Source organism: Klebsiella quasivariicola, from assembly GCF_002269255.1.
Classification (GTDB): domain Bacteria; phylum Pseudomonadota; class Gammaproteobacteria; order Enterobacterales; family Enterobacteriaceae; genus Klebsiella; species Klebsiella quasivariicola.
In genome coordinates, this window is record NZ_CP022823.1 from 3,528,609 (window position 1) to 3,759,294 (window position 230,686).

A 230,686-nucleotide genomic window follows, 5' to 3' on the forward strand; every position below is an offset into this window, starting at 1 on the left:
CTCTTAAATTTCCTATCAAAACTCGCTTTCGCGATGGTTTTCGTAGTGTATAAAATGTTGAAAAATTTGCAACTAAATCCCGGCAGGTCTTACCACGATTTTGCGCTATTTTGAGGCCGTTTGCCCTAAGAACGCAAATCTTTTCGCACAAAACCGCACATGAAACCGTGCGAGGTGCGCGGTTCCTGAACGTTTTGCACAAATCTCGGTCAGACCATGTACATTCCGCCGTTAACGTGCAGCGTTTCACCAGTGATGTAACTTGCTTCGTCAGAGGCTAAAAATGCAACCGCGCTGGCGATTTCATTTGGGGTGCCAAGGCGCCCCGCAGGAACTGCCGCCAGCGTACCCGCACGCTGCTCATCGGTCAGCGCACGCGTCATGTCCGTTTCAATAAAGCCCGGAGCAACAACGTTTACAGTAATACCGCGGGACGCAACTTCACGTGCCAGTGATTTACTGAAGCCGATCAGACCCGCTTTCGCCGCAGCGTAGTTAGCCTGACCCGCATTTCCCATGGTACCAACCACAGAACCGATAGTGATAATACGTCCATGACGCTTTTTCATCATAGCGCGCATTACCGCTTTTGACAGACGGAAAACCGATGACAGGTTGGTTTCGATAATATCGTTCCACTCGTCATCTTTCATGCGCATTAACAGGTTGTCACGAGTGATCCCGGCATTATTCACCAGGATATCAACTTCGCCAAACTCTGCGCGAACATTTTCCAGAACAGATTCAATAGATGCCGGGTCGGTCACATTCAACATCAGACCTTTACCGTTGGCGCCTAAATAGTCGCTGATGGCCTGCGCGCCGCTTTCGCTGGTCGCAGTACCGATAACTTTCGCGCCGCGGGCGGCGAGCGTTTCAGCGATTGCACGGCCAATACCGCGGCTTGCACCGGTAACCAGCGCGATTTTTCCTTCAAAACTCATGGTTTTCCTCTTTTATTGCTCAAGCGCCGCAGACATCGCCGCCGGCTCGTTAAGCGCGGAAGCGGTCAGGGTGTCAACAATACGTTTGGTCAGGCCGGTGAGGACTTTACCCGGGCCAACCTCATACAGGTGCGTTACGCCCTCGGCAGCCATCAACTCAACGGTTTTAGTCCATTGAACCGGGCTGTACAGCTGGCGCACCAGCGCGTCGCGAATGGCGTCGGGCGCGGTTTCGCACTTCACGTCGACGTTATTCACGACAGGAATCGTCGGCGCGTTGAAGGTGATTTTCTGCAGCTCTACCGCCAGTTTTTCTGCGGCTGGCTTCATCAGCGCGCAGTGGGACGGCACGCTCACCGGCAGCGGCAGTGCGCGCTTGGCACCAGCGGCTTTACAGGCAGCACCCGCACGTTCAACGGCCTCTTTGTGCCCGGCGATAACCACCTGGCCAGGCGAATTGTAGTTCACCGGAGAAACGACCTGCCCTTCGGCAGACTCTTCACAGGCTTTGGCGATAGAAGCGTCGTCCAGACCGATAATCGCGGACATGGCGCCGGTACCTTCCGGTACGGCCTCCTGCATGAATTTCCCGCGCAGTTCAACCAGGCGAACGGCATCAGCGAAATCGATAACGCCTGCGCAAACCAGCGCGGAGTATTCGCCGAGGCTGTGCCCCGCCAGCAGCGCCGGCGCTTTGCCGCCCTGCTGCTGCCAGACACGATACAGCGCCACAGAGGCGGTCAGCAGCGCCGGCTGGGTCTGCCAGGTTTTATTCAGCTCTTCTGCCGGCCCCTGCTGAACCAGCGCCCACAGATCGTAACCCAACGCTGCGGAAGCTTCACCGAAGGTCTCTTCAATCACCGGCCAGGTCGCCGCCATATCGGCCAGCATACCTACGGCCTGAGAACCCTGTCCCGGGAACACAAAAGCAAATTGCGTCATGTTTAAATCCTTATACTAAAAACGAACCAGCGCGGAACCCCAGGTGAAACCACCACCAAAGGCTTCCAGCAGAATCAGTTGACCACGTTGAATACGGCCATCGCGAACGGCCTCATCCAGCGCGCAAGGAACTGACGCCGCGGAGGTGTTACCGTGACGGTCAAGCGTCACGACGACGTTATCCATCGACATGCCCAGTTTTTTCGCTGTCGCACTGATGATCCGCAGGTTTGCCTGATGCGGTACCAGCCAGTCCAGCGCCGAACGCTCAAGATTATTCGCCGCCAGCGTCTCATCAACAATGTGCGCCAGCTCGGTGACCGCCACTTTGAACACTTCGTTGCCGGCCATCGTCAGATAGATCGGATTTTCCGGTTCGACGCGATCGGCGTTCGGCAGGGTCAGCAGTTCGCCATAGCTGCCGTCGGCATGCAGATGCGTTGAAATAATTCCCGGCTCTTCGGAGGCGCCCAGCACCACTGCACCCGCGCCGTCGCCGAAAATAATAATCGTGCCGCGATCGCTTGGATCGCAGGTACGCGCCAGCACATCGGCGCCGACAACCAACGCATAATCAACCGCGCCGTTTTTCACGTACTGATCGGCCACGCTCAGCGCGTAAGTGAAACCCGCACAGGCGGCGGCGACATCAAACGCCGGGCAACCTTTAACGCCCAGCATTGACTGGATCTGGCATGCCGAACTCGGAAACGCGTGCGTGCCGGAGGTGGTCGCAACAATAATCAGACCAATTTGCTCCGCGGACACGCCCGCCATCGCCAGCGCCTGCTTTGCGGCTTCAAAGCCCATCGTAGCAACTGTTTCATGCGCTGCGGCAATACGACGCTCACGGATACCTGTGCGGGTGACAATCCACTCGTCAGAGGTCTCTACCATATTTTCCAGGTCGGCGTTTGTACGCACTTGCTCGGGCAGATAGCTGCCGGTACCAATAATCTTCGTATACATGTACGCTCAGTCACTCTTGGGTGATATACCCGCCTCGTTCAACTTGCCGGGCGTCAATGGTGGCCATTCGTCCCGCTTTGCTGTCGGGCGTTCAGGTCACTGTCGCTTTCCGGCAGCTCGAAACCAGCTGGGTATAAAGATTCCAGGCGCGCGGCGATCCGTTGAGGAATTTGCCGCTGCACCGCCTGCACTGCCTGCTCTATCGCGACGCTAAAGGCGCGTTGATTGGCAGCACCATGACTCTTGATCACGGAACCGCGCAATCCTAACAGACAGGCGCCATTATACTGGTCGGGGTTGAGGTGACTGAATCGCCTCGCCAGGCTTTTTTGTAACCAACGTTTTAGTAACAGCAGCCACCACGACCGTTTTTTGCCCTCTCCCTGAGATTTCAGCAGCGAAAGGAACATTCTGACAACACCTTCCATGGTTTTTAATGTGACATTGCCCGTGAATCCATCACAAACCAGCACATCGGTTTTTCCGGTCAACAATTCATTGGCTTCAAGATAGCCGATGTAGTTGAGGGAAGGCAGCGTTTTGAGCACTGCGGCAGCATCGCGAATGCTGCTGAGACCTTTCATCTCTTCTTCGCCAATATTCAGCAAGGCGACACGGGGGCTGGCTATGCCGAGCACTTCTTCCGCCAGCACCGCGCCCATCACGGCAAACTGCACCAACATCGTGCTGTCGCAATCGACGTTGGCGCCGAGATCCAACACCACGGTTTTGCCCTTCTGCTGGTGAGGCAGGACCGTCACCAGCGCCGGACGCTCAATACCTTCTATCGGCTTGAGCAGCAGCTTCGCCAGGCCCATCAGCGCGCCGGTGTTACCGGCGCTGACGCAGGCTTGCGCCCGCCCTTCTTTCACAAGCTCCAGCGCCACGCGCATTGAGCTTCCGCGACTACTGCGGATAGCCTGTGCGGGTCGCGCATCACTGGCAATAACTGACTGCGCAGGAATAACCTGCAGACGCGAACGTTGTTCGAAGTCAGCTTTGGCGAGTAATGGCGTGATGGCGTCGGGATCGCCGACTAAAAGAAGTGTGAGTTGCGAATTAGAGTTCAGTGCCTGCAGTGCTGCAGGCACTGTCACGGATGGGCCAAAATCGCCCCCCATGACATCTAACGCCAGGGTTAGACGTGTCAAGGTATCGTCGCTGCCCGGTTCGGTGATTCCCCAGTTACCCGGGGAGTCCTCACTAAGCTTCATCACGCTGGCACCCGCGAATGTTCACGCTGCAGACGCAACAATTCGGGCATTGATGCCCCTGATGACCGGATTAACCGAATCTCCAGGGACGCACACGCCCGTCATGGCCTGCAACGGGAAATCCTGCGAGTATCGCGTGATTACTTAGCGATAACCTTGCGACCGCGGTAGAAACCGTCGGCAGTGATGTGGTGACGCAGGTGTTTCTCACCAGAAGTTTTGTCTACAGACAGGCTGGTGACTGCGGTCAGCGCGTCATGGGAACGACGCATGCCACGTTTGGAACGGGTTGGTTTATTCTGTTGTACGGCCATGGACCTTACTCCTCAATTACTTACGCTTTAAGCTGGCTAATACGGCAAATGGGTTTGGTTTTTGTGCCTCTTCAGGCAGTTCGCCAAAGACCATGTCCGCGTCGGACACTTCACAGTGTTCAGAATCATGCACCGGAACTACGGGCAGGGAGAGGATAATTTCATCCTCGACCATTGCCTGCAGGTCGATTTCACCGAATTCGTTAACCTCAATCGGCTCATACGCTTCCGGTAGTGCTTCGGCCTGTTCGTCATTTCTGACGGGGCTAAAACAATACGTGGTGTGGACGTGATGAGTGAACGGTTTCCCGCAACGCTGGCATTCGAGGGTTACCGTCACCTTTGCATCGCCAGTGATGACGGCGAGACGCTGGTTATCGATAGCGAACGACATGCTGCATTCCACATCGCTGTCCACGCTGACTACAGAATCGGCTACACGTTCAACCTGATCGCCGGCATAGATGCCTTCGTAATCAAGGCGTTTTTGAGCCGTGCGGACCGGATCAAGAGTCAGGGGTAATTTTACCTTTTGCATAGGGCGCGCATATTAACTTTGTAATGTCATAGAGTCAAAGAAAAAGGCAGCCTCAGGTTGCCTTTTGCCATTTATTCGCACACATTGCGGCGCATAGTTTAAGATGATGCTCTGCGAAGCGCTATATGTGGATGAAAAAATATGTCTGAACTTATCCTGGCGTCAACCTCTCCCTGGCGGCGCATGCTGCTGGAAAAACTGGGTCTGCCATTTGAATGTGCCGCGCCTGACGTTGACGAAACGCCGCTGCCGGAAGAATCCGCGCGTCAGCTTGTCGCCCGACTGGCACAGGCTAAAGCGCAAAGTCTGGCCACCCGCTATCCCCATCACCTTATTATAGGATCCGATCAGGTTTGCGTATTAGACGGTGCGATCACCGGCAAACCGCACACCGAGGAAAACGCCCGTAAGCAGCTGAGAAAAGCCAGCGGGACCATCGTCACTTTTTACACTGGTCTGGCGCTGTACAACTCCGCCACCGGCCATCTGCAAACCGAATGCGAGCCCTTTGACGTTCACTTTCGCCATCTCAGCGATAAAGAGATTGAACACTATGTGCGCAAAGAGAACCCGCTGCAGTGCGCCGGGAGTTTCAAGAGCGAGGGGTTAGGGATAACGTTGTTCGAAAGACTGGAAGGCCGCGACCCGAACACTCTGGTCGGTTTACCGTTAATCGCGTTGTGTCAGATGCTGCGTCGCGAGAATAATAATCCGCTGTTACGCTAAATCTAAAACGGCGGAAATTAATCCGCCGTTGTGCTTATTTGCTCTTGCGCAGCACCTGTAAGCAGTGCTTCAACTGGTTATCCAGCGGCGCCTCAACGCGCATCACCTCCCCGCTTCCCGGGTGGGTAAACTTCAGCGCCGCCGCGTGCAGGAACAGGCGGTTTAAGCCGGTACCGGAGAGCTGCTTGTCGAATTCGCGGTCGCCATAGCGATCGTCAAAAGCGATAGGATGGCCGGCATACTGGGTATGAACGCGGATCTGATGCGTCCGCCCGGTGACCGGACTGCAGCGCACCAGCGTGGCGAATTCGTAACGCTCTTCCACTTTAAAGCGCGTCTCTGACGGCTTGCCTTCCTGACTGACGCGGACGATCCGCTCCCCACTCTGCAGGATGTTCTTCAACAGCGGGGCCTGCACCACTTTGGTATGCGACTGCCACTGGCCGCGCACCAGCGCCAGGTAGTCTTTTTGCATACCTTTATCGCGCAGTTGCTCGTGCAGCGAGCGCAGCGCTGAGCGCTTCTTCGCTACCAGCAGTACACCGGAGGTATCCCGGTCGAGCCGATGCACCAGTTCAAGGAAACGTGCCTCCGGGCGCAGCGCGCGCAGCCCTTCGATCACGCCAAAGCTCAGGCCGCTGCCGCCGTGTACCGCAGTACCGGAAGGTTTGTTGAGCACCAGAATATGATCGTCTTCATAGAGGATCACCTCAGAGAGCGCCGCTACTTTCTGCAGATGCGGCGATACCGCCTCTTCTTCACGCTCCGCCACGCGCACCGGTGGGATACGGACTTCATCGCCTGCTTCCAGCTTATACTCTGGCTTCACGCGCTTTTTGTTTACCCGCACCTCGCCTTTACGCAGGATGCGATAAATCATGCTCTTCGGTACACCTTTCAATTGGGTACGCAAAAAGTTATCGATACGTTGCCCCGCTTCATCAGCAGCAATGGCAACCATTTTTACGGTTGGGGTCTCAGTTTTCATGGTGCGCGATTCTAAATAGCCGGACGCATTAGCGCCACTCATTTTTATATGCTTATATTTATCATTATCCTGTTTTCACGGTTTACCTGACCGCCATTTTGTTTGTTATTAGAACAATCTGTATGGGCAGGTGATAAAACTGTGAGTAACCGGGTGATAAAAGGTGAAAGTCAACTTGCTATAACAAGGTTAGCAATGGAATAATGAGACCGTTTTCCGTATTGCCTCTTGTTAGAACAAGACATTAGCGGAATGACCAATTTTGTCTGACCGATCGCCCACGCAGCAATGGCGTAAGACGTTGTGATCTTTCAGACAGTTAGCGGGCTGCGGGTTGCAGTCCTTACCGGTACAGGCTCTATGGATTTCTAGTCGCAGGAAGGCGTCAACTCCGGGACTCCCGGGAGCTCATCTGGATCCTCAGATCGAGGTGAGCAGGTTAAGCCATCACGCCTGCAACGCGAAAGACGACGAGTATAAATGGAATATTCTCTGGTGATACATCCCAGGCTGTTCCCCTGAATAATTGCGCTGTGTTTCCGTTTGAAACACAGGCGACCGACACTCTGCGCCTCTTAAGCGCGCGACAACCGTGAGGTTGGCGACGTGAACCAGACACGAGGCCATCGGTTTTCCCCCGGAAAGGCATTACTCTGCCCGCAGCTTAGTCGTCAATGTAAGAATAATGAGTAAGTTACGATGAAAAGAATGTTAATCAACGCAACTCAGCAGGAAGAGTTGCGCGTCGCCCTTGTTGATGGGCAGCGCCTGTACGACCTGGATATCGAAAGCCCCGGGCACGAACAGAAAAAAGCGAACATCTACAAAGGCAAGATCACCCGCATTGAACCCAGCCTTGAAGCCGCGTTTGTCGATTACGGCGCCGAGCGTCATGGTTTCCTCCCCCTCAAAGAAATCGCCCGCGAATACTTCCCCGCCAATTACAATGCGCATGGCCGTCCTAATATTAAAGACGTCCTGCGTGAAGGTCAGGAAGTTATCGTGCAGATTGATAAAGAAGAACGCGGCAACAAAGGCGCGGCGCTCACTACCTTTATCAGCCTGGCAGGCAGCTATCTGGTCCTGATGCCGAACAACCCGCGCGCCGGGGGAATTTCCCGTCGTATTGAGGGTGACGATCGCACCGAACTGAAAGAAGCGCTGGCGAGCCTTGAGCTGCCGGACGGCATGGGGCTTATCGTGCGCACCGCAGGCGTCGGCAAATCAGCCGAAGCGCTGCAGTGGGACCTGAGCTTCCGCCTGAAGCACTGGGAAGCCATCCAGAAAGCCGCTGAAAGCCGCCCTGCCCCGTTCCTGATCCACCAGGAAAGTAACGTCATTGTTCGTGCTTTCCGCGACTATCTGCGCCAGGACATCGGCGAAATCCTGATCGATAACCCGAAAGTGCTCGAGCTGGCCCGCCAGCATATCGCCGCGCTGGGTCGTCCGGATTTCAGCAGCAAAATCAAACTGTACACCGGTGAAATCCCGCTGTTCAGCCATTATCAGATTGAATCGCAAATTGAGTCCGCCTTCCAGCGTGAAGTGCGCCTGCCGTCCGGCGGGTCTATCGTTATCGACAGCACCGAAGCGCTGACCGCGATCGATATCAACTCCGCCCGCGCCACCCGCGGCGGCGATATCGAAGAGACGGCGTTTAATACCAACCTTGAAGCGGCTGATGAGATTGCCCGCCAGCTGCGTCTGCGCGACCTCGGCGGCCTGATCGTTATCGACTTCATCGATATGACGCCGGTTCGCCATCAGCGTGCGGTGGAAAACCGCCTGCGTGAAGCCGTTCGCCAGGACCGCGCGCGCATTCAAATCAGCCATATCTCCCGTTTTGGTCTGCTGGAGATGTCCCGTCAGCGCCTGAGCCCATCGCTGGGCGAGTCCAGCCATCACGTCTGCCCGCGCTGCTCCGGTACCGGTACCGTGCGTGACAACGAGTCGCTGTCGCTCTCTATTCTGCGTCTGATTGAAGAAGAAGCGCTGAAAGAGAACACCAAAGAAGTTCATGCCATCGTGCCGGTGCCGATCGCCTCTTATCTGCTGAACGAAAAACGTGCCGCGGTGAGCGCCATCGAATCCCGTCAGGGCGATGTACGCGTCATTATTGTGCCAAACGATGAAATGCAGACGCCGCATTACTCCGTTCTGCGCGTGCGTAAAGGTGAAGAAACCTCAACGCTGAGCTATCTGCTGCCGAAACTGCATGAAGAAGAGATGGCGCTGCCTGGCGAAGACGAACCGGCAGAGCGTAAACGTCCGGAACAGCCTGCTCTGGCCGCCTTTGTCATGCCTGACGCGCCGCCGGCCCCGATGCCGGAAGAGCCTGCTGCCGCGCCTGTCGCCGCAGCGGCACCGGTCGCGGCAGCCGCACCGGCACAGCCTGGATTGCTCTCTCGCTTCTTCAGCGCGCTGAAAAATATTTTCTCTGGCGCCGAAGAGACCAAACCGGCTGAAGTTCAGGTCGAAAAGAAAGCGGAAGAAAAACCGGAGCGTCAGCAGGAGCGCCGTAAACCGCGTACCAGCAACCGCCGCGATCGCAACGATCGTCGTGACAACCGCGATAATCGAGATAACCGCGACGCCCGGGCTGAGAATAACGAAGGCCGTGAGCCGCGCGAATCACGTGAAGAGAATCGTCGTAACCGTCGCGAAAAACAGCCACAGAACGTGGAAACCCGTGACGTTCGCCAGACCGCAGGCGACGACGCCGAGAAAGCGAAATCCCGTGACGAACAGCAGCCACGTCGCGAACGCACTCGCCGCCGCAATGACGACAAACGTCAGGCGCAGCAGGAAGCCAAAGCGCAAACTCGCGAAGAGCCAGTTGCGCAGGAGACAGAGCAGGAAGAACGTGTGCAGACCCTGCCGCGTCGTAAACCGCGCCAGCTGGCCCAGAAAGTGCGCATTGAGTCGGCCGTTGCTGAACAGGCTGTCGAGAGCGTGCCAGAAGCCGTTGTGGCTGAAGTGGTCGCTCCGCGCAGCGAGCCGGTGAAAGCCGAACTGCCAGCGGTAGTGGAAAACGTGGCTGACCACGACGAAAATGGCGAATCCCGTGAAGCTAACGGTATGCCGCGTCGTTCACGTCGCTCCCCGCGTCATCTGCGCGTAAGCGGTCAGCGTCGTCGTCGCTATCGTGACGAACGCTATCCGACGCAGTCGCCGATGCCGCTGACCGTCGCCTGTGCATCGCCGGAAATGGCTTCTGGTAAAGTCTGGATCCGTTACCCGGTGGTCCGTCCGCAGGATCAGCAACCGGAAGAGGTTCAGGACACCAGCGTCGCGGAAACCGTGGCGGCCCCGGTTGCCGCCGTTGAAACCGTTACCGCTGCGCCAGTGACCGTCGAACCGAACACCATGGAGCCGGTAACCGCTGAGCCAGTGGTTGTCGAGCCGGTCGTCGCCGCCGAACCGGTGGTGGTTGATACTGCGGACGTTGTCGAGCCAGCAGCCGTCGAGCCAGCGCTGCAGGAGCCGGTGACCGAAGCCCCGGTGGTGGAAGAGCCTGTGGCCATCGCGCCAGTGACGATCGACGCCGAACCGGTAACGGTCGAACCTGAAGTGGTGCAAACGGCGCCGGTAGTTGAAGCGCCAGTGGTTGAAGCGCCAGTCGACGTCATCGCGCCGGCGGCAAAAACCGTCGTGGAAGCGCCGGTCGTCGACACAGCACCTGTCGAGCCGGTAAAAGCCGAAGCCCCGGTGAGTCAGCCGGTTGTCGTGGCGAGTCATCGCCATGCCACTGCGCCGATGACCCGCGCGCCAGCGCCGGACTACGTTCCGGAAGCGCCGCGCCACAGCAGCTGGGTGCGCCCGCCGTTCGCCTTTGACGGTAAAGGCGCCGCCGGTGGTCATAGCGCGACCCATACCGCGACCGCTGAACCGACCCGGCCACAGCCCGTCGAGTAAGCGTGCTCCATAAAAAACCGGCCTCTGGCCGGTTTTTTTTATGCGCTTTGCGGAGGCTGCATCCCGGCGAGGTCCGGCATGATCTCCCGCATCAGATCGAGGAATTTACGCAGTCGGGTTGGGTAATAGCGCGCCCAGGGGTAAACCAGATGCACCGGTAGCGAGGCGGGGCGCCACTGCGGGAATAGCTCTGTCAACCTTCCGGCGGCGAGATCCTCCGTCACCGCCCAGCTGGACACCATCGCCACCCCCAGCCCTGCCAACGCGGTATTGCGCGCGACGTACAGGCTGTCAGTGCTCAGACAGGGCGTTATCGCCGTGGAGACAATTTGCCCACTTTTCTGATGCCGGAGTCTCACCTCATGCTGATAAAAGGTGTTGATGGCGATCCACGGCAGAGCGGATAAATCATCCAGCGTGGATAAGGGCGGGAACTTCGCCAGCAGTTCCGGGGAAGCCACCACGCAGCGCGGCACTTCCGCCAACAGCACGGATACCGTGGCTGGATCCACCTCCGCACCCACGCGGATGGCGCAGTCGATATTATCGCTGAGAAAGTCGACGGTATTATCGTTCAGCATCCACTCTACCGACAGCTGCGGATGACGCTGCAGAAATGCCACCAGCGGTTCCAGCAGTTGCTGCTGGCCAAAAGCGTGGGGCGCCCGGACCCGCAGCACGCCCACCGGCCGATCGTCGGCAATACGCAGGTCATCCTCCAGCGCCAGCCAGGCATCCACCACCTGACGGGCGTGACGATAACAGCGTTCACCATCGTCAGTGAGCTTCATCGCATGGGTGGTACGCAGGATAAGCTTCACCCCCAGCAGACTTTCAAGGGACTGCAGACGGCGGCTGACGGTCGCCTGGGTGGTATCCATCTGCCCCGCGGCGGCGGAGAGTGAACCGGCCTCTATAATACGAATATAGGTGCGCATCAGCTCAATGCGGTCTATACGCTCCTGTCTTTTCATTTTTCTTTTGCCTATACGTGCTACGTATAACCGTTTTACCACCAGCCTGGCTACCGCACCAGCCGCATTCAGGGAAAAATAGCGCCATCGCATCTAAGAGGTATTGATCATGACACCGACTTCCCTTTCCACCCGCGACGCGGGCTGGATTATCTTCATTCTCGCGCTCGGCGCTGGCTTTAGCGTCGCCTCGATTTACTACGCGCAACCGCTGCTGCCGCTGATGGGCGCTAACCTTCATCTGACGGTGGAAGGAATGGGTCTGGTCCCTACCCTGACGCAGGCCGGCTACGCGCTCGGCATTCTGTTCCTGCTTCCCCTCGGTGACCGCCACGACCGCCGCCGGCTGATTCTGGTGAAAAGCGCGCTACTGGCGATCCTGCTGCTCCTGTGCAGCCTCACCGGCCAGCTCAGTTCCCTGCTGGTTGTCAGTCTGTTGATCGGTATGGCGGCGACCATGGCGCAGGATATCGTCCCGGCGGCAGCGATCCTCGCCCCCGCGGGCAAGCAGGGAAAAATGGTGGGCACGGTGATGACCGGGCTGCTGCTGGGGATCCTGCTCTCACGGACGGTCAGCGGCGTGGTGGGCGCCGTATTCGGCTGGCGGGTGATGTATCAGGCAGCGGCAGTCAGCGTTGCACTGATTGGCCTGGTGATGTGGCGGGTCCTGCCGCGTTTCGCCATTCACTCGACGCTAAGTTATCCGCAGCTGATGGCCTCGATGGCGCATCTGTGGCGCCGTTACCCGGCGTTACGCCGCGCTGCGCTGGCTCAGGGCGCGCTCTCCATCGCCTTTAGCGCTTTCTGGTCGACGCTGGCGGTGATGCTTTCCGAACATTATCACATGGGAAGCGCGGTGGCCGGGGGGTTTGGCATCGCCGGGGCCGCCGGGGCGCTGGCCGCACCGCTGGCTGGTGGGCTGGCCGATAAGTTTGGCGCAGGTAAAGTCACTCAGATGGGCGCGGCGCTGGTCACCCTCTCCTTCGCCCTGATGTTTATGCTGCCACTGCTGCCTCTGCATGGCCAGCTGGCGCTGATTGCCCTGTCGGCTATTGGCTTCGACCTTGGTCTGCAGTCAAGCCTGGTGGCGCATCAGAACCTGGTTTATGGCCTGGAGCCGCAGGCCCGTGGACGTCTGAACGCCCTGCTGTTTACCGTGGTCTTTATCGGTATGTCGCTGGGGTCGGTGCTGGGCAGCAAGCTGTACGTGCTGGCCGGCTGGAACGGGGTAATCACGCTGGCCGTCGTCAGTGGGGCAATCGCCCTGGCGATCCGCCTGCTGGAGAATGCCCGTATCGTCGCTGCCGAACGCAGCACGTCATAATTAAACCCGCGTCGCCTCAGGCGACGCGGGTTTAATTTTTCCCGCATAATCGCTTACGCCGTGCGGCGAGCAAACTCTTTGACGCGGAAGCCCAGCACCAGCAGCGTGGCGAAATAAGCCACCACGCCGGCGACCACCACTACCAGCAGGCGCATCAGACGGAACGGCATCGTCCCCTGCGACCATTCCGGCATGATATGCATGACGCCCAGCAGCGCTGCGGCCATCACCACCACCGCCGCAATCAGGCGCAGCAGGAAAGTCAGCCAGCCGGGCTGTGGGGTGAAAATTTTCTGTTTACGCAGTTGCCAGTAGAGCAGCGCGGCATTCAGGCAAGCCGCCAGCCCGATGGACAGCGACAGGCCCGCGTGTTTGAGCGGGCCGATAAACGCCAGGTTCATCACCTGGGTCATAATCAGGGTGACAATGGCGATCTTGACCGGCGTTTTGATGTCCTGACGGGAATAGAAGCCCGGCGCCAGCACTTTCACTACGATAAGCCCCATCAGCCCCACGGAGTAGGCCACCAGCGCGCGCTGAGTCATCGCCGCATCAAAGGCGCTGAATTTCCCATACTGGAACAGGGCCACGGTCAGCGGTTTGGCGAGGATCCCCAGCGCCACTGCGCTCGGCAGCGCCAGCAGGAAGCAAAGGCGCAGGCCCCAGTCCATCAGGCGGCAATATTCGTCATGGTTACCGCTGGCGAAGCTTTTCGACAACGACGGCAACAGGATGGTGCCAAGCGCCACCCCCAGCACGCCGGATGGAAACTCCATCAGACGGTCGGCATAGTACATCCAAGACACCGAACCAGACACGAGGAACGAGGCAAAGATGGTATTGATGATAAGCGAGATCTGGCTTACCGACACACCAAGGATCGCCGGCCCCATCTGCTTCACCACCCGCATCGCGCCGGCATCTTTCAGATTAATGCGCGGCAGAACCAGCATGCCAATTTTCTTCAGGTGCGGCAGCTGGTAGGCCAGCTGCAGCACGCCGCCGACCGTCACCGCCCAGGCCAGAGCCAGCACCGGCGGATGGAAGTACGGCGCAGCAAACAGTGCGAAGCTAATCATGCTGACGTTAAGAAACGTCGGGGCAAAGGCCGGCACCGAGAAACGGTTCCAGGTATTGAGGATCGCCCCCACCAGCGAGGCCAGGGAAATCAGTAAAATATAGGGGAAGGTAATGCGCAACAGCTGGGTGGTCAGCGCAAATTTATCGGCGGTATCGGCAAACCCGGGGGCGGTGATGGTGATCACCCACGGAGCCGCCAGCATCCCGATAACGGTAACGATCGCCAGGGCCAGGGTCAACAATCCGGAGACGTAAGAGACAAACACCCGGGTGGCATCTTCGCCCTGCTTGCTTTTATATTCGGCAAGGATTGGCACAAATGCCTGTGAGAAAGCGCCTTCGGCAAAAATACGCCGCAACAGATTAGGCAGTTTGAAGGCGACAAAAAAGGCATCGGTCGCCATCCCGGCGCCAAAAATGCGCGCCACAATCGCATCGCGGGCAAAGCCCAGCACGCGCGAAAACATGGTCATCGAACTGACTGCCGCCAGTGATTTTAAAAGGTTCATTACGCTGTTATTCCAAACCCTGGAGTAAAACGCCCGCAAATGCGGGCGCTGGAAAGTGGCGATAGTCTACCGGGTTCAACATGAATTACTACTGTCAGTTGTTACAACGGATTATTCACTAATGGCGTCGCGCCAGAGTTTATCGACCACCCGCTGAGCTAACAGCGCCTGTTCGCCTGCGGTTTCAGGAACCGTCTGATTTTGCACGCATTCGATAAAATGGCGCGCGCAGCCGACAAAGCCGCGCTGCTCAAGGGTGGTTTGCCAGCCGGCGACCGGGCGCTGAACCACGCCATGACCACACTCCTCCTGCCATTCGCGCATCTCGCTCACCGCATATAACCCGCCATCCGTAACCGCCTGCACCCACTCACGCTGGCTGCCAGCGCGGCGATGCATACTGGTGGTGACCTGCAGCCTGGGTGAACTAAACTGGTGTTCGGCATAGAGCATTTCGCCCTGAGGGGTGATCTGCAACGCGCCACCGCGCAGGCGCGCCTGGCCGTCGGCCAGCCACAGCGCGGTATCCACTACGTGCAAATAGTCATCGAGCAACGTAAAGCGCAAATCGTTGCCCACGCTATCACTCCGGTGCTTATCCATCCGCAGCGACGCCGCCTCGCCCAGCCGTCCCTTTAGCTCACGATAAAGCGGCGCAAAGCGGCGATTGAACCCGACCATCAGCGTCAGATGACGCCGCGCCGCCAGCTCGACCAGCGCCTCTGCCTCGCTTAGCTTGTCCGCCAGCGGTTTATCGACACAAACATGAACTCCGGCATTCAGCAAGTGATTCACTACTTCATAATGTGAAGCCGTCGAAGTATGAACAAAAACCGCATCGCACTGCGCCGCCAGGGCATCCAGCGAATCGGCATACGGGATGCGCCAGGTTTCACAGACGCGCAGCGCCTTCTCTCTTCCCGGCGACCAGGCCGCCTGCAGCGTCCAGTTTTCCGCCGCCCCCAGCACCGGCAACCACGCTTTCTGCGCGATGCCGCCTAAGCCAACCACCCCGATGCGCAATTTGGTGCCCACATTTAATCTCCCAGATGGTGTAACAGAGAGTCGAGGCGCGCTTTTAACTCCGCCACCTCACCTTCCAGTGCTTCAACCCGGGCACGCAGATCGTCATCACCTTCCAGCGGCGCGAGTGCTTCCACCGTGGTGATCAGCGTGTCCATATCATCGCAAAACAGATGCATATAACGGCTTTCCCGTTTCCCCGGTTCCCGTGGCAGGCGGGCAACAAAAGGACCATCCTCGCGCGTCGCTAGCCCTTCCAGCACGCTTTCCACTTCCGCCATATCGCTGAACTCATGCATCCGCTGCGCGCGGCTACGGAGTTCACCCGGCGTCTGGGCGCCGCGCAGCAGTAGCGTCGTCACCACCGCTACTTCGCCGGCGCTGAGTTTCAGATCGCCAAATTCAGAGTTGCAAAAACGCTGCTCATACTTGGTCACTCGATTGCCGAATCCGCTTACCGTACGCAAATAGTGGCGCTTCACCAGGGTATCCAGCAGCGACTGGACCTCACCTTCGCTCAGGGACATCACCGGTTCGCGGTTGCTTTTCTGATTGCAGGCGGTGACCACAGCGTTCACCGACAGCGGATACTGTTCGGGCGTGGTGACCTGCTTTTCCAGCAAACAACCAATGACGCGCGCTTCATGCGCGGTTAATTGATATTTCATCCTCTCTCCTTAGCGCCCTGCTGACCAGTCTGACGTCGTTAACGCCGTTAACACATGGTCACGCCACTGCCCGTCAATCAGCAGATAATCTTTGGCGTAACCCTCCTTTTCGAACCCCAAGCGCGCCAGCAGCGCGCCGCTGCGCTGATTATGCGGCATATAGTTGGCCATGATGCGATGAATATGCTGCGTGCGCTGCATATAGCGAATTGCCGTGGTCAGCGCTTCAAACATCAGCCCCTGCCCCTGCCACTTCTCGCCAATGGAGTAGCCGAGATAGCAGGCATGAAATGACCCGCGCACCACGTTGGAGAAGTTCGCCACGCCGACGATCTCTTTTTCTTCTGGATCGAGCAGCGCGAAATAGAATGCTGAACCCTGCTTATGGAATTCGGCAATCATTGACAGGCGCGCCTGCCATCCGGAAGGATAGCAGTGGCTGTCGTCACGTACCGGCTCCCACGGTTTTAAGAACGCTTTATTCTCGGCGTAATAATCGGCCAGACGCCAGGCGTCACGATCGTGAACCAGGCGCACCACCAGCCGGTCCGTCGTCAAACGCACCTTCGGCACGTTACTGCGATAGCCAAACATTTCCTCTTCAGTCCCCCTGACTTGAATCTTGCTTTCATCACTATACCTGTCCTGCGCGGCGGTGTGAAAACAGCAACATACCATTTTCTGCGCCATCTCCTCTTTTCGATGATTAGCCTCAATCGAACTTGCATTTTGATAAAAAAATATTGTCGCAAGGGCGCTGGGAAAAGCAGCAGATTGCCCGCAGAATATCTTCGCTTATCTCTCTTTTTCCCTGGAGGGGAAATGTCCCGCGTCTCGCAGGCAAGGAGCCTGGGTAAATATTTCCTGTTAGTCGATAACATGCTGGTGGTGCTGGGCTTTTTTGTCGTCTTTCCGCTGATATCCATCCGCTTTGTCGATCAGATGGGCTGGGCGGCGCTGATGGTCGGCATTGCGCTCGGCCTGCGCCAGCTGGTGCAGCAGGGATTAGGTATCTTTGGCGGCGCCATCGCCGACCGCTTCGGCGCAAAACCGATGATCGTCACTGGCATGTTGATGCGTGCTGGCGGCTTCGCGGCGATGGCCGTCGCGCATGAGCCGTGGGTGCTCTGGCTCTCCTGTATTTTGTCCGGGCTGGGCGGCACGTTGTTCGATCCGCCACGAGCCGCCCTGGTGGTCAAGCTGGTGCGCCCGCATCAGCGCGGTCGCTTTTTCTCCATTCTGATGATGCAGGATAGCGCCGGGGCAGTAATTGGCGCCCTGTTGGGCAGCTGGCTGCTGCAATATGATTTCCGTCTGGTGTGCAGCGCCGGCGCCGCGCTGTTTATCGCCTGCGCGGTGTTTAATGCCTGGTATCTACCGGCATGGAAGCTGTCTACGGTGAAAACGCCGGTGCGGGAAGGGCTGGGGCGGGTGCTGCGGGACAAGCGCTTCGTCACCTATGTCCTGACGTTAACGGGTTATTATATGCTGGCGGTGCAGGTGATGCTGATGCTGCCGATCATGGTGAATGACATCGCCGGCTCGCCGACCGCCGTGAAGTGGATGTACGCCATCGAAGCCACCATTTCACTCACCCTGCTCTATCCTATTGCCCGTTGGAGCGAAAAACGCTTCCGCCTTGAGCACCGGCTGATGGCCGGTCTGCTGGTGATGACCCTGGCCATGCTCCCCATCGGGATGACCAGCAGTTTACAGCAGCTGTTTACCCTGATTTGCCTGTTTTACATCGGCTCTATCATTGCCGAACCCGCCCGCGAGACGCTGGGCGCTTCGCTGGCGGACGCCCGGGCGCGTGGCAGCTATATGGGTTTCAGCCGTCTGGGGCTCGCCTTCGGCGGCGCGCTGGGTTACGCGGGCGGCGGCTGGCTGTTTGATGCCGGGAAAGCCGTCGGCCAGCCCGAACTGCCGTGGCTGATGCTCGGCGCCATCGGGGTTATCACCTTCCTGGCGCTATGGTGGCAATTCAGTCCGAAACGCTCTGCCTCCGGTATGCTGGAGCCGCGCACCTGATGCGCGCGGCGGCGGTTTCTCCTGCTTTCAGCCTATTCTGCTGGCGCGATGGGTGCTGACAGGTCATGATGCTTTGTGTCAGGATGAAGGAAGGTATGAGCTTGAGGAACCCCATGAAAAAGATATTGATCGCCGCCGCGCTAATTGTCAGCGGCCTGCTGAGCGGCTGTAATCAGCTGACCCAATACACGGTAAGCGAGCAGGAGATTAACCAGGCCCTGCAGAAGCGAAACCATTTCGCCAAAGATATTGGTCTGAAAGGCGTTGCCGACGCCCATATCGAACTGCAGAACCTGACCAGCGCTATCGGGCGCGAGGAGCCGGGCAAAGTCACCCTGAGCGGGATCGCCAACGTCGATCTTAACTCCCTGTTCGGCACGCAGAAAGCGACGATCGATCTGAAGCTCAAAGCGCTGCCAACCTTTGACCGAGAGAAAGGCGCCATCTTCCTGCAGGAAATGGAAGTGGTCGATGCCAAAGTGGCGCCGGAGAAACTGCAGTCGGTTATTCAGGCCCTGCTCCCCTACCTGAATCAGTCTCTGCGCAGCTACTTCAGCCAGCAGCCGGCTTATGTCCTGCGTGAGGACGCCAGCACCGGCGAAGCGCTGGCGAAGAAATACGCCAAAGGTATAGAGGTGAAGCCAGGCGAGATTGTCATCCCCTTTACCAATTAATCTCCAGGGCGCTACGGCGCCCTGAATTTTTTACGGAAATGAGTGCAAAGGAAAACGTTTACGCTTATCCTTAGTGCCCGGCAAAAAACAGCCCTGATGACTGAACCTATTAGCCGGAGCCTTCCATGACAGCACAATCCCAGGTATTGAAAATCCGCCGCCCAGACGACTGGCATATCCATCTGCGCGATGACGATATGCTGAAAACCGTCGTGCCTTATACCTGTGAGTTTTATGGCCGGGCGATCGTGATGCCGAATCTGGTGCCGCCTGTCACCACCGTCGCGGCGGCTATCGCTTACCGCCAGCGCATTATGGACGCCGTGCCGGCCGGGCATGATTTTACCCCGCTGATGACCTGCTATCTGACAGACTCCCTCGACCCAGCGGAGCTGGAACGCGGCTTTAACGAAGGGGTTTTCACCGCCGCCAAGCTCTACCCGGCCAATGCCACCACTAACTCCAGCCACGGCGTCACCAGCACCGACGCCATTATGCCAGTGCTGGAGCGGATGGAAAAACTGGGGATGCCGTTGCTCGTTCACGGCGAAGTCACTCACGCCGAGATTGATATTTTCGATCGTGAAGCGCGCTTTATTGAGACGGTGATGGAGCCCCTGCGCCAGCGCCTGCCCGGCCTGAAAGTGGTTTTTGAACATATCACCACCAAAGACGCCGCCGAGTACGTGCGTGACGGTAATGAACTGCTGGCTGCTACCATCACCCCGCAGCATCTGATGTTCAACCGCAACCATATGCTGGTGGGCGGCATTCGCCCTCACCTGTACTGTCTGCCGGTACTTAAACGCAATATTCATCAGCAGGCTCTGCGGGAGCTGGTCGCCAGCGGCTTCAGCCGCGCCTTCCTCGGCACCGACTCCGCACCGCACGCCCGCCACCGTAAGGAAGCCAGCTGTGGCTGCGCCGGCTGCTTTAACGCCCCGACCGCCCTCGGCAGCTACGCCACCGTGTTTGAAGAAATGAACGCTCTGCAGCACTTTGAGGCTTTCTGCTCGCTGAACGGCCCGCGCTTCTACGGTCTGCCGGTCAATGAGAGCTACGTTGAACTGGTGCGTGAAGAGACGACCGTTGTGGACAGCATTGCCCTGCCTAATGACACCCTGGTGCCCTTCCTGGCGGGTGAAACCGTTCGCTGGACCGTGAAGAAATAAAAACGCAGCCCCCTGTTGTCAACGCTAACCGGATACTGTATAAATAACCAGTATCGAACGCAGGGGGCAATTATGCGCATTGAAGTGTCTATCGCCAAAACGACCGCCTTACCTAACGGCGCGCTGGAAGCGCTGAATAACGAACTCTCTCGCCGTATCGCCGAGCAATTCCCGGCCATCGATAGCCAGGTGAGCGTCCGCTACGCCAGCGGCAATCAGCTCTCGGTGTTTGGCGCCCTGAAAGAAGACAAAGACCGGATAAGCGAAATCCTGCAGGAAACATGGGAAAGCGCGGACGACTGGTTTGTCCACGATCTCTCCTGAAGCATGGCGGGATCCAGTTACTCTGGTTTGCTCCCTCATTGTGCTTTTTTTGCCGGGTCGCCCCGGCTTTTTTTATCCCCTCTTCTGTTCAGAATAGTCCTGATTATTCTGCTCAATATCGACTAAAGTGGCCATTTTACGCGCTTATCTTGAGTAAAAAAGCGGCAAAAGAAGAAAATCATGCTGCCTTTCATTTAATTTCTCGAGTTTATTCTTGATCCCTGATATAATTAACTTGCTTCAAAAAATATGCATTAAACCTCGAGAATTGTTGTCTTTTAACATATGAATAAGGGGTTATGATGGAAAAAAATAATGAAGTCATTCAGACCCATCCCCTCGTTGGATGGGACATCAGCACCGTTGATAGCTACGATGCGCTGATGTTGCGCCTGCACTACCAGAACCCCACTCAAGAAAACAGTAATGATGCTGAGATCGGCCAGACGCTATGGCTAACGACGGACGTCGCACGTCAGTTTATTTCAATCCTGGAAGCAGGTATTGCGAAGATTGAATCTGGCGAATACCAAGAAAACGAGTACCGCAGGCATTAACGCGGCGCACGGAATGACTTAAATATAATCTTAACAGGCACCTGCGGGTGCCTGAATTATTTTCGGGCTTGTATAAGCGCAGGGAGTTAATTACCCTGCTAACAAGGCAATTACCCGGAACTCACCATGCAATACGATCTTATTATTATCGGCAGTGGCTCTGTCGGTGCTGCTGCGGGCTATTATGCGCGTCGTGCCGGACTCAATGTTTTGATGACCGATGCCCATCAACCGCCACATCAGGAAGGCAGCCATCACGGTAGCAGCCGTCTTATCCGTCACGCCTATGGAGAAGGTGAAAAATATGTTCCGCTGGTGCTGCGTGCCCAGCAGCTATGGGATGAACTGGCTGAGATCAGTGGCGAACCTGTTTTCGAACGTACCGGCGTCATTAACCTTGGCCCTGCCAGTTCCGCTTTCCTCGCCAACGTCGCCGCCAGTGCCCGAGCTTTCCAGCTTGAGGTAGAAGAGCTGGATGCGCAGGCCGTGATGCAGCGCTGGCCGGAGATACGCCTTCCCGATGACTATCGGGCAATTTTCGAACCCGCATCAGGCGTACTGCGCAGCGAACTGGCTGTCGAAACCTGGATCCGTCTGGCTCGGGAAGCCGGTTGCGCGCAGTTGTTCAACTGTCCAGTCTCAGCCATTCATCACCATGAGGACGGCATCACCATTGATACCCTCGACGGTGAATATCATGGTAAAAAACTGCTGATCAGCGCCGGCACCTGGGTCACCCGCCTGCTTCCGGACCTGCCCATCCAGCCGGTACGCAAGGTCTTCGCCTGGTACCAGGCCGATGGCCGTTACAGCAGCAAGAATCATTTCCCGGCATTTACCGGCGAGCTGCCCAACGGCGATCAATATTACGGTTTCCCGGCGGAAGATAACGAGCTGAAGATCGGTAAGCATAATGGCGGGCAGCCTGTCTCCACGCCGCAGGAGCGGGTGGCGTTTGGCGCCGTCGCCAGCGATGGTTCCGAATCCTTTCCGTTTTTGCGTAACGTCCTGCCGGGCATCGGCGGCTGCCTACACGGCGCCTCCTGTACCTACGACAATACCGTCGATGAGGACTTTATCATCGATACGCTCCCCGGCAGACCTGACACACTGCTAATCACCGGACTGAGCGGTCACGGCTTTAAGTTTGCGCCGGTGCTGGGGGAAATTGCCAGTCAGTTTGCCCAGGGACAGGCGTCGACCTTTAACCTGGCGCCTTTCTCGCTGGCGCGCTTTAGCGCATAATGGAATGCGGCACACTTGCCGCCGGGAAAAAACGGCCTCTGTCGAGGCCGTTAGTCATTGAGAAAGGTTATGCGTCGCCTGTTTAATATGCTGGTCAACAACGTGCGCGAGCACTTTATGATCTACCTTGCGCTCTGGCTGCTGCTGGCGATCATCGATCTCGTCTGGTTATGGTTTTTCTGACGGCTCCGGCTCGGGGATCCCGAGTTTGGTGTTCAGTCGGCCACGCGATTTGTTAAAGATTTTATTGCCGTTTTCGCGTCCGGCGCGCAGCTGGCGCTGCTCCTCTTCCGGCAGCTTATGCTCTTCCATACAGGCTTCACTACAGCAGCCGGCAAACTTCTCAGCGCAGCTCGGGCACTGAATAAACAGCAGATGGCAGCCATCATTCAGACAATTGGTATGGGTGTCGCAGGGCGCGCCACATTGATGACAATGCGCGATGACGTCATCGGAGATCCGCTCGCCCATCCGCTCATCAAAGACAAAGTTTTTGCCAATGAAACGGACCGGCAGCCCTTGTTCACGGGCGCGGCGGGCGTACTCAATGATGCCACCCTCGATGTGCCAGACCTTATTGAAACCATTGTGCTTCATCCAGGCGCTGGCTTTTTCACAGCGAATTCCGCCGGTGCAATACATGACAATTTTCTTGTCTTTATGGTCCTGCATCATGTCAACAGCTTTCGGCAGCTGGTCGCGGAAGGTGTCTGCCGGGATCTCCAGCGCGTTTTCGAAATGACCCACCTCATATTCATAGTGGTTGCGCATGTCGATAAACACCGCGTCCGGATCGTCAAGCATCGCGTTGACTTCAGCCGCCTTCAGATATTCCCCCACATTGGAGGCGTCGAAGGACGGATCGTCGATGCCATCAGCGACGATGCGGTCACGCACTTTCAGGCGCAGTACCCAGAAAGATTTCCCATCGTCCTCCAGGGCGATATTGAAACGCAGCCCCGCCAGCGCCGGGTCGAAGCCATAGAGAAATTCACGTAACGCTTCAACGTTGCTTTCCGGCACGCTAATCTGGGCGTTAATACCTTCCCGAGCCAGATAAATACGGCCAAAAACCTTCAACTGCGTTAAGCCAATCCACAGGGCATCGCGGGTCGCCTGCGGGTCGACGATGGTGAAATATTTATAGAACGAGATCGTCGTGCGCGGCTCGGTCTCAGCCAGCATTTGCGCCTTTAACGTCTCATTTGAAATGCGGTTGTGTAACACTGGCATGGTGTACCTGCTCGACATAGAAATGAGGAAATAAACGGCGGGCATGATATAGCAAAGCCAATTAATTTACATCCCTACATTTTACGCTACATTTCTCTCACTCGGCTGCGCCTCACTTAACAAAACCGATGCCCGCTCAGCGCCTTTGGCTGGGCGGTAAAAAAATGCGATAATATAAGACGTTGCTCACTGATACGGGTATGAAATGACTCATTTGCCTAAATTTTCTACGGCGCTGCTGCATCCGCGCTATTGGCTGCTGTGGCTGGGTATCGGCCTGCTGTGGCTGGTTGTCCAACTGCCCTACCCGCTAATCTATCGCCTGGGGAACGCCATCGGCCGGCTGGCCATGCGCTTTATGAAGCGCCGGGCAAAGATCGCCTATCGCAACCTTGAGCTCTGCTTCCCGGAGAAAAGCGAGCAGGAACGCCACCGGATGGTGGTGATGAACTTTGAATCGGTGGGCATGGGACTGATGGAGACGGGGATGGCCTGGTTCTGGCCGGTTCGTCGTATCGCCCGCTGGACCGACACCATCGGCTTTGAGCATATCCGAGATGTGCAGGCGCAGCAGCGCGGTATTCTGCTGATCGGTATTCATTTCCTGACCCTCGAAATGGGTGCGCGAATGTTCGGTATGAACGAGCCGGGAATTGGCGTCTATCGCCCCAACGACAACCCGGTGATCGACTGGCTGCAGACCTGGGGCCGCTTGCGGTCTAACAAGGATATGATTGACCGTAAGGACCTGAAAGGGATGATCCGGGCACTGAAAAAAGGTGAAGTGGTGTGGTACGCACCGGATCACGATTATGGTCCAACCGCCAGCGTCTTTGCTCCGCTGTTTGCCGTTGACCAGGCAGCAACCACCTCCGGTACCTGGATGCTGGCGAAAATGTCTAAAGCCTGCATCGTCCCCTTCGTCCCGCGACGCAAACCGAACGGTAAAGGTTATGAATTGATTATCCTGCCGCCGGAGTGTTCCCCACCGCTGGATGACGCGGAAACCACCGCCGCCTGGATGAATAAGATTGTCGAGCAGTGTATCTTGATGGCCCCGGAACAGTATATGTGGCTCCATCGTCGCTTCAAAACCCGCCCCGAAGGCATGCCCTCCCGCTATTGATCCCCTTTCCCGGCCGCGCATGTGGCCGGGAATGCGCCTGTCGCTCATGCTTTACGCTCTCCTTTAGCTTTAAAAGCTCTCCTCCATTGCGGCATCTATTTCTCAGGCGCATAATTAGCATGCTCATATTTTCTCTTAATTTGACCTGCCGCGCAGGCCAGTGGAACCCTATGTCGTCTGCTGAAACCCCCATTAACTGGAAACAAAACCTGACCGTGACCTGGCTTGGCTGCTTTTTAACTGGCGCCGCCTTCAGCCTGGTCATGCCCTTTCTGCCACTCTACGTCGAACAACTCGGCGTTACCGGGCATAGCGCCCTGAACATGTGGTCCGGGCTGGTCTTTAGTATTACCTTTCTTTTCTCCGCCATCGCCTCGCCATTCTGGGGCGGTCTTGCTGACCGCAAGGGGAGAAAAATCATGCTGCTGCGTTCCGCCCTCGGTATGGCCATTGTGATGATGCTGATGGGAATGGCGCAAAATATCTGGCAATTTTTGCTGCTGCGCGCTTTGCTCGGCCTGCTGGGTGGTTTTATTCCTAACGCCAATGCTCTGATTGCCACGCAGATCCCGCGCCATAAAAGCGGCTGGGCGCTGGGGACGCTGTCGACTGGTGCGGTGAGCGGCGCCCTGCTCGGTCCGTTGGCAGGCGGTTTTCTGGCCGACCACTGGGGACTGCGTACCGTCTTTTTTATGACTGCGGCGGTGCTGTTTATTTGCTTCCTGTTCACTCTATTCTTAATTCGCGAAAATTTTGCCCCGATCGCTAAAAAAGGGATGCTCAGTGCCAGAGATGTTTTTTCCTCGCTACAAAACCCCAAACTGGTGCTCAGCCTGTTTGTCACCTCACTGATCATTCAGGTGGCCACCGGCTCGATCGCGCCGATCCTGACGCTTTACGTACGCGACCTTGCCGGCAACGTCAGTAACATCGCCTTTATCAGCGGGATGATCGCCTCGGTGCCGGGGATTGCCGCGCTGATGAGCGCCCCGCGGCTGGGCAAACTGGGGGATCGTATCGGGCCGGAAAAAATCCTCATCGTGGCGCTGATTATCTCAGTGCTGTTGTTGATCCCGATGTCATTTGTTCATACTCCGCTGCAGTTAGGCATCCTGCGCTTCCTGCTCGGTGCGGCGGACGGTGCGCTGCTGCCAGCGGTGCAAACCCTGCTGGTGTATAACTCCACCAGCCAGATCTCCGGGCGGATCTTCAGCTATAACCAGTCGTTCCGCGATATTGGCAACGTCACCGGACCACTAATTGGCGCGTCAGTTTCCGCTAACTATGGCTTCCGTGCCGTGTTCCTGGTCACCGCAGGGGTGGTGCTGTTTAACGCCATTTATTCAACCCTCAGCCTGCGCCGGCCTGCCACGGATACCTCGCATTCAGTAAATTAACGTCCAGAGGGGCTCTGCCCCTTGACGCCGTGCTAACTGCCTTCTATAGATTGAATCGTGTTCAATTCATATTCTTCTCAGGAGATTCGCTATGCCAAAGGATTCGATGTTCTATGCCACGCTCGAAGAAGCTATTGATGCAGCACGTGAAGAATTTCTCGCCAACAACCCTGACAGCGATGAAGAGAGCGCCAACGTTGAGCAGCTCAATATTCAAAAGTATGTGCTGCAGGATGGCGATATCGCCTGGCAAGCCGAATTTTTTGCTGATGAAGATGAACAAGGCGAATGCCTCCCGATGCTCAGCGGCGAAGCCGCACAGAGTGTTTTCGACGGGGATTATGATGAGATAGAGCTGCGCCAGGAGTGGCTGGAGGAAAATACACTCCATGAATGGGATGAAGGTGAATTCCAGCTCGAACCCTCGCTGGACACCGAAGAGGGGCAGACGGCAGCCGACGAGTGGGACGAGCGTTAATCAGTTATAGGGGCCGTGGCTGGCGTCCAGCGGCAGCAGAAGCGTATCAAAGACCAGGGAGAACGGCAGGTCCAGAATGGTGAGATAGCGCCATGCCGAATCGCGAACATCCCACTGCACGCCCGGGTAATATTGATTGCCATGCCCCTGCCCGGGCACTGTTCGACTGATAATGCTGCCGCAGCCGCTGAGCAGCAGTACTATGGCAATGATCGGTAATATTCGCATTCACAACCTCATGTTGCAGATAAAAAAATACCGGCATCGCTGCCGGTATTTTCCTTTACGTACGGCTTATTTTGTTTTCAACGCCAGCGGGTTAAGCGCCAGCTGCTCATAAGCATTGACCCACGAGGAGTATTTCTCCGGTGCGGCCCACACGCGATAGTGCAGACGCGACATAGTAACCGGATCGCTCAACAGCACCAGTCGACGATCGCGGTTCAGCTTATCCGGCGTTTCATTCAGCGCCTGCTCAACGTGGCGTTCGCGGGCGATCTCGAGGATATGCCCCTGACGGTGGCGCGCGGTGGCCATCGCGGTGGCGAGAGCGTTAAATGACGGGTTGAATACCGCGTGCATAAAGCCATCGTCCAGCGAACGCTGACGGTTCAGCGTCAGATACGCATCGGTATCCTTGAGCACCTGCGGCGGCGAATACTCTTCCGGGATCAGGAACAGCTTCCATCGCTTGGTGCGCAGGCCTACCGTCGCCCGGCTGGAGATCGCCGACACGAACGGCGAGAGGATCAGCGAGACGACGATTGGCGCCAGCCAGAACAGGAAGCGCAGATCCAGCCATGCCATCCCAACCGCCCACACCAGGCCCAGCAGTAGCTGCGAGCCGTGACGCATAAAGGCTTCCCCCCACGGCGTGGAGTCATCATCACGCTGCGGCGAATTCCATACCACTTCCCAGCCAAGGAAGGCGCTAACCACGAAAACGGTGTGGAACAGCATCCGAACCGGCGCCAGCAGGACCGAGAACAGGACTTCCAGCAGCAGGGAAAGTGTCACACGGATAAATCCGCCGTACTCCTTCGGCCCTTTACACCACACCAGAATAATACTCAGCAGCTTCGGCAGGAACAGCAGCACCATGGTCGAGGCAAATAGCGCAATAGCCAATTCCGGACGCCATTGTGGCCACACCGGGAACAGCTGACGCGGCTGCAGGAAGTACTGCGGCTCGGTCAGGGCGTGCACCACCTGTAGCGCTGTCGACAGGGCAAGGAACATAAACCACAGCGGTGCCGACAGATAGGACATCACGCCGGTGAGGAACACCGCCCGGTGAACCGGGTGCATCCCTCGCACGAGGAACAGGCGGAAGTTCATCAGGTTACCCTGGCACCAGCGGCGATCGCGTTTCAGCTCATCCAGCAGGTTCGGCGGCAACTCCTCATAGGAGCCCGGCAGATCGTAGGCGATCCACACGCCCCATCCGGCACGGCGCATCAAGGCCGCTTCGACGAAGTCGTGCGACAGGATCGACCCGGCAAAATTACCCTCGCCTGGCAGCGGCGCCAGCGCACAGTGCTCGATGAAAGGCTTCACGCGGATAATGGCGTTATGACCCCAGTAGTGGGACTCCCCCAGCTGCCAGAAGTGCAGACCCGCCGTAAACAGCGGACCATACACCCGGGTGGCAAACTGCTGGCAACGCGCATACAGCGTGTCCATGCCAGAGGCGCGCGGTGAAGACTGGATGATCCCGGCGTTTGGGTTCGCTTCCATCAGGCGCACCAGGCTGCTCAGACACTCCCCGGTCATCACCGAGTCAGCGTCAAGCACCACCATGTAGCTGTACTGGCTGCCCCAGCGGCGGCAGAAATCATCGATATTGCCGCTCTTACGCTTCACACGACGACGACGACGACGGTAGAAGATCTGCCCTTCGCCCTGCACTTCGGCAATCAGCTCCATCCACGCCTTTTGTTCCGCAACACAGATATCGGGGTTATAGCTGTCGCTGAGGATATAGACGTCGAAATGTGCGGCGTTGCCGGTGGCTTTCACCGATTCCCAGGTCGCCCGCAGCCCGGCGAAAACGCGGTCAACGTCTTCGTTACAGATCGGCATAATAAGCGCCGTACGGTGCGCCGGGTTCAACGGTTCGTCACCGACCGTCGAGGCGGAAATACTGTACTTATCGCGGCCAATCAGTAGCTGCAGGAAACCCATTAACGCGGTCCAGAAGCCGGCGGAAACCCAGCAGAACAGCACCGCAAAGAGGATCAAAATGCCGCTCTGCAAGACGTATGGCAGCAGCTGCATGAAAGAGATCCACAGGTTCTGTCCCACCATGTCGGCCGGGTTAATCAGCGCCCAGCCCTGATAAGGCAGAATGGTTTTCATATACCAGGTGGCCACCACGGTCTGCGACAGCGTCAGCAGCAGCAGGATATAGCGACGAATAGTGCCGACGGTACGCCATTTTTGCTCACTCTCACGCTCTTCTTGCGTCAGACGGGAGAGATAGCGCGGCGTGACATCGCGTCCGCGCAGACGGTCCCAGAAGCGGCCGACCGGGTTGGTACGCCACGGATCCGGGATCATCGAGGAGCGTTTGGCTTTTGGCATCGCATGCAGCTGGGTACGGCCTTCGTCATCCTTCACCAGCTGATCGCCAGCAAGGGAATCCGGCCAGCTGTGCGCCAGACGCGCCTTGACCGACCCCAGCGGAGCGTCATCTTCGCGAGCGAAGGTCCGATGTTCGTCATCCAGGGCCTGATGAACGGCCTGCAGGCTGGTGTCCGGCAGCGCCGATTTCTCGGCGTCCGACAGCGGCAATGCGTCAATGTACTTCGTTATCTTATTCATTGGCAGGCAGCTGATAGCTCCAGGTTTCGCTCAACGTGTCATCACCGTTAACCAGTGCGGCGCGCATTTCCGTCGTTTTCTTCGGATCTTTCACCTTCAAACGCAGGATCATCCGCCAGCCTTTGGTTACCGGGTTATAACGCACGGTATTTTCAACGATTTCGGCATTATCACCGGTGCTCGCCTGCGCGGTGACTGGGGTATCCGCCGGCAGTTTTTTCATATCGGCGCCGGTGAAGTCAACAATGAAGGCAATCGTGCCGTCCGACTGACGGATCAGGTTCGACTGCTTAACGTCGCCGGTAGAGCGGCGGGTCTGCATAACGTAAGCGTTATCCGGCGCATGCAGCTTGTCTTCATCGCGGCTGAAGGTGATGGTGTATTTGAAGTTCATCTCCTTGCCCGGCTCCGGCAGCTGATCCGGCGTCCAGTAAGTCACGATGTTATCGTTCGTTTCATCGTTAGTCGGGATTTCAACCAGCTCGATTTTCCCTTTACCCCAGTCCCCTTTCGGCGTGATCCAGGCACTCGGACGCAGGTCATAACGATCGTCAAGATCTTCGAAACGCGAGAACTGACGGCCGCGCTGCAGCAGACCGAACCCTTGCGGATTTTCCATCGCATAGCTGCTGACGGCCAGATGTTTCGGGTTGTTCAGCGGACGCCAGATCCACTCGCCGTTGCCGGCCAGGATCGACAGCCCGTTGGAATCGTGCAGCGCCGGGCGATAGTTCAGCGCCGGAGAAGGCTGGTTGGAACCAAACAGGAACATGCTGGTTAGCGGCGCCACGCCCAGTTTACCCACTTTGTCGCGCAGATAAACTTTAGACTGAACGTCCACCACGGTGTCACGACCCGGCATGATCACAAAGCGATAAGCGCCAGTTGCGCGCGGCGAATCCAGCAGAGCATAAATGGTCAGACGCTTGTCAGTGGCTTTTGGACGTTCGATCCAGAACTCACGAAAACGCGGGAATTCTTCGCCAGACGGCAGCGCGGTATCAATAGCCAGACCGCGTGCAGACAGACCATAAACCTGACCCTGACCCAGCACGCGGAAGTAGCTGGCACCGAGCATGCTGACGATTTCATCGTTCTTGTCTTTGCTGTTGATCGGATACAGTACTTTGAAACCGGCGAAACCGAGGTCTTTCACCGTGTCTTTATCGTGCTGAACGTTACCGAAGTTAAAATAGTCCGCGTTATATTTAATTTTACGCACGCTGGTGGCGGTCACTTCATTGATGGTGACCGGCGTGTCGAAGTACATACCCTGATGGTAAAATTCAAGCTTGAATGGGGTTTTCTGGTTATTCCAGTAAGCTTTATCGTGATTAAACTGAATTTGCTGGTAGTCCGCGTATTTCATATCGCGGAAAGCGGAGGGCAGGTTACTTTTCGGCGCTTCATAGCCTTTCCCGGCTAATGTCTTGGCCTCTTTTGCAACGTCATCAATGCTAAACGCCCATGCAGATGAAGTACACAGGGACAACATTACGGCTGCGCTTAACCAACGCATTTTCATCATCTGTGGTTTATGTTTCATATAAGTAAGCACTTCCCCCTTTGTGTGCTTAAATCGATCCGATCTATTTTAATGGAAACTCAGGCAATCCGACAACATAATCCCTGCTTTGTTCAGCCCAGCGGCACAGGGAATAAACAGTTCGCTGTCCCGTTTGCACTTTGAGTGCTTATCCTGGAGACAGATACCCCGAGTTCATGTAGGGTTGCTGATAATGTAAACGTTATCATCTTGAGTGATAAGCCGAATTATCTGAGATTATTGTGAATCGTATGAATAATACTCCGGTGCAGCGTGAATATTTCTTCGACAGTATCCGTGCCTGGCTGATGCTGTTGGGGATCCCTTTCCACATTTCGCTGATCTATTCCAGCCATACATGGCATGTCAACAGCGCCGAGCCCTCATGGTGGCTGACGCTTTTTAATGACTTCATTCATGCCTTTCGCATGCAGGTCTTTTTCGTCATTTCGGGCTATTTTTCCTACATGCTTTTCCTGCGCTATCCGCTGAAAAAGTGGTGGAAAGTACGCGTTGAACGGGTCGGTATACCAATGTTAACCGCCATCCCGCTGCTGACGCTGCCGCAGTTTATTATGCTGCAGTATGTCAACGGCAAGGCGGAAAACTGGCATACCCTTTCCGGATACGACAAATTTAATACCCTGGCGTGGGAGCTTATTTCCCACCTGTGGTTTTTACTGGTGCTGGTGGTGCTGACCTCGTTGGGGGTGGTGCTGTTCAAATGGCTGACCCGCCGTCCGGCAGGCGGAGTTCACACCTTTGGTGACACTGTCACTATGGGCCAGCTAACGATGATTTTTCTCGCGCTGGGGGTCTTTTATGCCCTGATCCGCCGGTCGCTGTTCCTGGTTTACCCGCCACTGTTAAGTAATGGTCTGTTTAACTTTGTGGTGATGCAGACACTGTTCTACCTGCCCTTCTTTGTGCTGGGTGCGCAGACCTTTATTAACCCACGTTTAAAGGCGATGTTCACCACCCCGTCACCGTGGTGCTGCGCGGCGGCGCTGCTGGGATTTATCGCCTACCGGCTGAACCAGCAGTACGGGTCCGGCGATGGCTGGATGTATGAAACGGAATCGGTGATCACCATGGTGCTGGGGCTGTGGATGGTCAATGTGGTCTTTTCGCTCGGCCATCGACTGCTGAATTTCCAGTCGGCGCGCGTGACCTATTTCGTCAATGCCTCGCTGTTTATTTACCTGGTGCACCATCCGCTGACGCTATTGTACGGGGCGTGGATCACCCCGGTCATCAAGTCGAATACCTTAGGCTTTATTGGCGGGCTGGTTTTTGTGGTGGGTATCGCACTGATCCTGTATGAAATTCACCTGCGTATTCCGCTGCTGCGTTTCCTGTTCTCTGGTAAACCGATGAACAAACCGGCCAAAACTCCGGCTTCGGCCAGCTAATTTGCAGCGGGTGCGGCACACCAGATGTGCCGCACTGCCTTACTCATCAAACAGTCGTTCGAAGATCATGTTATACAGGGCTTCTAAATCGGCTTTATCTACCGGAGTGGAGGCGCTCAGCTCGCCGCGGTAGGCAGCCCCTTCCGTCAGAACGGCGATCAGCTCTGACGCGGCATTGCGTCGCGCATCGCTGAGCCCGGGATGGTAGCGCTGCGACAGACGCCCTCCCTCTTCTTTCAATCGCCGGTCGGCCTGCACCAGAATCTCGCGCAAGCGCGGGTTACGCGAAGCTTCAGCGTTGATCTCCATCAGCAGATAATTATCGCTTTTGGTCGCCGCCGGGGTTGGGATCCTGCCGGCCAGAACCGCCGCTTTGCGTGCCAGGTTGTGGTTCTCATCGATCATCTCACCGACTCTGGCGTTAACGATTTCACTGACAATCGCTTCAATGATCGCTTCCTTGCTGGCAAAAATGCGATACAGCTGACCGACGCTCAGGCCAGCCTCGCGGGCGATATCGGCAACGGAAGCGCCGTGCAGCCCCTTTTCAGCGAAACATTTTTGCGCAGCGGCAACGATCTCCGCGCGGCGCGCCTGCTGTTTCTGCCGGACTTTTCCTTCTGACACCTGCTCCCTCCTGCTATCCATCATTCCCGTCACTCTCGGCGGTTATCATAGCCTATTCTGCCGAATCAGGGATATGCCGCCAGCAGGCGACGATAGATAGCCGCCGTTTCCTCGTCAAAACAGACGAACAGGACGCGCTCAAGCGGGTTATAGCGAGTGAGAAATGCGGTGACGGTGCGCACGGCTATCTCCGCCGCAGCCTCTTTTGGATAGCCATATACGCCGGTACTTATCGCCGGAAACGCAATAGAGCGATAGTTATTTGCCGAGGCCAGCTGCAGACTATTTTTGTAAGCATCGGCCAAAGTTTGCGCTTCCATCCGGTCGCCGCCGTGCCAGACTGGTCCTACGGTGTGGATCACCGCGCTGGCAGGCAAATTACCCGCGGTGGTAATCACCGCATGACCAGGAGGACATTCGCCCTGCTGCTGCAACACTTGCTTGCAGGCCGCCAGCAGCGCGGGGCCAGCCGCCCGATGGATCGCGCCATCAACTCCGCCCCCGCCCAGCAGCGAGGGATTTGCCGCATTAACAATCACATCGACATCAAGTGTCGTAATATCGCCGAGCATTACCTCAGGTTTAACAGCCATTTCTCCTCCTGTCGGCATCGCGTGTGGATACGACTTTCTGCCGATACTAGGGCATTCGCGTCTCCGGGAGCAAGGTTATCGCTTTGCCCGGTGACGAGAAGATAAAAAAACAGGACCCGTGAGGTCCTGTTTTTTACTCGTCCTGCCGGTCAGGCGTTGTCGTTGGCGAACGATTTATGTTTATCCGCACGGGCCGCCAGCCACAGGCCACTATTCTTCATGGCATATCCAAAGACCAGGCCCAGCGCCAGAGAAGGCACTACCAGTCGCCAGTCACCGTCCGCCGCGAAGGTCGCGCAGGCGCCGATAAAGGTACCCGGGACAAACGACAGCAATGTCTGTCGCGCCTGAATGCACATCAAAAAGGCCACCACACCGGTCATCATATAGCTGAGGATCTGCAGCTGCGGGGCCAGCGCACTACCGTGGATAATCACTAATGCCCAGACCACGCCGCTCATGACCGTGCAGGCCGAAATTGCCAGTCCTTTCAGACCGCCCTGCGGGCAGGCGAAATAGGCCGTACAGCCGAGGAAGCCGGCCCAGCTCAGCAGGCCGAGAGCGACCGCCACCCATCCCCAGATCCCGGAGAGAATGCCCGTCGTTAATGCGATTGCGAAAAGTATGTTCATGACGCGTATCCTAGCAGATACGCGGCTCAAGAATGAGATCTAAAACACAGTATATGAATGATGACTTTTTCAGTTGCATTCAAATAGTGATTTAAATCACATTTTATTGTTCGTCTTCTTCCTGAAGCTCATCCCACATCGCGGCGATGGCATCGCGGGTCAATGGCGCCATGGTGCGCCAGAACGGCGTGTGCGCATGGGCTTCGACTTTCCCCAGCATGGTTCCGCACCAGGGCAGGATATAGTCAGCAAACAGGAGCTCCAGCGTCTCGCTCTGCTCTTCGGTGGCATGATCCTCCAGCCACGAGGCGGCCAGCAGCAGCGATCCAAGATGATCTGCCGGACCTTCCCCCGTCGGGATACCATGTTCACTCAGAAAAGCCCTGACCTCCGCTTCCGAGGAACCCTCCACCCACGCACTACGGTACGGCGACACGCTGCAGGCTTCGCCGACGAACAGGGCATTATAGTCTGTCGCCAGGGACTGCATATCGCAGCTTTTCTGCAGACGCGCCAGCAGCTCGTCCTGCTCAAGCGGCCAGCTGGCGGCCAGTTTGCCCTCACGGATCAGGGTAAACAGCGGCACCAGCAGCGGGTCCTGCGGTTGACGGTAATACAGCGAACCCAGCACGCGGCAGAGGATTGAAAACTCGTTCATTCAGTTATTCCAGTTATACAAATTAAAGGTCAGCAAATTCGGGGATCGCCGGCATGCCCCGCGACTCGAGGAAGTTGAGCAGGCGACGCGGAGAAACGTTGAGGATCCTCTCCTCCGGGAAATCGACTGCATCGAGGATCTTGCGGCATTCGGTAAAATCCCCAAGGGTAAACGCGGTGTGGGAATCCGAGCCCAGCGCCACCCATCCTCCGGCATCACGCACCGCGGCGGCGATAGCCCGGCAGTTATCTTCACTACCCACGCGCGACGAAACGAAAGAGGAGTTGTTGATCTCCAGCGCCACCTGATAGCGAGCTGCCGCTTCGGCAATAGCCGGAATATCCACCGGGAATTTCGGGTTGCCGGGGTGGCTAATCATATGCACTTTACCGCTGGCCATCGCAGCGATCATCGCCTGCGTATGCGTGTCACGATCCTGCGGCGGGAACACTGGCTCATGAAACCCGGCAATGATCAGATCAAGCGAGGTCAACATCGGCCCGGAACAGTCGATCTCGCCTTCGATATTTTTAATATTGGACTCAATACCGCGCAGGATCCCGATACCGTCCACCAGGCGGGGCCAGATGCGCATATTAACGAAGTGCCAGTAGTGCGGGGCATCCGCCATGTCCGGGCCGTGGTCGGTGATGGCGAAGAGTTTGATCCCTTTACGCTTTGCTTGCGCAATATAATCGTGCAATGTGCTATAGGCGTGGGTGCTGGCGACGGTATGCATGTGCAGGTCAACGGGATACATCACATTCTCCTCTTCTGTTTGCCGCAAGAATAGCAAAAATCCGGGCACTTGATTAGCAAAAACCCCGCTGGAGCGGGGTTTGTTTGTCTTAATAACCGCGCTGACGATCGACCTGACCACTCACCGGCTCCCCTCGCTCCAGTCGGCTAATGGTCCCGGCGATATAGGCGATAGCTTCCAGTGGACGTGTCACCGCTGCCACATGGGGGGTCATGGCCACCCGCGGATGTGCCCAGAGCGGGCTATCCTGCGGCAACGGTTCGCGACTGAAGACATCGAGCATCGCTCCTTTGAGCTTACCGCTGTTCAGCGCCGCCAGCAGATCCTCTTCAACGACATGCACGCCGCGGGCAAGATTAAGGACGTAGCTCTCATCCGGCAGCTGCGCCAGCAGCGTCTGGTTAATAATGCCGGCGGTTTCAGCGGTATTCGGCAGCAGGTTGATCAACACGCGAGTGCCCTGCAGGAATTCACCCAGCTCAGCCTGACCAGCGAAGCTCTGCACCTGCGGCCAGGATTTGCGGCTACGACTCCAGACACGAAGCGGAAACCCCCAGGGTTGCAGACTTTCCGCAACCTTCGCCCCCAGCACCCCGGCGCCCATAATCCCGACGGTGAATTCGTCAGCGCGGTACTCGGGCAACGGCTGCCAGCGGGAAGCCAGCTTCAGCGCCTGATAGTCATCAAAACGGCGGAACCAGTGCAGCACCTGGCTTACCGCATACTCCTGCATCTGGCGCCCCATGCCGGTATCTTCGAGACGAAACAGCGGAATCGACAACGGCAGCATATCCGGATGGTCGCGCAGCTTACTGAGGATAGAATCCACCCCTGCCCCAAGGGCGAACACGGCCTTCAGCGACCTGCCCTGCAACATTTCCACCGGAGGATGCCAGGCCAGTGCATAGTCCGCCGGCTGGTTATCGCCCGCTTTCCACTCGCGCACCCGCGCGCCGGGTAACTGCTTTTCCAGCTCATGGATCCAGTATTGGGTATCAAAGGTCGGATGGTAAAAAAGAATCTCCATAGGGGCTCCTGATAGCAGACGCCCAGGGCAGGTTAGCGCTGGCGTCTTGTTTTACTCATTGTTTTCTATTGGTTTGCCAGCATAACAAAATTATCCCGAGCGAAAAGGGAAAAGGGACTGGCGACAAAAAAAACGGATTTCGCGCGTTTAAGGAGCAAGTTGCTCGAAGTTTGTCTAAACGCGCTTTTTTTGCAAAAAGTTGATTGACGGGCGATACGTATTTCCCTACATTAGCGCCCGTTCCCGATAACAACGGGAAAGACAATATGGTGAGGTGTCCGAGTGGCTGAAGGAGCACGCCTGGAAAGTGTGTATACGGCAACGTATCGGGGGTTCGAATCCCCCCCTCACCGCCATATTTTAAGAAGAGCTCGTACGCAAGTACGGGCTTTTTTTTCGCATGTGGCACCCGCCGGGGGGGATGAGAACCCCCGACCGGGGTTCGACAACTGGCAACGCCAGTTGGACAGACCGCGAGCCTGCGAGCGGGCTGCCCCGCAGGGGCGAGCGAAGCGAGTCAATCCCCCCCTCACCGCCATATTCGAGATGAGAGCCTGTACGAAAGTACGGGCTCTTTTCACATGTGAGTTCCGACAAAAAACCGCTACCCCCCATCAATCCTCCTCCATCCGCTGATACTCTTCGCTGAGATAGTCCACCAGCGCCCTGACAGAGGGCAACAGCCCGCGCCGAGAAGCAAATACCGCGTGAATCACTTCCCGCCGCGGCTGCCACTCATCCAGCACTACCTCTAATTCTCCTGACGCCAGCTGATCGCGCACCATTAATAAAGGAAGCTGCACCACGCCTACGCCGGCCATCGCCGCCTCGCGCAGCGCCAGCATATCGGTGGTGACCATTCGCGGCGTAAAGAACACTTCCGCTCTTGCCCCCTCCGGCCCGGTGAGCTGCCATTTATGTTGATGCTTGTTCGCCCCCAGGCTGAGCCCCGGCCAGACGCTCAGCTCAGACGGCGCCTGCGGACGTCCGAGCCGGGAAATGAGATCCGGGCTGGCCACCAGCCGGTGCCCGCGGTCCGCCAGCACGCGCATCACCAGGTCGCTATCCTCGATGGGCCGGGGACGGACGCGGATCGCCACATCAATGCCCTCCCCGACTACATCCACCCGGCGGTTGGTCGCCTCAAGATGCAGCGTTACCCCGGGATAGCGCGCCATAAATCGTGCCAGCATCGGACCGATATGGACATGCAGCAAGGTGACCGGACAGGTGATCCTCACGCTGCCGCGCGGCTCGGCGCGCAGCGTCTCGACCGCCTGCTGCGCCGCCTCGGCCTCTATCAGCATCGCTTTGCAATGCTGATAAAAGGTCTGCCCAACCTCGGTGACCGCAAACTGGCGGGTGGTTCGCTGAATCAAACGCACGCCCAACCGCTCCTCGAGTTGCGCAATGCGACGGCTGAGCTTGGATTTCGGCTGGTCAAGCGCTCGCCCCGCCGCGGCGAAACCGCCATGGTCTACCACCTGGACAAACCAGGCGAAGTCATTGAGATCCTGCATCCTTCCTCCATTGTTCCATTTTTGGAACAGTATAGGTCATTTTTGCTCACTACCGCACACGTCGTCCCGGATATAAGCTTATTCACATCAGATACCGACACACAGGAGAAAGCCATGAAACAGATTACAGGAGTCTACACCGCGCCTGCGCAGCATTGGGTAGGCGACGGCTTCCCGGTTCGCTCGATGTTTTCCTATCAGACGCACGGCCAGCAGCTGAGTCCCTTCTTACTGCTTGACTATGCCGGGCCGTACACCTTCCCGGCGGGCAGCGAGAAACGCGGCGTCGGTGAGCATCCGCATCGCGGATTCGAAACCGTCACCATCGTTTACGCCGGAGAAGTAGAGCATCGCGACTCCACCGGACGCGGCGGGGTGATTGGCCCGGGCGACGTGCAGTGGATGACGGCGGGCGCCGGGATCCTGCATGAAGAGTTCCACTCGGAAGCCTTCACCCGCAGCGGCGGCGAGCTGAAGATGATCCAGCTGTGGGTCAACCTGCCCGCCAAAGACAAAATGACGGCCCCCGGCTACCAGAGCATTACCGCCGGGACGATCCCCACCGTCGCGCTGGCGAACGGCGCCGGACAGGTTCGGGTGATTGCCGGCCAGTATGACGACGTCAGCGGCCCGGCCCATACCTTCTCACCGCTTAACGTGTGGGATCTACAGCTGAATCAGGGGCACGACCTCACGCTGCGCCAGCCGGAAGGATGGAGTACCGCGCTGGTTGTGCTGGAAGGGGAAGTGATCATTAACGGTTCCGAGTCCGCCCGCGAAGGCCAGTTGGCCGTCCTGAGCCAGACAGGAGACGCCCTGCATCTGGAGGCGACAGCCCAGGCAAAAGTTCTGCTGATGGCCGGTGAACCGCTACAGGAGCCGATTGTGGGCTATGGCCCCTTTGTCATGAATAACAAAACCCAAATCGCAGAAGCCGTTCGCGATTTTAACAGCGGCCGCTTTGGCCAAATCTAACTGATTGAGGTGAATACTATGTCTACTCCCGCTAACTTTAACGGTGCTCGTCCGGTGATTGATGTTAACGATACCGCAATGCTGTTGATTGACCATCAGAGCGGTCTGTTCCAGACCGTCGGCGATATGCCGATGCCAGAGCTGCGCGCTCGCGCCGCCGCGCTGGCCAAGATGGCGTCACTTGCCGGGATCCCGGTGATCACGACCGCCTCGGTGCCGCAGGGGCCGAACGGTCCGCTGATCCCGGAGATTCACGAGAACGCGCCGCATGCGAAATACATCGCCCGTAAAGGCGAGATCAACGCCTGGGATAACCCGGAATTCGTCGCCGCGGTAAAAGCGACTGGCCGTAAAACGCTAATTATCGCCGGGACTATCACCAGCGTCTGCATGGCCTTCCCGGCGATTGCCGCCGTCGCCGATGGCTATAAGGTGTTTGCCGTAATCGATGCCTCCGGCACCTACAGCAAAATGGCGCAGGAGATTACCCTGGCTCGCGTGGTACAGGCCGGTGTGGTGCCAATGGACACCGCCGCCGTCGCCTCTGAGCTGCAGCGCACCTGGAATCGCCCGGACGCCGCAGAATGGGCTGAGGTGTACACCAAAGTCTTCCCGGCCTACCAGCTGCTGATTGAAAGCTACAGCAAAGCGCAGGACGTGGTGAAGAATAACGAACAGCTGGATTCCCAGCGCTAAAACGCCCGCCCCGCTGCGCCGCAGCGGGGCATTGTTCAATGCGTGAGCGAACGGTAAAGAAAGAATAAAATATGCTTGACCGTTTTAACGCAACTCCCTATAGTAGCGCCCCGTTGCCCACCCAAGGTGAGCAGCAAGACAATATGGTGAGGTGTCCGAGTGGCTGAAGGAGCACGCCTGGAAAGTGTGTATACGGCAACGTATCGGGGGTTCGAATCCCCCCCTCACCGCCATATTTTAAGAAGAGCTCGTACGAAAGTACGGGCTTTTTTTTCGCATGTAGCACCCGCCGGGGGGATGAGAACCCCCGACCGGGGTTCGACAACTGGCAACGCCAGTTGGACAGACCGCGAGCCTGCGAGCGGGCTGCCCCGCAGGGGCGAGCGAAGCGAGTCAATCCCCCCCTCACCGCCATATTTTAAGAAGAGCTCGTACGAAAGTACGGGCTTTTTTTTCGCATGTAGCACCCGCCGGGAGAATGCCCCAAAAAACAAAGCCCGGGCTAGCCCGGGCCTTGCTCACAGTATGACGATCAATAATAGGCTTTCAGCGTCCGCTGGCAGAGGGCCGAGCGCACGCAGTCATCGGTGGTGAAACGCACGATGCCGATCATCTCGTCTTCCTCAAAACGCGCCAGCGCATCGCTCAGGCCAGATCTCACGCCAGAGGGCAAGTCGCACTGGGTGATATCGCCATTGACGATAACCGTCACGTTCTCCCCGAGGCGGGTTAAAAACATCTTCATTTGCGCTGCGGTCACGTTCTGGGCCTCGTCCAGGATCACCACCGCATTTTCAAAGGTACGTCCGCGCATATAGGCGAACGGCGCGATTTCCACCTTGCCGATTTCCGGACGCAGGCAGTACTGCATAAAGGAAGCCCCCAGCCTTTTCACCAGCACGTCGTAAACCGGTCGGAAATAGGGAGCGAACTTCTCGGCGATATCTCCCGGTAAGAAGCCGAGATCTTCGTCGGCCTGCAGAACGGGACGGGTAACAATAATTCTGTCCACATCCTTATGGATCAGAGCTTCAGCTGCCTTCGCCGCACTGATCCAGGTCTTGCCGCATCCGGCTTCGCCGGTGGCGAAAATCAGCTGTTTATTGTCGATGGCATTCAGATAATGCGCCTGAGCCTCATTGCGCGCCTCAATTGGGGAAGTATCACGGCTGTCCCGCGCCATGCCAATTGCTTCTACGCCACTCATTTGCACAAGCGATGTGACCGATTCTTCTTCACGCTGCTTATGGCTGCGTGAATCCCGTCTCAGCACACGTTTTGCTTCACGACGAGCTTTGATCACTGCTTTTTGTCTTCCCATGGATAGCACCTTGCGTTGTTGGTTTACATCACACGCGTCAACATCGACGCGACTATGCGCACGAACGATTGAGGTTTGGCTTCCTTGTAAGCCATTGCTTGCCGGTAGAACTGACAACGAGTCGCGGCTACGCGCACCGCGTACCCTGCCAAGGTGGTAATAATTCGAAGCGGAGAGAGAAAGAGTAAGAAAATCGCTGCCGGAAGCGGAGCTTCCGTGCTGAAGAGTACGGTCTGTGGTTTTACGTTGTCCGGTACGGGACCTTACCATTCGCGATCTCCATAGTGAAACGTCACACTGCCGGGAACTACCGCGTATGTAATAAGTACATCAAAAAAGATTCTTAATGCAACTTATTTTTCACAATGACGCAACAAATAGTTCTTAAGCAAGTGTAGGAGACTATCGGTCATTTGTATTACAGAAATATAACACATGGCAGGAAATATAAGAAAAAAGAGAAAAACAGCAGAAAACGCCCTGCCCTTACGGACAGGGTCGGTATCAGGCCTGCAGTAGCGACTGTCCCAAATAGTGTTTTTCATCCACTACGCCGGGTAAAACAAAGAAGTAGCCCCCGCCGATGGGTTTGACGTACTCCTCCAGCGCCTCGCCGTTAAGCCGTTTCTGCACCGTCAGAAACCCCTTTTCCAGATCGTGCTGATAGCAAACGAATAACAGCCCCATATCCAGTTGTCCGGCATTAGTGACTCCCAGCGAATAGCTGTAGCCGCGGCGCATCATCAGGCTGGACTGGGTTTCCGGCGTGCGGGGATTGGCCAGACGAATATGGCTATCCAGCGCAATGACTTCGCCGTTAGGATCTTTACTGTAATCGGGGGTATCGTGTTCGTTTTTCATCCCCAGCGGCGCACCGCTGTGTTTGTCGCGGCCAAAGATGGTCTGCTGCTCTTTGAGCGGCGTCCGGTCCCAGAACTCGACGTGAAACTGGATGATGCGCGCCGCCTGATAGCTGCCGCCCACGGTCCAGGCCGGCTCGTCCTGATCGGCTGTCACCCACACGACGTTATCCATCAGCGCGCTGTCGTCGCTCGCCGGGTTAGCAGTACCATCTTTAAAACCCAGCAGATTGATGGGAGTCTCTTTGCCTTTACTGCGCGCCGCGCTGTCGGAGATAAACCCTTCCCGCTTCCAGCGCACGCTCAGCAGATCCGGCGTATGTTTGATGACATCACGCAGGGCATGGATCACCGTATCCTGGGTATTGGCGCAGATCTGCAGCAGCAGGTCGCCATGGCACAGGGCGGCATCCAGCGAATCGTTGGGGAAGCGGGTCATCGGCTGCAGCTTTTTCGGCGCTTTATCCGCCAGGCCAAAACGCTCATCAAACAGCGAATGGCCGACCGAGACGGTCATGGTCAGGTTATCCGGGGCAATCCACGGCCCCAGGATGCCGGAATCCATCGGCGGCAGCCGCGGATTGGGTGTGTCCGGCGCCGGGCCGCCCTGGGTTAAAAAGGCGATACGCTGGGTCAGCAGTCGAAACAGACGCTCGAGGTCGGCTTTATCGGCCGCCAGCACATCGAAGGCCACCAGCATCATCGAAGCCTGCTGCGGCGTCAGAATGCCCGCCTGATGCCGGCCATAGAATGGCTGCTTTTCCTGGCGCGCGTCGGGTGTGAGCGTCCCCGGAGAACTTTCCGCTTTTGCCGCATGCGCTACCGGGCAGCCGCCGGTGATGGCCAGCGCGCCGCCAAGCGCGCCGATCCCTTTCAGTAAGCGACGACGTGACGGCTCGTTCACGTCGTGGGGTTTCTGCTGTGCCATCGACTTAGTCCAGCCCCAGGATCCCGCGCAGCTGAGCCAGATCTTCCGCCAGGGTGGTGATCGGCCCTTTCAGCGCATTACGGTCAGCGGTGGTCAGCTTATCGTAGGTCTCGAAACCGTCTTTGGTGCGATATTTGCTGAGGATGCTGTCCACTTTCTTAAAGTTGGCGTCCACTTTCGCCAGCAGCGCGCTGTTCTCTTTTTGCAGCTGCGGGCGCAGCAGGTCGACAATTTTCTGCGCGCCGTCAATGTTGGCCTGGAAGTCCCACAGATCGGTATGGCTGTAGCGATCTTCTTCACCGCTGATCTTGCTGGCCGCGACTTCCTCAATTAATCCTGCCGCGCCGCCCACCACTTTTGATGGCGGGAATGCCAGCTCGCTGATGCGTTTTTGCAGCTCCAGCACATCGCTGTTCAGCTGATCGGCATATTTTTCCATGCCCTTGACGCTGTTATCGCCAAACAGCGCTTTTTCCAGACGGTGGAAACCGGTGAATTTCGGATCTTCTGCTTTTTTCTCGAAGTCGTCTTCGCGGGCGTCGATGCTTCCGTCAAGATCAGAGAACAGCTCGGCAATGGGCTCGATGCGCTCGTAGTGCTGACGGGTTGGGGCGTACAGGGCTTTCGCTTTTTCGATATCGCCGGCTTTCACCGCGTCGGTAAAGGCTTTAGTACCGCTGACCAGCTGCGCGGTTTCCGCCGTCACATAGGTTTTATAAGCGGTGATCGCTTCGCCGAGGCTCAGCACCGCATCGGCTTTCGCCGCGTCTTTGGTGGCGGCGCCGGTAACGATAAGTTTGCCTTTCGGGTTGGTGAGCAGGCCGCAGGTCATGTCATATTCACCCGGCTGCAGGTTCGCGGTGAGCTTCTGGGTAAAGCCCGGCGCGATGTTTTCACGCTCTTCCACCACCATCACCCCTTTCAGAATCTCCCACTCCAGCGCTTTCTGGCTGTGGTTCTGAATAATAAACTGGGTTTTGCCCGCATTAACGGTTACCTGCATCGGCTCGCACTGTTTATCATTGACAGTGACTTTCACCTGCGGGATATCCGCAGCCTGAGCACCGAATGCAGAGCTGAGCAGCGCGGCCACAGTCACCCGCAGCGCATTACGGCGAAAATGAATCATCATGATCATCCCTTTCGGTAAGTAGAGTGTCGCTTATAAGCTCGCAGCGCCCGATCAGGCGGCCCGCGAGGCAGTCGTATTATTCCGCGGCGGCAGGGCAAACATCACCAGCGCCGGGATCAGGTAAAGCAGATAAACAGTCACTTCGCTGACGCTCGGGGCCTCCTGGTAGCCAAAGATCCCCTCCAGCAGCGTGCCGAACAGCGTATGCGTTGACAGCACGTTACTCAGATCGAAGGCGGTATCCTGGAACAGGTTCCACAGGCCGGCCTCGTGGAAAGCGCGGATCGCCCCCGCGGCCAGGCCAGCGGCCACCAGCAGGATAAACAGGCTGGTCCATTTGAAGAACACACCGAGGTTGAGGCGGATACCGCCCCAGTAGAGCAGGAAGCCCAGCACAATCGCCGTTGCCAGACCCAGCAACGCCCCCAGCGGCGGCCAGATGCCAACGTCCTGCTGGAATGCCGCCAGCAGAAAGAAGACCGACTCCAGCCCCTCACGGGCAACCGCGAAAAAGACCATCATCACCAGCGCCCAGCCATGGTGATTGCCGCGCTGCAGCGCCTTGTCCACGGCCTGCTCCAGCTGCTGTTTGACGTTGCGCGAAACATTGCGCATCCAGAAGACCATCCACGTCAGGATCACCACCGCGATGACCGCGACGATCCCTTCGAACAGTTCCTGTTCGCGCTGAGGAAATTCACCGGTGGTTTCGTTGATAAAAATGCCTAAGCCAAGACACAGCGCCGCTGCGAGGATCACGCCAATCCACATCACGGCAATCCAGTTTCCGCGCTGGGTGCGTTTCAGATAGCTGGCGATCAGGCTGACAATCAGCGCAGCCTCAAGGCCTTCGCGTAACATAATGAGAAATGGGACAAACATGCCAACACCCTTAAATGTAAATCACCGTCAACGAATGCAAAAACAGGTAATATTTATGATAGTGATTATCATTACAATACTCAGAAACACAAGCGAAATGTGCAGAGAATGATGACTAGTTGTAAATAAATTGCTGACAAATAATGACTTGCGAAAATATTCGCCTGTTATGAAGGAAAAGAATAAGCAAAGGATTTTTTACGCCAGATATTTACCCGCCGCGGCGGCTATGGCTAAATGGCGGCCTTATTGACCTGCGAAAAGAACAACATGACTGCACTTTTTCATTTCCTGCTGGCGCTGGTGGTGATCCTCGCCCTGGCCTGGCTTGTCAGCTATGACAGACAAAAAATTCGTATTCGTTATATTCTCCAGTTGATTATTATCGAAATAGCGCTTGTCTTCTTTTTCCTGCACGCCGAAAGCGGCCTGTGGCTGGTAAAAAATATTTCCGGCTTTTTTGCTTCACTGTTAGGTTTCGCCGCCGAAGGAACCAATTTCGTGTTTGGCGGCATGAGTGAAAAAGGGTTAGCCTTTATTTTCCTGGGCGTCCTGTGTCCGATTGTGTTTATTTCCGCGCTGATTGGTATTCTTCAGCACTGGCGGATCCTGCCGATTTTTATTCGGGTGATTGGTACCCTGTTATCAAAAGTAAACGGCATGGGTAAGCTGGAATCTTTCAACGCCGTCAGCTCGCTGATCCTCGGCCAGTCGGAGAATTTCATCGCCTACAAGGGCGTACTGGGCGACCTCTCCTCACGCCGACTGTTCACCATGGCGGCGACGGCCATGTCGACCGTATCGCTGTCGATTGTCGGCGCCTATATGACCATGCTGGACGCCAAATATGTCGTCGCGGCGCTGATCCTCAATATGTTCAGCACCTTTATCGTGCTGTCGGTGATTAACCCGACGCGGCCGGGCAGCGAGCAGGAAATAAAACTCGAGAAGCTACACGAATCGCAGAGTTTCTTTGAAATGCTCGGGGAATATATTCTGGCCGGCTTTAAAGTGGCGATGATTATTCTGGCGATGCTGATCGGTTTTATCGCTCTGATCAGCGCCATTAACGCGCTGTTCGCCACCCTGTTTGGTCTCAGCTTCCAGCAGATCCTCGGCTACGTCTTCTACCCGCTGGCGTGGCTTATCGGCATCCCGCTGAGCGATGCGCTGAACGCCGGCAGTATTATGGCCACCAAGCTGGTCGCGAACGAATTTGTGGCGATGATTGAGCTACAAAAGATTGCCGCCAGCATGACCCCTCGCGGGCTCGGCATTCTCTCGGTATTCCTGGTGTCGTTTGCTAACTTTGCCTCGATCGGCATTATCGCCGGAGCGATCAAAGGCCTGAATGAACCCCAGGGCAATATCGTCTCCCGCTTCGGCCTGCGGCTGGTGTATAGCGCCACGCTGGTGAGCCTGCTTTCCGCCAGCTTCGCCGGGCTGGTGCTGTAAGACAAACGGCGGGGCTGCCCCCGCCGTTTACTCAGAACTGCACGCAGACCGGCTGGTCGACACGCATTACCGATTCCTGCGCGAAGCGTGATTTATAGCCCTGGCGCAGGGCTTCAATACCGGCCTCGCTCTGCGCGTCATGCCCATGGATCACCATCAGCGCCTTGCTCTGCTCCCGCACTACCTGACCATTCTGGCCCAGCCACTGACCGCGGGCATCAAACACCGTCAGCCCATCGCGAAAACGCGGCGTCACGTCGCGGTCGACAAACTGCTGCCACTCTTCAGCAGTGATGTCTTTCCCCGCCGGGCGGCTCAGGCCGAAATAAAGCGTGGTTTGCACCATGGACCGATCCGCCGGGCAGGCGCCGGGCTTCGCCGCGCGGGTCGACGAACTTTCCCCCGCCACGCAGCCGCTGAGTAACCCTGCCAGCACCAGCGCCATTGCACCCTGTCTGAACGTCATCTTTGCTATCCTCATTGTTATTAGTCAGGAAATATCAGCGGATTTTCAAATAATTAGCAAGGGTTATAATATTCCAGCCCGGCAACAGGCACAAAAAAGCCCGCCAGCGGCGGGCTCGTGAACGTCAGATGATCTTATTCAGCCGTGGCACGTACCGGCGCCGGCGTATGGTAGTGGGCATCCGCTTCGGCGAAGCGCTGCTGCATGCTGGCCGACGGCGCTTTATCCAGCAGGCTGAAGACCACAATTCCCAGGCTACCGAAGATAAAGCCCGGAATAATTTCATACAGGCCCAGCCAGCCAAATTGCTTCCAGACGATCACGGTCAGGGCGCCAATCACCATCCCGGCCAGCGCGCCGTTACGGGTCATGCGTGACCACATCACCGAGAACAGGACCACCGGGCCAAAGGCGGCGCCGAAGCCAGCCCAGGCGTAGCTCACCAGACCCAGCACGCGGTTTTCCGGATTGGCCGCCAGGGCAATCGCCACCAGAGCCACCACCAGCACCATCATACGGCCCACCCACACCAGCTCTTTCTGGCCGGCGTTTTTGCGCAGGAACGCTTTATACAGGTCTTCGGTAATTGCGCTGGAGCAGACCAGCAGCTGACAGCTCAGGGTGGACATCACCGCCGCCAGAATCGCCGACAGCAGGATCCCGGCAATCCACGGGTTAAACAGGATTTGCGCCAGTTCGATAAACACGCGCTCGGCGTTCTGGTTCACCGCGCCCGCCAGGCTCGGGTTGTTATTGAAGTAGGCGATACCAAAGAAGCCGACCGCCACCGCACCCGCCAGGCACAGGATCATCCAGGTCATACTGATGCGACGCGCGTGAACGATACTGTGGTGCGAATCCGCCGCCATAAAGCGCGCCAGAATATGCGGCTGGCCGAAATAGCCCAGTCCCCAGCCCATCAGCGAAATAATCGCCACGAAGTTCAGCCCTTTAAGCATGTCGATATTTTCGATGCTCTTTTGCTTAATGACTTCCAGCGAATCACCAAAGCCGCCGACGGAAATAATGACGATCACCGGGGTGAGGATCAGGGCAAAAATCATCAGGCTGGCCTGCACGGTATCGGTCCAGCTGACGGCGAGGAAGCCGCCGACGAAAGTATAGATAATCGTTGCCGCCGCCCCGGCCCACAGCGCGGTTTCATAACTCATACCGAAGGTGCTTTCAAACAGACGCGCCCCCGCCACAATTCCCGAGGCACAATAGATGGTAAAGAACAGCAGAATAACCAGCGCCGAAATAATTCTCAGCACCCGGCTTTTATCTTCAAAACGGCCGGTAAAATAATCGGGCAGCGTCAGGGCGTTATTATTCACCTCGGTATGCACGCGCAGGCGACCGGCCACCAGCTTCCAGTTAATCCACGCCCCCAGCGTTAAGCCAATGGCGATCCAGCTTTCGGAAATCCCGGAGAGGAAAATCGCCCCCGGCAGGCCCATCAGCAGCCAGCCGCTCATATCCGACGCCCCTGCGGAAAGCGCGGTCACAAATGGCCCCAGACTTCTTCCCCCAAGAATATAATCATCGAAGTTTTTGGTCGAACGCCAGGCAATAAACCCTATCAATACCATACCAAAAATATAAACAATAAATGTCACCAGCATCGGTGTGCTAATAGCCATGCAAAGTCTCCAGAATTTTTATCGACAGCGTCCAACTTCGTCGTTTTTTTCCACTACCGGAACGGGGTAATGGCGCATTGTTTAATTGGGCGACCGTATCCTGACGGAAGCTTCGGTTTTTCACAAATGATTTAACACAGCATTTACACGAAAACCCGACAGCGCAAAACGTCAATTTATGAGAGGTTGCACTCTCTCACGTTTTTAAAGGTTGCACCAAACAAAAGTGTTAACTCACGCATACAAATACCCTATGAGCACGGGGTTAAAATTCTGCTATTTTAGGTGTTATTTTTAACAAATCCGCCATTTCACGGCTTGCGTCACAAGCCATAATTAACAAGGTTGCACAAAGTTGCAACATAGTGGATATTTCCCTGCAACCGCATAAGCCTAACGATAAATGACAGGAGTTCTGAGCATGGGCACCACCACCATGGGTGTTAAGCTTGACGACGCAACCCGCGAGCGCATTAAGTCCGCCGCGAGCCGTATTGACCGCACGCCGCACTGGCTGATTAAACAGGCCATCTTCAACTATCTGGAAAAACTGGAGAACGACGAGACGCTGCCTGAGCTGCCGGCGCTTCTGAACGGCGCCGCTAATGAAAGCGATGAAGCGGGTTCCCCGGCGGAAGAGCCGTATCAACCATTTCTCGAATTTGCCGAGCAGATCCTGCCGCAGTCGGTGAGCCGCGCAGCGATCACCGCCGCTTGGCGACGTCCGGAAACCGACGCGGTGCCGATGCTGCTGGAGCAGGCCCGCCTGCCGCAGCCGCTGGGCGAACAGGCGCACAAGCTGGCGTATCAGCTGGCGGAAAAACTGCGCAACCAGAAAACCGCCAGCGGCCGCGCCGGCATGGTGCAGAGTCTGCTGCAGGAGTTTTCCCTCTCTTCACAGGAAGGGGTGGCGCTGATGTGCCTGGCGGAAGCCCTGCTGCGTATTCCGGATAAAGCCACCCGCGATGCGCTGATCCGCGACAAAATCAGCAACGGCAACTGGCAGTCGCACATCGGCCGCAGCCCGTCGCTGTTCGTCAACGCCGCCACCTGGGGGCTGCTGTTTACCGGCAAACTGGTGTCGACCCATAACGAGACCAGCCTCTCCCGCTCCCTGAACCGCATCATCGGCAAAAGCGGCGAACCGCTGATCCGCAAGGGCGTGGACATGGCGATGCGCCTGATGGGCGAGCAGTTCGTCACCGGCGAAACCATCGCCGAAGCGCTGGCCAACGCCCGCAAGCTGGAAGAGAAAGGGTTCCGTTACTCCTACGATATGCTCGGCGAAGCGGCCCTGACCGCCGCCGACGCCCAGGCCTACATGGTCTCTTATCAGCAGGCGATCCATGCCATCGGCAAAGCCTCCAACGGCCGCGGCATTTATGAAGGCCCGGGCATCTCGATTAAACTCTCCGCGCTGCATCCGCGCTACAGCCGCGCGCAGTATGACCGGGTAATGGAAGAGCTTTACCCGCGTCTGAAATCGCTGACCCTGCTGGCGCGCCAGTACGATATCGGCATCAACATCGACGCCGAAGAGGCCGACCGCCTGGAGATCTCCCTCGATCTGCTGGAAAAACTGTGCTTCGAACCGGAGCTGGCCGGCTGGAACGGCATCGGCTTCGTGATCCAGGCCTATCAGAAGCGCTGCCCGTTCGTCATCGATGCCCTGATCGACCTCGCGACCCGCAGCCGCCGTCGCCTGATGATCCGTCTGGTGAAAGGCGCCTACTGGGATAGCGAAATCAAACGCGCGCAGATGGAAGGCCTTGAAGGCTATCCGGTGTACACCCGCAAGGTTTACACCGACGTCTCCTACCTCGCCTGTGCGAAAAAACTGCTGGCGGTGCCGAACCTGATTTACCCGCAGTTCGCCACCCACAACGCTCATACCCTGGCGGCTATCTACCAGCTGGCGGGCCAGAACTACTACCCGGGCCAGTATGAGTTCCAGTGCCTGCACGGCATGGGCGAACCGCTGTACGAGCAGGTGGTGGGCAAAGTCGCCGACGGCAAACTGAACCGGCCGTGCCGGATCTACGCCCCGGTGGGCACCCACGAAACGCTGCTGGCGTATCTGGTGCGCCGTCTGCTGGAAAACGGCGCCAATACCTCTTTCGTCAACCGTATCGCGGACAATACCCTGCCGCTGGACGAGCTGGTGGCCGATCCGGTCAGCGCGGTAGAAAAACTGGCGCAGCAGGAAGGCCAGGCCGGCCTGCCGCATCCGAAAATCCCGCTGCCGCGCGATCTCTACGGCAGCGGCCGGAGCAACTCCGCCGGTCTCGATCTGGCGAACGAGCACCGTCTGGCCTCCCTCTCCTCCTCCCTGCTCAACAGCGCCCTGCATAAATGGCAGGCGCTGCCGATGCTGGAGCAGCCGGTGGCCGAAGGCGAAATGCAGCCGGTGGTTAACCCGGCAGAGCCGAAAGATATCGTCGGCTACGTCCGCGAAGCCAGCGATGACGAAGTGCAGCAGGCGCTGACCAGCGCTATCAACAATGCGCCGATCTGGTTCGCCACCCCGCCGCAGGAGCGCGCCGCCATTCTTGAGCGCGCCGCGGTGCTGATGGAAAGCCAGATGCCGACCCTGATGGGGATCCTGGTGCGCGAAGCGGGTAAAACCTTCAGCAACGCCATCGCCGAAGTACGCGAGGCCGTCGACTTCCTGCACTATTACGCCGGCCAGGTGCGCGACGATTTCGATAATGAAACCCACCGCCCGCTGGGTCCGGTGGTCTGTATCAGCCCTTGGAACTTCCCGCTGGCGATCTTCACCGGCCAGATTGCCGCCGCGCTGGCGGCCGGCAACAGCGTGCTGGCAAAACCGGCCGAACAGACGCCGCTGATCGCCGCCCAGGGCGTGGCGATTCTGCTCGAAGCCGGCGTGCCGCCGGGCGTTATTCAGCTGCTGCCGGGCCGCGGGGAGACCGTCGGCGCCGCGCTAACCTCCGATGAGCGCGTGCGCGGCGTGATGTTCACCGGCTCCACCGAAGTGGCAACGCTGCTGCAGCGCAATATTGCCAGCCGCCTCGATCCCCAGGGTCGCCCGACGCCGCTGATCGCCGAAACCGGCGGGATGAACGCGATGATCGTCGACTCGTCGGCGCTCACCGAACAGGTGGTGATCGACGTGCTGGCTTCCGCGTTCGACAGCGCCGGCCAGCGCTGCTCCGCCCTGCGCGTGCTGTGCCTGCAGGAGGAGGTTGCCGACCATACGTTAACCATGCTGCGCGGCGCCATGAGCGAGTGCCGGATGGGCAATCCGGGCCGCCTGACCACCGATATCGGTCCGGTTATCGATGCGGAAGCGAAAGAGAATATTGAACGCCATATTCAGGCAATGCGCGCCAAAGGCCGCACCGTCTACCAGGCGGTGCGCGAGAATAGCGAAGACGCAAGCGAATGGCGCCACGGGACCTTCGTGCCGCCGACGCTTATCGAACTCGATAGCTTCGACGAGCTGAAAAAAGAGGTCTTCGGGCCGGTACTGCACGTGGTGCGCTATAACCGTAACGAGCTGGACAAACTGGTCGAGCAGATTAACGCCTCTGGCTATGGCCTGACCCTCGGCGTGCATACCCGCATCGACGAGACCATCGCCCAGGTCACCGGCAGCGCGAAGGTGGGCAACCTGTACGTCAACCGCAATATGGTTGGCGCCGTAGTCGGCGTGCAGCCGTTCGGCGGCGAAGGGTTGTCCGGTACCGGTCCGAAAGCCGGCGGTCCGCTGTATCTGTACCGTCTGCTCTCCAGCCGTCCGCAGGACGCGGTTGGCGTGACCTTCTCCCGCCAGGATGCGGAGCGCCCGCTGGACGCCCAGCTGAAAACGCTGCTGGAAAAACCGCTGCTGGCGCTGCAGCAGTGGGCCGCGGGCCGTCCTGAGCTGCAGGCGCTGTGCCAGCAGTACAGCGAGCAGGCGCAAAGCGGTACCCAACGCCTGCTGCCGGGGCCAACCGGCGAGCGCAATACCCTGACGCTGATGCCCCGCGAGCGCGTGCTGTGCGTGGCGGATAACGAACAGGATGCGCTGATCCAGCTGGCGGCTGTGCTGGCGGTGGGTTGTGAAGTACTGTGGCCGGACAGCGCCCTGCAGCGCGATCTGGCGAAGAAGCTGCCGCGGGAGGTTAGCGAGCGCATTCGCTTTGCCAAAGCGGAGCAGTTACCTGGTCAGGCCTTCGACGCGGTTATCTACCACGGCGATTCCGACCAGCTGCGCGAGCTGTGCGAGCAGGTGGCGGCACGCGACGGGGCGATTGTCTCCGTGCAGGGCTTCGCCCGCGGCGAAACCAATCTGCTGCTGGAGCGCCTGTACATCGAGCGCTCGCTGAGCGTTAACACCGCGGCGGCAGGCGGTAACGCCAGCCTGATGACCATCGGCTAAAACGGGCTCCCCGGTGGCGCTGCGCTTACCGGGGCTACCTGTCTCATGGCACGGGGGCGGCCAGTATTGTAGATACTGTTATGCCATGCAAGCATTTTCCGTATGCTGCGTGGCATCGAACGGGCGTCCCGATTTCAGGACCCCGTACGCCACCTGTGCCAGCTTCCGCATCATTGCACCGATGATCAGCTTTGCATTTTTTCCGCTCTTCTCCAGTCGTTCCCTGAATATCCGACCCCATTCTGTCTTGTACAGCGTCACCATTGCCGGCATGTACAGCGCACGGCGCAGCGACATATGACCCATTTTACTCATCCGACTCACCCGCCGGATGCTGCTGCCTGATTCATGCTGCTTTGGTGTCAGACCCGCGAACGCCGCGAACTGCCTCGCTTCCAGGAATCTGTTTTTCAGCCCCACGTAAGCCAGCAACACCGCCGATGTTTTCGCTCCGATCCCCGGGATACTGTCCAGCAGTTTGCGACGGTGCTTCATATCCGGATCATCATCCGTCAGGTCTTTTATCTGCTTTTCGATACGCTTCAGTTCCGTCTCCAGCCACAGCAGGTGCATGTCGATACTCGGCAACTGAACTTCACGGGCACTTTCCCGCCGGTTCTGCTCCTGAACATGCATTTCCGTCAGTGCCTGATGCCGCAGCACCAGCGCCCGCAGGGCCCGCTCAACCGGATGGGGGGCTTCCCATATCACCGGGCGTTTCTCCCGGCAAAAATACGCCAGCTGGCGGGCATCCACCGTATCGGTTTTGCTGCGTATTCCCTGGCTCTGGACGAACGCTTTGCTGAGCAACGGATTGATAATGGAGACCAGATACCCCGCGTCAGAGAGATGAGCGGCGACATCTTCCATATACGTCCCGGTCGCTTCCATGCAGACGTGGGCATTGCTGACCTGATGACCGCACAACCAGCTGACGAGCTCGTTATGGCCTTTTGGGGTGTTGGCAAATTTCTTGCTGCGGTGACGGCCATCAGGGCGCAGCATATCGACGTCGAGTTTAGTTTTGGCAACATCAATGCCGATAAAGTGGAGTTTGTTTTCCATGGTGTAACCATCCTTGCAAATGCGGGGTACCGGGTGTTCCGGTCCATGATACTGTTCGGTTTATCACTTGTGGAGGAGCGCAGTCCGGTGCGAATTATCTACGACACAGATTTGAGGATCTAAGGTCGGGTGCGGCATCCGGACTGCATGGCAGAAAGAACTGGCCGGTTCTCTCTGCACGAAAGGAATAATACAAGGTCGGGTAAGCGTAGCGCCACCCGACAACATAACAATACAACGAGGTAGCCCGGATAAGGCGCTGTGCGCCGCTATCCGGGAGAGCGGCGCGGTGATCAGCTAATGACAGCCGACGTCAGCTGTGCTTAATTAAGGCTCCCGGAGGGGAGCCTTTTTTATGGGAGCAGAACAATGAAACGTATGTTATTTGCCGTAGTGGCCCTGCTGGCCAGCGGCGCGGCGCTGGCGGACGAGTGCAGCAACGCCAATACCCAAACCGAAATGAATCAGTGCGCGGCCGCGCAGTTTCAGGCGGCCGATAAAAAACTGAATGACACCTGGCAGCAGGCCCTGCAGCGGGCGGCGGGTAAACAACAAACATTACTGAAGCAGGCGCAGCAGGCATGGATCGCCCTGCGCGACGCCGATTGCGCCTTTCTCGCCTCCGGCGCCGAAGGCGGCAGCATGCAGCCGATGCTGGTCAGCCAGTGCATGACCGATAAGAGCGTGGAGCGGGAGTCATTCCTCGCCTCGCTGCTGCAGTGCGAGGATGGCGATCAAAGCTGCCCGCTGCCGCCGGCCAATTAACGGACGCGAATGCCTTCGATAATCATCCGCTGGACATTATCGACCGTTTGTTCAAAAAAAGCCGCGTCCTGCAGCGTGGCGCCGGTGACTGCCTCCACCTGGGTGGCAAAGTCGGCGTAATGCTGGGTGGTGGCCCAGATCATAAAGATTAAATGCTGCGGATCGACCGGCGCCAGCTTGCCGCGGTCGATCCAGCCGGAAACAATCGCCGATTTCTCATCCACCAGCGCTTTCAGATCCCCGGTCAGTTCGCCCATCAGCAGCGGCGCGCCCTGCAGCATCTCGAGGCAGAACAGCTTCGAGGCCTGGGGATGATCGCGGGACACCTCCAGCTTCAGGCGAATATATTCGCGGATCGCCACCAGCGGGCTGATGTCCTCACGAAACGCCTTCAGCGGCGCCAGCCAGATGGCGAGGATCTGCTGCAGGACAGCCACATACAGCGCCTCTTTCGAAGGGTAGTAATAGAGCAGATTGGTTTTCGATACCCCGGCGCGCTCAGCCACCTGCTCCAGTCGCGTACCGTGAATGCCAAATTGCGAAAAGGCCTCCAGCGCGGCGGCCAGAATGGCCTCCTTTTTGGCGCTTACCGCTTGTGAACGTTTACCGGTTTTTTTCGCGGCGCCCTGTGCCATACATCCTCTCCTTCAGTTGACGCCTCCAGCATAGCAAAAGCCCTGCCCCGACACGACCCCGTGCACCCTGATTGCGCATGACTGCCGTTTTTTCGTGCACTGATTTTGACCATTCAGTCCACTTTTTTATCGTCCTTTTTAGCAACTCAAAAGTAACACATTAATAACATTAGCATTTATAAAACTGGCATCGCCTTTGCTTTAGCTCTTCTGCGAGGTGGTCCAGAGAGAGGCAGGATGCCGCACCACCGCAACTTCATCTTCCATGACTGCAGAGAGGTAGGTATGAAAATTGGTGTTTTCGTTCCCATTGGCAACAACGGTTGGCTGATCTCTACCCATGCCCCGCAGTATATGCCGACCTTCGAACTGAATAAGGCTATCGTACAGAAGGCCGAGCACTACCATTTCGACTTCGCGCTCTCCATGATCAAGCTGCGCGGCTTCGGCGGGAAAACCGAGTTCTGGGATCACAACCTGGAGTCCTTCACCCTGATGGCCGGCCTGGCCGCGGTGACCTCGAAGATCCAGATCTACGCCACCGCCGCCACCCTGACGCTGCCGCCGGCGATTGTCGCCCGGATGGCCTCCACCATCGATTCCATCTCCGGCGGCCGGTTTGGCGTCAATCTGGTGACCGGCTGGCAAAAACCGGAATATGACCAGATGGGCATGTGGCCGGGAGATGACTATTTCGCCAGCCGCTATGACTATCTCACCGAATACGTCCAGGTGCTCCGTGACCTGTGGGGCACCGGGCGCAGCGATTTCAAAGGCGACTACTTCACCATGAACGACTGCCGGGTCAGCCCGCGCCCTTCGCAGCCGATGAAGGTGATCTGCGCCGGGCAGAGCGATGCCGGTATGGCCTTCTCCGCCCAGCACGCGGACTACAACTTCTGCTTTGGCAAAGGGGTCAACACGCCAACGGCCTTTGCCCCGACCGCCGCGCGCATGATGCAGGCGGCGGAAAAAACCGGCCGCGACGTAGGATCCTATGTGCTGTTCATGGTGATCGCCGACGAAACCGACGAGGCGGCGCGCGCCAAATGGGAACATTACAAAGCGGGCGCCGATGAAGAAGCGCTGGCGTGGCTCACCGAGCAGAGTCAGAAAGACACCCGCTCCGGCAGCGATACCAACGTGCGCCAGATGGCTGACCCCACCTCGGCGGTCAACATTAATATGGGCACCCTTGTCGGATCGTATGCCAGCGTCGCGCGCATGCTCGATGAAGTGGCGAGCGTGCCCGGCACCGACGGCGTGCTGCTGACCTTTGATGATTTTCTTGCCGGCATCGACGCCTTTGGCGAACGCATTCAGCCGCTGATGCGCTGCCGGGACCACATTGCTCCAGTTACCCGTGAGGTGGCCTGATGATTACCCTTCCCGCTCGCCCGGAATCCCTGACCTTCGCGCCGCAGCAGAGCGCGCTGATTGTTGTCGATATGCAGAACGCCTACGCCAGCCAGGGCGGCTATCTGGATCTCGCCGGCTTTGACGTCTCCGCCACCCGGCCGGTTATCGACAATATTAATACCGCCGTCGCCGCCGCCCGCGCCGCGGGCATGCTGATTATCTGGTTCCAGAATGGCTGGGATGATCAGTATGTTGAAGCGGGCGGCCCGGGCTCGCCGAACTATCACAAATCCAACGCGCTGAAAACGATGCGTCAGCGTCCGGAGCTGCAGGGCAAGCTGCTGGCGAAAGGCGGCTGGGATTATCAGCTGGTGGACGAGCTGACGCCGCTGGAAGGCGACATCGTGTTGCCGAAACCGCGTTACAGCGGCTTCTTTAACACCCCGCTCGACAGCATTTTGCGCAGCCGCGGCATACGCCACCTGGTGTTCACCGGGATCGCCACCAATGTCTGCGTCGAATCAACGCTGCGCGATGGCTTCTTTCTCGAATACTTCGGCATCGTGCTGGAGGATGCCACCCATCAGGCCGGCCCGGCCTTCGCCCAGCAGGCGGCGCTGTTCAATATTGAAACCTTTTTCGGCTGGGTCAGCGACGTCGAGAGCTTCTGCCACGCGCTGTCCCCCGCCACCTCGCTGGCTTTAGCCAAGGAGAAACGTTATGCCTAAACAGGTGATTATTCCGCCAGGCACCACCACGCCGATTGCCCCCTTTGTTCCGGGGACGCTCGCCGACGGGGTGGTCTACGTCTCGGGCACCCTGCCGTTTGATAAGCAAAACAATGTGGTGCACATCGGCGACCCAAAGGCGCAAACCCGCCACGTGCTGGAGACCATCAGGAGCGTTATCGAAACGGCGGGCGGGAGTATGGCGGATGTGACTTTCAACAGCATCTTTATCACCGACTGGACAAATTACGCCGCGATTAACGAGGTCTACGCCGAGTTCTTCCCCGGCGATAAACCGGCGCGTTTCTGCATTCAGTGCGGACTGGTGAAGCCCGATGCGCTGGTGGAAATCGCCACCGTCGCCCATATCGGCACCCCGACATGATGAGGCTCAATATCGCCCCGGCCCCATGGCCCGGCGCGCCGGTGGTGGTCCTCAGCGCCGGTCTGGGCGGGGGTGGCGGCTACTGGCTGGCGCAGCGCGCGGCGCTGGAGGCACAGTATCAGCTGGTGAGTTATGACCATAACGGGACCGGGGAAAACGCCGGCCCGCTGCCCGCCGACTACAGCATGGCGACGATGGCCCAGGAGCTGTTCCGCGCCCTGCAGGCGGCGGGGATCGCCCGCTTTGCGCTGGTGGGCCACGCCCTGGGGGCGCTGATTGGCCTGCAGCTGGCGCTCGATCATCCCGAGGCGGTGAGCGCCCTGGTGCTGGTCAACGGCTGGCTGACGCTGTCGCCGCACACCCGCCGCTGCTTCCTGGTCCGCGAGCGTCTGCTGCATGCCGGCGGCGCGCAGGCGTGGGTTGAAGCGCAACCGCTGTTTCTCTACCCGGCGGAATGGATGGCCGCGCGCCTGCCGCGCCTCGAAGCGGAAGATGCGCTTGCCATCAGCCATTTTCAGGGCAAGGAGAATCTGCTGAAGCGGCTGCAGGCCCTGAAGCAGGCTGATTTTTCACGCCGGGCGGCGGCCATCGCCTGCCCGACGCTGATTGTCAGCGCCGCTGACGACCTGCTGGTCCCCGCCTCCTGCTCCCGCGTGCTGCAGGCGGCGATCCCCGGCAGCCAGCGTGTGGAGATGCCGTGGGGCGGCCATGCCTGTAACGTCACCGACGCCGATACCTTTAATACCATTTTATGCGACGGGCTGGCCGCTATGCTGCCGGTCGCCAGGGAGATCCGATGAACGACGCGATAAACCACACGGCCTGCGAGACGCTGTTTACCCAGGCCCGGACCCACAACGGCTGGCTGGATAAACCGGTGAGCGACGCACAGCTGCAGGCCGTCTGGGACCTGATGAAAATGGGGCCCACCTCCGCCAACTGTTCGCCGGCGCGCATCGTGTTCGTGCGCAGCGCGGAAGGCAAAGAGAAGCTCCGCCCGACGCTCTCCAGCGGCAATCTGCAGAAAACCATGCAGGCGCCGGTGACCGCTATCGTGGCGTGGGACAGCGCCTTCTACGAGCGGCTGCCGACCCTGTTTCCCCACGGTGACGCCCGCAGCTGGTTTACCTCCAGTCCGCAGCTGGCGGAGGAGACCGCGTTTCGCAACAGCTCACTGCAGGCGGCGTACCTGATTTTCGCCTGCCGCGCGCTGGGCCTCGACACCGGGCCGATGTCCGGTTTTGACCGGGAAAAAGTCGACGCGGCGTTTTTCGCCGACAACGGCTGGAAAAGCAACCTGCTGGTGAACATCGGCTATGGCGATCCCGGCAAGCTGTACGGCCGCCTGCCGCGTCTGTCTTTTGATGAAGCCTGCCTGCTGGCATAAGGAGTTGGCGATGGAGTTAGCAGACAAACAGAGTTTCCGTGACGCCATGGCCCACGTCGGCGCCGCGGTTAACATCATTACCACCGATGGCCCGGCGGGCCGGGCGGGGTTTACCGCCAGCGCGGTCTGCAGCGTCACCGACGCGCCGCCGACCCTGCTGGTCTGCCTGAACCGCTCGGCCTCGGTGTGGCCGGTGTTCAGCGAACACCACACGCTGTGCGTCAATACCCTGGCGGCCGGCCAGGAGGCCCTGTCGACGCTGTTTGGCGGTAAAACGGCGATGGACGAGCGCTTTGCCGCCGCCGACTGGCAGACCGGCGCCACCGGCTGTCCGCGGCTGGAGGCGGCGCTGGTCAGCTTTGACTGCCGCATTGACCAGCGCGTCAGCGTCGGCACGCACGACATCCTGTTTTGTCACGTCGTGGCCATTACCCGTCACCCGGAGCCCCGGGGACTGATGTGGTTTGACCGCGGTTATCACACGCTTATGCGACCCGCTTGTTAACCTTTAACCCGGGATATCATCATGGCACTCTTCGATTTTCCTCGCTGGAAGTTGACCTCCCCCGCCGCTGAGTCCGGCGTTGTTGCGCCCGATGAACGCTTGTCGGCCGGGCAAACGCTGGTGATGGGCGTGCAGCACGCCGTTGCGATGTTCGGCGCGACGGTGCTGATGCCGTTGTTGATGGGGCTCGACCCCAACCTGTCGATTCTGATGTCGGGCGTCGGCACCCTGCTGTTCTTTATCGTCACCGGCGGACGGGTGCCGAGCTATCTCGGCTCCAGCGCCGCCTTTGTCGGGGTGGTGATCGCCATTACCGGCTTTAACGGCCAGGGGCTGAACCCTCATCTGAGCGTCGCCCTTGGCGGGATCATCGCCTGCGGGCTGGTTTACACCCTGATTGGTCTGGTGGTGATGAAGATCGGCACCCGCTGGATCGAGCGCCTGATGCCGCCGGTGGTGACCGGCGCGGTGGTGATGGCTATCGGCCTGAACCTGGCGCCGATTGCCGTGCGCAGCGTCTCCGCCAGCGCCTTCGACAGCTGGATGGCGGTGTTGACCGTGCTCTGCATCGGCATAGTGGCGGTATTTACCCGCGGGATGCTGCAGCGTCTGCTGATCCTGGTCGGCCTGATCGTCGCCTGCGCACTGTACGCCCTGCTGGCTAACGGCTTTGGCCTTGGCAAGCCGCTGGACTTCTCCCCCCTCGCCCAGGCGGCGTGGTTCGGGCTGCCGCACTTTACCACCCCATCCTTTAACGGTCAGGCGATGATGTTGATTGCGCCCGTCGCGGTGATCCTGGTGGCCGAGAACCTTGGGCACCTGAAGGCCGTCGCCGGAATGACCGGGCGCAATATGGACCCGTACATGGGGCGCGCCTTCGTCGGCGACGGGCTGGCGACCATGCTCTCCGGTTCGGTGGGCGGCAGCGGGGTCACCACCTATGCGGAGAACATTGGCGTCATGGCGGTGACCAAGGTCTATTCGACGCTGGTCTTTGTCGCCGCCGCGCTGATTGCCATGCTGCTGGGCTTCTCGCCGAAGTTTGGCGCATTAATCCACACCATTCCCGGGCCGGTGATCGGCGGCGCCTCGATCGTGGTCTTTGGTTTAATTGCCGTCGCCGGGGCGCGGATCTGGGTGCAAAACCGCGTCGACCTCAGCCAGAACAGCAATTTGATCATGGTGTCGGTGACCCTGGTGCTGGGCGCAGGGGATTTCGCGCTGTCGCTGGGCGGCTTTACGCTGGGCGGGATTGGCACCGCCACCTTCGGGGCGATCCTGCTGCACGCGCTGCTTCATCGCGGAATGCGCGAGGCGAAGGAGGCCAGGGTAACGCCGGTGTAAGCCACATTAGCGCGGCGTTGGCGCGTGGGCCTGGGTGGTGTGAGCCTGTAGGCCGGATAAGGCATTTATGCCGCCATCCGGCACCGCCGCAGGTACGGAGCCTGACCGCCCGGCGGCGCTGCGCTTGCACGGGCCGACTGACGGCCGGAGCTGGATAATTCGATAAGGTTATCGGTTTGCAATGGTTTCGCCCCGGAAAAACGGTTGTTCTGTGTTATTTCCGGGCAGATGGCGCTCCCGATTGGTCTTCTGCGTTATGCCTCTCCTGGCGCAGGGAGCGCACAGGGGGCGGCCAGTCGCCGCCGCCCCCTGTACCCCCGGGCTCCGGCCAGCAACATCGCCACTACGCGGTCCCTTCGACTTATCCCTGCAGGCTTCGGGTCGGGCCGAGGCAGCGTCCGTGCAAAACACGGCCCTCAGCCCGCATCCATGCGGGCTGCCCCGGCCTTCCGGGAACGTCTCAGCGATGTTGAGGCCGTCAGCACCGGCAGTTTCAGCAGCCCCAGGACCCGCGGTGATTTTGGGATGTAGGCCGGGCAAGGCGTGAGCCGCCGCCCGGCATAAAAGCGACGCCGCGCCTGATGCCATCGCCCGGCGGCGCTGCGCTGGCGCGGGCCGACTGACCGTCAGGGCTGGATAATTCGATAGGGTTTTCGGTTAGCAATGGTTTCGCCCCGGAAAAACGGTTGTTCTGTGTTATTTCCGGGCAGATGGCGCTCCCGATAGGTCTTCTGCGTTATGCCTCTCCTGGCGCAGGGAGCGCACAGGGGGCGGCCAGTCGCCGCCGCCCCCTGTACCCCCGGGCTCCGGCCAGCAAAATCGCCACTGCGCGGTGCCTTCGACTTATCCCTGCAGGCTTCGGGTCGGGCCGAGGCAGCGTCCATGCAAAACACGGCCCTCAGCCCGCATCCATGCGGGCTGCCCCGGCCTTCCGGGAACGTCTCAGCGATTTTGAGGCCGCCAACACCGGCAGTTTCAGCAAGAAAGGTGAATAAATTAACGGCAGGTCGCACGAACGTAGGCCGGGCAAGGCGTGAGCCGCCGCCCGGCATAAAAGGCAGCTCTGTGCCTGATGCCATCGCCCGGCGGCGCGGCGCTTGCGCAGGCCTGGAGACAATCAGAGCCGGACGAGCACCAGCCAGAATAAGCGCTGCTGTAGGATCAGATGCGTAAAATTATGGCTCGCGGCGATCGGCCAGGTCCGGGAGCGGCGGCGCATCGTCATTCGTTGCAATCTGCGGCGGCGATTTGCGCTTCCACTTCAGCTCGCTCACCAGTACCCCCGCAAGGATAAAGACGCAGCCGAGGAGGGCCAGCAGCGGCAGACGTTCGCCGGCCAGCCGGCCAAAAATACCGGCCCATACCGGTTCCCCGGTATAGATAAGGGTGGCCCGCGTCGGCGAGACGCTACGCTGCGCCCAGTTCATGGTCACCTGAATGATCGCGCTGAAAATCCCCAGCCCCAGCGCGACGCCGAGCAGTGTCGGCGTCAACGGCGGAACCACCTCACCGGCCGGCTTCATGGCGGCGAAAGCCACCAGCGACGCAGTCGCCAGCTGCACGACCGTCACCCGGCGGACATCGACTTTCCCGGCCCAGGCGCTGATAAGGATAATCTCCGCCGCGATCGCCACTGCGCTCGCCAGCGTGATTATCTCCCCCACGCCAAGCGCCAGCAGATTATTTTCCGGCCCGGCCAGCAGGATCAAACCGATAAAGGCCAGCACAATCCCTATGCAGGACAACACCCCCGGCATACGGCCCAGACACAGCCACTGCAGCAGCGGCACCAGCGGCACATACATCGCCGTGATAAAGGCAGATTTACTGCTGGAGATCGACTGCAGTCCCCAGGTCTGCAGGCCATATCCCAGGGCAATCGCCACGCCAATCGCCACCCCCGCTTTCACCTCCAGCCACGTCAGACCGCGCAGAGTGCGCAGCGAGAGCAGGCCCACCGCCAGCGCGGCGGTCGCGAAGCGCAGACCGACAAAAAACAGCGGCCCGCTGAGGCTCACCGCATACTGCACGGCGAGAAAGGTTCCTCCCCAGAACATGGTGATCATGATGAGGAGCACTTCCTGGCGGGTAATGGAGAATTTTAACAAAGACATAAGACAGCCATGACGATTAACGGGCGACCAGTGTGCAATCCGCCCGGCGGGAGTGCAACCACCGACAGATAAAAAAACCGCCGGCAGATGCCGGCGGCGAGGGGCGATGCGGTTGGGTCGGGGAGATTAACACCGCATCAAAGAGAACCGTGCGGGCCGCACGTTAACTCTCACGACTACCGTGACTGTTTTTACCCCCTTTTTTGCCAGCCTCTGAGGCGCGCTGAGGGTCATTTTTAAAATTCCCCCCGCTATGCTGGCCACCTTTACGTCCTGCTTCTGATGCTCTTTCACGGTCTTCAGCAAAGTTACCTGAGCCGCCACGATGGTTTGCCATTACTGACCTCCATTAGGTTAGACATCATAGTGCATTACGCGGGAGCGGCGATGCCGCTGTCGTACCGCGTACCTATAAGGTTAGTGAATGACGGCTGCTGACGGCGGCAAATGTAATATCCAGAAACAAACCCGGGCGAAAAAAGTCCCTTCGCGCCGCGAACGGCTCCTAACCACCTCTACTGACGGAGAAAAAATAGTCGGCAAAAATGTATCCTGATGCTACACCCCTGCCGCAGCGGCCAGAATAACGAAAGCATAGCTTCCCTCTTCTCTGCCGCTCAGGCCGCGCTGTGCAAGGAAAAGTAAATAACGCTTTGTCATTTTGTTATAAATCAAATAAATGCCTGTTGGATTTGCACTCTCCGACAGAGGCTTTATCTTTAAAGGTAACCAGCCATTTGGCTGGCTTATAACGCAACCGAGGAGTGATGGAAATGGCTAAAATTCTGGTGCTTTATTATTCCATGTATGGACACATTGAAACCATGGCTCACGCCGTCGCCGATGGGGCGAACCGGGTGGATGGCGTTGAGGTGGTTGTGAAGCGCGTGCCGGAAACCATGCAGGCTGAAGCATTTGCCAAAGCAGGCGGGAAAACGCAAAACGCGCCCGTCGCCTCGCCGCAGGAGCTGGCAGAGTATGACGCCATCATCTTTGGTACCCCGACGCGTTTCGGCAACATGTCCGGACAGATGCGCACCTTCCTCGATCAAACCGGCGGCCTGTGGGCGTCCGGCGCCCTGTATGGCAAAATCGCCAGCGTGTTCAGCTCAACCGGCACCGGCGGTGGCCAGGAACAAACGATCACCTCAACCTGGACGACGCTGGCCCACCACGGCATGATCATCGTCCCGATCGGCTATGGCGCCCAGGAGCTGTTTGATATCTCCCAGGTCCGCGGCGGCACCCCGTATGGCGCGACCACCATTGCCGGCGGCGACGGCTCACGTCAGCCGAGTGAGGAAGAGTTAGCCATTGCCCGCTATCAGGGCGAACATGTCGCCAAACTGGCCGTTAAAGTCCACGGCTAATCTTCTGCAGGAGGAGCACTATGCCAACTCAAGAAGCAAAAGCACATCGCGTCGGCGAATGGGCAAGTTTACGTAACACCTCGCCGGAGATCGCCGAAGCGATTTTTGAAGTCGCCCATTATGATGAAAAATTGGCGGAGCAAATTTGGGAGGAAGGCAGCGACGAAGTACTGGCGCTGGCCTTTGCCAAAACCGATAAAGATGCGCTGTTCTGGGGTGAACAGACGATTGAGCGTAAAAACGTCTGACGTCGATCACCTAATGCGGGCTTCAGGCCCGCATATTCCCGGATGAAGTTGGTCATAACTGACCTTATCCCCTTGACAACATTTTGAATGTTGGCAGGCATTGTTATTGATTGTCTCGCTAAAAAAATAGCCATTTAAAGCGTATTATGGTTGCCGGTTATGACGCGTGCAAACCGTGAATGATACCTTACCGGGATCGGCAGTATATAAAAATTCCCATTATCCCTGTCAATCACCCCGTAAAAAATAACATCACCGACATCTGCAACGACTCGTAAAGTGCTACATTCAAAATACTGCATTTTTCCCGCACTGGTGACTATCTTTCCCAGGCCGTCAATATTGTTCAACTCTACGCTCTTGGTTCTGCGCAATGAGTGCATACTGATCTTTATCAAACCATTAGCCCTTATTATAGTAAGACAACGAAGCGTAAACTTCCTATATTTAATACACCTTGCCGAATAGGTTTTATAACAAAAGTCCTGTAATCGGTATTTGTATTTTTTAAAGATAAAAATAACTGCCGGAAATACAATTAAAAATGCAAGCACAGATTCAACAGAATAACCAAGAAGCATAAAGAACATAATAAAGGATAAAAAAATTGAGATGCTCATCACAATATTAAATCGGCGTGCAAACTTACACTTGTCGTCAACCTTGAACCATTTCATGGTTTTTGTTTTTTGTATATTATCCTTCAATAAATATCTTAAATAATTTTTCAGCAAGTACGCTCTAATTGTACAAGCTTCAGTCTTAGTAAGCTCATAATTAACGCTTGAATATATCATCCATGAATCACTCATAAACCATCCATAATATAAGTCTATTGTTTCACATGCCCTCTTATTTCTCAATAAATTATGTGCATCCTCACTGAAAATATCAACACATTAACGTACAGACTATCCACGTAGATAATTTTCAGCATATTACCATCGAGCATAAACCCGGATTGCTCCGGGTTTTTTTTACATTATTTCGCCGCCTCGTTGATCACCTTTTTGAAGGTCTCCAGCGGGCAGAATCCCTGAGCGTCAACCGGGCAGCCGTTAAGCGCCAGCGTGACCCGCTGCGGCGGGGACTGCAGGGTTAACGCGTCGGCGTTACGCAGCTGCTCGGTACTTTGATAGACATACTCAATCTTCATCAGATCGCGATTGCTGCCGCTGTCGTGCCAGCGCTGAAACAGCAGTTTACCGCCGATGGGCGTGCGCTCGTACTGGCCGGGCAGTTGATAGGGCTTGAAGTCCAGGGCCGTCAGCAGCGAAGCGATATTCGAGTCGTGCCCCACCAGCAGCGTGACTTTCGCCTTGTTGGCGTCTTCACCCACTAAAGCGTTATCGATATATTTGACCAGCGGTTTGGCGACGTTTTGCGCCACCGCCACCGAGGTAAACAGACTATCCTGATAGCCGTTTTTCAGCTTCGACAGCACCTGCCACTGCTTATCGCTGGCGATCTCCCCCCACGCCACCTGGTCTTTCGGGAAACCTTCATAATATTGCAGGGTGAAGGCGTCCACCAGCGAGTTACCCACCTTCAGCGGCCCGGTCACGCCCGGCTCCTGCTGATAACCAGCGCTAAAGGTATCCTTACCCTCGCTCAGGGAACAGACCTGCTTCTCTTTGCAGGAGGGCGAGTTGCGGTAATCGATCATCGTCTCCAGCAGCTTGTAGCTCTCGGTCAACTGCATCCCCTGGCGCTCTTTTTCCATCGCCTGCAGCGCTTTCTCGCGAAACGCCGGGGAGTCGTCGGTAATAACCGGGTTGAAGGTCGGATCCATGGTGCCCATCTGCGGCTGGTGATGCACTGCAATGCCGCAGCCAGGGAACGCGCCGGTGATAAAGAACTGCGCGGTGGCAACGGTGCGCTGCAGGCTGTTGGCATAGGCGTAAACCGCGTTTTCCGGCGGGCACTCGCCGCTGGTCACCAGCTTCTGCTGCGCCAGCCATTCGCGCATATAGTGGCCCATATAGACTTCCAGCACCCCGCCTTTGGTGGTCAGCTGGCCGCCCGGCACATCCCACTGCGGCCAGGCTTTCGCTGTCGACTGCTCCAGCACGCTGCCGTTATTGGCCAGCGGCGCACGCAGGTTGTGACGGCTCATGATCAGCACCTGCTGCAGCTGATACCCCTCCGGGGCGGCAGTGTCCTGCGCCTGAGCGCCAGCGGATAACATCACCGCGCCCGCTATGGCGGCGGCAAGTAGACGTTTTTTCATCCCTTCATCCTTAGTCATTTATTATCATCGCGTTAATTGTGACGGATTTATGACATATTTCCTGGTAATCGCTCGCAAACTTAGACCGCAGCCGAAAATTTCCCCTGCCGGGCAAATAGTTTTATAATGAAACAATTAACCTGGAGGCCTTCGTGAAACGTACCCGTCTGGAAAACAGCTGTTGCCCTATAGCCCGCTCCCTCGATGTTATCGGCGACTGGTGGTCGCTGCTGATCGTCCGCGATGCCCTGCGCGGGGTGCGCCGTTTTAGTGAATTCCAGAAAAATCTCGGCATCGCCAAAAATATGCTCGCCGGGCGGCTGAAAATGCTGGTGGATGAGGGTATCCTGCGCCTGCAGCCGGCCTCCGACGGCAGCGCCTGGCAGGAGTATGTCCTGACCGACAAGGGTCGCGCCCTGCAGACAGTGCTGGTCGCCCTCTCCCAGTGGGCAGACGACTATCTTTTTGACCCGAACGAACCGGCGACCCGGCTCATTGACCGTCAGCAGCGCCAGCCCCTGCGTAAGCTGGTCCTGCAGGCGGCCGATGGCCGTGAGCTGGCCCCGGCAGACATCACGATTGCTATTCCGTTGCACGACTAATCGCTGCTCACGGCAGGCAAAAATAAAAAAAGCCCGGCAAAATAGTTGCATTATTAAACCACTTATTCCATGCTCAACTTGGTTTAATAATAAAACCTTTTACGAGGCTCTTCCCATGACCCAACCATCGCACACTGCTTTTATCACCGGCGCGTCCTCAGGTATCGGCGCGATCTATGCTGAACGACTCGCCGCCCGCGGCTACGATCTGATCCTCGCCGCCCGCCGTGAAGACCGGCTGCAGGCGCTCGCCGATCAGCTACAGTCACGCTTTGCCATCCAGGCCAGCATCCTCAAAGTCGATCTCAGTGAGGAGCAAGGCATTGCCGCTGTAGAGCAACGTCTGCAACAGGATCCCGCCATCGATCTGTTTATTAACAACGCCGGCACAGCGAAAATGGCAGGCTTCCTCGCCAGTACACCGCGCGAGCATCAGGCGATTCACACGCTGAACACCACGGCGCTGCTGCGTCTGAGCTATGCCGCGCTGGCGGCTTTCGCTCCCCGAGGTCGCGGTACGCTGATCAATATTGCCTCTATCCTCGCGCTGCATACGCTGCCAGGTAGCGCGGTCTACAGCGCCAGCAAAGCCTGGGTGTTGAGCTTTACCCGCGGTCTGCAGGATGAGTTTGCCGACAGCGGCGTGCGTATTCAGGTGGTATTGCCGGCGGCGACCGCCACCGATCTCTGGCCGACTTCCGGGGTGGCGCTGGATGCCCTGCCCAGCGGCACGGTGATGACCACAGAGGATCTGGTGGACGCCGCCCTCCGTGGACTGGCGTTGGGGGAGAAGGTCACGTTACCGCCGGTTCATGACCTGAAACTGTGGGATACTTATGAGCGGGCCAGGCTGGCGCTGTTTACCACCGCCCGAACCGGGGAGCCGGCGCCACGGTATCGCTAACCAGCACCTCGCGGCGGTGGTTACTCCGGTAGCGGAACCGCCGTCAGGGTACAGATCGCCTCGTGCTCCCCGCCGCGGCGATCGGTTATCATCACCTTATCGCCCGCTTTTTTACCTTCACAGGGTTTGAGAACCTGCTCCACGATCCGCTCGCGGCTCGCCTGACGTTCACTTTCAGCCTGACTGGCGAAGGCGGTTAGCGCCAGCACCACGCCCAGCAGGCCGAGGGTTTTCTTATACATGTCTTACTCTCAGAACATTCTCATTCGCCGTCAGCGTAACCCTCTGTACGCCATACTTCTGTAAAATCACTTAACGGAGTGTTACGTCATTTCAGGTGAAACTCCGGCGGTCACATTCGTGCGGGAAATATATTATCACAACCCCGGCGGCGGTTATTCTCGCGATGAGACGTCATCTTTCAGACATATCCCGATGTTATCTTCAATCGCGCCCTGTATCTTTTTCCCTTTCTAAACAGAATATTAGGTTGGTCTATGTCGGGTCTTATTCTCTTTATCGTCGCGGTGGCGCTGCTGGGCGTCGCCATTTACAGTCTGGTGTCGTACCTCAAAGAGCGGCGCGCCAGTCAGTTGCCTGTCCATAAAAAGAAGAAATAATACCTTCCGTTCCCTGCCGTTTTCTGCAGATTTCCTGACGCGCCTGTACGGTCCCTTACTGTCGCCAAAACGAAGGCAGGCCCATGAGCCTGCCTTCATTCAACGCCTGGATTCGCCTTTATGACTCTCAGGCCTGCTCCGCTTTCGTCGCATCAAACTGCGGCGGCGGTTTACGAAAGCGCCGGGTCAGATAAGTCAGATACAGCAGGCCAAGCGCCGCCCACACCAGACCGAGCGTTAGCGAGGTAGCCTCGAGGTTGATCCACAGCACGCCCACGGTCAACGCCCCCACCATCGGCAACAGCAGATAGTGCAGACGATCCTTCCAGGTCTTGTTGTAGCCCTTGCGCCGCCAGAAGTGGTTGAACACCGACAGGTTAACGAAAGTAAACGCCACCAGTGCGCCAAAGTTGATCAACGCCGTGGCGGTCACCAGGTCGAAGAACAGCGCTGACAGCGCAACGATACCCACCATAATCACGTTCAGCGCCGGGGTACGCCATTTCGGGTGCACATAGCCAAAAATGCGCTCCGGGAAGACGTTGTCGCGGCCCATCACATACAGCAAACGAGAGACGCTGGCATGGGAGGCCAGGCCCGACGCCAGGGTGTTAACAAAGGTGGTGCACAGGAAGATCGACTGGAACAGCTTGCCGCCCACGTACAGCGCAATCTCCGGCAGCGCGGCATCGGGATCTTTAAAGCGATGAATATCCGGAAAGAACAGCTGCATAAAGAACGACGCGACAATGAAAATAATACCGCCGTACATCGCGGTAAGAAAAATTGCTTTCGGGATCACCCGCGCGGCGTCAGGGGTCTCTTCCGACAGGGTGGTCACGGCGTCGAAGCCGAGAAACGAGAAGCAGACAATGGTCGCCCCGGTGATAATCGGGATCAGGTGCGCATTCTGGCTGATAAACGGCTGCAGCGACCAGACGGTCCCCACCCCTTCGCCTTTGTGCAGCCCCTGCACCACCAGAATAATAAACACCACCATAATCGAGATCTGCACCAGCACGAACAGGGTGTTGAAGTTGGCCACCAGGTTAACGCTTTTCAGGTTCGCAGCGGTCAGAATAGCGACAAAGGTCACTACCCACACCCACGGCGGCACCTCCGGGAACAGCGCCGAAAGGTAGATCTTCGCCAGCAGGACGTTGATCATCGGCAGGAACAGATAATCGAGCAACGACGACCAGCCGACCATAAAGCCAACGTGCGGACTGATGGATTTTTGCGCGTAGGTATAGGCGGAACCGGCTTCCGGGAACTGACGCACCAGTTTGCCGTAGCTGATGGCGGTGAACAGCACCCCGGCCAGCGCCAGCAGGTAAGACGCCGGTACGTGGCCATTGCTGATGCCGGAGACGATGCCGAAGGTATCAAACACCGTCATCGGCGTCAGATAGGCCAGCCCCATCATCACCACTTGCCAGAGTTTGAGGGATTTACGCAGACGCGGTCTGCCCGCCTGAGCGGCGTTATGCGCAGGAAGATTAATAGCCATCGCCCATTCCCCCCTTGCTGATAACAGTTTGCGGGCCCAACGTCCGCGTGACAAACCTGCTTAGCAAAGGGGTAAGGCGTAGATAAAAGGGTAAGACGGACCGGTGAGCGGTAGCTGGCTGGCATCCAATGCGGCCTGAGCGGCCTCCCTCTCCCTGCGGATATTTGAACATCTGCATCATCTCATTTCCTCGTCACACACTGTGTCGTTAACTGAAGCCCCGTTGCCGCCTGCGCTCCTTAACGCGACATCCGGGAAATGGCTGGGCTCCCAGCAAAAAGGACGACCAGGCTCCGCTCAGGCCGTATGATGCTACTGATTACCAAACTCATGGGCCCCTCGCGGGGCGACCATTAGGCGTTTTTCAACATCCACTCGATTTCGGTTTCTGTGATAAGACGCTCAAACTGCAGTAATTCATCATGCTTACAGGCATGGAAAACGTGGCAGAAACGCTCGCCGAGGCGCTCGCGCAGATGATCGTTCTGCATAAACTCCCACAGCGCGTCGCTCTGACGGATCGGGAACGGCAGGCCCTCTTGTTCCAGACCGTTACCCTCCACCTCTTCCTGCAAAGGCAGCTGGGGGTTATCCAGCCCGTGCAGAATGCCGGCAAAAATCGCCGCCATCACCAGATACGGGTTGGCGTCCGCCCCCGCCACGCGATACTCGACGCGGTGGTTCTGCCGCTCGCCGCACGGAATACGCAAGGCCACGGTGCGGTTGTTATGCCCCCACGAAGCCTGCGTCGGGACGTACATCCCCGGCTGGAAGCGGCGATACGAGTTCACGTTCGGCGCCAGCAGCGCCATCGAGGCCGGCATCAGATCGATCATCCCGGCCAGCGCGCGTTTGAGCAGCACAGAGTCTTCCCCGTCGCCGTCCACCAGCACGTTTTCCCCTTTATTGTTCAGCATGCTGATGTGGATGTGCATCCCGCTGCCCGCATGCTCTTCATAAGGCTTCGCCATAAAAGTGGCGTGCATCTTATGCTTCTCCGCCATTAAACGCACGAGACGTTTTAACGCCAGCGCATCATCGCAGGCATCCAGCACGTTATCGGTATGGTGAAGGTTGATTTCAAACTGGCCCGGCGAGGCTTCCGCCACCGCGCCGTCGGCGGGGATCAGCTGCAGTTTGGCCAGCTCGTCGATGTCATAAAGCACGTCGGCAAAGTGGTTCAGGTTATCGACGGAGTAGACCTGGCTTTGGGTGTTGCGATCGTCGGTGCCCGGCGCGCACGGCGGCTGGAGGTAGCCTTCGGCGTCGCGTTTGCGGTCCAGTAAATAGAACTCCAGCTCTACCGCTACCACGGGGAACAGCCCGCGCTGGCGCAACTGCTGCCAGAGGCGGTTGAGTACGTTCCGCGGCTCAACGTCAAAGGGAGCGCCATCTTCATCAACCATGGTCAGCTGTACCTGGGCTATCGATTGTGGGTCAGCCGCCGAAGGCGTTAAGGTGCCGGGTACCGGAATGCAGCTGCGATCCGGTTCGCCCATATCCTGACCCAGGCCGGCCTCTTCCACCACATTGCCAAGAATATCCATTGCAAACACCGAGGCCGGGAAATAACAGCCTTTCTCCAGTTTGCTCAGGCCGGCAACCGGAATGCGCTTGCCGCGGAAGCAGCCGTTCAGGTCGGTAAGGAGGACATCGACATACTGGGTATCGGGGTAGGTTTCGAGGTAGCGCTTCACTTCTTTCGCGAACGCGCTGACCCGTCTCTCTTCCGTCTGCTGAACAAAATTCTCTACTTCTACGATATTGGTTTCCATGATTCACCGCCGTTGGTTTGGTTTCGGCCCTGCACTCAGGCCGTTAAATATAATGTCCACCCCATCGACTGTGTATGCAAATAAATTGTTTGTCAAATGTTAAATTAAGTTTGCAAAGGGCTATTTCCACTGCTAGATTGAGAAAATATTGAACGATATGGCCGTTAAACCCGCTATAGCGGTCATAATTTAGTCCACTTTGTGAGGGCGATCATGGAAAATATAATGTACAAGCCAGTTATTGGCGTCGTGATGTGTAGAAACAGGCTTAAGGGTCACCAGACCCAGACTCTGCAAGAAAAGTACCTGAATGCCATTGTTAACGCCGGCGGACTGCCGATCGCCCTGCCGCATGCGCTGGCGGAGCCGGAGCTGCTGGATGCGTTAGTCGATAAACTGGACGGGATTTACCTGCCAGGCAGCCCCAGTAATGTGCAGCCGCACCTTTATGGTGAAAACGGCGATGAGCCTGACGCCGACCCCGGGCGTGATCTTCTGAGCATGGCGCTGATTAACGCCGCGCTCGAAAGGCGCATCCCCATTTTCGCCATCTGTCGTGGACTGCAGGAACTGGTTGTCGCCACCGGCGGGACTCTGTATCGTCGTCTGTTTGAGCAGCCTGAGCTCCTTGAACATCGTGAAGATCCTGAACTGCCCGTCGAGCAGCAGTATGCGCCGTCCCATCAGGTTGAGGTTCAGGAAGGAGGATTGCTGTCGCAATTGATACCGGGCTGCAACACGTTTTGGGTAAACTCGCTACATGGGCAAGGGGCAAAAACCCTGAGCCCGCAGCTGCGCGTGGAGGCGCGAGCGCCGGATGGACTGGTGGAAGCGGTCAGCGTGAACGATCATCCTTTCGCGTTGGGCGTACAGTGGCATCCTGAATGGAACAGTAGCGAATACGCCCTGTCGCGTATGTTGTTTGATGGTTTTATCACCGCCTGTCAGGGCCATCATGCTGAAAAGCGGCGGCGCTGACCACTACCGTTAAGGAAATGCAAATATGAGCGATGACGGACTGGCGCCAGGGAAGCGTCTGTCAGAGATCCGCCAACAGCTGGGTCTCTCGCAGCGTCGTGCCGCCGAACTGTCTGGGTTAACACATAGTGCCATCAGCACCATAGAGCAGGACAAAGTCAGTCCTGCCATCAGTACGCTGCAAAAGCTGCTGAAAGTCTATGGGCTGTCGCTCTCGGAATTCTTTTCTGAACCCGAAAAGCCGGACGAACCCCAGGTGGTCATTAATCAGGATGACCTGATTGAGATGGGAAGTCAGGGCGTTTCCATGAAGCTGGTTCATAACGGAAATCCGAACCGTACGCTGGCGATGATTTTTGAAACTTACCAGCCTGGAACCACGACCGGGGAGAGAATTAAGCATCAGGGTGAGGAGATAGGCACCATACTGGAAGGTGAGATCGTGCTGACCATTAACGGTCAGTCGTACCACCTGGTGGCTGGACAAAGCTATGCCATTAATACCGGCATCCCGCACAGCTTCAGCAACACCTCGGCAGGTATCTGCCGCATCATCAGTGCCCACACCCCCACCACTTTCTGAATATTTAGCCTGAACCAGGTTCAGGCTTTTTTCAGGCCTGCGGCGGCGGAAATTTTATTTTCGTCGCGGCGAAGAACTCGTAGTAATAACGCCTGCGCCGTACGGAATATTATTTCCTGCTGGCCCTGAAATAATTAACGCCAGTGCATGGCGACGCGCTCCTGAACTATTCAGGGGAATAAAACGGTATTCAACTCCGGGGATACGCTATGCCCTGCGCCCGGCGCAGTGCCCTCGTGCAGCCTGAATACGCCGAACTGATTAATTTGCCGATAATGTTTTTAAGGAGTCATGATGAATTTTCAGCACCTGGCTTACTGGCAGGAAAAAGCGAAAAACCTGGCCATTGAAACGCGCTTATTTATTAACGGCGAATATTGCGCCGCGGCCGATAATACCACCTTTGAAACCATTGACCCTGCCGCGCAACAGACATTAGCCCAGGTCGCCCGCGGTAAAAAAGCCGACGTTGAGCTGGCGGTAAAAGCCGCGCGCCAGGCTTTTGATAACGGCGACTGGTCGCAGGCGTCCCCCGCACAGCGTAAAGCGGTTCTCACTAAATTTGCCGACCTGATGGAAGCCCATCGCGAAGAGCTGGCGCTGCTGGAAACGCTGGATACCGGCAAACCGATCCGCCACAGTCTGCGCGACGATATTCCCGGCGCCGCCCGCGCCATTCGCTGGTACGCCGAAGCGCTGGATAAAGTTTATGGCGAAGTGGCCCCCACCGGCAGCAACGAGCTGGCGATGATCGTTCGCGAACCGATTGGCGTGATCGCCGCGGTGGTGCCGTGGAACTTCCCGCTGCTGCTGGCCTGCTGGAAGCTTGGCCCGGCGCTGGCGGCGGGCAACAGCGTGATCCTCAAACCCTCGGAAAAGTCGCCGCTCACCGCCCTGCGTCTGGCCGGGCTGGCAAAAGAGGCCGGCCTGCCGGACGGGGTGCTGAACGTGATCAGCGGCTTTGGTCATGAGGCGGGACAGGCGCTGGCCCTGCATCCCGATGTCGAAGTCATTACCTTCACCGGATCCACCCGCACCGGCAAGCAGCTGCTGAAGGATGCCGGCGACAGCAATATGAAGCGCGTGTGGCTGGAAGCCGGCGGCAAGAGCGCCAACATCGTCTTCGCCGACTGCCCGGATCTGCAAAAAGCGGTCAGCACCACCGCCGGCGGCATCTTCTACAACCAGGGCCAGGTCTGCATCGCCGGGACCCGCCTGCTGCTCGAGGAGAGCATCGCCGACGAGTTCCTGGCGCGGCTGAAAGCCGAGGCGCAACACTGGCAGCCAAGCAACCCGCTCGACCCGAACACCACCATGGGGATGCTGATTGACAATACCCATGCCGACAACGTGCATAGCTTTATTCGCGGCGGTGAAAGCCAAAGCACCCTGTTCCTCGACGGGCGTAAAAATCCGTGGCCTGCCGCCGTCGGTCCGACCATTTTCGTTGACGTCGACCCGGCCTCTCGCCTCAGCCGGGAAGAGATCTTCGGCCCGGTATTGGTGGTGACGCGCTTCAAAAGCGAAGACGAGGCGCTAAAGCTCGCCAACGACAGCGACTACGGCCTCGGCGCCGCGGTGTGGACCCGCGATCTCTCCCGCGCCCACCGCATGAGCCGTCGCCTGAAGGCCGGTTCGGTCTTCGTCAACAACTACAACGATGGTGATATGACCGTTCCGTTCGGCGGCTACAAGCAGAGCGGCAACGGGCGCGATAAATCGCTGCACGCGCTGGAAAAATTCACCGAACTGAAAACCATCTGGATTGCCCTGGAGTCTTGATCATGACTGAACATACCACTAGCTACTACGCTGCCAGCGCCAACAAGTATGAACCGTTCCCAACGCTGGACGAATCGATAAGCTGCGACGTCTGCGTTGTCGGCGGCGGCTACACCGGCCTCTCGTCCGCCCTGCATCTGGCCGAAATGGGCTACGACGTGGTGGTGCTGGAAGGAGCGCGCATCGGCTTCGGCGCCAGCGGCCGCAACGGCGGTCAACTGGTTAACTCCTACAGCCGCGATATCGACGTCATTGAGAAAAACTACGGCCCGGATGCAGCGAAAATGCTCGGCAGTATGATGTTCGAAGGCGGCGATATCATCCGCGAACGGATCCAGCGTTATCAAATTCAGTGCGATTACCGCCCGGGCGGCCTGTTCGTGGCGATGAACCATAAACAGCTGGAAACCCTGGAAGAACAGAAAGCCAACTGGGAGCGCTACGGCAACACCCAGCTGGAGCTGCTGGACAGAGAGGCCATTCGTCGCGAAGTGGACAGCGACCGCTACGTCGGCGCCCTGCTTGACCACAGCGGCGGCCATATTCACCCGCTGAACCTCGCCATCGGCGAAGCGGACGCCATTCGCCTGAACGGCGGCCGGGTGTATGAGCAGTCGCCGGTCACCCGCATCCAGCACACCAGCCCGGCGGTGGTCAGTACCGCCCGCGGCCAGGTCACTGCCCGCTACGTGATCGTCGCCGGTAACGCCTATCTTGGCGATAAACTGGAGCCGGAGCTGGCGAAACGCAGCATGCCGTGCGGCACCCAGGTGGTCACCACCGCGCCGCTGTCGGAAGAGTTAGCCCGCTCGCTGATCCCGAAAAACTACTGTGTGGAAGATTGTAACTACCTGCTGGACTACTACCGTCTGACCGGCGACAACCGCCTGCTGTACGGCGGCGGCGTGGTCTACGGCGCCCGCGATCCGGACGACGTTGAGCGGCTGATTATGCCGAAGCTGCTGAAGACCTTCCCGCAGCTGCAGGGGGTGAAAATTGACTATCGCTGGACCGGCAATTTCCTGCTGACCCTGTCGCGGATGCCGCAGTTCGGGCGTCTCGATAAAAATATTTACTACATGCAGGGCTACAGCGGCCACGGCGTGACCTGTACTCATCTGGCCGGACGCTTGATTTCAGAACTGCTGCGCGGTGACGCCGAGCGCTTTGACGCTTTCGCCAAACTGCCGCACTACCCGTTCCCGGGCGGCCGCAGCCTGCGCATTCCCTTTACCGCCATGGGCGCCGCCTACTACAGCCTGCGCGACCGACTTGGCGTTTAATCGCCTGCGCCGACGGCCCTGGCCGTCGGCGCCTGCTGCGGGTAGTGCTGCTGAAAATAGTGACGCAGAAACTCCACGGTAGTGCGAATTTTGGCTGAGGTGGCCAGCCGGGAGACATACACCGCCCAGACGTTGGCCGGTTGCCAGTAGTCCGGCAGCACCTGCACCAGATGCCCGCTGGCGATATTCTCCCTGACGTCCCACCACGAGCGCAACGCAATCCCCTGCCCGTCCAGGCACCACTGATGCACAATTTCACCATGATTGGAGGAGAGCGGCCCGGTCACTTTGATGGCGTGCTGTCCCTCTTTGCTGTGCAGTTGCCACACGCCGAACGGCCGGTCGCGCTCTTTGATCACCAGGCAGGGTAACGCGGCCAGATCGCTGAGCTGTTTTGGCAACGGATAGCGGGTAAACAGTGCCGGCGCGGCGCACAGAACGCGTTGATTAGTCGCCAGCTGGCGGGCAATCAGATTCGGCGCGATATCGTCGCCGACGCGAATATCAAGATCCACCCCTTCACTGGCCAAATCCACCAGCCGATCCTGGACATCAAAACGCAGCTCCAGCTGCGGATACTGGCGGGCCAGCGCCGACAGCGCCGGGGCCACTACCCGACGACCAAAGCCGAAGCTACTGATGATCCGCAGCGTCCCCTGGGGGACCTCGCGCACGTCGGAGAGTTCGTCCATCATCTCATCGACATCCTGCAGAATGCGCTGCGCCCACTCGTAGATCCGCTCTCCCTCCTCGGTGATAGCCACCCGGCGGGTAGTGCGGTGCAACAGCCGCACATTCAGAGTTTGTTCCAGCAGGGAGAGGCGCTTGCTGACGAAAGCTGGCGACACGCCAAGCTCTTCAGCGGCAACGGCAAAGCTGGCCCGGCGGGCAACCAGCATAAAGACACGCAGGTCATTCAGCAGCGGCAGATTATTCATGATCTGTGTTTTATGTTTCACCAGTTAGCGTGATTAATTATGAAACAGTCAATTATAGGATAGGCAGCGGGTCAAACATCATCGCTAAAAAGTGAGAACCGCTATGAAAAAAACCTGTCGCATCGCCGCCATTCCCGGCGATGGCATTGGTAAAGAAGTGCTTCCGGAAGGGATCCATGTCCTGCAGGCCGCCGCAAGGCGGTGGGATCTGTCGCTCAGCTTCGTGCCGCTGGACTGGGCAAGCAGTGAGTACTATGTCCGTCACGGGAAAATGATGCCCGACGACTGGCGCGAGCAGTTGCAGGGCTGCGACGCTATCTACTTCGGTGCCGTCGGCTGGCCGGATACCGTCCCCGACCACATTTCGCTGTGGGGTTCGCTGCTGAAGTTCCGCCGTGAGTTCGATCAGTACGTCAACCTGCGTCCGGTACGCCTGTTTCCCGGCGTCCCCTGCCCGCTGGCGGGGAAAAAAGCCGGTGATATCGACTTTTACGTGGTGCGCGAAAACACCGAAGGCGAATACTCCGCGCTGGGCGGGCGCGCCAACGAAGGCACCGAGCATGAGCTGGTGATTCAGGAGTCGGTCTTTACCCGTCGCGGCGTCGACCGTATCCTGCGCTACGCTTTCGAGCTGGCGCAAAGCCGCCCGCGTAAGACGCTAACCTCGGCGACCAAATCCAACGGTCTGGCCATCAGCATGCCCTACTGGGACGAGCGGGTGGAGGCGATGGCTAAACACTATCCCGAGGTCCACTGGGACAAACAGCATATCGATATCCTCTGTGCCCGCTTCGTGCTGCAGCCGGAGCGGTTTGACGTGGTAGTGGGTTCCAACCTGTTCGGCGATATCCTCTCTGACCTTGGCCCAGCCTGTACCGGCACCATCGGCATTGCGCCGTCGGCCAATCTCAATCCGGAACGCATCTTCCCGTCGCTGTTCGAGCCGGTTCACGGCTCCGCGCCGGATATCTACGGTAAAAATATCGCCAATCCGCTGGCGACGATCTGGGCCGGGGCAATGATGCTCGACTTCCTTGGCAACGGCGACGAGCGCTACCGCGCCGCTCACGATGGCATCCTGGCGGCAATCGAACAGACGATCGCCAGTGGTCCGAAGACGCCGGATATGCAAGGAACAGCGTCTACCCGGCAGGTCGGGGAAGCAGTTTGCCTGGCCTTAACCCAATAAGGCATAGCCGCCCCGGTTCACGCTGTGCCACCGGGGCGGCTTACCGGCTTAAAGCTCCAGCTCACGCTGGAGCAACGTCGCGATAGCCTCGCTGCTCTCTGCGGATACCAGCGCCTGGCGGAACTCGGCGTGCATAATGCGCCGCGCCAGCCGTGAAAAAATGCGCATATGCTGGTCACCCGCCGAGTGCTTGTTCAGCGTCAGCATGATCACAAACTGCGCCTCTTCATCGCCCCACGCCACCGGCTGGGCCAGCCGGGCAACGCTGATGGTCGACTGCTCAATATGCTCGGATTTACTATGCGGAATGGCAAAGCTAAAACCCAGTCCGGTGGAGAACACCGCTTCGCGGGCCCACAGATCAGCCTCCAGCTTGCGCGGATAGCGACAGCGTCCGGCCAGCAGCAGATTGTCCGTCATCCCCTTCAACACCTCTTCCTTGCTGCGCCAGTCGCTGTTAAGGGTGATGCACTGGCGGCTAATCAGCGGCACATCCTGCTGGCGCATGCGGAACTGGGCCAGCAGATGCTCCACTTCCAGCGAGGTACGACACTGCATGGCCTGATTCAGCAGCTGGCGGCAGGCGCGGCTGTCCAGCTGCGCCAGACGCGCCTTGGTCGCCGGGATCGCCGGCGCGCTCATGCTCAGCTCATCTAAACCGAGACCGACCAGCAGCGGCAGTACCGAACCTTTGGCTCCCAGCTCGCCGCACAGGCCAATCCATTTCCCCTGGCGGTGTACCGCCTGCACGGCATAGTCCAGCGCGCGTAGAAAGGCTGGATTGAGGCTATTGTAATGGCGCGTCACTTTTGCGTTATCACGGTCGACAGCCAGCAAATACTGCGTTAAGTCGTTGCTGCCGATGCTAAAGAAATCCACCTCTTCGCAGCACTGATCGATGATAAACATCACCGACGGCACCTCCAGCATAATGCCCAGCGGGATCTTTTCATCAAAGGGGATCTGCTCGGCACGCAGCGACTGTTTGGCCTCCGCCAGCCGCTCTTTCACCCACAGAATCTCCTCCATTGAGGAAATCATCGGGATCATAATCTTCAGCGAGCCGTGCGCCGAGGCCCGCAGGATCGCCCGCAGCTGGGTATGAAACAGCGCCTGGTACTCTTCATAAATGCGCACCGCGCGGTAGCCGAGGAACGGATTGTTTTCTGCAGGGATGTTGAGATAGGCCACCGGTTTATCGCCGCCGATATCCATGGTGCGCACAATAATGCTGCGCCCGGCGGCCGGCTCCAGCGCCTGGCAAAAGATGTTGTAGAGTTCGTCTTCCGATGGCGCGCCCGGCCGGTCCATATACAACATCTCCGTGCGGAACAGACCAACCGACTGCGCGCCGTGGTTAAACGCCGCCACCGCTTCTACCGAATGAGCGATATTGGCCGCCACCTCAAGGCGGATACCGTCTTGCGTCTGTCCGGCTTTATCCAGCCATACCTGCTGCTGTTGCTGCATTTGCGCCTGTACCCACGCCTCCTGTTGATAGTAGCGCGCCACCGCCGGACTCAGGTCGACCACCAGCAGCCCGGCGTTGCCGTCAATCTGCACCTGGGTATCGCCCCACGGCAGCACCGCGTCCAGGTCTACCCCCACCAGGGTTGGGATATTGAATGAGCGGGCAAGGATCACGGTGTGCGACGTGGTGCCGCCGCTGCGCAGCAGCAGTCCTTTGAGATGCGTTTTATCCAGTTCCAGAAACTGGCTAGGGGTGAGCTCGTCGGCAAGGCAAATGGCGGCCTCCCGCAGCTGGCCCGGCGCCGGGAAACGGGCTTCGCCGTAGATATGCTGCAACAGCTGGAAGCAGACATCACGCACATCCAGCACCCGCTCCTGTAGATAGCTGTTGCCGGAATCGCGGAACTGGGCGCAGAAGTGGTCGCTGGTGGCGACGATCGCCTGGGCGCAGCTGAGACCGGTGAGGATCCCGCCGAGCAGATGCTGGCGCAGCGAGGCATCCGTCGCCAGCGAACGATGAGCGTCCAGGATAGCGCTGGCGGTGCCGTCATTGTCCAGCAGCCGCAGTTCGATATCTTTCACCAGCAGGCGCAGGCCGTTATCCAGTGCCGCCTGCTCCTGTTCAGGACTGCTGGCGACAGGCAGTTCGCCCAGCTCGTGCAGATCGCGGGATTTGAGATGAATCAGCTTGCCCCCCGCGCTGCCGGCACAGACCGGGCGGGCATGGAACAGCGTTGGGTTCAGCCTTGAGAGGGACGCCGGCACCGGCTGGATGTCCAGCGCCTGAGCCGTGGGCAGCGGTGCGTCGCAATGGGGAAACTCATCCCGCATGAAGGCCGTCAACGCGGCGAACGCCTCAGCTTCATCCTCCCCGTTGATGATCAACTGACAGGCATCGCCTTTCAGGGTATTCGTGCCGATGATGGCCAGCGCGCTTTTGGCGTTTCCCCCCGTTTCACCGCGCAGATTTCGCCATTCAATCGCCGCGATAAAACGGTTGCATAGCGTTTCGACCAGACTGGCCGGACGCGCATGCACGCCGTTGGGCAAATCACATATAAATTCAATGACCAGAGCCATCGCCTTCCTCCTGAGCAATCCATTATTTCCCCAAAAGGTAATGAAAGAAGAGGCCAGGGACTAGGTGATAAAACTGGCAATTACTGGACTATTGTACACACGATTCTTTTTTATGCCCGCCATCACAATTCCACCCTGTTAGCGCTCATCTTTCAGGTCACGACTAAGATTTGAGGTGGATCGCAATTCTTTTCTCACCTTACAAATATCCAGTAAATGCACTTTTTCTCTACTGTTTTATGCGGCGCCCTTTTTCTAATGTTGAGCCATCAATACTGTCACGGGCCCTACAGCGCTCAGGAGCAAGCAATGAACGAACTGGTGCAAATACTAAAAAATACTCGCCAGCATCTGATGACCGGCGTGTCACACATGATCCCCTTCGTCGTCTCCGGCGGGATCCTGCTGGCGGTTTCCGTCATGTTGTATGGCAAAGGCGCCGTGCCTGATGCCGCGACCGATCCCAATCTGAAGAAACTCTTTGACATCGGGGTCGCCGGGCTGACGCTGATGGTCCCCTTTCTCGCCGCCTACATCGGCTACTCCATCGCCGACCGCGCCGCGCTGGCGCCCTGCGCCATCGGCGCCTGGGTGGGCAACAGCTTCGGCGCCGGCTTCTTCGGCGCGTTAATCGCCGGGATGATCGGCGGCCTGGTGGTCTATTACCTGAAAAAAATACCGGTCCACAAGGTGCTGCGATCGGTGATGCCAATTTTCATTATCCCCATCATCGGCACCTTTATTACTGCCGGGATCATGATGTGGGGGCTCGGCGAACCGGTCGGCGCGCTAACGGCAAACCTGACCAGCTGGCTGCAGGGCATGCGCGAAGGCAGCATCGTGGTGCTGGCCATCATTATGGGCCTGATGCTGGCGTTTGATATGGGCGGTCCGGTGAACAAAGTGGCCTACGCTTTCATGCTGATCTGCGTTTCACAAGGGGTCTACAGCGTAGTGGCTATCGCCGCCGTTGGCATCGCCGTGCCGCCGCTGGGGATGGGGCTGGCGACGCTAATCGGCCGCAAATATTTCACCGCCGAAGAGCGGGAAACCGGCAAAGCGGCGCTGGTGATGGGCTGCGTCGGGGTCACCGAAGGGGCCATTCCCTTTGCCGCTGCCGATCCGCTACGCGTTATTCCAGCCAATATGATTGGCGCCGCCAGCGGCTGCGTCACCGCCGCGCTGCTGGGCGCCCAGTGTTACGCCGGCTGGGGCGGGCTCATCGTGCTGCCGGTGGTCCAGGGCAAACTCGGCTTTGTCGCCGCGCTGCTGGTCGGCGCCTGCGTTAGCGCCGCCTGCGTGATTGTGCTGAAGGCGCTGGCTAAAAAGAAATCATCTGACACCAAAGCCGACGACGAATTAGACCTCGATTTCGAAATTAACTAACAGACTGAAAGGAACAGATTATGACCCACATTATCGCTGTCACCGCCTGCCCGTCGGGCGTGGCTCACACCTATATGGCCGCTGAGTCCCTGGAAAGCGCCGCTAAAGCCAAAGGCTGGCAGGTCAAAGTTGAAACCCAGGGCTCGATTGGCATTGAAAACGAGCTGACGGCGGACGAGATCGCCGCCGCCGATATGGTCATCCTGACCAAAGATATCGGCATCAAATTCGAAGAGCGGTTTGCCGGGAAAACCATCGTACGCGTCAATATCAGCGATGCGGTCAAACGCGCCGACGCCATCATGACCAAGATAGACAGCCACCTTTCCCAGCGAGCCTGAAGCCTTAAAAGGGGCGCCCGCGCGCCCTTCGCCACCACATGGAGTTTGTCATGACGAATCGTACTCAACGCCTGAAAGCCAGTCTCTTCGCCCAACCGCGCGAAATCTCTCTTGAACGCGCCCTGCTGTATACCGAGAGCCATCGGCAAACGGAGGGCGAGCCGGTGATTATTCGCCGGGCGAAGGCCACCGCCTGGATCCTCGATAAGGTGATGATTTCGATTCGTGAAGATGAACTGATTGCCGGCAACCGCACCGTCAAACCGCGGGCAGGCATTATGTCGCCAGAGATGGACCCCTACTGGCTGCTTAACGAACTCGACACCTTCCCGACCCGTCCGCAGGACCGCTTCGCAATAAGTGAAGAAGACAAGCGGATATATCGGGAAACGCTGTTCCCCTACTGGGAAAAGCGCTCGATGAAAGATTTCATCAACGGGCAGATGACCGACGAGGTCAAGGCCGCGGTCCGCACCCAGATCTTCAGCGTTAACCAGACCGATAAAGGCCAGGGCCACATCATCATCGACTATCCCCGCCTGCTCAATCATGGTCTCGGCGCGCTGGTTGCGGAGATAAACACCCTCTGCGAACAGCAACCCGAGAACCCCTTTTACCAGGCCGTGCTGATCCTGCTGGAGGCCTCCCGGCGCCATATTCTGCGCTACGCCACGCTGGCCGAAGAGATGGCTACGCGCTGTCAGGACCCGCAGCGTCGCCAGGAGCTGGCCACCATCGCCGCTATTTCGCGCCATAACGCGCAGCATCGGCCAACGGACTTTCCCCAGGCCTGCCAGTTGTTCTGGTATATGAACATCATTCTGCAGTACGAATCCAATGCCAGCTCGATTTCGCTGGGGCGTTTTGACCAGTATATGCTGCCGTTTTATCAGGCATCGCTAAATCAGGGTCAGGATCCCGCCTATCTCAAGGCGCTGCTGGAGTCGCTGTGGGTGAAATGCAACGATATCGTCCTGCTACGCTCCTCCAGCAGCGCGCGCTATTTTGCCGGTTTTCCCACCGGCTATACCGCTCTGCTCGGCGGGTTGACGGAAACCGGGCGCAGCGCGGTCAATGTGCTGTCATTTTTATGCCTCGACGCCTATCAAAACGTGCAGCTGCCGCAGCCGAATCTTGGCGTGCGGGTCAACGAGCTGATTGACCGCCCGTTTCTGCGCAAAACCGCCGAAACCATCCGCCTGGGCACCGGCATCCCGCAGATTTTCAACGACGAGGTGGTGGTGCCCGCCTTCCTTAACCGCGGCGTATCGCTGGAAGATGCCCGTGATTACGCGGTGGTTGGCTGTGTGGAGCTCTCCATTCCGGGCCGCACCTACGGCCTGCACGATATCGCCATGTTTAATCTGCTAAAGGTGATGGAAATTGTGCTGCAGGAAAATGAAGGGCAACCGGAAGTGAGCTGGGACGGGCTTATCCGCCAGATCCGAGATAAAATTCGCTACTACATCAAGCTGATGGTCGAGGGCAGCAACATTTGCGATATTGGTCATCGCGACTGGGCGCCGGTGCCTCTCCTCTCCTCGTTCATTGCTGATTGTATCCAGCACGGCAAAGACATCACCGCCGGCGGCGCGCGCTATAACTTCTCCGGCGTCCAGGGCATCGGTATTGCCAACCTGAGTGATTCGCTTTATGCCCTGAAGGGGATGGTCTTCGACCAGCAGCGCCTCAGCTTTGACCAACTGATGGCGGTGCTGAAAGCCAACTTCCAGACGCCAGAGGGAGAAAAAATCCGCGCCCGGCTGATCAACCGTTTTGAAAAATATGGCAACGATATCGACGACGTCGACAATATTAGCGCCGATCTGCTGCGTTTTTACTGCAAAGAAGTGGAGCAATATCTGAACCCGCGCGGCGGCCACTTTACGCCCGGATCCTATACCGTCTCAGCGCACGTGCCGCTGGGTTCGGTGGTCGGCGCCACGCCGGATGGCCGGCTGGCCGGCGAACAGCTGGCGGATGGCGGCCTTTCGCCGATGGTCGGTCAGGACGCCCAGGGGCCAACGGCGGTGCTGAAATCAGTGAGCAAGCTGGATAATTATCTGCTGTCGAACGGCACGCTATTGAACGTCAAATTTACGCCGGCGACGCTGGCCGGCGACGGTGGGTTGAACAAGCTGGCAGACTTTTTACAGGCTTTCTGCAAGCTCAAGCTGCAGCATATCCAGTTTAACGTGGTCAACGCCGACACCCTGCGTGAAGCCCAGCAGCGGCCGCAGGACTTCGCCGGTCTGGTGGTGCGCGTTGCGGGCTACAGCGCCTTCTTTGTTGAGCTGTCAAAGGAGATTCAGGATGACATTATCCGCCGCACCGCGCATCAGCTGTGAGGTCATCGACACGCGCCCCGACCGGGCGCGCATTTTTAACCTCCAGCGCTACTCGCTCAACGATGGCCAGGGGATCCGCACGTTGGTCTTTTTTAAAGGCTGCCCCCACACCTGCCCGTGGTGCGCTAATCCCGAGTCAATCTCCCCAAAAATTCAGACCCTGCGCCGGGAGAGCAAATGCCTGCACTGCGCCCGCTGCCAGCAGGACGTCGCCGAGTGTCCGTCCGGCGCATGGGAGCAGATCGGTCGCGACGTAACGCTGGACACCCTGCTGCAGGAGGTGCTGAAAGACGAGGTCTTCTTCCGCGCCTCCGGTGGCGGTGTTACCCTCTCCGGCGGCGAAGTGCTCATGCAGGCCGAATTTGCCGCCCGCTTTCTCCGGCGCCTGCGCCAGTGGGGGATCCATACCGCCATCGAAACCGCCGGCGACAGCGCCTTCAGCCGTTTTTTACCGCTGGCCGAAGCCTGCGATGAAGTGTTATTCGATTTAAAAATCATGGACCCTGAGCGGGCGCGGTCGCTGCTGCGAATGAATCAGCCGCGGGTCATGGACAACTTTCGCCAGCTGGCAGCGCGAGACATCAACCTGATCCCGCGAGTGCCGCTGATCCCCGGTTACACCATGAGCCTTGAGAATTTTCGTCAGATTCTGGCGTTCCTCGCGCCCTTCGCGCTTAAAGAAATACACCTGCTGCCGTTTCATCATTATGGCGAGCCAAAATATCGTCTGCTGGGCAAACGCTGGCCGCTGGCTGGCGTAAACGCCCCAGAAGAAGCAGAAATTCTTCCTTACCGGGCGCTGGCCGAAGCGGCCGGCTTCCACGTCACTATCGGCGGTTAACGCCAAGAGGATGTTATGGACTTCAATATCGTCGCCGTCACCGCCTGCGTCAGCGGAGTGGCGCACACCTATATGGCCGCTGAACGGCTGGAAAAGGTCGGTCATCATGAAAAATGGCACCTGAAGGTGGAAACCCAGGGCGCGCTCGGGGTGGAAAATCGCATTACCGCGGAAGATATCGCCCGCGCCGAAGTGGTGCTGCTGGTGACGGATATCGAAATTGATGACGCCCAGCGCTTTTGCGGCCTGCGGACAATTAAAACCAGCATTCAAAGCTTCCTGCTGCAGCCGCAGCAGATCGTCGAGGCCGTGAAAAGCATCATGAAGAAGCCGGTCGTCTATCTGGAGATCCCCTGACCGGCTCCGGGCCTTACTCTACATCCAGCAGCCACTTTTGCGCCGGCGTCAGGCGGCTTGCCGTCTCGGGCGTCAGCCAGCGCCGCTGGTCCTGCTGCGCAGTATCCGCGCGATCGATATATAACCCATGCAGCACACGTCGTCTGCTGCCCTCACGATTACGCGTACCGCCGTGCCAGGCGTGGGCGTTGTAAATCATCACGCTCCCGGCCGGCGCGGCGAAAACAATTTCTTCAGGGTGGGTCAGCTCCGGGTCGGCCAGCACCTCCTCCGGTAACTCGGGGCGAAGATGGGTACCGGGGATAATCCGCGGCGCACCGTTGGCGGCGCTCAAATCGTCTATCGCCCAGATGGTATTCACCAGGTGGACTTTAGGAAAATCCGGGCGCGGCTTTTTCCAGTCGGCGTGCAGCGGCTGATGGCCGCCGTTATACAGCGCCTCGCGCGCGTTCAGACTGGAGACTTTAAAATCGCCGTTGAAGATATAGCGGCAGGCGGAGAGGATCAGCGGGTGCGACCAGACTTTCTCCCAGATAACGCCTTTATTCACCAGGTTGGCGATCCGCGTCGCCGTCGCCTCCTGGTGGTGTTCCATCGCCAGATTGTCACCTTCACGTTCCACCAGGGTATCAATTAGCTGGCGCATTTCGCTCAGCCACTGAGCGTCTACAACGTTATGCACAATGGTGTAGCCGAGGGTGTCGAGCTCGTATTTCATTTGTGCGCTAAGCGCCAGACCGGCGCCCAGCGCATCGAGAAAGCTAGCCGAGGATGAGTTCATTTTGCGTTCCTTTTTAACGTTCCGATAACACAAACAAACTCTACTGGTCCACACGGGGTATGACAGGAGGGGAGCGCTACGAAAAACTGGACATACGTACGCGAGCCAACAAAATGTGATGGGCATCAACAATCTCGTTTCCGGTGATGCATGCGCTGCACCTGGCCGGGAATTCGCGGCGCAAAATGGCGAAACAAACGCTGCCTGGCAGGAAAAAATAGCTTACCATCAACGGGATAATGCGCATTCTGAGGGCAAGCAATGATTGAAGATCTGCCGGATATTCTGCATCGGTTAATCAGTCAAAAAGATCACTTACAGGTGAGATTTCCTGAACCGGATATCTCCGTGCCTGCCCTCGCCTTCAACGTGCCGTTTCCACGTCTGGAAATAGTGCTGGAGGGCCAGCTTACTGAGCAGGGACTGCCGCTGGCCGCCTCGACGTTAACCACCCTGCAGGTGCTGTACGTTCAGGCGGGAAAATGGACGCTGCCACAGTGGACCGGACCGGCAACCACCCTGAGCGTCCTGTTTGGCCGGCAGAAGCTGGGTTTCAGTATTCAGCGCTGGGACGGGAAAAGCCTGCACACGGAAAAACAGAGCGTGGCCCGCCTCGGGCCGCGCGTGGGCTCCTACCTGCTGCTGAGCCTGAATGAAGTCAGCCTGCAGCCCGATCCGCTGACCGCACGGCTGGTGGTCGCTGCGCTGCTGAGTCACTGTCGTGAACAGCTGGTCGGGCTGGAGATGCGCGTCAGCCGCAGTCGGGATCTGTTCCTCGCCGTCCAGGACTACCTCGAGGAGAATCTTAGCCTGCCGTTAACGCGGGAATCGGTAGCCAAACGTTTTCACATCACGCCCAACTACCTTTCGCATATTTTTCAGAAATCAGGCTCGGTAGGATTTAATGAATATCTGACGCGGGTACGCCTGGAAAAAGCGAAGCAGCTGCTGCGCGGCTATGACCTGAAGGTAAAGGAGATCGCTCATAACTGCGGCTTTGTCGACAGCAACTATTTTTGCCGGGTGTTCAAACGTTACACCGAACGCTCGCCGTCGGAGTATCGGCGACACTGCCGCAGCGCACAGCAGGCCTAACCTTCAGCCGGGGAATATTATGCCCACTCCACGCGTCCGCGCCCGTTGTGCTTGGCTTTGTACAGCGCCTCGTCGACTTTGCGGATAAACGTCTCCTGGGCTTCGCCTGGCCGCCACGTTCCGACGCCAATGCTGATCGACAGCGGCGTTTGGTTATTGATCAGAATGGTACGGGCATTATTGAGGATATCCTGCGCCAGGGCATGCAACTCCGGCTCTGACTGGCCGTCGACGATGATGGCAAACTCTTCACCGCCGATACGCGCCGGCTGGACGTGTTCGCCGGTCAGTTTCGCCAGCTGTTTCCCCAACGAAAATAACACCTCATCCCCCACCAGATGCCCCCAGGTATCATTAATTTTCTTAAAAAAATCGATATCCAGGATCATCAGTCCCAGCCCCTGTCCGGATTTCTCGCGGATCGTGTCGATGAAAAAACGGCGGTTGGGCAACTGAGTGAGTTCATCCTTCAGGGATTGCGAGCGCGCATCAACATACAGCAGATTGATCCGCTCAATAATTTTGTAGACCCCCACCACGGTAAATAACATCCCGGAAAGGCGCAGCAGATCTTCGCAGTAATAGCCCATCCAGCGCGGCTGCACCACGATCTCATCCATTACGTCAAAGGTGCCACCGGCAATCCACAGCAGCAGCCCATAGCGCACCCAGTTAACGGCAATATGGCTCATCCGCACCCTGGCAGAGCTCCAGAGCATAAACACCAGAAACAGTAAGGCCAGCAGATCGATATAGAGTCCGGGGTTGGCCAGGATCTCACCCAGCGTGCCAATCGGCGGCGATACCAGCGCACAGCCGACAGCGACGGCGACGATAACCAGCAGCGCAGGCAGGAGCGTCCCCCGGGGCAGAGCGGCCGAAATGGGGCGATTCGCAGGATGTTGGCATTCAGGCATAGCGATGTCTCATGGTAACAGCAGGGCCGATCGCGGGACAGAATAGCAGGTAAGCGCAGCGGGACGAATGAAAAAGCGTCGCATAGGTCAATGACGGCGTGGTGGACTGACCCCGCGGAATTGTTCCAACGTACTACCACTCCATGGCGACGAGGTCAGTGGCGCGGATACTATCGGCTTCATCCGCCATCTGATTAGCATTCTGTGCGGCACCGCTGTAACCCGGCGCCGCCTGCTCAGGGATTAGCCGCTAAACACCCGCGCCTTGCCGCTGACCGTCAGTTGCACCGTCGCGCCGGGCTGCCACGCCGGCTGGCTGACGGTTCGCAGCACTATTGGCCGATCTTGCCCGACCATCGACAGCGTCAGTGTGGAAAGATGGCCTGAAAAATCGACATCGCGAATGGTCGCCGTACTCTCCTGCGGGGCGCTCACGCTGACGCTGAGCTGTTCCGGACGCAGCATCACCTTTCCTTCACCAGCAGGATGCAGTGCGTCCGTCGCCAGATCGCCCAGCACGCAGCTTGCCCTTCCGGGGCTCAGACGTGCGGGAAGGATCAGGGCATCACCAAGAAACAGCGCCGTCTCTTCATCCACCGGCTGCGAGTAAACCGCCAGGGGGGTCCCCACCTGAGCGAAACGCCCCTCGCGCATCACCGCCACCTGAGTGGCGAACGACAGCGCCTCGTTCTGGTCATGAGTCACCAGAATCGAGGCGATACCCGTCTCGGCCAGCAGATCGGCGGTCGCTTTACGCGTGCTGGCGCGCAGTCCGGTATCCAGTGCCGAAAACGGCTCATCCAGCAGCATTAGCGCCGGCTGCTGCGCCAGCGCGCGGGCCAGGGCAACGCGCTGCTGCTGACCGCCGGAAATTTCGTGTGGCCAGTGGCGCGCCAGGCCGTGATCGAGGGCAACCATCTCCATCAGCGCGCCCACCCGGCGACGTTTCTCCTCGCGGCTGACGTCCAGCCCCCAGGCGATATTGTCCGCAACATTGAGATGAGGGAACAGCGCTCCCTCCTGCGGGACATAGCCGATCCGTCGCTGATGCGCGGGGACAAACGCCCCCTCGGCGAAAAGAGGCGCTCCGTGCATAACGATCCGCCCGCTGTCGGGCGTTTCGAAGCCGGCAAGAATGCGCAGCAGCGTGGTTTTTCCCGAGCCTGACGGACCCACAATGGCCGTCCGGCTCCCCGGCGCCACCGTCAGATTGAGATTATCGAGGACCCGCACGTCGGCGAAGGATTTCGAAATAGAAGACAATTCCAGCATGTTACAACCCTGCCATTTTTTTCGACTGCATATAAAGAACCGCGGTCAGCGGCAGCGAAATGACGATCATCAGTAGCGCGTACGGCGCCGCCGCCACATAGTCGATCTCGCTGGTTAAGGCCCAGAAGCCGGTCGACAGGGTGCGGGTGCCTAGTGGCGAGAGCAGCAGCGTGGCGGTAAGCTCATTGCTCACGCCGAGGAACACCAGCGCGGCGCCGGCGGTCGCCCCCGGGGCGGCAAGCCGCATGGTGATGCTCCACAGGGCGCGGGCCGGGCTGCGTCCGAGGCTACGGGCGACGTTTTCCAGTTCCACCGGCGCCTGAGCGATACCGGCGCGCAGGTTAATGAGCGCGCGCGGCATAAACATCAGCAGGTAGGCGAGAAACAGCGTCACTTCCGTCTGGTACACCGGGCGGGCATAGTGGATGGTGACGGTCACCAGCGCCAGCGCGGTGACGATGCCGGGCAGCGAGCTGGTGATGTAATTACACCCCTCCAGCAGGCGGAACAGCGGACGCGGATAGCGCACGCCGAGCCAGGCGATGGGGATCGCGCAGGCCGTTGTCAGCAGCGCCCCGCCCGCCCCCAGTAACAAGGTTTGGCGCAGCGAATGCCACAGATCGGCATGCAGCCAGTTGTCGATGCCCCCCAGCCATAGCCAGCGGCACAGGACCAGCAACGGCACTCCCATCGCCAGCATCACCAACAGCAGAAGCAGTAGCTGCGCGCTAAAAGCGGCCCCTTTTCCCAGCACCAGGCGTTGCTGCTCGCGCGCCGCCCCGGCGCCGATACGCGCGTAACGCGCTTTACCGCGTGAGGCGCTCTCCAGCAGCAGGATCGCCAGACAACACAGGGCCAACACGCCTGCCAGCATGTTGGCGGCCGGACCGCTGAAGGTCGACTGGAACTGATCGTAAATAGCGGTGGTGAAGGTATCGAAGCGGATCATCACATACAGGCCATATTCCGCCAGCAGATGCAGGGCCACCAGCAGCGCACCGCCGCAGATAGCCAGTCGCAACTGCGGAAGCACCACCCGGAAAAAGACTTTCCACGGCGGCGTGCCCAGCGATGCGGCGACATCTTCAAGGGTAGGATCGAGGCGGCGCAGCACGGCTGCCACCGGCATATAAATAAACGGATAGTAGGCCAGCACCGAGAGAAACACCCCGGCGGAGAGGCCATGCAGCGATGGCACGGCGCTGATCCAGGCGTAGCTCTGGACAAAAGCCGGAATCGCCAGCGGCGCCACCGCCAGCGCCGCCCACAGCTGCCGACCGGCCAGCGCGGTACGTTCCGTCAGCCAGGCCAGCGTCACGCCGAGCACAATGCTGATGGGGACCGCCAGCATCGTCAGCCACAGGGTATTGTTGAGCAACTCCCCGACCCGCGGACGAAAGACCAGCGCTTTGATCGTCAGCCAGCCGGTGTCGAATCCGACGGCCACCACAAACCCTAACGGCAACAGCGCCAGCAATGAAAACAGCAGCGCTAACGCAACCATCGGAAATGCAGGACGCCTGCGCTCGGGCAGGCGTCCTGTTTTCTTTCCGAGCGACAGACTCAGAACAGACATAGCAACATCACTTCCTCAGGATCAGAGCAGGCCAGCCTGCGTCATCAGCTCAATGACCTTTTTGCTGTTCAGCGAGGAAGGTTCCACCTTCGGTGCATCCAGATCTTTCAGCGGGGTCAGTTTCGGGTTAGAGGCCGCGTCTACCCCCACCGCATATTCGAAGGCGTTATTGGTGCGTAGCGCATCCTGCCCCTGCTTGCCGGTGATCCATTTAATAAACGCCTGCGCCTGCGCTTTATGTTTGCTGGAAGCCAGCACGCCGCCGCCGGAAAGGCTGACGAAGGCGCCCGGATCCTGATGTTTGAAGTAATACAGTTGGGTGTTTTTGCTGTTCTCGCCGGTTTTTGACTGGTCGACGAAGCGATAGTAGTGGTAGATCACCCCGCCGTCGATCTGCCCGGCGTTGACCGCTTTCATCACCGTGCTGTTGCCTTTGTAGGCGACAAAGTTGGTTTTCATCGCCTTCAGCCAGTCGAGAGTCGCCTGCTCACCCTTCAGCGCCAGCATCGCGCTGACGATAGCCTGGAAATCAGCCCCCGATGGTGAAGCCGCCCAGCGCCCTTTCCACTCCGGTTTTGCCAGATCCATCAGGGAATGCGGCAGTTGCGCCTCGCTGATTTTCGCCGGGTTGTAGACGAAAACAGTGCTGCGGGCGGCGATGCCGATCCAGCGCCCATGCTGCGGACGGTATTGCGCCGGAACCTGCTGCAGGGTGGCGGCATCCAGCGGGGCGAAAAGTTTGGCATTATCGACCAGCACCATCGACGGTGAGTTCTCGGTCAGAAACACATCGGCCGGCGACGCGGAACCTTCCTGAACCAGCTGATTACCCAGCTCGCTGTCATCGCCATTGCGCAGCGTGACCTTAATACCCGTCTCTTTGGTGAATCCATCCACCCACGACTTCACCAGATTTTCGTGCTGAGCGTTGTAAACCACGATCCCATCGTGACCGTCAGCCGCCATTCCCTGCGGCGCCAGAAACAGAGAAGCGGCAACCAGCGCTGCCGTGCGGAAAGGCGATAAGCGAAACTTCATGAACGCATCCTTAATGAAATGGGACAATAAACGGTGAATAGCCTGAACGGAGGGGATTAAATCACAGCAAAAAAAGAATGATAATGAAAACAATTATCATAAACTTAAAAAAGCAAAAAATAACGTCGGCGCACCACTCTGGATGGGAAAATGCTTAAAAACATACCGCACCGGAATTTATATTAAGAAAACATTAAATTTCGATTTTTTATTGTCGGTGGAAAAATCTGCCGTTGTTACATGCGGTAAGCGGCCTTGCCAGTGGGTATTGTGATATGGATCATATTTTTAATATGCTCAATCATCGCGAAAGATTTCCCCCTTCTACGATCATTGAAAAGCCTTTACCGCCAGATGGACGGTTCCCTTTATGCCTAATTACCTTAGCACGCTAAATAAATGAAAGAGATAAAGCGGCGAAATGCATGGATTGCCTTTTCTCTGGCACTGGTGGTATTTCTTGCTGGCGTGTTTGTCATTAACTGGCAATTGTGGCATTCAGACCAGGCTGCCCATGTCGATGACGCCAAACAAGCGGCGAAGAAAATCGCCGTGATCCTTGATGAGGCGCGTGCCGCAACGGCCACTGCACTGAATGTCAGCAGTGCCGGTTGCTCCGGTCAGGGTCAGTTCCAGCTCGGAACGGAAGCCGCGCTGCAGCCACATCTGCGTACTATCCTGCTGGTAAAAAACGGCAAGGTGTGGTGCTCGTCACTGCCAGGTAACCGGGTTTTGACGCTCCATGCTGAGGCATTACCGGACGAACCGCTGCTGTTGTTGCCATCCCGAATGATGGTCAATAAACGACCGGTACTGATCTATCAAACACGGTCGGCAGAGGTCAAAGTTATTGTCAGTATCAGCGACGTGCATCTGCGCGATGCCCTGTATAGCGATACGGATAACGACGGGCTCGCACTCTGGGTACAGAACCAGATGATCGCCAGATATGGCGATGTACAAACGCTAACAAACCAGCCTCAGTTGGGCGTATTTTCCTCAGCGGACTACCCGTTTCGCATCGTCTATCCTGAGTCTCCCTTTTTTAGCCCCGGTCGCTTATTTCATAATGGTTTCGGTCTGTTGATTTTTATTTTCTCCGTTTCGCTGCTGTTCTATTTCCTGCTGCGGAAATACCTCAATGTGTATACCTCAGAAGAGGAAAACCTGCGCTATGCGATAACCCAGGGCGATATCGTTCCCTTTTACCAGCCGCTGGTGAATGGGAAAACCGGGGAGATATACGGCGTGGAAATTCTCGCCCGCTGGCAAAACACCACCCCCCAATGGCGTTCGCCCGCGGAATTTATTCCGCTGGCCGAACGTACCGGCTTAATTATTCCCCTAACCCGCAGCCTGATGGCGCAGGTTAACGCGCAGATGAGACCACTCTTTAGTAAACTTCCGGATGGGTTTCATATTGGCCTCAATATCAGCGCGTCCCATATTAACGCCCCAACGTTTATCGATGATTGCCTGCACTTTCAGCACGGTTTTGAGGGTAAAGCGGTAAAGCTGATGCTGGAGATCACCGAACAGGAACCGCTGTTGCTCAACGGCGCGGTTGTCGACAAACTCAATAAATTGCACAATCGCGGGTTTTCCATCGCGCTGGACGATTTCGGCACCGGCTATTCCGGGCTTTCCTATCTTCACGAGCTGGTTTTCGACTATATCAAAATCGATCAGAGCTTTGTTGGCCGCGTGACCGTTGAGGCACCGTCTAGCAAACTGCTGGACTGCGTGATAGAGATGGCGCGGACGTTGTCATTGCGCATCATTGCCGAGGGCGTCGAAACTCAGGCCCAGCTGGAATATCTTAATCGCCAGAATATTCATCTGCTGCAGGGCTATTATTTCTGGAAGCCGATGCCCTACGTCGCGCTGGTCATGCTTCTTCTGAGCAAACCCAAAGCGAAGATTATCGAACAATAAGCGGGCGCTCCATAACCCGCTGGCAACCCTGACCGCATAAACGTTATAACGAGGTGAACGCGTTTAACACATCCTGGCGGGTCTCCTGAATGGCAAAGATGCGATCCATACGGGTGAGCTTAAACAGGTTTTTAATCGTGTCATTGAGCGAACACAGCGCCAGCTCGCCCTGACCATTGACGCTTTTCAGAATGGATACCAGCGCGCCAAGACAGCTACTGTCAATGAAATCGACGTGACTCAGATCCAGCAGCACATTTTTGGTATCCGGATCGATAGCCTCCAGAACCTGCTGCTTAAACGCCTGCACGACGGAAGCATCCAGTCGGCGCACCAGTGGCACAATAATTTTTACGCCCTGCTCGGTGTGTAATTCAACGTTCATGCTCATCCTCAATAGTGACTGATATTCGTCGACGAGTCCCTTTTTTGCCCGGCGTGTTCGCTCTTTAGCTGGTGATACCCCAAATATCCCGGGCGTAGCCACGTATGGTTCTGTCGCTGGAAAATTCGCCCATCCGGCAAATATTGAGTAAGGCCCGACGGTGCCATTGTTCCGGCTGTTCAAAATCGATCATCGCCTGCTGCTGCGTCTGGCAATAGCTGTCGAAATCCAGCAAATGGCAGTAATGATCGCCCTCCACCAACATATGGTGAAGCGGCGCAAATAGCTCACGATCGGCGGTAAACAACCCAGACACCAGGGTATCGACAACACGCGCAATAGCCGGATTCTGATGATAGAAAGTATGGTGATACCCGATGCGCCGGCTCTCTTCAATCTCTTCCGCCACGGCACCAAACAGATAAAAATTGTCCGCCCCCACGGCCTCGCGAATTTCGATATTCGCCCCATCATAGGTACCGATAGTTAACGCGCCGTTCATGGCAAACTTCATATTGCTGGTGCCGGAGGCCTCGGTACCTGCCGTGGAAATCTGCTCGGACAGATCCGTCGCCGGAATAATTTTTTCCGCCAGCGAGACTTTATAGTCTTCGAGGAAAACGACTTTAAGTTGTCCGGCAATCTGTGGGTCGCGGTTAATTTTTCGGGCAACGGTGTTAATTAACTGAATAATCAGCTTCGCCATTCGATAGCCCGGTGCCGCTTTGCCCGCAAACAAATGCACCTTAGGCGCGATAGTCTTCCCTGTCTCTTTGATATCCAGGTAAAGCGCGATCACGTGAAGAATATTGAGCAACTGACGCTTATATTCATGGATACGTTTGACCTGACAATCAAACATCGCCAGCGGATCCAGCGCGATGCCGTAGCGTTGAGCCACCAGCTGGCTGAGCACGGTTTTGTTGGCAAATTTAATGGCCCGGATGTTATCAATAATAGCGGTATCATCGGCCAGGCTTTCCAGACTGGACAGCAAGGGTAAATCGGTCGGCCACCCTTCTCCCAGCTGTTGGTGCAAAAATGCTGCCAGGCCGGGGTTCGCCTGCTGCACCCAGCGACGCGGCGTAACGCCGTTGGTCTGATTAATGAATTTCTCCGGGGTCAAAAAATAAAAGTCGGGCACCAGTTGTTTCTTGACCAGCTCCGAATGCAGCCATGCCACGCCGTTCACGCGATGGCTACCGACAATGGCCAGATTGGCCATACGAATTTGCTTATCGTGATGTTCATCGATTAAAGACAGCGAAGATAACAGATGATTTTTATCCGGCCAGCGCCGGGCCACCTCTTCAAGGAAACGATGGTTGATCTCAAATATAATTTGCAAATGACGCGGCAGCAGTTTTTCAAACAGCGTTACTGGCCAGGTCTCCAGCGCTTCCGGCATCAACGTATGATTAGTGTAGGCACAGGTGTTTTGCGTTATTTCCCACGCCTGCTCCCACGGCAGTCGGTATTCATCCACCAGGATCCGCATCAGCTCCACGACCGCTAATGCCGGATGGGTATCATTAAGCTGAATAGCCACATGCTGCGACAGGAAAGAAATATCGTCATTAACTTCGGCATAATCACGGAATATATCCCGCAGCGTACAAGCCACCAGAAAATATTCTTGCGTCAGCCGCAACTCTTTTCCGGTGAGCACCTCATCGGATGGATAGAGTATTTTTGAAATATTCTCCGATGCAATTTTATCACTCACTGCCTTAATATAATCGCCGCGATTGAAAATATGGATATTAAAGGAGTCAGAGGCCACCGCGCTGTAGAGCCGCAGCTTGTTGGTCGTCGTATCCCGGTAGCCGGAAACAAAATAATCATGGGGAATACCGACGATGGTTTTCCAGCCCAGCCACATTGGATTGTAATTGCCATCAATATCTTCGCTGTGTTCGATATATCCCCCCAGCGGGACCAGGATTTGCTGAGCATGATGCGCCACCAGCCATGGTGAATGCATGGAGTGCCAGTCATCCGGATGCTCGATCTGCTGGTCATTTTGAAAGGATTGGCGAAACAGACCATATTCGTATTTGATGCCATGCCCGGATGCAGCAATATCAAGGGTAGCCATCGAGTCGATAAAGCATGCAGCTAAACGCCCTAACCCGCCGTTGCCCAGCGCGGCATCTGGCTCTTCGTCAAGGAGCTGATCAAGATCAAAACCCAGGTCGTGCACCACCTGACGCATCTCCGCCAGTAAATTCATATTTAGCAGGTTATTACGCAACGACTGGCCCAGTAAAAACTCCATCGACAGATAGTAAACACGTTTTTTACGTTGTTCACGTTGCCGCGTCTGGCTCGTCAGAAAATGGTCCTGTTGAAAATGACGAATGGCCAGCGCCACCGCGTTAAAAATATCGCCATGCGTAGCTTTATTTAAGCTAACACACAATGCGTACTTTAATTGCTGTTCAACTAACGCCCGTAATTCTTTGATATTTTGCGGGTTAATGACAGGCATGCTGACCTCACTGGTCTCTGTATCTGTGTAAAAACCATGGCAGGTAAATCATCATTTTTCCAAGTATAGACGAAGATATTTTGCCGAATGGTTTTTATTCCTCAGCACCATTGCCGTTTATAACGAGAGGCTAATAATTAAAATAACAACACGTTGCATTGGATGGATCGTCATCTTTTGCCAGCGATAACGCTACAGGCAAGGCGGGTTTGCGGGGTTGGGAAGTGAAAGCGCCGTCAAGACGGTCGTGGGGAAAGCAAAAAGGGGTTACCTTTCGGTAACCCCTTCTTTTATATGGCGGAAGCGCAGAGATTCGAACTCTGGAACCCTTTCGGGTCGCCGGTTTTCAAGACCGGTGCCTTCAACCGCTCGGCCACACTTCCGGTGTGAGGCGCACTATAAACACCTCGGCGGATGCTGTAAAGCACCATTTTGTTCAACTGCCTTAAAAACAAACAATTTTGTGTTATTCGTCTGAATTTCAGGCAGTTCGCGCAGAAAATCAGCGCCCTCACCGCTATCAGAGGACTATTTTTTAATGTACATGTCTTTAGTGTAGTAATACCCCAGCTTATCCGGCGTGAAACCGCCCACCCTGGGTTTCACTAAATGGGTGCGCACATAGTGATAGACCGGAATGGCGGGAACATCCTGCGCCAGCAGATCTTCCGCCTGCTGATAGTATTTGCCCCGGGTCGCCACGTCGGGGGCTTTCGCCGCGTTGCGCAGGGCCGCGTCGTAAGCCGGGTTGCTGTACTGACTGGTATTCTCACTATCCCCGGTACGGAAAGTATTGAGGAAGGTGGCGGCATCGTCGTAGTCGGCGATCCAGGCATAGCGGACGGCGTCAAAGTTATGCGTATGCATGGTATCGAGCATCGTCTTCCACTCCTGGTTTTGCAGCTTCACCTCGACGCCGAGGTTTTTCTTCCACATTGAGCTGGCGGCGATGGCGATACGCTGGTGCGATTCAGAGGTGTTATACAGCAGGGAAAAGACCAGCGGATGGCTTTCATCATACCCCGCCTGCGCCAGTAGTTTTTTCGCCTCGGCAATTCGCTTCTCGCGCGGCCAGCTGGCGTAGTCCGGGTTGTGCAGCGTCACGCCGCCGATATCCGGTTGACTGATCAGCCAGGCCGGGCGCTGCCCCTGGCCAAGCACTTTTCCGGCAATGATATCTTTATCAAGCGCCATATTCAGCGCCCGACGCACGCGGGCGTCGTTAAACGGCGGCCGGGTAGTATTGAATTCGTAGTAATAGGTCGCCAGCTGCGGCGAAACGTCCAGCTGGTCGCCCATGGTTTTCTGCAACTGCGCAAACTGATTGATCGGCACCGTATAAACAATATCAATCTCCCCCGCTTTGTAGCGGTTGACATCGGCGGCCTCCGAAGTGATCGGCAGGTAAGTCACTTTATTAATAACGGTGTGCGCATTATCCCAGTACTTCGCGTTACGTTCAGCCACCAGCCGCTCATTCACCACCCATTGGGTCAGCTTATACGGGCCGCTGGTGACGATATGCTCTGGTCGGGTCCATTTATCGGCAAAACGCTCCACCAGCACTTTGTCGATCGGTACCAGCGAAGGGTGCGCCAGCATCGCCAGGAAGGCGGCATTCGGCTCGGTCAGAGTGACCTGCAGCGTGGTGTCGTTCAGCGCTTTTACCCCCAGCGTCTCGGGTCCCTTTTGCCCCAGGGCAATTTCGCGGGCGTTGGCGATATGCATATTGCCGGGATAGCTCGCATAGGGCGAGGCGGTGGCCGGCGAGACCAGCCGTTGCCAGCTCCAGACGATATCCTGCGCCGTGATGGCCGTGCCGTCGGACCAGGTCAGACCGGGGCGTAAATGGAAGGTCCATAACAGGTTGTCCTTGTTTTCCCAGCTTTCCGCCAGCCGCGGCTCGATCGCCCCCGCAGGCGTCACGCTGACCAGCCCTTCAAAGAGATCGCTAATGATGTTGAATTCAATATCGCTCTCGACTTTGTGCGGATCGAGTGACGCCGGTTCACTGCCGTTATTTCTGACCAGCTCCTGCTTTTCCGCCAGCTGAGTACCCGGCGGCACCTGCGCCGCCAGCGCCCCGCCGATCGTGGCCAGCATACTTACTGCCAGGAGTGTTCGCGTGATGTGATTTTTGTTGTGTAATGTCATTTCCCTTTGCCTTTGACGTACGGGGCTATCCCCCTCTTCCACACTTAGTCGCAGAAACGCAATAAGGCAATATTTTTCAGTGACCTATAAGATTTCGATCGGCTCAGCGACGCGAAAAGCGAAAATATATCGCTTTTCCCTATCTATATAGAATTTTATGCTAGGCAAAAGCGCTAAAAACTAAGTAAAGATGGGTAAAAGGATTAGGGCTTCACGCTTGTTTTTCTTATTCTTTATCCCTAATTACATCTGTCATAAGAGAGTGACTCATGGATCGCATAATTACATCATCGCGTGACCGTTCCTCGCTGCTTAGCACGCACAAGGTTCTGCGTAATACCTACTTCCTGCTCAGCCTGACGCTGGCGTTTTCCGCTATCACCGCCACCGCCAGCACAGTGCTGATGCTCCCTTCGCCGGGTCTCATTTTGACCCTCGTGGGGGTGTACGGTCTGATGTTCCTGACCTACAAAACGGCGAATAAACCCACCGGGATTATTTCCGCCTTCGCCTTCACCGGCTTCCTCGGCTATATCCTTGGACCGATGCTGAACGCGTATCTTTCTGCCGGCATGGGCGATTTGATCGGCCTGGCGCTGGGCGGTACGGCGCTGGTCTTCTTCTGCTGCTCGGCCTACGTGCTGACGACGCGCAAAGACATGTCGTTCCTCGGCGGGATGCTGATGGCGGGCGTGGTGGTCGTCCTGATTGGTATGGTCGCTAACCTGTTCCTGCAGCTGCCGGCGCTCCATCTGGCGATTAGCGCGGTGTTCATTCTGATCTCTTCGGGCGCCATCCTGTTCGAGACCAGCAACATCATCCGCGGTGGTGAAACCAACTACATCCGCGCGACGGTTAGCCTGTATGTCTCGCTGTACAACATCTTTGTCAGCCTGCTGAGCATCCTGGGCTTCGCCAGCCGGGACTAACCGCTCCCCTGCTAATCCGGAGGCCTCGCTTATGCGGGGCCTTTTTTTTTGCTACACTGCGGCCAGTTTCAGGCGGTATGTGAAAAATCATGTTTATTTTTGAAGGCAATGAAATTGAGACGGATAGCGAAGGCTATCTGAAAGATACGACTCAGTGGAACGAGGCGATGGCGGAAGTTATCGCCGCGCAGGAAGGGATAACGCTCGCCGTTGAGCATTGGGAAGTGGTGCGCTTTGTGCGAGAGTTTTACCTTGAATTCAACACCTCGCCAGCGATCCGCATGCTGGTGAAGGCGATGGCCAACAAGTTTGGCGAAGAGAAAGGCAACAGCCGCTATCTCTATCGCCTGTTCCCGAAAGGCCCCGCCAAACAGGCGACCAAAATCGCCGGGCTGCCGAAGCCGGTGAAGTGCATCTAATACAGAATCGCGAATTTGTCCCAGCTGCGGGTGGGTTGATGGGGCTCGGTTAACACCCGGTCAACCCGCGCGCTGCGCGGCCCCCCGGCTTTCAGCCAGGCTATGAGTTTTTCCACCTGCGCCGCCTCGCCGCAGGCAAGCACTTCCACCCCGCCGTCATCCAAATTACGGGCATAGCCGGTCAACCCCAGCTGCAGCGCTTCCCGCTGCGTCGAATAGCGAAACCCTACCCCCTGAACCGAACCGTAAACCCATGCCATGGTGCAGATACTGGCCATTATCTTCTCCTTTTGCTCACCCTTTACGCTGAGAATAGCAAATTCGCTCAGCGTACGTGCTTCGGCAGTAAACCATAGTGCTGACGAAAGCGCGCGGTAAAGCGCGAACCCGACTGATATCCGCTATTCTGCGCAATTTCGCCTATCGACCGCGAAGTGGTCTGCAGCTGCCCCAGGGCGTGGGCCATCCGCACCTCCTCGACGATCTGGCGGAAACTCTGCGATTCCTGCTGCAGCCGACGGCGCAGCGTGGACTCGCCGAGAAAGAGCATTTTCGCCACCCGCGACACGCTCCATGCCTGCGCCGGCGACAGCATGACCAGTTGTCGAACCTGCGCCGACAGATCCTGCTGCCGCTCGACGAGCAGCGGGCCCGCATAGCCCGCCTCGTGCAGGGCCAGCAGCAGGCCCATAGTCTGGTGGAGCTGTAGAGAGGTGGATAATCCCTCCCGCACCGCCTGCAGAACGTTTTGCCACATAAACGCCAGCTCTGTCGTCACCGGGGCGCAGAGCGAGGTCAGACGCCCTGGCGGTGGTTCTCTGAGATAACGAGTCTTAAACGTCGTCAACAGCTCGGGGGTCAGCGACAGCAGATCGGAGCAAAAGAGGCCGTTCTCCGGCTGGTTAATCACCTCCAGCTCCACGTCAGCTGGCAACACAATCAGCTGTTGCGGCGTCGCCAGCACCCGGCTCTCCCCTTGCACAATCACTTTGCTGCCGCGTTTCACCCGACAGAGCGCCGGGGAGAACAGCCGCACGCGATGCAGCCTGCACAGCCGTCGGGTAGTGATCTCTGCCGCGGTTAAGGCGTTATGCTGAAAGTGGATACTCTCCATGCGACCGACCTTTTATTTTAGCGCCCGGCCATCGCCGTCAACTGTGCGCTGGCGAGAGCATGGCTGTGTAACAGATAGCCGACCAGCGCCCCGCTGGCCCCGGCATCCACCGGCAGCGTGGGGACATCCAGCGCCCATACCGTAAAGCGGTAGCGGTGTGGTTTGTCTCCCGCCGGCGGACAGGCGCCGCCGAAACCGGCATAGCCAAAATCATTGCGGCCCTGCACCGCTCCGCCCGGCAGTGTAGCGCTGTTTTTATCTCCCGCGCCAGCGGGCAACGAAAAGACGCTGCTGGCGATATTGACCACCGTCCAGTGCCACCAGCCGCTGCCGGTAGGCGCATCGGGATCCCGGACGGTGACCGCGAAGCTGCGCGTCCCCGCCGGGGCATTTTTCCATGCCAGCTGCGGAGAGACATTGCCTCCGGTACAGCCGAAACCGGCAAACCAGTGCTTCCGGGCCAGCGCCTGCCCGTCATGCATATCATCGCTGCTCACGCTAAACGGCGCAGCCATCGCGCCGCTGCTCACTGCCGCGACCATCGCCACGGCCATGCGGATACCTGTTTTCATCGTCTGCTCCTCGTTGGGGTGAGAAAACAGGGTATGAGAGTCCGCACAAACTGAATGTGCCGAAGCGCCTGCATTTTGTGCCGAAACGCTCACCTGTGCCTGCCGGGCGAAAGATGCTTGCGTGCGCCAGGTGTGCTACTCTACGCGCCATTTTTCGGTGCCGACATTCCCGTTGCTTAAAGGTAGCTCCATGACAGATTCCCTATTCCCCCGCTTAGTGTTAGCCAAAGGACGCGAGAAATCCCTGCTGCGTCGCCATCCGTGGATTTTCTCAGGCGGCGTCGCCCGCATGGAGGGTAAAGCCCGCAGCGGTGAAACCATCGATATTGTTGACCATCAGGGAAAATGGCTGGCCCGCGGCGCTTACTCGCCGTCGTCGCAGATCCGCGCCCGCGTGTGGACCTTCGACCGCAATGAAGCCATCGATAGCACCTTCTTTGAACGCCGCCTGCAGCAAGCGCAAACCTGGCGGGCATGGCTGGCCGAGCGCGATGGTCTCGACAGCTACCGTCTGATCGCCGGCGAGTCCGATGGGCTGCCGGGCGTGACTATCGATCGCTTTGGCAACTTTTTCGTGCTGCAGTTGCTCAGCGCAGGCGCCGAATACCAGCGGGCCGCCATCATCAGCGCCCTGCAGAACCTGTTCCCGGACTGCGCCATTTACGATCGCAGCGATGTCGCCGTGCGTAAAAAAGAGGGACTGGAGCTGGCCCAGGGGCCGGTGGTGGGCGAGCTGCCCCCGGCGCTGCTGCCGATCACCGAGCACGGCATGAAACTATTGGTTGATATCCAGGGCGGGCACAAAACCGGCTACTACCTCGACCAGCGCGACAGTCGCCTGGCGACCCGTCGTTATGTTGCGGATAAGCGGGTGCTGAACTGCTTCTCTTATACTGGCGGCTTTGCGGTGTCAGCGCTGATGGGCGGCTGCCGCCAGGTCACCAGCGTGGATACCTCTCAGGAAGCGCTGGACGTCGCCCGACAGAACGTCGAGCTCAACAGACTGGATCTGTCGAAAGCGGAATTTGTGCGCGACGACGTGTTCAAACTGCTGCGTAAATACCGCGATCAGGGAGAGAAATTCGACGTGATCGTGATGGATCCGCCGAAATTCGTGGAAAACAAAAGCCAGCTGATGGGCGCCTGCCGCGGTTATAAAGATATCAATATGCTGGCGATCCAGCTGCTGAACCCCGGCGGCGTGCTGCTGACTTTCTCCTGCTCCGGCCTGATGACCACCGATTTATTTCAGAAAATCATCGCCGATGCCGCAATTGATGCCGGGCGTGATGTACAATTTATAGAACAGTTCCGTCAGGCTGCCGACCACCCGGTGATCGCAACCTACCCGGAAGGGCTGTATCTGAAGGGGTTTGCCTGTCGCGTCATGTAACTTGAAAAACGAAACATGAGCCTCATATAGGGAGTATTCATGTTTCCCAGGAGGTGCCTATGATAGCCAGCAAATTCGGTATCGGCCAACAGGTCCGCCATACGCTCTTGGGCTACCTGGGTGTCATCGTCGATGTCGATCCTGAGTATTCACTCGCGGAACCGGAAGAGGATGAGATTGCCGCCAATGACGAACTGCGTGCGGCGCCCTGGTACCATGTGGTGATGGAAGATGATGATGGTCAGCCGATCCACACCTATCTGGCAGAAGCGCAGCTGAGCAGCGAAACCCGCGACGAACACCCGGAACAGCCGTCCCTCGACGAACTGGCCAAAACGATTCGTCAGCAGCTGCAGGCTCCGCGCCTTCGCAACTAAAACAAAACCCCGCCAGGCGGGGTTTTTTGTTATTTTGCTAATCCCAGTCGCGGTAGCTCAATGGCCGGGCAACGATCCATCACCACGTTCAATCCGGCTTCTCTGGCCAGCACCGCGGCCTGTTCATTGATCACCCCCAGCTGCAGCCACAGCGTTTTCGCGCCGATGGCTATCGCCTCTTGCGCCACGCCCCACGCCGCTTCTGAATTACGGAAGACATCAACCATGTCGACCTTTTCCGGAACGTCGGCGAGCGTCGCATAGCCCTGTTGCCCGAGCAGCGTCTTGCCCGCCACCTTCGGCGAAACCGGGATCACGTGATACCCCTGATCCAACAAATACTTCATGACCCGATAGCTCGGGCGGTCAGGCTTATCGCTGGCGCCGACCAGCGCAATTGTCCGTGTCGACGTCAGAATGCCGGCAATATCGTTCTCTTTCATGGGTTCCTCCTGCTATTTCATCTAAGTGTATGCTAATCCGCAGCAGGCGGCCATCCAGGCTAACCCACAGATTCGACAAAATTTTCACCCGGATGCTTGCAGCGACAGCCACATTCAGTAATCTGTTTGCAGGTCAAAATGTGGAATGAAATTATGGAACTGACAACTCGTACCCTGTCCGCGCAAAAACATATCGCGCTGGTGGCTCACGATCACTGTAAAGATATGCTGATGAAATGGGTGGCACGCCATCAGGCGCTGCTGGCGCAACACGTTTTGTATGCCACCGGCACCACCGGTAACCTGGTCTCGCGGGCTACCGGACTGGAGGTTAATGCCATGCTGAGCGGCCCAATGGGCGGTGACCAGCAGGTGGGCGCACTCATCTCAGAAGGGAAAATCGACGTGCTGATCTTCTTCTGGGATCCACTGAACGCAGTACCTCACGATCCGGACGTTAAAGCCTTGCTGCGCCTGGCCACCGTCTGGAACATTCCGGTCGCCACTAACGTCTCCACCGCTGACTTCATCATCCAGTCACCGCACTTTAATCAGCCGCTCGATATTCTGATCCCGGATTATCCGCGCTATCTTGCCGAGCGCCTGAAATAACCCAGCCGTGATTAGGGTTTCCTGGCAACCGGCACATTCAGCTCCTGCAGGATCTCGACAAACGGCGAAGGTTGCGCTTTGTTAAATAACAACCACACCCGATGACGCGCGCGGGTTATCGCCACGTACAGTAGTCGACGCTCCTCCGCATCAGGAAAATCTTCCGGCTGCGGCAGGAGCGCCTGCTCCATGATCGACTCGCGCGCCGGCGCAGGAAACGCATCCTCCCCTTCCTGCAGCCCCACAACGATCACATAGTCCGCCTGCTGGCCTTTGCTGGCATGAATGGTCATAAAATCAAGCTGCAGATGCGGCCAGCGCGTCGCCGCTTTGTTGAGCGCCTCAGGCTTCAAATGGTGATAGCGAGCGAGCAGCAGGATCCGCTGCTCGGGCTTAACGTAACCACTCAGTTTATCCAGTAAATCATCCAGCTTATCGTCGGCTAACAAAGTGACGGCCTTTTTATCGCCCGCCGTCAGGCTGTTCAACGGTTTACTTAACTGATGCGGATTCTGCTGGATAAAGCCATTGGCTACTTCGCCGATACGGCCGTTAAAGCGATAGGTGGTATCCAGCGCGCAGCAATCCCCTTCGCCAAAATAGTGATTAAATGCAGTGGTGAGAGACATTTGTGCCCCGCTGAAGCGATAAATCGCCTGCCAGTCGTCCCCGACGGCAAAGAGCGTGGTTTGGGCGTTCTGACGGCGTAACGCGGCCAGTAGCGAGGCTCGCTGCGGCGAGATATCCTGAAATTCATCCACCAGAATATGTTTCCACGGGCTGACGAAGCGACCTTTATCAAGAATATTGACTGCCTGGTGGATCAAGCCCGAGAAGTCGACCGCATTCTCCGCCTTCAGTGCGGCTTTCCACTCTTTCAGCAGGGGCGACAATAATTTCACTCGCTTACTGAACAGATCGCGTACCGCTTCCGGCGCGCCGGCGATCATCTCCGCCTGCGATCCGCCGTGCATACGCATCAGGCTGACCCAGCGGTCGAGCCGACTGGCCATCCGCCGCTGCACCCTTTTGTCCTGCCAGAAGTCCCCTTCCGGCAGCTGCCAGCCCATCTCCTCTTCCAGCCACAGGCGCCAGCCTTTGGCCTGGGCTTTTTTCTCATGACACTGCTGCTGCCAGCATTTCAGGAGCAGAGCCTGACGGGCTGCGCTATCGCTTTCCAGTTTGCTGATGGTGGGCACTTTTTTGCTGCCCTGCTGAATAATATGCAATGCCAGCGAGTGGAAGGTACGCGCGGTGATATCGTCGGATGCCAGACGCTCGCGGATCCGCGCGTCCATCTCCTGCGCCGCCTGGCGGCCGAATGCCAGCAGCAGAATTTGATCTGCCGCCGCTTCTCCCCGCGCCAGCAGCCAGCCTGCCCGCGCCACCAGCACTGAGGTTTTACCGCTGCCCGCCCCCGCCAGCACCAGCAGGGAGCGCTCACCATTCACCACCGCCCGCGCCTGTGAGGCATTGAGCGGGGACGACTCAACGCTATCAAAAAAGCCGCGATACTGTTCGAGCATCGCCTCGGTGAAGGCCTGGTTATGGGCCAGACGCGTTGTTTCAATATCCCCTAACCAGCGCTGACACTCCCGCCACAGGTCGCGGCAGTTATCAAAGGACTCAAGCCGACGGGCAGGCATCGGCAATCCGGTGAGCGCCTGGCGAATATTGTCCTGAACATCTGCCACCTGCTGACGCGTCAACCATTTACCTTCCGCGCGGGTGCGTTCGATCGTCGCCAGTTGCTGCTTTAGCACGCCGGCAGCGATATCACTCATTTCGGCGCTCCATTGCTCCCAGAGTGTATGTAAATGGTGATAGAAACGTTGCGTTTCGCTCCATTCGGTCCCGTGCAAACGCACGACTTTCTCGTCAGGCAACACAAATTCCAGCTCGCCCCATACCAGACCACGCTTACAATGCACTGACAATAACTGATTGAAAGGGATAAGATACTCATGACGATCGCCGGAAACCTTTACCCCGGCGTTCAGTAATTGCACCCGATCATAAGGGTGCTGAGCCATGCGTTTGCCCAATGTTGTCGCTTTAAGTTCCATATAATGTCGATTTTCAATCAGGGTGGATTGTTTTTCAGTTTAACCGCCCGGGACCAGGTGCTCCAGCGCAAAAAAACGTTACAATTGTCAGGTCTAATTATCCACAGGGCAAAACCGAGGGTTTATGCGTACCATTCTGAATATTTTGAATTTTATCCTTGGCGGTTTCGCCACCACCTTAGGCTGGCTGCTCGCCACGCTGGTCAGCATCATTCTTATCGTGACGCTGCCGCTGACCCGTTCCTGCTGGGAAATTACTCGCCTTTCGTTATTTCCCTATGGTAATGAGGCAATTCATGTCGATGAACTGGAGCCAGGCCGCAAAAATGGACTGCTGAACGCCGGCGGCACGGTGCTGAATATTCTGTGGTTCATTTTTTTCGGCTGGTGGCTGTGTCTGATGCATATTTTCAGCGGCATTGCTCAATGCCTGACGATTATTGGCATTCCGGTGGGAATCGCTAACTTTAAAATTGCCGCCATTGCCCTTTGGCCGGTGGGACGCCGGGTCGTCTCTGTGGAAACCGCGCGTGCTGCGCGTGAAGCCAATGCGCGTCGTCGCTTTCAGTAACCGAACGGAACACGGACATGATTAGCCCCCTGCTACGTCGCTACACCTGGAACAGTGCCTGGCTTTATAACGTAAGGATTTTTATCGCGCTTTGCGGCACGACGCTGTTTCCCTGGTGGATCGGTGAAGTCAAACTGACCATCCCTCTGACCCTCGGCGTTGTGGCCGCGGCCCTGACCGATCTTGACGACCGCCTGACCGGTCGCCTGCGAAACCTTGCCATTACCCTGGTCTGCTTTTTTATCGCCTCCGCTTCCGTGGAGCTGCTTTTTCCCTGGCCACCGCTGTTTGCCCTCGGTCTGACGGTCTCTACCATCGGCTTTATTTTGCTCGGCGGCCTTGGCCAGCGCTATGCGACTATCGCCTTCGGCGCGTTACTCATTGCTATCTATACTATGCTCGGCGTCACGCTGTACGATCACTGGTATCTGCAACCGCTGTTTTTGCTGGCGGGCGCCGTGTGGTACAACCTGCTAACCCTCTCCGGGCACCTGATCTTTCCTATTCGCCCATTGCAGGACAACCTGGCGCGCAGCTATGAGCAACTGGCCCGCTATCTGGAGCTCAAATCCCGGCTGTTTGACCCTGACCTGGAGGATGAGAGCCAGGCGCCGTTATACGACCTGGCCCTTGCCAATGGCCAACTGGTGGCGACGCTTAATCAGACCAAGGTATCGCTCTTAACCAGACTGCGAGGCGACCGGGGCCAGCGCGGCACTCGCCGCACACTGCAGTATTACTTTGTGGCTCAGGATATTCATGAACGCGCCAGCTCGTCGCATATTCAGTATCAAACCCTACGCGATCAGTTTCGCTACAGCGACGTGATGTTCCGTTTCCAGCGTATGCTGTCGATGCAGGCACAGGCCTGCCAGAAGCTCTCGCGGGCGATTCTGCTGCGCGAACCTTATCAACATGACGCCCATTTTGAACGCGCGTTTATGCATCTCGATGCGGCACTCGAGCGCGTGCGCGCCAGCGGCGCATCCGACGAGCAGATCAATGCCCTGGGCTTTTTACTCAATAACCTGCGCGCCATCGATGCGCAGCTGGCCACGATTGAATCGGTGCAAACCACCGCCCCTGTTAACAGTAATACCGAGACACTGCTGGCCGATGATCGGCTCGGCGGGTTGAACGATATCTGGCTGCGTCTGCGGCGCAATATGTCGCCAGAATCAGCCCTTTTTCGCCACGCGGTGCGTATGTCACTGGTGCTCTGCGCCGGCTATGCCTTTATTCAGTTTACCGGCCTCCAGCATGGCTACTGGATCCTGCTGACCAGCCTGTTTGTCTGTCAGCCGAACTATAACGCCACCCGCCATCGACTGGCGTTGAGAATTATCGGCACGCTGGTTGGCGTCGCGATCGGCCTGCCCGTCCTGCTGCTGGTTCCCTCTGTTGAAGGGCAATTACTGCTGATCGTCCTGACCGGCGTGCTGTTCTTTGCCTTTCGTAACGTACAGTATGCCCATGCCACCATGTTTATTACCCTGCTGGTACTGCTGTGCTTTAACCTGCTCGGGGAAGGTTTTGAGGTCGCGCTGCCGCGCATCATTGATACCCTTATCGGCTGCGCCATTGCCTGGGCGGCAGTCAGCTTCATCTGGCCGGACTGGAAATTCCGTAACCTGCCACGAGTGCTGGACCGGGCGATGAATGCCAACTGCCGTTATCTGGACGCGATTCTGGAACAGTATCACCAGGGACGCGACAACCGCCTGGCATACCGCGTGGCCCGTCGCGATGCCTACAACCGGGATGCGGAACTGGCCTCCGTCGTCTCTAATTTATCGACGGAACCACGTGCAGACGCCACTCAGCGCGAGACCGCGTTTCGCCTGCTCTGTCTGAATCATACTTTCACCAGCTATATCTCCGCCCTGGGCGCGCATCGGGAAAAATTGTCCACCCCCGATATTCTCGCCCTGCTGGATGATGCGGTTTGCTATGTTGATGACGCCCTGCACCATACCCCCGCCGATGAACATCGGGTACAAAAGTCTTTGACCAGCCTGCAAAGCCGGATTCAGCATCTGGAACCGCGCGCGGACAGTAAAGAGCCGCTGGTATTACAGCAAATCGGCTTGTTGCTCGCGCTGCTGCCTGAAATCTGCCGCCTGCAACAGCGCGTTCATACTCAAACTGAATGAAGACTGTTATCCGCTAGCGATCCTCCGCCCATTCCATCAGCTCCTGACGCCGCGGCGTCGGGAGCGCGGCGACATGGATCCCGCCAATCGCGGCTTCCAGCCCCAGCAGTACACTGTGTGACAAAGAAGCATTATTTTCACGTAGCTTCAGCCAGGCTTGCTGGGCGCCAATATCCCGAAGCGTCCTGACATCCGGAATGCCCGCATGAATCAGCTGCACTTCCATATGAAAGCTGATATTGGGTAAATCCTTCAAACGGCCAGAATCCCGGCGGTGATACTTTTCGCGCTGGGCACTCTGCCATGACAACAGCGACAGGCGAAAGAGCTGTTTCTCATCGCGCCATAAGGCGTCGTCGATCTGATAATATTTCAGCGGCACGATGCGCCCATGTCGGCGCAGCATCAATAAAGGATTATGGTGTTCAACCCGATAGGCGGCGCTCTGCTCGCAGGCCTTCAGATAAATATTTCCCTCTGCCACCATCGCAAACACCGTGTCATCAATGGCCAGACTGTAACCGCCAAAGAGCGGACGGGTATGTAATTGACCCAGCGGTGAAACGCAGGCCTGAAATTGCGGGAGCCGCGGACAAACGAGTTTTCTCATGATCATTCCTTTGTTAATCATGTAATTAAACTTAAGTTGTTAGCGGATCCACTATGGAAAACATAAGGGACTTCCCCGGCAGCAGCAAGGTGATTTTTGTCGACTTTCCTACCAGAATGCGGTTTTGCGAGAAGCTTTCAGAAATTTTCTCGCGTTGCTGCAACCGACCGGGGGGAGAGAAACGATTAGCCTGCGTTAAGGATGCCCGGAGAAAAAGTGTCGAACGCGGTAGCAGAGGAAGGCACATCGCGGCAGGAAATGAGTAAATTTCAGGCAGCAAAATGGCAAATTGCGGTTGATCTTTTCCCCTGACGGATATACTGTACATACATACAGTAACTACAGGCGGGATAGACTATGTTTACTTCAGCTCACGCAAATCGTTCAGCACAGGCTTCTGCTCCAGCTGGCCACTACGCTCATCGTTCCGGCGAACAGACCGCCAGTGGGCTGATCAGTGAAATTGTCTATCGTGAAGATCAACCCATGATGACACAGTTATTACTGCTACCTTTATTACAGCAGCTGGGTCAACAGTCTCGCTGGCAGCTCTGGCTCACACCGCAACAGAAGCTAAGCCGCCAGTGGGTTCAGTCCGCCGGCCTGCCACTGTCTAAAGTCATGCAAATTAGCCAGCTGTCTCCCTGCCATACCGTAGACTCGATGATCCGCGCGCTGCGCACCGGGAATTATAGTGTGGTTATCTGCTGGCTGGCGGAGGAGCTAACCGCCGAGGAGCATGAGCGTCTGGTTAATGCCGCTCAGGAAGGCTGCGCGATGGGGTTCATCATGCGCCCGGTCAGAAATCAGGGCACGCTCGGCAGACAACTCAGCGGGCTAAAAATTCACTCAAATTTGTATCATTGAGTGAAATTAGGATTATTCCTGGAATTTTTTTTACCGTTGGTTAAGGTGCTGCGATTTAGAGGGTCTTTTTCGCTGAATGCCTGCCACACGGGGATTTCTGCCTTTTCCCTGCGTACGAAAATCAACCATATTTGTTAAATATTGTGTATACAACCCTTTTTTTTCATATGCCTGACAGAGTTCACACTTGTAAGTTTCGAACTAAGTTGTAGACTTTACATCGCCAGGGGTGATCGGCTTACGCTGCATGTATCAGCATAGTTAACAACAAGTCACGCCCCCGGTGAAGGATTTAACCGTGAGGTCTTTTGTAACTTCATGGCGAATTTTGGATGATAATGAGGCGCAAAAAATGAAAAAGACAGCTATCGCGATTGCAGTGGCACTGGCTGGCTTCGCTACCGTAGCGCAGGCCGCTCCGAAAGATAACACCTGGTATGCAGGTGGTAAACTGGGTTGGTCCCAGTTCCATGACACTGGCTGGTACAACAGCTCTCTGAACAACAATGGTCCGACCCACGAAAGCCAGCTGGGCGCTGGTGCGTTCGGTGGTTACCAGGTTAACCCGTACCTCGGTTTCGAAATGGGTTACGACTGGCTGGGCCGTATGCCGTACAAAGGCGACCAGGTTAACGGCGCATTCAAAGCTCAGGGCGTTCAGCTGACCGCTAAACTGGGTTACCCGATCACTGACGATCTGGACATCTACACCCGTCTGGGCGGCATGGTATGGCGCGCAGACTCCAGCAACAGCATCGCTGGCGACAACCACGACACTGGCGTTTCCCCGGTATTTGCGGGCGGCGTAGAGTGGGCTGTTACTCGTGACATCGCTACCCGTCTGGAATACCAGTGGGTTAACAACATCGGCGACGCGGGCACCGTTGGCGTTCGTCCGGACAACGGCATGCTGAGCGTGGGTGTTTCCTACCGCTTCGGTCAGGAAGATGCTGCACCGGTTGTAGCTCCGGCTCCGGCTCCGGCTCCGGAAGTGACTACCAAGCACTTCACCCTGAAGTCTGACGTTCTGTTCAACTTCAACAAAGCAACCCTGAAACCGGAAGGTCAGCAGGCTCTGGATCAGCTGTACACCCAGCTGAGCAACATGGATCCGAAAGACGGTTCTGCTGTTGTTCTGGGTTACACCGACCGTATCGGTTCCGAAGCTTACAACCAGCAGCTGTCTGAGAAACGTGCTCAGTCCGTTGTTGACTACCTGGTTGCTAAAGGCATCCCGGCTGGCAAAATCTCCGCTCGCGGCATGGGTAAATCCAACCCGGTTACTGGCAACACCTGTGACAACGTGAAAGCGCGCGCTGCCCTGATCGACTGCCTGGCTCCGGATCGTCGTGTAGAGATCGAAGTTAAAGGCTACAAAGACGTTGTAACTCAGCCGGCGGCTTAAGTTATAACTGATAAAAAAACCCGCTTCGGCGGGTTTTTTTATGGCGTTAACTCGCCTTCACGACTGGGGGAAGTTACGCCTGGGTGGCATCAGACAGACCGTACTGATTACTCTTTGCCTAACAGCACCTGCAGATCGTGCTTCAGACTCGACATTTTGCTGGCATACTTCTCTTTGTGCTCAGCATCCTCAATCAGCTGCACGATGGTTTCAGACAAGGTTTTCCCCCGCCGCTGCGCCAGGCCGGCAAGACGCTGCCAGACGACAAACTCAAGGTCGATAGACTTCTTACGCGTATGCTGATGCTCGGCGTTAAAATGGCGTTTGCGCCGCGCGCGGATAGTCTGCTTCATGCGGTTCATTAACGCCGGATTCATATGCTGCTCAATCCAGGCTTGCACCAGCACAGGTTCATTTTCGAGCGTCAGCAAGTCATCTACCGCAGCTTGCGCAGCGCTGGCCTCAATGTAGCGGGTAATCAGCTCACCTTCCCGGTGCTTCTTTACCAGATATTTCCATTTCCAGCCGCTTTCAAGATTTTCCAGTTGTTGATATTTCATTGCGATCTCAATGTGACCGTGTAACTCATTTCAGGATATCAGTTTTTTCCTGATGTGCTGAACATAAATCATTATTCGCGATGTATATGGCCGGGGAATCACCGAGGTAACCATAATCCTCCGTGTGCTCGGTCGCGGCATCAGGTATAATTGCGCGCTTTACATCTAACTAAAAAACAGCGACTTTGACCATTACGAAACTGACCCGAACCGACCTCGCGCCTGATACGGAACCTTATCAGGCGCTGTTTGCACAAGCTGATCTTTCCCATCCGGCCCCCTCTCTTTCGGGCGATCTGCAGCCGCGTTTATTCTACGCGCTTGAACAGCTGTTGTTCACGCCGGCGGTCTCCTCCTTCATGCTGGTGAAAGCCCCAGAAGAGCCGGAGTATCTGCAATGGCTGGCAGCCGAAACCCGGACGCTGCATGAACCTGCCGCACCGCTCTACGGTGTTCGCTATGAGGTTGATGGCGCTCGCGTCACGCTCTCTCCGGCGCAACGTGCTGAGGATAATTTTGCCAGCATCGCGCCGGTCGTGGCAGCCGATTGGGTAGAGGCGGAACAGCTGTTTGGCTGCGTACGCCAGTTTAATGGCGAAATTAGCCTCCAGCCAGGCCTTGTCCACCAGGCCAACGGCGGTGTGCTGGTACTCTCTCTACGCGCACTGCTGGCCCAACCCCTGCTGTGGGTACGCCTGAAAAATATGGTGACTCGTCAGCGTTTTGACTGGCTTTCCGTCGATGAATCCCGCCCCTTGCCGGTCAGCATTCCCGCCATGCCGCTGAGCCTGAAAGTCATGCTAGTGGGTGAACGTGAATCGCTGGCGGATTTCCAGGAAATGGAGCCAGAGCTCTCTGCACAGGCCATCTACAGCGAATATGAAGATACACTGCAGTTCGCTGACGCCGATACGCTGAAAGGCTGGTGTCAGTGGGTATGGCAAAATGCCCAGCAGCTGGCGCTGCCAGGACCGGCAGCCGATGCCTGGCCGCTGTTGCTCGATGAAGGGACACGCTATACCGGCGATCAGGAGACGTTACCGCTCAGCCCACTATGGATAGCCCGCCAGCTTCGGGAGGCCGCCGCTTTCTGCGAAGGCGAGAAGATCACTGGCGAAGAAATGCAGACGATGCTGGCTCGCCGGGAGTGGCGTGAAGGCTATCTGGCCGAACGTATGCAAGATGAAATCCTGCAGGAACAGATCCTGATTGAGACCGAAGGTGAATGCGTCGGACAGATCAACGCCCTGTCGGTGATTGAATTCCCTGGCCATCCGCGCGCGTTCGGTGAGCCATCGCGCATCAGCTGCGTCGTGCACATTGGTGATGGCGAATTTATCGACGTCGAACGCAAAGCCGAGCTGGGCGGTAACATTCATGCGAAAGGCATGATGATCATGCAGGCTTTCCTGATGTCCGAGCTGGAGCTGGAACAGCAGCTTCCCTTCACTGCTTCGCTGACGTTCGAACAGTCCTACAGCGAAGTGGACGGCGACAGCGCCTCCATGGCCGAACTCTGCGCCTTAATCAGCGCCCTGGCCAATGTGCCAATTAATCAGAGCATTGCAATTACCGGCTCCGTCGACCAGTTTGGTCGCGTGCAACCGGTCGGCGGGCTGAACGAAAAAATTGAAGGCTTCTTCACCATTTGTCAGCAGCGCGGCTTAACCGGCAAACAAGGGGTCATCATCCCTTCCGCCAACGTTCGCCACCTCAGCTTGACCCGCGAGTTACGTCAGGCTGTTGCCGAAGACCAGTTTGCCATCTGGGCCATTGATGATATTACCGAAGCGCTGCCGATGTTGACCCAGCTGATGTGGGACGGAGAAGGACAGACGCTGCGACAAACCATTCAGGAGCGGATAGCGCAGGCGACCCAGCAAGAGACTCGCCATCGTTTTCCGTGGCCGCTACGCTGGTTAGGTGGGACAAGTTCTAACTGATCGGACTTGTTCAGCTTACACGTGTTAGCTATCCTGCGTCCCGAACTTAAAATAAGGCTTACTGAAAACATGGTAGATAAACGCGAATCCTATACAAAAGAAGATCTTCTTGCCTCCGGTCGTGGTGAACTGTTCGGCGCGAAAGGCCCGCAGTTGCCGGCACCGAACATGCTGATGATGGACCGCGTCATCAAAATGACCGAAACTGGTGGTAACTATGACAAAGGTTATGTTGAAGCAGAACTCGACATCAACCCGGACCTGTGGTTCTTCGGTTGTCACTTCATCGGCGACCCGGTGATGCCGGGCTGCCTGGGCCTGGATGCGATGTGGCAGCTGGTCGGTTTCTACCTCGGCTGGCTCGGCGGCGAAGGCAAAGGCCGTGCCCTGGGCGTTGGCGAAGTGAAATTCACCGGTCAGGTTCGGCCGACCGCGAAAAAAGTTACCTACCGCATCCACTTCAAGCGCATCGTTAACCGTCGTCTGATTATGGGCCTGGCGGATGGTGAAGTGCTGGTTGACGATCGTCTGATTTATACCGCGAACGATCTGAAAGTGGGGCTGTTCCAGGATACTTCCGCTTTCTGATAATTATCAGCAGCGATTAAAAGGCGAAGCCCCCGCCAGGCGGAGGCTTCTTTTTTAAAGAGACAGTGTCAGGCAGTTAGTACCCTGTCCTCCATGGCTTCTCGCCAGCCTCCCAGCCACCATGAGCGTTGATTCAGGCTCTGGTATGGACACATTTCTTTCGATCTCCCCGCGATACCCGCTTGATATCCACGTTGATGTGCCCGTTCCAGGCGATCTCGTTTTTGTCTCTTCATGCCTCGTTTCCCTCATTCTTTGATCTGGTGGAAAAGAAAACAGTGGTCGCAAATTGTGCAGCCACGGGTTACGAATACCGCGAAATGGAGGCAACGTCAATGCGCAAAATTCACGCCAGTGTCATATTTGTGACCTATATAAGAGTTCATTTTTTGTTCATTCAGCGCCGCGGTTGCTAACAAATTGACCTGGCAAAAAAAATGCCGCGCGGCTCAGATGAACCGCGCGGCATATTATTTTTATGAATTTTACTTATGGCAGACGCTTAAGCTCGCCGGCAATGGCAACCGCCTCCTGGCTCCATGCCTGGGCCAGAGTCTTCACCATCGCGTCATAGCCATCATCTTGCTGCTTGAGCACGATGTCGAAAGGACGCTTAATCAGCTGCCCCTGATGCTTCAACAGCCACTCGCCGCTGACGATAACCCGCCCGTCGTAGCGCCCGTGAAAGCCATTCACTGCAACGTTGAGGGTATCCTGCTCACTCCCCAGAGGCTGGGATGAGACGACCCAGCCCGGCAGCTGCTGGCTGAGGTTTGCCACCAGCGTGGTGCGTAGCTGCTGGTCCAGCGGGCTGGCCCACAGATTATTATTGGCAATCACATACTGCACATCGGTAGTCTGATAGACCACTCCGTTGCCCGCCAGATAATCCGGGATACTGACCTGCTCAACCCACAGCAGACGCGCGCCCTGGCTGGCGGCGCTTTGCGCACCGCCCTGCACCACCGGTAGCTGGTAGTATGTCTTGCTTTCGCCGCCGCTACTGCACGCCGTCAGGGCGCATACGGCTGCCGCCAGTAACCATTTTTTCATTATTTCGCTCCCTTCGGCTGTGGGTCTTTTTTATCCTTGGCCTCAAATACCAGCGCATTGCTCTTATCATTGAGCGTTTTCAGAACCGGCTGCAGTTCGCGCAGCACCTGATCCAGACGCTGCATATCCGCCACCATCTTATTGTAGGCCGCGGAGCCAGGCTGGAAGCCCTGCATGCTGCGGTTCAGCTCACGCAGCGTTGTCTGCATATCGGCAGGCAGCTGCTGCATCGACTGGCTGGAGGTGATCTTATTCAGATTATCCAGCGTCGTCTGCACATGCTGCATGGTCTTCTCACTCTGCGCCAGGGTACTGGTCGCCTGCTCCAGCAGCGGGTTGATCGGCAGGTTATTAATCTTATCCAGCGCATCCATCAGACGCTGCTGGATCTGCGCCAGGCCGCCGCTGATAGTCGGGATAATTGGATAGCCGTTAAACTCCTGGATTTTGCCGCGCGGCGGCGCTTTCGGATAGAAGTCGAGATCGATATACAGCGCGCCGGTCACCAGGTTGCCGGTTTTCAGCGAGCCGCGCAGTCCGCGGTTGATCAGATCGTCAATATGGGCACGAATATTCGGATCGCCGCCGAGCTGGTTAACCAGACGTTGCGGTTCAACCCGCACTTCCACCGGAATGCGATAATCATCGTTCAGACGCTGCTTCAGCCCAGGAATAAAGAACGGCACTTTACCGACGGTGCCCAGACGGATACCGCGGAACTCCACCGGCGCGCCGGGCTGCAGACCACGAACCGAATCTTTGAAGAACATCACATAGTCAATATGCTCGGTAAAGACCGAATCCTGGATGCTCTTCTGATCGTCAAACAGGTGGTATTCCGTTTTGTTCGCCACCGGCTCGCCGAGATCCAGACCTTCCGGAATATCGAAGCTCACACCGCCGCCAAACAGTGTCGATAGCGAGCCCATCTCAACGCGCATGCCCGCCGCGGTCAAATCAACCGCGATACCGCTGTCTTTCCAGAAGCGAACGTTGGTGGTCACCAGACGGTCATTCGGCGCATTAATAAACAGCTGATAAGAGATACGACGTTTCTGCGCATCAAAAGTGCTGGTTTCAACCGATCCCACGCGGTAGCCGCGGAACAGCACCGGGTCGCCCGGCGAAAGCTGGCCCGCTTTGCTGCTTTCCAGCAGAATACGGATCCCCTTAGCATCCGGCGAGGCCAGCGGCGGAGAATCCAGCAGTGGGTACTGCGCCGGCACCGAACCTTTCGTCCCTGGCTGCAGTTCAATATAGGCCCCGGACAATAAGGTCCCGAGACCGCTTATCCCCTCGCGCCCTACCTGCGGTTTCACCACCCAGAAGACGGAATCGTTATGCAGTAATTTCTGCATCCCGGAGTTGAGGCGGGCTTTGATTTCTACGTGAGTGAGATCATCGGTCAGCGTCGCGCTCTCCACCACCCCAACGTCCACACTGCGGCTCTTGATACGGGTTTTTCCCCCTTCAATCCCTTCCGCGTTGGTGGTGATCAGCGTGACCTCAGGCCCCTGATGGCTGTAATGATAAAACAGGATCCACGCCCCGATCAGCGCAGTGACGATAGGGAAGATCCACACCGGTGACCAGTTCTTCACCTTCTGCACTTTCGCTTCTCCGCTCTTATTTTCCATGTTGTTGTATTTCCTCATGGCTTGAATCTGGCTCACGATCCCACAGCAAACGGGGATCAAACGTCATCGCTGAAAACATGGTCATCACCACTACCAGCGCAAACATGACCGCGCCGATGGCGGGATAAATATTCATCAACCCTCCCATGCGCACCAGCGCAGAGAGTACGGCGATGACAAAAACATCAATCATTGACCAGCGGCCAACAAATTCCACCACTTCATAGATCAGATGCATGCGTTCCGAATCGCGCGCGCCGTTGCCGTTAGCATTCCAGCACAGCCAGGCGATAGCTATCATCTTCAGCGTCGGCACCATAATACTGGCGATAAAGATCACCAGCGCAACCGGGTAGGAACCTTCACTCCACAGTAAAACCACTCCGGCCATAATGGTTGACGGCATTTTATCGCCCAGCAGATCGGTGATCATGATCGGCATAATGTTGGCAGGGAGATAAAGAATAAATGAAGTCACCAGCAGCGCCAGCGTCCACTGGAGGCTATTTTTACGCCGCGCCGTTCCTTTGCTGTGACAGCGCGGGCAGACGGTCTGGTCAGCCGGCAATACCGCCGTGCAGCAGGCACAGGAACGTAGCCCCTGGCGGATCCCGGCCACGCCGACCTTCAGCGGCTGGGTAATGGCCGGCATGGGGGCAATATCATCCCATAGCCAGCGCCGGTCGACGCACTGGAAAGTGCGTAACTGCAGCAGGCAAAACATGCACCAGGGAATAAAGCTCAGACCAATGCCGATGTCGCCATAGGCCATCAGTTTGACGAAGCTCACCAGCACGCCGGCAAGAAAAATCTCCGCCATCCCCCAGGTCTTCAGTTGAAAGAGAATACGCGCGAGGAACGCCTTCAGGCCAGCGGGCATCCTGACCCGATTAACCAGCAGCAGAATGGTGACCAGGCAAAACGCTGGCACAAGTTGGACAAAGAGTAAAAAGAAGGTGCCGAGGCTGGCGTAATCCTCGGTAAACAGCACATTGGGAATTTCCAGCAGCTCTATTTCGCTACTGATGCCGCCCACTTTCATATAGATAAAAGGGAACAGATTGGCCAATAGCAGCATAAACAGCGCGACCAGCGCATACGCCGTGGGACGCTGGCGAGGCGCGTCCCACGTGGTAGTTAACGTTGTACCGCAGCGCGGGCAGGCGGCTTTCTGGCGATGCTCAAGCTGCGGCAAAGCCACCAGCAAATCACATTGGGGACATAAAATATGTCGCGCAGCATGATGATGATCGCACATGACAACTCCTCGGCTCAGGCGCCGTTTTTTAATCCTTCGAGATATTCCCAGCGTTCAAAGGCAGCTTCCAGCGCCTGCTCCGCCTCGGCCAGCTGCGCCAGCACCTGCTGCGTGCGATCGTGCGGTTGTCCGAAGAAATCGGGATCGGCAACCTGCTCCTGCAGCGTTTGCAGTTCAGCCTCGAGGGCTTCCAGCTTCTGCGGCAGCTGTTCCAGCTCGCGCTGCAGGTTATAGCTTAGTTTGTTCCCGCCGCGTTTGACAGTTTCTGCTTTTGGCTGAGCGACTTCCATCGTTTTTTTCGCAGCTGGCTGTTTCTGCGCCAGCGACTGGGCCTGCTGACCGCGAGCGTCGTGATAGCCGCCGATATACTGACCAATGCGACCACCGCCTTCGAAGATCCAGCATTCGGTGACGGTATTGTCCACGAACTGACGATCGTGGCTCACCAGCATCACAGTGCCCTGATAGCCATCGATCAGCTCTTCCAGCAGTTCCAGCGTTTCAACATCGAGATCGTTTGTCGGTTCATCGAGGATCAACAGGTTGCTGGGTTTCAGGAACAAGCGAGCCAGCAACAGGCGGTTACGTTCCCCGCCGGAGAGTGCACGTACCGGGGTCATCGCCCGTTTCGGATGGAACAGGAAGTCCTGCAGATAGCCCAGCACATGGCGCGGCTTACCGTTAACCATCACCTCCTGTTTGCCTTCCGCCAGGTTGTCCATCACCGTTTTATCCGGGTCCAGCTCGGCGCGGTGCTGGTCGAAGTACGCGACCTCCAGCTTGGTGCCAACGTGGATCCGCCCGCTGTCGGCCTGCAGTTGGCCAAGCATTAGCTTCAGCAGCGTGGTTTTGCCACAGCCGTTGGGGCCAATCAGGGCAATCTTATCGCCACGCTGGATCTGCGCGGAGAAATCTTTGACCAACACTTTGCCGTCAACCTGATAGTTGACGTTCTCCATTTCGAAAACGATTTTGCCGGAGCGCGAAGCCTCTTCAACCTGCATCTTCGCGCTGCCCATCACTTCCCGGCGCTCACCGCGCTCGCGGCGCATCGCCTTCAGCGCGCGGACGCGGCCTTCGTTACGGGTGCGGCGTGCTTTGATCCCCTGACGGATCCACACCTCTTCCTGGGCCAGCTTGCGGTCAAATTCCGCATTCTGCAGCTCTTCGACGCGCAGCGCTTCTTCTTTATCCAGCAGATACTGATCGTAATTGCCCGGATAGGTCACCAGCTTGCCGCGATCAAGGTCGACAATGCGTGTCGCCATATTGCGGATAAAGGATCGGTCGTGCGAAATGAAGATAATCGTGCCTTTAAAGGTTTTCAGGAACCCTTCCAGCCAGTCGATAGTTTCGATATCGAGGTGGTTAGTGGGTTCATCCAGCAGCAGCACGCGCGGCCCGCTGACCAGCGCACGGCCCAGCGCCGCTTTACGCAGCCAGCCGCCGGAGAGCGACGCCAGTTGCGCATTGGCGTCAAGGCCAAGCTGCTCAATCACTTCGTTGATACGGCTATCCAGCTGCCACAGCCCCAGGTTATCCAGCTGCTCCTGCAGGCGCGCCAGTTCATTTAAATTTTTGTCGCTCGGATCGGTCATTACCTGATGCGACACGTCATGGTAGGCCTTCAGGTAAGCCGCCTGCTCGGCGATCCCTTCGGCGACAAAATCGTACACCGTACCAGCGACGTTACGCGGCGGATCCTGCTGCAGACGCGCCACGATCAGATCTTGTTCATAAATAATGCGTCCGTCATCCAGCCCCTGTTCACGATTAAGGATCTTCATCAGGGTGGATTTACCGGCGCCGTTGCGGCCGACCAGGCAGACGCGTTCGTTATCTTCGATATGCAGCTCGGCATTATCCAGCAGCGGCGCATCGCTGAAGGAGAGCCAGGCGCCGTGCATACTAATCAGTGACATTCTTTATTCCTTTCAGGCTGCGGTAATCAGCCAGCAGTTGTGGATCTGACGGTTGCGGGCAAAATCCTGCGACAGCGTTTTTTGCGAAATCTCTTGCGCCTTCAGGCCAAGCGCCGCCAGCCCGTCATGATCCATACGGAAACCGCGTTTGTTATTCGAGAACATAATGGTGCCGCCTTTGCGCAGCAGGCGTTTCAGATCGGTCATCAGGCGAATGTGATCGCGCTGGACGTCGAAAGCATCTTCCATCCGTTTGGAGTTGGAGAAGGTCGGCGGATCGATAAAGATCAGATCGAACTGCTCGGTACTCTCCCGCAGCCAGCCCAGTACGTCCGCCTGCATCAGGCGATGCGCGCGGCCGGTCAGGCCATTGAGACGCAGGTTGCGTTCCGCCCACTCCAGATAGGTGCGCGACATATCCACCGTGGTGGTAGAGCGTGCGCCGCCGAGGCCTGCGTGGACGCTTGCGCTGCCGGTATAGGAGAACAGGTTGAGGAAGTCCTTACCTTTACTCATCTGGCCGAGCATGCGACGGGCGATCCGGTGGTCGAGGAACAGACCGGTATCCAGGTAGTCGGTGAGGTTGACCCACAGGCGCGCGTTATACTCCTGCACCTCAATAAAGTCGCCCTTCTCTGCCATCTTCTGATACTGGTTTTTGCCCTTTTGCCGCTCGCGGGTCTTCAGCACCAGCTTATTAGGCGCCATGTCCAGCACGGCGATGGTCGCCGCAATAATATCGAACAGACGCTGACGCGCTTTGTGCGCATCGACGGTTTTCGGCGGCGCATACTCCTGCACTACCACCCAGTCACCGTAGCGATCGATCGCCACGTTATATTCCGGCAGATCGGCATCGTACAGGCGATAGCATTCAATGCCTTCCTGACGGGCCCATTTTTCAAACTTCTTCAGGTTCTTACGCAGACGGTTGGCAAAATCTTCCGCCAGCATCGCCGGCTTGCCGCCTTCGCTCTCCGCCAGGTGATAGTTCTTCTGTACGCAATCCAGCGGGCCGTTCTTGGCTTTGAATTGCTTATCGGCACGCAGCTGCAGGCAGCTCAGCAATTCCGGCGAAGCGCTGAACACCGACAGGTTCCAGCCGCCAAACTGACTTTTCATGATCCGGCCCAGCAGGCTGTGCAGAGCGATCAGCGCCGGCTCGCTTTCCAGACGTTCGCCGTACGGCGGGTTACTGATCACCGTACCGTACGGGCCTTTCGGCAGCGGGTTGTTCAACTGGGCGACGTCTTTCACGTCAAAATCGATCAGCTCGCCGATGCCGGCGCGGCGGGCGTTGCGGCGCGCGCGTTCAATGACGCGCTCGTCGACGTCGGAGCCGTAGAAGCGCGATTCATAAGTAGCCAGTCCCTGACGCGCGCGGGTTTGCGCCTCGGCTTTCACCTCTTTCCAGATGGCGTCATCATGCTGCGCCCAGCCGCCAAAGCCCCAGTGGCCGCGATGCAGGCCCGGCGCGCGGTCGGTCGCCAGCATCGCCGCTTCAATCAGCAGGGTACCGGAGCCGCACATCGGATCGAGCAACGGCGTACCCGGCACCCAGCCAGAGCGCATGACGATCGCCGCCGCAAGGTTTTCTTTAATCGGCGCCATACCGGTCCCATCGCGATAGCCGCGCAGGTGCAGACCTTCACCGCTCAGATCCAGAGAGATATGCGCCGTCTCTTTGTTCAGCCAGACATTGATCCGCAGATCGGGCGATTCACGATCGACGTTCGGACGCGGCAGATTCTTGCGGGTGAAGCTGTCAACAATGGCGTCTTTGACCTTCAGCGCGCCGTACTGGCTGTTGCGGATCTCCTCATTGAGGCCGCTAAAATGCACCGCAAAGGTAGCGCCTGGAGTAAACATCTCCGTCCACGGAATGGCCTGTACGCCGAGGTACAGATCCAGATCGCTGTATACGCGACACTCGCCCAGCGGCAGCATGATGCGCGAAGCCAGCCGGCTCCACATCAGGCTTTGATACAGCAGGCGCGTATCCCCCTGAAAATGGACCCCGCCCTGGACTACCTGGCAGTCCGTCGCGCCAAGTCCTTCCAGTTCAGTTTTTAACAGCTCTTCCAGCCCACGAGCCGTACTGGCAAACAGAGAATTCATATCGTCACTTTTACTTAAAGAAAATTGGTGCGCATTATAGCCAATATGTGCCCTATGTCATAAAGTTATAGGCTTATTTTTGGAACCCGGAGGCAGCGTATGGTAACGCTCTCGCGACTTTTTATTCACCCCGTAAAATCCATGCGCGGCATGGGCCTGACCCATGCCTTTGCTGATATCAGCGGCCTGGCCTTCGATCGCCTGTTTATGATCACCGAAACCGACGGCACCTTTATTACCGCCCGCCAGTTTCCGCAGATGGTGAAATTTATTCCGGCGCCGCTGCATGACGGCCTTCACCTGACCGCCCCGGACGGCAGTAGCGCCGTGGTGCGTTTTCGTGATTTCGCCACGCAGGCCGAGCCGACCGAAGTCTGGGGTAACCATTTCACCGCGCTCATCGCGCCTGCCGCCGTTAACCAGTGGCTCAGCGGCTTTTTCAATCGCGATGTCCAGTTGCGCTGGCTGGGGCCACAGTTAACCCGCCGGGTGAAGCGCCACGATGCGGTACCGCTCTCCTTCGCCGACGGCTACCCGTACCTGCTGGCTAACGAGGCTTCGCTGCGCGACCTGCAGCAGCGCTGTCCGGCCAGCGTAAGCATAGAACAGTTTCGTCCTAATCTCGTGGTCACCGGCGCGGCGGCCTGGGATGAAGATAGCTGGAAAGTGATCCGCATCGGCGAGGTGGTATTTGATGTGGCTAAACCCTGCAGCCGCTGCATTTTTACCACCGTCAGCCCGGAGCGTGGACAGAAACACCCCACCGGGGAGCCGCTGGAAACCTTAAAGCGTTTTCGCACCGCGCAGGATAATGGCGATGTCGACTTTGGTCAGAACCTGATTGCCCGCAACAGCGGCGTGATCCGGGTGGGAGATGAAGTGGAAATCCTCGCCCGCGGCCCGGCAAAAGCCTACGGCGCCGGGGAAAGCGACGATACCCCTGCCCCTGACACGCAGCAGCAGGCCACGGTAGCCATTGACTGGCAGGGCCATCAGTTTACCGGCAATAATCAGCAGGTGTTGCTGGAACAGCTGGAGCAACAGGGCATTCGCGTACCCTACTCCTGTCGGGCGGGGATCTGCGGCAGCTGCCGCATTCGTCTGGAAGAAGGCGAAGTCAGTGCGTTAAAGAAAAATGCGGTCGCCGAAGATGGCACTATTCTCGCCTGCAGCTGTGTGCCTAAGACGGCACTGCGCCTGGCGCCTTAAACCGCCTGTCCCAGGCTGTAGCTCACCGCGCTCTGCGCCGGCTGCAGCCTGTCGTTCATGATCTTAATGACATCGCCTAACTGCATCACGCGACCGGCAAGGGTAAGTCCTGGCTGAGCCAGCAGACAAAGCGCGGCGTTATCTCCCGGCTCCACCACCAGCAAATTTACCTGCTCCCCGGTATCGCTCAACCAGACGCAGGCCGCGTCGCCGCCGCTCGGCTGCCAGTGGTGAGGATGGGCGACGAAGTGCCAGCTTTTCGGCATCTGCGGTTTGAGAAAACGGATCGCGGTTAACGCGTTGAGGACTAATTCCGCCCGCTGCTCTTTCGACAGTTCGAAATCGCGGCATTTTTCTTCAAAAGAGAAATAGAGCGCGGCGTCATCGACGCAAAATCCCGATGGGGCAAAAGCGTCCGGGGTCAGCATGCGCCGGGCGAAGCGCGAACGAAATAACATGCCATTGGCCAAATCGAGCATCATACGATCGTGCTCTTCATCGTAATACCAACGCCAGTTATCGTCAGGTTTAATTCGCATTTTTCCCCCAGTGCCCTTCGATGCGCCTCCGCAAAGTTGTTGCGACTTGCCGCAGAATATTTTTCTAAAATTAAGAAAAGTCTAAAATGTTTAAATAAGCAACAGTGAGGGAATATAAAACAACCAGGGCCGGAAATAAAGCCCTGGGTGGGATTCAGAGGAGGAAAAGATTAGATGTGGGTAACAATTTCTTTAATCAGCGGCGGGCCTTTAAAAATAAATCCGGAATAGATCTGCACCAGCGATGCCCCGGCGGCCATCTTCTCCCGCGCGGCAATCACCGAATCAATACCGCCCACGCCGATGATCGGTAAACGACCATTCAGCTCAGCGGAGAGCATACGGATAATTTCGGTGCTCTTTAATTGTAATGGACGACCACTAAGCCCGCCGGTCTCATCACAATGTTTCATTCCCTGAACCAGAGAACGATCGAGGGTGGTATTGGTTGCAATCACGCCATCAATATTATGGCGTACGAGGCTATCGGCAACCTGGATCAATTCCTCAGGCAAAAGATCCGGCGCGATCTTCACGGCAACCGGAACATATTTTTGATGCTTTTGCTGCAACTCAAGCTGCTTATTTTTAATACCAGAAAGTAAATCATCGAGCGCTTCACCGTATTGCAGTGTGCGCAGCCCCGGGGTATTCGGTGAGGAGATATTAATGGCGATATACCCGGCGTACGGATAGACTTTTTCCATACAAATCAGGTAATCATCTTTCCCATGCTCCACCGGCGTATCTTTATTTTTGCCGATATTGATGCCCAGTACGCCGTCAAAATGCGCCTTTTTAACGTTCTCAACGAGGTTATCAACGCCATGGTTATTAAAGCCCATGCGGTTGATCAATCCCTCGGCATCCACCAGACGGAAGATCCTCGGCTTATCGTTGCCCGGCTGTGGACGTGGCGTCACGGTGCCGATCTCAATCGAACCAAACCCCATCGCGCCCAGCGCGTCAATACATTCCCCATTTTTATCCAGCCCGGCCGCCAGACCCAGAGGATTTTTAAAGGTTAGCCCCATGCAGGTGACAGGCCTGGACGGTACCTTCTGGCGAACCAGGCATTCCAGCGGCGTCCCGGTGACACGGCGTAATTGTTGAAAGGTAACTTCATGAGCGCGCTCAGGATCGAGCTGGAAAAGGGCTTTACGAACGAAGGGGTAGTACATGAACTCTCCTGGATTCCCGGTGTGCAAACCGGGGGCGTATTATGTGCGATCTATGGCGGAAAGGGAATTGACCTGCGACAAAAAATCACCCATCAGCGCAAACGATTACCTGGCCAGCCGCCGTTATGCGCTTTTCGGCTATCTAACGGCGGATAAATCATTTAGGGAAATAATGGCGCTCTGTCACACTCACTGTAAATGTTATCAATTATAGATAAATGCAAACATTTAGTTATAAGGAGAGAAAGATGCGCGTCATTACGCTTGCGGGCAGCCCGCGTTACCCTTCCCGTTCCAGCGCCCTGCTGGAATACGCCAGAGAGACGCTCACCGCCGCCGATATCGAAGTCTGCCACTGGCATCTGCAGAACTTTGCCCCGGAAGACCTCCTGTACGCTCGCTTTGACAACCCGGCGCTACAAACGCTCAATGAGCAACTGGCGGGAGCTGACGGTCTGATTATCGCCACGCCAGTTTATAAAGCCTCGTTTTCCGGCGCGCTGAAGACCCTGCTCGATCTGCTGCCTGAGCGCGCGCTGGAGGGTAAAATCGTGCTACCGCTGGCCACCGGCGGCACCATCGCCCACATGCTGGCGGTGGACTACGCGCTGAAACCCGTTCTCAATGCCCTGAAGGCGCAGGAGATCCTCCATGGCGTCTTCGCCGATGACAGCCAGGTGACCGATTACCAGCACAAGCCGCAATTTACCCCAAACCTGCAGCGACGCCTTGATGAAGCCCTGGAGACGTTCTGGCAGGCGCTGCATCGCCCCAGCAGCCGCGCACCGTCATTAACGTCTCTGCGCGGGGTGGAGCATGCTTAATCCTCTCCGCGCCCTGACTCTGGGGGGGCTGCTGCTCTTTTCGGCGCTGGGTCACGCCGCGCCGGCGGCGCCTGATGCCCTGCGCATTGGTTATCAGAAAGGCAGCGTCAGCATGGTGCTGGCGAAAAGCCATCAACTGCTGGAGCAGCGTTACCCGAAGACCCATATCTCCTGGATTGAATTCCCTGCCGGTCCGCAGATGCTGGAGGCGCTGAATGTCGGCAGCATCGATATCGGCAGCACTGGCGATATCCCGCCTATCTTTGCCCAGGCGGCAGGCGCCGATCTGGTCTATATCGGCGCGGAGCCGCCTAAGCCCAAAGCCGAAGTGATTCTGGTAGCGCAAGGCAGTCCCATCCATAACGTCGCTGAATTAAAAGGGAAAAAGGTCGCTTTTCAGAAAGGCTCCAGCTCCCACAATCTCTTGCTGCGCGCCCTGCAGCTCGCGGGCCTGAAATTTAGTGATATTCAGCCAGTCTACCTTGCTCCTGCCGATGCGCGCGCCGCCTTCCAGCAGGGTAACGTCGACGCCTGGGCTATCTGGGATCCGTACTACTCCGCCGCGCTGCTGCAGGGCGGCGCCCGGGTGCTGACCGACGGAACCGATCTGAAACAGACAGGATCGTTCTATCTCGCCTCCCGGCCCTACGCTGAACGTAATGGCGCTTTTATTGAAGGCGTACTCGACACCTTTACCCAGGCCGATGCCCTGACCCATAGCCAGCGCGCGCAAAGCATTACGCTACTGGCGAAGACGATGGGCTTACCGGAGGCGGTGATCGCCAGCTATCTGGACCATCGTCCCCCCACCTCAGTGACCCCGGTGAGCGCCGAAACCGCTGCTCGCCAGCAGCAGACGGCTGACCTGTTCTATGAGAACAAGCTGGTGCCTAAAAAAGTTGATATCCGGGCCCGTATCTGGCAGCCCGCCGCCGCACAAGGAGCGAAATCATGAGTCTGAATATGTTCTGGTTTTTACCGACCCATGGTGATGGTCGTTATCTGGGCACTGAAGAGGGTGCCCGTCCGGTCGATTACGGCTATCTGCAGCAAATCGCCCAGACGGCGGATCGACTGGGCTTCACCGGCGTGCTGATCCCGACCGGACGCTCTTGTGAAGATGCCTGGCTGGTTGCGGCCTCGATGATCCCGGTGACGCAGCGGCTGAAATTTCTTGTCGCCCTCAGGCCTAGCGTGGTGTCGCCGACGGTAGCCGCCCGCCAGGCGGCGACCCTGGACCGACTGTCGAACGGCCGGGCGCTGTTCAATCTGGTGACCGGTAGCGATCCGGCCGAACTGGCCGGCGACGGTGTCTTCCTCGACCACACCGAGCGCTATGAGGCCTCGGCTGAATTTACCCACATCTGGCGCAAGCTGATGGAAGGGGAAACCGTCACCTATAACGGCAAGCACCAGCGCGTTCGCGATGCAAAGCTGCTGTTTCCGCCGCTCCAGCAGCCGCGTCCACCGCTCTATTTTGGCGGATCGTCTGAGGTGGCGCAGGATCTGGCCGCTGAGCAGGTCGATCTCTATCTCACCTGGGGTGAACCGCCGGCTCAGGTAGCAGAGAAAATCGCTCAGGTGCGGGAGAAAGCCGCCCGCCACGGTCGCCAGGTGCGTTTTGGCATCCGTCTGCACGTGATCGTGCGGGAGACCAACGAGGAAGCCTGGCAGGCAGCAGATAGCCTGATTTCTCACCTTGACGATGAGACGATCGCCCGCGCGCAGGCCGCCTTCGCCAGAACCGACTCCGTTGGTCAGCAGCGAATGGCGGCCCTGCATAACGGGCGACGCGACAAACTTGAAATCAGCCCCAACCTGTGGGCTGGCGTCGGTTTAGCGCGCGGCGGCGCCGGCACCGCGCTGGTGGGCGATGCCGCCACCGTTGCCGAACGGATCAATGAATACGCCGCGCTGGGTATCGATAGCTTTATCTTCTCCGGCTATCCGCATCTGGAAGAGGCGTATCGGGTCGGCGAGCTGCTGTTCCCCCTGCTCGACGTCGCCGTGCCGTCGATCCCGCAGCCGCAAAACCTGCGCCTGCAGGGAGAAGCCGTTGCCAATGAGTTTATCCCGCGTAAAGTGGCGCAAAGCTGAGGAGGACCTGATGGCAAAATCGACTCATCCCCTGTTGTTACGTCTCGCCCCCTGGCTGCTTCCGGTAGGGACGGTCGTTGTCTGGCAGCTGGCGTCGTCCGTCGGCTGGCTGTCGACGCGGGTGCTGCCCTCGCCGGAGGGGGTATTGAAAGCGTTCTGGACGCTCTCGGCCAGCGGTGAGCTGTGGCAGCATCTGGCCATCAGTTCGTGGCGGGCGCTGGTCGGCTTCGCCATCGGCGGCTCCATCGGGCTGGTGCTCGGCCTGATCAGCGGCCTGTCACGCTGGGGCGAGCGCCTGCTGGACACCTCGATCCAGATGCTGCGCAATGTGCCGCATCTGGCGCTGATCCCACTGGTGATTTTGTGGTTCGGCATCGACGAGACTGCCAAGATCTTCCTTGTGTCGCTGGGTACCCTGTTCCCGATCTATATCAACACCTGGCACGGGATCCGCAATATTGACCGTGGGCTGGTGGAGATGGCGCGCAGCTATGGCTTATCCGGCTTCGCCCTGTTCCGTCACGTGATATTACCCGGCGCCCTGCCCTCGATTATGGTCGGCGTACGTTTCGCTCTTGGCCTGATGTGGCTGACACTTATTGTCGCCGAAACCATCTCGGCGAATGCCGGCATCGGTTATCTGGCGATGAACGCGCGTGAATTTCTGCAAACCGATGTGGTGGTGGTAGCCATCATTCTTTACGCCATCCTTGGCAAACTGGCTGACGTCAGCGCCCAGTTGCTGGAACGGCTCTGGCTACGCTGGAACCCGGCGTATCATCTTCAGGAGGCTAACGCATGAATACTGCCCGTCTGAACCCTGGCATTCCCCTGCTGCTGAACGGGGTGACTAAACGCTATGGCGACAACACCATTCTTAACGAGCTGGATCTGCATATTCCCAGCGGCCAGTTTGTGGCGGTGGTGGGCCGCAGCGGCGGCGGCAAAAGTACCCTGCTGCGCCTGCTGGCGGGCCTGGAAAAACCGAACGCCGGCGAGCTGCTGGCGGGCGTGACGCCGCTGGCGGCGATCCAGGACGACACCCGAATGATGTTTCAGGATGCGCGCCTGCTGCCGTGGAAAACGGTGATTGATAACGTCGGGCTGGGGTTAAAAGGCGCCTGGCGCGATGCCGCCCTACAGGCGTTGGCCAGCGTTGGACTGGAGAACCGCGCGCAGGAGTGGCCAGCGGCGCTGTCGGGCGGGCAAAAGCAGCGCGTTGCGCTGGCTCGCGCCCTGAGCCATCGCCCGCGCCTGCTGCTGCTGGACGAGCCGCTGGGGGCGCTGGATGCCCTCACCCGCCTGGAGATGCAGGAGCTGATCGTCTCCCTGTGGCAGGAGCATGGCTTTACGGTCCTGCTGGTGACGCACGACGTCAGCGAAGCCGTGGCGATGGCCGACCGGGTGCTGTTAATTGAAGAGAAGAAGATCGGGCTCGATTTAAGCGTGGATATCCCACGACCGCGACGCACCGGTTCGGCGAAGCTGGCCGAACTGGAGGCAGAAGTGCTGGATCGGGTGATGAAACGCGGCAAGAGCGAAAGCGCGCCGCGTTTATTTAGTCATGGCTAACTAACGTCCCCGGCCCACGCTTCGCTCGGCCGGGCTACCAAATCGCACAGCGCTGTAGCCCCGGTAAGCGAGAGCGCAACCGGGGATTTTGCGGCCGTTACGCCAGCGCCTTACTGATTTTCTCGAACAGATCGCCGGAGAGATTCTCCAGCCCCTTCAGCTGCTCCAGCGCGGCGCGCATCAGCGCCTGCCGCTTCTCATCATAACGCTTCAGACGAATCAACGGCTCAATCAGTCGCGACGCCACCTGCGGGTTGCGCTGGTTCAGCTCGGTCAGCATCTCCACCAGGAACTGGTAGCCGCTGCCGTCTTCAGCATGGAACGCCGCCGGGTTGCTGCTGGCGAAAGCGCCAATTAACGAGCGCACGCGGTTCGGGTTGCTCATGCTGAATGAACGGTGTTTCAGCAGACCACGTACCGTTTCCACCACGTTGGCCGCCGGGCTGGTGGACTGCAGGATAAACCACTTATCCATCACCAGACCATCCTGATGCCATTTATCGTCATACTCCTGCATCAGCGCATCGCGGCTCGGCAGCTCGGCGGCAACCGCTGCCGACAGCGCAGCCAGCGCGTCGGTCATGTTATCCGCCTGGTGATACTGCGCCGCCACCAGCTTATCGCCCAGCGTCGGCTCCGCAAACGCCAGATAGCGCAGGCAGGTATTGCGCAGGGCGCGCTTACCGATATCGGCGTGCTCCACCCGGTAGCTGTCGAGCTTATTGGCGTTATATACCGCGAGGAATTCGTCCGCCAGTTCGTTCGCCAGTGTGCGGGTGAGCGCTTCGCGCACGGTGGCTATAGCGATCGGATCGATAATCGCGAACATCTCGGCGATTTCGTTGGCCGACGGCAGGGTTAAGATCTCAGCGGCCAGCGCCGGGTCAATTTTCTCATCCAGCAGGATGGCGCGGAAGGCATCGGCCACGTGTACCGGCAGTGACAGCGGCTGCCCCTGCTGATGACGGTTAACGTTCAGCTTGATATAGGTCGCCAGCAGGCTCTGCGCCGCATCCCAGCGCGAGAAATCATTCCGCGCGTGGCGCATCAGGAAGGTCAGCTGCTGATCGCTCCATTTATATTCCAGTTTCACCGGTGCTGAAAATTCGCACAGCAGCGCCGGCACCGGCTGGAAATAGACGTTATCGAAGACAAAGGTCTGCTCGGCCTGGGTCACATTAAGCACCGGGTGTACCGGGTGGCCACCTTTCTGCAGGGGGATCACCTTGCCCTCGTTATCGTACAGCTCAATGGCAAACGGGATATGCAGCGGCTTCTTTTCGGCCTGCTCGGCGGTCGGCGGCGTACGCTGGCTGATGGTCAGCGTATACTGTTCGGTTTCCGGATTATAGTCATCATGCACGGTGACGATCGGCGTCCCGGACTGGCTGTACCAGAGGCGGAAGTGCGACAGGTCGACGTTAGAGGCATCCTCCATCGCCTGCACGAAATCGTCGCAGGTGGCGGCGCTGCCGTCATGGCGTTCAAAATATAGCTGCATCCCTTTCTGGAAGTTTTCTTCACCCAGCAGGGTGTGCAGCATGCGGATCACTTCAGCACCCTTTTCATAAACCGTCAGGGTGTAGAAGTTGTTCATCTCGATAACCATATCCGGGCGGATCGGGTGCGCCATCGGGCTAGCGTCTTCGGCAAACTGCAACCCGCGCATAGTGCGCACGTTGTTGATGCGGTTTACCGCCCGTGAGCCGAGGTCCGAGCTGAACTCCTGATCGCGGAATACGGTCAGCCCCTCTTTCAGGCTGAGCTGGAACCAGTCGCGGCAGGTGACACGGTTGCCGGTCCAGTTATGGAAATACTCATGACCGATCACGCGTTCAATATCGAGGTAGTCTTTATCGGTGGCGGTATCGGTGCGTGCCAGGACATATTTGGAGTTAAAGACGTTGAGTCCTTTGTTCTCCATCGCGCCCATATTAAAGAAGTCGACGGCGACAATCATATAGATGTCGAGGTCATACTCAAGACCAAAGCGCTCCTCATCCCACTTCATGGAGTTTTTCAGCGAGGTCATCGCCCACGGCGCGCGGTCGAGGTTGCCGCGATCGACATACAGCTCCAGCGCCACTTCGCGGCCAGAGCGGGTGCGGAATGAATCGCGCAGGACGTCAAAATCACCGGCCACCAGCGCAAACAGGTAGCACGGCTTCGGGAACGGATCCTGCCACTGTACCCAGTGACGACCGTTCTCCAGCTCTCCTTCCGCCATGCGGTTGCCGTTGGAGAGCAGGAACGGGTATTTCGCTTTGTCGGCGATGATTTTGGTGGTAAACCGCGCCAGCACGTCCGGGCGGTCCAGATACCAGGTAATATGGCGGAAACCTTCCGCTTCGCACTGGGTGCACAGCGCTTCGCCTGACTGATACAGGCCTTCCAGCGCAGTGTTCGCCGCCGGGCTGATCTCATTGACGATAGTCAGGGTGAAATGTTCCGGCAGGCCGCCGATCACCAGCTGATTGTTTTCTTCTTTATAGTCACTCCACGGCTGGCCATTCACCTGCAGAGCGATCAGGGTGAGATCTTCGCCGTCCAGGCGCAATGGCACATCAGACGTAGCCGCATGGCGGGAGACCTTGCTCTCGGCCGTAACAACGGTTTTTGCGGCATCCAGGTCAAAGGTCAAATCGATATCGCTAATCAGATACTCCGGCGCACGATAGTCGTGGCGGTATTTGGCTTGGGGCTGTTGTGTCATAAAAAACCTTTAGCATCGTCGGTAAAGTGTCGTCCCAGTCTATTCCTGTTGTGTCAAACGCGCTATGCAGAATCTTCATCTTTTCAACGTGAAACACGGTAATCGCTACATTTTTTTAACACTCGCGGCACGAAATGCCCTCGACCCGACGCAAAGCTTGTGGTGTGATCCATGTTCAATATATTAAACTAGGCCTCGCAAATGACCGTCAGCGTCGCCGTCGCTCGCCATCGCGGGACAGAGTCGGGTAATAAAGGTATACTCCGGCTCCTTTTTCCGCGTTGGTTTGGATGGAACGCTCCAGTGAGAGGATGCTACTGCGCACCATGACACAATTCACTTCTCCTGTACTGCACTCGCTGCTTGATACGGATGCCTACAAGCTGCACATGCAGCAGGCTGTCTTCCACCACTACGGTGATGTACATGTGGCGGCGGAGTTTCGTTGCCGTGGAGACGACCTGCTCGGCATCTATGCCGACGCGATCCGCGAGCAGGTGGAGTCCATGCGCGACCTGAGGCTGCGGGATGATGAATATCACTGGCTGTCCACCCTTCCCTTTTTCCGCCAGGATTATCTCGACTGGCTGCGCGATTTTCGCTATGACCCGCGCCAGGTCTCGGTCAGCAACGACAACGGTAAGCTGAACATTCGCCTTACCGGCCCGTGGCGGGAAGCCATTATGTGGGAAGTCCCACTGCTGGCGGTAATAAGCGAGCTGGTCCATCGCTATCGTTCACCGGAGATGGGCGTTGAACAGGCGCTAAACACGCTGGAACATAAGCTAGGCGACTTCGCCAGCATGACGGCGGACCTCGACATGAGCGCCTTCCGTCTGATGGACTTCGGCACCCGCCGTCGCTTTTCACGCGAGGTGCAGGAAGGTATTGTGCAACGTCTGCAGCAGGAGCCGTGGTTTGTCGGCACCAGCAATTACGATCTGGCGCGTCGTCTGAATTTAACCCCGATGGGCACCCAGGCCCATGAGTGGTTCCAGGCCCACCAGCAGATCAGCCCAAACCTTGCCAGCAGCCAGCGGGCGGCCCTTGCCGCCTGGCTGGAAGAGTATCCCGACCAGTTGGGCATCGCGCTGACCGACTGCATCACTATGGATGCGTTCCTGCGCGATTTCGGCCCCGAATTCGCCACCCGCTATCAGGGATTGCGCCATGATTCTGGCGACCCGGTGGAATGGGGCGAAAAAGCGATTGCCCATTACCAGAAGCTGGGCATCGATCCGCTGAGCAAAGTGCTGGTCTTCTCCGATAATCTCGACCTGGCGAAAGCCGTCGACCTGTATCGCCACTTCGCCTCGCGGGTGAAGTTGAGCTTTGGTATCGGCACCCGCTTAACCTGCGATCTGCCGCAGGTTAAACCGCTCAATATCGTGATTAAGCTGGTGGAATGTAACGGCAAGCCGGTGGCGAAACTCTCCGACAGCCCGGGGAAAACCATCTGCCACGATAAGGCCTTCGTCCGCGCCCTGCGCGAAGCGTTCGACCTGCCGCCGATTAAAAAGGCGAGTTAATTTCCCTAAGGAGCCTTTCAGGCTCCTTTTTCTTGATTATTTATTGCCGAATTATCCGCTTATGATGCGAAATCTACTTGTCTGATGGAAGATGACAGGTAACATAGATATTCCCCCGCTGTTGGGGGAAGAGACTTTTTTATTGGACTACATAGAGAGATTATTATGAGCGTTGTGCCTGTAGCCGACGTACTCCAGGGCCGCGTTGCCGTTGACAGCGAAGTCACGGTCCGCGGATGGGTGCGTACCCGCCGAGATTCTAAAGCTGGCTTTTCATTCCTCGCCGTCTATGACGGTTCCTGCTTTGATCCTGTACAGGCCGTTATTAATAATTCTCTGCCCAATTACAATCAGGAAGTGCTGCGTCTGACCACCGGTTGCTCGGTGATTGTCACCGGTAAAGTCGTGGCTTCCCAGGGTCAGGGTCAAAGCTTTGAGATCCAGGCGACCAGCGTGGAAGTGACCGGCTGGGTGGAAGACCCGGACACCTACCCGATGGCGGCCAAGCGCCACAGCATCGAGTATCTGCGTGAAGTGGCGCACCTGCGTCCGCGCACCAACCTGATTGGCGCGGTAGCCCGCGTGCGTCACACCCTGGCGCAGGCGCTGCACCGCTTCTTCGACGAACAGGGCTTCTTCTGGGTTTCCACCCCGCTGATCACCGCCTCCGATACCGAAGGCGCCGGCGAAATGTTCCGCGTGTCGACGCTGGATCTGGAAAACCTGCCGCGTAACGATCAGGGCAAAGTCGATTTCGACAAAGACTTCTTCGGTAAAGAGTCGTTCCTGACCGTTTCCGGCCAGCTGAACGGCGAGACCTACGCCTGTGCGCTGTCGAAGATTTATACCTTCGGCCCGACCTTCCGCGCGGAAAATTCCAACACCAGCCGCCACCTGGCGGAATTCTGGATGCTGGAGCCGGAAGTGGCTTTCGCTAACCTGAATGACGTTGCCGGCCTGGCGGAAGCGATGCTTAAGTACGTCTTTAAAGCGGTACTGGAAGAGCGTGCGGACGACATGCAGTTCTTCGCTGAGCGCGTGGATAAAGACGCTATCGACCGTCTGCAGCGCTTTATCACCGCTGATTTTGCCCAAGTGGATTATACCGACGCCGTCACAATTCTGGAAAACTGCGGCAAGCAGTTCGAGAACCCGGTGTACTGGGGTGTGGATCTCTCCTCCGAGCACGAACGTTACCTGGCAGAAGAGCACTTCAAAGCGCCGGTGGTGGTGAAAAACTATCCGAAAGACATTAAGGCGTTCTATATGCGCCTTAACGAAGACGGTAAAACCGTCGCGGCAATGGACGTCCTGGCGCCGGGCATCGGCGAGATCATCGGTGGTTCCCAGCGTGAAGAGCGTCTCGACGTGCTGGACGCGCGTATGGCAGAGATGGGGCTTAACAAAGAAGACTACTGGTGGTATCGCGATCTGCGTCGCTACGGCACCGTGCCGCATTCCGGCTTTGGTCTGGGCTTCGAACGCCTTATCGCCTACGTGACCGGTGTGCAGAACGTCCGCGATGTCATTCCGTTCCCACGGACTCCACGCAACGCGACGTTCTAAATTTTTCGTTGAAAAGGTTAAAGGCCAGCGCAAGCTGGCCTTTTTTTATGTCAATTACTGTTAGCTAATTTCAACAAAATTAAACATCAATACCTGAAACTCACATTTATGTTACGCACTGTTTCGGTGCATCCCGGTGATACAGATCGCACTTTATGTTCATAACAGAGCAAAAGCGCTGATTAATTTGTTCATTTTTTAATCATTGGCCGCACGTCTTGCAAAGACAAACTCTGAATGAAAAGAAGACTAATTCGATACACAAAATGAGCAAATTCACACTTAGCCAAATTAATCATAAATAATTCATATAGATATATAAGCACCTGCGTTTTCTCTTTCCTGCTGGAACGGAATTTTGATTAAGTTCACAAAGTTCCTTAAAATACATATTTGATTACATTTTTTTTCATATTGTTACTCATATTAGATATTCGTAGCATTTTCCGGCTAGCGAAACGTTGTCGCGGATGGAAAGATGCCTGCAGACACCAAACTCTCATCAATGGTTCTGTAAATTTTTATTGACAGAACTCATTGACGGCAGTGGCACGTGTTCATATAAAAAATATTAATGAGGGTAATAAATAATGATGAAGCGCAATATTCTGGCAGTGGTGATCCCTGCCCTGCTGGTAGCCGGTGCAGCGAACGCTGCAGAAATCTATAACAAAAACGGCAACAAACTGGACTTCTACGGAAAAATGGTCGGCGAACACGTCTGGACCACCAATGGCAATACCAGCAGCGACGATACCACCTATGCCCGTATCGGCCTGAAAGGCGAAACCCAGATCAACGATCAGCTGACCGGTTACGGCCAGTGGGAATACAACATGGATGCGTCCAACGTTGAAGGTGCCCAGACCACCAAAACTCGTCTGGCGTTCGCGGGTCTGAAAGCAGGCGAATACGGTTCATTCGATTATGGCCGTAACTACGGTGCAATCTACGACGTCGAAGCGGCAACCGATATGCTGGTTAAATGGGGCGGCGACGGCTGGAACTACACCGACAACTACATGACCGGCCGTACCAATGGCGTGGCAACTTACCGTAACTCTGACTTCTTCGGTCTGGTTGACGGCCTGAGCTTCGCGCTGCAGTACCAGGGTAAAAACGATCATGACCGCGCGATTCGTAAGCAGAATGGCGACGGCTTCAGCACCGCAGCGACCTACGCGTTCGACAACGGTATCGCACTGTCTGCAGGCTACTCCGGTTCCAACCGTAGCGTCGACCAGAAAGCTGACGGCAATGGCGACAAGGCCGAAGCATGGGCAACTTCTGCAAAATATGACGCCAACAACGTCTACGCCGCTGTCATGTACTCCCAGACCTACAACATGACGCCGGAAGAAGATAACCACTTCGCCGGCAAAACGCAGAACTTCGAAGCGGTTGTCCAGTATCAGTTCGACTTCGGCCTGCGTCCGTCCATCGGCTACGTGCAGACCAAAGGCAAAGATCTGCAGTCCCGTGCTGGCTTCTCCGGCGGCGATGCGGATCTGGTTAAATACGTTGAAGTGGGTACCTGGTACTACTTCAACAAAAATATGAACGTCTATGCTGCTTATAAGTTCAACCAGCTGGACGACAACGATTACACCAAAGCGGCTGGCGTTGCCACCGACGACCAGGCGGCCGTGGGTATCGTTTACCAGTTCTAATCTGCAGTACACCCCTTCGTGATATGCCTTCAGAGCAGGACTTCGGTCCTGCTTTTCTCTATTCATGAGGTAAAGATCGTCTCTTTTGAAAACCTTCTCGCTTTTTGTCGCAAACGGTTGGCAATTCGTTATTCTCCCGTTAACCTGATAGCGGATTTCCCTTCAGTAATCACAATGGAACCTCGTCATGTTTGAGAACATTACCGCCGCCCCAGCCGACCCGATTTTAGGTCTGGCCGATCTGTTTCGTGCCGATGACCGCCCTGAAAAAATTAACCTCGGAATTGGTGTTTACAAGGATGAAACCGGTAAAACACCCGTTCTGACCAGCGTCAAAAAAGCAGAACAGTACCTGCTGGAGAATGAAACGACTAAAAACTATCTGGGCATCGATGGTATTCCTGAATTTGGTCGCTGCACCCAGGAACTGCTGTTCGGTAAAGGCAATGCGATTATCGCCGATAAACGCGCCCGCACCGCGCAGACCCCGGGCGGTACCGGTGCGCTGCGCGTCGCCGCAGACTTCCTCGCTAAAAACACCGACGTAAAACGTGTGTGGGTGAGTAACCCAAGCTGGCCTAACCACAAGAGCGTGTTTACCTCTGCCGGGCTGGAAGTGCGTGAATATGCCTATTACGACGCGGCTAACCACGCGCTGGACTTTGATGGTCTGCTGGTCAGCCTGAACGAAGCCCAGGCCGGTGACGTGGTGCTGTTCCACGGCTGCTGCCACAACCCGACCGGTATCGATCCGACGCTCGATCAGTGGCAGAAGCTGGCGCAGCTGTCGGTCGAAAAAGGCTGGCTGCCGCTGTTTGATTTCGCTTACCAGGGCTTTGCCCGTGGTCTGGAAGAAGATGCTGAAGGGCTGCGCGCCTTTGCCGCGCTGCATAAAGAGCTGCTGGTCGCCAGCTCCTACTCGAAAAACTTTGGTTTGTACAACGAACGTGTCGGTGCCTGCACGCTGGTCGCCGCCGATCAGGAGACCGTGGACCGCGCGTTCAGTCAGATGAAATCGGTGATCCGCGCCAACTACTCCAACCCGCCGGCACATGGCGCCTCCGTGGTCGCCACCATTCTGAGCAACGATGCGCTGAGGGCGATCTGGGAGCAGGAGCTGACCGATATGCGCCAGCGCATTCAGCGTATGCGCCTGCTGTTCGTCAATACCCTGCAGGAGAAAGGCGCGAGCCGCGACTTCAGCTTTATCAGCAAGCAGAACGGCATGTTCTCGTTCAGCGGCCTGAGTAAAGAGCAGGTCCTGCGTCTGCGCGAAGAGTTCGCCATCTACGCGGTCGCTTCCGGACGTATCAACGTGGCCGGTATGACGCCTGACAACATGGCGCCGCTGTGCGAAGCCATCGTCGCAGTACTGTAAGCGACAGCGTGCTCTAAGCGAGATTGACTAGTCCTGATATAGGTTGACAGCTTTTCGTCTGTAAAACGCCTGATGAACTTCATCGGGCGTTTTGTATTTCAGGGCCAGGTGTGGCCGCTCATGGTTATAAATTGACACGGATTCTTTTACCATTTCCCGGGCCTGCGCCAGGTCCGCAGGGCGCGAGAGTAAAAATTCATTTTTCAGGATACCGTTTACCCGCTCAGCCAGCGCATTCTGGTAGCAGTCATAACCATCGGTCATTGAACAGGTTATCCCATTTCTCTCATGAACTGACTGATAAAGTACCGAACAGTATTGCAGTCCTCTGTCAGAGTGATGGACCAGCGGACCTGTCGTTTTTCTCCCCCTCAGTGCTTGTCTTAACGCTTTTACCACGTTTTCTGTCTGCAGGTTCTCCCCAACATGGTAACCCACGATTTTTCTGGAGCAGGCATCAGTGACCAGACTCAGATAAGCCGTGCCGCTGCACAGCGGAAGGTAAGTTATATCAGCGACCCAGACCTGTTCTGGTTCAAGGGCGGTAGCTTGTTCAGGGCCGGGTTTCAGCAGATTAGGATGCCGGTAAAATCGATGATGGCTGTTGGTGGTTTTGTGATATGCCCGTTTCACTGGCACCAGGAGCCGGTGTTCGCTCAGCAGTCTAAACAGACGGTCCCGTCCGATATTCAGCCTTTTGCCGACCTGAGTGTTCAGCAGATAGTGCAGTTTACGTGTACCGATTCGTGGCTGACGACACCTGACCCGGGAAACAAAATCAAGGACATGAGCATATTGTTCCTGTCGTTTTGTGCGTCTTGTATTGTCCTGATACCACGCCTGTCTGCTGTGCCCCAGAAACTGGCATGCACGCGTAACGGTTATTTTTGGGGCCGGACTTTGCGCGAGCACTTGCCGGGCCGCTTTTTTACGACACTTACCCCGTAATCATTTTTCAGAACATTGATAACCGACTCAAAAAACTCAGCTTTCTGGTTTGCCAGCTCAAGCTGTTCTTCAAGTTCCCTGATTCTTTGCTCGGGTGTAAGCGGGATAGTCGTCTGGGCCACGGGCAGTTTCCTCTTCACCTTGTCAGGAAGTACGGGGCTCCAGTCAAGCCGGCCATATTTACGCAGCCAGACAAGAACGGTGGAGCGCCCCTGAATGCCATACCGCTGCTGGGCCTGGTTATAGGTCATCTCGCCTTTTTCAACTTGCTCTACAACAGCTATTTTAAAGGATAGAGGATAATCACGTTGGGTGCGTTTGAACTCAGTCATCATCACGTTCTCCGGAATTAAGTCAGGAACGTGTCAACGCTATTCAGGACGGGTCAAAAAATTCATTTTTCAGGATACCGTTTACCCGCTCAGCCAGCGCATTCTGGTAGCAGTCATAACCATCGGTCATTGAACAGGTTATCCCATTTCTCTCATGAACTGACTGATAAAGTACCGAACAGTATTGCAGTCCTCTGTCAGAGTGATGGACCAGCGGACCTGTCGTTTTTCTCCCCCTCAGTGCTTGTCTTAACGCTTTTACCACGTTTTCTGTCTGCAGGTTCTCCCCAACATGGTAACCCACGATTTTTCTGGAGCAGGCATCAGTGACCAGACTCAGATAAGCCGTGCCGCTGCACAGCGGAAGGTAAGTTATATCAGCGACCCAGACCTGTTCTGGTTCAAGGGCGGTAGCTTGTTCAGGGCCGGGTTTCAGCAGATTAGGATGCCGGTAAAATCGATGATGGCTGTTGGTGGTTTTGTGATATGCCCGTTTCACTGGCACCAGGAGCCGGTGTTCGCTCAGCAGTCTAAACAGACGGTCCCGTCCGATATTCAGCCTTTTGCCGACCTGAGTGTTCAGCAGATAGTGCAGTTTACGTGTACCGATTCGTGGCTGACGACACCTGACCCGGGAAACAAAATCAAGGACATGAGCATATTGTTCCTGTCGTTTTGTGCGTCTTGTATTGTCCTGATACCACGCCTGTCTGCTGTGCCCCAGAAACTGGCATGCACGCGTAACGGTTATTTTTGGGGCCGGACTTTGCGCGAGCACTTGCCGGGCCGCTTTTTTACGACACTTACCCCGTAATCATTTTTCAGAACATTGATAACCGACTCAAAAAACTCAGCTTTCTGGTTTGCCAGCTCAAGCTGTTCTTCAAGTTCCCTGATTCTTTGCTCGGGTGTAAGCGGGATAGTCGTCTGGGCCACGGGCAGTTTCCTCTTCACCTTGTCAGGAAGTACGGGGCTCCAGTCAAGCCGGCCATATTTACGCAGCCAGACAAGAACGGTGGAGCGCCCCTGAATGCCATACCGCTGCTGGGCCTGTTTATAGGTCATCTCGCCTTTTTCAACTTGCTCTACAACAGCTATTTTAAAGGATAGAGGATAATCACGTTGGGTGCGTTTGAACTCAGTCATCATCACGTTCTCCGGATTTAAGTCAGGAACGTGTCAACGCTATTCAGGACGGGTCAATATAAAGAAAAAGGCCGCAAATGCGGCCTTTTTTATCAGTTTGCCTCAGGTCAGTTACCAGACCGGCATCTCATCCTGCAGGAACGGATTATTGCGCCGTTCTTCACCCAGCGTGGACAGCGGACCATGGCCGGGAATAAAGGTGACGTCATCACCCAACGGCAACAGCTTATCCTTAATGGCGGCAATCAGCTGCCCATGGTCGCCGCGTGGAAAATCGCTGCGCCCCACCCCGCCCTTGAAAATCACATCTCCGGAGATCAGCAGTCGGGAAGCATTATCAAAAAAGACCACGTGACCCGGTGTATGGCCCGGACAGTGCAGAACCTGCAGCGCCACATTCCCTACATTGACCACATCGCCTTCATTGAGCCAGCGATCCGGACGCAGCGGCTGGCAATCCTCCAGGCCGAACATCCGGCTTTGCGCCGGTAATCCTTCCAGCCAGAACTCATCTTCTTTTTCCGGACCAATAACCGGTACGCCATAATGCTGCGCCAGTTCCGCCGCGGCGCCGACGTGATCGAGATGGCCATGCGTCAGCAGGATCTGCATCAGCGTGACGCCCGCCTCCGCCACCACCGCTTTGATACGTTCAGCATCGCCGCCAGGATCGACCAGCGCCGCCAGCCGGGTTTGTTCGCACCAGATAAGAGAACAGTTCTGCGCGAACGCGGTAACCGGAATAATACGATAGTTCATGACGCTCCTTTCGTTACCAGTGCCTTACGGGACCGGTATCAATATGCACAAAGTTACTACGTGGGTAATATCCTACACCACCTGCGCGCATAGATAACGCCGCTTTGCGAATATTGCTTAACGAAATACCTTCAATATGAAAATCCATGGCCTGCCCCTTGGTGTGATAGCTGTGTTTCGCTACACCACGGCTTCGTGCGCGGAGCTCATCATTGGTATCGAGGGAACGATAACCAGAGATAAGCTGGACAGGTTTGTTGCTGCCAAGTAATCCCTGCAACCGATAAAGATGATCGAACAGATTTGGATCGATGGACTTAATTTTGTTCGCGCGATAATCGCGGAAAAAATGGTTAAGTCTTGCTAATTCATCCTGAATATAGCCTCTGCCATCGAAAAACTCCGCCTTGAGCGATTCACCAGTATGCAGGTTATTCAGCGTCAAAATACGCGGACGGGGGGTCGAGAGGGTGGCAAATGCCGGCGCAGGGAGAATGGCGGCAGCACCCAGCGCAGCACCACCCAACGCCAGCAATCTGCGGCGATTAGCGTCAAATTTGTCCATGATAATCAGGTCTACAGTCAATGAATCGTTATATACTTTTTCCGCCTTACACGATGCTGAGAATCAGCACGCTATCGCTCGCCACGGCCATGATCTGCCTGGCAAAGGAGAACGTTCGCGCTAATCACGCTACGCATTGAGCGGAATGATATGTATATGCACTTCTGGCGCACGAAAGGCACCTTACCGGGCATTATTGCCAACGTCAAGGCAGCCTCACCCCAGGAAAATCGGGCGCTGCAGAGGAGCAGCGCCTGTTTTACCCAGTGCTAGGACAACAGAATCCATTGAACTACTTCATTTACCTGATTAATTGTTCAGCTTTCGTCAGAATTTGTGCGCTGGATCGCGCGGTGATATCGTAATTGTAAATATCTGTTCGATATTGTGTACGTCCATCAGCATCTACAAACGCGGTTAAGTAATATAAATTTACCGGTATATTTTGCCGGATATTGACATAACGCGTGTCCCCTTGCTTCAGAGCATCGGAAATACGCGTGTCATTCCAGCCTGCATCCTGCAGCAGCATATTGGCCAGCTCCGAAGCCTTATTCACCCGCACACAACCTGAACTGAGCGCGCGAACATCTTTCTGGAACAAATTATGGTTCGGCGTATCGTGCAGATAGATGGCATCCGAACTCGGCATATTAAATTTATAGCGCCCCAGCGAGTTACGCGCCCCGGGCGCCTGCTGAAAACGGAACGGCAAATTGTTCTCCGTAATGGTCGACCAGTCGACCCGGTAAGGATCAATCGCCTCTTTACTGTTCCAGCCGCGCATCACGGTGTAGCCATGCTGCTCCAGATAGCCGGGATTGTTACGCACTTTCGGCAGAATGTCTTTGCGCGCCAGGGTCGGCGGTACGTTCCACGGCGGATTGACCACCACGTTATTCAGCGCACTGCTCATCATTGGCGTTTTGCGGTCCGGACGCCCCACGATCACCCGTGAAGCCAGCACCTGACTGCCGTCCTGGTAATAGACCAGCGAGAACGCAGGAATATTCACCATAATGCCGGTGGACAATTTGCCCGGCAGCAGACGTAGCCGCTGAATGTTTAGCGCCAGCACCCCTGCACGCTGCGCCGAGGAGACATTAAGCCAGTCGCGGGTGGACTGGCCGATAACGCCATCTGCCCCCAGCCCCTGCATGGCCTGAAAGCGCTTAACGCCCTCCACCAGCTGGCGATCGTACACACCGCGCGCCGCAGGTTTACTCTTCTTCTTCGCCGACGGGCTCACCACGTCGCCGGGCAGAACGATATTCGCGGTATTCTCCAGCATGCCGGTACGCTGGAGGATCTCGCGCAAGGCGCCGATATCATTGCTCCACTCGCCGGGACGCAGCGAGCCGCTGCCGGTCATCTGCGGCCATGGTCGTGAATCAGCCACCAGCGCCAGCAGCGACTGGTGCATGGCCTCATATTGCGGATGATGCGGCGCCAGGCCGGCGATAAACGCCGGCAGAGAACCATTGTCCAGCGCCAGCTGCCACTGGTTAATGACCGACAGCGGCGGGGTCGCCATCTTGTACGGTGTCGAGCTATATAACCAGCGAGTCCCCTGGGTGGGGATGCCGCTGATAAAGTGCAGATAGCCCATCATGGCATCCGACAACACCACATCGCGCGCCATGCCGCTGACGGCGGGATCGGTCAACAGGCTGACCCAGGTGGTAAATTGTGGCTGAAAACCGGCGATGGCAATTTCCGCCAGCTGCTGCTGAAACGCCTGCACGGCCTCACGGTTTTCCCACATCGGTTTCATATCCCTGGCGGCGTACAGCGACACCAGCGGATTCATAAAGACGGGTTTGTAGCCAGCCGGCAACAGCGCCTCGATCTGCGCGCGACTGTGCGCCGCGGCTTCCATCGACAGCGGCTGCTCACCGGCCAGCTTCGCGACCGCCGGTGATTGCCCATCGCTTTGCGCCAGCGCGACGGAAAGCTCGCCAGGCGTTGCGGAACTATCACCTGGTACGACTTCAGGCTCTGCGGCCTGGACATTGAACAGCGGAGCAAATGCCAGTGCCAGGCTCAGACTGAGCGCTGACAATGGACGACCATACCGTTTCTTTAGCAACATCCCTTGCCCCCTGTTGTCACACATTGCTGCCCACAAAATTGGGGCTCTTTTTCAGTATATAAAGACGAAAAGGCTTTTGCCTTACCTAATGTAAAGAAGCTTAAAGATTATACCATCCAGGCATACCGAACTGGATAGCAAAAAGGGCAACTTAACGTTGCCCTTTTCACCGCTTCCCCGCCAGAATTTGGCCGCATCCTCAGGAGGCGTCGGCCGTCCCCGGTACGGTTTCCGGCAGCGGCGCGGCAAACCCGCGCAGCCCCACCACATGGACGTGTTCATGGTTGTTAACCACTTTACGTACCAGCTTATAGGTGGTGCCTTTCTCCGGACTGATATTTTCTGGTGCCGCGATAATCAGCTGCATCTCCAGTCGTTCGCACAGCTCGAACAAGGTGGCGATAGAGCGGGCGTCAAGACGCGCCGCCTCGTCGAGGAACAGCAGACGGCAAGGTGAGATATCCTTGCCGCGCAGACGACGGGACTCATCCTCCCAGCTCTGGACTACCATCACCAGAATCGACATCCCGGTACCGATCGCTTCCCCCGTCGACAGTGCGCCGGACTCGGCGCGCAGCCAGCCGTCGGAACCACGGTTAACCTCCACTTCCATCTCCAGATAGTTGCGGTAGTCGAGCAGCTCTTCGCCGATGGTTTGCGGTGTGCGCTGTCCCATGTCGATCTGCGGATTCAGACGTTGATAAAGCTTAGCCAGCGCCTCCGAGAAGGTCAGACGATTGCTGTTAAACAGATCCTGATGCTGCTCATGCTGCTCGGAGAGCACGTCGAGCAGCGTCGAGTGGGTCTCGCGTACGTTAACGTTCAGCCGTACGCTGTTGACCTGGCCAAAGGAGACACTCTGCAGCCCCTGGTTGAGCATCCGAATACGGTTCTGCTCACGCTGAATAGTTTTGCGAATAATATTGGCCACGCTGCGTGAGCTGATCGCCAGCTTTTGTTCGCGGTTGGTCAGCTCTTCGGTCAGGCGACTGAGCTCGATCTCCATCTGCTCGATCGCTTCCACCGGATCATCGGTGCGAATAATATCCTGACGAATACGCTCGCGCAGATGCTGGTAAACGGCAACGAAGAACTGAATTTTGCGCTCCGGACGCTTCGGATCTTCCGAAATACGCAGCACATCGCGCAGGTGTTCGTTATCGGCGACGGCCAGACGCAGCGCACCCAACGCTTTATCCGACATCGACCGCAGATCGTCGGCGGAGAGATAGGCCAGCTCGCGGCGATGCAGACGACGTTCGACGCCGTTGTCTTTCACCAGACGCATCACCGCGCACCAGCCCGCCTTGGCGGTCACCACCTGCTCACGCATTTCGCAGTAATCGCGCTCCAGCTTGCGCAGTTTACGGGTCAGGTTATCCATTTCCGCTTCGCAGAAGGTCAACGCTTTCTCCAGCTGATTGCGACGGGAGCGGTTATTGCTCAGCTGCATATGCAGCTCATCGCGACGCTGACGCGCGCGCTCTTCCGCGCCGGCATCAGCACGCACGCCAATGTCCTGCAGCTCTTTATACAGATCGTTGAGCAGCTCTTTCTTGGTGTCATACGAGCTCTTCAGCGAGGCCAGCACCTGATTGTACTGACTGAGCTGCGCCGCATGGGTCCGCATCGCCTCGCGCGCGCGGCTGCGTTCGGATTCCGCCTGCTCCAGGCGCTGGCGCAGCTTCTCGTTGAGATCGCTGTTGCCGCTGAGCATTTCCGCCGAATCGGAGTAGCTAAAGTGGGCCCGGCGCTGCACGACTTCCGCCAGGGCAAAAGCCTGCTGACGCGCTTCGCGCTGGGTTTGCTGCGCATAGGCGTAATCTTCTTTCAGCTGTTCAAATTGCTCCGGGTCGCTCTGCAGCACCGAAACGATAGGCTCCAGCTTCGCCAGCTGATTGCCGTGCTGCTGAATAAAGCGCGCCGCCTCCTGGGCTTCATCCAGACGTTCCTGGATCTCGTCCACACGATCGGCCAGCGTATCATCCGCCAGCAGGTTCAGGCGCGGCAGCAGACGGTTAAGCGCCGACACGCCCTCTTTCGCCTGCTCGTATTGCACGCGGTTCTGCTGGTTATCGTTTTCATGGGCGCTCAGCGCACGCTCCAGCTCGCCGCGGCGGCTGTTAAGCTTGCGGATCTCTTCTTCCGGATCGTCCTCGAAAGCCACCGCCAGGTGGCTGCCGATGAAGCGGCTAAAGGCCTGGTGCAGACGCTGGGTTTTTTGTACATCGAACGACAGGGTGGCGAAACGCTCAGACAGCGATTCACGCTCGGCATGCAGTGTTTCAATGCGGTTTTCACGCGCCGCGCGACCAAACAGCGGCAGCGTTGGAAAGCGCGAATAACGCCACTGGCGGTCGGCAATCTTCACCACCACCGCCTTTTCCAGCTCGTCAACGCTGAATACGCTGTCGTCAAACGACTGCGGGTCGCCTTCGATCAGATACAAATCTTCCGGGCAATCTTCCAGTCCTTCGAGCTGCTCCGCCACCTGCGACAGATCCGGTACCACGATCGCATGGCGCGACGGGCCGTACAGCGCGGAGAAGTACGGCGCATCGTCCAGGCTGACGTCATCGTAGATCTCAGACAGCAGAACACCGCCAAAGCGTTCCGCCAGCGCGTTAAGGCGCGGATCTTCCGAACCGCCCGGCTGGCTGAGACGCTCGATTTCTTCATCGATGGCGCGTTTGCGGGCACCGACCTCGTCACGTTCAACGATAGCCTCGCGCTCACGCTCCAGCAGCTGCTGCAGATATTCGGTGACCTCCTGGCCGGACTCAAACTGCTCGCCGCTCTGCTCGCATAGCTGGTTAAGACTGTTCTGCGCCGCCAGCCAGATCGGCGCCCGGCGCATCAGCGTCTGAGTGCGCGACTGCAGCTGCTCCAGCTCCTGGCGCAGCGCCATGCGCTGCTCCTGAGCGTTAGACACGCTGTCGGCCAGCGACGCGATGCGCGCTTCCAGCTCCTGATGCAGCGTTTCCAGATCGTCGATCTCGTAGCGTTTGCCCTGGCGCTTGCAGAATTCGGCCAGCTGGCGCTCGGCGTCCTGCTGCTCGCGCAGACGCTGCTCCAGCTCATTGAGGCGGCTGCGCAGCCCCTGCGCCTGCTCGGCCTGATGGCGCTGGTTCACGCCGTCGCGCAGCAATTCGCGCGCCACGTCCCAGGCTTCGTTGCGCGCCAGCGGGCCGTTAATCGCCGCCACCAGCTGGTAGGCCTGTTCAAACTGGCTGTGCGCGGTTTGCGCCACGCTCATTTTTTGTTCCAGCGACAGCATTTTCTCCGTCGCTTCCTGCTCTTTCGCCTGGAAGGTTTCCAGCCACTCGTCGGCGCTCTCCGGCGTCAGGTCCGGCAGATGGCACAGCGCCTTCGCGCGCTCCAGCGCCTGCAGCGCCTGGTTATACTGAATGGCGCGGGTCTGCTGGACGTCGAGCGCCTGCTGATAGTCGGCAAGCTGGTTTTTAAGCTCATCCACTTCCAGCTCGGCGGCCTCAGCGCGGGCTTCGTTCTCTTCCTGCTGATCGGCAGCTTCCGCCACCACTTCATTTTGCTCTTCCAGACGGATCTGCAGCTCATCGAGATCTGCTTCGTAGCGCTCGATTTTTTCCTGCTGACGCAGCGCCGTCTGCACCAGGTTCAGATGATCGCTGGCGGCCTGGTAATCCGCTTCCAGATCGCCTTCGGCACCGTTATGCTCCTGCAGCTCGCGCGCCATGTCGACGTGCTTATACTGTTCCGCCGCCAGCTGCGAACGCGAGGTGAAGAGATCGCGACGATACTCCAGCGCCTTATCAAGATGAATGCGCCGCTCGTTGGCGTGACGCATATAGTCCGCCGCCACGTAGTTGGTGGCTTCGCTGATCAGGTGTTTGAATAGATCGCGGTCGGACTGCGTGACGCGAATGGCTTCCAGGGTCATGCGGTTTTCCCGCAGCGCCGCTTCCATGTCCTGGAACGCTTTACGCACGCCGCTGTTTTCCGGCAGCAGATAGTCGCGCAGCGAGCGGGTAATGGTGCTGGAGATCCCGCCGTACAGCGAGGCCTCGATCAGGCGGTAGTATTTGCTACGATCGGAGGCGGAACGCAGACGACGCGCCACGACGCCCAGATCGAACATCAGCGAGTGGTACTCGGTTATCGAGTTAAACTGCTTGAACTGGACCCCTTCCATCGTCTCCAGCTTGTCTTTCAGCTCGTTGAGACTGACGACGCGCGCCTGGCGATCGTTGAGCGTCTCGGTCAACAGCTGGGTCGGCAGGATGGAGGTCGGCAACCCCTGAATGGCAAAAGGCTTGATATCGACTTTGCGATCGCGCCCGGCAACCTGCTGTAGACGCACGCCGACCACCACGCGCTGATGGCGGGAGTTGATCACGTCAAGCACGGAGTAACAGACCCCGGCGCGCAGCTTACCGTGCAGGCCTTTATCGCGCGAGCCGCTGGTGGCCCCCGCCTCGGTGGTGTTACGGAAGTGCAGCAGGGTTAAATCGGGGATCAGCGCCGTGACGAAGGCCGCCATGGTCGTCGACTTACCGGCGCCATTCCCCCCGGAGAGGGTGGTAACCAGTTCGTCAAGATCAAAGGTTCGGGCAAAGAAGCCGTTCCAGTTAACCAGCGTCAGCGAGCGAAATTTACCGCGTTCAATCATTACTCTTCCTCCCCGCTATCCGGCTGGTTTTCTTCATTCTCATCATTGAGCTGCAGGTGATTTTCCAGGGCCATCGCTTCCCCGTCGCGGATCAATCGGCGCTGCGCCTCGCGCGGGTCGTCGCCGGCGCGCACATCGGCGCCAAAGCGGAATACCGATTCGGTGATGCGGAATTTGCTGCTGTCGTGGCCCATAAACCACACCATCCCCAGACGGCGCAGGCGGTTAAGCGACGCACGCATCTTTTCCTGCAGCTTCTGGCGGTCAAGATCGGAGCCGGTGGAACGGTTGTTCACCAGCTTCAGCAGTTTGGCCTCATCCGCCAGGGTCAGCAGCTCGTCATAAAGCTCCTGCTGGGTGAAAATGCCTTCGTTTGCCAGACGCTCGGGGCTGAGATAGAGATAGCAAAGAATTTTGCCCACCATCATATCCAGCTCCGACAGCACCGAGCGCGAAATCAGGGTAGTGGAGCGCGGGCGCAGGTAGAAGAACCCCTCCGGCGCGCGGATCAGCTCGACGTTATAGCGAGCGTAAAACTCTTCCAGGTAATCCTGAAAATCCATCAAAAATGCGTGATTATCCAGCTCGTCGAGACCGATATGCCGGCCCGCGCGCAGGGCGCTGTCCAGCGCCGGAAATAACGGATTGGCCAACGCCTGCGCCAGCTTAACCGGCATCACTTGTTCAATATTTGTCGATGACATGCGCCTGTACCTTGGCTCCGTAATCATTAATCGGCTGCCATTTTGCCGGCAGTCCGGTGAAATCTGCCTGGGCCACGCCCAGCTGTACCGCCTGATCCACGACGATCCGCGCCACGTCGAAATGACGCCCGCGCGGATACTGCGCCAGGAATTCGCGCGCCACCAGGCCGAGATCCAACGGTATACCTTTCTCTTTATACACCGTCAGCTGCGCTTCAATTAGCGCCGCCAGCTGCTCGCGAATTTCGTTAAACTCTTCAAATTCAAGATCCGCTGGCAGTTCGCCGGTGACCTCTTCATCGCGCAGCGCCATCTCTTCATCACGCATATCCAGCAGACGATCGGCGTTGGCGTAAGTCAGCGCCCACGGCTCATCAAAATAGGTCTGTACCGACTGGCGCAGACGCTGGGCGAAGACGCGGTTTTTATCCATATCGATAGCGGTACGGATAAACTTATGCACGTGGCGGTCGTAGCCGATCCACAGGTCAATGGCCTGCTGACCCCAGCTGACGATGCGGTCAAGTTTGCTTTGCAGGTCGAATACCAGCCGGTCGACAAAATGCAAATCGTCGCGCGCCAGGGTCGAATCCTGAATGCGCAGCAGATTCGCCTGCAGTTTGTCCCCCGCCGCATCCAGCGTATCCTGCAGTTCGCGCAGCGTGCCGGAGGTTTCCGACAGCAGCAATTCACAGCTGGAAATCGCCGCCCGCCAGTCTTTATTCAGCAACTGCGCGATATCGTCTTTCACCAGTTGCTGCTGCTCATCCATGATGCGCTGCGTCAGGTCAATGCTGTCGAAAATTTCCGCCACGGAATATTTCAGCGGCGCAAAAACGTTGCGATGCCAGTGGAATTCATCGCCCCCCTCCTCCGCCGCGTCCGCCGCGCGCTTCAGCTCACCGGCGACGATCGATAGCTGCATCGAAAGACGCAGCGTCGAGAATTCGCGCTGACGAATATAGTAATCGGTGATCCCGATCCCCAACGGCGTCAGGCGATAGATTGCATTGCCTTCAGTTACTTCGCTGGTAAAGCGGTTCAGCAGACGCTGGCGCACCAAATCGTTAATTGCGTTATTGGCGCGCTGGCTGATGGTTTCGCTGGTCTGCTCAAACGCATCACTGACGTGGCGGAACGCATCCACCAGTTCTCCCTCGCTCATTTCCCCTTCCAGCCGTTCGCCATTCAGGGTGGCAATCGCCAGCAGAAAAGAGAGTCTGTCGACCGGCAGCGAGATAGAAAAATCATTTTTCCTGGCCCAGGCAACCAGTTCGGGGACTGTCTGGGAAAATTCACTCATACTTTATCCTTGCATCTGCGGCTATGAGCCTGGCTCTTAAGCGCGGTGACATGAATATAACGGCCCAGGCTGAGATACGGCTCCTGACGACAGTAGCGCGTCTCCAGCGCCAGCAGCGCCGCATAGCTGTCATGCTGTTGGCGTTTTTCACGCAGATAATCATGAAACACCCGCACGCCGGTTTTGCTGACAATCTGCCAGCCAATCTCTTCCAGCCAGTGATAAACCTGCTGCGGTTCACGCGGATAATCCGGCGACAGCGTGCGTTTTTTCTTTTTTGGCATGCCCAGTTGTACGTAATCGAAATTACCGGCCACCATATTGTGCATCAGCAGGCCGTTAGCATTGTAGAACATCAACGACAGCCCACCGCCAGGACGCAGCGTCGACCAGAGCGTACGCAGCACCGTCTGGGGCTCCGCCACCCACTCCAGCACCGCATGAAACAGTACCAGATCGACCGGGCTTTCCAAATGCTGTGCAATATCCTGAGCCGCGCATTGTACAAAATGCATGTTGTCGATCACACCTTTATCGGCAGCCGCCTTGCGGGCACGCGCCACCATTTCAGCGGAGAGATCGCACAGCGTCACGTGATGGCCCAGTTGCGCGACTTTGATGGCCGTTTGCCCTTCACCGCCGCCGGCATCCAGCACCCTCAGCGGTCCCGGCCCCAGCTGCGCCAGTAAAGGTTCCAGATCCTGCCAGAGGATCGCCTGACGCAACTGGCCTTTTGTGGTGCCGTAAATATTGCGCGAAAACTTTTCAGCAATGTCATCGAAATTGCGATCCTGCACGGGCGACTCCACAAGCCAACACAAAACCGCTATTTTGTCATACCCACGGAGAGAATGAAGCGATCTGTTATAAGATCCGAACATAACTTTGGTTATATGGTTAAAAAAGGAACCATCTGGCATGCTTTTCACGCTAAAAAAGATTGTCGGCGGTCTGCTGCTGCCGCTTCCCGCCCTGTTGTTGTTGATCGGTATCGGGATCGGTCTGCTGTGGTTTAGCCGCTTTCAACGTACCGGGAAGTTTTGCGTGAGCCTCGGCTGGCTGCTGCTGGCGCTACTGAGCCTGCAGCCCGTGGCCGACAGCCTGCTGAAACCGATAGAAGATAGCTATCCCACCTGGCGCGGCGAGCAGCCGGCAAGCTACGTGGTGGTACTGGGCGGTGGCTATACCTGGAACCCGGAGTGGGCGCCAAGCTCTAACCTTATCAATAACAGTCTGCCGCGCCTGACGGAGGGCATCCGCCTGTGGCAGGCGAATCCCGGCTCGAAAATGATTTTTACCGGCGCGGCGGCGAAAACGAATCCCGTGAGTACGGCGGAAGCTGGCGCGAGAGTGGCGGAGAGCCTCGGCGTACCGCGCAGCGATATCATTGTGCTCGATCGGCCAAAAGATACGGAAGAGGAAGCCCTTGCAGTGAAGCGTGCCATCGGCGATGCGCCCTTCCTGCTGGTGACCTCGGCGTCACACCTTCCGCGGGCGATGATTTTCTTTCGTCATGCCGGGCTGGATCCGCTGCCCGCGCCGGCCAATCAGTTAGCGGTGACCTCAGCGCTTAATCCATGGGAGCGGGCCATCCCGTCTCCCGTGTGGTTGATGCACAGCGACCGTGTCGGCTATGAAACGCTCGGTCGCATCTGGCAATGGCTGAAAGGTAGCTCAGACGAGCCAGGGCAGGAGTGATTTGCTCGCGAGGTCGAAACGGGCGCGATCAAAGCGCCCGGTATTGACCAGACTATCCACCTCATCCCACAGCAGATAGAGCCAGCGCCGCCAGACGAATGCCTCGGAAACTGGCGCCTGCTGCAGGTAGCGCCATAGCAGTTGCTCGGCCTGGCCCCCCTCGGCCAGGCGGAACAGTTCATACTCGCGCGGCGCCCACAGCATCATCCCCGGACCGACCATCGCCAGCAGCTGATCGCTGCGCGGGTCTTTGAGCATGCTGCGCAGGGTGAAGTTACCATGCACCAACACAGCATTGTCATTGAAATCACGGAACAGCTCCGGAAGGCACTCGCGGGAGCGGAACAAAAGGCGCTTATCCTGCATGGTCAGGCCGGTGTCCTGATACAGGTTCAGGGTGCTCCACAATATCTCTACCCGCTGGCGGTACCAGTTCGGCCACAGGTTTTCCTGGGTATTGTCGACCATTCCCACGCAGCCGCCGCTGTCCTGACGATGCCAGGCCAACAGCGCCTCGACGATTTGCTCCTGCAATTGCTCCCAGCGCGCCGGGGTGCGCGTCGGCGCCTCCACCGGTACGCCGCGCAGGCGCTCAAGCAGCAGCACATCTGGTCCGGGATGCTCTTCGTGCGTCATCACGCCGTAAACCACCGGCATACGCACCGTACCACTGCGCGCGAGGGTGGAGATCTTCCATGCCAGTTGCCGCGCCACGCCGGGCGTGGTGAAACTTCGCGCCAGCAGCGGCATCGGGTTTCCCTGCGCATCATACAGCGACCACAGCGCCGTAGCGGCTTGTTCACTGACACACTCCACCCGGCTTAACTTTTCGCCCAGCAGATGACTGAGTTCGGTTCGCAACTGTTCCATTGTCGATTACCCCTATGAACACTACTGGTTTCATAATGAGCGCCCGCACCTGGGTTGTCATCGGATAAGATCAAAAAGGGGCAAAAAAAGCGAAAACCGGCGGGAATATCCCCTCCCGCCGGGAGGGGAAAGAGGACTAACGCAGCTCAGCGCGCACGCGCTCCAGATCTTCCGGGGTATCGACACCGGTGCCGGGCACTTCGGCCGCCACGGCGACATGGATTTTCTCGCCATACCACAGCACGCGTAGCTGCTCGAGCATTTCAATTTGCTCCAGCGGGCTCGGCGCCCAGCTGACATAGCGACGAATAAAGCCGGCGCGGTAGCCATAGATGCCGATGTGACGCAGCAGGGAATCACCGATGGTCTCACGGGAGTGAGCAAAGCGATCGCGATCCCAGGGTATGGTGGCACGGGAGAAATAAAGCGCATAACCTTGCGCATCCATCACCACTTTCACCGCATTTGGATTAAACGCCTCTTCCGCATCGTGGATCGGTACCGCCAGCGTTGCCATTCCGCTGCTGCTGGACGCCAGATTCTCCGCCACCTGGCGAACGATCGCCGGCGGGATCATCGGCTCATCGCCCTGAATATTGACGATAATAGTGTCATCACTGAACGCGCACTTCTCCACCACTTCCGCCAGCCGTTCAGTGCCGGACTGATGATCGGCACGGGTCATACAGACCTCGCCGCCGGCGGCTTCAACCGCCCGGGCGACTTCTTCGTGATCGGTGGCGACAATAATGCGATCCGCGCCGGATTCGCGCGCACGCTCCAGCACATGGACAATCATCGGTTTGCCGTTAATGTCCTGCAGTGGTTTTCCCGGCAGGCGCGTAGAGGCGAAACGCGCAGGAATAATAACCACGAAACTCATGAGTGACTCTCTTCAACCGTCAGCGCTCGGGCCTCTGTCTCCAGCAGCACAGGAATACCATCGCGCAGCGGAAACGCCAGACTATCAAGTTTGCAAATAAGTTCTTGCTTATCCTGACTGTAATAAAGCTTACCGTTACAGACCGGGCAGGCGATGATTTCAAGTAAACGATGATCCATGTTTCCTCCTGATGGACCGGATAGATTTCTCAGCAGCATATCACAGGAAGCTTGACGCCGGGATCAATCGGCGTCGATTTCCCACCCTTGTGTCTGGCCGATAAACAGCCCTTCCGGCAGGCGTTGGCACAGGATCCGTTCCGCCGATTGCCAGCGCGCGAAGTCGTTAATCGCCCGGCGCAGCCCCTGTTCCAGACCTCGGGTGATCTTCACCCCGTCCTCCAGCCACAGGGAGAAGATCTCCAGCTCCCGGCGTTTGCGATGTATTTTACTGTCCATTCGCCCAACCAGCTTACCCTGGTGCAGCAAGGGCAGTACAAAATAGCCATACTGCCGCTTCGGCGCCGGCGTATAGCACTCCAGACGATAGCTAAAGTTAAACAGTTGCTCGGCGCGTTTTCGATCCCAGACCACCGGGTCGAAGGGAGAGAGCACGGCGCTATGGCTGGGGGTAAGTTTACCGCCGGGCGCGGACTCCAGCTGCGCCAGCGCGTCGCGATGCAGCCACATCTCGCCAAGGGCTTCGACATTAACCGGCACCACGAGGCCCTCTTCCTGCCAGGCCGCCAGCAGAGCCGGTAACGCAGGCTGACGTAAGCGATAGTAATCGGCCAGCCACTGGGGGCGAAAGATACCGAGACTGCGGGCGCTGTTGCGCAGCATGATGGCCTCTGCTTCATCGCGGGAAAGCGCGTCGCGCGCGTCGTCCCAATGCGGCATCACTCGCCGGGTTAAATCATAGACACGGTGAAAGTTACGCCGCTCTACCACCATCACTTCACCGGCAGTAAACAATCCTTCGAGGTGGCGCTTATGCGGTTTCCACTCCCACCAGCCGCTGGCGCCTTTGCGTGGGTGGGAAAAATCCGCCGAGCGAACCGGGCCGTTTTGCCCGATATGCGCCAGCAGCTCGGCAATACTCCCGGCATGCTCCTCCATCCACGCGCGATGGTATTTCCAGCCCATATTGTCAGGATTCAACATACGATGGCGCACCAGGGCAAAGTCGCTGCGAGGCAGAAAACAGGCTTCATGCGCCCAGTACTCCATCAGTTCGCCGCTACGCAGCGACTCATCCAGCCAGTGCTGTGGATAGTTACCCAGGCGACTGAACAGCACGAGGTAGGGGCTGCGGGCCACCACGTTGATAGTATCGATTTGCAGCAGCGACATCTGCTGAATGGTAGAAAGGATGTCATTCGGGCGAGCGCGACGCCGGGGCTTTTTTAACACCCCCTGCGCCGCGAGATGAAGATGGCGCGCCTCGTTAAGCGATAATTGCAATACCGACATGCAGGTTCTCCGTCAGGAATTCCAGCACAGCGGCGGGCAAAGCCGGCGCCTCGGTTAACGTTGCGCCAACGTCGCTAAGTCCGCGAGCAACCGCTGTGCGCGTTCATCGGCCATTATGGCGTCGACCGGTAAATACCACCAGTTCGCGGCGGCGAAATCGCGACATTTCACCGCGTCTTTCTCGGTCATCAGCAGCGTCTGATCGGCGGTTACCAGAGCGGCGACGTCGGCCTGACTCAGCGCCTGATGGTCCGCCAGGGCTACGGTTTTAACCGGCTGGACGCCACAGTTTTCAAGGGTGGCGAAAAAGCGCGGCGGATGGCCGATGCCGGCCATCGCCACTACGTTCGTGAAAGTCGAGACATCGCGACGTTCGCCGGTAAGCAGGTTAACCGCCATCCCGGGACGCAGTTGCATCGGGATCTCCCCCGGACGCGCTACGCCACCGTTAACGATAACTGCATCAACGCTTTGCAAGCGCGACGCCCGCTCGCGCATCGGCCCGGCCGGTAACCACCAGCCGTTGCCAAAGCGGCGCACGCCGTCGATAACGACAATTTCTCTGTCCCGCGCCAGCTTATAGTGCTGCAACCCGTCGTCGGTCACGATAATCTGCAGATCGTGCGCGCTGAGCAATGCTTTTACCGCGTCGCTGCGCAGCGGAGCGACAGCGACCGGCGCGCCGGTACGCTGATGGATTAACACCGGTTCATCACCGGCCTGCGCCGTACTGGTCCTGTCGTCCAACACCAGCGGATAGCGTTCAGCTTTACCGCCGTAGCCGCGAGACACGACGCCAACGCGAATACCGCGCTGCTGCAACTGCTCCACCAGCCAGATCACCACCGGCGTTTTGCCATTACCGCCGGCGGTGAGGTTACCGACCACCACCACCGGCACCGGCGCGCGCCAGGCTTTTTGCCACCCCAGCTGATAGCTGAGGCGAATAACCGCACTCACCAGGCCATACAGCCAGGAGAGCGGCAGCAGCAGGCGCCACAGCGGCGATTCCCCGGACCAGATACGTGCGATCATTCGCCGAATTGCATCTTATGCAGCTGAGCGTACACGCCTTTATGCTCCAGCAGGTCGTGGTGCGTTCCGCGCTCTACGATCCGCCCGTCTTCAACCACCACGATTTCGTCGGCCTGCTCAATGGTCGACAGACGGTGGGCGATAACCAGCGAGGTACGGTTTTTCTGCAGCTCATCCAGCGCCGCCTGAATGGCACGCTCGGACTCGGTATCCAGCGCCGAGGTGGCTTCATCAAGGATCAGGATCGGGCTGTTGCGCAGCAGCGCACGGGCGATAGCAATACGCTGGCGCTGACCGCCGGACAGCATCACGCCATTTTCGCCGATGATGGTATCCAGACCATTGTCCATCTTATTGATGAAGTCCATGGCGTAGGCCATCCGCGCAGCCTCTTCTATCTGCTCGCGGCTGTACTCTTCGGTACGCGCATAGGCGATATTGTTGGCGACGGTATCGTTGAACAGGTGCACATTCTGTGACACCAGCGCCACCTGATCGCGCAGCGAGCTCAGCTTGTACTCGCGCAGGTCGTGGCCATCCAGCAGGATCTGCCCGTCGTCGACATCGTAGAAGCGTGTGATCAGGCTGGCGATGGTCGATTTACCCGACCCGGATCGTCCCACCAGGGCGACGGTTTTCCCTTCCGGGATATCGAGATTGATATTGCGCAGCGCGGCCACTTCGCGACCCGGATAGGTAAAGGTGACGTTCTCGAACTTGAGATTGCCTTTCGCCCGCTCAATGACCCGCGTACCTTCGTCTTTTTCCTGCTCGGAATCGAGGATCGCAAACAGCGTCTGGCACGCCGCCATCCCGCGCTGGAACTGGGCATTGACGTTGGTCAGCGACTTCAGTGGACGCATCAGCGCAATCATCGAGGAGAAGACCACGGTAATGGTCCCGGCGGTCAGGGTGTCCATCACGCTCGGGAAGCTGGCGGCATACAGGACAAAGGCCAGCGCCAGTGAGGCGATAAGCTGAATGATTGGATCAGAGATGGAAGAGGCAGAAACCATTTTCATGCCCTGCAGACGCATCTTGTTGCTGACCTTATCAAACCGTTTGGTTTCTACTTCCTGGCCGCCAAACATCAGCACTTCTTTGTGTCCTTTCAGCATCTGCTCGGCGCTGGTGGTAACCTGCCCCATCGTGTTCTGCATATTTTTACTGATATTGCGAAAGCGCTTGGAGACCACGCGGATCGCCACTGACACAATCGGCGCCAGCACGATCAGGATCAGCGACAGCTGCCAGCTATAATAGAACATCATCACAAACAGGCCGATAATCGATGCCCCTTCACGGACCACGGTGATCAGCGCGCTGGAAGAGGAGGAGGCGACCTGCTCAGAATCATAGGTGATACGTGACAGCAGCGTTCCGGTAGACTGCTTGTCAAAGAAGGCCACCGGCATGCCCATCATGTGGCCGAACAGGCGACGACGCATGGTCATCACAACTTTGCCGGAAACCCAGGAGATACAATAGCTCGAGATGTAGCTGGTGATCCCACGCAGCACCATCAGTCCGATAACCACCAGCGGCATCCATAGCAGCACTGAGCGATCCGTTTTACCAAAACCATCATCCAATAACGGTTTAAGAAGCGATAACATGAAGGTGTCACTGCCCGCGTTAAGCACTAACGCCACCGCCGCTACGATTAGCCCGGCTTTAAACGGTGCGATAATCGGCCAAAGTCGGCGGAAGGTCTGCCACGTGGAGAGATCTTTATCGTTCTGCATTCAATAAACCAGCTTGTGTTGAAATAGCCGCATATTCTACCCGTTATCGGCGGGCGCGCCAAACCACTGATGATACCAACGGGGTAAAACTTGATCCCGTAAGCTGTGGATTTGCCACCCTTCTGTGGAAAAAACCACCGTTATCTGCCCCAGCTGCGGCGTAGCGAACCAGCGATACCCCCTCTGGCGATAGCGCTGAACGACCTTATACGAGGGCATCCGCCACGCATTGTAGCGCGAAGCAGAGGCCAGCGCGGCCACCCCCTCCACCCGGCGGACCAACAGCGCGCTGGAGGAGGTATTACTGCCGTGGTGGGGAACCTGAATAAGTGTAGACGTCAGATGCTGCCAGTAGCGGCTGATCATCGCCTGCTCCGCCTGACGTTCAATATCGCCAGTCAGCAGGATGCTGGAGCGACCATCATCGATCCGCACCACACACGAGTGATTATTCCCCTTGGCCGTGCTGCCTGGCAGCGGCCAAAGCGCCTGGAAAGTAAGCCCCTGCCACTGCCAGCGCTCGCCGCGATGACACGGCAGATGCTGCGCCCAGCCTAAAGGGCTGCGCACCCACGCCTGCGGCCATGCCTGTAGCACTGAATTAAGGCCGCCGCGATGATCAAGATGCTCATGGCTCAGCACAATGCCCTGCAGCTGTAGATGGTGCCAGCGCAGCCATGGGATAATCACCTGTTGACCGCTGTCACCCTGCGGCCATGCTGGCCCGGTATCATACAACAGCGCCTTACCGTGACGCTCAATCACCATCGCCAACCCCTGCCCGACATCCAACATCGTCACCCGCCATTCGTCCGCAGGTGGTTGTCGGCCGAATGGCCACATCAGCAAAAACAGCACGCTGAGACACAGCGCCGGTGAATGCCGCCAGCTCTGAAAACGCCAGCCCATCACCAACAGCCACGGCAGGCTACTGATCCACAGCCAGCGAGCATCAAGCGTCAACCAGCCGTCCGGTAAACGTCTTAATCCCCAGAACAATACCGCCAGCACGCGATCGGCCGCCAGCCAGAGTAGCGACTCCACTATCTCCGGCCCCGTGAGATGCACCAGCATCGCGGTCAGAATAAGCGGCACCGCCAGCAGGGTGACTAACGGTACCGCCAGTAAATTAGCCGCCATGGACGTCAGGCTTATGCCGTGGAATAGCAACAGCTGCAACGGCATCAGCAGCAGCGTCACGCCAGCCTGCAAATGAACAAGAGCCATTAAGGCCTTCCACGGCCAGCGCCCGGCAGGAAGCGGTAGCCACTGGAACCAGAAGATCAGCCCCGCCACGGCAAAAGCGGACAGCCACAGGCTTTGCGACAGGACCGCCAGCGGGTCGGCAATGAGTATCGCTCCCAGACAACAGAGCCACACCTGCCACGCCGTCCAGCGCTGGCCCGACAAACGCAAAGCGCAGCAGACCGCAAGCCCTACGCAGGTTCGCAGTGCCGGCGGCTGCATACCGGTCAACCAGGCGTAGCCGATGGCGCCGAGCAGCCCGGCCAGCAGCGGCATTCGCCAGCCGATCCAGCTGCCCGGGAAAAGAGCCTGCATACCGCGCAGCAGCAGCACGATAAGAGATGCTGCCAGGGCGATATGCAGACCTGAGATGGCCATAAGATGGGAGGTGCCCGTATTTTGCATCAGGGCTTTTATCTCCGTCGGCAGGGCCAGCCGCTCCCCCATCCCTAATCCCAATATCACCGCACGCCAGGGATAAGGCTCCAGACGCCGGGTCAGCGACGCCAGATAGCGGGCGCGCAGACTGCAGCGGGTATCCAGCGCGGAAGCGGCGACGATCCCTCCGCTCAGCGGCCGGTGCTGGGCCAGCGCATAGCGCTGGCTGTCGAAGCCCCCTTCATTGAGCTGGCCGTGCACTGGGCGCAGGCGCAGCGTCATCAGCCAGTGTTGTCCCGCGCAGGCTGAGCCGGGGGTGAGATCTCCGTACAGCGTCACACCAACCGGAGGAAACAGATAGCGACCCGCCAGGCGCACAATCTGGCCTCGATGCAGGGTCTGGCCATCCGTCTCGCTGAGGATCACTTCCGCCTGCCGGGTGGCACCGGTGAGGTGCTGCGTGGGCCACAGGGCCTGATACGCGCTCAATACTCCCCAGATCATCAGCAGGAGCGTCATCGTCACCCAGGGGATAGCCGGCCTACACCAGCGGATCAGCAGCAGCGCCAGGACACCCGCCCCCGCCAGGATGCGCGGGCCCGGCAACGTGGGTAGCCAGAGGAGCGGCAGCATCGCAATGATGGCGCATCCGGCAAGCCATGGAAAACGCATAAACACCTCCCTGTGAGCGGGCAGTGTGACGCAAGGCAACGCTGGCGTCCTGCCAGAAAATCCAGGTGTGCGTAGCGCTTTCCAGACAATCGTATCGGTTGCACTCCGGCTCGCTCTTTTTGCGAAGCTGGACGCAAATGATGGGCACAAAAAAAGCACCCGAAGGTGCTTTTTATCGTCAGACAGGTTGCACGTTGTGCAACTTATCCTTCATAAATATTGGCGCGGTCACGTAATTCTTTCCCGGGCTTAAAGTGCGGAACGTACTTACCTTCCAGTTCGACTTTATCACCAGTTTTCGGGTTACGTCCGGTGCGAGGTGCTCGATAGTGCAGAGAGAAGCTGCCGAAACCGCGGATTTCAATGCGCTCACCTTGAGCAAGCGTTGAGGCCATATGTTCCAGCATTTCTTTAACAGCATCTTCCACCGCTTTCGCCGGAATGTGAGATTGCTGGCTGGCAAGTCTTTCAATCAATTCTGACTTGGTCATTATTCCTCCGGTTTCCTTCAAGGCAAAAATTAGCTAACAGCTTAAACAAGGGCGGCCGTAGCCGCCCTTTGTGCTTGATTACAGGACGAATCCTGCAATCTGTCAAGTAAACTCGTCACTATTCAGGTTGTTATTACCTGAATGACAGAGATTACTCGCCTTTCGCTGCTTTGAACGCTTCAGCCATGGCGTTGTTGGAGAAGTTCGCGTCTTCCTGCTTGTTCACGGTAGCGATAGCGTCTTTTTCTTCCGCTTCGTCTTTCGCACGTACAGACAGGCTCACTACGCGGTTCTTACGATCCACGCCGGTGAATTTCGCTTCAACTTCGTCGCCAACGCTCAGAACCAGAGTTGCGTCTTCAACGCGGTCACGGGATGCTTCAGAAGCACGCAGGTAACCTTCTACGCCGTCAGCCAGTTCTACGGTTGCGCCTTTAGCGTCAACTGCAGTCACTTTACCAACAACGATAGCGCCTTTCTTGTTCAGAGCAACGTAGTTGTTGAACGGATCTTCCGCCAGCTGTTTAACGCCCAGGGAGATACGCTCACGCTCTGCGTCAACCTGCAGAACAACTGCTGCGATTTCGTCGCCTTTTTTGTATTCACGAACTGCTTCTTCGCCTGCAACGTTCCAGGAGATGTCAGACAGGTGAACCAGGCCGTCGATGCCGCCGTCCAGGCCGATGAAGATACCGAAGTCAGTGATAGACTTGATTTTACCTTCAACACGGTCGCCCTTGTTGTGGGTTTCCGCGAACTGCTGCCATGGGTTAGATTTGCACTGCTTCAGACCCAGGGAGATACGACGACGCTCTTCGTCGATATCCAGAACCATAACTTCCACTACATCGCCAACGTTAACAACTTTGGACGGGTGGATGTTTTTGTTGGTCCAATCCATTTCGGAAACGTGCACCAGGCCTTCAACGCCTTCTTCGATTTCAACGAAGCAGCCGTAGTCGGTCAGGTTGGTCACGCGACCGGTCAGTTTGGTACCTTCCGGATAACGTTTAGCGATAGCTACCCACGGATCTTCGCCCAGCTGTTTCAGGCCCAGGGATACACGGGTACGCTCGCGGTCGAACTTCAGCACTTTAACAGTGATTTCGTCGCCAACGTTTACGATTTCGCTCGGATGCTTAACGCGTTTCCAGGCCATATCGGTGATGTGCAGCAGGCCGTCAACGCCGCCCAGATCAACGAATGCACCGTAGTCAGTGAGGTTCTTAACGATACCTTTGACTTCCATGCCTTCCTGCAGGTTTTCCAGCAGCTGATCGCGCTCTGCGCTGTTTTCGGATTCGATAACGGCACGACGAGAAACAACAACGTTGTTACGCTTCTGGTCCAGCTTGATGACTTTAAACTCAAGCTCTTTGCCTTCCAGGTGCAGCGTGTCGCGCACCGGACGAACGTCTACCAGGGAACCCGGCAGGAACGCACGAATACCGTTCAGCTCAACAGTGAAGCCACCTTTAACTTTGCCGTTGATAACACCGGTAACAGTTTCAGCGTCTTCGTAAGCTTTTTCCAGCGTGATCCAAGCTTCGTGACGTTTAGCTTTCTCACGGGACAGCAGAGTTTCACCGAAGCCGTCTTCTACTGCATCCAGAGCAACGTCAACTTCGTCACCAACCTGGATTTCCAGCTCGCCCTGGGCGTTTTTGAACTGCTCAGCCGGAATGGCGGACTCAGATTTCAGACCGGCGTCAACCAGTACTACGTCTTTGTCGATAGCAACAACAACACCACGAACGATGGAACCCGGGCGGGTTTCGATTTCTTTTAAGGATTCTTCAAACAGTTGAGCAAAAGATTCAGTCATGTTTAATCTTCAGGTTAATATTAACGTCCACCTGGCTCCGTGCCGGATGGGGTTGTTTCACATACCCGCTGACCATCCATTGCCGCGGGGTACTGCTATAATTCGGAGGCTTTGGCGCGTTACCGGTTAAGGCTTACGCAACAGCCAATTTTTCGCGCGCATATTGTAGCGCTTTTTCAATCACTTGCTCAATGTTTAGTTCGGTTGAATCGAGAACTAATGCATCGGCAGCCGGGACAAGCGGCGCCACGGCGCGATTTCGGTCGCGATCGTCACGCTCTTTTATCTCGGACAAAAGACGTTCAAAGTTAACATCAAAGCCCTTTTCCTGCAACTGCCGCATGCGGCGATGCGCCCGCTCATCGGCCGAGGCATCAAGGAAAATTTTCACCGGCGCGTCCGGGAAAACCACCGTTCCCATATCGCGACCGTCGGCGATGAGTCCCGGCAGTTCGCGGAAGGCGCGCTGGCGGCGCAGCAGCGCTTCGCGAACGCGCGGGAAAGCGGCCACTTTCGAGGCGGTATTGGCGACCTCCTGAGTGCGGATTTCACCGCTGACATCTTCCCCTTCCAGCACCACTTCCAGGGTACCGTCAGTAGAAATAAAGCGCACATCAAGATGGGCAGCCAGAGGCACCAGCGCCTCTTCGGACTCCACATCAACATGATGATGCAGCGCCGCCAGCGCCAGAACGCGATAGATCGCGCCTGAATCTAACAGATGCCAGCCCAGCGCCTCCGCCATTGCCTTGCACAACGTACCTTTACCCGCACCGCCAGGCCCATCAATGGTGATTACCGGAATATTCGCCGTCATCTTTTTCTCCTTCAGCAAGGCGCATGGAATATAAACGCCGCGCATTATACGCATCAATACGCCGGAAAGTGAGCATTGCTTGTAAATTACGGACTACAGGAAATGAAAAGCAGAAGTTTTGCGCAATTATAGCGGGCTGACAGGACATCAGCCCGCGGGATGACAAAGTTTTACTCAGGCGAGGGTACTGATCCGCGCCAGCTGCTCAAAATAGTCAGGGAACGTTTTGGCCGTACATTTAGGATCAAGGATGGTCACCGGTGTATCAGACAGTGCCACCAGCGAGAAGCACATCGCCATCCGGTGGTCATTATAGGTGCCAATTTCCGCATATTTCAGCGCCGCTGGCGGGGTGATGCGAATATAATCTTCGCCCTCTTCCACCTCGGCGCCTACTTTACGCAGTTCGGTCGCCATGGCGAACAGACGGTCCGTCTCCTTGACCCGCCAGTTGTAGATATTGCGCAGGGTAGTGGTCCCTTGCGCGAACAGCGCGGCGGTGGCGATGGTCATCGCAGCGTCCGGGATATGGTTCATATCCATATCGACAGCCTTGAGCTCGCCGTGGGTACAGGCGATGAAATCGTCGCCCCAGGTGACAGTAGCGCCCATTTTCTCCAGTACGTCGGCGAAACGAATGTCGCCCTGTACGCTGTTGCGGCCAATACCAGTAACTTTCACCGTACCGCCCTTAATAGCGCCAGCGGCGAGGAAATACGAGGCCGATGAGGCATCACCTTCCACCAGGTAATCTCCCGGCGACTGATACTGTTGATTGCCGCGTACCACAAACCGCTGATAAGACTGATTGTCCACCTCAACGCCAAAGGTTTTCATCAGATGCAGCGTAATATCGATGTAGGGTTTCGATACCAGATCGCCCTTAATGGCGATGAGAGTATCCTGCGGTGCCAGCGGCGCGGTCATCAGCAGCGCGGTCAGGAACTGGCTGGAGACGCTGCCGTCAACCTCGACGTTCCCGCCCTGAAAACCGCCGCGCAGGCGCAGCGGTGGATAATTTTCCTGCTCAAGATAGTCGATCTGAGCGCCGCCCTGACGCAAGGCGTCCACCAGATGGCCGATCGGGCGCTCTTTCATCCGCGGCTCGCCGGTCAGCACAATATCATTGCTGCCAAGGCACAGGGCCGCCGCCAGCGGACGCATCGCGGTACCGGCGTTGCCGAGGAATAGTTCCAGCGCCGCAGCAGAACGCAGCGGGCCGCCGTTGCCGGTCACTTCGCAACGGGTGCGGTCGGCAGACAGGGTGTATTGAACCCCCAGCGCACTCAGGGCATTCAGCATATGGCGCACATCGTCGCTGTCCAGCAGGTTGGTCAGCACCGTCGTGCCGCGGGCCAGAGCAGCCAGCAGCAGCGCGCGGTTGGAGACGCTTTTCGAACCTGGCAGGTTCACGGTGCCCTCTACGCGTGCGATGGGTTGTAACGTCAGGGATTCCATCAAACTTCACTCTCAAACAAACAGAATAAAAACCCCGCAGACAGGCCGCGGGGAGGAAGAAATAAACAGGCGATTAACCGTGGCGTCGTTCGAAGTCCAGCATAAAGTCGGTTAACGCCTTCACGCCGTCCAGCGGCATGGCGTTGTAGATGGAAGCACGCATGCCGCCCACCACGCGGTGGCCCTTCAGCGCGTGCAGCCCGGCTGCAAACGACTCTTCGAGGAACAGTTTGTCCAGCGCGCTGTCCGCCAGCTGGAACGGCACGTTCATGCGTGAGCGGTTGGCCTGCGCCACATCGTTACGGTAGAAGCCGCTGTTATCGATAACGCCATACAGCAGTTCGGCTTTCTGCTGGTTGATTTTATCCATCGCGGCAACGCCGCCCTGCTGTTTCAGCCACTTAAAGACCAGACCAGCCAGATACCAGGCGAACGTCGGCGGCGTGTTAAACATCGAGTCGTTCTCGCTTAACACGGTGTAGTCAAGAATTGACGGGCAGGCCACACTGGCTTTGCCCAGCAGATCTTCACGCACGATGACCAGCGTCAGCCCCGCCGGGCCGATATTCTTCTGTGCGCCGGCGTAGATAACGCCGAAACGGTTAACGTCAATTTCGCGGGACAGAATGGTGGAGGAGAAATCGGCGGTTACGATGACGTCGTCGCCGAAATTCGGCGTCTCATCAATCGCGATACCGTCAATGGTTTCGTTCGGGCAGTAATGCAGATAGGCTGCCCCCGGGGTCAGTTGCCATTCGCTCATCGGCGTCACAGCGCGCTTGCCGTCGACGGTGATTTTCGCGTCGATAACGTTTGGTGAACAGTATTTCTTCGCCTCTTTAACCGCACTGGCCGCCCAGTAGCCGGCGTCCACATAGTCCGCGACGTTTTTATCACCGAGGATGTTCAGCGGGATCCCGGAGAACTGGCCGCGGCCACCGCCGTGGCAGAACAACACTTTATAGTTGGAAGGGATGTTCAGCAGAGCGCGAAAATCCTGTTCTGCCTCTTCTGCCACCTGGATAAACTCCTTACCACGGTGACTGATCTCCATGACCGACGTACCCAGACCGTGCCAGTCGCACAGTTCCTGCTGAGCCAGTTTGAGTACTTCCGCCGGCAGCATTGCCGGGCCCGAACTGAAGTTATAGACCTGAGCCATTTCCCCTCACCACGTTGCTATGTTGTTTTGCCCGCGAACCGCCGCGGGCATAAGTTATTCCTGTGGCTATCGGTTTTATCATTCAGTGACACGGTCCGCAATGGCTAAAACTCGCCGACAGCAAAACGCGGCCGCCGTCACACAACAGAATCTATCGGCTTGACGTAATAAAACCGACATATTTGCTGTCAGGTGAGCCGTTTCGCTCGGCTGGCCTTCGACCATTCTGCATTTGCACAGCGTGCACATATTCGCTTTTCACCCGCCTGCATCGCCATCACCATGCTGCAGCGCACGCAGGCATAGATCCCCTCTTGCGGAATGGTCGTGTAGCGGGTGGTGCAGTGCGCAGGAAGGATCGATAACCCGGCTCTCACCTCTTCATCGGGATAATAAAAGACGCTGATCTGTCCGTTGGTTTCAAGGATCGCCAGCCGCACCTGGCCAAGTTGCTCGACGCTGTTGACCCGCAGCTCCATAAAAAACTCAAATTCGGTCACGTTTTCCGCATGCAGCTTCTCCCAGGCCAGTTGCCCCTCCTCCACCACCACGATAGGTTTACCTTCCAGCAGATCCTCCAGCTTTTCGCTGTGCCCCATCAACCACATAATGCCGCGATACAGCAGCGCCAGCGTGATAAAAACCACCAGCACTGGCAGCAACGGTACATCATCATAAAACGCCACGTCACCCGCCGCCGAGCCGAGGGTCAGAATAATCAGCACCTCAAACAGCGACATCTGCCGCACCCCGCGTCGTCCGGTAATTTTGAGGAATATAAAAACCAGAACGAAGGTGTAGAGGCTGCGTAACGCCACCTCGGCCAGGAATTCCACCGGCACTTTATCGAGCGCCATCCGCTGCCAGTCAAAGGCTTTCATCAATCATCTCCCTGTGGGTCATAAGATGCCTCTAAGCATAGCCAGATGATGGAGATAGCACCTGTCAGATAAAAGCCGTATCATTGCGCGCTTTCCGTACGACAAAAGTGATCGCCATGACCCAAACGTTTATTCCCGGCAAAGATGCCGCCCTGGAAGATTCCATCGCTCGCTTCCAGCAAAAATTGCTCGACCTCGGATTTGATATCGAAGAGGCCTCGTGGCTGAACCCGGTGCCGCACGTGTGGTCCGTTCACATTCGCGATAAAGCGTGCGCGCTGTGCTTTACCAACGGTAAAGGCGCCACCAAAAAGGCAGCCCTGGCCTCCGCGCTGGGCGAATATTTCGAACGTCTGTCCACCAACTATTTTTTCGCCGACTTCTGGTTAGGCGACACCATCGCTAACGGCCCGTTTGTTCATTACCCGAACGAAAAGTGGTTCCCGCTGACTGAAGATGACGAAGTACCGGAAGGTTTGCTGGATACCCGCCTGCGCGCCTTCTACGATCCAGACGATCAACTGACGGCCAGCATGCTGGTGGATCTGCAGTCCGGGAACGATGAGCGCGGCGTGTGCGGCCTGCCCTTTACCCGCCAGTCCGACGGTGAAACGGTTTATATTCCGATGAATATTGTCGGTAACCTGTACGTTTCCAACGGCATGTCCGCAGGAAACACCCGTAACGAAGCGCGAGTGCAGGGTCTGTCTGAGGTCTTTGAACGTCACATTAAAAACCGCATCATCGCCGAAAGCATCAGCCTGCCGGAGATCCCGGCGGAAGTGATGGCGCGCTATCCAGGCGTCGTAGAGTCGATCGCTAAACTGGAAGCCGAAGGTTTCCCAATTTTTGCCTACGATGGCTCGCTGGGTGGTAAATATCCGGTTATCTGCGTCGTGCTGTTTAACCCAGCTAACGGCACCTGCTTCGCCTCTTTTGGCGCCCACCCGGACTTCGGCGTGGCGCTGGAGCGTACGGTCACAGAACTGCTGCAGGGCCGCAGCCTGAAAGACCTCGACGTCTTTACGCCGCCGACCTTCGACGATGAAGAAGTCGCCGAACACGCTAACCTCGAAACCCACTTCATCGACTCCAGCGGCCTGATCTCCTGGGATATGTTCAAGCAGGATGCCGACTATCCGTTCGTTGACTGGAGCTTCTCCGGCACCACCGAAGAAGAGTTCGCTACTCTGATGGCCATCTTCAAGGCCGAAGATAAAGAAGTGTACATCGCCGACTATGAGCACCTGGGCGTTTACGCCTGCCGTATCATCGTCCCGGGGATGTCGGATATTTATCCGGCGGAAGATCTGTGGCTGGCGAACAACAGCATGGGCGCTCATCTGCGCGAAACCATTCTGTCTCTGCCGGGCAGCGAGTGGGAAAAAGAAGATTATCTGGCGCTGATCGAGCAGATGGACGATGAAGGTCTGGATGACTTCACCCGCGTTCGCGAACTATTGGGTCTCGCCACCGGGAAAGACAACGGCTGGCATACCCTGCGCGTTGGCGAGCTAAAAGCTATGCTGGCGCTGGCCGGCGGCGATCTGGAACAGGCGCTGATCTGGACCGAGTGGACCATGGAATTCAACGCATCGGTCTTCAGTGCGGAACGAGCCAACTACTATCGCTGCCTGCAAACTCTGCTGCTACTGAGCCAGGAAGAGGAGCGTCAGCCGCTGCAATACCTGAACGCATTCATCCGCATGTACGGTGCCGACGCGGTCGAAGCCGCCAGCGCGGCGCTGAGCGGCGAAGCGCCATTCTATGGCCTTCAGGCTGTCGATAGCGATCTGCAGGCCTTCCCGGCCCATCAGTCGCTGCTAAAGGCTTATGAAAAACTGCAGCGGGCAAAAGCGGCTTTCTGGGCAAAATAAGCTCCAATGACGCCGTTGGTGTTGCCAAAAACGGAGCCCTTCGCGGCTCCGTTGTTTTATCCTGGTAAAATGGCTCCTAAAATTTGTAGTTGCAAAGTTAATTAATGGTAAATATTGGTTTTATTTCATTTACCAATTGTTAAATTCAATTAATATACTCCATTATAATTAACGCAAAAATCCGGACAAAAATGAAAATTTTCAACATAATTTATAAATTTTAAAATTTATTTTTCACTTATAATTCATATGGTTAATGCATATAAAAGCAAAAACCACACACTAAAAAGGCTTATAGTTCCGGTGTGATATGATCTATATCAATTTCCCTTCTATAATGCTTTGTTAGTATCTCACCGCCAACTTATATAAAGAGAGAGTTAGTGTGAAAGCTGACAACCCTTTTGATCTTTTGCTCCCTGCCGCGATGGCGAAAGTCGCCGAAGAAGCAGGTGTCTATAAAGCAACGAAGCATCCGATGAAGACCTTTTATCTGGCGATCACCGCTGGCGTTTTCATCTCTATCGCTTTCGTATTCTATATCACCGCGACCACCGGCACTGCCGCGATGCCTTATGGGATTGCCAAGCTTATTGGTGGGGTCTGTTTTTCCCTGGGTCTGATTCTGTGTGTTATCTGCGGCGCTGACCTCTTTACCTCTACAGTGTTGATCGTGGTGGCGAAAGCCAGCGGTCGAATTACCTGGGGGCAACTGGCAAAAAACTGGCTCAACGTCTATTTTGGTAACCTGGTAGGCGCGCTGCTGTTTGTGCTGCTGATGTGGTTATCCGGCGAATATATGACTGCCAACGGCGGTTGGGGGCTAAACGTCCTGCAAACCGCTGACCACAAAATGCACCATACTTTTGTGGAGGCAGTGTGCCTCGGTATCCTCGCTAACCTGATGGTTTGTCTCGCCGTATGGATGAGCTATTCCGGTCGTAGCCTGATGGATAAAGCGATGATCATGGTCCTGCCGGTAGCGATGTTTGTTGCCAGCGGCTTTGAGCACAGCATCGCCAACATGTTTATGATCCCGATGGGTATCGTAATCCGCGATTTTGCGAGCCCGGAATTCTGGACCGCGGTCGGTTCAACTCCGGAAAGTTTCTCTCACCTGACCGTTATGAACTTCATCACTGATAACCTGATTCCGGTAACCATCGGGAACATTATCGGCGGGGGTCTGCTGGTCGGGTTGACATACTGGGTCATTTACCTGCGTGGCAACGACCATCACTAAGGGTTGTTTCAGGCAGTAAATAAAAAATCCACTTAAGAAGGTAGGTGTTACATGTCCGAGCTTAATGAAAAGTTAGCCACAGCCTGGGAAGGTTTTGCGAAAGGTGACTGGCAGAATGAAGTCAACGTCCGTGACTTTATTCAGAAAAACTACACCCCATATGAAGGTGACGAATCCTTCCTGGCTGGCGCGACTGAAGCGACCACCAAGCTGTGGGACAGCGTAATGGAAGGTGTAAAACAGGAAAACCGCACTCACGCGCCTGTTGATTTCGACACAGCCCTCGCTTCCACTATTACCTCTCACGACGCAGGCTACATCGAGAAAGGTCTGGAAAAAATCGTTGGTCTGCAGACCGAAGCACCGCTGAAACGTGCGATCATCCCGTTCGGTGGTATCAAAATGGTTGAAGGTTCCTGCAAAGCGTACAATCGCGAGCTGGACCCGATGCTGAAAAAAATCTTCACTGAATACCGTAAAACCCACAACCAGGGTGTTTTCGATGTCTATACCCCGGACATCCTGCGCTGCCGTAAATCCGGCGTGCTGACCGGTCTGCCGGATGCTTACGGCCGTGGTCGTATCATCGGTGACTACCGTCGCGTTGCGCTGTACGGTATCGACTTCCTGATGAAAGACAAATTCGCCCAGTTCAACTCTCTGCAGGCGAAACTGGAAAGCGGCGAAGATCTGGAAGCAACCATTCGTCTGCGCGAAGAAATCGCTGAACAGCACCGCGCACTGGGCCAGATCAAAGAGATGGCAGCTAAATATGGCTACGACATCTCCGGCCCGGCGACTACCGCTCAGGAAGCAATCCAGTGGACCTACTTCGGTTACCTGGCTGCCGTTAAATCTCAGAACGGCGCAGCAATGTCCTTCGGTCGTACCTCCAGCTTCCTGGATATCTACATCGAACGTGACCTGCAGGCTGGTAAAATCACCGAGCAAGACGCGCAGGAAATGGTTGACCACCTGGTCATGAAACTGCGTATGGTTCGCTTCCTGCGTACCCCGGAATATGATGAACTGTTCTCCGGCGACCCGATTTGGGCAACCGAATCCATCGGTGGTATGGGCGTTGATGGCCGTACTCTGGTCACCAAAAACAGCTTCCGCTTCCTGAACACCCTGTACACCATGGGGCCGTCTCCGGAGCCGAACATCACCATCCTGTGGTCTGAAAAACTGCCGCTGAGCTTCAAGAAATTCGCCGCGAAAGTGTCCATCGATACCTCTTCTCTGCAGTATGAGAACGATGACCTGATGCGTCCGGACTTCAACAACGACGACTACGCTATCGCATGCTGCGTCAGCCCGATGGTTGTTGGTAAGCAAATGCAGTTCTTCGGTGCTCGCGCTAACCTCGCGAAAACCATGCTGTACGCTATCAACGGCGGCGTGGATGAAAAACTGAAAATGCAGGTGGGTCCGAAATCTGAGCCGATCAAAGGCGACGTCCTGAACTTCGACGAAGTGATGGAACGCATGGATCACTTCATGGACTGGCTGGCTAAACAGTATGTCACCGCCCTGAACATCATCCACTACATGCACGACAAGTACAGCTACGAAGCCTCTCTGATGGCGCTGCACGACCGTGACGTTATCCGCACCATGGCGTGTGGTATCGCTGGTCTGTCCGTTGCGGCTGACTCCCTGTCTGCTATCAAATATGCGAAAGTTAAACCGATTCGTGATGAAGACGGTCTGGCTATCGACTTCGAAATCGAAGGCGAATACCCACAGTTTGGTAACAACGATGCTCGCGTCGATGACATGGCCGTTGACCTGGTTGAACGTTTCATGAAGAAAATTCAGAAACTGCACACCTACCGTAACGCTATCCCGACTCAGTCTGTTCTGACCATCACCTCTAACGTCGTGTATGGTAAGAAAACCGGTAACACCCCAGACGGTCGTCGCGCTGGCGCGCCGTTCGGACCAGGTGCTAACCCAATGCACGGCCGTGACCAGAAAGGTGCTGTTGCCTCTCTGACCTCCGTAGCTAAACTGCCGTTTGCTTACGCGAAAGATGGTATCTCTTATACCTTCTCTATCGTACCGAACGCGCTGGGTAAAGATGACGAAGTTCGTAAGACCAACCTGGCGGGCCTGATGGATGGTTACTTCCATCATGAAGCGTCCATCGAAGGTGGTCAGCACCTGAACGTGAACGTCATGAACCGCGAAATGCTGCTCGACGCGATGGAAAACCCGGAAAAATATCCGCAGCTGACCATCCGCGTATCTGGCTACGCTGTACGTTTTAACTCCCTGACTAAAGAACAGCAGCAGGACGTTATTACCCGTACCTTCACTCAGACCATGTAATTCCCAGTCTGACTGAAAAAGCGTACAATAAAGGCCCCACACCAGTGGGGCCTTTTTAACAAGTGCTTCCCTGCCCCAGCCTGCTTTGCCAGTTATCTATACTTTGGGTACCTGTCAAAACAGACTCGACACAGCCGCTGAGCTGTGCACCAACACGGCCCCGGATGGGCCACATCTGGAGAAAACACCGCAATGTCAGTTATTGGTCGCATTCACTCCTTTGAATCCTGTGGCACCGTCGATGGCCCGGGCATCCGTTTTATTACCTTTTTCCAGGGCTGCCTGATGCGCTGCCTGTACTGCCATAACCGTGACACCTGGGATACCCACGGCGGCAAAGAAATTACCGTTGAAGAGTTAATGAAAGAGGTGGTGACCTATCGTCACTTTATGAACGCTTCCGGCGGTGGCGTTACTGCGTCGGGCGGCGAGGCGATCCTGCAGGCGGAGTTTGTTCGCGACTGGTTCCGCGCCTGTAAAAAAGAAGGGATTCATACCTGTCTGGATACCAACGGCTTCGTCCGTCGCTACGATCCGGTTATCGACGAGCTGCTGGAAGTGACTGACCTGGTGATGTTGGATCTCAAGCAGATGAACGATGAAATCCACCAGAACCTGGTCGGCGTTTCTAACCACCGTACCCTTGAGTTTGCCCAGTATCTGGCGAAAAAGAATATCAATGTCTGGATCCGCTACGTCGTGGTTCCGGGGTGGTCAGACGATGATGACTCCGCGCATCGTCTGGGCGAATTTACCCGCGATATGGGCAACGTCGAGAAAATCGAGCTGCTGCCCTACCATGAGCTGGGCAAACACAAATGGGTGGCGATGGGTGAAGAGTACAAGCTGGACGGCGTCCACCCGCCGAAGAAAGAGACCATGGAGCGGGTGAAAGGTATTCTTGAGCAGTATGGTCACAAGGTGATGTACTAAGAGCCTCATCAGGGTCGGTGGTGCGCTTACGCCGGCCCGAAGCGACACTGGAAATCGTTCCAGCCCCGCCATTGATCCTCATGAAAAGCGCAATGCCGTCTTTGCAGTGGAAAGCATGCGATAGAAACAGCTGACGTGCAGCCTTCGCTACACGTCAGAATGGTTATGCGTGCGCCACCGGCGTCGGATGATGTCCGGCTTTGCGCAGCAGCGTCAGCAGATAGATAAACGACACGCTGGCGATCATGATAAACAGCAGGTTGTCGGAGAAGTTCTGCATCAGCATCGCCGTCAGAGTCGGACCCAGCAGACTACCGATGGTATAGCTCATCAGCAGCGCCTGATTCATCGCCACCAGCTGATGGTGCTCCACTTTCTCACAGGCCCAGGCCATCGCCACCGGATACAGCGTGAAACCGGATGCCCCAAGCACAAACAGCGCCGGCGCCATTGCCGCCTGACTAAGCATCGCCAGACAGCCGATGATCACTACAAAAACCTGCACCCGCAGCACCAGCAGGCGACCATAGCGGTCAGCCAGGCGCCCTACCGGCCACTGGCCGAGGATACCCGCACTAACCATCACCGCCATCCAGAAGCCGATACCGGCGTCGCTGACGCCCTGATGGTTCAGCCACAGCGGCATCAGGCCATACAGCGAACCGAGGACAATACCCGAAATAATGCAGCCATTGACCCCGTGGCGCGCCTGGCGCAGCTTCAGCATCGGCCAGATACGTACCGTTTCATGTGGCTCCTCAGCCTGCCCCATAATGCGGGTAAACAGCAGCGGCAGGATCGCCGCCAGCGCCAGCCCGGTCACCCACGGCAGGACGCTCATTAAATCGGTGGGTAATTTACTGACCATCAGCTGGCCCAGCACCGTTCCGACATAATAGACCATCATATATGCCGCCAGCAGGCGACCACGGCTGCGGGAAGTCCCGCTGCAAACCAGCGCGCTTTCCACCACCACCCAGATCATTGCACAACCTACACCAGCGATAAAACGCCAGCTTAGCCACGTCCAGAAGCCAACGGTGATCCCCAGCCCTACGCAGCCGACGGCGAAAATTAACGACGCAAGATAATAGCTGCGGTTAAACCCCAGGCGTTTAATCACCCAGCCAGCCAGCAACGTACCGGCCAGGTTGCCGGTAAAATAGGATGACCCCACCATGCCGACCTGCCAGGTTGGCATATTTTCATGGGCGAGCCAGAGCGGGACGAGCGTATTCAGCACCGCTATCGCCAGGGTCAGTAAAAGCAGGCCACAGAGCAGCATTTGCACTGGCCGGGTATAGATGGTCATGGGTAAAAAACCGTGAGGAATGTTCAGATCGCGAGCGCATCATGCCACCGCTAAAAACATTGTCAATCCACCTGAAATCAGGCCTGACGCGGTTTTGCAGGGCACGATAGAAGTTTTTTATCCACAGAAGGGGGAAAGGTGAGGCAACAGATAATACGCTGTTGTTTTTCTTAATTTATTAATAAATCCCGGCGTTAATTACAGTCGAAAAATTTCATCTATCGACAGCACGTTTTCATCATGCCGGCACGCCTGCGCCGGCATGATGACGCCGATTAACTGGCGACAGCCATCCCCACGGTCATATGCAGACCATAGAATACGCCGCGGCCAATCATCTCGCCCGCCAGCACCAGAACAAAGGCCAGGCCGAGCAGCGAAACCGCCGGTTTACGCCCACGAAGCTGCGGCACACACCAGCAGGCCAGGGCCAGCGCCAACAGCACCACGCGCCAGGCCATAAGCGCGCCGTAATCTGGCACCAGGCTGGAGGCCTGCTGGATTGAGCTGCGGATGGTAGAGAGCTCACTCCCCTGCATCAGCACCACAATCATACTGACCAGCAGCGCCAGCAAAGTCACCACCGGCAGAAGGCGCAGCGCCCAACCGTCAACACCTGCGACGCGCAGCAGCAGGTAGCCCAACAGTGGACCGCCGATAAACAGCGTCAGGAAGAAGCTCAGCGGCGTCCAGACGGTGTACCAGGTCGGCACCGTGTCGATGGTGTTGTAGACCCGCACCATCATCCAGACGAAGATCACGCCCAGCACCATGGTCACCACCAGCCACAGGCTACGCAAACTGGCTGGCAACTTTTTGAACACCGCCAGCAGCCAGCCAATTCCGCCGACGGCGAAGAAGATCGCCCCGCTGGCTATTTCATTACTCAGCGATGAAGCCCCCACACGATTGAGCGAGTTAAAGGCCCGTAGCGGTGAACCGAGATGCATCGTCGAGGCAACAAAACCGATCCCCATCAATACCCACAGGCCGAACATGCTCCCCACGACGCGCTGCTCCTGCTCACGGGAAAGTTTGCCCGTCATCAGCGCCAGCGCCAGGACGATAAAGCCGCCCACGACGCACTGGCCAAAGACTGTAAAGATCATCAGCGGCCATTCATGCCATCCGTTACCCATCTCACACCTCCTTCGGATTCGCCAGGTAACCGGTGGTATCACCACACGGCCGGGCATTGGCGTTAGGTTTGATCACAATGCTCGGCCGGGTGAAATGCGCCGACGGCAGCGGCGCCACCGCGGCCAGCTGGCCGTGCTTTGCGCGCAGCTCGGCAATCGGACCGAAATCGAGCGCCCGCAGCGGGCAGGACTCGACGCAGATCGGTTTTTTCCCCTCGGCGACGCGCTCATGGCAGCCATCGCACTTGGTCATATGGCCTTTGTCGGCGTTGTACTGCGGCGCGCCATACGGACAGGCCATATGGCAGTAGCGGCAGCCAATACAGACATCTTCGTTGACCACCACAAAACCATCTTCGCGCTTGTGCATTGCGCCGCTCGGACAAACCTTGGTACAGGCCGGATCTTCGCAGTGGTTGCAGGCGATGGAGAGGTAATAAGCAAAAACGTTCTGCTGCCAGACACCGTTGTCTTCCTGCCAGTCACCGCCGGCATACTCATAGATGCGGCGGAAACTGACCTCCGGGGTCAGGTTCTTGTAGTCCTTACAGGCCAGTTCGCAGGTCTTGCAACCGGTGCAACGGGCGGAATCAATAAAAAATCCATACTGAGTTGTCATCGGTTACTCCTTACAGCTTCTCAACCTGAACGAGGTTGGTATGCGACGGGTTCCCCTTCGCCAGCGGCGACGGACGCTGGGTAGTCAGCACATTAATGCTGCCCGCCTGATCCACGCGCGAGGCGTCCGGGTTATACCAGGCCCCTTCCCCCAGCGCGACAACGCCGGGCATCATGCGCGGCGTTACTTTCGCTTCGATATGCACTTCACCACGGTCGTTGAAGATGCGAATGCGATCGCCGTTGGCAATGCCGCGCTTGCGGGCGTCGATGGGGTTAATCCACATCTCCTGCCGACAGGCGGCCTTCAGCACATCAACGTTGCCGTAGGTCGAGTGAACGCGCGATTTATAGTGGAAGCCGGTTAACTGAAGCGGGTATTTCGCCGTCAGCGGGTCGTTATAGTTTTCGAAGCCCGGGGTGTATATCGGCAACGGATCGATGACATCCCCTTCCGGCAGTTCCCAGGTGGCGGCGATTTTCGCCAGCGCCTGCGAATAGATTTCAATCTTGCCCGACGGCGTGGTCAGCGGATTGGCCTGCGGATCCTCGCGGAAGGCTTTGTAGGCCACATGGTGTCCTTGCGGATCGCGCTGCTTATAAATGCCCTGCTGGCGGAAGGTGTCGAAATCCGGCAGGTTGGGCATCGCTTTACGCGACTGCTCATACAGATAGCGCATCCACCCTTCCTGGGTACGGCCTTCAGTAAACTTCTCTTCCACGCCGAGGCGCTTAGCCAGCTCGGTGGTCATCTCATAGATGGTTTTGCATTCGAAACGCGGTTTGATGGCCTGATCGGCAAAGATGACATAGGACATGTTGCCGCAGGAAGCATCCAGCGCGAAATCCATCTGCTCGGAGGCAGTGCAGTCCGGCAGCAGAATATCGGCGTATTTCGCTGACGAAGTCATATGGCAGTCGATGACTACAATCATCTCGCACTTCTTGTCGTCCTGCAGGATCTCGTGAGTACGGTTGATCTCGGAGTGTTGGTTGATCAGACAGTTGCCCGCATAGTTCCAGATCATTTTGATCGGCACGTCGAGCTTATCTTTACCACGCACCCCGTCACGCAACGCGGTCATTTCCGGACCGCGTTCAATCGCATCGGTCCACATAAACATCGAGATGCTGGTCTGAACCGGATTCTCCAGCGTCGGCATGCGCTCAAACGGCAGGCTGTAGGAGCCCTCGCGCGCGCCGCTGTTGCCGCCGTTGATCCCGACGTTACCCGTCAGGATAGCCAGCATCGAGATAGCCCGGGTGGCGATTTCGCCGTTGGCGTGACGCTGCGGGCCCCAGCCCTGGCTGATATAGGCCGGTTTGGCGGTGGCAATTTCGCGCGCCAGTTTAACAATGCGTTCGCGCGGAATACCGGTAATCGTCGAGGCCCACTCCGGCGTTTTGGCGATACCATCAGCGCCCTGGCCAAGAATGTAAGCTTTGTAGTGACCATTGGCTGGCGCATCGGCGGGCAAAGTTTTCTCGTCGTATCCCACGCAGTATTTATCAAGGAACGGCTGATCGACCAGATTCTCGGTGATCATCACCCACGCCAGACCCGATACCAGCGCCGCATCGGTACCGGGGCGAATCGGGATCCACTCATCTTCGCGCCCGGCGCCGGTATCGGTATAGCGCGGGTCGATGATGATCATGCGGGCATTAGATTTCTGCCGCGCCTGCTCAAGGTAGTAGGTCACCCCGCCGCCGCTCATCCGCGTTTCGCCGGGGTTATTGCCGAACAGCACCACCAGCTGGCTGTTTTCAATATCCGACGGGCTATTGCCGTCGGCCCAGCCGCCGTAGGTATAATTGAGGCCCTCGGCAATCTGCGCTGACGAGTAATCGCCGTAGTGGTTGAGATAGCCGCCGCAGCAGTTCATCAGGCGGGCAATCAGCGTTTTGCCCGGCGGCCAGGAACGAGTCAGCGTCCCGCCGAGCGTACCGGTGCCGTAGTTCAGATAGATAGATTCATTGCCGTACTCTTTAATCAGCCGCTGCGTAGTGCTGGCGATGATATCGAAGGCCTTTTCCCAGCTGATTTGCTCGAATTTCCCTTCACCGCGTTTACCAACGCGCTTCATCGGGTACTTCAGGCGATCCGGATTATAGACACGACGGCGCATCGAGCGGCCGCGCAGACAAGCGCGAACCTGATGCAGGCCATCGTAGTTGTCATCGCCGGTATTATCGGTTTCTACGTACTTAATCGCATCATCCACCACGTGCATACGCAGCGGGCAGCGGCTACCGCAGTTGACAGTGCAGGCGCTCCAGACCACCTTCTCGCTGGTCGGGGCAGGCGTATCTGCGGCATGCGCCATCCGGGTAAAGGGTAACGTTAGTGCGTTGCTGGCCAGCGCCAGGCCGCCAATCGCCGTGGTTTTCATTAAACCACGGCGGCTTACCTCAGCAGCCAGTAAAGCATCGGGGGCTTTAATTTTCATGGATACTCGCTTTGGTTGCTCACAATAAACTGATAAGCGCTATATAGTCATATATATAATGCTTTGAAATATTATTGGTTTTTTATGCTGATTTAATCCAAAGGGAGTATCACTGCATTCGTAGAATGGATTATTGCCCGGTATCAATAAGGGCGTAAAAAAAGCGCCCGCAGGCGCTTTTAGGGAGAGAGAAACGTTTAGCCGATATATTCGAGGCCGCGCATATACGGGCGCAGAATTTCCGGAATTTCGATACGGCCATCGGCCTGCTGATAGTTTTCCATCAGCGCCACCAGGGTACGACCGACCGCCAGGCCAGAACCATTCAGGGTATGAACGAGACGGGTCTTCTTGTCGGACTTGCTGCGGCAGCGAGCCTGCATACGCCGCGCCTGGAAATCCCAGACGTTAGAGCAGGAAGAGATTTCACGGTAGGTGTTCTGCGCCGGGACCCACACTTCCAGATCGTAGGTTTTACAGGCGCTGAAGCCCATATCGCCGGTGCACAGCGCGACCTTACGGTACGGCAGGCCCAGCAGCTGCAGCACTTTCTCAGCGTGGCCGGTCATCTCTTCCAGCGCCGCCATGGAGTCTTCCGGACGGACGATCTGCACCATTTCAACCTTGTCGAACTGGTGCATACGGATCAGACCACGGGTGTCACGACCATAAGACCCGGCTTCAGAGCGGAAGCACGGTGTATGGGCAGTCATTTTGATCGGCAGGTCGTCTTCGTCGATGATTTCATCGCGCACCAGGTTGGTCAGCGGCACTTCTGCCGTCGGGATCAGCGCGTAGTTGCTGCTGTCAGCTTCATCTTCCAGCGGACGAGTATGGAACAGGTCGCCGGCGAATTTCGGCAGCTGACCGGTGCCATACAGGGTGTCCTGGTTTACCAGGTACGGGACATAGTTTTCGCTATAGCCATGCTGTTCAGTGTGCAGATCCAGCATGAACTGCGCCAGAGCACGGTGCAGGCGGGCCAGCTGGCCTTTCATCACCACAAAGCGCGAGCCGGTCAGCTTAACGGCGGCGGCAAAATCCAGTCCCCCGTGCATTTCACCCAGCGTGACGTGATCGCGCACGTCGAAATCGAACTGGCGCGGCGTTCCCCAGCGGCTAACTTCGACGTTGTCGTTTTCATCACGGCCAACCGGTACGTCATCATGAGGAATATTCGGGATTGCCAGCGCGATATCGCGAATTTCTGCCAGCAACGTTTCCAGCTCGGATTTCGCGGCATCCAGCTGTTCGCCAAGTTTATTCACTTCCAGGCGTAATGGCTCGATGTCTTCCCCGCGCGCTTTCGCCTGGCCAATGGATTTCGATCGGGAGTTACGCTCCGCCTGCAGGTTTTCCGTTTGCACCTGCAGAACTTTACGACGCTCTTCAAGCGCGCGAAGTTTATCTACATCCAGCTTAAAGCCCCGGCGTGCCAGTTTTTCTGCGACTGCGTCTGGCTCGGTACGCAGCAGATTGGGATCGAGCATGCTTATCCTGTGCTTATCGAATTAAATAAAGAAAAATGGCCGCAGACTACGGCCACGGAAATAGAGTAATAACCTTACCGCAACGCCTCAATTAGCGGTAGCGTTTTATCGGGCTATTTTGATCCTGTTCAGCGAGCCAGGCGAGCTTTTCGCCAATTTTGCCCTCAAGCCCCCGGTTTGTCGGGCGATAATAGCGCGTTTGCGCCATTTCCTGCGGGAAGTACTGCTCGCCGGCGGCATAGGCGTTGGGTTCGTCATGAGCGTAACGATACTCCTGCCCGTAACCCATCTCTTTCATCAGCTTCGTCGGCGCATTGCGCAGATGCACCGGAACGTCATAGTCAGGACGCTCCCGCGCGTCGGCCAGCGCCGCTTTAAAGGCAGTGTAGACGGCGTTGCTTTTCGGCGCGCAGGCCAGATAGACAATGGCCTGAGCAATCGCCCGTTCGCCTTCCGCCGGCCCGACGCGGGTAAAGCAATCCCAGGCCGAAATAGCGACCTGCATCGCCCGCGGGTCGGCGTTGCCGACATCTTCCGAGGCAATTGCCAGGCAGCGGCGAGCAACGTACAGCGGATCGCCCCCGGCGGTGATGATCCGCGCGTACCAGTAGAGCGCCGCATCCGGCGCGCTGCCGCGCACCGACTTATGCAGGGCGGAAATCAAATCGTAGAACCGGTCGCCTTTGTTATCAAAACGCGCGCTGCGCTCACCGGCGATCTCGGTCAGCAGTTCCGCCTTCAGCACCCGCTTGCCCGAGTCATCGCTCTCGGCCATATCGGCCATCATTTCCAGGGTATTCAGCGCCCGACGCGCGTCGCCGTTCACCAGTTCGGCGATGGCCTTGCGGGTCTCATCCGGCAGAATAATATCCTGGTCGCCGTAGCCGCGGGACTTATCGTTCATCGCCTGGTCAAGCACCTGCTCGATATCGTCGGTGGTCAGCGATTTCAGTAAGTAGACGCGAGCGCGGGAGAGCAGCGCCGAGTTAAGCTCAAAGGAGGGGTTTTCGGTGGTCGCACCGATAAAAGTGATGGTGCCGTCTTCAATATGCGGCAGAAAGGCATCCTGTTGACTTTTATTAAAGCGATGCACTTCGTCAACAAACAGGATGGTTCGCCGGCCAGCGTTGCGATTCTGCCGCGCGCGCTCAATAGCCTCGCGGATCTCTTTCACGCCGGAGGTTACCGCCGAGATCCGTTCGACATCGGCGCTGGCGTAGCGGGCAATCACTTCCGCGAGGGTGGTCTTGCCGGTACCCGGCGGTCCCCAGAGGATCATCGAATGCAGGTGCCCGGCCTCAATGGCCCGCGGCAGGGGTTTACCCGGCGCCAGCAGATGCTGCTGGCCAATATACTGCGCTAAATTTTCTGGCCGCATGCGAGCGGCCAGAGGTTGAAACGCATTGTCGGAAAAATCGAGCGACAGATTGCTCACTTTCGCCTCTACTTACGTTGATCGTCCACCGTCACCCCTTTCGGCGGCGTAAAGGTGAACTTAGATGCGTCGACGGCGCCGTTCTGCTGCGATTTCAGCTGATAGCTGCTGCGCTGATCGTCCTGCTCGACGGCGCTGAACTGATGGATGGTGCCGTCCCGACCGACGTTGATCGTGAACTGCTTCAGGTTACCGCTGCCGCTTTTCGGTGTCAGAACAAAATCATCGCCGTTTTGCTTGATATTGTACTGCTGCCAGTCGCTGGACTGATTGCGAGCGATCAGCATAAACGGCGTGTTGCTGGTGGCGTCTTTCAGCCAGGTTGCCGTAGCCTGCTCCACGAACGGGTTGTAGAACCACAGCGTTTTGCCGTCCGAGACAAGAACGCTTTCATCCGGCTGGGTCATATGCCAGTTAAACAGATTAGGGCGTTTTACCCACAGGTCGCCCTGTCCGTCCTGCACGGCGTTACCGCTGCCGTCGGTCACTTTTTGCGTGAAGCTGGCATGGAAGCTGCTCACTTTATCAAGACGGCTTTTCAAGTCACTGGCCGCATCTGCCCAGACCTGGCTGACGACCATACCAGACAGTAATGCACAGGTGATTGCGAGTTTTTTCATTGTTCTTCCTTAATGTGCGTCACTCCCGACGCGGGAGCCTCTTCTGTCCCTAATGTAGGACCGCCGACGGCGGCGGGACAGAAGAATTGGCTGATTTTGCGCTTATTTACCCAACTTTGCACTCATTCAAAGGGCGGTGGCGCCAGCACTTCGCGGTTACCATTGTGGCCCTGCTCGCTGACGATGCCCTGCGCTTCCATCTGTTCGATAATGCGCGCGGCACGGTTATAGCCGATGCGGAACTGACGCTGCACGCCGGAAATCGACGCTTTACGCTTCTCGGTCACAAAACTGACCGCCTGATCGAACAGCGGGTCCAGCTCTTCGCCGCCATCAAAGCCACCGCCGCCGCCTTCGCTTTCGCTGTCCGAGGTAATGCCATCGACGTACTGCGGACGGCCGCGGGCTTTCCAGTCCTGAACCACGGCGTGGACTTCCTGGTCGCGCACAAATGCGCCGTGGACACGTACCGGCGTAGTGGAATTCGGCCCGGAGTAGAGCATATCCCCCATCCCGAGCAGCGATTCCGCACCGCCCTGATCGAGAATGGTACGCGAGTCAATTTTACTCGATACGGTAAAGGCGATACGCGTCGGGATGTTGGCCTTAATCAGGCCGGTAATAACATCCACTGACGGACGCTGCGTCGCCAGCACCAGGTGGATCCCCGCGGCACGCGCTTTCTGCGCCAGGCGAGCAATCAGCTCTTCCACCTTCTTACCGACGGTCATCATCAGGTCGGCGAATTCATCCACCAGCACCACGATATACGGCAGTTTTTCCAGCACCGGATGCACGGCATCCATACTATCGCCTGGCTTCCAGTACGGATCCGGGATCGGACGCCCCATGCGCGCGGCCTCAGCGATTTTCTCGTTATAGCCCGCCAGGTTACGCACGCCCAACGCCGACATCAGCTTGTAGCGGCGCTCCATCTCGTTGACGCTCCAGCGCAGCGCATTGGCGGCGTCTTTCATGTCGGTGACCACTTCGGTCAGCAGATGCGGAATACCTTCGTAGACCGACAGCTCGAGCATTTTCGGGTCGATCATGATGAAACGCACATCTTCCGGTTGCGCCTTGTAGAGCATGCTGAGGATCATGGCGTTGACGCCGACTGACTTACCAGAACCGGTGGTACCAGCCACCAGCAGATGCGGCATTTTCGCCAGATCGGCTACCACCGGATCGCCTGCGATGTCTTTACCCAACACCACGGTCAATGGCGATGGGTTATCACGGAACTTGGCGTTGTCGAGCACTTCACGCAGGTAGACGGTCTGGCGCTTTTTGTTTGGTAATTCCAGGCCGACATACGGTTTGCCCGGAATAACTTCCACCACGCGCACGGCAACCGTGGACAGTGAACGCGCCAGGTCGCGCGACAGGTTAGAGATACGCGCGGCCTTCACCCCTGGCGCGAGATTAAGCTCGAAACGGGTGATCACCGGCCCCGGCGAGTAGTTGACGACATCCGCTTTAATACGGAAATCGGCCAGACGCGCTTCTACCAGGCGCGCCATCTGCTCAAGAGCAAACGTATCCACCGGTTCGACTTCGCTCGGCGGTGGGGTTAACAGATCCAGCGACGGCAATGGCGTAGTCGGTCTTTGCAGCGGACGGCTATCGCCATTACGCATCAGCAGCGGGTGGATCAGGCTCTCCTGCGGCGCAGGCGCGGCCGGCTGATGCCCCTGCTGGGCAACCGGTTGTTGGTGCTGCACAGGCGGCGCAGTCTGGTATGACTGCGGCGGCGGCGACACTGGCTGATGGTGTACAGGCTGATGCTGCGCAGGTTGATAACCCTGCTGCGGAGCAACGGCCGGTTGTTGATAGTGCGGAGCCGGTTGCGGCGGCTGGGCTTCCGGCGTCGGCGTAAACAGCGGCTCGCTCGGTCCGTCATTGACCAGCGCCTTCATCGGCGAGAATTCGTAATCCGCCGGCGAGAACGGGTTGGCTCCGGGCGGCTGCTCGGTAGCGTAGCGCTGCTGCTGGGTAGCGGCAAACTGGCGCGCCAGCTCCGCTTCCGCCGCGGTGTCGGCATCATCATCATCCGTCGCGCTATCGTCTTCCCAGCGATGACCATAGCGTTGCTGTTGAGTGGCAGCGAACTGGCGAGCCAGTTCATCCTGCTCCATAGCATCCGCTTCCTCATCCGAGAGCAGCTCATCATCGTAATGCGGGTTACGCTCCGCCTGTCGCGCACGCTGTTCAGCTTCCCGCTGCGACGGTAGCTTGATGCCGTAGGAGGCCAGCTCCCGACGCGTCGGGACACGAACGCGGTTTGGCCGCGGTAGTTTTGGCCCAATGCCTTCTTTCACCTGAACTCGCGGTCCGCTCGACGCCGGGCTAAATAATGGCGCAGCCGCAGCGGACGCCGCCGTCGCAGAGGTTGCCGCTGCCGCGCCGCCGCTGGCGGCCGTTGCCTGATGCACCCCTGCCGCGACCGCAGAGACCACGGTTGACTCCACCGGCGGTTTGGACGGTGCGGCAGGCGACGTCAATGGTTTGGTGGCGATCGGGCTTTCTGGTTCAGGAATAGGCTGATACCAGGAAGCCAGCAGCTCCCGTTCACGCGCGCGCTTCTCTTCCACTTCCTCGAAGTAATAGAGCGGCGGACGCTTCACTTCTTCCTGGACAACCTCAGGCCCTGGCTCTGGCTGATATGTCTGTGTCGCTGGTTGTCCGGCATACGGATCGTAAGCCGGCGGCTGATTTGACACAGGCTCTGGCTGATACGCCTGCGGCGCTGGCTGACCGGCATACGGATCGTAAGCCGGCGGCTGATTTGGCACAGGCTCTGGCTGATACGTCTGCGGCGCTGGCTGACCGGCATACGGATCGTAAGCCGGCTGCTGGAACGGCGCGGGCTCTGGCTGATACGTCTGCGGCGCTGGCTGACCGGCATACGGATCGTAAGCCGGCTGCTGGAACGGCGCTGGCTCTGGCTGATACGCCTGCGGCGCCGGTTGTCCGCCATACGGATCGTAAGCCGGCTGCTGGTACGGCGCGGGTTCAGGCTGATACGCCTGCGGCGCCGGTTGTCCGGCATACGGATCGTAAGCCGGCTGCTGGTTTGGCGCTGGCTGATACGTCTGTGTTACAGGTTGCCCGGTAAGCGGATCGTACGCCTGCGGCGCAGGCTGGCCAGCAGGAGGCTGATAGGCGGCCTGCTGGAAAGGCGCGGGCTCTGGCTGGTACGCCGGCTGCGGCGGATAGCTGGCTTCCGGCTGGTAAACCGGCGCTGCGCCCTGATGGCCCGCAGGTGATTCCGCCCACGCCTGCGGCGCGGCAGTCGCCGCCGCCGCTGCGCCCACCGGCTCAGCGATACTGTGGCCATTCAGCAACGGATCGTAAGGGTCGAAATCACCGGGACGAACGGCGCTGGCGCCGGAGAAAAGGACATCATCGCCCGCAGGTCGCGCGGCGCTGGCCCCGGAAAACAGTACATCGTCGGCGGCGACAGGCGCCCCGCTGGCGCTGTATTGCACCGCCTCTTCCCCGTCGTCCATCCGTTTGCCGGAGAAAAGCGCAGCGTCAGTTTTACGCCCCATGGGATTAGTAAACTTCTCGGCCAGACGCTTACGCCGCGCCAGCGCGCTGCGTAAGATGCGGGTGCGACGCGACTCCTGCGGCTTGGCCGCCTCTTCGTCGTCGTACTCTTCCTCGTCGTCTTCGTATTCGCCTTCATCGACCCAGGTATCGTCCCGGCGGGTACGGTTGCTGGCAAAGGTGAGCACCGACAAGATACCGCCGCCCAGTTTTTCCGCAATACTGACCCATGACCAGCCGGTGAATAGCGTCAGGCCGGCAGCCCAAATGCACAACAGGGCGATAGTGCCGCCGCTACTGTGCAACAGCGGTTGCAGCGTGGTGCTCAGCAGACTGCCGATCACCCCGCCTGAGGCAAAGTACCAGATATCATCGGCGTTAATCGCCGCCAGACCACAAGAGGTCAGAATCAGAGCTAACGCGCCAATGAGGCGTAGGGAAACGGCAAAGTAATCAATGTATTCGTCGTTTTCCTGGTGTCGCCAGGCAAACCAGCATCCCCCGATAATGATCACCGGGATGGTGTAGGCCATGACGCCAAAAATAAAAAAGAGGGTATCGGCAAGCCACGCGCCGGGAGCACCGCCTAAATTATGAATAGGCTCATGCCATGCCGTTTGCGACCAGCTTGGATCCGAGGGGTTAAAGCTCAGTAGTGCCGCCATCAGCCAGATGGCGAAGAGGGAGCAAAGGATGAGCATCGCCTCAAGGAGTCGGCGCCCGCTGCTGAGTTTGGTTAGTTTGACTTCTTTGTCTTCGGTGTATTCCTGGCTCAAGAAAGGCTCTCCAGGTATCAGGCTGTTTCCTGCCTGCTGCTAAAACGGACAACAGCGCCGGGTCTCCCCGGCACTGTTGCTGTATGGATTAACAGGAGTGTAATCAAACTACGTCGATTTTGCACCTGTTCCGTGTTAGCGCGTCTTAATAACCAGACGATTACTTTGCTTGACTTCTTCCATCACCACGTAGGTACGGGTGTCGTTAACGCCCGGCAGGCGCAGCAAGGTCTCACCCAGTAATTTACGATACGCTGACATATCCGGCACGCGGGTTTTCAACAGATAGTCGAAATCACCGGAAACCAGATGACACTCTTGAATTTCTTCAAGTTTTTGCACTGCGGCGTTAAATTGCTCAAACACATCCGGTGCGCCACGATTCAGAGTAATCTCAACAAATACCAGAAGTGATGCATCCAGATAATGCGGATTGAGCAGCGCCGTATAGCCCTGAATAAAACCCTGTCTTTCAAGACGACGCACACGCTCAAGGCAAGGCGTCGGAGAAAGTCCCACCCGTTTAGAAAGCTCGACGTTAGAAATTCGCCCATCTTTTTGCAATTCATTCAGGATGTTACGATCAATGCGGTCGAGATCTTTGCCAGGGCGCTTCTTGCTATCTACCATTATTATTGTCTCTCTGTATTCCTTCCCTACTCCTGTTCCGGCCCTGTGCCTTCACTGCCAGAGCCCATCCTGTTATTACCCGCGTACGACATTGGGTAACCCAGGGGTACGTGAGAAGCCCGTTGCCTGACGGCAGTCACCGACATCACGCATGGCGTCTGTCCACACCATGCGTAGATTTCGTTAACCCGGATAAAAATGGCATTTGCGTGCATGAAAATTCGCCGCACGCCAAATACTGCTTTTCTTCTTCCTTGAATGTTTTCGCAAAAGCACAGGGGATTGTCAAAGCAAAACATCGATTTTTAGTACAAGATGCCAGATATTCATCATCCGCCCTGGTTGATTCTCATTTTTTCGTCTTATAATTGTCCCGCCGACAGTAGAAATAGTTATATTGTTCGCCGGTAAAACCCCCCATTCATCGGTCGCTTCTATTGCATACATCGTTAACAAAATCGCTGTGCTCTTTTTTTACGACAACAAATTCCCTACAATCCCAGCCCAATGTATGCCAATTATTATGGGGATCTCATGGGCACAGCCAAACACAGTAAACTGCTTATCCTTGGTTCTGGACCTGCGGGATACACCGCGGCGGTCTATGCCGCACGCGCCAACCTGCAGCCGGTGCTGATCACCGGGATGGAAAAAGGCGGTCAGCTGACCACCACGACGGAAGTGGAAAACTGGCCAGGCGATCCGAACGATCTCACCGGTCCGCTGCTGATGGAGCGCATGCACGAGCATGCCACCAAATTTGAAACCGAGATCATTTTCGACCATATCAGCCGCGTCGATCTGCAAAACCGCCCGTTCCGTCTGACAGGCGACAGCGGCGAGTACACCTGTGACGCCCTGATCATCGCCACTGGCGCTTCCGCCCGTTACCTGGGTCTGCCTTCCGAAGAGGCATTCAAAGGCCGCGGCGTTTCCGCTTGCGCCACCTGTGACGGATTCTTCTATCGCAACCAGAAAGTAGCAGTCATCGGCGGCGGCAACACCGCAGTTGAAGAGGCTCTGTATCTGTCGAATATCGCCTCTGAGGTACATCTGATCCACCGCCGCGATTCTTTCCGTGCGGAAAAAATCCTCATCAAGCGTCTAATGGACAAAGTCGAAAGCGGTAACATCGTGCTGCATACCGACCGTACCCTCGAAGAAGTGACTGGCGACCAGATGGGCGTCAGCGGCCTGCGTCTGCGCGATACCAAAAACAGCGACAACGTCGAGTCTCTGGAAGTGGCAGGCCTGTTCGTTGCCATTGGCCACAGCCCGAACACCGCCATCTTTGAAGGTCAGCTGGAACTGGAAAACGGCTATATCAAAGTGCAGTCCGGGATCCATGGCAACGCCACTCAGACCAGCATTCCGGGTGTATTCGCCGCTGGCGATGTCATGGACCATATCTACCGTCAGGCGATCACCTCTGCGGGCACCGGCTGTATGGCGGCGCTGGACGCCGAACGGTACCTCGACGGTCTGGCTGACGCTTGCAAATAATCTTTACAAGTCAGTAACAAAGGTAAAGAAGGCGACGAAAAGTCGCCTTTATTTTTGCCGCGATGTAACATTGCCGTGCCTAATATTCCCATAACGACACCTGCAAAGCGCGCAATGAATAAAACCCGTCAACAAGAGTTAACCCGCTGGTTAAAACAGCAAAGTATTATCTCCCGTCGCTGGTTGATGATTTCCCGCCTGCTTGGCGTGGCGAGCGGTCTGCTGATCGTGGCGCAGGCCTGGTTCCTGGCGCGGATCCTGCACCGAATGGTGATGGAGAATATTCCAGCGACCGCCCTGCTGCTCCCGCTGACCCTGCTGATACTCACCTTTGTGCTGCGCGCCTGGGTGGTCTGGCTGCGTGAGCGGGTCGGCTTTCAGGCCGGGCAGCATATCCGCTATGAGATTCGCCGCCAGGTTCTTGACCGTCTCCAGCAGGCAGGCCCGGCGTGGATTCAGGGCAAACCGGCCGGCAGCTGGGCAACGCTTATTCTTGAGCAAATCGACGACATGCACGATTATTATGCCCGCTACCTGCCCCAGATGACGCTGGCGGCCTGCGTGCCGCTGCTGATCGTTATCACGATTTTTCCGATTAACTGGGCCGCCGCGCTAATCCTTCTCGGCACCGCCCCGCTGATCCCGCTTTTCATGGCGCTGGTCGGAATGGGCGCCGCCGACGCCAACCGGCGTAACTTCCAGGCGCTGGCCCGCCTCAGCGGCCACTTCCTCGACCGCCTGCGCGGCATGGAAACCTTACGTATTTTTCATCGAGGTCAGGCAGAAACCGATAATATTCGCGACGCCTCGCAGGATTTTCGCCAACGCACCATGGAAGTCCTGCGCCTGGCCTTCCTCTCCTCCGGGGTTCTGGAGTTTTTCACCTCCCTGTCCATTGCGCTGGTGGCGGTGTATTTTGGCTTCTCTTACCTTGGCGAGCTGAACTTCGGCCACTATGGCGCGGGCGTCACGCTGATGGCAGGATTCCTGACGCTTATCCTCGCCCCGGAATTTTTCCAGCCGTTACGTGACCTGGGTACCTTCTACCATGCCAAAGCCCAGGCCGTAGGCGCCGCGGATAGCCTGAAAACGTTTATGGAAACCCCGCTGACCCAGGTGGAGCGCGGCGAGAAAACCTTAAATGATAACGATCTTATTGGTGTGGAAGCGCGCGATCTGGTGATCAAATCTCCGGAAGGTAAAGTCCTGGCCGGGCCGCTTAACTTTTCACTGCCCGCCGGCGCTCGTGTGGTGCTGGTCGGCCAGAGCGGATCCGGGAAAAGCTCTTTACTGAACACACTGCTCGGCTTTTTGCCCTATGAGGGTTCGCTGAAGGTCAACGGCACAGAGCTGCGCGAGCTGGACGCCGAACGCTGGCGCCGCCTGCTGAGCTGGGTGGGGCAGAATCCCCAGCTACCTGCCGCCACGCTGCGGGAGAATGTGCTGCTGGCATGGCCCGAAGCCAGCGAAGCGCAGCTTCGGCTGGCGCTCGACAAGGCCTGGGTCAGCGAATTCATCTCTCTGCTGCCACAGGGGATCCATACCGCCGTGGGCGATCAGGCGGGTCGTCTGTCGGTTGGCCAGGCGCAGCGTATCGCGGTCGCCCGCGCGCTATTGGTGCCCTGCCGCCTGCTGCTGCTGGATGAGCCCGCCGCCAGCCTCGACGCCCATAGCGAACAGCGGGTCATGCAGGCCCTGACCCACGCCTCCACCCAACAAACCACGCTGCTGGTCACCCACCAGCTCGAGGGGCTGGCAGACTGGGACGCCGTCTGGGTGATGCAGAACGGACAGATAATCGAACAGGGCGACTACGCCACGCTGGCCCGCGCTGGTGGGGTCTTCTCGGCGCTGCTGGCCCATCGTCAGGAGGAGATTTAAATGCGCGCGCTCTTACCCTATCTGGCGCTCTATAAACGCCATAAATGGATGCTGCTGCTCGGCGTCGTGCTGGCCATCGTGACTCTGCTGGCCAGCATCGGCCTGCTGACGCTCTCCGGCTGGTTCCTCTCCGCCTCAGCGGTGGTGGGTGTCGCCGGGATCTACAGTTTTAACTACATGCTGCCTGCCGCGGGCGTCCGCGGCGCGGCGATTATCCGTACCGCCGGGCGCTACTTCGAGCGTCTGGTCAGTCATGACGCGACCTTCCGCGTGCTGCAGCACCTGCGCGTCTTCACCTTCAGCAAACTGCTGCCCCTCTCTCCGGCGGGGCTGGCGCGCTTTCGCCAGGGTGAACTGCTCAACCGGGTAGTGGCCGACGTCGACACCCTGGATCATCTCTACCTGCGGGTGATTTCACCGCTGGTCGGCGCGCTGGTGGTGATTGTAGTGGTCACCTGCGGATTAAGCCTGCTCGACGTTACCCTTGCGCTGACGCTCGGCGGCATCATGCTGGTCACCCTGCTGGTTATGCCGCCGCTGTTCTATCGCGCAGGTAAACCAGCCGGCGAAAGTATGACGCAGCTGCGCGGCCAGTATCGCCAACAGCTCACTGCCTGGCTGCAGGGCCAGGCAGAGCTGATGGTGTTTAACGCCAGCGACCGCTACCGCGCACAAATGGAAAAGACCGAGCTCAACTGGCAGAACGCACAGCGCCGTCAGGCCGAGCTGACCGCGCTTTCACAGGCGGTAATGCTGTTAATCGGTGGCATCGCCGTAGTGGCCATGCTCTGGCTGGCCTCTGCTGGCATCGGTGGCAACAGCCAGCCAGGGGCGCTGATCGCCCTGTTCGTGTTCTGCGCGCTGGCGGCCTTCGAAGCTCTGGCGCCGGTCACTGGCGCTTTCCAGCATTTAGGCCAGGTGATTGCCTCCGCGCGGCGGATTTCGCAGATCATCGATCAGCAGCCGGAGGTTACCTTTGTTGAGAGTGAAGCCTGCGTGCCAGCACAGGTGGCCTTAACCTTCAGACAGGTCACGTTCCGCTACCCGCAGCAGCCCTCCCCTGCTCTGGAGAATATCTCCCTGCAGATTGCCGCCGGAGAGCATATCGCCATCCTTGGGCGAACCGGCTGCGGAAAGTCAACGTTGTTGCAGTTGCTTACCCGCGCCTGGGACCCGACGCAGGGGGAGATCTTGCTCAACGACCAGCCGCTGTCACAGATCAGCGAAGCCAGCCTGCGTCAGGCGATGAGCGTGGTGCCGCAGCGGGTGCATCTGTTCAGCGCCACCCTGCGCGACAACCTGCTGCTGGCGGCGCCTGGTTCTGATGACGCAACGCTCTGCGCGACGCTCGAGAAAGTGGGGCTGGAAAAACTGCTGGAAGATGGCGGACTTAATAGCTGGTTGGGCGAAGGCGGACGCCAGCTCTCCGGCGGCGAACTGCGCCGGCTGGCCATTGCCCGTGCATTGCTCCACGATGCGCCGCTGATGTTGCTCGATGAACCGACAGAAGGTCTGGATGCGGGCACCGAAAGCCAGATCCTGCATCTGCTGGCGGAAGTGATGCGCGAGAAAACCGTGCTGATGGTCACCCACCGCCTGCGGGGCCTGGCGCGTTTTAATCAGATAATAGTCATGGACAACGGCCAGATTATTGAGCAAGGTAGTCACGCGGAGCTGCTCGCTAAACAGGGCCGGTACTTCCAGTTTAAACAGCGTCTGTAGGCTATTATCTAATTTTTGCTGATGCGTATTGAGGTTAAAATGCGTCTGGTTCAGCTCTCCCGGCACTCTATCGCCTTCCCCTCTCCGGAAGGCGCCCTGCGAGAACCTAACGGCCTGCTGGCGCTCGGCGGCGATCTGAGCCCCGCGCGGCTGCTGATGGCCTATCAGCGCGGTATTTTCCCCTGGTTTTCTCCCGGCGACCCGATCCTCTGGTGGTCGCCCGATCCCCGGGCGGTACTCTGGCCGGAGCGGTTCCATCTCAGCCGCAGCATGAAACGCTTTCATCAGCGTTCGCCCTACCGCGTCACACTCAATCACGCCTTTGGCGCGGTGATTGAAGGCTGCGCCAGCGATCGTGACGAAGGCACCTGGATAACCAGCAGTATCGTTCGCGCCTATCATCAACTACATGAGCTGGGCCATGCTCACTCCATTGAAGTCTGGCAGGAGAATACGCTGGTGGGAGGAATGTACGGCGTGGCGCAGGGGGCGCTGTTTTGCGGCGAGTCGATGTTCAGCCGGGCGGAAAATGCCTCTAAAACTGCGCTGCTGGTATTCTGCCAGGCTTTTGCGCAGAGCGGCGGTAAATTAATTGACTGTCAGGTGCTGAACAACCATACCGCTTCATTAGGGGCAATGGATATTCCTCGCCGCGATTATCTGGACTATCTCTCAGTATTACGTGGTTACCGTCTGCCTGAACGATTTTGGGTGCCGCGGGTGCTATTTCCCGGCGTGCAATAAAATGTTTTCAGCACATTTTGCGTCAGGATGGTATAATTGCGCGGTAGAGTAGCTTCTGCCTGTTGCCCCGCCGCCGTTTGGGAATAATAAGAGTCAGATAACGCCCATCGTTCTGTCACTCCCCTTTACGTTTGCGCCTGTCACGCGGCATGGCCGTGTGTGTCCCGGGCAATGCGCCAAAACTACTTCGGCGATTCATACCCGTCATATTTCTGTTGCCGGTGTGCTGACTATGCGCCTTACGGCAAGGTGAATGATTCAGGGTAGATACGTAAAACTTTACTTACATGATGAACTTCGGCATTATCTTGCCGGTTCAAAACTACGGTAGTGATACCCCAGAGGACTAGATGGCCAAAGAAGACAATATTGAAATGCAGGGCACCGTACTTGAAACGTTGCCTAACACTATGTTCCGCGTAGAACTGGAAAACGGTCACGTGGTAACCGCGCATATCTCCGGTAAAATGCGTAAAAACTACATCCGCATTCTGACGGGCGACAAAGTGACTGTTGAGCTGACCCCGTACGACCTGAGCAAAGGCCGCATTGTCTTCCGTAGTCGCTGATTGTTTTCGCCGCTAAGGCGTCAGATGCTGAAGGCCGGGATATTCCCGGTCTTTTCATTTCTGCATCAGCAAAAAAAACCGGCCTGAGGCCGGTTTTTATGCGGGAGAGATGCTTAGTGGGCGGCTTCCGGTTTGTGCTTCGGTGCGCTCTGGAAGTCGTAGGTCAGCGTGTTTTTCGCGCTGTCCAGGGCAACCGTCACCTGACCACCATCGACCAGCGAGCCAAACAGCAGCTCGTTCGCCAGCGGTTTTTTCAGGTTGTCCTGAATGACGCGTCCCATTGGCCGTGCCCCCATTGCCCGGTCGTAGCCTTTCTCTGCCAGCCAGTCGCGCGCTTCCTGACTTACTTCCAGGGAGACGCCTTTCTGATCCAGCTGAACCTGCAGCTCGACGATAAACTTATCGACAACCTGATGGATCACCGTGGTAGACAGATGATCGAACCAGATAATGTTGTCGAGGCGGTTACGGAACTCCGGCGTAAAGATCTTCTTGATCTCATCCATCGCATCCGGACTGTTGTCCTGCTGGATAAGACCAATCGATTTACGTTCAGTTTCCCGCACCCCGGCATTGGTGGTCATCACCAGCACCACGTTGCGGAAGTCCGCTTTACGGCCGTTGTTATCGGTCAGCGTCCCGTTATCCATCACCTGCAGCAGCAGGTTGAACACATCCGGATGCGCTTTTTCGATCTCATCGAGCAGCAGCACCGCGTGCGGATGTTTAATCACCGCATCGGTCAGCAGCCCGCCCTGATCGAAGCCAACGTAGCCCGGAGGCGCCCCGATTAAACGGCTGACGGTATGACGTTCCATATATTCGGACATGTCAAAACGCAGCAGCTCAATACCCAGCGCCTTCGCCAGCTGCACGGTCACTTCGGTTTTCCCAACCCCGGTAGGCCCGGCGAACAGGAATGACCCAACCGGTTTGTGCTCATGGCCCAGCCCGGCGCGCGCCATTTTGATGGCTTCGGTCAGCGCCTCAATGGCTTTGTCCTGACCAAAGACCAACATTTTCAGACGATCGCCCAGGTTTTTCAGCGTATCGCGATCGCTCTGGGAGACGCTCTTCTCAGGGATCCGCGCAATGCGCGCTACCACTGATTCGATATCCGCCACGTTGACCGTTTTCTTACGCTTGCTGACCGGCATTAAGCGCGCCCGCGCGCCCGCTTCGTCAATGACGTCAATTGCCTTATCCGGCAGATGACGATCGTTAATGTATTTCACCGCCAGCTCAACCGCCGCACGCACCGCTTTAGCGGTATAACGCACGTCATGGTGCGCTTCGTACTTCGGCTTCAGGCCATTGATGATCTGGACAGTCTCTTCCACCGACGGTTCGGTGATATCGATCTTCTGGAAACGACGGGCCAGCGCACGATCTTTCTCAAAGATGTTGCTGAACTCCTGGTAGGTGGTGGAGCCAATTACCCGGATCTTGCCGCTGGAAAGCAGCGGTTTGATCAGGTTAGCCGCATCGACCTGCCCGCCAGACGCCGCTCCCGCACCGATAATGGTGTGGATTTCATCAATAAACAGGATGCTGTTGGTATCCTGTTCCAGCTGTTTGAGCAACGCTTTAAAGCGTTTTTCAAAATCGCCACGATATTTGGTGCCTGCCAGCAGAGAACCAATGTCGAGCGAGTAAATAGTGCAGTCGGCCATCACTTCCGGCACATCACCCTGCACAATACGCCAGGCAAGGCCTTCGGCGATTGCAGTTTTGCCGACGCCGGATTCACCCACCAACAGCGGGTTATTTTTACGCCGACGGCACAGAACCTGAATGGCGCGCTCCAGCTCTTTTTCACGGCCAATCAGGGGATCAATGCCGCCAACGCGAGCAAGCTGATTGAGGTTGGTGGTGAAGTTTTCCATACGTTCCTCCCCGCCGGCTTGCTCTTCATTACCAGGCTGGCTTCCGCTGTTGTCGGAAGACTGGCTCGGCTCGTCTTTGCGTGTGCCATGAGAAATGAAGTTCACCACATCAAGTCGGCTCACTTCATGTTTACGCAGCAGGTAGGCGGCCTGCGACTCCTGCTCGCTAAAAATCGCCACCAGCACGTTAGCGCCGGTTACTTCGCTGCGGCCAGAAGATTGCACGTGGAAGACAGCGCGCTGCAGCACACGCTGAAAGCTCAGCGTCGGCTGGGTGTCGCGCTCTTCTTCCGTTGCCGGCAGGACGGGTGTGGTTTGTTCGATGAAGGCTTCAAGTTCCTGACGCAATGCCACCAGGTCCACAGAACACGCTTCCAGGGCCTCACGGGCCGAGGGGTTGCTTAGCAGAGCCAGCAGCAAGTGCTCGACAGTCATAAACTCATGACGGTGCTCGCGCGCTCTGGCGAAAGCCATATTTAAACTGAGTTCCAGTTCTTGATTGAGCATAGGCACCTCCCCCAATTTTCATGCCTGTATTCAGGCTTTTTCCAGCGTACACAGCAATGGATGCTCGTTCTCCCTCGCGTACTGATTCACCATAGCGACTTTGGTCTCCGCCACTTCCGCGGTAAATACGCCACAAATCGCCTTACCTTCATAGTGAACCGTGAGCATCAGTTGCGTTGCACGTTCAACATCATAAGAAAAGAATTTTTGTAACACGTCAATAACAAACTCCATTGGAGTGTAGTCATCATTGACCAATATCACTTTATACATAGATGGCGGTTTAATCGCATCACGAACTTCGTCGTCAACCAGTTGCTCGAAGTCCAGCCAATCTCTCTTACTCATCGTCAGTGTTCATCATCGGTTGCTGTTGCCAACAGGCGGAGGCCTGTCGATGACCAGAGGTTATGCTCATCACAAATCTACAATAGATCATAGATAACTATCATCTATCGCTTCTATCCGCGACGGCTGTCACATTCCCCGGCAATAGCGTTAACTGCTTCAAATTTTGACGCATTTTTCGCCGTTCCCCCTCCTCAATCGCTTGACGCGTTTTCGTATTTCTCTAAATTGTAGTAGCGAGAGTTGGCGAGCAATTGAACAACTCGTCACTCCACCACCGGTTCATTCCATCTTACTAATAAAGATTTACGAAGGATGTCGAAGTATGGAAATGGGTACTGTTAAGTGGTTCAACAATGCCAAAGGGTTCGGTTTTATCTGCCCTGAGGGCGGCGGCGAAGACATTTTCGCCCATTACTCCACCATCCAGATGGATGGTTACAGAACGCTAAAAGCCGGACAAGCCGTTCGGTTTGATGTTCACCAGGGGCCAAAAGGCAACCACGCCAGCGTGATCGTCCCTGTGGAAGCGGAAACGGCTGCATAACTCTTTTGCTTCATTGTGTACATCCTGCTAATAAAATGCCAGTCCTTCTGACTGGCATTTTTATTCCTATTCCCGCGCCAGGGCATCCACCGGATCGAGCCGCGCCGCATTGCGTGCGGGCAGCCAACCAAACAGCACGCCGGTCAGCGTCGAACAGAGAAAAGCCGTCACCAGCGCCAGCGGAGAAAAACCGATCTCCCAGCCGGGCAGCACCAACTGCAGAATAAACGCGATCATCAGCGACAACGTCACCCCCAGCGCGCCACCGACCAGGCAAACCAGCACCGCTTCGATGAGAAACTGCTGTAGCACATCGCTGGCCCGAGCGCCTACCGCCATGCGGATGCCGATCTCCCGCGTTCGCTCTGTCACCGACACCAGCATAATATTCATTACACCAATACCACCAACCACCAGAGCAATCACCGCCACCAATGTCAGGAACAGCTGTAAGGTATGTGTGGTCCTTTCGGCGGTTTTCAAGACGCTGTCCATATTCCAGGTGAATACATCTTTTTTACCATGCCGCAGCTCCAGCAGACGCAGCAGCTGCTTCTCTGCCGTTTCACTGTCGTAGCCTTCATTAACGCGCACCGTAATGGAGTTCAGCCACGACTGCCCCATCACTCTTCCCGCCATCGTGGTGTAAGGCAACCAGACGCGGAGAATTTTACTGCTGCCGAACATTGACTGTTTTTCATCTGCGACGCCAATCACCGTGGCGGGCATATTGCCGACCAGGATCACCTCTCCCACCACTTTCGCTTTATTGGGAAACAGCTGTCGGCGGGTATTGCTGTCGAGTACCACCACCTGCGCCCGGCTGTTAAGCTGGAGCTCATTAAAGGTATTGCCTTCGCTAAACGTCATGCCATAAACATTAAAATACTGCGGCCCGACCCCCTCCGCGCTGGCGGCAACGTCAATATTATTTGCGCGCAGGCGCAGGCTTTTCGACACCGCCGGCGTGGCGGAACGCACCCACGGCTGTTTCTGGATCGCCAGCAAATCGTCATACTTCAGCGCCTGCTGATAGCGCGGGTCGTCGTCACCAAAATCCTTTCCGGGGTAAACATCGATGGTATTGGTTCCGATGGCGCGAATATCCGCCAGCACCATCTGCTTAGCCGCATCGCCGACCACCACGATCGACACCACTGAGGCAATACCGATAATGATGCCGAGCATGGTCAGCAAAGTGCGCATTTTATTCGCCGCCATCGCCCGCCACGCCATGACCAGCGCTTCGCGAAAGCCGCTGGTAAACTGACGCCACGCCGAAGGCTCCGCCTGCTGACGGGCGCGCAGCCCGCCGCGCTGTAGACTACCGGGCGGATTGCGGACGATCTCGCCATCGCGGATCTCAACGATCCGCTCCGCCTGAGCGGCCACCTGCGGATCGTGGGTGACGATAATCACCGTGTGCCCCTGTGCTTTAAGCTGATGGAGGATCGCCATCACCTCTTCGCCGGAATGGCTGTCCAGCGCGCCGGTTGGTTCATCAGCGAGGATCACCTCCCCGCCGTTCATCAGGGCGCGGGCGATACTGACCCGCTGCTGCTGGCCGCCGGACAACTGCAATGGCTGATAGTCCGCCCGATCGCCCAGCCCCAGCCGCACCAGCAGCTCATGGGCGCGCGCCAGGCGCGCCCGCCGTTCACTGCCAGCATATACCGCTGGCACTTCAACATTCTGCGCGGCGGTAAGGTGTGACAGCAGGTGATAACGTTGAAAAATAAAGCCAAAGTGTTCCCGCCGCAGCCGCGCCAGCGCATCGCCATCCAGCTGCGCGATATCGGTTCCCGCCACCCGGTAGGTGCCGCTGGTGGGTTTGTCGAGGCAGCCAAGGATGTTCATTAGCGTCGATTTGCCCGAGCCGGAGGCGCCCACGATCGCCACCATCTCACCCGCATGGATGCTGAGGGTGATCCCCTTGAGGACCTCAACGCTGCCGTCGCCAGAAGGGTAGCTACGACGAATATCACGCAGCTCAAGCAACGCCGTCATTTTGCCGCCCCGCTCGCGCTCTCGCCGACGATCACCTCATCCCCCTCTTCCAGGCCCTGCACCACCGCGACGTCGGTATCGTTGCGGGCGCCAATGGCAACCTCACGCTCTTTTACCTCACCGGTGCGCAACAGCCGGACGTGGTAGCGGTTATCACCCACCGCGTCGCCCAGGGCGCTCAGCGGAATAGTGATCACGTTTTTCACCTCGGCCAGTTGAATATGCACCTGCGCGGTCATGTCGAGGCGCAGGATCCCCTGCGGGTTCGGTACCTCGAAGCGGGCAAAATAGAAGATGGCGTCATTCACTTTTTCCGGCGTCGGCAGAATGTCTTTCAGCTTACCTTCATAGCGGGTTAGCGGGTCGCCCAGTACGGTAAACCACGCCTTTTGCCCCGGTCTGAGGTGGATAACATCCGCTTCAGACACCTGCGCTTTGACCAGCATGGTGCTAAGATCCGCCAGCGTCAGAATGTTTGGGGCTTGCTGCGCCGCGATCACCGTCTGTCCCTGCAGGGTGGTAATTTGCGTCACTTCACCTGCCATCGGCGCCAGTATCCGCGTGTAGTCGAGGTTGGTCTTCGCGGTATCAAGGGTCGCCTGGTTACGCTTAATTTGCGCCTCAATCGTACCGATTTGCGCCTGTTTCACCGCCAGGTCGGTGGTCGCGGTATCGAGGTCCTGTCGCGACACCAGCTGGCGCTGCGCCAGCTGTTGCTGACGGGCAAGAGTCACCTGCGCCAGTTTACTCTCTGCGCGTGCCTGGTTGAGCTGGGCCCGCAGTTCCATTAGCGTGGCTTCAACCTCTTTAATCTGGTTTTGCGCCTGCTCAGGATCGATAACCCCCAGCAACTGGTCCTTTTTGACCTTATCGCCAATATTGACATGTAGCGTTTTCAGCTGTCCGCTGACCTGGGCCCCCACGTCAACTTTGCGCAAGGCGTCCAGCTTGCCGGTGGCCAGCACGCTCTGCTGGAGGTCGCCTTTACGCACCACCAGCGTCTGATAGTGCGGCAGTGGCGCGTTGAGAATGCGCCATCCCCAGACGGCTAACGCCAGTACAACGATTGCCAGCAGCCACCAGATGGTCCTGCGTTTTCCCTTCACTTTCATAATCCGATTCCTGCTGTTTCTCCTGCCGCTTCAGGCGGTGATTCTATCGAAACCCACTGGCGACAGAACACCCATTTTTAGCGTTGCTTACGTTTTGTTGAGCTGCCGGAGAAGTTTGCGCCGTCGGTATTCCCGGCGGCGATGAGATTAATCAGCGCGACCGCGTGCCAGCCACAGCACCCGCGAGAACATTTTTTTCAGCAACGTTGGCACCGCGTCCACCCCACGACGGCCCGCTTCCATCGCCACCTCAATAGCCAGGTCAGGTTTAGATGAGCGATGGATGGCTTTAGTGATCACCCGCCGCATATTCATCGGGACATTGGCCGGGATCTGCGCCACCCGGTGATAAACATCATCAAATCCCTGGCGATACATAAAATGTTCCATATCCAGCGCCGGCAGGCTGGTCAAATGGTCGCGCTCCAGCTCACGATCGTTATTGAGCAGACCGCGCACCGTCGCGGCATATTTTTTCCCCGCTTCATCACCATCCACCAGAACGTGCCACTGGATCCCCATCCGCCGGGCAAATTTGATTAATGGTTTCAGGCCGGACTGGGCGAATTCAATCACCTTCACCCCCTCGGCATCAAAATGATGGCCACACTGGCGGGCCAGTTCGTTGATGACCCAGGTCTCTGTCTCCCCCTCCACCAGCAGCCAGCAGCGGGCGAAGAGCGATGAAGCGCGATTGAAACGAATATGAAAAGCGATACGCCGGCTGTCTTCGGCATTCATTCCGCCCGGCCCCAGCCGCCACGCCGATACCCGCGCAGACTCGCGCACCAACCGGCATACCTGCTCCACCGGCGTCAGGGACAACAGCTCTCCGGAGTTGGTGGTGGTCACGCGCTGCAACGGCAACAAATTCAGCAGGTGCCAGGCGACGGAGAGCATGATCGGATGCAAACGGGTTTCCGGATCTTCAATCAGCAGCAATGGCCGCGCATCGCGATCGAGACGTACTGTTCCTTTGGCCTGCAGCAGGGTGGCAAACAGCCCCAGCAGGATCACCCGATGGCTTCTCCCGCCGGGCTTATCAATCATCCGGTTGATAATATCCAGATACCGCCAGCTGCGCTGTTCATCATGAGAGCGCCGCCGCATCAGGCGATGTCGCGTCTGAGCGCTACTTTGCTCAGCAAAGTAATGCTCCAGCAGTTGCACCATGGCCGACAGCCCCTGGCGGATCTGACCGTCAGATAAATTTTGCGGATGGCTGACCAGTTCGCGGGACAGGAAATCCAGCTGGCGGGCGGTGATCTCTATCTGCGGCGAGTGCGGTACCGTCCCGTTATGAATGCGCCGCATAAAGCGCGCGTCGCGCAGGCGCAACACCGGCATCAATCGCACCAGGTGTCGGGCCAGCTCGTCAATATCTTCCAGCGCCAGCGCTTCACCTTCACCATCGATAAAACTGCGCAGGGTCAACACGCTGTCGTCCCCGGCGAGCTCGCCCTCGAGGCGGTAGAACACCCGGTGATACCCGTCATCGCAAGGCACCCAGCAGCGCTGAAGCGGACGAAAGCGCCGCACCCGATGGCGACCAGGTTCCGTTTCGCGGAAGGTCAGGATAATGTGCAAATGGTGTTCGCGCCCCTGGATGTCACCGGGCGGAAACCAGAAGTCATCGCGGACAAAGTGATAAAGATCGAACTCAGGGGACAAAAGCAGGGTCAGCGCATCGAGCAGACTGGACTTCCCCCACGCGTTCTCCCCGATCAGGACGTTATTTTGCTCCAGCATCAACGACAAACGATTGATACCGCGAAAACCGACGATTTCTACGCGCTCAAGAAGCATATCCCCTCCGCTACACCACCCCTCTCCTTCAGTAATCAACAGTATAGCGAGGGCGACGGCAAGATGACACTCCGCTTAATCGCCTCTGGGCATCATATTCAGTAAGTAAAATATATTCATAAAATTGTTCAATTATCCCCTATTAACGGCTATTGATTATTCATCAAACAAAATAGTTTTATTTTAGACGTTCTGTTCTACACTATTGGTAATCTCGCACGGATAAAGGAATGGCAATCCCGGCAAACGGAATCTCTTCACCTTGCCCTAAATCAAATAATATCAATATATTTAACTGGCTGTGGGATGGCGATTATCTCTAAAATAACGCCGCTTTATTTTTGTCGTCGTCCCTTATCACGATAAATAAAGACCGGCACGGTCCGCTCGTGCGCGTATACATTTAAATTGAGGTGGTTATGTTCAGAAAATTAGCAGCCGAATGTTTCGGTACCTTCTGGCTTGTATTTGGTGGCTGCGGTAGCGCCGTGCTGGCCGCAGCATTCCCCGAGCTGGGTATCGGTTTTGCCGGCGTGGCGCTGGCCTTTGGTTTAACGGTACTTACTATGGCGTTCGCCGTGGGCCATATTTCCGGGGGCCATTTCAACCCGGCGGTAACGTTAGGCCTGTGGGCCGGCGGTCGTTTCCCGGCAAAAGAGGTGATTGGCTATATTATTGCCCAGGTCGTCGGCGGGATTATTGCCGCCGCGGTCCTGTATGTGGTGGCCAGTGGTAAAGCAGGCTTTGATGCCGCCGCCAGCGGCTTTGCTTCCAACGGCTATGGCGAGCACTCTCCGGGTGGCTTCTCTATGCTGTCGGCTATCGTTATTGAAATCGTCCTGACCTGCGGCTTCCTGCTGGTTATCCATGGCGCGACCGATAAACACGCGCCGGCGGGCTTTGCGCCGATCGCTATCGGCCTGGCGCTGACCCTCATCCACCTGATCAGCATTCCGGTCACTAACACCTCCGTCAACCCGGCGCGCAGCACCGCGGTGGCGATTTTCCAGGGCGGCTGGGCGCTGCAGCAGCTATGGTTGTTCTGGGTCATGCCGATCGTTGGCGGGATCCTCGGCGGCGTGCTGTATCGCACTCTGCTGGAAAAACGCGATTAACCCTTTCAAAGCCCGGTTCTCCGGGCTTTTTCTTTCTGGTGACTGCTTTACTCGGCCCGGTGATTTGGGTAGTGTCATGGGCGCTATTCTCATCATGCAAGGGCTGCGTCGTTCATGTTCTCGGGACTGTTCATCATTCTGTTGCCGCTGGTCGTCGGCTATTTACTGCCTCTTCGTCACCCCTCCGCGCTAAAACTGATTAACCGGATGCTCAGCTGGATTGTCTATGTCATCCTCTTTTTTATGGGGATCAGCCTGGCGTTTCTCGACAATCTGGCCAGCAACCTGTTAGCGATACTGCATTACGCCGCGGTCAGCGTAGTTATCATTTTACTGTGTAATATCGCCGCCCTGCTGTGGCTGGAAAGAAAAATGCCCTGGCGTAGTCAACATCGTCAGGAGAAATTACCCTCGCGCCTGGCCATGGCTCTCGAATCACTTCAGCTATGCGGTGTGGTAGTGCTCGGTTTTTTGCTTGGCCTGACCGGCCTGCCTTTTTTACAGCACGCGACCGAAGCCAGCGAATATACGCTGATTTTTCTCCTGTTCCTCGTCGGTATTCAATTACGCAATAACGGAATGAGCCTGCGACAAATAGTTCTTAACCGGCGGGGAATGATCGTCGCGGTGGTGGTCACCGCCAGTTCATTACTCGGCGGGATACTCAATGCGTTTATTCTCGGTCTGCCATTAAAGACCGGTCTGGCGATGGCCAGCGGCTTTGGCTGGTACTCGCTCTCCGGTATTTTACTCACCGAATCCTTTGGCCCGGTGATTGGCAGCGCGGCGTTCTTTAACGATCTGTGCCGCGAGCTGCTGGCCATCATGTTAATTCCGGGTTTAATTCGCCGCAGCCGCTCCACGGCGCTGGGGCTGTGTGGCGCCACCTCGATGGATTTCACCTTACCGGTACTCCAGCGTTCCGGCGGGGTCGAGATCGTCCCTGCCGCCATCGTGCACGGTTTTCTTCTCAGCCTGCTGGTCCCGATCCTGATCGCCTTTTTCACCGCCTGAGCACGCGCTGGCGGCAGCCACCTGCCGCCAAATTTGCGCTAAATCAATCTCCCTTTAAGTTGTATCAGAAATACCTTTTCTCCTGGTGTCGTGCGGCATAACCTTAAACATGTATATTAAATATAACTTTAAAGGTGTGACCATGTTTTGTGTGCAATGTGAACAAACCATTCGTACTCCAGCCGGCAACGGCTGCTCTTACGCGCAGGGAATGTGCGGTAAAACAGCGGAAACCTCCGATCTGCAGGATCTGCTGATTGCGTCACTGCAAGGCCTGTCCGCCTGGGCGCTCAAAGCGCGTGAATATGGCATTATCGATCATGAGGTCGACAGCTTTGCCCCCCGCGCGTTCTTCTCCACCCTGACCAACGTGAACTTCGACTCTCCGCGTATTGTCGGCTACGCCCGTCAGGCGATCGCGATGCGCGAGGCACTGAAAGCGCAATGCCTGGCTATTGATGCCAGCGCCGCGGTCGATAGCCCGGTCGCCGACCTGCAGCTGGTCAGCGACGATCTGGGCGACCTGCAGCGTCAGGCGGCGGACTATACCCCGAATAAAGACAAAGCCGCCATCGGTGAGAATATCCTCGGCCTGCGTCTGCTGTGCCTGTACGGCCTGAAAGGCGCGGCGGCCTATATGGAACACGCCCATGTGCTCGGCCAGTACGACAACGCTATTTATGCCCAGTACCATAAAATCATGGCATGGCTGGGAACCTGGCCGGCCGATATGAACGCTCTGCTGGAGTGTTCGATGGAAATCGGCCAGATGAACTTCAAAGTGATGAGCATCCTCGACGCCGGTGAAACCACCAAATACGGCCACCCGACGCCGACTCAGGTCAACGTTAAAGCCACCGAAGGGAAGTGCATCCTGATCTCCGGTCACGATCTGAAGGATCTTTATAATCTGCTGGAGCAGACAGAAGGCACCGGCGTCAACGTCTATACCCACGGCGAAATGCTGCCGGCGCACGGCTATCCGGAGCTGCGTAAATTCAAACATCTGATCGGCAACTACGGCAGCGGCTGGCAGAACCAGCAAGTGGAATTTGCCCGCTTCCCGGGTCCCATCGTGATGACCTCTAACTGCATCATCGACCCGACCGTCGGCGCCTACGACGACCGCATCTGGACCCGCAGCATCGTCGGCTGGCCAGGCGTCAACCATCTGGAAGGCGAAGACTTCTCTCCGGTTATTGCCCAGGCGCAGCAGATGGCGGGCTTCCCGTATAGCGAAATCCCGCATCTGATCACCGTCGGCTTTGGCCGTCAAACGCTGCTCGGCGCGGCGGATACACTGATCGATCTGGTCAGCCGCGAAAAACTGCGCCACATCTTCCTCGTTGGCGGCTGCGATGGCGCGCGCGGCGAACGTAACTACTTCACCGATTTTGCCACCAGCGTGCCGGACGATTGCCTGATCCTGACGCTTGCCTGCGGTAAATACCGCTTCAACAAGCTGGACTTTGGCGATATCGAAGGGCTGCCGCGCCTGGTCGACGCCGGGCAATGTAACGATGCCTATTCGGCAATTATTCTGGCAGTGACGCTGGCGGAAAAACTGGGCTGTGGCGTCAACGATCTGCCGCTGTCGCTGGTGCTCTCCTGGTTCGAACAGAAAGCGATCGTCATCTTGTTGACGCTGCTGTCGCTGGGGGTGAAAAACATCGTCACCGGCCCGACTGCGCCTGGCTTCTTCACGCCGGACCTGCTGGCGGTCCTCAACGAGAAGTTCGGCCTGCGTTCCGTCACCACCGTTGAACAAGATATGCAGCAGTTGCTGAGTGCGTAAGGAGTCCTGATGACTATGCCAACCCCCCAGTGCCCGTGGCGGATGCAGGTTCACCACATTCACCAGGAAACCCCGGACGTGTGGACCCTTTCGCTGCTGTGCCACGATTACTATCCGTACCGTGCTGGCCAGTACGCTCTGGTCAGCGTGCGTAACTCGGCGGAAACGCTGCGCGCTTATACCCTCTCTTCGACGCCGGGGGTCAGCGAATACATTACGCTGACCGTTCGTCGTATTGACGAGGGTGTGGGATCGCAGTGGTTAACCCGCGAGGTCAAACGCGGCGATTATCTTTGGCTGTCGGATGCCATGGGCGAGTTTACCTGTGACGACAAAGCGGAAGATAAATTCCTGCTGCTGGCCGCCGGCTGTGGGGTGACGCCGATCATGTCGATGCGCCGCTGGCTGGCGAAGCACCGCCCGCAGGCGGACGTGCAGGTTATCTATAACGTTCGTTCGCCGGAGGATGTCATTTTCGCTGAAGCGTGGCGCGAGTATCCGGTCACCCTGGTGGCGGAGCACCATGCCGCCCATGGCTTTGTTGCCGGACGCCTCACCCGCGAGCTGTTGCAAAGCGTGCCGGATTTAACCAGCCGCATCGTGATGACCTGCGGCCCGGCACCTTATATGGAGAAGGTCGAGCAGGAGGTGACCGCCTTAGGGGTCACCCGCTTCTATAAGGAGAAGTTTTTCACTCCGGTGGCGGAGGCGGCCACCAGCGGGTTGAAATTCACTAAACTGCAGCCGGCAAAAACGTTCTACGCGCCGGTTGGCACCACGTTGCTGGAAGCGCTGGAGAGCAATAAGGTGCCGGTGACCGTCGCCTGCCGCGCCGGCGTCTGCGGCTGCTGCAAAACCAAAGTGGTTTCCGGGAAGTACAACGTCACCAGCACCATGACGTTGACCGACGCTGAAATCGCCGACGGCTATGTGCTGGCCTGCTCCTGTCACCCGCAAAGCGATCTGGTTCTCGCCTGAGGTCAAAATCCCCGGTGGCGCTACCGCTTACCGGGGCTACAGCGTTGTGCGATTTGGTAGCCCGGAGAAGGCGCAATGCGCCGCCTCCGGGAAAATCCCTGGCGACAATAAACGCTCAGGCGACAGGAGATAAACGTTTTCTCAGACTGAAAAAGTTGCAAACCAACAACAGTATCGACTTTACGCCGCAGGACGAATGAGGCATTTTTACCGCCAAACCGACTGACCGGCCAGCGAATAACGCCCGGCGCCGAGCAACGCAATCGCCAGCGCGCCAACAAAGAAATAGGCCAGATTTTCGATCGCCCAGGCGCCCACCGCATCAAGCGCAAACGTCTTGTCGAGCCCAACCATCAGCCAGGCCACCACCATGGTGAAAGCCAGCACCAGCGCCGCCGGTCGCGTCAGAATACCGAGTATTAACAGGCAAGGTGCGAGGACCTCCCCCACCAGCACACCGTAGGCGATAAACCCCGGCAGCCCCTTCGCCACCAGCATGCCGCTGATACCCTCTACGCCATCCATCAGCTTGTGCAGACCGTGGAACAACATTAAGCCGCCGACGGCAAGTCGTAACAAGAATTTACCGGCATCGTCATGCGATAGCGTGTTATTCAATGTGTTTAACAATCCTTTAACCATTTGATGTTATTCCTGTTTTACACCCTGTGTGTTTACAGAGTATGCGCAGTCGAAGGCGAATAAAACCAGTAAAAAATAAGGGGTAATCGGTTACATTGCGTTCAGTTTCATCTAAGCTTGAAGGCGTTATCAAAAAAAGGAGATGGAAATCATGAAACAGACCGTGGCGGCATACATTGCCAAAACGCTGGAACAAGCCGGCGTGAAACGTATCTGGGGCGTCACCGGAGATTCCCTCAATGGATTGAGCGATAGCCTGAACCGCATGGGCACCATCGACTGGATGCCCACCCGGCACGAAGAAGTCGCCGCTTTCGCCGCCGGTGCGGAAGCGCAGCTGACCGGCGAGCTGGCGGTCTGCGCCGGTTCCTGCGGACCGGGCAACCTGCACCTGATTAACGGTCTGTTTGACTGTCATCGCAATCATGTCCCGGTGCTGGCCATCGCCGCCCACATCCCATCCAGCGAAATCGGCAGCGGCTATTTTCAGGAAACCCATCCTCAGGAGCTGTTCCGCGAGTGCAGCCACTACTGCGAGCTGGTCTCCACGCCGGAGCAGATCCCGCAGGTACTGGCAGTAGCGATGCGCAAAGCGGTGATTAACCGCGGCGTCTCAGTGGTGGTGCTGCCCGGCGACGTGGCGCTGAAGGCGGCTCCGGAGAGCGCCAGCAGCCACTGGTATCATGCGCCGCTGCCGACGGTCACCCCAGCGGAAGAGGAGCTGCGCAAGCTGGCGCAGCTTATTCGGTACTCCAGCAATATCGCGCTCATGTGCGGCAGCGGTTGCGCCGGTGCCCACCAGGAGCTGGTGGAGTTCGCGGCGAAAATTAAAGCCCCTATCGTCCACGCCCTGCGCGGTAAAGAGCACGTGGAGTACGATAACCCGTACGATGTCGGCATGACCGGGCTGATTGGCTTCTCCTCGGGTTTCCATACCATGATGAATGCCGATACTCTGATCCTGCTGGGTACCCAGTTCCCGTATCGCGCCTTCTATCCAACCGACGCCAAAATTATCCAGATTGACATCAACCCCGGCAGCATTGGCGCGCACAGTAAGGTCGATATGGCGCTGGTGGGCGATATTAAATCAACGCTGAAAGCACTCCTGCCGCTGCTGGAAGAGAAAACCGATCGCCACTTCCTCGATAAGGCGCTCGAACATTATCGTGACGCGCGAAAAGGGCTCGACGATCTGGCGAAACCCAGCGATAAGGCAATCCACCCGCAATATCTGGCACAGCAGATCAGCCATTTTGCCGATAAAGACGCCATTTTCACCTGCGATGTCGGTACCCCGACCGTCTGGGCGGCACGCTATCTCAAGATGAACGGCAAACGTCGCCTGCTGGGCTCGTTCAACCACGGCTCAATGGCCAACGCCATGCCGCAGGCCATCGGCGCCAAGGCCACTGCGCCGGAGCGTCAGGTGGTGGCCATGTGCGGTGACGGCGGGTTTAGCATGCTGATGGGGGATTTTCTGTCGCTGGCGCAGATGAAGCTGCCGGTGAAAATTATCATTTTTAACAACAGTGTACTGGGCTTCGTGGCGATGGAGATGAAGGCCGGGGGCTATCTGACTGACGGTACGGAACTCCACGACACTAACTTCGCCCGCATCGCCGAAGCCTGCGGTATTAAAGGTATCCGCGTGGAGAAAGCGTCCGAGGTAGATGAAGCGCTGCAGACCGCCTTTCGCACCGACGGTCCGGTACTGGTCGACGTCGTTGTCGCCAAAGAGGAGCTGGCGATCCCGCCGCAGATCAAGCTGGAACAGGCCAAAGGCTTTAGTCTGTATATGCTGCGGGCGATCATCAGCGGTCGCGGCGATGAGGTCATCGAACTGGCGAAAACCAACTGGCTCAGGTAAAACAGAAGCAATACGTTGAACCAGACCAAGGAAAAGCCGTGATCGATTTACGCAGTGATACCGTTACCCGTCCCGGGCGCGCCATGCTGGAGGCCATGATGGCCGCCCCGGTCGGGGACGATGTGTATGGCGACGACCCTACCGTCAATGAACTGCAGCGCTACGCCGCCAACCTGGCCGGCAAAGAAGCGGCGCTGTTTCTGCCTACCGGCACCCAGGCCAACCTCGTTGGCCTGCTCAGCCACTGCCAGCGCGGCGAAGAGTATATCGTCGGCCAGGGGGCGCATAACTATCTGTACGAAGCCGGCGGTGCGGCAGTGCTTGGCAGTATTCAGCCGCAGCCGATCGACGCCGCGGCGGACGGTTCGTTGCCGCTGGATAAAGTGGCGGCGAAAATCAAACCCGACGATATCCATTTTGCCCCAACCCGCCTGCTGAGTCTGGAAAACACCCACAACGGTAAAGTGCTGCCGCGCGACTATCTGCAGGAAGCCTGGGCGTTTACCCGCCAGCGCGACCTGGCGCTGCACGTCGACGGCGCGCGCATCTTTAACGCCGTGGTGGCCTACGGCTGCGAACTGCGTGATATCGCCCAATACTGCGACTCCTTCACCATCTGCCTGTCAAAGGGGCTTGGCGCTCCGGTAGGCTCGCTGCTGGTCGGCAGCGAGGCATACATTCGCCGCGCCGTTCGCTGGCGGAAAATGGTGGGCGGCGGTATGCGTCAGGCGGGGATACTGGCCGCTGCCGGGCTGTACGCGCTGAAAAATAACGTACAGCGCCTGCAGGAGGATCATGACAACGCCGCGTGGATGGCGGAGCAGCTGCGCGCCATCGGCGCCGACGTCACCCGCCACGATACCAATATGCTGTTCGTGCGCGTCGGCGAAGCGCAGGCCCTGGCGCTCGGCGAGTTTATGCAGGCGCGCGGCGTGTTGATCAACGCCTCGCCTGTTGTTCGTCTGGTCACGCATCTGGATGTCAACCGTCAGCAGCTGAGCGAGGTGGTCGCCCACTGGCAGGCTTTTTTACAACGCTAAGGAGTCAGGCGTGTCGCAATCAGTTCTGGTGCTCGGCGCCAGCGGCTATATTGGCCAGCATTTAGTGCGCGCATTAAGCGCGCGGGGCTATCCGGTGCTGGCGGCTGCACGCCATATCGACCGACTGCAAAAACTCGCTTTGCCCGGCGTCACCTGCCGGTCAATCGATCTCAATCAGCCGCAGGCTCTGCCTGCGCTGCTCACCGGTATCGATACCCTTTATTATCTGGTCCACGGCATGGGAGAAGGCGGCGATTTTATCGCCCATGAGCGCCGGGTCGCCACGCATGTGCGCGATGCCCTGCGCCAGATACCGGTGCGTCAGATTATTTTTCTCAGCTCGCTGCAGGCTCCGGCGCAGGAGCAGTCCGACCATCTGCGCGCCCGTCAGGTGACCGGCGATCTCCTGCGCGAGTCGGGCGTACCGGTGACCGAACTACGGGCCGGGATTATCGTCGGCGCCGGCTCCGCCGCCTTCGAGGTGATGCGCGACATGGTCTATAACCTGCCGGTGCTGACGCCTCCGCGCTGGGTTCGTTCGCGTACCACCCCTGTCGCGCTGGAAAATCTGCTCGTTGACCTCGTTGAGCTGCTCAATCATCCCTCCGGGGAACATCGCATCTTCGAAGCCGCCGGCCCGGAGGTGTTAAGCTATCAGCAGCAGTTTATTCGCTTTATGGCCGTCAGCGGCAAACATCGCCCGCTCATTCCCATTCCCCTGCCGACGCGCTGGATCTCGGTCTGGTTTCTTAACGTTATCACCTCGGTGCCACCCACCATCGCCAAAGCGCTGATCCAGGGACTGAAGCACGATCTGATTGCCGATGACCGCACCCTGCGCGCGCTGATCCCGCAAACGCTGATCCCCTTCGAACAGGCGGTTCGTCGTACGCTAAAAGAAGAAGAGCAACTGGTGAACTCCAGCGACTGGGGCTACGACGCCCAGGCTTTCGCCCGCTGGCGACCGGAGTACGGCTACTTTCCCAAACAGGCGGGTTGCACTGTCACCACCCAGGCGAGTCGCCAGGCGTTATGGCGGGTGGTGAACCAAATTGGCGGTAAAGAGGGGTACTTTTTCGGCAATATGCTGTGGAAAACCCGCGGGGCGATGGACCTGCTGGTCGGCCATCGGTTAGCCAAAGGGCGGCCGCCGCGCGACTATCTGCAGACCGGCGATACGGTCGACAGCTGGAAGGTGATAATCGTGGAGGAGGAAAAACAGCTCACCCTCTTATTCGGCATGAAAGCGCCGGGCCTGGGTCGCTTAAGCTTTACGATTAATGATAAAGGCGATTGTCGTGAGCTGGACGTGCGCGCCTGGTGGCACCCACACGGTATGCCGGGCCTGATTTACTGGCTGCTGATGATCCCGGCACACCTGTTTATTTTCCGCGGAATGGCGCAACGCATCGCCCGGCTGGCCGAACAAATCTCAGGCAGAGCTGAAGGATAAGCATTATTCTTTCATGATTCTCATTGCATAGTCGGGAGAATCACGGAAAAATGCGCACGAAATTCTTTTCTGGGACAGTAGAGTGATATGAAGGTACTGGTTACCGGTGCGACCAGCGGATTAGGGCGCAACGCAGTGGAATATCTGCGCAATAAGGGCATCAGCGTGCGAGCGACCGGGCGCAACGAAGCGATGGGTAAGCTTCTGAGCAAGATGGGGGCGGAATTCATCCCGGCCGATTTAACCGAGCTGGTCTCTTCGCAGGCTAAAGTGATGCTCGCCGGTATCGACACCCTGTGGCACTGCTCAAGCTTTACCTCACCCTGGGGCACTCAGCAGGCGTTCGATCTCGCTAACGTCCGTGCCACCCGTCGCCTCGGCGAATGGTCGGTGGCATGGGGCGTACGGAATTTCATTCATATCTCCTCGCCATCGCTCTATTTTGATTATCACCATCATCGTGATATCCAGGAAGATTTTCGCCCGCACCGCTTCGCCAACGAGTTTGCCCGCAGCAAGGCGGCTAGCGAGGAGGTGATCAACCTGCTGGCGCAGGCCAACCCGCATACTCGCTTTACGATTTTGCGCCCGCAGAGCCTGTTCGGGCCGCACGACAAAGTGTTTATTCCCCGACTGGCGCAAATGATGCAGCACTATGGCAGCGTCCTGTTACCGCGGGGCGGCAGCGCGCTGGTCGACATGACCTATTATGAAAATGCGGTACATGCGATGTGGCTGGCAAGCCAGCCGGCCTGCGACCACCTCCCCTCCGCCCGCGCGTGGAATATCAGCAACGGCGAACCGCGCCCCCTGCGCAGCATCGTACAGAAACTGATCGACGAGCTGGGCATCAAGTGCCGGATCCGCTCTGTTCCCTACCCGATGCTGGATATCATCGCCCGCAGCATGGAACGTTTTGGCGATAAAACCGCCAAAGAGCCCGCCTTTACCCACTACGGCGTCTCCAAACTTAACTTTGATTTTACGCTTGATATCACCCGCGCGCAGGATGAGCTGGGTTATCAGCCGGTGGTGACGCTGGACGACGGCATTGTGCGCACCGCCGCCTGGCTGCGCGATCACGGCAAACTTCACCGCTAACCCTGGCCGTATTTTTCTAACAACGCCTCGGCTATCGCCTCGGTTTGCGCATCCGCTACGCCATCCCAGCGCTGCGGGCGGAAGTGCATCTGAAAAGCGATAATCACCCGCTTCTTCTGCGCGGGGGTCATCTCCGGCGTCACCTGATAGCCATAGCGCGACAGCAAATCCAGCACGACTTCGGGGTCCACTGGCTCGCTGGCCGGCCGGCCATTCAGATAAAAGGCCACCCGCTGCTCGTCAGGCCAGGCGCCAATCCCCTGCTGCGCCAGCTGTTGCCAGGGGAATAACGGCCCCGGATCGTCTTTGCGCTGTGGGGCGATATCCGCATGGGCGACCACGTTCTGCGGCGCAATGTGGTAGCGGGCGATGATGTCCCGCGCCAGCGGGATCAGGGCCGCTATCTGTTCCGGGTTGAAAGGCGTAAAGCTTTTGCCACCGGCCGTCTTCTGCCAGCCGCGGTTTTCCAGTTCAATGCCGATGGAGGTATCGTTGATGCGCGTGCTACCGCGCCAGTAGCTTATCCCGGCGTGCCAGGCTAAATCTTCTTCTGGCACCAGCTGCCAGATCCGCGGTTTGTGCTGAAAACGCGGGGGCTTTTCGGGAATTAAATAGTGGGAGCTGACCTCTTTATCGGTCAACGTGGCCAGCGAGACATCAAAATTGTCAGCCGTATAGTGGATCACTAACACCTTTATTCGCGGATACGCGGCCTGCGCCGGATGACGAGTGTCCAGCTGATATCCATCGCGATCGATAATTCCCTTTTCCCCGGCACAGCCGGTTAGCAGCAACGCCAGCAGGGCGAACCACGCAATACGTTTCATTCCCTCTTCCTTGCCCGACAGCGTCTCCGGGTTAATAAGACCATTGATTTCGTCCTTTATTTTTCGCCTGGTACAGCGCACTGTCCGCCCGGGCGATCAGCGTCTCCATCGGAACCGTGCCATCGGAGGCGACGATCCCGATACTGACAGTCACCACCGCAGCCACCTCAGAGGCCTCATGGGGGAGCGCCGCCTCGTGAATTTTCTGCTGAATGCGCTCGGCAATCGCGGTGGCATGCGCCAAGGATACCCCAGGCAATGCGACGACAAACTCTTCCCCGCCGTAGCGAGCCACCAGATCGCCCTCAGCCCGGACCGCCATTTTAAGCACCTGAGCGACAGAAGATAAGCATTCATCACCGGCCTGATGGCCATAGTGGTCGTTGTAGCGTTTAAAGTAATCGACATCGATCATCATTAGCGCTAACGGTACATTCTGCTGCCAGAGCTGCCCCAGGAAGGCATCCAGCGCCCGACGGTTAGCCGTCCCGGTGAGAGCATCCTGGTTGGCAATACTCTCCAGCCGCTGAATAAGCTGCATATTCTCCTGATGGGTATCCCAGGCTTCATCATACCAGCGCTGCAGAATGCGCCGGCCATACAGCAGAATCGCCGTAAAGATAAACCACAGCGTCAAAAAACGGACTTCGGTGTCATAGTGAATCTGCATGCCTGCCAGCAAAGCGGTGGCCCACAGCGGCAGCATAAAAGCGATAATGCCCGGCCAGTGGTGATAGAGCGCGGTCAGGCCGGTGGTCATTAAAATCACCAGCAGCGGCCAGGCAAAGGGCAGCGTCCAGAAAAAGAGAAAACAGTAATTACTCAGGGACCAGCACAGGCTGAGCGCCAGCAGCAGACCGGTAATGATATTTAGCGTATGGCGCCCTTGCGCCAGGCGCGGCGTGACGGCAATGATAGCTAAAATCGCCGAAATAATAATGACTGCAATCAGCGCCACTTCAATATAAGGAATAACCGCCCGGTGCGTCAGTAGCTTCTGATCAAAATAAGTGAAGATAAAATTGCGGAAGAAAATCATTAACGCAAAAGCGATATTGACAAAGGCCAGCCAGGGCATACTCATGGACAGCGCATGGCGCTGAACATTATCTTTGGTGGCCCACAATGCGGCTCTCTCATCCTGAGCGTTCGCTCGCTTATTTGTTAACATCTTGTCTCCCTGGTGACCTGCATGACCATGGGCACACACCCCGCTCTTCTTTATGATAACCCATGTTGCCGGGAATGTCTGTCAACGCCCCACGCCGCCTCCCCCGGCTGCTTAAGCTGATTTTCAGCTAACGTCAGTACAAAATGGTTTGCATCCCCCCCTATGTGTAATTGACAAAAAAAAGCAAGCGTAATCAATGAGAATCATGTCATCTTTTCTTTAAAAAAGAGTTAACTAACTATCATAAAATTGCAGTATTTCGCTTGAAAAAAAAGCGGCGTTAGTACAATCTGAAACCGCTCATTGGTGAGTTAAAACAAGAGCATGATGATAGCAAAATAAACAATGGAGTTTAAAAATATGAAATATGCAGCTTTAGTGGCAGGTGCAGCATTGTTTTTAACAGCGAATGCCTTCTCCGCTGAGATTTTAACGAAAGAAGCCTTTAATAAGGTCCATACCCAATATACCAAAATTGGCACCATTTCTTCGACCGGCCAGACGGCGCCGAGCGATGCCCGTGAAGAACTGATTAAAAAGGCCGATGAAAAAGGCGCGGACGTCATCGTGCTCTCCTCCGGTAATACGGATAAAAAACTGCACGTCTCCGCTAATATCTATAAGAAGAAATAATTAACCTTATATCCCAAGAAACATTACTCTATTTTCGGGGTAATGTTTCTTGTTTGCAGAACAAGTGAATTTATTTTTATACCTCATGCATTTTCCTGCCTGATACGCCGCCATCCTTCCCACACGCATTTCCAGTACAAAGCCTGTTGCGACATCAAGGTCTTAGCTCTTTGCGTCAAGTACAATCCGCACGCTATACGCTATGCTTTAACGGAAACTGAAAACGTAGTTCGCTTATAAGGAAATCATCATGCGCTACAAACTCCTTGCAGTACTTCTCCCTTGCGCGCTGGCGCTCAGCGCCTGTACGACCGTGACCCCGGCCTATAAAGATAATGGCACCCGCAGCGGCCCCTGCGTTGAAGGCGGCCCTGACGACGTAGCGCAAAAATTCTACGACACCCAGATCCAGAATCGTACTCAGGATCCGGCGGCGCTGCGCCCCTATCTGAGCGACGGCCTGGCGCAGTTACTCAATGACGCCCGCCAGGATCCCGCCAACAGCAAATTGCTGCAGGCTAATCCGTTCTCCAGCAGCAGCACCCCGGCAGACAGCGCCGTCGTCGCCAGCGCCTCAACCATTCCTAACCGTGACGCGCGGAATATTCCCCTGCGCGTCGAGCTGAAGCAGGGAACCCAGAGCTGGAAAGACGAAGTGCTGATGATTCAGGAAGGCCAGTGCTGGGCGGTCGATGACGTTCGTTATCTCGGCAACAACAGCCATGCCCCGGCCGGGACGTTGCGACAGAGTCTGGAAAAACGTTAATTCCGGAGTTGAAGCCACGCCGCTGAAACGATAACCCCGGTAAAATGTCGGTATTCGCCCCGGGAATGCCGACATTTGCGCCTCCCCCCCCCATCAGGCCATATTTTGTGCTACCTTTAAAGCTAAACGTGGTTTAGATTTAACTTTTAACGCATAAATATTGCATAACTATTCTGCCAAAGGTACTATTTGCGGCCTCAATAGCTATTCGTATCAGACTGCCCAGATGAGTATTAAACTAAACGGCATTAATTGCTTCTACGGCGCACACCAGGCGCTGTTCGACATCACGCTGGATTGCCCGCAGGGGGAAACGCTGGTGCTGCTCGGCCCCAGCGGTGCCGGGAAGAGCTCGCTGCTGCGCGTACTCAACCTGCTGGAAATGCCGCGTTCCGGTTCGTTAACCATTGCCGGAAACCATTTTGACTTCAGCAAAGCGCCGTCCGATAAAGCGATACGCGAACTGCGTCAGAACGTCGGCATGGTCTTTCAGCAGTACAACCTGTGGCCGCACCTGACGGTACAGCAGAACCTGATCGAAGCTCCCTGTCGCGTACTGGGGTTAAGCAAGGATCACGCGCTGGCCCGTGCAGAAAAGCTGCTGGAGCGTCTGCGCCTGAAGCCGTACAGCGACCGTTACCCACTGCATTTATCCGGCGGTCAGCAGCAGCGCGTGGCAATCGCTCGCGCGCTGATGATGGAGCCGCAGGTCCTGCTGTTCGATGAACCTACCGCGGCGCTTGACCCGGAAATCACGGCTCAGATCGTCAGCATCATCCGCGAGCTGGCTGAAACCGGCATCACCCAGGTTATCGTCACCCATGAAGTTGAAGTGGCGCGTAAGACGGCCAGCCGGGTGGTGTATATGGAAAATGGCCATATCGTTGAGCAAGGGGATGCCTCCTGCTTCACGCATCCGCAAACCGACGCGTTTAAAAACTATCTTTCACATTGATGTTTTTCGGGGAAATGACGATGAAAAAAGTACTGATTGCCGCTCTGCTCGCAGGCATGAGCCTCTCCGCTTCCGCTGCGCAGACCATTCGTTTCGCCACCGAGGCTTCCTACCCTCCGTTTGAGCTGGTGGACGCCAACAACCAGATCGTCGGTTTCGATGTCGATCTGGCTAACGCGCTGTGTAAAGAGATCGATGCCACCTGTACCTTCACCAACCAGGCTTTCGACAGCCTGATCCCCGGGCTGAAGTTCCGCCGTTTCGACGCGGTCATGGCCGGGATGGACATCACCCCGGAGCGTGAAAAACAGGTTCTGTTCTCCGCGCCGTACTATGACAACTCGGCGCTGTTCGTCGGCCAGCAGGGCAAGTTCACCAGCATTGACCAGCTGAAGGGTAAAAAAGTGGGCGTGCAAAACGGCACCACTCACCAGAAATTCATCACCGATAAACATCCGGAAATCACTACCGTTCCTTACGACAGCTACCAGAACGCAAAACTGGATCTGCAGAACGGCCGTATTGACGCGGTCTTCGGTGATACCGCGGTGGTGACTGAATGGCTGAAGAGCAATCCGAAGCTGGCGGCCGTAGGCGATAAAGTGACCGACAAAGCCTATTTCGGCACCGGGCTGGGCATTGCCGTGCGTCAGGGCAACACCGACCTGCAGCAGAAATTCAACGCTGCGCTGGAAAAAGTGAAGAAAGACGGCACTTACCAGACCATCTATAACAAATGGTTCCAGAAGTAAGACTGAATGAACGAAATTTTTCCATTAGCAAGCGCCGCCGGGATGACCGTCGGCCTTGCCGTTTGCGCCCTCGCCATCGGCCTCGTTCTGGCGATGCTCTTTGCGGTACTGGAGTCAGTGAAATGGCGCCCGGTAGCCTGGCTTGCAACCGGCATTGTGACCATCCTGCGTGGACTACCGGAAATTCTGGTGGTGCTATTTATCTATTTTGGCTCTTCCCAGCTGCTGCTGACGCTCTCTGATGGTTTCACCATCCCGCTCGGCTTCACGCAGATCCCGGTGCAGATGCAGATTGAGAACTTTGACGTTAGTCCGTTCCTCTGCGGGGCTATTGCTCTGTCGCTGCTGTATGCCGCCTATGCCTCACAGACGCTGCGCGGCGCGCTGAAAGCGGTTCCGCAGGGCCAGTGGGAATCCGGCCAGGCATTGGGGCTGTCGAAAGGCGCGATTTTCTTCCGCCTGGTGATGCCGCAGATGTGGCGCCATGCCCTGCCCGGTCTCGGTAACCAGTGGCTGGTGCTGCTGAAGGATACCGCGCTGGTGAGCCTGATCAGCGTCAATGACCTGATGCTGCAGACCAAAAGCATCGCCACCCGCACGCAGGAACCTTTCAACTGGTACATCATCGCAGCGGCAATCTATCTCGTCATCACCCTGTTGAGTCAATACATCCTCAAGCGAATTGACCAGCGTGCGACGCGCTTCGAACGGAGACCAGGCTGATGCTCGACTACTTACCCGAACTGCTGAAAGGGCTTCATACCAGCCTGACGCTGACCGTGGCGTCGATTATCGTGGCGCTGATCCTGTCGCTGATTTTTACCATTATCCTGACCCTGAAAACACCGGGGCTGGTGTGGATAGTCCGCGGCTATATCACCCTGTTTACCGGTACGCCGCTGCTGGTGCAGATCTTCCTGATTTATTACGGCCCGGGACAGTTTCCTTCGCTGCAGGACTATCCGTGGCTGTGGCATCTGATCTCCGAGCCGTGGCTGTGCGCGCTGATCGCCCTGTCGCTCAACAGCGCCGCCTACACGACGCAGCTGTTTTATGGCGCCATCCGGGCGATCCCCGACGGGCAATGGCAGTCGTGCAGCGCGCTGGGGATGAGTAAAAAGGATACTCTGGCGATCCTGCTGCCCTATGCCTTTAAGCGCGCGCTGTCGTCCTATTCCAACGAAGTGGTGCTGGTCTTCAAGAGTACCTCTCTGGCCTACACCATCACCCTGATGGAAGTGATGGGCCACGGCCAACTGCTGTACGGACGCACCTACGACGTGATGGTGTTCGGCGCCGCCGGGATTATCTATCTCATCGTCAACGGACTGCTGACGCTGCTGATGCGCCTGGTTGAACGCAAAGCGCTGGCCTTTGAGCGACGTAACTAGCGCCCGAGTTATTTTGCATAAAAAGCAAACAACAAGACGGACAAGTCTAATGACTGTCCGTCTTTTTTTACATCATTAAAAATAGTTAATCATTTTTATTGCATATAAATTCATTTAATGGCATTGTCACTCTATGCCGCAGACACGGCGAATAATCATAAGATTGACAGACGGGAGTTCCACGATGAAAAAGTTAGTTCTGGCTGCACTGCTCACCTCTTTCGCGTTCGGCGCCGCTGCCGCGGAAAAAATCAGCTTTGGCGTTTCCGCAACCTATCCGCCGTTTGAATCGATGGATGCCAATAACCAGATTGTTGGTTTTGATCTTGATTTGGCCAAAGCGCTGTGCAAACAAATGCAGGCAGAATGTACTTTTACCAACCACGCGTTTGACAGCCTGATCCCGGCGCTGAAGTTCAAGAAATATGATGCAGTGATTTCCGGAATGGATATCACGCCGGAGCGGAGCAAGCAGGTGGCCTTCACCGACCCGTACTACGCCAACTCGGCGCTGGTGATCGCCAAAAAAGACGCGTTCCATTCCTTCGATGAGCTGAAAGGCAAACGGATCGGTATGGAAAACGGCACCACCCACCAGAAATATCTGCAGGATAAACATCCTGAGGTGAAGACCGTCGCCTATGACAGCTACCAGAATGCGATTATCGATCTGAAAAATGGCCGTATCGACGGTGTATTCGGCGATACCGCGGTGGTCAACGAGTGGCTGAAAACTAACCCGCAGCTGGGCGCAGCCACGCCGAAAGTGACGGATCCGCAATACTTTGGCACCGGACTGGGGATTGCCGTACGCCCGGATAACAAGGCGCTGCTGGAGAAGCTGAACGCCGCGCTGAAAGCGATCAAGGCCGACGGTACCTACCAGAAAATCAGCAACCAGTGGTTCCCGGAGTAACTTTTTTCGCCGGGTGGCGCTGCGCTTACCCGGCCTCCACTCTTCCCCGTAGTTCCCCGCAGGCCGGGCAAGGCGTAGCCGCCACCCGGCAATGTCTCAAAGTGGCACGAAGAACCGAAACCGCGCCCCGCTTACCGACTCCAGCAGTCTGATATCGCCCCCGTGCAGCTCCAGCATCCGTTTCACAATCAGCAGCCCCAATCCGCCACGATCCTCCCGCGCGGCCTGGGTAGACAACGCCGACGGCCGCTGGAACAGATCGTCGCGCAGCGCGGCATCGACGCCCGTTCCGTTATCGGCCACTTCGACCTGGAGCTGTTGATTCTCCTGCCAGACCGCCAGACGGATCTCCCCGCCGACGGGAGTATGCCGCATCGCGTTATCCAGCAGGTTGGTCACCACCCTCTCAATCATCGACACATCGGCGTTAATCAGCGGCAGCGGTCCCGGCACATCAATACGCAGGTTCACCTCGCGCGTGCGGGCAGTTAATTCAAACTTCTGCGCGACATCGGAGATCAGCTCCCCCATCGCAAAACGCTCGCGCTGCGGCTTAATGCTCCCGTGCTCCAGTCGCGCCAGCTCAAACAGCTGCTGCGAGAGATGGCGCACTTTGTTGCCCTGACGCAGGGCGATGGTGAGATATTGCCTGCGCTCCTCGGCGGTCAGCCGTTCATCCTTCAGCGTCAGCGTTTCCAGATACCCCAGCAGCGAAGTGAGCGGCGTACGCAAATCATGGGAGATATTGGCCACAAATTCGCGGCGCTGGCGGTCGCTGTCGGCCAGCCGATCCCACTGGCCGGCGATCTGCTGCGCAAGGTCAATAAAGCGATTCTCGAGCACCGCCACCTCGTTACCAGGCAGGGGCTCCGGCGTGCGGGCCGCCAGGGTTTTGATGGCGCTGATGCTGTCCTGGCCGCTCGCCGCCACCTGGGCGGTGAGCAGGCGGACCGGCCGGGTGACCCAGAACCATGCCAGCCCCCCTGTCAGCAGGCCAAACAGGGCCACCAGCAGCAGCGTCCATAAAACAATGCTCCACAGCGTTTTTTGCCAGGCGTCAGCCGCCAGCTGATTAAACGTCTCTCCCTGCAAAATGATATACAGGTAGCCGCGCAGTTGCACGTCGACGCGCAGCGGGGCGGCGCTGAAGACTTTTCGTCCGTCGAGACTACGCGGATCGTCGCCATACACCGGCGACGCACTGCCGGTGAGAAAAGCCTGCACCGGCGCCATGTCGATACGCTGGCGCTGGATATGTCCCGGCGGTGCTGCATCGGCCAGCAGGTCGCCATCCGGCGACAGCAGATAGAGCTCCACGCTGGGATTAAAGGTCATCAGGCGGTCAAACAACGACTTCAGGGTTTGCCGGTTGACCTCGCCGTGGGCGTCCAGCAGCGGCTCGCGGGCGACAATCTGCTGAGCCAGGCCGGACGACAGGCGCTGCACCATGGCGTTGCCATACTGCGCGCTGCTGTGTAACTGAACGGCGCATACCGCCACCGCGCACAGCATCAGCAGGGAAACCACCACCAGCGCCAGCCGCTGGCTGAGGCTCAGGCGGCGGATCACGGGGCGGCCTCTTGCGGCACCGGGGCGAACTTATAGCCTTTTCCCCAGACGGTAAGAATGATGTCCGGCTCCGCCGGGTCACGTTCGATTTTACTGCGCAGGCGGTTGATATGGGTATTGACCGTGTGCTCATAGCCCTCGTGCTGATATCCCCAGACCTGCTCCAGCAGCGCCAGCCGGGAAAACACGTCTCCGGGATGGCGGGCAAAGTAATACAGCAGATCGAATTCGCGCGGCGTGAGGTCCACCACCTCGCCGCGCAGCTTCACTTCGCGCGACAGCGGATCGATGCTCAGGCCATGGTAGGACAGGCGCCCGGCGTCCATCAGCAGGTTCTGCCCCATCGCCTCCTGGCGACGAAACAGCGCTTTGACGCGGGCGATAAGCTCCAGCAGTGAAAAGGGCTTCGCCAGATAATCATCGGCGCCCATCTCCAGGCCCAGCACGCGGTGCATTTCGCTGGTGCGAGCGCTGATGATAATTACTGGCAGGTAACGGGTCATCTGACGGATACGCCGGCAGATCTCCAGGCCATCGACGCCAGGCAGCATCAAATCAAGGATCACCGCATCCCAGACCTGCTTTTCCAGCTGGACAAGGGCCTGGTCGCCGTCGGCTTCATGCACAATCTGATAGCCCTCATCCTGAAGATTGAGCCGCAGCAGCGTGGCAATATCCTCGTCATCTTCCACCAGCAGAATGGTTTTGGCCATTAGATTCCCCCCACCAATAACAAAACATGCAGCGCCAAGCTTACCTGATTTCAGCGGCGCAAAGCCTTCACATTTTGTTTAAACTTCGCGGACCAGCAGGGTCAGCACTTCGTAGTGCGCGGTGTGAGGGAACATATCAAACAGCTGGACCCGCTCGACGCGATAGCCGCGAAGACGGGCAATATCGGTCGCCATGGTGCGAGCGTTACAGCTGGAATAGATGATATAGGGCGGCGCCATGCGGCTTAAATAGTCGCACAGTTCGGCGCCAATGCCGCGACGCGGCGGGTTGACCAACACCAGCTGCGGGATATCGTCTTCATGAGTGGCGAACTGCGTCGAGTCCAGCGCCTGAAAATGCAGATTGCTGAGCCCCAGCTGCGCGGCTGACTGTCTGGCGCAGGCGATCGCTTCCGGGGCAATCTCGATACCGGTCAGGCGCATCGCCGGCGTCGCGCAGTGCAGGCCAAATCCCCCGACGCCGCAAAACAGATCCCACATATGCTGGACCGGCAGCGCGCGCACCCAGTCGCGGGCGGTGGCATACAGCCGACTGGCTACCGCCGGGTTGGTCTGAAAGAAACTTTGCGGGCGGATCCACAGCGGCACCTCATTAAAGACCTCCCCCAGCGCCTGCTGTTCGGTGAAGAAGATCTCCTGCTCGCCTTCCATGATTGCCATATGCACCGGCTGGATATTCGCCGTGATCACCTTGAGCTGCGGGAGCTGCGCCTGCAGCCACGGCAGCGCGGCGCGCAGCTGGGCCACCTTGGCCTCTGAGCGCAGCACGAAGCGCAGCATCATCTCCCCCTGCTGGCTGGCGGTTAGCAGCAGATATTTCAGCTCCCCGCGCTTGCGCGCGACGTTATAGGGGGTTAACCCGGCGCGGGCGATAAAGGGCTTCAGGACGGCAAACAGCGGCGCAAACTCGGCGGGATAGAGCGGGCAGTCGGTGAGATCCACCGGGGTGCCATCGCGATGCAGCATCCCCAGCAGCGGACGCTCAACGCTGCCGCTGACCACCATCTTGGCCTTGTTACGAAAGGCCGTCTCTGGCCCGCTGACCGGCTCGCCCCAGGCAGCGACCGGGATCGCCGCCAGCAGTGTGCGCAGATCGGCCATTTTATCGGCGAGCTGTTGCGGGACCGGCCGCTCCAGCCATTGACAGGAGCGGCAGCGGCCGGCGTCGTAGAGTGCGCAATGCATAATTGACCTTCAAAAATCCAGGGGCGGGGATTGTATCACCGTTATTGCAGGCGGAAAAACCGACGGCAGTTCGTTGGCACAAACAGCAGCGTCAGGACCAGCAGATCCGGCAGTTTTTGCATCACCAGCGAGTGGAAAATCTCCCGTTTTGATTCGCCGGGAATGCTGAACAGTTCCGGATACCCGTAGCCCAGCGACGCCGCCCACAGGTAGCCGGCGGCGATAATCTGCGTCAGCAGATAGACCCAGCGCGCCCAGTTGCGCCCTTTCACCAGCGAGAAGGCGCACCAGATTTCGATAAACACCAGCGCCAGGCTGCCGAGGAAGACCAGCGTCAGGTTCCAGGTCTGGACGCTGCGGTGTATGAATTCGTTCAGCCCCTGCAGGCCCAACAGATTGAGGATCATCAGTAGATCCAGGCCGCGAATCAAAATAATAGCAAAGGCCGCCACCTGCACCAGCGCAGGGACGTTAAGGCGGGCATGCGATGAGCGAGTTTTCGTAAACAATCCCAACGTAATGTCTTCCATGAAAACGGCGCCACAGGGTGGCGCCGACCGGAGGCTGCTGTACCGATTTTAGGTGGTTCAGCCTTGTCTTGCACGCTGGATATCGCGCACTCGCTGCTTTTCTGCGCGGGCCATCAAATACCAGGCGATAAAACCGACAATACCGACCACGCCAAGAATAAGTGTCGCCAGGGCGTTAATCTCCGGATTGACCCCCATGCGCACGCTGGAGAAGACCAGCATCGGCAGCGTCGTGGCACCGGGGCCGGAGACAAAGCTGGCGATCACCAGGTCATCCAGCGACAGCGTGAAGGCCAGCAGCCAGCCGGAGATCACCGCCGGCATAATCATCGGCAACGTGATGACGAAAAAGACCTTCAGCGGCGCAGCGCCCAGATCCATCGCCGCCTCTTCAATGGAGTGGTCCAGCTCGCGCAGGCGCGAGGAGATCACCACCGCCACGTAGGCGGTACAGAAGGTGACATGCGCCAGCCAGATGGTCAACATCCCGCGATCCGACGGCCAGCCGATGGCATGTCCCAGCGCCACGAACAGCAGCAGCAGCGAGAGACCGGTGATCACGTCCGGCATGACCAGCGGCGCGGTGATCATAAACGCGAAGCCATTAGACCCGCGAAAGCGTCCAAAACGCACCATCACCACCGCGGCGATGGTACCGAGGATCGCCGCCGCCGTCGCCGCGCAGGCGGCGATGGTCAGACTCAGCCCCACCGCGCTCATCATCGCGTCATCGTGGAACAGCTCGCTATACCAGCGCGTCGACCATCCGGCCCACACCGTTACCAGCTTCGAACTGTTGAACGAGTAGATCACCAGCATCAGCATCGGGGCGTAGAGGAAGGTAAACCCGAGCACGAGGATCAAAATGCGCCACGGCGAGCGTACTACCGGCAAGTCGTTCATCCCTGCTCTCCCATCTGTTTTTGCTGGTGCTTGTGGAACCACATGATCGGCACGATCAGCAGCAGCAGCATGACAATCGCCACCGCCGAGGCGACCGGCCAGTCGCGGTTATTAAAGAACTCCTGCCATAGCACGCGGCCAATCATAATGCTGTCCGGCCCGCCCAGCAGTTCCGGGATCACGAACTCCCCCACCGCCGGGATAAACACCAGCATGGAGCCGGCGATAATGCCCCCTTTGGTAAGCGGAACGATCACCTGGAAGAAGGTCTTCAGCGGCCGGGCGCCGAGATCCAGCGAGGCCTCCACCAGCGAATAGTCGATGCGGGTCAGCGCGGTGTAGATCGGCAGCACCATAAACGGCAGATAGGCATACACAATACCGATATACACCGCCAGGTTGGTGTGCAGGATCTCCAGCGGCTGATCGATAACCCCTAACCACAACAGGAAGTTATTCAGCACCCCGTTGCTTTTCAGCAGCCCCATCCAGGCGTAGACGCGGATCAAAAATGAGGTCCACGACGGGAGGATCACCAGCAGCAGAAGAATATTACGCGTCGACGGCTTGCTGTGCGCCACTGCCCAGGCCAGCGGATAGCCCAGCAGCAGGCAGCAGATCGTCGAGATGCCGGCCACCTGCAGCGACTGCAGATAAGCTTCAAAATAGAGCGGATCGTCGGTCAGCTGCAGGAAGTTGGCAAAATTGAGGGTCAGCGTCAGCTGACCGTCCGCCCACTCCATCAGATCGGTGTAGGGAGGGATCGCCCGCGCCATCTCGGCAAGACTTATCTTGAACACGATCAGGAACGGCAGCATAAACAGCAGGATCAGCCACAGATAGGGCAGCGCAATCACCAGCTTGCGGCCATGCGCCATCTGCAGGCGCGCCACCCACAGCGCGAAGCCGCCCGGTTTTTTCGCCCCTGACGGGGATTCAACGGTACTCATTGCCCTCTCCTTACACCGTCAGCACAACGCAGCTGTCAGCATCCCAGCATAAACGCACCTCATCCCCCCAGGTGGGGGTCCCTTTCCGATGGCGGTGCTCATTCTGCAGCTGGGCGCTGATCATCTGCCCGCTTTGCAGGCGCACATGATAGATAGAGAGATCCCCCAGATAGGCGATATGAATCACCTCGCCGACGGCAAAATTGTAGCCGTCCGCCGGCGGTTCATCGCACAGCATGATCTTCTCCGGACGCAGCGCCACCCAGACCGGCACGTTGTCCACCACCGACGCGTCGGGGTCGACCTTCAGCGGATGCATCAGTCCCGGGGAGCTTAGCACCAGACCGTCTTCCAGACGCTCCTTCACCAGCCCTTCAAAGACGTTCACCGAGCCGATGAACTCGGCGCTGTAGCGGGTGGTCGGATGCTCGTAAATCTCTTCCGGTTCGCCAATCTGCACAAACTTGCCGCGGTTCATGATGGCGATACGGCCCGCCATGGTCATCGCCTCTTCCTGGTCATGGGTTACCATCACGCAGGTGACGCCAACGCGTTCGAGAATGTCCACCACTTCGAGCTGCATGCGATCGCGCAGCTTTTTATCCAGCGCCCCCATCGGCTCATCAAGCAGCAGCAGCTTCGGTCGCTTCGCCAGGCTACGCGCAAGCGCGACACGCTGGCGCTGGCCACCAGAGAGCTGATGCGGCTTGCGTTTGGCAAACTCCTGCATATGTACCAGGGCCAGCATCTCCTGCACCCGGGCGGTGATTTCCGCCTTCGGCAGACGATCCTGCTTCAGGCCGAAGGCGATATTCTGCTCAACGGTCATATGGGGAAACAGGGCGTAAGACTGGAACATCATATTGA

General features: G+C 57.3%; 201 protein-coding genes, 3 tRNA genes and 2 pseudogenes (1 of these 206 running past the window's edge). 94 read left to right on the forward strand and 112 right to left on the reverse strand.

The window, feature by feature from the left end; all coding sequences use genetic code 11:
- Positions 1–209: 209 nt before the first annotated feature.
- The 6 genes from fabG to yceD form a co-directional block, all read right to left on the reverse strand.
- A complete protein-coding gene (fabG, locus tag B8P98_RS17790) occupies positions 210–944 on the reverse strand; it encodes a 3-oxoacyl-ACP reductase FabG (protein ID WP_025712390.1) in 735 nt (244 codons plus the stop codon).
- A gap of 12 nt (positions 945–956) precedes the next feature.
- Entirely contained in the window at positions 957–1,886 is a 930-nt protein-coding gene (gene fabD, locus B8P98_RS17795) for an ACP S-malonyltransferase (protein WP_025712391.1), read from the reverse strand.
- Positions 1,887–1,901: 15 nt separating this feature from the next.
- Positions 1,902–2,855 carry a beta-ketoacyl-ACP synthase III gene (locus B8P98_RS17800; protein WP_025712392.1) on the reverse strand — a complete coding sequence of 318 codons (954 nt, stop codon included), beginning with the start codon at positions 2,853–2,855 and terminating at the stop codon, positions 1,902–1,904.
- Between the two features lie 53 nt (positions 2,856–2,908).
- Positions 2,909–4,006 carry a phosphate acyltransferase PlsX gene (gene plsX / locus B8P98_RS17805; RefSeq protein ID WP_201758029.1) on the reverse strand — a complete coding sequence of 366 codons (1,098 nt, stop codon included), beginning with the start codon at positions 4,004–4,006 and terminating at the stop codon, positions 2,909–2,911.
- A gap of 203 nt (positions 4,007–4,209) precedes the next feature.
- On the reverse strand, positions 4,210–4,383 hold the full coding sequence (gene rpmF / locus B8P98_RS17810) for a 50S ribosomal protein L32 (RefSeq protein ID WP_000290724.1): 174 nt from the start codon (positions 4,381–4,383) through the stop codon (positions 4,210–4,212).
- A gap of 16 nt (positions 4,384–4,399) precedes the next feature.
- Positions 4,400–4,921 carry a 23S rRNA accumulation protein YceD gene (gene yceD, locus B8P98_RS17815; protein WP_080924852.1) on the reverse strand — a complete coding sequence of 174 codons (522 nt, stop codon included), beginning with the start codon at positions 4,919–4,921 and terminating at the stop codon, positions 4,400–4,402.
- A 141-nt stretch (positions 4,922–5,062) separates the two neighbouring features.
- On the opposite strand from yceD, the gene B8P98_RS17820 reads away from it, so the two are divergent.
- A complete protein-coding gene (locus tag B8P98_RS17820) occupies positions 5,063–5,647 on the forward strand; it encodes a Maf family protein (protein WP_025712395.1) in 585 nt (194 codons plus the stop codon).
- A gap of 34 nt (positions 5,648–5,681) precedes the next feature.
- Here B8P98_RS17820 and rluC read toward each other — a convergent pair whose 3' ends face one another.
- Complete coding sequence (gene rluC / locus B8P98_RS17825) at positions 5,682–6,635, reverse strand: 23S rRNA pseudouridine(955/2504/2580) synthase RluC (RefSeq protein WP_012542245.1); 954 nt, start codon at positions 6,633–6,635, stop codon at positions 5,682–5,684.
- 699 nt (positions 6,636–7,334) lie between these two features.
- Here rluC and rne point away from each other — a divergent pair.
- Positions 7,335–10,550, forward strand: a complete 3,216-nt coding sequence (gene rne, locus B8P98_RS17830) for a ribonuclease E (RefSeq protein ID WP_080897955.1) — start codon at positions 7,335–7,337, stop codon at positions 10,548–10,550.
- 38 nt (positions 10,551–10,588) lie between these two features.
- Here rne and B8P98_RS17835 read toward each other — a convergent pair whose 3' ends face one another.
- On the reverse strand, positions 10,589–11,617 hold the full coding sequence (locus B8P98_RS17835; protein ID WP_165931816.1) for a LysR family transcriptional regulator: 1,029 nt from the start codon (positions 11,615–11,617) through the stop codon (positions 10,589–10,591).
- Positions 11,618–11,633: 16 nt separating this feature from the next.
- Between B8P98_RS17835 and B8P98_RS17840 the strand changes: the two genes are divergently transcribed.
- Positions 11,634–12,848: an MFS transporter gene (locus B8P98_RS17840; protein ID WP_087805416.1), complete on the forward strand. Its 1,215-nt coding sequence runs from the start codon at positions 11,634–11,636 to the stop codon at positions 12,846–12,848.
- A 53-nt stretch (positions 12,849–12,901) separates the two neighbouring features.
- Here B8P98_RS17840 and murJ read toward each other — a convergent pair whose 3' ends face one another.
- The 4 genes from murJ to rimJ all read right to left on the reverse strand — a co-directional run bounded on the left by murJ (position 12,902) and on the right by rimJ (position 16,722).
- Positions 12,902–14,437 carry a murein biosynthesis integral membrane protein MurJ gene (gene murJ / locus B8P98_RS17845; protein ID WP_025713925.1) on the reverse strand — a complete coding sequence of 512 codons (1,536 nt, stop codon included), beginning with the start codon at positions 14,435–14,437 and terminating at the stop codon, positions 12,902–12,904.
- Positions 14,438–14,548: 111 nt separating this feature from the next.
- Complete coding sequence (locus B8P98_RS17850) at positions 14,549–15,460, reverse strand: Gfo/Idh/MocA family protein (protein ID WP_025713924.1); 912 nt, start codon at positions 15,458–15,460, stop codon at positions 14,549–14,551.
- A gap of 14 nt (positions 15,461–15,474) precedes the next feature.
- Positions 15,475–16,128, reverse strand: a complete 654-nt coding sequence (locus tag B8P98_RS17855) for a YceH family protein (RefSeq protein ID WP_025713923.1) — start codon at positions 16,126–16,128, stop codon at positions 15,475–15,477.
- A 9-nt stretch (positions 16,129–16,137) separates the two neighbouring features.
- On the reverse strand, positions 16,138–16,722 hold the full coding sequence (gene rimJ / locus B8P98_RS17860; protein ID WP_025713922.1) for a ribosomal protein S5-alanine N-acetyltransferase: 585 nt from the start codon (positions 16,720–16,722) through the stop codon (positions 16,138–16,140).
- A gap of 228 nt (positions 16,723–16,950) precedes the next feature.
- Here rimJ and mdtH point away from each other — a divergent pair, with 228 nt between their 5' ends.
- From mdtH to B8P98_RS17900, 7 genes are all read left to right on the forward strand, one after another.
- Positions 16,951–18,159, forward strand: coding sequence for a multidrug efflux MFS transporter MdtH (gene mdtH, locus B8P98_RS17865; protein WP_095033279.1), 1,209 nt, complete (start codon positions 16,951–16,953; stop codon positions 18,157–18,159).
- Between the two features lie 113 nt (positions 18,160–18,272).
- Positions 18,273–18,833: a lipoprotein gene (locus tag B8P98_RS17870; RefSeq protein WP_004150824.1), complete on the forward strand. Its 561-nt coding sequence runs from the start codon at positions 18,273–18,275 to the stop codon at positions 18,831–18,833.
- 125 nt (positions 18,834–18,958) lie between these two features.
- Positions 18,959–20,005, forward strand: a complete 1,047-nt coding sequence (gene pyrC / locus B8P98_RS17875) for a dihydroorotase (protein WP_095033280.1) — start codon at positions 18,959–18,961, stop codon at positions 20,003–20,005.
- 72 nt (positions 20,006–20,077) lie between these two features.
- The gene (dinI, locus tag B8P98_RS17880) at positions 20,078–20,329 is read left to right on the forward strand and encodes a DNA damage-inducible protein I (protein WP_004140729.1); all 252 of its coding nucleotides are present in this window, start codon (positions 20,078–20,080) and stop codon (positions 20,327–20,329) included.
- A 302-nt stretch (positions 20,330–20,631) separates the two neighbouring features.
- Positions 20,632–20,886 carry a biofilm formation regulator BssS gene (bssS, locus tag B8P98_RS17890; RefSeq protein ID WP_002898992.1) on the forward strand — a complete coding sequence of 85 codons (255 nt, stop codon included), beginning with the start codon at positions 20,632–20,634 and terminating at the stop codon, positions 20,884–20,886.
- A 126-nt stretch (positions 20,887–21,012) separates the two neighbouring features.
- Complete coding sequence (solA, locus tag B8P98_RS17895; protein ID WP_080897956.1) at positions 21,013–22,131, forward strand: N-methyl-L-tryptophan oxidase; 1,119 nt, start codon at positions 21,013–21,015, stop codon at positions 22,129–22,131.
- A gap of 69 nt (positions 22,132–22,200) precedes the next feature.
- Positions 22,201–22,314: a DUF2770 family protein gene (locus tag B8P98_RS17900; RefSeq protein ID WP_002898988.1), complete on the forward strand. Its 114-nt coding sequence runs from the start codon at positions 22,201–22,203 to the stop codon at positions 22,312–22,314.
- Here B8P98_RS17900 and trhO read toward each other — a convergent pair.
- On the reverse strand, positions 22,300–23,364 hold the full coding sequence (trhO, locus tag B8P98_RS17905) for an oxygen-dependent tRNA uridine(34) hydroxylase TrhO (protein WP_025713919.1): 1,065 nt from the start codon (positions 23,362–23,364) through the stop codon (positions 22,300–22,302). The genes B8P98_RS17900 and trhO overlap by 15 nt on opposite strands.
- Before the next feature lie 205 nt (positions 23,365–23,569).
- Between trhO and B8P98_RS17910 the strand changes: the two genes are divergently transcribed.
- The 3 genes from B8P98_RS17910 (at position 23,570) to B8P98_RS17925 (ending at position 26,365) form a co-directional block, all read left to right on the forward strand.
- Positions 23,570–24,490 (forward strand): Kdo(2)-lipid IV(A) acyltransferase, encoded by a 921-nt coding sequence (locus B8P98_RS17910; protein WP_025713917.1) that lies wholly within the window; start codon positions 23,570–23,572, stop codon positions 24,488–24,490.
- Between the two features lie 170 nt (positions 24,491–24,660).
- Complete coding sequence (gene mdtG, locus B8P98_RS17920) at positions 24,661–25,887, forward strand: multidrug efflux MFS transporter MdtG (RefSeq protein WP_095033281.1); 1,227 nt, start codon at positions 24,661–24,663, stop codon at positions 25,885–25,887.
- A gap of 91 nt (positions 25,888–25,978) precedes the next feature.
- On the forward strand, positions 25,979–26,365 hold the full coding sequence (locus B8P98_RS17925; RefSeq protein ID WP_012542251.1) for a MysB family protein: 387 nt from the start codon (positions 25,979–25,981) through the stop codon (positions 26,363–26,365).
- On the opposite strand, the gene B8P98_RS17930 is transcribed toward B8P98_RS17925, so the two are convergent.
- The 3 genes from B8P98_RS17930 to mdoG form a co-directional block, all read right to left on the reverse strand.
- Positions 26,366–26,593, reverse strand: a complete 228-nt coding sequence (locus B8P98_RS17930) for a YceK/YidQ family lipoprotein (RefSeq protein WP_025713915.1) — start codon at positions 26,591–26,593, stop codon at positions 26,366–26,368.
- A gap of 66 nt (positions 26,594–26,659) precedes the next feature.
- The gene (gene mdoH / locus B8P98_RS17935; protein ID WP_025713914.1) at positions 26,660–29,188 is read right to left on the reverse strand and encodes a glucans biosynthesis glucosyltransferase MdoH; all 2,529 of its coding nucleotides are present in this window, start codon (positions 29,186–29,188) and stop codon (positions 26,660–26,662) included.
- Positions 29,181–30,734, reverse strand: a complete 1,554-nt coding sequence (gene mdoG / locus B8P98_RS17940) for a glucans biosynthesis protein MdoG (protein ID WP_025713913.1) — start codon at positions 30,732–30,734, stop codon at positions 29,181–29,183. Before mdoG ends, mdoH begins: the two co-directional genes overlap by 8 nt.
- Before the next feature lie 251 nt (positions 30,735–30,985).
- Between mdoG and mdoC the strand changes: the two genes are divergently transcribed.
- Positions 30,986–32,146, forward strand: a complete 1,161-nt coding sequence (gene mdoC / locus B8P98_RS17945) for a glucans biosynthesis protein MdoC (RefSeq protein WP_025713912.1) — start codon at positions 30,986–30,988, stop codon at positions 32,144–32,146.
- Between the two features lie 39 nt (positions 32,147–32,185).
- Here the strand turns inward: mdoC and B8P98_RS17950 are convergent, their stop codons facing one another.
- From B8P98_RS17950 to ghrA, 6 genes are all read right to left on the reverse strand, one after another.
- Complete coding sequence (locus B8P98_RS17950; RefSeq protein WP_025713911.1) at positions 32,186–32,773, reverse strand: TetR/AcrR family transcriptional regulator; 588 nt, start codon at positions 32,771–32,773, stop codon at positions 32,186–32,188.
- 65 nt (positions 32,774–32,838) lie between these two features.
- The gene (gene ymdB / locus B8P98_RS17955; protein WP_025713910.1) at positions 32,839–33,366 is read right to left on the reverse strand and encodes an O-acetyl-ADP-ribose deacetylase; all 528 of its coding nucleotides are present in this window, start codon (positions 33,364–33,366) and stop codon (positions 32,839–32,841) included.
- Between the two features lie 149 nt (positions 33,367–33,515).
- Positions 33,516–33,998, reverse strand: a complete 483-nt coding sequence (locus B8P98_RS17960; RefSeq protein ID WP_025714731.1) for a DUF1097 domain-containing protein — start codon at positions 33,996–33,998, stop codon at positions 33,516–33,518.
- Between the two features lie 103 nt (positions 33,999–34,101).
- Positions 34,102–34,656 (reverse strand): TorD/DmsD family molecular chaperone, encoded by a 555-nt coding sequence (locus tag B8P98_RS17965; protein ID WP_025714730.1) that lies wholly within the window; start codon positions 34,654–34,656, stop codon positions 34,102–34,104.
- A 22-nt stretch (positions 34,657–34,678) separates the two neighbouring features.
- Positions 34,679–35,416 carry a phosphatase gene (locus B8P98_RS17970; RefSeq protein WP_025714729.1) on the reverse strand — a complete coding sequence of 246 codons (738 nt, stop codon included), beginning with the start codon at positions 35,414–35,416 and terminating at the stop codon, positions 34,679–34,681.
- A gap of 88 nt (positions 35,417–35,504) precedes the next feature.
- Complete coding sequence (gene ghrA / locus B8P98_RS17975) at positions 35,505–36,443, reverse strand: glyoxylate/hydroxypyruvate reductase GhrA (RefSeq protein ID WP_025714728.1); 939 nt, start codon at positions 36,441–36,443, stop codon at positions 35,505–35,507.
- 268 nt (positions 36,444–36,711) lie between these two features.
- Between ghrA and B8P98_RS17980 the strand changes: the two genes are divergently transcribed.
- Positions 36,712–36,799: transfer RNA gene (locus tag B8P98_RS17980), tRNA-Ser, on the forward strand.
- 258 nt (positions 36,800–37,057) lie between these two features.
- Here B8P98_RS17980 and B8P98_RS17985 read toward each other — a convergent pair.
- Entirely contained in the window at positions 37,058–37,963 is a 906-nt protein-coding gene (locus B8P98_RS17985; protein WP_025714502.1) for a LysR family transcriptional regulator, read from the reverse strand.
- Positions 37,964–38,077: 114 nt separating this feature from the next.
- Between B8P98_RS17985 and B8P98_RS17990 the strand changes: the two genes are divergently transcribed.
- The 3 genes from B8P98_RS17990 to B8P98_RS18000 all read left to right on the forward strand — a co-directional run bounded on the left by B8P98_RS17990 (position 38,078) and on the right by B8P98_RS18000 (position 39,867).
- Entirely contained in the window at positions 38,078–38,938 is an 861-nt protein-coding gene (locus B8P98_RS17990; RefSeq protein ID WP_025714501.1) for a pirin family protein, read from the forward strand.
- Positions 38,939–38,956: 18 nt separating this feature from the next.
- Positions 38,957–39,634: an isochorismatase family protein gene (locus B8P98_RS17995; protein WP_002898927.1), complete on the forward strand. Its 678-nt coding sequence runs from the start codon at positions 38,957–38,959 to the stop codon at positions 39,632–39,634.
- 145 nt (positions 39,635–39,779) lie between these two features.
- A tRNA-Ser gene (locus tag B8P98_RS18000) sits at positions 39,780–39,867 on the forward strand.
- A 299-nt stretch (positions 39,868–40,166) separates the two neighbouring features.
- Here B8P98_RS18000 and phoH read toward each other — a convergent pair.
- The 4 genes from phoH to efeU all read right to left on the reverse strand — a co-directional run bounded on the left by phoH (position 40,167) and on the right by efeU (position 44,757).
- Positions 40,167–40,955, reverse strand: a complete 789-nt coding sequence (gene phoH, locus B8P98_RS18005; RefSeq protein WP_002898923.1) for a phosphate starvation-inducible protein PhoH — start codon at positions 40,953–40,955, stop codon at positions 40,167–40,169.
- A gap of 504 nt (positions 40,956–41,459) precedes the next feature.
- On the reverse strand, positions 41,460–42,743 hold the full coding sequence (gene efeB / locus B8P98_RS18010) for an iron uptake transporter deferrochelatase/peroxidase subunit (RefSeq protein WP_025714500.1): 1,284 nt from the start codon (positions 42,741–42,743) through the stop codon (positions 41,460–41,462).
- Positions 42,744–42,747: 4 nt separating this feature from the next.
- Positions 42,748–43,875 carry an iron uptake system protein EfeO gene (efeO, locus tag B8P98_RS18015; protein ID WP_095033282.1) on the reverse strand — a complete coding sequence of 376 codons (1,128 nt, stop codon included), beginning with the start codon at positions 43,873–43,875 and terminating at the stop codon, positions 42,748–42,750.
- A gap of 51 nt (positions 43,876–43,926) precedes the next feature.
- Positions 43,927–44,757, reverse strand: a complete 831-nt coding sequence (gene efeU / locus B8P98_RS18020) for an iron uptake transporter permease EfeU (RefSeq protein WP_025714498.1) — start codon at positions 44,755–44,757, stop codon at positions 43,927–43,929.
- Positions 44,758–45,027: 270 nt separating this feature from the next.
- On the opposite strand from efeU, the gene B8P98_RS18025 reads away from it, so the two are divergent.
- On the forward strand, positions 45,028–46,212 hold the full coding sequence (locus B8P98_RS18025) for a NupC/NupG family nucleoside CNT transporter (protein ID WP_095033652.1): 1,185 nt from the start codon (positions 45,028–45,030) through the stop codon (positions 46,210–46,212).
- Positions 46,213–46,243: 31 nt separating this feature from the next.
- Here the strand turns inward: B8P98_RS18025 and B8P98_RS18030 are convergent, their stop codons facing one another.
- The gene (locus B8P98_RS18030; RefSeq protein WP_042929903.1) at positions 46,244–46,678 is read right to left on the reverse strand and encodes a DUF3574 domain-containing protein; all 435 of its coding nucleotides are present in this window, start codon (positions 46,676–46,678) and stop codon (positions 46,244–46,246) included.
- Between the two features lie 134 nt (positions 46,679–46,812).
- Positions 46,813–48,321, reverse strand: a complete 1,509-nt coding sequence (gene putP / locus B8P98_RS18035) for a sodium/proline symporter PutP (RefSeq protein ID WP_025714495.1) — start codon at positions 48,319–48,321, stop codon at positions 46,813–46,815.
- Between the two features lie 421 nt (positions 48,322–48,742).
- Between putP and putA the strand changes: the two genes are divergently transcribed.
- Positions 48,743–52,705, forward strand: a complete 3,963-nt coding sequence (gene putA / locus B8P98_RS18040) for a trifunctional transcriptional regulator/proline dehydrogenase/L-glutamate gamma-semialdehyde dehydrogenase (protein WP_080924844.1) — start codon at positions 48,743–48,745, stop codon at positions 52,703–52,705.
- A gap of 78 nt (positions 52,706–52,783) precedes the next feature.
- On the opposite strand, the gene B8P98_RS18045 is transcribed toward putA, so the two are convergent.
- Positions 52,784–53,770, reverse strand: a complete 987-nt coding sequence (locus tag B8P98_RS18045; protein ID WP_095033283.1) for an IS110 family RNA-guided transposase — start codon at positions 53,768–53,770, stop codon at positions 52,784–52,786.
- Between the two features lie 369 nt (positions 53,771–54,139).
- On the opposite strand from B8P98_RS18045, the gene B8P98_RS18055 reads away from it, so the two are divergent.
- Positions 54,140–54,535 carry a lysozyme inhibitor LprI family protein gene (locus B8P98_RS18055; RefSeq protein WP_025714593.1) on the forward strand — a complete coding sequence of 132 codons (396 nt, stop codon included), beginning with the start codon at positions 54,140–54,142 and terminating at the stop codon, positions 54,533–54,535.
- Here the strand turns inward: B8P98_RS18055 and rutR are convergent.
- Entirely contained in the window at positions 54,532–55,170 is a 639-nt protein-coding gene (gene rutR, locus B8P98_RS18060; RefSeq protein ID WP_087805467.1) for an HTH-type transcriptional regulator RutR, read from the reverse strand. The genes B8P98_RS18055 and rutR overlap by 4 nt on opposite strands.
- A gap of 285 nt (positions 55,171–55,455) precedes the next feature.
- Here rutR and rutA point away from each other — a divergent pair, with 285 nt between their 5' ends.
- From rutA to rutG, 7 genes are read left to right on the forward strand one after another with little or no spacing between them, the layout of a single operon-like run.
- Positions 55,456–56,547 (forward strand): pyrimidine utilization protein A, encoded by a 1,092-nt coding sequence (gene rutA / locus B8P98_RS18065; RefSeq protein WP_004204507.1) that lies wholly within the window; start codon positions 55,456–55,458, stop codon positions 56,545–56,547.
- On the forward strand, positions 56,547–57,257 hold the full coding sequence (gene rutB / locus B8P98_RS18070; RefSeq protein ID WP_080924463.1) for a pyrimidine utilization protein B: 711 nt from the start codon (positions 56,547–56,549) through the stop codon (positions 57,255–57,257). The genes rutA and rutB overlap by 1 nt, the downstream gene beginning before the upstream one ends.
- Complete coding sequence (gene rutC / locus B8P98_RS18075) at positions 57,250–57,642, forward strand: pyrimidine utilization protein C (protein WP_025714590.1); 393 nt, start codon at positions 57,250–57,252, stop codon at positions 57,640–57,642. Before rutB ends, rutC begins: the two co-directional genes overlap by 8 nt.
- Positions 57,639–58,442, forward strand: a complete 804-nt coding sequence (gene rutD / locus B8P98_RS18080; protein WP_080924462.1) for a pyrimidine utilization protein D — start codon at positions 57,639–57,641, stop codon at positions 58,440–58,442. Before rutC ends, rutD begins: the two co-directional genes overlap by 4 nt.
- Positions 58,439–59,029 (forward strand): malonic semialdehyde reductase, encoded by a 591-nt coding sequence (locus B8P98_RS18085; RefSeq protein ID WP_080924461.1) that lies wholly within the window; start codon positions 58,439–58,441, stop codon positions 59,027–59,029. The genes rutD and B8P98_RS18085 overlap by 4 nt, the downstream gene beginning before the upstream one ends.
- A gap of 10 nt (positions 59,030–59,039) precedes the next feature.
- Complete coding sequence (rutF, locus tag B8P98_RS18090; RefSeq protein WP_080924460.1) at positions 59,040–59,534, forward strand: NADH-dependent FMN reductase RutF; 495 nt, start codon at positions 59,040–59,042, stop codon at positions 59,532–59,534.
- Between the two features lie 21 nt (positions 59,535–59,555).
- On the forward strand, positions 59,556–60,878 hold the full coding sequence (gene rutG, locus B8P98_RS18095; protein WP_087805462.1) for a pyrimidine utilization transport protein G: 1,323 nt from the start codon (positions 59,556–59,558) through the stop codon (positions 60,876–60,878).
- A gap of 1,175 nt (positions 60,879–62,053) precedes the next feature.
- On the opposite strand, the gene B8P98_RS18110 is transcribed toward rutG, so the two are convergent.
- Together B8P98_RS18110 and B8P98_RS18115 are read right to left on the reverse strand one after the other, a co-directional pair.
- Positions 62,054–62,992, reverse strand: coding sequence for a DMT family transporter (locus B8P98_RS18110; protein WP_095033284.1), 939 nt, complete (start codon positions 62,990–62,992; stop codon positions 62,054–62,056).
- Positions 62,993–63,155: 163 nt separating this feature from the next.
- Positions 63,156–63,329 (reverse strand): con-10 family general stress protein, encoded by a 174-nt coding sequence (locus tag B8P98_RS18115; protein ID WP_002898708.1) that lies wholly within the window; start codon positions 63,327–63,329, stop codon positions 63,156–63,158.
- 87 nt (positions 63,330–63,416) lie between these two features.
- On the opposite strand from B8P98_RS18115, the gene B8P98_RS31925 reads away from it, so the two are divergent.
- From B8P98_RS31925 to B8P98_RS18125, 3 genes are all read left to right on the forward strand, one after another.
- The gene (locus B8P98_RS31925) at positions 63,417–63,548 is read left to right on the forward strand and encodes a hypothetical protein (RefSeq protein ID WP_042929851.1); all 132 of its coding nucleotides are present in this window, start codon (positions 63,417–63,419) and stop codon (positions 63,546–63,548) included.
- 217 nt (positions 63,549–63,765) lie between these two features.
- Positions 63,766–64,362, forward strand: a complete 597-nt coding sequence (gene wrbA / locus B8P98_RS18120) for an NAD(P)H:quinone oxidoreductase (protein WP_025714360.1) — start codon at positions 63,766–63,768, stop codon at positions 64,360–64,362.
- Between the two features lie 20 nt (positions 64,363–64,382).
- Positions 64,383–64,610, forward strand: coding sequence for a YccJ family protein (locus B8P98_RS18125; protein ID WP_008805934.1), 228 nt, complete (start codon positions 64,383–64,385; stop codon positions 64,608–64,610).
- A gap of 134 nt (positions 64,611–64,744) precedes the next feature.
- Here B8P98_RS18125 and B8P98_RS18130 read toward each other — a convergent pair whose 3' ends face one another.
- On the reverse strand, positions 64,745–65,422 hold the full coding sequence (locus B8P98_RS18130) for a hypothetical protein (RefSeq protein WP_025714361.1): 678 nt from the start codon (positions 65,420–65,422) through the stop codon (positions 64,745–64,747).
- A 170-nt stretch (positions 65,423–65,592) separates the two neighbouring features.
- Entirely contained in the window at positions 65,593–66,840 is a 1,248-nt protein-coding gene (agp, locus tag B8P98_RS18135) for a bifunctional glucose-1-phosphatase/inositol phosphatase (RefSeq protein ID WP_080924457.1), read from the reverse strand.
- A 152-nt stretch (positions 66,841–66,992) separates the two neighbouring features.
- On the opposite strand from agp, the gene B8P98_RS18140 reads away from it, so the two are divergent.
- Together B8P98_RS18140 and B8P98_RS18145 are read left to right on the forward strand one after the other, a co-directional pair.
- Positions 66,993–67,442 carry a winged helix-turn-helix transcriptional regulator gene (locus tag B8P98_RS18140; RefSeq protein WP_025714363.1) on the forward strand — a complete coding sequence of 150 codons (450 nt, stop codon included), beginning with the start codon at positions 66,993–66,995 and terminating at the stop codon, positions 67,440–67,442.
- A gap of 115 nt (positions 67,443–67,557) precedes the next feature.
- Positions 67,558–68,346, forward strand: a complete 789-nt coding sequence (locus tag B8P98_RS18145; protein ID WP_080924456.1) for an SDR family NAD(P)-dependent oxidoreductase — start codon at positions 67,558–67,560, stop codon at positions 68,344–68,346.
- Between the two features lie 20 nt (positions 68,347–68,366).
- On the opposite strand, the gene B8P98_RS18150 is transcribed toward B8P98_RS18145, so the two are convergent.
- Positions 68,367–68,588, reverse strand: a complete 222-nt coding sequence (locus tag B8P98_RS18150) for a hypothetical protein (RefSeq protein ID WP_025714365.1) — start codon at positions 68,586–68,588, stop codon at positions 68,367–68,369.
- 255 nt (positions 68,589–68,843) lie between these two features.
- Here B8P98_RS18150 and B8P98_RS18155 point away from each other — a divergent pair, with 255 nt between their 5' ends.
- The gene (locus B8P98_RS18155; RefSeq protein ID WP_002898600.1) at positions 68,844–68,966 is read left to right on the forward strand and encodes a small membrane protein; all 123 of its coding nucleotides are present in this window, start codon (positions 68,844–68,846) and stop codon (positions 68,964–68,966) included.
- Positions 68,967–69,093: 127 nt separating this feature from the next.
- Here B8P98_RS18155 and B8P98_RS18160 read toward each other — a convergent pair whose 3' ends face one another.
- The 3 genes from B8P98_RS18160 to B8P98_RS18170 form a co-directional block, all read right to left on the reverse strand.
- The gene (locus tag B8P98_RS18160) at positions 69,094–70,476 is read right to left on the reverse strand and encodes an APC family permease (protein WP_087805459.1); all 1,383 of its coding nucleotides are present in this window, start codon (positions 70,474–70,476) and stop codon (positions 69,094–69,096) included.
- Positions 70,466–70,657 carry a YmjE family protein gene (locus B8P98_RS32145; protein WP_071993321.1) on the reverse strand — a complete coding sequence of 64 codons (192 nt, stop codon included), beginning with the start codon at positions 70,655–70,657 and terminating at the stop codon, positions 70,466–70,468. The genes B8P98_RS18160 and B8P98_RS32145 overlap by 11 nt, the downstream gene beginning before the upstream one ends.
- Before the next feature lie 172 nt (positions 70,658–70,829).
- Positions 70,830–72,251: a glutamine synthetase family protein gene (locus B8P98_RS18170; RefSeq protein WP_008805927.1), complete on the reverse strand. Its 1,422-nt coding sequence runs from the start codon at positions 72,249–72,251 to the stop codon at positions 70,830–70,832.
- Between the two features lie 225 nt (positions 72,252–72,476).
- Between B8P98_RS18170 and puuD the strand changes: the two genes are divergently transcribed.
- The 4 genes from puuD (at position 72,477) to B8P98_RS18190 (ending at position 76,877) form a co-directional block, all read left to right on the forward strand.
- Positions 72,477–73,229 carry a gamma-glutamyl-gamma-aminobutyrate hydrolase gene (gene puuD, locus B8P98_RS18175; protein ID WP_165931820.1) on the forward strand — a complete coding sequence of 251 codons (753 nt, stop codon included), beginning with the start codon at positions 72,477–72,479 and terminating at the stop codon, positions 73,227–73,229.
- A gap of 25 nt (positions 73,230–73,254) precedes the next feature.
- Positions 73,255–73,812: an HTH-type transcriptional regulator PuuR gene (puuR, locus tag B8P98_RS18180; protein WP_002898590.1), complete on the forward strand. Its 558-nt coding sequence runs from the start codon at positions 73,255–73,257 to the stop codon at positions 73,810–73,812.
- Positions 73,813–74,106: 294 nt separating this feature from the next.
- A complete protein-coding gene (gene puuC, locus B8P98_RS18185; protein WP_087805457.1) occupies positions 74,107–75,594 on the forward strand; it encodes an aldehyde dehydrogenase PuuC in 1,488 nt (495 codons plus the stop codon).
- 2 nt (positions 75,595–75,596) lie between these two features.
- Positions 75,597–76,877 carry an NAD(P)/FAD-dependent oxidoreductase gene (locus B8P98_RS18190; protein ID WP_080924454.1) on the forward strand — a complete coding sequence of 427 codons (1,281 nt, stop codon included), beginning with the start codon at positions 75,597–75,599 and terminating at the stop codon, positions 76,875–76,877.
- Here B8P98_RS18190 and B8P98_RS18195 read toward each other — a convergent pair.
- Entirely contained in the window at positions 76,874–77,836 is a 963-nt protein-coding gene (locus B8P98_RS18195; RefSeq protein WP_165931821.1) for a LysR substrate-binding domain-containing protein, read from the reverse strand. The two genes, B8P98_RS18190 and B8P98_RS18195, sit on opposite strands and share 4 nt — an antisense overlap.
- A gap of 82 nt (positions 77,837–77,918) precedes the next feature.
- Between B8P98_RS18195 and B8P98_RS18200 the strand changes: the two genes are divergently transcribed.
- Complete coding sequence (locus B8P98_RS18200; protein ID WP_025713857.1) at positions 77,919–79,004, forward strand: tartrate dehydrogenase; 1,086 nt, start codon at positions 77,919–77,921, stop codon at positions 79,002–79,004.
- 48 nt (positions 79,005–79,052) lie between these two features.
- On the opposite strand, the gene ptsP is transcribed toward B8P98_RS18200, so the two are convergent.
- Positions 79,053–81,554, reverse strand: coding sequence for a phosphoenolpyruvate--protein phosphotransferase (gene ptsP, locus B8P98_RS18205; RefSeq protein ID WP_025713858.1), 2,502 nt, complete (start codon positions 81,552–81,554; stop codon positions 79,053–79,055).
- 309 nt (positions 81,555–81,863) lie between these two features.
- On the opposite strand from ptsP, the gene B8P98_RS18210 reads away from it, so the two are divergent.
- From B8P98_RS18210 to B8P98_RS18230, 5 genes are read left to right on the forward strand one after another with little or no spacing between them, the layout of a single operon-like run.
- Positions 81,864–82,940, forward strand: a complete 1,077-nt coding sequence (locus B8P98_RS18210) for a PTS fructose transporter subunit EIIC (protein WP_025713859.1) — start codon at positions 81,864–81,866, stop codon at positions 82,938–82,940.
- 20 nt (positions 82,941–82,960) lie between these two features.
- Positions 82,961–83,281, forward strand: coding sequence for a PTS fructose-like transporter subunit IIB (locus tag B8P98_RS18215; protein ID WP_025713860.1), 321 nt, complete (start codon positions 82,961–82,963; stop codon positions 83,279–83,281).
- 50 nt (positions 83,282–83,331) lie between these two features.
- Positions 83,332–85,629, forward strand: a complete 2,298-nt coding sequence (locus B8P98_RS18220; protein ID WP_025713861.1) for a formate C-acetyltransferase — start codon at positions 83,332–83,334, stop codon at positions 85,627–85,629.
- Positions 85,595–86,470, forward strand: a complete 876-nt coding sequence (locus B8P98_RS18225; protein ID WP_025713862.1) for a [formate-C-acetyltransferase]-activating enzyme — start codon at positions 85,595–85,597, stop codon at positions 86,468–86,470. Before B8P98_RS18220 ends, B8P98_RS18225 begins: the two co-directional genes overlap by 35 nt.
- A gap of 15 nt (positions 86,471–86,485) precedes the next feature.
- Complete coding sequence (locus B8P98_RS18230; RefSeq protein ID WP_025713863.1) at positions 86,486–86,827, forward strand: PTS fructose-like transporter subunit IIB; 342 nt, start codon at positions 86,486–86,488, stop codon at positions 86,825–86,827.
- A 13-nt stretch (positions 86,828–86,840) separates the two neighbouring features.
- Here the strand turns inward: B8P98_RS18230 and B8P98_RS18235 are convergent, their stop codons facing one another.
- Positions 86,841–87,608, reverse strand: a complete 768-nt coding sequence (locus B8P98_RS18235) for a phytanoyl-CoA dioxygenase family protein (RefSeq protein ID WP_025713864.1) — start codon at positions 87,606–87,608, stop codon at positions 86,841–86,843.
- 261 nt (positions 87,609–87,869) lie between these two features.
- On the opposite strand from B8P98_RS18235, the gene B8P98_RS18240 reads away from it, so the two are divergent.
- Positions 87,870–88,703 (forward strand): helix-turn-helix transcriptional regulator, encoded by an 834-nt coding sequence (locus tag B8P98_RS18240; RefSeq protein ID WP_080924452.1) that lies wholly within the window; start codon positions 87,870–87,872, stop codon positions 88,701–88,703.
- Between the two features lie 17 nt (positions 88,704–88,720).
- On the opposite strand, the gene B8P98_RS18245 is transcribed toward B8P98_RS18240, so the two are convergent.
- The 4 genes from B8P98_RS18245 to B8P98_RS18260 all read right to left on the reverse strand — a co-directional run bounded on the left by B8P98_RS18245 (position 88,721) and on the right by B8P98_RS18260 (position 93,506).
- Positions 88,721–89,620: a GGDEF domain-containing protein gene (locus B8P98_RS18245; protein WP_025713866.1), complete on the reverse strand. Its 900-nt coding sequence runs from the start codon at positions 89,618–89,620 to the stop codon at positions 88,721–88,723.
- A gap of 243 nt (positions 89,621–89,863) precedes the next feature.
- The gene (locus tag B8P98_RS18250; RefSeq protein WP_025713867.1) at positions 89,864–90,892 is read right to left on the reverse strand and encodes an ABC transporter ATP-binding protein; all 1,029 of its coding nucleotides are present in this window, start codon (positions 90,890–90,892) and stop codon (positions 89,864–89,866) included.
- Between the two features lies 1 nt (position 90,893).
- Entirely contained in the window at positions 90,894–92,468 is a 1,575-nt protein-coding gene (locus B8P98_RS18255; RefSeq protein ID WP_167382677.1) for an ABC transporter permease, read from the reverse strand.
- A gap of 21 nt (positions 92,469–92,489) precedes the next feature.
- Positions 92,490–93,506, reverse strand: a complete 1,017-nt coding sequence (locus B8P98_RS18260; protein WP_025713869.1) for an iron ABC transporter substrate-binding protein — start codon at positions 93,504–93,506, stop codon at positions 92,490–92,492.
- A 399-nt stretch (positions 93,507–93,905) separates the two neighbouring features.
- Here B8P98_RS18260 and B8P98_RS31695 point away from each other — a divergent pair.
- Positions 93,906–94,508, forward strand: a pseudogene (locus tag B8P98_RS31695) (CSS-motif domain-containing protein); the annotation flags it as partial.
- Complete coding sequence (locus B8P98_RS31700; protein WP_374221737.1) at positions 94,491–95,441, forward strand: EAL domain-containing protein; 951 nt, start codon at positions 94,491–94,493, stop codon at positions 95,439–95,441. The pseudogene B8P98_RS31695 and the gene B8P98_RS31700, both read left to right, overlap by 18 nt.
- Positions 95,442–95,484: 43 nt before the next feature.
- Here the strand turns inward: B8P98_RS31700 and B8P98_RS18270 are convergent, their stop codons facing one another.
- The 4 genes from B8P98_RS18270 to B8P98_RS18285 form a co-directional block, all read right to left on the reverse strand.
- Positions 95,485–95,826 carry an STAS domain-containing protein gene (locus tag B8P98_RS18270; protein WP_087805450.1) on the reverse strand — a complete coding sequence of 114 codons (342 nt, stop codon included), beginning with the start codon at positions 95,824–95,826 and terminating at the stop codon, positions 95,485–95,487.
- Positions 95,827–95,890: 64 nt separating this feature from the next.
- The gene (locus B8P98_RS18275; protein WP_087805448.1) at positions 95,891–98,317 is read right to left on the reverse strand and encodes a glycogen/starch/alpha-glucan phosphorylase; all 2,427 of its coding nucleotides are present in this window, start codon (positions 98,315–98,317) and stop codon (positions 95,891–95,893) included.
- 295 nt (positions 98,318–98,612) lie between these two features.
- A tRNA-Ser gene (locus B8P98_RS18280) sits at positions 98,613–98,700 on the reverse strand.
- A gap of 145 nt (positions 98,701–98,845) precedes the next feature.
- Positions 98,846–100,471, reverse strand: coding sequence for an ABC transporter substrate-binding protein (locus B8P98_RS18285; protein ID WP_025712919.1), 1,626 nt, complete (start codon positions 100,469–100,471; stop codon positions 98,846–98,848).
- A gap of 269 nt (positions 100,472–100,740) precedes the next feature.
- Between B8P98_RS18285 and yccA the strand changes: the two genes are divergently transcribed.
- Both yccA and tusE read left to right on the forward strand, forming a co-directional pair.
- The gene (gene yccA / locus B8P98_RS18290; RefSeq protein ID WP_025712920.1) at positions 100,741–101,400 is read left to right on the forward strand and encodes an FtsH protease modulator YccA; all 660 of its coding nucleotides are present in this window, start codon (positions 100,741–100,743) and stop codon (positions 101,398–101,400) included.
- An 89-nt stretch (positions 101,401–101,489) separates the two neighbouring features.
- Positions 101,490–101,819 carry a sulfurtransferase TusE gene (tusE, locus tag B8P98_RS18295; RefSeq protein WP_025712921.1) on the forward strand — a complete coding sequence of 110 codons (330 nt, stop codon included), beginning with the start codon at positions 101,490–101,492 and terminating at the stop codon, positions 101,817–101,819.
- On the opposite strand, the gene yccX is transcribed toward tusE, so the two are convergent.
- The 3 genes from yccX to B8P98_RS18310 are packed head-to-tail and all read right to left on the reverse strand — an operon-like array spanning position 101,816 to position 103,505.
- On the reverse strand, positions 101,816–102,097 hold the full coding sequence (gene yccX, locus B8P98_RS18300) for an acylphosphatase (RefSeq protein WP_025712922.1): 282 nt from the start codon (positions 102,095–102,097) through the stop codon (positions 101,816–101,818). The genes tusE and yccX overlap by 4 nt on opposite strands.
- Positions 102,098–102,144: 47 nt before the next feature.
- Positions 102,145–102,933, reverse strand: coding sequence for an AraC family transcriptional regulator (locus tag B8P98_RS18305; protein ID WP_087805446.1), 789 nt, complete (start codon positions 102,931–102,933; stop codon positions 102,145–102,147).
- Positions 102,934–102,950: 17 nt separating this feature from the next.
- Positions 102,951–103,505 carry a YbhB/YbcL family Raf kinase inhibitor-like protein gene (locus B8P98_RS18310; RefSeq protein WP_087805444.1) on the reverse strand — a complete coding sequence of 185 codons (555 nt, stop codon included), beginning with the start codon at positions 103,503–103,505 and terminating at the stop codon, positions 102,951–102,953.
- Positions 103,506–103,695: 190 nt separating this feature from the next.
- Between B8P98_RS18310 and rlmI the strand changes: the two genes are divergently transcribed.
- Positions 103,696–104,898: a 23S rRNA (cytosine(1962)-C(5))-methyltransferase RlmI gene (gene rlmI / locus B8P98_RS18315; RefSeq protein WP_087805442.1), complete on the forward strand. Its 1,203-nt coding sequence runs from the start codon at positions 103,696–103,698 to the stop codon at positions 104,896–104,898.
- Between the two features lie 59 nt (positions 104,899–104,957).
- Positions 104,958–105,275, forward strand: coding sequence for a heat shock protein HspQ (gene hspQ, locus B8P98_RS18320; RefSeq protein ID WP_002898441.1), 318 nt, complete (start codon positions 104,958–104,960; stop codon positions 105,273–105,275).
- A gap of 29 nt (positions 105,276–105,304) precedes the next feature.
- Here hspQ and B8P98_RS18325 read toward each other — a convergent pair whose 3' ends face one another.
- Positions 105,305–105,718, reverse strand: a complete 414-nt coding sequence (locus tag B8P98_RS18325; protein WP_002898434.1) for a CoA-binding protein — start codon at positions 105,716–105,718, stop codon at positions 105,305–105,307.
- Between the two features lie 153 nt (positions 105,719–105,871).
- Here B8P98_RS18325 and mgsA point away from each other — a divergent pair, with 153 nt between their 5' ends.
- Positions 105,872–106,330 carry a methylglyoxal synthase gene (gene mgsA, locus B8P98_RS18330; RefSeq protein ID WP_008805898.1) on the forward strand — a complete coding sequence of 153 codons (459 nt, stop codon included), beginning with the start codon at positions 105,872–105,874 and terminating at the stop codon, positions 106,328–106,330.
- A gap of 11 nt (positions 106,331–106,341) precedes the next feature.
- Here the strand turns inward: mgsA and helD are convergent, their stop codons facing one another.
- Positions 106,342–108,396, reverse strand: a complete 2,055-nt coding sequence (gene helD / locus B8P98_RS18335) for a DNA helicase IV (RefSeq protein WP_025712926.1) — start codon at positions 108,394–108,396, stop codon at positions 106,342–106,344.
- Positions 108,397–108,520: 124 nt separating this feature from the next.
- On the opposite strand from helD, the gene B8P98_RS18340 reads away from it, so the two are divergent.
- Both B8P98_RS18340 and yccS read left to right on the forward strand, forming a co-directional pair.
- A complete protein-coding gene (locus B8P98_RS18340) occupies positions 108,521–108,967 on the forward strand; it encodes a YccF domain-containing protein (RefSeq protein WP_002898425.1) in 447 nt (148 codons plus the stop codon).
- 17 nt (positions 108,968–108,984) lie between these two features.
- Positions 108,985–111,120, forward strand: a complete 2,136-nt coding sequence (gene yccS, locus B8P98_RS18345; RefSeq protein ID WP_025712927.1) for a YccS family putative transporter — start codon at positions 108,985–108,987, stop codon at positions 111,118–111,120.
- Positions 111,121–111,133: 13 nt separating this feature from the next.
- Here yccS and B8P98_RS18350 read toward each other — a convergent pair whose 3' ends face one another.
- Positions 111,134–111,730, reverse strand: a complete 597-nt coding sequence (locus B8P98_RS18350) for a TfoX/Sxy family DNA transformation protein (protein WP_025712928.1) — start codon at positions 111,728–111,730, stop codon at positions 111,134–111,136.
- Between the two features lie 357 nt (positions 111,731–112,087).
- On the opposite strand from B8P98_RS18350, the gene sulA reads away from it, so the two are divergent.
- Both sulA and ompA read left to right on the forward strand, forming a co-directional pair.
- Positions 112,088–112,597, forward strand: coding sequence for an SOS-induced cell division inhibitor SulA (gene sulA, locus B8P98_RS18355; RefSeq protein WP_025712929.1), 510 nt, complete (start codon positions 112,088–112,090; stop codon positions 112,595–112,597).
- Between the two features lie 352 nt (positions 112,598–112,949).
- On the forward strand, positions 112,950–114,002 hold the full coding sequence (gene ompA, locus B8P98_RS18360) for a porin OmpA (protein WP_087805440.1): 1,053 nt from the start codon (positions 112,950–112,952) through the stop codon (positions 114,000–114,002).
- 107 nt (positions 114,003–114,109) lie between these two features.
- Here the strand turns inward: ompA and matP are convergent, their stop codons facing one another.
- Complete coding sequence (matP, locus tag B8P98_RS18365; protein ID WP_025712931.1) at positions 114,110–114,562, reverse strand: macrodomain Ter protein MatP; 453 nt, start codon at positions 114,560–114,562, stop codon at positions 114,110–114,112.
- 185 nt (positions 114,563–114,747) lie between these two features.
- On the opposite strand from matP, the gene B8P98_RS18370 reads away from it, so the two are divergent.
- Positions 114,748–116,505: an AAA family ATPase gene (locus B8P98_RS18370; protein ID WP_080897935.1), complete on the forward strand. Its 1,758-nt coding sequence runs from the start codon at positions 114,748–114,750 to the stop codon at positions 116,503–116,505.
- 69 nt (positions 116,506–116,574) lie between these two features.
- Positions 116,575–117,093 (forward strand): bifunctional 3-hydroxydecanoyl-ACP dehydratase/trans-2-decenoyl-ACP isomerase, encoded by a 519-nt coding sequence (fabA, locus tag B8P98_RS18375; protein WP_025712933.1) that lies wholly within the window; start codon positions 116,575–116,577, stop codon positions 117,091–117,093.
- Between the two features lie 68 nt (positions 117,094–117,161).
- On the opposite strand, the gene rmf is transcribed toward fabA, so the two are convergent.
- The 6 genes from rmf to rlmKL all read right to left on the reverse strand — a co-directional run bounded on the left by rmf (position 117,162) and on the right by rlmKL (position 125,081).
- Positions 117,162–117,329: a ribosome modulation factor gene (rmf, locus tag B8P98_RS18380; RefSeq protein WP_002898396.1), complete on the reverse strand. Its 168-nt coding sequence runs from the start codon at positions 117,327–117,329 to the stop codon at positions 117,162–117,164.
- A 253-nt stretch (positions 117,330–117,582) separates the two neighbouring features.
- A complete protein-coding gene (gene pqiC / locus B8P98_RS18390; protein ID WP_025712934.1) occupies positions 117,583–118,146 on the reverse strand; it encodes a membrane integrity-associated transporter subunit PqiC in 564 nt (187 codons plus the stop codon).
- Complete coding sequence (gene pqiB / locus B8P98_RS18395) at positions 118,146–119,783, reverse strand: intermembrane transport protein PqiB (RefSeq protein ID WP_025712935.1); 1,638 nt, start codon at positions 119,781–119,783, stop codon at positions 118,146–118,148. The genes pqiC and pqiB overlap by 1 nt, the downstream gene beginning before the upstream one ends.
- Positions 119,773–121,041 carry a membrane integrity-associated transporter subunit PqiA gene (gene pqiA, locus B8P98_RS18400; RefSeq protein WP_025712936.1) on the reverse strand — a complete coding sequence of 423 codons (1,269 nt, stop codon included), beginning with the start codon at positions 121,039–121,041 and terminating at the stop codon, positions 119,773–119,775. The genes pqiB and pqiA overlap by 11 nt, the downstream gene beginning before the upstream one ends.
- 14 nt (positions 121,042–121,055) lie before the next feature.
- Complete coding sequence (locus B8P98_RS18405; protein ID WP_095033286.1) at positions 121,056–122,963, reverse strand: ABC transporter ATP-binding protein; 1,908 nt, start codon at positions 122,961–122,963, stop codon at positions 121,056–121,058.
- 12 nt (positions 122,964–122,975) lie between these two features.
- On the reverse strand, positions 122,976–125,081 hold the full coding sequence (gene rlmKL / locus B8P98_RS18410) for a bifunctional 23S rRNA (guanine(2069)-N(7))-methyltransferase RlmK/23S rRNA (guanine(2445)-N(2))-methyltransferase RlmL (RefSeq protein WP_025712938.1): 2,106 nt from the start codon (positions 125,079–125,081) through the stop codon (positions 122,976–122,978).
- A 99-nt stretch (positions 125,082–125,180) separates the two neighbouring features.
- Here rlmKL and B8P98_RS18415 point away from each other — a divergent pair, with 99 nt between their 5' ends.
- On the forward strand, positions 125,181–126,290 hold the full coding sequence (locus B8P98_RS18415; protein WP_025712939.1) for a YcbX family protein: 1,110 nt from the start codon (positions 125,181–125,183) through the stop codon (positions 126,288–126,290).
- On the opposite strand, the gene zapC is transcribed toward B8P98_RS18415, so the two are convergent.
- Together zapC and pyrD are read right to left on the reverse strand one after the other, a co-directional pair.
- Entirely contained in the window at positions 126,287–126,829 is a 543-nt protein-coding gene (gene zapC, locus B8P98_RS18420) for a cell division protein ZapC (protein WP_023289043.1), read from the reverse strand. The two genes, B8P98_RS18415 and zapC, sit on opposite strands and share 4 nt — an antisense overlap.
- Positions 126,830–126,999: 170 nt before the next feature.
- Complete coding sequence (gene pyrD, locus B8P98_RS18425) at positions 127,000–128,010, reverse strand: quinone-dependent dihydroorotate dehydrogenase (protein WP_025712940.1); 1,011 nt, start codon at positions 128,008–128,010, stop codon at positions 127,000–127,002.
- 248 nt (positions 128,011–128,258) lie between these two features.
- Here pyrD and ssuE point away from each other — a divergent pair, with 248 nt between their 5' ends.
- The 5 genes from ssuE to ssuB are packed head-to-tail and all read left to right on the forward strand — an operon-like array spanning position 128,259 to position 132,503.
- Positions 128,259–128,834, forward strand: a complete 576-nt coding sequence (gene ssuE / locus B8P98_RS18430; RefSeq protein WP_004201416.1) for an NADPH-dependent FMN reductase — start codon at positions 128,259–128,261, stop codon at positions 128,832–128,834.
- Positions 128,827–129,789, forward strand: coding sequence for a sulfonate ABC transporter substrate-binding protein (locus tag B8P98_RS18435; RefSeq protein ID WP_025712941.1), 963 nt, complete (start codon positions 128,827–128,829; stop codon positions 129,787–129,789). The genes ssuE and B8P98_RS18435 overlap by 8 nt, the downstream gene beginning before the upstream one ends.
- Entirely contained in the window at positions 129,786–130,931 is a 1,146-nt protein-coding gene (gene ssuD / locus B8P98_RS18440) for an FMNH2-dependent alkanesulfonate monooxygenase (protein ID WP_025712942.1), read from the forward strand. Before B8P98_RS18435 ends, ssuD begins: the two co-directional genes overlap by 4 nt.
- 10 nt (positions 130,932–130,941) lie before the next feature.
- A complete protein-coding gene (gene ssuC / locus B8P98_RS18445) occupies positions 130,942–131,733 on the forward strand; it encodes an aliphatic sulfonate ABC transporter permease SsuC (RefSeq protein WP_080897937.1) in 792 nt (263 codons plus the stop codon).
- The gene (gene ssuB, locus B8P98_RS18450) at positions 131,730–132,503 is read left to right on the forward strand and encodes an aliphatic sulfonates ABC transporter ATP-binding protein (protein ID WP_087805435.1); all 774 of its coding nucleotides are present in this window, start codon (positions 131,730–131,732) and stop codon (positions 132,501–132,503) included. The genes ssuC and ssuB overlap by 4 nt, the downstream gene beginning before the upstream one ends.
- A gap of 97 nt (positions 132,504–132,600) precedes the next feature.
- Here the strand turns inward: ssuB and pepN are convergent, their stop codons facing one another.
- Positions 132,601–135,216 carry an aminopeptidase N gene (gene pepN / locus B8P98_RS18455; protein WP_025712944.1) on the reverse strand — a complete coding sequence of 872 codons (2,616 nt, stop codon included), beginning with the start codon at positions 135,214–135,216 and terminating at the stop codon, positions 132,601–132,603.
- A 326-nt stretch (positions 135,217–135,542) separates the two neighbouring features.
- Here pepN and pncB point away from each other — a divergent pair, with 326 nt between their 5' ends.
- The 4 genes from pncB to B8P98_RS18475 all read left to right on the forward strand — a co-directional run bounded on the left by pncB (position 135,543) and on the right by B8P98_RS18475 (position 141,359).
- Entirely contained in the window at positions 135,543–136,745 is a 1,203-nt protein-coding gene (gene pncB / locus B8P98_RS18460) for a nicotinate phosphoribosyltransferase (RefSeq protein ID WP_025712945.1), read from the forward strand.
- A gap of 165 nt (positions 136,746–136,910) precedes the next feature.
- Entirely contained in the window at positions 136,911–138,311 is a 1,401-nt protein-coding gene (asnS, locus tag B8P98_RS18465; protein WP_008805873.1) for an asparagine--tRNA ligase, read from the forward strand.
- 590 nt (positions 138,312–138,901) lie between these two features.
- Positions 138,902–139,981, forward strand: a complete 1,080-nt coding sequence (gene ompK35 / locus B8P98_RS18470) for a porin OmpK35 (protein WP_095033287.1) — start codon at positions 138,902–138,904, stop codon at positions 139,979–139,981.
- A 187-nt stretch (positions 139,982–140,168) separates the two neighbouring features.
- On the forward strand, positions 140,169–141,359 hold the full coding sequence (locus B8P98_RS18475; protein ID WP_025712947.1) for an amino acid aminotransferase: 1,191 nt from the start codon (positions 140,169–140,171) through the stop codon (positions 141,357–141,359).
- Between the two features lie 27 nt (positions 141,360–141,386).
- On the opposite strand, the gene B8P98_RS18480 is transcribed toward B8P98_RS18475, so the two are convergent.
- From B8P98_RS18480 to cmoM, 9 genes and pseudogenes are all read right to left on the reverse strand, one after another.
- A protein-coding gene (locus B8P98_RS18480; protein WP_095033288.1) for an IS3 family transposase occupies positions 141,387–142,642 on the reverse strand; the annotation gives its coding sequence in 2 pieces (ribosomal slippage) (positions 141,387–142,291 and positions 142,291–142,642; 1,257 coding nt in all).
- Between the two features lie 55 nt (positions 142,643–142,697).
- Positions 142,698–143,788 (reverse strand): annotated as a pseudogene (locus B8P98_RS18485) (IS3 family transposase); the annotation flags it as partial.
- A gap of 108 nt (positions 143,789–143,896) precedes the next feature.
- Entirely contained in the window at positions 143,897–144,544 is a 648-nt protein-coding gene (locus tag B8P98_RS18490) for an MBL fold metallo-hydrolase (protein ID WP_025712948.1), read from the reverse strand.
- Between the two features lie 13 nt (positions 144,545–144,557).
- On the reverse strand, positions 144,558–145,109 hold the full coding sequence (locus B8P98_RS18495) for a YcbK family protein (protein WP_087805794.1): 552 nt from the start codon (positions 145,107–145,109) through the stop codon (positions 144,558–144,560).
- A 301-nt stretch (positions 145,110–145,410) separates the two neighbouring features.
- Positions 145,411–147,201 (reverse strand): L,D-transpeptidase, encoded by a 1,791-nt coding sequence (ldtD, locus tag B8P98_RS18505; protein WP_025712949.1) that lies wholly within the window; start codon positions 147,199–147,201, stop codon positions 145,411–145,413.
- 199 nt (positions 147,202–147,400) lie between these two features.
- Positions 147,401–151,849: a chromosome partition protein MukB gene (gene mukB / locus B8P98_RS18510; RefSeq protein ID WP_025712950.1), complete on the reverse strand. Its 4,449-nt coding sequence runs from the start codon at positions 151,847–151,849 to the stop codon at positions 147,401–147,403.
- On the reverse strand, positions 151,849–152,553 hold the full coding sequence (gene mukE / locus B8P98_RS18515) for a chromosome partition protein MukE (RefSeq protein WP_025712951.1): 705 nt from the start codon (positions 152,551–152,553) through the stop codon (positions 151,849–151,851). The genes mukB and mukE overlap by 1 nt, the downstream gene beginning before the upstream one ends.
- Positions 152,534–153,856, reverse strand: coding sequence for a chromosome partition protein MukF (gene mukF, locus B8P98_RS18520; RefSeq protein ID WP_087805790.1), 1,323 nt, complete (start codon positions 153,854–153,856; stop codon positions 152,534–152,536). Before mukF ends, mukE begins: the two co-directional genes overlap by 20 nt.
- A complete protein-coding gene (gene cmoM / locus B8P98_RS18525) occupies positions 153,853–154,653 on the reverse strand; it encodes a tRNA uridine 5-oxyacetic acid(34) methyltransferase CmoM (RefSeq protein WP_080897555.1) in 801 nt (266 codons plus the stop codon). The genes mukF and cmoM overlap by 4 nt, the downstream gene beginning before the upstream one ends.
- Before the next feature lie 121 nt (positions 154,654–154,774).
- On the opposite strand from cmoM, the gene elyC reads away from it, so the two are divergent.
- Positions 154,775–155,554, forward strand: a complete 780-nt coding sequence (elyC, locus tag B8P98_RS18530; protein WP_025712954.1) for an envelope biogenesis factor ElyC — start codon at positions 154,775–154,777, stop codon at positions 155,552–155,554.
- Here the strand turns inward: elyC and B8P98_RS18535 are convergent.
- The 13 genes from B8P98_RS18535 to B8P98_RS18595 form a co-directional block, all read right to left on the reverse strand.
- Positions 155,531–156,424 (reverse strand): YcbJ family phosphotransferase, encoded by an 894-nt coding sequence (locus tag B8P98_RS18535; protein ID WP_080924439.1) that lies wholly within the window; start codon positions 156,422–156,424, stop codon positions 155,531–155,533. The genes elyC and B8P98_RS18535 overlap by 24 nt on opposite strands.
- Positions 156,425–156,560: 136 nt before the next feature.
- A complete protein-coding gene (gene kdsB, locus B8P98_RS18540; protein ID WP_025712956.1) occupies positions 156,561–157,307 on the reverse strand; it encodes a 3-deoxy-manno-octulosonate cytidylyltransferase in 747 nt (248 codons plus the stop codon).
- A complete protein-coding gene (ycaR, locus tag B8P98_RS18545) occupies positions 157,304–157,486 on the reverse strand; it encodes a protein YcaR (RefSeq protein WP_012542316.1) in 183 nt (60 codons plus the stop codon). Before ycaR ends, kdsB begins: the two co-directional genes overlap by 4 nt.
- A 63-nt stretch (positions 157,487–157,549) precedes the next feature.
- Positions 157,550–158,779, reverse strand: coding sequence for a winged helix-turn-helix domain-containing protein (locus B8P98_RS18550; protein WP_080897557.1), 1,230 nt, complete (start codon positions 158,777–158,779; stop codon positions 157,550–157,552).
- Between the two features lie 54 nt (positions 158,780–158,833).
- Positions 158,834–159,814, reverse strand: coding sequence for a tetraacyldisaccharide 4'-kinase (gene lpxK, locus B8P98_RS18555; protein ID WP_025712958.1), 981 nt, complete (start codon positions 159,812–159,814; stop codon positions 158,834–158,836).
- Positions 159,811–161,559, reverse strand: coding sequence for a lipid A ABC transporter ATP-binding protein/permease MsbA (gene msbA / locus B8P98_RS18560; protein WP_004201387.1), 1,749 nt, complete (start codon positions 161,557–161,559; stop codon positions 159,811–159,813). The genes lpxK and msbA overlap by 4 nt, the downstream gene beginning before the upstream one ends.
- A gap of 36 nt (positions 161,560–161,595) precedes the next feature.
- A complete protein-coding gene (locus B8P98_RS18565) occupies positions 161,596–163,854 on the reverse strand; it encodes a ComEC family protein (RefSeq protein WP_080924438.1) in 2,259 nt (752 codons plus the stop codon).
- A 203-nt stretch (positions 163,855–164,057) separates the two neighbouring features.
- Positions 164,058–164,345 carry an integration host factor subunit beta gene (gene ihfB / locus B8P98_RS18570; protein ID WP_002898165.1) on the reverse strand — a complete coding sequence of 96 codons (288 nt, stop codon included), beginning with the start codon at positions 164,343–164,345 and terminating at the stop codon, positions 164,058–164,060.
- Positions 164,346–164,496: 151 nt separating this feature from the next.
- Entirely contained in the window at positions 164,497–166,170 is a 1,674-nt protein-coding gene (gene rpsA / locus B8P98_RS18575; RefSeq protein ID WP_002898162.1) for a 30S ribosomal protein S1, read from the reverse strand.
- Positions 166,171–166,303: 133 nt separating this feature from the next.
- Entirely contained in the window at positions 166,304–166,987 is a 684-nt protein-coding gene (cmk, locus tag B8P98_RS18580) for a (d)CMP kinase (protein ID WP_095033289.1), read from the reverse strand.
- 174 nt (positions 166,988–167,161) lie between these two features.
- Positions 167,162–168,445, reverse strand: a complete 1,284-nt coding sequence (gene aroA, locus B8P98_RS18585; protein ID WP_025712961.1) for a 3-phosphoshikimate 1-carboxyvinyltransferase — start codon at positions 168,443–168,445, stop codon at positions 167,162–167,164.
- 73 nt (positions 168,446–168,518) lie between these two features.
- A complete protein-coding gene (serC, locus tag B8P98_RS18590; RefSeq protein WP_025712962.1) occupies positions 168,519–169,607 on the reverse strand; it encodes a 3-phosphoserine/phosphohydroxythreonine transaminase in 1,089 nt (362 codons plus the stop codon).
- A gap of 188 nt (positions 169,608–169,795) precedes the next feature.
- A complete protein-coding gene (locus tag B8P98_RS18595) occupies positions 169,796–170,488 on the reverse strand; it encodes a DUF421 domain-containing protein (protein WP_080897561.1) in 693 nt (230 codons plus the stop codon).
- 116 nt (positions 170,489–170,604) lie between these two features.
- Between B8P98_RS18595 and ycaO the strand changes: the two genes are divergently transcribed.
- From ycaO to pflA, 4 genes are all read left to right on the forward strand, one after another.
- A complete protein-coding gene (ycaO, locus tag B8P98_RS18600; RefSeq protein ID WP_095033653.1) occupies positions 170,605–172,365 on the forward strand; it encodes a 30S ribosomal protein S12 methylthiotransferase accessory factor YcaO in 1,761 nt (586 codons plus the stop codon).
- A 385-nt stretch (positions 172,366–172,750) separates the two neighbouring features.
- Positions 172,751–173,608: a formate transporter FocA gene (gene focA, locus B8P98_RS18605; protein ID WP_025712965.1), complete on the forward strand. Its 858-nt coding sequence runs from the start codon at positions 172,751–172,753 to the stop codon at positions 173,606–173,608.
- 51 nt (positions 173,609–173,659) lie between these two features.
- The gene (gene pflB, locus B8P98_RS18610) at positions 173,660–175,942 is read left to right on the forward strand and encodes a formate C-acetyltransferase (protein WP_025712966.1); all 2,283 of its coding nucleotides are present in this window, start codon (positions 173,660–173,662) and stop codon (positions 175,940–175,942) included.
- A gap of 192 nt (positions 175,943–176,134) precedes the next feature.
- Positions 176,135–176,875 carry a pyruvate formate lyase 1-activating protein gene (pflA, locus tag B8P98_RS18615; protein WP_002898145.1) on the forward strand — a complete coding sequence of 247 codons (741 nt, stop codon included), beginning with the start codon at positions 176,135–176,137 and terminating at the stop codon, positions 176,873–176,875.
- 163 nt (positions 176,876–177,038) lie between these two features.
- On the opposite strand, the gene B8P98_RS18620 is transcribed toward pflA, so the two are convergent.
- The 9 genes from B8P98_RS18620 to lrp all read right to left on the reverse strand — a co-directional run bounded on the left by B8P98_RS18620 (position 177,039) and on the right by lrp (position 190,897).
- Positions 177,039–178,187 carry an MFS transporter gene (locus tag B8P98_RS18620; RefSeq protein WP_025712967.1) on the reverse strand — a complete coding sequence of 383 codons (1,149 nt, stop codon included), beginning with the start codon at positions 178,185–178,187 and terminating at the stop codon, positions 177,039–177,041.
- 275 nt (positions 178,188–178,462) lie between these two features.
- Entirely contained in the window at positions 178,463–179,326 is an 864-nt protein-coding gene (locus B8P98_RS18625; protein ID WP_025712968.1) for a dimethyl sulfoxide reductase anchor subunit family protein, read from the reverse strand.
- A 1-nt stretch (position 179,327) separates the two neighbouring features.
- Positions 179,328–179,945, reverse strand: a complete 618-nt coding sequence (locus B8P98_RS18630) for a DMSO/selenate family reductase complex B subunit (RefSeq protein ID WP_025712969.1) — start codon at positions 179,943–179,945, stop codon at positions 179,328–179,330.
- Between the two features lie 10 nt (positions 179,946–179,955).
- The gene (gene dmsA, locus B8P98_RS18635) at positions 179,956–182,394 is read right to left on the reverse strand and encodes a dimethylsulfoxide reductase subunit A (RefSeq protein WP_095033290.1); all 2,439 of its coding nucleotides are present in this window, start codon (positions 182,392–182,394) and stop codon (positions 179,956–179,958) included.
- Positions 182,395–182,591: 197 nt separating this feature from the next.
- Positions 182,592–183,884, reverse strand: coding sequence for a serine--tRNA ligase (gene serS / locus B8P98_RS18640; RefSeq protein WP_080924435.1), 1,293 nt, complete (start codon positions 183,882–183,884; stop codon positions 182,592–182,594).
- 91 nt (positions 183,885–183,975) lie between these two features.
- Complete coding sequence (rarA, locus tag B8P98_RS18645) at positions 183,976–185,319, reverse strand: replication-associated recombination protein RarA (protein WP_025712972.1); 1,344 nt, start codon at positions 185,317–185,319, stop codon at positions 183,976–183,978.
- 8 nt (positions 185,320–185,327) lie between these two features.
- Complete coding sequence (gene lolA / locus B8P98_RS18650) at positions 185,328–185,939, reverse strand: outer membrane lipoprotein chaperone LolA (protein WP_004201368.1); 612 nt, start codon at positions 185,937–185,939, stop codon at positions 185,328–185,330.
- 122 nt (positions 185,940–186,061) lie between these two features.
- Complete coding sequence (gene ftsK / locus B8P98_RS18655; RefSeq protein ID WP_080924434.1) at positions 186,062–190,267, reverse strand: DNA translocase FtsK; 4,206 nt, start codon at positions 190,265–190,267, stop codon at positions 186,062–186,064.
- Between the two features lie 135 nt (positions 190,268–190,402).
- The gene (gene lrp / locus B8P98_RS18660) at positions 190,403–190,897 is read right to left on the reverse strand and encodes a leucine-responsive transcriptional regulator Lrp (RefSeq protein WP_000228469.1); all 495 of its coding nucleotides are present in this window, start codon (positions 190,895–190,897) and stop codon (positions 190,403–190,405) included.
- Between the two features lie 534 nt (positions 190,898–191,431).
- Here lrp and trxB point away from each other — a divergent pair.
- From trxB to infA, 5 genes are all read left to right on the forward strand, one after another.
- Positions 191,432–192,400: a thioredoxin-disulfide reductase gene (gene trxB, locus B8P98_RS18670; protein ID WP_004201366.1), complete on the forward strand. Its 969-nt coding sequence runs from the start codon at positions 191,432–191,434 to the stop codon at positions 192,398–192,400.
- Positions 192,401–192,514: 114 nt separating this feature from the next.
- A complete protein-coding gene (cydD, locus tag B8P98_RS18675; RefSeq protein WP_080924433.1) occupies positions 192,515–194,281 on the forward strand; it encodes a heme ABC transporter permease/ATP-binding protein CydD in 1,767 nt (588 codons plus the stop codon).
- The gene (gene cydC / locus B8P98_RS18680; protein ID WP_095033291.1) at positions 194,282–196,003 is read left to right on the forward strand and encodes a heme ABC transporter ATP-binding protein/permease CydC; all 1,722 of its coding nucleotides are present in this window, start codon (positions 194,282–194,284) and stop codon (positions 196,001–196,003) included.
- 39 nt (positions 196,004–196,042) lie between these two features.
- A complete protein-coding gene (gene aat / locus B8P98_RS18685) occupies positions 196,043–196,747 on the forward strand; it encodes a leucyl/phenylalanyl-tRNA--protein transferase (protein WP_025712976.1) in 705 nt (234 codons plus the stop codon).
- A 350-nt stretch (positions 196,748–197,097) separates the two neighbouring features.
- Positions 197,098–197,316, forward strand: coding sequence for a translation initiation factor IF-1 (infA, locus tag B8P98_RS18690; RefSeq protein WP_001040187.1), 219 nt, complete (start codon positions 197,098–197,100; stop codon positions 197,314–197,316).
- A gap of 113 nt (positions 197,317–197,429) precedes the next feature.
- Here infA and clpA read toward each other — a convergent pair whose 3' ends face one another.
- Together clpA and clpS are read right to left on the reverse strand one after the other, a co-directional pair.
- On the reverse strand, positions 197,430–199,709 hold the full coding sequence (gene clpA / locus B8P98_RS18695; protein WP_025712977.1) for an ATP-dependent Clp protease ATP-binding subunit ClpA: 2,280 nt from the start codon (positions 199,707–199,709) through the stop codon (positions 197,430–197,432).
- Between the two features lie 30 nt (positions 199,710–199,739).
- On the reverse strand, positions 199,740–200,057 hold the full coding sequence (gene clpS / locus B8P98_RS18700; RefSeq protein ID WP_025712978.1) for an ATP-dependent Clp protease adapter ClpS: 318 nt from the start codon (positions 200,055–200,057) through the stop codon (positions 199,740–199,742).
- Between the two features lie 325 nt (positions 200,058–200,382).
- Between clpS and cspD the strand changes: the two genes are divergently transcribed.
- Positions 200,383–200,604 (forward strand): cold shock-like protein CspD, encoded by a 222-nt coding sequence (cspD, locus tag B8P98_RS18705; RefSeq protein ID WP_002896516.1) that lies wholly within the window; start codon positions 200,383–200,385, stop codon positions 200,602–200,604.
- Positions 200,605–200,670: 66 nt separating this feature from the next.
- On the opposite strand, the gene macB is transcribed toward cspD, so the two are convergent.
- The 3 genes from macB to B8P98_RS18720 all read right to left on the reverse strand — a co-directional run bounded on the left by macB (position 200,671) and on the right by B8P98_RS18720 (position 205,529).
- Positions 200,671–202,611, reverse strand: coding sequence for a macrolide ABC transporter ATP-binding protein/permease MacB (gene macB / locus B8P98_RS18710; protein WP_095033292.1), 1,941 nt, complete (start codon positions 202,609–202,611; stop codon positions 200,671–200,673).
- Positions 202,608–203,723 (reverse strand): macrolide transporter subunit MacA, encoded by a 1,116-nt coding sequence (macA, locus tag B8P98_RS18715; protein WP_025712980.1) that lies wholly within the window; start codon positions 203,721–203,723, stop codon positions 202,608–202,610. The genes macB and macA overlap by 4 nt, the downstream gene beginning before the upstream one ends.
- 147 nt (positions 203,724–203,870) lie before the next feature.
- Positions 203,871–205,529 (reverse strand): ATP-dependent endonuclease, encoded by a 1,659-nt coding sequence (locus tag B8P98_RS18720; protein WP_080897570.1) that lies wholly within the window; start codon positions 205,527–205,529, stop codon positions 203,871–203,873.
- 419 nt (positions 205,530–205,948) lie between these two features.
- On the opposite strand from B8P98_RS18720, the gene aqpZ reads away from it, so the two are divergent.
- The 4 genes from aqpZ (at position 205,949) to hcr (ending at position 210,431) form a co-directional block, all read left to right on the forward strand.
- On the forward strand, positions 205,949–206,644 hold the full coding sequence (gene aqpZ / locus B8P98_RS18725; protein WP_002896434.1) for an aquaporin Z: 696 nt from the start codon (positions 205,949–205,951) through the stop codon (positions 206,642–206,644).
- A 114-nt stretch (positions 206,645–206,758) separates the two neighbouring features.
- Positions 206,759–207,658 carry a LysO family transporter gene (locus tag B8P98_RS18730; protein WP_025712983.1) on the forward strand — a complete coding sequence of 300 codons (900 nt, stop codon included), beginning with the start codon at positions 206,759–206,761 and terminating at the stop codon, positions 207,656–207,658.
- Between the two features lie 142 nt (positions 207,659–207,800).
- Positions 207,801–209,453 carry a hydroxylamine reductase gene (gene hcp / locus B8P98_RS18735; protein ID WP_080897600.1) on the forward strand — a complete coding sequence of 551 codons (1,653 nt, stop codon included), beginning with the start codon at positions 207,801–207,803 and terminating at the stop codon, positions 209,451–209,453.
- A 9-nt stretch (positions 209,454–209,462) separates the two neighbouring features.
- Positions 209,463–210,431 (forward strand): NADH oxidoreductase, encoded by a 969-nt coding sequence (gene hcr, locus B8P98_RS18740; RefSeq protein ID WP_080897571.1) that lies wholly within the window; start codon positions 209,463–209,465, stop codon positions 210,429–210,431.
- 207 nt (positions 210,432–210,638) lie between these two features.
- On the opposite strand, the gene B8P98_RS18745 is transcribed toward hcr, so the two are convergent.
- Positions 210,639–211,073: a DoxX family protein gene (locus tag B8P98_RS18745; protein ID WP_080897572.1), complete on the reverse strand. Its 435-nt coding sequence runs from the start codon at positions 211,071–211,073 to the stop codon at positions 210,639–210,641.
- A gap of 151 nt (positions 211,074–211,224) precedes the next feature.
- On the opposite strand from B8P98_RS18745, the gene poxB reads away from it, so the two are divergent.
- The 4 genes from poxB (at position 211,225) to B8P98_RS18765 (ending at position 216,537) form a co-directional block, all read left to right on the forward strand.
- A complete protein-coding gene (poxB, locus tag B8P98_RS18750) occupies positions 211,225–212,943 on the forward strand; it encodes a ubiquinone-dependent pyruvate dehydrogenase (protein ID WP_080897601.1) in 1,719 nt (572 codons plus the stop codon).
- Positions 212,944–212,981: 38 nt separating this feature from the next.
- Entirely contained in the window at positions 212,982–213,983 is a 1,002-nt protein-coding gene (ltaE, locus tag B8P98_RS18755; protein WP_080897573.1) for a low-specificity L-threonine aldolase, read from the forward strand.
- A 10-nt stretch (positions 213,984–213,993) separates the two neighbouring features.
- Complete coding sequence (locus B8P98_RS18760; RefSeq protein WP_080897574.1) at positions 213,994–215,436, forward strand: SDR family oxidoreductase; 1,443 nt, start codon at positions 213,994–213,996, stop codon at positions 215,434–215,436.
- An 87-nt stretch (positions 215,437–215,523) separates the two neighbouring features.
- Positions 215,524–216,537 (forward strand): NAD-dependent epimerase/dehydratase family protein, encoded by a 1,014-nt coding sequence (locus B8P98_RS18765; protein ID WP_025712990.1) that lies wholly within the window; start codon positions 215,524–215,526, stop codon positions 216,535–216,537.
- Here the strand turns inward: B8P98_RS18765 and B8P98_RS18770 are convergent.
- Both B8P98_RS18770 and B8P98_RS18775 read right to left on the reverse strand, forming a co-directional pair.
- On the reverse strand, positions 216,534–217,364 hold the full coding sequence (locus tag B8P98_RS18770; RefSeq protein WP_025712991.1) for an N-acetylmuramoyl-L-alanine amidase: 831 nt from the start codon (positions 217,362–217,364) through the stop codon (positions 216,534–216,536). The genes B8P98_RS18765 and B8P98_RS18770 overlap by 4 nt on opposite strands.
- Positions 217,365–217,395: 31 nt before the next feature.
- On the reverse strand, positions 217,396–218,535 hold the full coding sequence (locus B8P98_RS18775; protein WP_025712992.1) for a GGDEF domain-containing protein: 1,140 nt from the start codon (positions 218,533–218,535) through the stop codon (positions 217,396–217,398).
- Positions 218,536–218,895: 360 nt separating this feature from the next.
- Between B8P98_RS18775 and yahO the strand changes: the two genes are divergently transcribed.
- The 7 genes from yahO (at position 218,896) to artJ (ending at position 223,948) form a co-directional block, all read left to right on the forward strand.
- Positions 218,896–219,168, forward strand: a complete 273-nt coding sequence (gene yahO / locus B8P98_RS18780) for a DUF1471 family periplasmic protein YahO (protein ID WP_008805825.1) — start codon at positions 218,896–218,898, stop codon at positions 219,166–219,168.
- Between the two features lie 250 nt (positions 219,169–219,418).
- A complete protein-coding gene (locus B8P98_RS18785) occupies positions 219,419–219,934 on the forward strand; it encodes a lipoprotein (RefSeq protein ID WP_012968629.1) in 516 nt (171 codons plus the stop codon).
- 226 nt (positions 219,935–220,160) lie between these two features.
- Positions 220,161–220,889, forward strand: a complete 729-nt coding sequence (gene artP, locus B8P98_RS18790) for an arginine ABC transporter ATP-binding protein ArtP (RefSeq protein WP_080897576.1) — start codon at positions 220,161–220,163, stop codon at positions 220,887–220,889.
- Positions 220,890–220,909: 20 nt separating this feature from the next.
- Positions 220,910–221,641 (forward strand): arginine ABC transporter substrate-binding protein ArtI, encoded by a 732-nt coding sequence (artI, locus tag B8P98_RS18795; protein WP_080897602.1) that lies wholly within the window; start codon positions 220,910–220,912, stop codon positions 221,639–221,641.
- Between the two features lie 6 nt (positions 221,642–221,647).
- A complete protein-coding gene (gene artQ, locus B8P98_RS18800; RefSeq protein ID WP_080897577.1) occupies positions 221,648–222,364 on the forward strand; it encodes an arginine ABC transporter permease ArtQ in 717 nt (238 codons plus the stop codon).
- Positions 222,364–223,032 (forward strand): arginine ABC transporter permease ArtM, encoded by a 669-nt coding sequence (artM, locus tag B8P98_RS18805; RefSeq protein WP_008805822.1) that lies wholly within the window; start codon positions 222,364–222,366, stop codon positions 223,030–223,032. Before artQ ends, artM begins: the two co-directional genes overlap by 1 nt.
- Positions 223,033–223,216: 184 nt before the next feature.
- The gene (gene artJ, locus B8P98_RS18810; RefSeq protein ID WP_080897578.1) at positions 223,217–223,948 is read left to right on the forward strand and encodes an arginine ABC transporter substrate-binding protein ArtJ; all 732 of its coding nucleotides are present in this window, start codon (positions 223,217–223,219) and stop codon (positions 223,946–223,948) included.
- A gap of 96 nt (positions 223,949–224,044) precedes the next feature.
- Here artJ and B8P98_RS18815 read toward each other — a convergent pair whose 3' ends face one another.
- The 7 genes from B8P98_RS18815 to potG form a co-directional block, all read right to left on the reverse strand.
- Positions 224,045–225,517, reverse strand: coding sequence for a sensor histidine kinase (locus tag B8P98_RS18815; RefSeq protein WP_095033293.1), 1,473 nt, complete (start codon positions 225,515–225,517; stop codon positions 224,045–224,047).
- A complete protein-coding gene (locus B8P98_RS18820) occupies positions 225,514–226,230 on the reverse strand; it encodes a response regulator transcription factor (RefSeq protein ID WP_080897580.1) in 717 nt (238 codons plus the stop codon). The genes B8P98_RS18815 and B8P98_RS18820 overlap by 4 nt, the downstream gene beginning before the upstream one ends.
- A 78-nt stretch (positions 226,231–226,308) precedes the next feature.
- On the reverse strand, positions 226,309–227,436 hold the full coding sequence (rlmC, locus tag B8P98_RS18825; protein WP_039103028.1) for a 23S rRNA (uracil(747)-C(5))-methyltransferase RlmC: 1,128 nt from the start codon (positions 227,434–227,436) through the stop codon (positions 226,309–226,311).
- A gap of 41 nt (positions 227,437–227,477) precedes the next feature.
- Entirely contained in the window at positions 227,478–227,966 is a 489-nt protein-coding gene (locus tag B8P98_RS18830; RefSeq protein ID WP_080897581.1) for a YbjO family protein, read from the reverse strand.
- 57 nt (positions 227,967–228,023) lie between these two features.
- Entirely contained in the window at positions 228,024–228,869 is an 846-nt protein-coding gene (potI, locus tag B8P98_RS18835) for a putrescine ABC transporter permease PotI (protein ID WP_002896372.1), read from the reverse strand.
- Positions 228,866–229,819, reverse strand: coding sequence for a putrescine ABC transporter permease PotH (potH, locus tag B8P98_RS18840; RefSeq protein ID WP_087804986.1), 954 nt, complete (start codon positions 229,817–229,819; stop codon positions 228,866–228,868). Before potH ends, potI begins: the two co-directional genes overlap by 4 nt.
- Positions 229,820–229,829: 10 nt before the next feature.
- Positions 229,830–230,686 carry the 3' portion of a putrescine ABC transporter ATP-binding subunit PotG gene (potG, locus tag B8P98_RS18845; RefSeq protein ID WP_002896370.1) on the reverse strand. 277 nt of this gene lie beyond the right edge of the window, so the window shows 857 of its 1,134 coding nt (coding positions 278–1,134); its start codon lies beyond the right edge, outside the window — the gene reads right to left on this strand; the stop codon is at positions 229,830–229,832.

Excerpts from the sequence above, each read along its gene's own strand:
- fabG (WP_025712390.1), bottom strand. The coding sequence starts at position 944 with ATGAGTTTTGAAGGAAAAATCGCGCTGGTTACCGGTGCAAGCCGCGGT.
- fabD (WP_025712391.1), bottom strand. The coding sequence starts at position 1,886 with ATGACGCAATTTGCTTTTGTGTTCCCGGGACAGGGTTCTCAGGCCGTA.
- B8P98_RS17800 (WP_025712392.1), bottom strand. The coding sequence starts at position 2,855 with ATGTATACGAAGATTATTGGTACCGGCAGCTATCTGCCCGAGCAAGTG.
- rpmF (WP_000290724.1), bottom strand. The coding sequence starts at position 4,383 with ATGGCCGTACAACAGAATAAACCAACCCGTTCCAAACGTGGCATGCGT.
- yceD (WP_080924852.1), bottom strand. The coding sequence starts at position 4,921 with ATGCAAAAGGTAAAATTACCCCTGACTCTTGATCCGGTCCGCACGGCT.
- B8P98_RS17820 (WP_025712395.1), top strand. The coding sequence starts at position 5,063 with ATGTCTGAACTTATCCTGGCGTCAACCTCTCCCTGGCGGCGCATGCTG.
- rluC (WP_012542245.1), bottom strand. The coding sequence starts at position 6,635 with ATGAAAACTGAGACCCCAACCGTAAAAATGGTTGCCATTGCTGCTGAT.
- rne (WP_080897955.1), top strand. The coding sequence starts at position 7,335 with ATGAAAAGAATGTTAATCAACGCAACTCAGCAGGAAGAGTTGCGCGTC.
- B8P98_RS17835 (WP_165931816.1), bottom strand. The coding sequence starts at position 11,617 with ATGCGATGGCGCTATTTTTCCCTGAATGCGGCTGGTGCGGTAGCCAGG.
- B8P98_RS17840 (WP_087805416.1), top strand. The coding sequence starts at position 11,634 with ATGACACCGACTTCCCTTTCCACCCGCGACGCGGGCTGGATTATCTTC.
- murJ (WP_025713925.1), bottom strand. The coding sequence starts at position 14,437 with ATGAACCTTTTAAAATCACTGGCGGCAGTCAGTTCGATGACCATGTTT.
- B8P98_RS17855 (WP_025713923.1), bottom strand. The coding sequence starts at position 16,128 with ATGAAATATCAATTAACCGCGCATGAAGCGCGCGTCATTGGTTGTTTG.
- rimJ (WP_025713922.1), bottom strand. The coding sequence starts at position 16,722 with ATGTTTGGCTATCGCAGTAACGTGCCGAAGGTGCGTTTGACGACGGAC.
- mdtH (WP_095033279.1), top strand. The coding sequence starts at position 16,951 with ATGTCCCGCGTCTCGCAGGCAAGGAGCCTGGGTAAATATTTCCTGTTA.
- B8P98_RS17870 (WP_004150824.1), top strand. The coding sequence starts at position 18,273 with ATGAAAAAGATATTGATCGCCGCCGCGCTAATTGTCAGCGGCCTGCTG.
- pyrC (WP_095033280.1), top strand. The coding sequence starts at position 18,959 with ATGACAGCACAATCCCAGGTATTGAAAATCCGCCGCCCAGACGACTGG.
- dinI (WP_004140729.1), top strand. The coding sequence starts at position 20,078 with ATGCGCATTGAAGTGTCTATCGCCAAAACGACCGCCTTACCTAACGGC.
- bssS (WP_002898992.1), top strand. The coding sequence starts at position 20,632 with ATGGAAAAAAATAATGAAGTCATTCAGACCCATCCCCTCGTTGGATGG.
- solA (WP_080897956.1), top strand. The coding sequence starts at position 21,013 with ATGCAATACGATCTTATTATTATCGGCAGTGGCTCTGTCGGTGCTGCT.
- B8P98_RS17900 (WP_002898988.1), top strand. The coding sequence starts at position 22,201 with ATGCGTCGCCTGTTTAATATGCTGGTCAACAACGTGCGCGAGCACTTT.
- trhO (WP_025713919.1), bottom strand. The coding sequence starts at position 23,364 with ATGCCAGTGTTACACAACCGCATTTCAAATGAGACGTTAAAGGCGCAA.
- B8P98_RS17910 (WP_025713917.1), top strand. The coding sequence starts at position 23,570 with ATGACTCATTTGCCTAAATTTTCTACGGCGCTGCTGCATCCGCGCTAT.
- mdtG (WP_095033281.1), top strand. The coding sequence starts at position 24,661 with ATGTCGTCTGCTGAAACCCCCATTAACTGGAAACAAAACCTGACCGTG.
- B8P98_RS17925 (WP_012542251.1), top strand. The coding sequence starts at position 25,979 with ATGCCAAAGGATTCGATGTTCTATGCCACGCTCGAAGAAGCTATTGAT.
- B8P98_RS17930 (WP_025713915.1), bottom strand. The coding sequence starts at position 26,593 with ATGCGAATATTACCGATCATTGCCATAGTACTGCTGCTCAGCGGCTGC.
- mdoH (WP_025713914.1), bottom strand. The coding sequence starts at position 29,188 with ATGAATAAGATAACGAAGTACATTGACGCATTGCCGCTGTCGGACGCC.
- mdoG (WP_025713913.1), bottom strand. The coding sequence starts at position 30,734 with ATGAAACATAAACCACAGATGATGAAAATGCGTTGGTTAAGCGCAGCC.
- mdoC (WP_025713912.1), top strand. The coding sequence starts at position 30,986 with ATGAATAATACTCCGGTGCAGCGTGAATATTTCTTCGACAGTATCCGT.
- ymdB (WP_025713910.1), bottom strand. The coding sequence starts at position 33,366 with ATGGCTGTTAAACCTGAGGTAATGCTCGGCGATATTACGACACTTGAT.
- B8P98_RS17960 (WP_025714731.1), bottom strand. The coding sequence starts at position 33,998 with ATGAACATACTTTTCGCAATCGCATTAACGACGGGCATTCTCTCCGGG.
- B8P98_RS17965 (WP_025714730.1), bottom strand. The coding sequence starts at position 34,656 with ATGAACGAGTTTTCAATCCTCTGCCGCGTGCTGGGTTCGCTGTATTAC.
- B8P98_RS17970 (WP_025714729.1), bottom strand. The coding sequence starts at position 35,416 with ATGTATCCCGTTGACCTGCACATGCATACCGTCGCCAGCACCCACGCC.
- ghrA (WP_025714728.1), bottom strand. The coding sequence starts at position 36,443 with ATGGAGATTCTTTTTTACCATCCGACCTTTGATACCCAATACTGGATC.
- B8P98_RS17985 (WP_025714502.1), bottom strand. The coding sequence starts at position 37,963 with ATGCAGGATCTCAATGACTTCGCCTGGTTTGTCCAGGTGGTAGACCAT.
- B8P98_RS17990 (WP_025714501.1), top strand. The coding sequence starts at position 38,078 with ATGAAACAGATTACAGGAGTCTACACCGCGCCTGCGCAGCATTGGGTA.
- B8P98_RS17995 (WP_002898927.1), top strand. The coding sequence starts at position 38,957 with ATGTCTACTCCCGCTAACTTTAACGGTGCTCGTCCGGTGATTGATGTT.
- phoH (WP_002898923.1), bottom strand. The coding sequence starts at position 40,955 with ATGGGAAGACAAAAAGCAGTGATCAAAGCTCGTCGTGAAGCAAAACGT.
- efeB (WP_025714500.1), bottom strand. The coding sequence starts at position 42,743 with ATGGCACAGCAGAAACCCCACGACGTGAACGAGCCGTCACGTCGTCGC.
- efeO (WP_095033282.1), bottom strand. The coding sequence starts at position 43,875 with ATGATGATTCATTTTCGCCGTAATGCGCTGCGGGTGACTGTGGCCGCG.
- efeU (WP_025714498.1), bottom strand. The coding sequence starts at position 44,757 with ATGTTTGTCCCATTTCTCATTATGTTACGCGAAGGCCTTGAGGCTGCG.
- B8P98_RS18025 (WP_095033652.1), top strand. The coding sequence starts at position 45,028 with ATGACTGCACTTTTTCATTTCCTGCTGGCGCTGGTGGTGATCCTCGCC.
- B8P98_RS18030 (WP_042929903.1), bottom strand. The coding sequence starts at position 46,678 with ATGACGTTCAGACAGGGTGCAATGGCGCTGGTGCTGGCAGGGTTACTC.
- putP (WP_025714495.1), bottom strand. The coding sequence starts at position 48,321 with ATGGCTATTAGCACACCGATGCTGGTGACATTTATTGTTTATATTTTT.
- putA (WP_080924844.1), top strand. The coding sequence starts at position 48,743 with ATGGGCACCACCACCATGGGTGTTAAGCTTGACGACGCAACCCGCGAG.
- B8P98_RS18045 (WP_095033283.1), bottom strand. The coding sequence starts at position 53,770 with ATGGAAAACAAACTCCACTTTATCGGCATTGATGTTGCCAAAACTAAA.
- B8P98_RS18055 (WP_025714593.1), top strand. The coding sequence starts at position 54,140 with ATGAAACGTATGTTATTTGCCGTAGTGGCCCTGCTGGCCAGCGGCGCG.
- rutR (WP_087805467.1), bottom strand. The coding sequence starts at position 55,170 with ATGGCACAGGGCGCCGCGAAAAAAACCGGTAAACGTTCACAAGCGGTA.
- rutA (WP_004204507.1), top strand. The coding sequence starts at position 55,456 with ATGAAAATTGGTGTTTTCGTTCCCATTGGCAACAACGGTTGGCTGATC.
- rutB (WP_080924463.1), top strand. The coding sequence starts at position 56,547 with ATGATTACCCTTCCCGCTCGCCCGGAATCCCTGACCTTCGCGCCGCAG.
- rutC (WP_025714590.1), top strand. The coding sequence starts at position 57,250 with ATGCCTAAACAGGTGATTATTCCGCCAGGCACCACCACGCCGATTGCC.
- rutD (WP_080924462.1), top strand. The coding sequence starts at position 57,639 with ATGATGAGGCTCAATATCGCCCCGGCCCCATGGCCCGGCGCGCCGGTG.
- B8P98_RS18085 (WP_080924461.1), top strand. The coding sequence starts at position 58,439 with ATGAACGACGCGATAAACCACACGGCCTGCGAGACGCTGTTTACCCAG.
- rutF (WP_080924460.1), top strand. The coding sequence starts at position 59,040 with ATGGAGTTAGCAGACAAACAGAGTTTCCGTGACGCCATGGCCCACGTC.
- rutG (WP_087805462.1), top strand. The coding sequence starts at position 59,556 with ATGGCACTCTTCGATTTTCCTCGCTGGAAGTTGACCTCCCCCGCCGCT.
- B8P98_RS18110 (WP_095033284.1), bottom strand. The coding sequence starts at position 62,992 with ATGTCTTTGTTAAAATTCTCCATTACCCGCCAGGAAGTGCTCCTCATC.
- B8P98_RS18115 (WP_002898708.1), bottom strand. The coding sequence starts at position 63,329 with ATGGCAAACCATCGTGGCGGCTCAGGTAACTTTGCTGAAGACCGTGAA.
- B8P98_RS31925 (WP_042929851.1), top strand. The coding sequence starts at position 63,417 with ATGACGGCTGCTGACGGCGGCAAATGTAATATCCAGAAACAAACCCGG.
- wrbA (WP_025714360.1), top strand. The coding sequence starts at position 63,766 with ATGGCTAAAATTCTGGTGCTTTATTATTCCATGTATGGACACATTGAA.
- B8P98_RS18125 (WP_008805934.1), top strand. The coding sequence starts at position 64,383 with ATGCCAACTCAAGAAGCAAAAGCACATCGCGTCGGCGAATGGGCAAGT.
- B8P98_RS18130 (WP_025714361.1), bottom strand. The coding sequence starts at position 65,422 with ATGAGTGATTCATGGATGATATATTCAAGCGTTAATTATGAGCTTACT.
- agp (WP_080924457.1), bottom strand. The coding sequence starts at position 66,840 with ATGAAAAAACGTCTACTTGCCGCCGCCATAGCGGGCGCGGTGATGTTA.
- B8P98_RS18145 (WP_080924456.1), top strand. The coding sequence starts at position 67,558 with ATGACCCAACCATCGCACACTGCTTTTATCACCGGCGCGTCCTCAGGT.
- B8P98_RS18150 (WP_025714365.1), bottom strand. The coding sequence starts at position 68,588 with ATGTATAAGAAAACCCTCGGCCTGCTGGGCGTGGTGCTGGCGCTAACC.
- B8P98_RS18155 (WP_002898600.1), top strand. The coding sequence starts at position 68,844 with ATGTCGGGTCTTATTCTCTTTATCGTCGCGGTGGCGCTGCTGGGCGTC.
- B8P98_RS18160 (WP_087805459.1), bottom strand. The coding sequence starts at position 70,476 with ATGGCTATTAATCTTCCTGCGCATAACGCCGCTCAGGCGGGCAGACCG.
- B8P98_RS32145 (WP_071993321.1), bottom strand. The coding sequence starts at position 70,657 with ATGATGCAGATGTTCAAATATCCGCAGGGAGAGGGAGGCCGCTCAGGC.
- B8P98_RS18170 (WP_008805927.1), bottom strand. The coding sequence starts at position 72,251 with ATGGAAACCAATATCGTAGAAGTAGAGAATTTTGTTCAGCAGACGGAA.
- puuD (WP_165931820.1), top strand. The coding sequence starts at position 72,477 with ATGTACAAGCCAGTTATTGGCGTCGTGATGTGTAGAAACAGGCTTAAG.
- puuR (WP_002898590.1), top strand. The coding sequence starts at position 73,255 with ATGAGCGATGACGGACTGGCGCCAGGGAAGCGTCTGTCAGAGATCCGC.
- puuC (WP_087805457.1), top strand. The coding sequence starts at position 74,107 with ATGAATTTTCAGCACCTGGCTTACTGGCAGGAAAAAGCGAAAAACCTG.
- B8P98_RS18190 (WP_080924454.1), top strand. The coding sequence starts at position 75,597 with ATGACTGAACATACCACTAGCTACTACGCTGCCAGCGCCAACAAGTAT.
- B8P98_RS18200 (WP_025713857.1), top strand. The coding sequence starts at position 77,919 with ATGAAAAAAACCTGTCGCATCGCCGCCATTCCCGGCGATGGCATTGGT.
- ptsP (WP_025713858.1), bottom strand. The coding sequence starts at position 81,554 with ATGGCTCTGGTCATTGAATTTATATGTGATTTGCCCAACGGCGTGCAT.
- B8P98_RS18210 (WP_025713859.1), top strand. The coding sequence starts at position 81,864 with ATGAACGAACTGGTGCAAATACTAAAAAATACTCGCCAGCATCTGATG.
- B8P98_RS18215 (WP_025713860.1), top strand. The coding sequence starts at position 82,961 with ATGACCCACATTATCGCTGTCACCGCCTGCCCGTCGGGCGTGGCTCAC.
- B8P98_RS18220 (WP_025713861.1), top strand. The coding sequence starts at position 83,332 with ATGACGAATCGTACTCAACGCCTGAAAGCCAGTCTCTTCGCCCAACCG.
- B8P98_RS18225 (WP_025713862.1), top strand. The coding sequence starts at position 85,595 with ATGACATTATCCGCCGCACCGCGCATCAGCTGTGAGGTCATCGACACG.
- B8P98_RS18230 (WP_025713863.1), top strand. The coding sequence starts at position 86,486 with ATGGACTTCAATATCGTCGCCGTCACCGCCTGCGTCAGCGGAGTGGCG.
- B8P98_RS18235 (WP_025713864.1), bottom strand. The coding sequence starts at position 87,608 with ATGAACTCATCCTCGGCTAGCTTTCTCGATGCGCTGGGCGCCGGTCTG.
- B8P98_RS18240 (WP_080924452.1), top strand. The coding sequence starts at position 87,870 with ATGATTGAAGATCTGCCGGATATTCTGCATCGGTTAATCAGTCAAAAA.
- B8P98_RS18245 (WP_025713866.1), bottom strand. The coding sequence starts at position 89,620 with ATGCCTGAATGCCAACATCCTGCGAATCGCCCCATTTCGGCCGCTCTG.
- B8P98_RS18250 (WP_025713867.1), bottom strand. The coding sequence starts at position 90,892 with ATGCTGGAATTGTCTTCTATTTCGAAATCCTTCGCCGACGTGCGGGTC.
- B8P98_RS18255 (WP_167382677.1), bottom strand. The coding sequence starts at position 92,468 with ATGTCTGTTCTGAGTCTGTCGCTCGGAAAGAAAACAGGACGCCTGCCC.
- B8P98_RS18260 (WP_025713869.1), bottom strand. The coding sequence starts at position 93,506 with ATGAAGTTTCGCTTATCGCCTTTCCGCACGGCAGCGCTGGTTGCCGCT.
- B8P98_RS18270 (WP_087805450.1), bottom strand. The coding sequence starts at position 95,826 with ATGAACGTTGAATTACACACCGAGCAGGGCGTAAAAATTATTGTGCCA.
- B8P98_RS18275 (WP_087805448.1), bottom strand. The coding sequence starts at position 98,317 with ATGCCTGTCATTAACCCGCAAAATATCAAAGAATTACGGGCGTTAGTT.
- B8P98_RS18285 (WP_025712919.1), bottom strand. The coding sequence starts at position 100,471 with ATGACATTACACAACAAAAATCACATCACGCGAACACTCCTGGCAGTA.
- yccA (WP_025712920.1), top strand. The coding sequence starts at position 100,741 with ATGGATCGCATAATTACATCATCGCGTGACCGTTCCTCGCTGCTTAGC.
- tusE (WP_025712921.1), top strand. The coding sequence starts at position 101,490 with ATGTTTATTTTTGAAGGCAATGAAATTGAGACGGATAGCGAAGGCTAT.
- yccX (WP_025712922.1), bottom strand. The coding sequence starts at position 102,097 with ATGGCCAGTATCTGCACCATGGCATGGGTTTACGGTTCGGTTCAGGGG.
- B8P98_RS18305 (WP_087805446.1), bottom strand. The coding sequence starts at position 102,933 with ATGGAGAGTATCCACTTTCAGCATAACGCCTTAACCGCGGCAGAGATC.
- B8P98_RS18310 (WP_087805444.1), bottom strand. The coding sequence starts at position 103,505 with ATGAAAACAGGTATCCGCATGGCCGTGGCGATGGTCGCGGCAGTGAGC.
- rlmI (WP_087805442.1), top strand. The coding sequence starts at position 103,696 with ATGACAGATTCCCTATTCCCCCGCTTAGTGTTAGCCAAAGGACGCGAG.
- hspQ (WP_002898441.1), top strand. The coding sequence starts at position 104,958 with ATGATAGCCAGCAAATTCGGTATCGGCCAACAGGTCCGCCATACGCTC.
- B8P98_RS18325 (WP_002898434.1), bottom strand. The coding sequence starts at position 105,718 with ATGAAAGAGAACGATATTGCCGGCATTCTGACGTCGACACGGACAATT.
- mgsA (WP_008805898.1), top strand. The coding sequence starts at position 105,872 with ATGGAACTGACAACTCGTACCCTGTCCGCGCAAAAACATATCGCGCTG.
- helD (WP_025712926.1), bottom strand. The coding sequence starts at position 108,396 with ATGGAACTTAAAGCGACAACATTGGGCAAACGCATGGCTCAGCACCCT.
- B8P98_RS18340 (WP_002898425.1), top strand. The coding sequence starts at position 108,521 with ATGCGTACCATTCTGAATATTTTGAATTTTATCCTTGGCGGTTTCGCC.
- yccS (WP_025712927.1), top strand. The coding sequence starts at position 108,985 with ATGATTAGCCCCCTGCTACGTCGCTACACCTGGAACAGTGCCTGGCTT.
- B8P98_RS18350 (WP_025712928.1), bottom strand. The coding sequence starts at position 111,730 with ATGAGAAAACTCGTTTGTCCGCGGCTCCCGCAATTTCAGGCCTGCGTT.
- sulA (WP_025712929.1), top strand. The coding sequence starts at position 112,088 with ATGTTTACTTCAGCTCACGCAAATCGTTCAGCACAGGCTTCTGCTCCA.
- ompA (WP_087805440.1), top strand. The coding sequence starts at position 112,950 with ATGAAAAAGACAGCTATCGCGATTGCAGTGGCACTGGCTGGCTTCGCT.
- matP (WP_025712931.1), bottom strand. The coding sequence starts at position 114,562 with ATGAAATATCAACAACTGGAAAATCTTGAAAGCGGCTGGAAATGGAAA.
- fabA (WP_025712933.1), top strand. The coding sequence starts at position 116,575 with ATGGTAGATAAACGCGAATCCTATACAAAAGAAGATCTTCTTGCCTCC.
- rmf (WP_002898396.1), bottom strand. The coding sequence starts at position 117,329 with ATGAAGAGACAAAAACGAGATCGCCTGGAACGGGCACATCAACGTGGA.
- pqiC (WP_025712934.1), bottom strand. The coding sequence starts at position 118,146 with ATGAAAAAATGGTTACTGGCGGCAGCCGTATGCGCCCTGACGGCGTGC.
- pqiB (WP_025712935.1), bottom strand. The coding sequence starts at position 119,783 with ATGGAAAATAAGAGCGGAGAAGCGAAAGTGCAGAAGGTGAAGAACTGG.
- pqiA (WP_025712936.1), bottom strand. The coding sequence starts at position 121,041 with ATGTGCGATCATCATCATGCTGCGCGACATATTTTATGTCCCCAATGT.
- B8P98_RS18405 (WP_095033286.1), bottom strand. The coding sequence starts at position 122,963 with ATGTCACTGATTAGTATGCACGGCGCCTGGCTCTCCTTCAGCGATGCG.
- rlmKL (WP_025712938.1), bottom strand. The coding sequence starts at position 125,081 with ATGAATTCTCTGTTTGCCAGTACGGCTCGTGGGCTGGAAGAGCTGTTA.
- B8P98_RS18415 (WP_025712939.1), top strand. The coding sequence starts at position 125,181 with ATGGTAACGCTCTCGCGACTTTTTATTCACCCCGTAAAATCCATGCGC.
- zapC (WP_023289043.1), bottom strand. The coding sequence starts at position 126,829 with ATGCGAATTAAACCTGACGATAACTGGCGTTGGTATTACGATGAAGAG.
- pyrD (WP_025712940.1), bottom strand. The coding sequence starts at position 128,010 with ATGTACTACCCCTTCGTTCGTAAAGCCCTTTTCCAGCTCGATCCTGAG.
- ssuE (WP_004201416.1), top strand. The coding sequence starts at position 128,259 with ATGCGCGTCATTACGCTTGCGGGCAGCCCGCGTTACCCTTCCCGTTCC.
- B8P98_RS18435 (WP_025712941.1), top strand. The coding sequence starts at position 128,827 with ATGCTTAATCCTCTCCGCGCCCTGACTCTGGGGGGGCTGCTGCTCTTT.
- ssuD (WP_025712942.1), top strand. The coding sequence starts at position 129,786 with ATGAGTCTGAATATGTTCTGGTTTTTACCGACCCATGGTGATGGTCGT.
- ssuC (WP_080897937.1), top strand. The coding sequence starts at position 130,942 with ATGGCAAAATCGACTCATCCCCTGTTGTTACGTCTCGCCCCCTGGCTG.
- ssuB (WP_087805435.1), top strand. The coding sequence starts at position 131,730 with ATGAATACTGCCCGTCTGAACCCTGGCATTCCCCTGCTGCTGAACGGG.
- pepN (WP_025712944.1), bottom strand. The coding sequence starts at position 135,216 with ATGACACAACAGCCCCAAGCCAAATACCGCCACGACTATCGTGCGCCG.
- pncB (WP_025712945.1), top strand. The coding sequence starts at position 135,543 with ATGACACAATTCACTTCTCCTGTACTGCACTCGCTGCTTGATACGGAT.
- asnS (WP_008805873.1), top strand. The coding sequence starts at position 136,911 with ATGAGCGTTGTGCCTGTAGCCGACGTACTCCAGGGCCGCGTTGCCGTT.
- ompK35 (WP_095033287.1), top strand. The coding sequence starts at position 138,902 with ATGATGAAGCGCAATATTCTGGCAGTGGTGATCCCTGCCCTGCTGGTA.
- B8P98_RS18475 (WP_025712947.1), top strand. The coding sequence starts at position 140,169 with ATGTTTGAGAACATTACCGCCGCCCCAGCCGACCCGATTTTAGGTCTG.
- B8P98_RS18490 (WP_025712948.1), bottom strand. The coding sequence starts at position 144,544 with ATGAACTATCGTATTATTCCGGTTACCGCGTTCGCGCAGAACTGTTCT.
- B8P98_RS18495 (WP_087805794.1), bottom strand. The coding sequence starts at position 145,109 with ATGGACAAATTTGACGCTAATCGCCGCAGATTGCTGGCGTTGGGTGGT.
- ldtD (WP_025712949.1), bottom strand. The coding sequence starts at position 147,201 with ATGTTGCTAAAGAAACGGTATGGTCGTCCATTGTCAGCGCTCAGTCTG.
- mukB (WP_025712950.1), bottom strand. The coding sequence starts at position 151,849 with ATGATTGAACGCGGTAAATTTCGCTCGCTGACGCTGGTTAACTGGAAC.
- mukE (WP_025712951.1), bottom strand. The coding sequence starts at position 152,553 with ATGTCATCGACAAATATTGAACAAGTGATGCCGGTTAAGCTGGCGCAG.
- mukF (WP_087805790.1), bottom strand. The coding sequence starts at position 153,856 with ATGAGTGAATTTTCCCAGACAGTCCCCGAACTGGTTGCCTGGGCCAGG.
- elyC (WP_025712954.1), top strand. The coding sequence starts at position 154,775 with ATGCTTTTCACGCTAAAAAAGATTGTCGGCGGTCTGCTGCTGCCGCTT.
- B8P98_RS18535 (WP_080924439.1), bottom strand. The coding sequence starts at position 156,424 with ATGGAACAGTTGCGAACCGAACTCAGTCATCTGCTGGGCGAAAAGTTA.
- kdsB (WP_025712956.1), bottom strand. The coding sequence starts at position 157,307 with ATGAGTTTCGTGGTTATTATTCCTGCGCGTTTCGCCTCTACGCGCCTG.
- ycaR (WP_012542316.1), bottom strand. The coding sequence starts at position 157,486 with ATGGATCATCGTTTACTTGAAATCATCGCCTGCCCGGTCTGTAACGGT.
- B8P98_RS18550 (WP_080897557.1), bottom strand. The coding sequence starts at position 158,779 with ATGTCGGTATTGCAATTATCGCTTAACGAGGCGCGCCATCTTCATCTC.
- lpxK (WP_025712958.1), bottom strand. The coding sequence starts at position 159,814 with ATGATCGCACGTATCTGGTCCGGGGAATCGCCGCTGTGGCGCCTGCTG.
- msbA (WP_004201387.1), bottom strand. The coding sequence starts at position 161,559 with ATGCAGAACGATAAAGATCTCTCCACGTGGCAGACCTTCCGCCGACTT.
- B8P98_RS18565 (WP_080924438.1), bottom strand. The coding sequence starts at position 163,854 with ATGCGTTTTCCATGGCTTGCCGGATGCGCCATCATTGCGATGCTGCCG.
- ihfB (WP_002898165.1), bottom strand. The coding sequence starts at position 164,345 with ATGACCAAGTCAGAATTGATTGAAAGACTTGCCAGCCAGCAATCTCAC.
- rpsA (WP_002898162.1), bottom strand. The coding sequence starts at position 166,170 with ATGACTGAATCTTTTGCTCAACTGTTTGAAGAATCCTTAAAAGAAATC.
- cmk (WP_095033289.1), bottom strand. The coding sequence starts at position 166,987 with ATGACGGCGAATATTCCGGTAATCACCATTGATGGGCCTGGCGGTGCG.
- aroA (WP_025712961.1), bottom strand. The coding sequence starts at position 168,445 with ATGGAATCCCTGACGTTACAACCCATCGCACGCGTAGAGGGCACCGTG.
- serC (WP_025712962.1), bottom strand. The coding sequence starts at position 169,607 with ATGGCTCAGGTCTATAACTTCAGTTCGGGCCCGGCAATGCTGCCGGCG.
- B8P98_RS18595 (WP_080897561.1), bottom strand. The coding sequence starts at position 170,488 with ATGAAAGCCTTTGACTGGCAGCGGATGGCGCTCGATAAAGTGCCGGTG.
- ycaO (WP_095033653.1), top strand. The coding sequence starts at position 170,605 with ATGACCCAAACGTTTATTCCCGGCAAAGATGCCGCCCTGGAAGATTCC.
- pflB (WP_025712966.1), top strand. The coding sequence starts at position 173,660 with ATGTCCGAGCTTAATGAAAAGTTAGCCACAGCCTGGGAAGGTTTTGCG.
- pflA (WP_002898145.1), top strand. The coding sequence starts at position 176,135 with ATGTCAGTTATTGGTCGCATTCACTCCTTTGAATCCTGTGGCACCGTC.
- B8P98_RS18620 (WP_025712967.1), bottom strand. The coding sequence starts at position 178,187 with ATGACCATCTATACCCGGCCAGTGCAAATGCTGCTCTGTGGCCTGCTT.
- B8P98_RS18625 (WP_025712968.1), bottom strand. The coding sequence starts at position 179,326 with ATGGGTAACGGATGGCATGAATGGCCGCTGATGATCTTTACAGTCTTT.
- B8P98_RS18630 (WP_025712969.1), bottom strand. The coding sequence starts at position 179,945 with ATGACAACTCAGTATGGATTTTTTATTGATTCCGCCCGTTGCACCGGT.
- dmsA (WP_095033290.1), bottom strand. The coding sequence starts at position 182,394 with ATGAAAATTAAAGCCCCCGATGCTTTACTGGCTGCTGAGGTAAGCCGC.
- serS (WP_080924435.1), bottom strand. The coding sequence starts at position 183,884 with ATGCTCGATCCCAATCTGCTGCGTACCGAGCCAGACGCAGTCGCAGAA.
- lolA (WP_004201368.1), bottom strand. The coding sequence starts at position 185,939 with ATGAAAAAACTCGCAATCACCTGTGCATTACTGTCTGGTATGGTCGTC.
- lrp (WP_000228469.1), bottom strand. The coding sequence starts at position 190,897 with ATGGTAGATAGCAAGAAGCGCCCTGGCAAAGATCTCGACCGCATTGAT.
- trxB (WP_004201366.1), top strand. The coding sequence starts at position 191,432 with ATGGGCACAGCCAAACACAGTAAACTGCTTATCCTTGGTTCTGGACCT.
- cydD (WP_080924433.1), top strand. The coding sequence starts at position 192,515 with ATGAATAAAACCCGTCAACAAGAGTTAACCCGCTGGTTAAAACAGCAA.
- cydC (WP_095033291.1), top strand. The coding sequence starts at position 194,282 with ATGCGCGCGCTCTTACCCTATCTGGCGCTCTATAAACGCCATAAATGG.
- aat (WP_025712976.1), top strand. The coding sequence starts at position 196,043 with ATGCGTCTGGTTCAGCTCTCCCGGCACTCTATCGCCTTCCCCTCTCCG.
- infA (WP_001040187.1), top strand. The coding sequence starts at position 197,098 with ATGGCCAAAGAAGACAATATTGAAATGCAGGGCACCGTACTTGAAACG.
- clpA (WP_025712977.1), bottom strand. The coding sequence starts at position 199,709 with ATGCTCAATCAAGAACTGGAACTCAGTTTAAATATGGCTTTCGCCAGA.
- clpS (WP_025712978.1), bottom strand. The coding sequence starts at position 200,057 with ATGAGTAAGAGAGATTGGCTGGACTTCGAGCAACTGGTTGACGACGAA.
- cspD (WP_002896516.1), top strand. The coding sequence starts at position 200,383 with ATGGAAATGGGTACTGTTAAGTGGTTCAACAATGCCAAAGGGTTCGGT.
- macB (WP_095033292.1), bottom strand. The coding sequence starts at position 202,611 with ATGACGGCGTTGCTTGAGCTGCGTGATATTCGTCGTAGCTACCCTTCT.
- macA (WP_025712980.1), bottom strand. The coding sequence starts at position 203,723 with ATGAAAGTGAAGGGAAAACGCAGGACCATCTGGTGGCTGCTGGCAATC.
- B8P98_RS18720 (WP_080897570.1), bottom strand. The coding sequence starts at position 205,529 with ATGCTTCTTGAGCGCGTAGAAATCGTCGGTTTTCGCGGTATCAATCGT.
- aqpZ (WP_002896434.1), top strand. The coding sequence starts at position 205,949 with ATGTTCAGAAAATTAGCAGCCGAATGTTTCGGTACCTTCTGGCTTGTA.
- B8P98_RS18730 (WP_025712983.1), top strand. The coding sequence starts at position 206,759 with ATGTTCTCGGGACTGTTCATCATTCTGTTGCCGCTGGTCGTCGGCTAT.
- hcp (WP_080897600.1), top strand. The coding sequence starts at position 207,801 with ATGTTTTGTGTGCAATGTGAACAAACCATTCGTACTCCAGCCGGCAAC.
- hcr (WP_080897571.1), top strand. The coding sequence starts at position 209,463 with ATGACTATGCCAACCCCCCAGTGCCCGTGGCGGATGCAGGTTCACCAC.
- B8P98_RS18745 (WP_080897572.1), bottom strand. The coding sequence starts at position 211,073 with ATGGTTAAAGGATTGTTAAACACATTGAATAACACGCTATCGCATGAC.
- poxB (WP_080897601.1), top strand. The coding sequence starts at position 211,225 with ATGAAACAGACCGTGGCGGCATACATTGCCAAAACGCTGGAACAAGCC.
- B8P98_RS18765 (WP_025712990.1), top strand. The coding sequence starts at position 215,524 with ATGAAGGTACTGGTTACCGGTGCGACCAGCGGATTAGGGCGCAACGCA.
- B8P98_RS18770 (WP_025712991.1), bottom strand. The coding sequence starts at position 217,364 with ATGAAACGTATTGCGTGGTTCGCCCTGCTGGCGTTGCTGCTAACCGGC.
- B8P98_RS18775 (WP_025712992.1), bottom strand. The coding sequence starts at position 218,535 with ATGTTAACAAATAAGCGAGCGAACGCTCAGGATGAGAGAGCCGCATTG.
- yahO (WP_008805825.1), top strand. The coding sequence starts at position 218,896 with ATGAAATATGCAGCTTTAGTGGCAGGTGCAGCATTGTTTTTAACAGCG.
- B8P98_RS18785 (WP_012968629.1), top strand. The coding sequence starts at position 219,419 with ATGCGCTACAAACTCCTTGCAGTACTTCTCCCTTGCGCGCTGGCGCTC.
- artP (WP_080897576.1), top strand. The coding sequence starts at position 220,161 with ATGAGTATTAAACTAAACGGCATTAATTGCTTCTACGGCGCACACCAG.
- artI (WP_080897602.1), top strand. The coding sequence starts at position 220,910 with ATGAAAAAAGTACTGATTGCCGCTCTGCTCGCAGGCATGAGCCTCTCC.
- artQ (WP_080897577.1), top strand. The coding sequence starts at position 221,648 with ATGAACGAAATTTTTCCATTAGCAAGCGCCGCCGGGATGACCGTCGGC.
- artM (WP_008805822.1), top strand. The coding sequence starts at position 222,364 with ATGCTCGACTACTTACCCGAACTGCTGAAAGGGCTTCATACCAGCCTG.
- artJ (WP_080897578.1), top strand. The coding sequence starts at position 223,217 with ATGAAAAAGTTAGTTCTGGCTGCACTGCTCACCTCTTTCGCGTTCGGC.
- B8P98_RS18820 (WP_080897580.1), bottom strand. The coding sequence starts at position 226,230 with ATGGCCAAAACCATTCTGCTGGTGGAAGATGACGAGGATATTGCCACG.
- rlmC (WP_039103028.1), bottom strand. The coding sequence starts at position 227,436 with ATGCATTGCGCACTCTACGACGCCGGCCGCTGCCGCTCCTGTCAATGG.
- B8P98_RS18830 (WP_080897581.1), bottom strand. The coding sequence starts at position 227,966 with ATGGAAGACATTACGTTGGGATTGTTTACGAAAACTCGCTCATCGCAT.
- potI (WP_002896372.1), bottom strand. The coding sequence starts at position 228,869 with ATGAACGACTTGCCGGTAGTACGCTCGCCGTGGCGCATTTTGATCCTC.
- potH (WP_087804986.1), bottom strand. The coding sequence starts at position 229,819 with ATGAGTACCGTTGAATCCCCGTCAGGGGCGAAAAAACCGGGCGGCTTC.